Origin of the sequence: Arthrobacter globiformis, from assembly GCF_030817195.1 — a bacterium.
GTDB classification, from domain to species: Bacteria; Actinomycetota; Actinomycetes; order Actinomycetales; family Micrococcaceae; genus Arthrobacter; species Arthrobacter globiformis_D.
The window spans coordinates 3,550,154-3,780,839 of the sequence record NZ_JAUSYZ010000001.1; the positions used below are offsets into that span (position 1 = coordinate 3,550,154).

At 64.8% G+C, this 230,686-nt stretch carries 202 protein-coding genes, 4 tRNA genes, 7 pseudogenes and 1 riboswitch (1 of these 214 only partly in view); of the genes and pseudogenes, 61 read left to right on the plus strand and 152 right to left on the minus strand.

Going from position 1 to position 230,686, the window contains the following annotated elements:
* Positions 1-13: 13 nt before the first annotated feature.
* From QF036_RS16160 to QF036_RS16175, 4 genes are all read left to right on the plus strand, one after another.
* Positions 14-424: a hypothetical protein gene (locus QF036_RS16160; protein WP_307103468.1), complete on the plus strand. Its 411-nt coding sequence runs from the start codon at positions 14-16 to the stop codon at positions 422-424.
* A gap of 88 nt (positions 425-512) precedes the next feature.
* Positions 513-926, plus strand: coding sequence for a hypothetical protein (locus tag QF036_RS16165; protein ID WP_307103470.1), 414 nt, complete (start codon positions 513-515; stop codon positions 924-926).
* Between the two features lie 368 nt (positions 927-1,294).
* Positions 1,295-1,861 carry an HNH endonuclease gene (locus tag QF036_RS16170; protein WP_307103472.1) on the plus strand — a complete coding sequence of 189 codons (567 nt, stop codon included), beginning with the start codon at positions 1,295-1,297 and terminating at the stop codon, positions 1,859-1,861.
* A 19-nt stretch (positions 1,862-1,880) separates the two neighbouring features.
* The gene (locus QF036_RS16175) at positions 1,881-2,144 is read left to right on the plus strand and encodes a hypothetical protein (protein ID WP_307103474.1); all 264 of its coding nucleotides are present in this window, start codon (positions 1,881-1,883) and stop codon (positions 2,142-2,144) included.
* A 35-nt stretch (positions 2,145-2,179) separates the two neighbouring features.
* Here the strand turns inward: QF036_RS16175 and QF036_RS16180 are convergent, their stop codons facing one another.
* Both QF036_RS16180 and QF036_RS16185 read right to left on the minus strand, forming a co-directional pair.
* Complete coding sequence (locus QF036_RS16180) at positions 2,180-2,446, minus strand: helix-turn-helix domain-containing protein (RefSeq protein WP_307103476.1); 267 nt, start codon at positions 2,444-2,446, stop codon at positions 2,180-2,182.
* 464 nt (positions 2,447-2,910) lie between these two features.
* Complete coding sequence (locus QF036_RS16185; protein ID WP_307103478.1) at positions 2,911-3,315, minus strand: hypothetical protein; 405 nt, start codon at positions 3,313-3,315, stop codon at positions 2,911-2,913.
* A gap of 329 nt (positions 3,316-3,644) precedes the next feature.
* Between QF036_RS16185 and QF036_RS16190 the strand changes: the two genes are divergently transcribed.
* The 3 genes from QF036_RS16190 to QF036_RS16200 all read left to right on the plus strand — a co-directional run bounded on the left by QF036_RS16190 (position 3,645) and on the right by QF036_RS16200 (position 5,274).
* Positions 3,645-3,992 (plus strand): hypothetical protein, encoded by a 348-nt coding sequence (locus QF036_RS16190; protein ID WP_307103480.1) that lies wholly within the window; start codon positions 3,645-3,647, stop codon positions 3,990-3,992.
* 2 nt (positions 3,993-3,994) lie between these two features.
* A complete protein-coding gene (locus QF036_RS16195; protein ID WP_307105952.1) occupies positions 3,995-4,240 on the plus strand; it encodes a helix-turn-helix domain-containing protein in 246 nt (81 codons plus the stop codon).
* A 257-nt stretch (positions 4,241-4,497) separates the two neighbouring features.
* The gene (locus QF036_RS16200; protein WP_307103482.1) at positions 4,498-5,274 is read left to right on the plus strand and encodes a TM2 domain-containing protein; all 777 of its coding nucleotides are present in this window, start codon (positions 4,498-4,500) and stop codon (positions 5,272-5,274) included.
* Between the two features lie 76 nt (positions 5,275-5,350).
* Here the strand turns inward: QF036_RS16200 and QF036_RS16205 are convergent, their stop codons facing one another.
* Together QF036_RS16205 and QF036_RS16210 are read right to left on the minus strand one after the other, a co-directional pair.
* On the minus strand, positions 5,351-6,544 hold the full coding sequence (locus QF036_RS16205; RefSeq protein WP_307103484.1) for an NUDIX domain-containing protein: 1,194 nt from the start codon (positions 6,542-6,544) through the stop codon (positions 5,351-5,353).
* A 787-nt stretch (positions 6,545-7,331) separates the two neighbouring features.
* Positions 7,332-7,727, minus strand: coding sequence for a terminase (locus tag QF036_RS16210; protein WP_307103486.1), 396 nt, complete (start codon positions 7,725-7,727; stop codon positions 7,332-7,334).
* A gap of 366 nt (positions 7,728-8,093) precedes the next feature.
* On the opposite strand from QF036_RS16210, the gene QF036_RS16215 reads away from it, so the two are divergent.
* A complete protein-coding gene (locus QF036_RS16215) occupies positions 8,094-8,579 on the plus strand; it encodes a hypothetical protein (RefSeq protein WP_307103488.1) in 486 nt (161 codons plus the stop codon).
* A 336-nt stretch (positions 8,580-8,915) separates the two neighbouring features.
* Here QF036_RS16215 and QF036_RS16220 read toward each other — a convergent pair whose 3' ends face one another.
* Positions 8,916-10,475, minus strand: a complete 1,560-nt coding sequence (locus QF036_RS16220) for an SGNH/GDSL hydrolase family protein (protein WP_307103489.1) — start codon at positions 10,473-10,475, stop codon at positions 8,916-8,918.
* A gap of 157 nt (positions 10,476-10,632) precedes the next feature.
* Between QF036_RS16220 and QF036_RS16225 the strand changes: the two genes are divergently transcribed.
* Entirely contained in the window at positions 10,633-11,004 is a 372-nt protein-coding gene (locus QF036_RS16225) for a hypothetical protein (protein WP_307103491.1), read from the plus strand.
* 6 nt (positions 11,005-11,010) lie between these two features.
* Here the strand turns inward: QF036_RS16225 and QF036_RS16230 are convergent, their stop codons facing one another.
* From QF036_RS16230 to QF036_RS16350, 25 genes are all read right to left on the minus strand, one after another.
* On the minus strand, positions 11,011-11,610 hold the full coding sequence (locus QF036_RS16230; protein ID WP_307103492.1) for a hypothetical protein: 600 nt from the start codon (positions 11,608-11,610) through the stop codon (positions 11,011-11,013).
* A gap of 11 nt (positions 11,611-11,621) precedes the next feature.
* A complete protein-coding gene (locus QF036_RS16235; RefSeq protein WP_307103494.1) occupies positions 11,622-12,047 on the minus strand; it encodes a helix-turn-helix domain-containing protein in 426 nt (141 codons plus the stop codon).
* Positions 12,044-12,304: a hypothetical protein gene (locus QF036_RS16240; protein ID WP_307103495.1), complete on the minus strand. Its 261-nt coding sequence runs from the start codon at positions 12,302-12,304 to the stop codon at positions 12,044-12,046. Before QF036_RS16240 ends, QF036_RS16235 begins: the two co-directional genes overlap by 4 nt.
* Positions 12,301-12,540 (minus strand): hypothetical protein, encoded by a 240-nt coding sequence (locus tag QF036_RS16245; RefSeq protein WP_307103497.1) that lies wholly within the window; start codon positions 12,538-12,540, stop codon positions 12,301-12,303. Before QF036_RS16245 ends, QF036_RS16240 begins: the two co-directional genes overlap by 4 nt.
* Positions 12,537-12,710 (minus strand): hypothetical protein, encoded by a 174-nt coding sequence (locus QF036_RS16250; protein WP_307103499.1) that lies wholly within the window; start codon positions 12,708-12,710, stop codon positions 12,537-12,539. The genes QF036_RS16245 and QF036_RS16250 overlap by 4 nt, the downstream gene beginning before the upstream one ends.
* Complete coding sequence (locus QF036_RS16255; RefSeq protein ID WP_307103501.1) at positions 12,710-12,913, minus strand: hypothetical protein; 204 nt, start codon at positions 12,911-12,913, stop codon at positions 12,710-12,712. The genes QF036_RS16250 and QF036_RS16255 overlap by 1 nt, the downstream gene beginning before the upstream one ends.
* Positions 12,913-13,059, minus strand: a complete 147-nt coding sequence (locus QF036_RS16260) for a hypothetical protein (RefSeq protein WP_307103502.1) — start codon at positions 13,057-13,059, stop codon at positions 12,913-12,915. Before QF036_RS16260 ends, QF036_RS16255 begins: the two co-directional genes overlap by 1 nt.
* Positions 13,056-14,411, minus strand: a complete 1,356-nt coding sequence (locus QF036_RS16265; RefSeq protein WP_307103503.1) for an AAA family ATPase — start codon at positions 14,409-14,411, stop codon at positions 13,056-13,058. Before QF036_RS16265 ends, QF036_RS16260 begins: the two co-directional genes overlap by 4 nt.
* A complete protein-coding gene (locus QF036_RS16270; RefSeq protein WP_307103504.1) occupies positions 14,408-14,548 on the minus strand; it encodes a hypothetical protein in 141 nt (46 codons plus the stop codon). Before QF036_RS16270 ends, QF036_RS16265 begins: the two co-directional genes overlap by 4 nt.
* A gap of 109 nt (positions 14,549-14,657) precedes the next feature.
* Positions 14,658-14,885: a helix-turn-helix domain-containing protein gene (locus QF036_RS16275; protein ID WP_307103506.1), complete on the minus strand. Its 228-nt coding sequence runs from the start codon at positions 14,883-14,885 to the stop codon at positions 14,658-14,660.
* 516 nt (positions 14,886-15,401) lie between these two features.
* Positions 15,402-16,799, minus strand: a complete 1,398-nt coding sequence (locus tag QF036_RS16280) for a recombinase family protein (protein ID WP_307103508.1) — start codon at positions 16,797-16,799, stop codon at positions 15,402-15,404.
* 5 nt (positions 16,800-16,804) lie between these two features.
* The gene (locus QF036_RS16285; RefSeq protein ID WP_307103510.1) at positions 16,805-18,268 is read right to left on the minus strand and encodes a YifB family Mg chelatase-like AAA ATPase; all 1,464 of its coding nucleotides are present in this window, start codon (positions 18,266-18,268) and stop codon (positions 16,805-16,807) included.
* Entirely contained in the window at positions 18,268-18,624 is a 357-nt protein-coding gene (locus QF036_RS16290; RefSeq protein ID WP_307103512.1) for a YraN family protein, read from the minus strand. The genes QF036_RS16285 and QF036_RS16290 overlap by 1 nt, the downstream gene beginning before the upstream one ends.
* A gap of 167 nt (positions 18,625-18,791) precedes the next feature.
* On the minus strand, positions 18,792-19,118 hold the full coding sequence (locus tag QF036_RS16295) for a DUF2469 domain-containing protein (RefSeq protein WP_003806068.1): 327 nt from the start codon (positions 19,116-19,118) through the stop codon (positions 18,792-18,794).
* A gap of 54 nt (positions 19,119-19,172) precedes the next feature.
* Entirely contained in the window at positions 19,173-19,844 is a 672-nt protein-coding gene (locus QF036_RS16300; protein ID WP_307103513.1) for a ribonuclease HII, read from the minus strand.
* A 2-nt stretch (positions 19,845-19,846) separates the two neighbouring features.
* Positions 19,847-20,677: a signal peptidase I gene (gene lepB / locus QF036_RS16305; RefSeq protein WP_307103514.1), complete on the minus strand. Its 831-nt coding sequence runs from the start codon at positions 20,675-20,677 to the stop codon at positions 19,847-19,849.
* Complete coding sequence (lepB, locus tag QF036_RS16310; protein ID WP_307103515.1) at positions 20,678-21,358, minus strand: signal peptidase I; 681 nt, start codon at positions 21,356-21,358, stop codon at positions 20,678-20,680.
* An 84-nt stretch (positions 21,359-21,442) separates the two neighbouring features.
* Positions 21,443-21,802, minus strand: coding sequence for a 50S ribosomal protein L19 (gene rplS, locus QF036_RS16315; protein WP_056632605.1), 360 nt, complete (start codon positions 21,800-21,802; stop codon positions 21,443-21,445).
* A 231-nt stretch (positions 21,803-22,033) separates the two neighbouring features.
* Positions 22,034-22,828 (minus strand): tRNA (guanosine(37)-N1)-methyltransferase TrmD, encoded by a 795-nt coding sequence (gene trmD / locus QF036_RS16320; protein WP_307103517.1) that lies wholly within the window; start codon positions 22,826-22,828, stop codon positions 22,034-22,036.
* Entirely contained in the window at positions 22,829-23,410 is a 582-nt protein-coding gene (rimM, locus tag QF036_RS16325) for a ribosome maturation factor RimM (protein ID WP_307103519.1), read from the minus strand.
* A 129-nt stretch (positions 23,411-23,539) separates the two neighbouring features.
* Entirely contained in the window at positions 23,540-23,782 is a 243-nt protein-coding gene (locus QF036_RS16330; protein ID WP_076802241.1) for an RNA-binding protein, read from the minus strand.
* Position 23,783: 1 nt separating this feature from the next.
* Entirely contained in the window at positions 23,784-24,197 is a 414-nt protein-coding gene (rpsP, locus tag QF036_RS16335; protein ID WP_003806059.1) for a 30S ribosomal protein S16, read from the minus strand.
* 189 nt (positions 24,198-24,386) lie between these two features.
* Complete coding sequence (locus tag QF036_RS16340; protein WP_307103521.1) at positions 24,387-24,821, minus strand: hypothetical protein; 435 nt, start codon at positions 24,819-24,821, stop codon at positions 24,387-24,389.
* A 93-nt stretch (positions 24,822-24,914) separates the two neighbouring features.
* Positions 24,915-25,790: a VOC family protein gene (locus QF036_RS16345; RefSeq protein ID WP_307103524.1), complete on the minus strand. Its 876-nt coding sequence runs from the start codon at positions 25,788-25,790 to the stop codon at positions 24,915-24,917.
* 79 nt (positions 25,791-25,869) lie between these two features.
* Positions 25,870-26,952: an amidohydrolase family protein gene (locus QF036_RS16350; RefSeq protein ID WP_307103525.1), complete on the minus strand. Its 1,083-nt coding sequence runs from the start codon at positions 26,950-26,952 to the stop codon at positions 25,870-25,872.
* Positions 26,953-26,987: 35 nt separating this feature from the next.
* Positions 26,988-27,095: riboswitch (TPP riboswitch) on the plus strand.
* On the opposite strand from QF036_RS16350, the gene thiC reads away from it, so the two are divergent.
* Positions 27,091-28,920, plus strand: a complete 1,830-nt coding sequence (gene thiC / locus QF036_RS16355; protein WP_307103527.1) for a phosphomethylpyrimidine synthase ThiC — start codon at positions 27,091-27,093, stop codon at positions 28,918-28,920. Its footprint overlaps the riboswitch before it by 5 nt.
* A gap of 99 nt (positions 28,921-29,019) precedes the next feature.
* Here thiC and QF036_RS16360 read toward each other — a convergent pair whose 3' ends face one another.
* Together QF036_RS16360 and ffh are read right to left on the minus strand one after the other, a co-directional pair.
* Positions 29,020-29,754, minus strand: a complete 735-nt coding sequence (locus QF036_RS16360) for an alpha/beta hydrolase (RefSeq protein ID WP_307103529.1) — start codon at positions 29,752-29,754, stop codon at positions 29,020-29,022.
* Positions 29,755-29,810: 56 nt separating this feature from the next.
* Positions 29,811-31,391, minus strand: a complete 1,581-nt coding sequence (ffh, locus tag QF036_RS16365) for a signal recognition particle protein (RefSeq protein ID WP_307103531.1) — start codon at positions 31,389-31,391, stop codon at positions 29,811-29,813.
* 84 nt (positions 31,392-31,475) lie between these two features.
* Here ffh and QF036_RS16370 point away from each other — a divergent pair, with 84 nt between their 5' ends.
* Entirely contained in the window at positions 31,476-32,864 is a 1,389-nt protein-coding gene (locus tag QF036_RS16370) for a glucose-6-phosphate dehydrogenase (protein WP_307103533.1), read from the plus strand.
* A gap of 70 nt (positions 32,865-32,934) precedes the next feature.
* On the opposite strand, the gene QF036_RS16375 is transcribed toward QF036_RS16370, so the two are convergent.
* Both QF036_RS16375 and QF036_RS16380 read right to left on the minus strand, forming a co-directional pair.
* Positions 32,935-33,273: a P-II family nitrogen regulator gene (locus QF036_RS16375; RefSeq protein ID WP_003806050.1), complete on the minus strand. Its 339-nt coding sequence runs from the start codon at positions 33,271-33,273 to the stop codon at positions 32,935-32,937.
* Positions 33,270-34,628 carry an ammonium transporter gene (locus tag QF036_RS16380; RefSeq protein WP_307103535.1) on the minus strand — a complete coding sequence of 453 codons (1,359 nt, stop codon included), beginning with the start codon at positions 34,626-34,628 and terminating at the stop codon, positions 33,270-33,272. The genes QF036_RS16375 and QF036_RS16380 overlap by 4 nt, the downstream gene beginning before the upstream one ends.
* 320 nt (positions 34,629-34,948) lie before the next feature.
* Here QF036_RS16380 and QF036_RS16385 point away from each other — a divergent pair, with 320 nt between their 5' ends.
* The gene (locus QF036_RS16385; RefSeq protein WP_307103537.1) at positions 34,949-36,106 is read left to right on the plus strand and encodes an MFS transporter; all 1,158 of its coding nucleotides are present in this window, start codon (positions 34,949-34,951) and stop codon (positions 36,104-36,106) included.
* 60 nt (positions 36,107-36,166) lie between these two features.
* On the opposite strand, the gene ftsY is transcribed toward QF036_RS16385, so the two are convergent.
* The 7 genes from ftsY to coaD all read right to left on the minus strand — a co-directional run bounded on the left by ftsY (position 36,167) and on the right by coaD (position 44,389).
* Positions 36,167-37,384: a signal recognition particle-docking protein FtsY gene (gene ftsY / locus QF036_RS16390; protein WP_307103539.1), complete on the minus strand. Its 1,218-nt coding sequence runs from the start codon at positions 37,382-37,384 to the stop codon at positions 36,167-36,169.
* An 86-nt stretch (positions 37,385-37,470) separates the two neighbouring features.
* Positions 37,471-41,100: a chromosome segregation protein SMC gene (gene smc, locus QF036_RS16395; protein ID WP_307103541.1), complete on the minus strand. Its 3,630-nt coding sequence runs from the start codon at positions 41,098-41,100 to the stop codon at positions 37,471-37,473.
* A gap of 121 nt (positions 41,101-41,221) precedes the next feature.
* Positions 41,222-42,193 (minus strand): bifunctional DNA-formamidopyrimidine glycosylase/DNA-(apurinic or apyrimidinic site) lyase, encoded by a 972-nt coding sequence (gene mutM / locus QF036_RS16400; RefSeq protein ID WP_307103542.1) that lies wholly within the window; start codon positions 42,191-42,193, stop codon positions 41,222-41,224.
* Between the two features lie 6 nt (positions 42,194-42,199).
* On the minus strand, positions 42,200-42,955 hold the full coding sequence (rnc, locus tag QF036_RS16405) for a ribonuclease III (RefSeq protein WP_307103544.1): 756 nt from the start codon (positions 42,953-42,955) through the stop codon (positions 42,200-42,202).
* Positions 42,956-42,976: 21 nt separating this feature from the next.
* Positions 42,977-43,180, minus strand: a complete 204-nt coding sequence (gene rpmF, locus QF036_RS16410) for a 50S ribosomal protein L32 (protein WP_009356569.1) — start codon at positions 43,178-43,180, stop codon at positions 42,977-42,979.
* 36 nt (positions 43,181-43,216) lie between these two features.
* Positions 43,217-43,741: a YceD family protein gene (locus QF036_RS16415; RefSeq protein ID WP_307103545.1), complete on the minus strand. Its 525-nt coding sequence runs from the start codon at positions 43,739-43,741 to the stop codon at positions 43,217-43,219.
* Between the two features lie 168 nt (positions 43,742-43,909).
* Positions 43,910-44,389 carry a pantetheine-phosphate adenylyltransferase gene (gene coaD, locus QF036_RS16420; RefSeq protein ID WP_236803789.1) on the minus strand — a complete coding sequence of 160 codons (480 nt, stop codon included), beginning with the start codon at positions 44,387-44,389 and terminating at the stop codon, positions 43,910-43,912.
* Between the two features lie 91 nt (positions 44,390-44,480).
* Here coaD and QF036_RS16425 point away from each other — a divergent pair, with 91 nt between their 5' ends.
* A complete protein-coding gene (locus QF036_RS16425; RefSeq protein ID WP_307103549.1) occupies positions 44,481-45,689 on the plus strand; it encodes an aminotransferase class I/II-fold pyridoxal phosphate-dependent enzyme in 1,209 nt (402 codons plus the stop codon).
* Positions 45,690-45,691: 2 nt separating this feature from the next.
* Positions 45,692-46,477: a spermidine synthase gene (locus QF036_RS16430; RefSeq protein WP_307103551.1), complete on the plus strand. Its 786-nt coding sequence runs from the start codon at positions 45,692-45,694 to the stop codon at positions 46,475-46,477.
* 70 nt (positions 46,478-46,547) lie between these two features.
* Here QF036_RS16430 and rsmD read toward each other — a convergent pair whose 3' ends face one another.
* The 4 genes from rsmD to thiL are packed head-to-tail and all read right to left on the minus strand — an operon-like array spanning position 46,548 to position 51,494.
* The gene (rsmD, locus tag QF036_RS16435) at positions 46,548-47,153 is read right to left on the minus strand and encodes a 16S rRNA (guanine(966)-N(2))-methyltransferase RsmD (RefSeq protein ID WP_307103554.1); all 606 of its coding nucleotides are present in this window, start codon (positions 47,151-47,153) and stop codon (positions 46,548-46,550) included.
* A 36-nt stretch (positions 47,154-47,189) separates the two neighbouring features.
* Positions 47,190-49,409 (minus strand): ATP-dependent DNA helicase RecG, encoded by a 2,220-nt coding sequence (locus QF036_RS16440; RefSeq protein WP_307103556.1) that lies wholly within the window; start codon positions 49,407-49,409, stop codon positions 47,190-47,192.
* On the minus strand, positions 49,406-50,446 hold the full coding sequence (locus tag QF036_RS16445) for a DAK2 domain-containing protein (RefSeq protein ID WP_307103558.1): 1,041 nt from the start codon (positions 50,444-50,446) through the stop codon (positions 49,406-49,408). Before QF036_RS16445 ends, QF036_RS16440 begins: the two co-directional genes overlap by 4 nt.
* A gap of 22 nt (positions 50,447-50,468) precedes the next feature.
* Positions 50,469-51,494: a thiamine-phosphate kinase gene (gene thiL / locus QF036_RS16450; protein WP_307103560.1), complete on the minus strand. Its 1,026-nt coding sequence runs from the start codon at positions 51,492-51,494 to the stop codon at positions 50,469-50,471.
* A 57-nt stretch (positions 51,495-51,551) separates the two neighbouring features.
* On the opposite strand from thiL, the gene QF036_RS16455 reads away from it, so the two are divergent.
* The 4 genes and pseudogenes from QF036_RS16455 to QF036_RS16470 all read left to right on the plus strand — a co-directional run bounded on the left by QF036_RS16455 (position 51,552) and on the right by QF036_RS16470 (position 56,457).
* On the plus strand, positions 51,552-52,133 hold the full coding sequence (locus QF036_RS16455) for a YdcF family protein (RefSeq protein WP_307103562.1): 582 nt from the start codon (positions 51,552-51,554) through the stop codon (positions 52,131-52,133).
* 440 nt (positions 52,134-52,573) lie between these two features.
* Positions 52,574-53,704: a non-hydrolyzing UDP-N-acetylglucosamine 2-epimerase gene (gene wecB, locus QF036_RS16460; RefSeq protein ID WP_307103564.1), complete on the plus strand. Its 1,131-nt coding sequence runs from the start codon at positions 52,574-52,576 to the stop codon at positions 53,702-53,704.
* 100 nt (positions 53,705-53,804) lie between these two features.
* A pseudogene (locus QF036_RS16465) lies at positions 53,805-54,629 on the plus strand (heparinase II/III family protein); the annotation flags it as partial.
* A 232-nt stretch (positions 54,630-54,861) separates the two neighbouring features.
* Positions 54,862-56,457, plus strand: coding sequence for a heparinase II/III domain-containing protein (locus QF036_RS16470; RefSeq protein ID WP_307103566.1), 1,596 nt, complete (start codon positions 54,862-54,864; stop codon positions 56,455-56,457).
* Positions 56,458-56,513: 56 nt separating this feature from the next.
* Here QF036_RS16470 and QF036_RS16475 read toward each other — a convergent pair whose 3' ends face one another.
* Positions 56,514-58,889 (minus strand): heparinase II/III domain-containing protein, encoded by a 2,376-nt coding sequence (locus tag QF036_RS16475; protein WP_307103568.1) that lies wholly within the window; start codon positions 58,887-58,889, stop codon positions 56,514-56,516.
* A gap of 240 nt (positions 58,890-59,129) precedes the next feature.
* Between QF036_RS16475 and QF036_RS16480 the strand changes: the two genes are divergently transcribed.
* Entirely contained in the window at positions 59,130-60,113 is a 984-nt protein-coding gene (locus QF036_RS16480) for a serine O-acetyltransferase (RefSeq protein WP_307103569.1), read from the plus strand.
* Positions 60,114-60,157: 44 nt separating this feature from the next.
* On the opposite strand, the gene QF036_RS16485 is transcribed toward QF036_RS16480, so the two are convergent.
* Genes QF036_RS16485 through QF036_RS16515 form a run of 7 tightly spaced genes read right to left on the minus strand, consistent with a single transcriptional unit; the run spans position 60,158 to position 72,541 of the window.
* Positions 60,158-64,585, minus strand: coding sequence for a glycosyltransferase (locus tag QF036_RS16485; RefSeq protein ID WP_307103571.1), 4,428 nt, complete (start codon positions 64,583-64,585; stop codon positions 60,158-60,160).
* A 30-nt stretch (positions 64,586-64,615) separates the two neighbouring features.
* Positions 64,616-65,863, minus strand: a complete 1,248-nt coding sequence (gene wecC, locus QF036_RS16490; protein ID WP_307103573.1) for a UDP-N-acetyl-D-mannosamine dehydrogenase — start codon at positions 65,861-65,863, stop codon at positions 64,616-64,618.
* Positions 65,864-65,875: 12 nt separating this feature from the next.
* The gene (locus tag QF036_RS16495; RefSeq protein ID WP_307103575.1) at positions 65,876-67,792 is read right to left on the minus strand and encodes a glycosyltransferase; all 1,917 of its coding nucleotides are present in this window, start codon (positions 67,790-67,792) and stop codon (positions 65,876-65,878) included.
* On the minus strand, positions 67,789-68,679 hold the full coding sequence (locus QF036_RS16500; protein ID WP_307103578.1) for an ABC transporter ATP-binding protein: 891 nt from the start codon (positions 68,677-68,679) through the stop codon (positions 67,789-67,791). Before QF036_RS16500 ends, QF036_RS16495 begins: the two co-directional genes overlap by 4 nt.
* Positions 68,663-69,559, minus strand: a complete 897-nt coding sequence (locus QF036_RS16505) for an ABC transporter permease (RefSeq protein ID WP_307103580.1) — start codon at positions 69,557-69,559, stop codon at positions 68,663-68,665. Before QF036_RS16505 ends, QF036_RS16500 begins: the two co-directional genes overlap by 17 nt.
* Positions 69,556-71,295 carry a glycosyltransferase family 4 protein gene (locus QF036_RS16510; RefSeq protein WP_307103582.1) on the minus strand — a complete coding sequence of 580 codons (1,740 nt, stop codon included), beginning with the start codon at positions 71,293-71,295 and terminating at the stop codon, positions 69,556-69,558. The genes QF036_RS16505 and QF036_RS16510 overlap by 4 nt, the downstream gene beginning before the upstream one ends.
* A 4-nt stretch (positions 71,296-71,299) precedes the next feature.
* Positions 71,300-72,541: a glycosyltransferase family 4 protein gene (locus tag QF036_RS16515; RefSeq protein WP_307103584.1), complete on the minus strand. Its 1,242-nt coding sequence runs from the start codon at positions 72,539-72,541 to the stop codon at positions 71,300-71,302.
* Between the two features lie 123 nt (positions 72,542-72,664).
* Between QF036_RS16515 and QF036_RS16520 the strand changes: the two genes are divergently transcribed.
* Positions 72,665-72,841, plus strand: a complete 177-nt coding sequence (locus QF036_RS16520) for a hypothetical protein (protein ID WP_307103586.1) — start codon at positions 72,665-72,667, stop codon at positions 72,839-72,841.
* A gap of 716 nt (positions 72,842-73,557) precedes the next feature.
* Positions 73,558-74,046, plus strand: a complete 489-nt coding sequence (locus QF036_RS16525) for a DUF3515 domain-containing protein (protein WP_307103588.1) — start codon at positions 73,558-73,560, stop codon at positions 74,044-74,046.
* An 18-nt stretch (positions 74,047-74,064) separates the two neighbouring features.
* On the opposite strand, the gene QF036_RS16530 is transcribed toward QF036_RS16525, so the two are convergent.
* The 8 genes from QF036_RS16530 to leuC form a co-directional block, all read right to left on the minus strand.
* A complete protein-coding gene (locus tag QF036_RS16530; protein WP_307103590.1) occupies positions 74,065-75,180 on the minus strand; it encodes an LCP family protein in 1,116 nt (371 codons plus the stop codon).
* A gap of 51 nt (positions 75,181-75,231) precedes the next feature.
* The gene (locus QF036_RS16535) at positions 75,232-76,377 is read right to left on the minus strand and encodes a D-alanine--D-alanine ligase family protein (protein WP_307105953.1); all 1,146 of its coding nucleotides are present in this window, start codon (positions 76,375-76,377) and stop codon (positions 75,232-75,234) included.
* Positions 76,378-76,394: 17 nt separating this feature from the next.
* Positions 76,395-77,447 (minus strand): NAD(P)H-dependent glycerol-3-phosphate dehydrogenase, encoded by a 1,053-nt coding sequence (locus QF036_RS16540; RefSeq protein ID WP_307103592.1) that lies wholly within the window; start codon positions 77,445-77,447, stop codon positions 76,395-76,397.
* Positions 77,444-78,190, minus strand: coding sequence for a lysophospholipid acyltransferase family protein (locus QF036_RS16545; protein ID WP_307103594.1), 747 nt, complete (start codon positions 78,188-78,190; stop codon positions 77,444-77,446). Before QF036_RS16545 ends, QF036_RS16540 begins: the two co-directional genes overlap by 4 nt.
* Positions 78,191-78,200: 10 nt before the next feature.
* Positions 78,201-79,526 carry a UDP-N-acetylglucosamine 1-carboxyvinyltransferase gene (gene murA / locus QF036_RS16550; protein WP_307103597.1) on the minus strand — a complete coding sequence of 442 codons (1,326 nt, stop codon included), beginning with the start codon at positions 79,524-79,526 and terminating at the stop codon, positions 78,201-78,203.
* Positions 79,527-79,597: 71 nt separating this feature from the next.
* Positions 79,598-80,389, minus strand: a complete 792-nt coding sequence (locus tag QF036_RS16555; protein WP_307103598.1) for a DUF6270 domain-containing protein — start codon at positions 80,387-80,389, stop codon at positions 79,598-79,600.
* Positions 80,390-80,471: 82 nt separating this feature from the next.
* A complete protein-coding gene (gene leuD / locus QF036_RS16560; RefSeq protein ID WP_307103600.1) occupies positions 80,472-81,074 on the minus strand; it encodes a 3-isopropylmalate dehydratase small subunit in 603 nt (200 codons plus the stop codon).
* Positions 81,075-81,083: 9 nt separating this feature from the next.
* The gene (leuC, locus tag QF036_RS16565) at positions 81,084-82,538 is read right to left on the minus strand and encodes a 3-isopropylmalate dehydratase large subunit (RefSeq protein WP_307103603.1); all 1,455 of its coding nucleotides are present in this window, start codon (positions 82,536-82,538) and stop codon (positions 81,084-81,086) included.
* Between the two features lie 110 nt (positions 82,539-82,648).
* Here leuC and QF036_RS16570 point away from each other — a divergent pair, with 110 nt between their 5' ends.
* The 3 genes from QF036_RS16570 (at position 82,649) to QF036_RS16580 (ending at position 85,914) form a co-directional block, all read left to right on the plus strand.
* Entirely contained in the window at positions 82,649-83,368 is a 720-nt protein-coding gene (locus QF036_RS16570) for an IclR family transcriptional regulator (protein ID WP_043420062.1), read from the plus strand.
* A 182-nt stretch (positions 83,369-83,550) separates the two neighbouring features.
* The gene (locus tag QF036_RS16575) at positions 83,551-85,248 is read left to right on the plus strand and encodes an HNH endonuclease (RefSeq protein WP_307103605.1); all 1,698 of its coding nucleotides are present in this window, start codon (positions 83,551-83,553) and stop codon (positions 85,246-85,248) included.
* 114 nt (positions 85,249-85,362) lie between these two features.
* The gene (locus QF036_RS16580; RefSeq protein WP_307103607.1) at positions 85,363-85,914 is read left to right on the plus strand and encodes a DUF1697 domain-containing protein; all 552 of its coding nucleotides are present in this window, start codon (positions 85,363-85,365) and stop codon (positions 85,912-85,914) included.
* 53 nt (positions 85,915-85,967) lie between these two features.
* On the opposite strand, the gene QF036_RS16585 is transcribed toward QF036_RS16580, so the two are convergent.
* From QF036_RS16585 to QF036_RS16605, 5 genes are all read right to left on the minus strand, one after another.
* Positions 85,968-87,551, minus strand: a complete 1,584-nt coding sequence (locus QF036_RS16585) for a GTPase (protein WP_373460165.1) — start codon at positions 87,549-87,551, stop codon at positions 85,968-85,970.
* Positions 87,552-87,577: 26 nt separating this feature from the next.
* Positions 87,578-89,362: a dynamin family protein gene (locus tag QF036_RS16590; protein WP_307103611.1), complete on the minus strand. Its 1,785-nt coding sequence runs from the start codon at positions 89,360-89,362 to the stop codon at positions 87,578-87,580.
* 90 nt (positions 89,363-89,452) lie between these two features.
* A complete protein-coding gene (locus QF036_RS16595) occupies positions 89,453-90,895 on the minus strand; it encodes a hypothetical protein (RefSeq protein WP_307103613.1) in 1,443 nt (480 codons plus the stop codon).
* 419 nt (positions 90,896-91,314) lie between these two features.
* Positions 91,315-91,387: transfer RNA gene (locus QF036_RS16600), tRNA-Glu, on the minus strand.
* 129 nt (positions 91,388-91,516) lie between these two features.
* Positions 91,517-91,588 (minus strand) — tRNA-Gln (locus QF036_RS16605).
* A 915-nt stretch (positions 91,589-92,503) separates the two neighbouring features.
* Between QF036_RS16605 and QF036_RS16610 the strand changes: the two are divergent.
* Positions 92,504-93,237: pseudogene (locus QF036_RS16610) on the plus strand (IS30 family transposase); the annotation flags it as partial.
* 14 nt (positions 93,238-93,251) lie between these two features.
* On the opposite strand, the gene QF036_RS16615 reads toward QF036_RS16610, so the two are convergent.
* A complete protein-coding gene (locus QF036_RS16615; protein ID WP_307103616.1) occupies positions 93,252-94,454 on the minus strand; it encodes an IS110 family transposase in 1,203 nt (400 codons plus the stop codon).
* Positions 94,455-94,692: 238 nt separating this feature from the next.
* Between QF036_RS16615 and QF036_RS16620 the strand changes: the two are divergent.
* The 3 genes and pseudogenes from QF036_RS16620 to QF036_RS16630 all read left to right on the plus strand — a co-directional run.
* Positions 94,693-94,985: pseudogene (locus QF036_RS16620) on the plus strand (IS30 family transposase); the annotation flags it as partial.
* Between the two features lie 61 nt (positions 94,986-95,046).
* A complete protein-coding gene (locus QF036_RS25390) occupies positions 95,047-95,538 on the plus strand; it encodes a transposase (protein WP_373460166.1) in 492 nt (163 codons plus the stop codon).
* Positions 95,539-95,646: 108 nt separating this feature from the next.
* A pseudogene (locus tag QF036_RS16630) lies at positions 95,647-95,817 on the plus strand (IS30 family transposase); the annotation flags it as partial.
* A 386-nt stretch (positions 95,818-96,203) separates the two neighbouring features.
* Here the strand turns inward: QF036_RS16630 and QF036_RS16635 are convergent.
* The 3 genes and pseudogenes from QF036_RS16635 to QF036_RS16645 all read right to left on the minus strand — a co-directional run bounded on the left by QF036_RS16635 (position 96,204) and on the right by QF036_RS16645 (position 99,608).
* Positions 96,204-97,868 carry a hypothetical protein gene (locus QF036_RS16635; RefSeq protein WP_307103618.1) on the minus strand — a complete coding sequence of 555 codons (1,665 nt, stop codon included), beginning with the start codon at positions 97,866-97,868 and terminating at the stop codon, positions 96,204-96,206.
* Between the two features lie 611 nt (positions 97,869-98,479).
* Positions 98,480-99,302 (minus strand): annotated as a pseudogene (locus QF036_RS16640) (leucine zipper domain-containing protein); the annotation flags it as partial.
* An 84-nt stretch (positions 99,303-99,386) separates the two neighbouring features.
* Entirely contained in the window at positions 99,387-99,608 is a 222-nt protein-coding gene (locus tag QF036_RS16645; RefSeq protein ID WP_307103620.1) for a hypothetical protein, read from the minus strand.
* An 889-nt stretch (positions 99,609-100,497) separates the two neighbouring features.
* Between QF036_RS16645 and QF036_RS16650 the strand changes: the two genes are divergently transcribed.
* Positions 100,498-101,094 (plus strand): hypothetical protein, encoded by a 597-nt coding sequence (locus tag QF036_RS16650; RefSeq protein ID WP_307103622.1) that lies wholly within the window; start codon positions 100,498-100,500, stop codon positions 101,092-101,094.
* Between the two features lie 956 nt (positions 101,095-102,050).
* Positions 102,051-102,860, plus strand: coding sequence for a hypothetical protein (locus tag QF036_RS16655; RefSeq protein ID WP_307103623.1), 810 nt, complete (start codon positions 102,051-102,053; stop codon positions 102,858-102,860).
* 292 nt (positions 102,861-103,152) lie between these two features.
* On the opposite strand, the gene QF036_RS16660 is transcribed toward QF036_RS16655, so the two are convergent.
* The 19 genes from QF036_RS16660 to ilvD all read right to left on the minus strand — a co-directional run bounded on the left by QF036_RS16660 (position 103,153) and on the right by ilvD (position 130,532).
* Positions 103,153-104,412, minus strand: coding sequence for a nucleotide sugar dehydrogenase (locus tag QF036_RS16660; protein WP_307103625.1), 1,260 nt, complete (start codon positions 104,410-104,412; stop codon positions 103,153-103,155).
* 63 nt (positions 104,413-104,475) lie between these two features.
* Positions 104,476-105,126 carry a hypothetical protein gene (locus QF036_RS16665; RefSeq protein ID WP_307103627.1) on the minus strand — a complete coding sequence of 217 codons (651 nt, stop codon included), beginning with the start codon at positions 105,124-105,126 and terminating at the stop codon, positions 104,476-104,478.
* Positions 105,123-107,246, minus strand: a complete 2,124-nt coding sequence (locus QF036_RS16670; protein ID WP_307103629.1) for a glycosyltransferase family 2 protein — start codon at positions 107,244-107,246, stop codon at positions 105,123-105,125. Before QF036_RS16670 ends, QF036_RS16665 begins: the two co-directional genes overlap by 4 nt.
* Positions 107,243-107,668: a hypothetical protein gene (locus tag QF036_RS16675; protein WP_307103631.1), complete on the minus strand. Its 426-nt coding sequence runs from the start codon at positions 107,666-107,668 to the stop codon at positions 107,243-107,245. Before QF036_RS16675 ends, QF036_RS16670 begins: the two co-directional genes overlap by 4 nt.
* A gap of 348 nt (positions 107,669-108,016) precedes the next feature.
* Complete coding sequence (locus QF036_RS16680) at positions 108,017-108,781, minus strand: HAD family hydrolase (protein WP_307103633.1); 765 nt, start codon at positions 108,779-108,781, stop codon at positions 108,017-108,019.
* Positions 108,781-110,292 (minus strand): glutamate--tRNA ligase, encoded by a 1,512-nt coding sequence (gene gltX, locus QF036_RS16685; RefSeq protein ID WP_307103635.1) that lies wholly within the window; start codon positions 110,290-110,292, stop codon positions 108,781-108,783. The genes QF036_RS16680 and gltX overlap by 1 nt, the downstream gene beginning before the upstream one ends.
* A 621-nt stretch (positions 110,293-110,913) precedes the next feature.
* Complete coding sequence (locus tag QF036_RS16690) at positions 110,914-111,690, minus strand: fumarylacetoacetate hydrolase family protein (RefSeq protein WP_111905966.1); 777 nt, start codon at positions 111,688-111,690, stop codon at positions 110,914-110,916.
* 18 nt (positions 111,691-111,708) lie between these two features.
* Positions 111,709-112,506 carry an MBL fold metallo-hydrolase gene (locus QF036_RS16695; protein ID WP_307103638.1) on the minus strand — a complete coding sequence of 266 codons (798 nt, stop codon included), beginning with the start codon at positions 112,504-112,506 and terminating at the stop codon, positions 111,709-111,711.
* A 48-nt stretch (positions 112,507-112,554) separates the two neighbouring features.
* The gene (locus QF036_RS16700; RefSeq protein WP_307103639.1) at positions 112,555-114,915 is read right to left on the minus strand and encodes a heparinase II/III domain-containing protein; all 2,361 of its coding nucleotides are present in this window, start codon (positions 114,913-114,915) and stop codon (positions 112,555-112,557) included.
* Between the two features lie 405 nt (positions 114,916-115,320).
* Positions 115,321-116,433 (minus strand): branched-chain amino acid aminotransferase, encoded by a 1,113-nt coding sequence (locus tag QF036_RS16705; protein ID WP_307103641.1) that lies wholly within the window; start codon positions 116,431-116,433, stop codon positions 115,321-115,323.
* A 100-nt stretch (positions 116,434-116,533) separates the two neighbouring features.
* Positions 116,534-117,586, minus strand: coding sequence for a 3-isopropylmalate dehydrogenase (locus tag QF036_RS16710; protein ID WP_307103643.1), 1,053 nt, complete (start codon positions 117,584-117,586; stop codon positions 116,534-116,536).
* Between the two features lie 200 nt (positions 117,587-117,786).
* Complete coding sequence (metG, locus tag QF036_RS16715) at positions 117,787-119,346, minus strand: methionine--tRNA ligase (protein WP_307103645.1); 1,560 nt, start codon at positions 119,344-119,346, stop codon at positions 117,787-117,789.
* Between the two features lie 34 nt (positions 119,347-119,380).
* Positions 119,381-120,136 (minus strand): ABC transporter ATP-binding protein, encoded by a 756-nt coding sequence (locus QF036_RS16720; RefSeq protein ID WP_307103647.1) that lies wholly within the window; start codon positions 120,134-120,136, stop codon positions 119,381-119,383.
* The gene (locus tag QF036_RS16725; RefSeq protein ID WP_307103648.1) at positions 120,133-122,928 is read right to left on the minus strand and encodes an ABC transporter permease; all 2,796 of its coding nucleotides are present in this window, start codon (positions 122,926-122,928) and stop codon (positions 120,133-120,135) included. Before QF036_RS16725 ends, QF036_RS16720 begins: the two co-directional genes overlap by 4 nt.
* A gap of 230 nt (positions 122,929-123,158) precedes the next feature.
* Positions 123,159-124,748, minus strand: a complete 1,590-nt coding sequence (gene serA, locus QF036_RS16730; RefSeq protein ID WP_307103650.1) for a phosphoglycerate dehydrogenase — start codon at positions 124,746-124,748, stop codon at positions 123,159-123,161.
* A gap of 117 nt (positions 124,749-124,865) precedes the next feature.
* Positions 124,866-125,891: a ketol-acid reductoisomerase gene (ilvC, locus tag QF036_RS16735; RefSeq protein WP_307103652.1), complete on the minus strand. Its 1,026-nt coding sequence runs from the start codon at positions 125,889-125,891 to the stop codon at positions 124,866-124,868.
* An 86-nt stretch (positions 125,892-125,977) separates the two neighbouring features.
* Positions 125,978-126,490, minus strand: coding sequence for an acetolactate synthase small subunit (gene ilvN, locus QF036_RS16740; protein ID WP_003801493.1), 513 nt, complete (start codon positions 126,488-126,490; stop codon positions 125,978-125,980).
* A 2-nt stretch (positions 126,491-126,492) separates the two neighbouring features.
* A complete protein-coding gene (locus QF036_RS16745) occupies positions 126,493-128,394 on the minus strand; it encodes an acetolactate synthase large subunit (RefSeq protein WP_307103653.1) in 1,902 nt (633 codons plus the stop codon).
* Between the two features lie 416 nt (positions 128,395-128,810).
* Positions 128,811-130,532: a dihydroxy-acid dehydratase gene (gene ilvD / locus QF036_RS16750; RefSeq protein ID WP_307103656.1), complete on the minus strand. Its 1,722-nt coding sequence runs from the start codon at positions 130,530-130,532 to the stop codon at positions 128,811-128,813.
* Positions 130,533-130,757: 225 nt separating this feature from the next.
* Here ilvD and QF036_RS16755 point away from each other — a divergent pair, with 225 nt between their 5' ends.
* The 3 genes from QF036_RS16755 to QF036_RS16765 all read left to right on the plus strand — a co-directional run bounded on the left by QF036_RS16755 (position 130,758) and on the right by QF036_RS16765 (position 133,204).
* Positions 130,758-131,789: a sunset domain-containing protein gene (locus tag QF036_RS16755; protein ID WP_307103658.1), complete on the plus strand. Its 1,032-nt coding sequence runs from the start codon at positions 130,758-130,760 to the stop codon at positions 131,787-131,789.
* A gap of 40 nt (positions 131,790-131,829) precedes the next feature.
* Positions 131,830-133,011, plus strand: a complete 1,182-nt coding sequence (locus tag QF036_RS16760) for a PQQ-dependent sugar dehydrogenase (protein ID WP_307103660.1) — start codon at positions 131,830-131,832, stop codon at positions 133,009-133,011.
* A gap of 117 nt (positions 133,012-133,128) precedes the next feature.
* Positions 133,129-133,204, plus strand: a tRNA-Lys gene (locus QF036_RS16765).
* A gap of 832 nt (positions 133,205-134,036) precedes the next feature.
* On the opposite strand, the gene QF036_RS16770 is transcribed toward QF036_RS16765, so the two are convergent.
* Together QF036_RS16770 and QF036_RS16775 are read right to left on the minus strand one after the other, a co-directional pair.
* Positions 134,037-135,380: a polysaccharide deacetylase family protein gene (locus QF036_RS16770; RefSeq protein WP_307103662.1), complete on the minus strand. Its 1,344-nt coding sequence runs from the start codon at positions 135,378-135,380 to the stop codon at positions 134,037-134,039.
* Positions 135,381-135,575: 195 nt separating this feature from the next.
* On the minus strand, positions 135,576-135,788 hold the full coding sequence (locus QF036_RS16775; RefSeq protein ID WP_307103664.1) for a hypothetical protein: 213 nt from the start codon (positions 135,786-135,788) through the stop codon (positions 135,576-135,578).
* Between the two features lie 222 nt (positions 135,789-136,010).
* Here QF036_RS16775 and QF036_RS16780 point away from each other — a divergent pair, with 222 nt between their 5' ends.
* Entirely contained in the window at positions 136,011-136,316 is a 306-nt protein-coding gene (locus QF036_RS16780) for a hypothetical protein (RefSeq protein ID WP_307103666.1), read from the plus strand.
* Positions 136,317-136,884: 568 nt separating this feature from the next.
* On the opposite strand, the gene QF036_RS16785 is transcribed toward QF036_RS16780, so the two are convergent.
* The 6 genes from QF036_RS16785 to QF036_RS16810 all read right to left on the minus strand — a co-directional run bounded on the left by QF036_RS16785 (position 136,885) and on the right by QF036_RS16810 (position 143,069).
* Positions 136,885-137,919, minus strand: a complete 1,035-nt coding sequence (locus tag QF036_RS16785) for a Gfo/Idh/MocA family oxidoreductase (protein WP_307103668.1) — start codon at positions 137,917-137,919, stop codon at positions 136,885-136,887.
* Positions 137,920-137,941: 22 nt separating this feature from the next.
* Entirely contained in the window at positions 137,942-138,868 is a 927-nt protein-coding gene (locus QF036_RS16790) for an ATP-binding cassette domain-containing protein (RefSeq protein WP_306924264.1), read from the minus strand.
* Between the two features lie 16 nt (positions 138,869-138,884).
* Positions 138,885-139,934, minus strand: coding sequence for an ABC transporter permease (locus tag QF036_RS16795; RefSeq protein WP_306924266.1), 1,050 nt, complete (start codon positions 139,932-139,934; stop codon positions 138,885-138,887).
* A 54-nt stretch (positions 139,935-139,988) separates the two neighbouring features.
* Positions 139,989-140,984, minus strand: coding sequence for a substrate-binding domain-containing protein (locus QF036_RS16800; protein ID WP_307103669.1), 996 nt, complete (start codon positions 140,982-140,984; stop codon positions 139,989-139,991).
* A 142-nt stretch (positions 140,985-141,126) separates the two neighbouring features.
* Positions 141,127-141,921, minus strand: a complete 795-nt coding sequence (locus QF036_RS16805; protein ID WP_307103671.1) for a TIM barrel protein — start codon at positions 141,919-141,921, stop codon at positions 141,127-141,129.
* Positions 141,918-143,069 (minus strand): Gfo/Idh/MocA family oxidoreductase, encoded by a 1,152-nt coding sequence (locus QF036_RS16810; protein ID WP_307103673.1) that lies wholly within the window; start codon positions 143,067-143,069, stop codon positions 141,918-141,920. The genes QF036_RS16805 and QF036_RS16810 overlap by 4 nt, the downstream gene beginning before the upstream one ends.
* 109 nt (positions 143,070-143,178) lie before the next feature.
* Between QF036_RS16810 and QF036_RS16815 the strand changes: the two genes are divergently transcribed.
* Positions 143,179-144,177, plus strand: coding sequence for a LacI family DNA-binding transcriptional regulator (locus tag QF036_RS16815; protein ID WP_307103675.1), 999 nt, complete (start codon positions 143,179-143,181; stop codon positions 144,175-144,177).
* 27 nt (positions 144,178-144,204) lie between these two features.
* On the opposite strand, the gene QF036_RS16820 is transcribed toward QF036_RS16815, so the two are convergent.
* Complete coding sequence (locus tag QF036_RS16820) at positions 144,205-144,681, minus strand: MarR family winged helix-turn-helix transcriptional regulator (protein ID WP_307105956.1); 477 nt, start codon at positions 144,679-144,681, stop codon at positions 144,205-144,207.
* A gap of 95 nt (positions 144,682-144,776) precedes the next feature.
* On the opposite strand from QF036_RS16820, the gene bcp reads away from it, so the two are divergent.
* From bcp to QF036_RS16865, 9 genes are all read left to right on the plus strand, one after another.
* Positions 144,777-145,256: a thioredoxin-dependent thiol peroxidase gene (bcp, locus tag QF036_RS16825; protein ID WP_307103677.1), complete on the plus strand. Its 480-nt coding sequence runs from the start codon at positions 144,777-144,779 to the stop codon at positions 145,254-145,256.
* 127 nt (positions 145,257-145,383) lie between these two features.
* Positions 145,384-145,465 (plus strand) — tRNA-Leu (locus tag QF036_RS16830).
* A gap of 258 nt (positions 145,466-145,723) precedes the next feature.
* Positions 145,724-146,395 (plus strand): fasciclin domain-containing protein, encoded by a 672-nt coding sequence (locus QF036_RS16835; protein ID WP_307103679.1) that lies wholly within the window; start codon positions 145,724-145,726, stop codon positions 146,393-146,395.
* 236 nt (positions 146,396-146,631) lie between these two features.
* Positions 146,632-148,308, plus strand: coding sequence for an ABC transporter substrate-binding protein (locus QF036_RS16840; RefSeq protein ID WP_307103681.1), 1,677 nt, complete (start codon positions 146,632-146,634; stop codon positions 148,306-148,308).
* Between the two features lie 77 nt (positions 148,309-148,385).
* Positions 148,386-149,891 carry a malate:quinone oxidoreductase gene (locus tag QF036_RS16845; RefSeq protein ID WP_307105959.1) on the plus strand — a complete coding sequence of 502 codons (1,506 nt, stop codon included), beginning with the start codon at positions 148,386-148,388 and terminating at the stop codon, positions 149,889-149,891.
* A 78-nt stretch (positions 149,892-149,969) separates the two neighbouring features.
* Complete coding sequence (locus QF036_RS16850) at positions 149,970-153,188, plus strand: efflux RND transporter permease subunit (RefSeq protein WP_307103683.1); 3,219 nt, start codon at positions 149,970-149,972, stop codon at positions 153,186-153,188.
* 282 nt (positions 153,189-153,470) lie between these two features.
* A complete protein-coding gene (locus QF036_RS16855; protein WP_307103685.1) occupies positions 153,471-154,292 on the plus strand; it encodes an endonuclease domain-containing protein in 822 nt (273 codons plus the stop codon).
* 169 nt (positions 154,293-154,461) lie between these two features.
* On the plus strand, positions 154,462-155,622 hold the full coding sequence (locus QF036_RS16860) for an LLM class flavin-dependent oxidoreductase (RefSeq protein WP_307103688.1): 1,161 nt from the start codon (positions 154,462-154,464) through the stop codon (positions 155,620-155,622).
* A complete protein-coding gene (locus tag QF036_RS16865) occupies positions 155,622-156,083 on the plus strand; it encodes a MarR family winged helix-turn-helix transcriptional regulator (RefSeq protein WP_307103690.1) in 462 nt (153 codons plus the stop codon). The genes QF036_RS16860 and QF036_RS16865 overlap by 1 nt, the downstream gene beginning before the upstream one ends.
* 135 nt (positions 156,084-156,218) lie before the next feature.
* Here QF036_RS16865 and QF036_RS16870 read toward each other — a convergent pair whose 3' ends face one another.
* Both QF036_RS16870 and QF036_RS16875 read right to left on the minus strand, forming a co-directional pair.
* A complete protein-coding gene (locus QF036_RS16870; RefSeq protein WP_307103692.1) occupies positions 156,219-157,025 on the minus strand; it encodes a transglutaminase-like domain-containing protein in 807 nt (268 codons plus the stop codon).
* Between the two features lie 70 nt (positions 157,026-157,095).
* Positions 157,096-157,872, minus strand: a complete 777-nt coding sequence (locus QF036_RS16875) for a hypothetical protein (RefSeq protein ID WP_307103694.1) — start codon at positions 157,870-157,872, stop codon at positions 157,096-157,098.
* A gap of 110 nt (positions 157,873-157,982) precedes the next feature.
* Between QF036_RS16875 and QF036_RS16880 the strand changes: the two genes are divergently transcribed.
* Together QF036_RS16880 and QF036_RS16885 are read left to right on the plus strand one after the other, a co-directional pair.
* Positions 157,983-158,648 carry a DUF1684 domain-containing protein gene (locus QF036_RS16880; protein WP_307103696.1) on the plus strand — a complete coding sequence of 222 codons (666 nt, stop codon included), beginning with the start codon at positions 157,983-157,985 and terminating at the stop codon, positions 158,646-158,648.
* Positions 158,649-158,694: 46 nt separating this feature from the next.
* The gene (locus QF036_RS16885; protein ID WP_307103698.1) at positions 158,695-159,573 is read left to right on the plus strand and encodes a fumarylacetoacetate hydrolase family protein; all 879 of its coding nucleotides are present in this window, start codon (positions 158,695-158,697) and stop codon (positions 159,571-159,573) included.
* A gap of 8 nt (positions 159,574-159,581) precedes the next feature.
* On the opposite strand, the gene QF036_RS16890 is transcribed toward QF036_RS16885, so the two are convergent.
* Genes QF036_RS16890 through QF036_RS16910 form a run of 5 tightly spaced genes read right to left on the minus strand, consistent with a single transcriptional unit; the run spans position 159,582 to position 165,484 of the window.
* The gene (locus QF036_RS16890; RefSeq protein ID WP_307103700.1) at positions 159,582-160,745 is read right to left on the minus strand and encodes a cysteine desulfurase family protein; all 1,164 of its coding nucleotides are present in this window, start codon (positions 160,743-160,745) and stop codon (positions 159,582-159,584) included.
* Positions 160,746-160,752: 7 nt separating this feature from the next.
* The gene (gene nadC, locus QF036_RS16895; RefSeq protein ID WP_307103702.1) at positions 160,753-161,625 is read right to left on the minus strand and encodes a carboxylating nicotinate-nucleotide diphosphorylase; all 873 of its coding nucleotides are present in this window, start codon (positions 161,623-161,625) and stop codon (positions 160,753-160,755) included.
* Complete coding sequence (gene nadB / locus QF036_RS16900) at positions 161,618-163,456, minus strand: L-aspartate oxidase (protein WP_307103705.1); 1,839 nt, start codon at positions 163,454-163,456, stop codon at positions 161,618-161,620. Before nadB ends, nadC begins: the two co-directional genes overlap by 8 nt.
* Positions 163,457-163,466: 10 nt before the next feature.
* The gene (nadA, locus tag QF036_RS16905) at positions 163,467-164,777 is read right to left on the minus strand and encodes a quinolinate synthase NadA (protein ID WP_307103706.1); all 1,311 of its coding nucleotides are present in this window, start codon (positions 164,775-164,777) and stop codon (positions 163,467-163,469) included.
* Positions 164,774-165,484, minus strand: coding sequence for an NUDIX hydrolase (locus tag QF036_RS16910; protein WP_307103708.1), 711 nt, complete (start codon positions 165,482-165,484; stop codon positions 164,774-164,776). The genes nadA and QF036_RS16910 overlap by 4 nt, the downstream gene beginning before the upstream one ends.
* Before the next feature lie 189 nt (positions 165,485-165,673).
* On the opposite strand from QF036_RS16910, the gene QF036_RS16915 reads away from it, so the two are divergent.
* The 3 genes from QF036_RS16915 to QF036_RS16925 all read left to right on the plus strand — a co-directional run bounded on the left by QF036_RS16915 (position 165,674) and on the right by QF036_RS16925 (position 168,775).
* Positions 165,674-167,050: an amino acid permease gene (locus QF036_RS16915; RefSeq protein ID WP_307103710.1), complete on the plus strand. Its 1,377-nt coding sequence runs from the start codon at positions 165,674-165,676 to the stop codon at positions 167,048-167,050.
* A 177-nt stretch (positions 167,051-167,227) separates the two neighbouring features.
* Positions 167,228-168,055: an alpha/beta fold hydrolase gene (locus QF036_RS16920; RefSeq protein WP_307103711.1), complete on the plus strand. Its 828-nt coding sequence runs from the start codon at positions 167,228-167,230 to the stop codon at positions 168,053-168,055.
* A gap of 66 nt (positions 168,056-168,121) precedes the next feature.
* Entirely contained in the window at positions 168,122-168,775 is a 654-nt protein-coding gene (locus QF036_RS16925) for a phosphoribosyltransferase (protein ID WP_307103713.1), read from the plus strand.
* Here the strand turns inward: QF036_RS16925 and QF036_RS16930 are convergent.
* The 3 genes from QF036_RS16930 to QF036_RS16940 all read right to left on the minus strand — a co-directional run bounded on the left by QF036_RS16930 (position 168,772) and on the right by QF036_RS16940 (position 172,255).
* A complete protein-coding gene (locus tag QF036_RS16930) occupies positions 168,772-170,103 on the minus strand; it encodes an MFS transporter (protein ID WP_307103714.1) in 1,332 nt (443 codons plus the stop codon). The genes QF036_RS16925 and QF036_RS16930 overlap by 4 nt on opposite strands.
* A 119-nt stretch (positions 170,104-170,222) precedes the next feature.
* Positions 170,223-171,677 (minus strand): 4-hydroxyphenylacetate 3-monooxygenase, oxygenase component, encoded by a 1,455-nt coding sequence (hpaB, locus tag QF036_RS16935; protein ID WP_307103715.1) that lies wholly within the window; start codon positions 171,675-171,677, stop codon positions 170,223-170,225.
* Positions 171,678-171,727: 50 nt separating this feature from the next.
* Positions 171,728-172,255: a flavin reductase family protein gene (locus tag QF036_RS16940; protein WP_307103717.1), complete on the minus strand. Its 528-nt coding sequence runs from the start codon at positions 172,253-172,255 to the stop codon at positions 171,728-171,730.
* 188 nt (positions 172,256-172,443) lie between these two features.
* Here QF036_RS16940 and QF036_RS16945 point away from each other — a divergent pair, with 188 nt between their 5' ends.
* Positions 172,444-173,178: an IclR family transcriptional regulator gene (locus QF036_RS16945; protein WP_307103720.1), complete on the plus strand. Its 735-nt coding sequence runs from the start codon at positions 172,444-172,446 to the stop codon at positions 173,176-173,178.
* Here the strand turns inward: QF036_RS16945 and QF036_RS16950 are convergent.
* From QF036_RS16950 to QF036_RS16965, 4 genes are all read right to left on the minus strand, one after another.
* Positions 173,166-174,521, minus strand: a complete 1,356-nt coding sequence (locus QF036_RS16950) for an MFS transporter (RefSeq protein ID WP_307103722.1) — start codon at positions 174,519-174,521, stop codon at positions 173,166-173,168. The genes QF036_RS16945 and QF036_RS16950 overlap by 13 nt on opposite strands.
* Before the next feature lie 121 nt (positions 174,522-174,642).
* On the minus strand, positions 174,643-177,705 hold the full coding sequence (locus QF036_RS16955) for an AAA family ATPase (RefSeq protein ID WP_307103724.1): 3,063 nt from the start codon (positions 177,703-177,705) through the stop codon (positions 174,643-174,645).
* Positions 177,702-178,892: an exonuclease SbcCD subunit D gene (locus tag QF036_RS16960; protein ID WP_307103726.1), complete on the minus strand. Its 1,191-nt coding sequence runs from the start codon at positions 178,890-178,892 to the stop codon at positions 177,702-177,704. The genes QF036_RS16955 and QF036_RS16960 overlap by 4 nt, the downstream gene beginning before the upstream one ends.
* A gap of 55 nt (positions 178,893-178,947) precedes the next feature.
* Entirely contained in the window at positions 178,948-179,892 is a 945-nt protein-coding gene (locus tag QF036_RS16965) for an MIP/aquaporin family protein (protein WP_307103728.1), read from the minus strand.
* Between the two features lie 222 nt (positions 179,893-180,114).
* On the opposite strand from QF036_RS16965, the gene QF036_RS16970 reads away from it, so the two are divergent.
* Complete coding sequence (locus QF036_RS16970; RefSeq protein WP_307103730.1) at positions 180,115-181,209, plus strand: ADP-ribosylglycohydrolase family protein; 1,095 nt, start codon at positions 180,115-180,117, stop codon at positions 181,207-181,209.
* On the opposite strand, the gene QF036_RS16975 is transcribed toward QF036_RS16970, so the two are convergent.
* Complete coding sequence (locus QF036_RS16975) at positions 181,196-181,738, minus strand: DUF4395 domain-containing protein (RefSeq protein WP_307103732.1); 543 nt, start codon at positions 181,736-181,738, stop codon at positions 181,196-181,198. The genes QF036_RS16970 and QF036_RS16975 overlap by 14 nt on opposite strands.
* Before the next feature lie 368 nt (positions 181,739-182,106).
* Positions 182,107-183,111: an exonuclease domain-containing protein gene (locus tag QF036_RS16980; protein ID WP_307103734.1), complete on the minus strand. Its 1,005-nt coding sequence runs from the start codon at positions 183,109-183,111 to the stop codon at positions 182,107-182,109.
* Positions 183,112-183,179: 68 nt separating this feature from the next.
* Here QF036_RS16980 and QF036_RS16985 point away from each other — a divergent pair, with 68 nt between their 5' ends.
* Entirely contained in the window at positions 183,180-183,953 is a 774-nt protein-coding gene (locus QF036_RS16985) for a VTT domain-containing protein (RefSeq protein WP_307105962.1), read from the plus strand.
* Positions 183,954-184,058: 105 nt separating this feature from the next.
* Here QF036_RS16985 and rdgB read toward each other — a convergent pair whose 3' ends face one another.
* The 6 genes from rdgB to clpS form a co-directional block, all read right to left on the minus strand.
* Complete coding sequence (gene rdgB, locus QF036_RS16990) at positions 184,059-184,721, minus strand: RdgB/HAM1 family non-canonical purine NTP pyrophosphatase (RefSeq protein ID WP_307103735.1); 663 nt, start codon at positions 184,719-184,721, stop codon at positions 184,059-184,061.
* A gap of 14 nt (positions 184,722-184,735) precedes the next feature.
* Positions 184,736-185,494 (minus strand): ribonuclease PH, encoded by a 759-nt coding sequence (gene rph / locus QF036_RS16995; protein WP_003805875.1) that lies wholly within the window; start codon positions 185,492-185,494, stop codon positions 184,736-184,738.
* Between the two features lie 55 nt (positions 185,495-185,549).
* Positions 185,550-186,347 carry an MBL fold metallo-hydrolase gene (locus tag QF036_RS17000; protein ID WP_307103736.1) on the minus strand — a complete coding sequence of 266 codons (798 nt, stop codon included), beginning with the start codon at positions 186,345-186,347 and terminating at the stop codon, positions 185,550-185,552.
* Entirely contained in the window at positions 186,344-187,369 is a 1,026-nt protein-coding gene (gene murI, locus QF036_RS17005) for a glutamate racemase (RefSeq protein ID WP_373460171.1), read from the minus strand. The genes QF036_RS17000 and murI overlap by 4 nt, the downstream gene beginning before the upstream one ends.
* Before the next feature lie 138 nt (positions 187,370-187,507).
* Positions 187,508-188,074, minus strand: a complete 567-nt coding sequence (locus tag QF036_RS17010; protein WP_003805879.1) for a DUF2017 domain-containing protein — start codon at positions 188,072-188,074, stop codon at positions 187,508-187,510.
* Positions 188,067-188,447: an ATP-dependent Clp protease adapter ClpS gene (gene clpS, locus QF036_RS17015; RefSeq protein ID WP_307103739.1), complete on the minus strand. Its 381-nt coding sequence runs from the start codon at positions 188,445-188,447 to the stop codon at positions 188,067-188,069. Before clpS ends, QF036_RS17010 begins: the two co-directional genes overlap by 8 nt.
* Before the next feature lie 272 nt (positions 188,448-188,719).
* Here clpS and QF036_RS17020 point away from each other — a divergent pair, with 272 nt between their 5' ends.
* Positions 188,720-190,048: a nicotinate phosphoribosyltransferase gene (locus tag QF036_RS17020; RefSeq protein WP_307103741.1), complete on the plus strand. Its 1,329-nt coding sequence runs from the start codon at positions 188,720-188,722 to the stop codon at positions 190,046-190,048.
* Positions 190,049-190,057: 9 nt separating this feature from the next.
* Positions 190,058-190,693 carry an isochorismatase family protein gene (locus QF036_RS17025; RefSeq protein WP_307103743.1) on the plus strand — a complete coding sequence of 212 codons (636 nt, stop codon included), beginning with the start codon at positions 190,058-190,060 and terminating at the stop codon, positions 190,691-190,693.
* 12 nt (positions 190,694-190,705) lie between these two features.
* Here the strand turns inward: QF036_RS17025 and QF036_RS17030 are convergent.
* From QF036_RS17030 to QF036_RS17065, 8 genes and pseudogenes are all read right to left on the minus strand, one after another.
* A pseudogene (locus QF036_RS17030) lies at positions 190,706-192,485 on the minus strand (DEAD/DEAH box helicase).
* Entirely contained in the window at positions 192,485-192,826 is a 342-nt protein-coding gene (locus QF036_RS17035) for a DUF3039 domain-containing protein (protein ID WP_307103745.1), read from the minus strand. Before QF036_RS17035 ends, QF036_RS17030 begins: the two are co-directional and overlap by 1 nt.
* 51 nt (positions 192,827-192,877) lie before the next feature.
* Positions 192,878-193,660, minus strand: coding sequence for a glucosamine-6-phosphate deaminase (gene nagB, locus QF036_RS17040; RefSeq protein ID WP_307103748.1), 783 nt, complete (start codon positions 193,658-193,660; stop codon positions 192,878-192,880).
* Between the two features lie 81 nt (positions 193,661-193,741).
* The gene (locus QF036_RS17045) at positions 193,742-195,313 is read right to left on the minus strand and encodes a transporter (RefSeq protein WP_307103750.1); all 1,572 of its coding nucleotides are present in this window, start codon (positions 195,311-195,313) and stop codon (positions 193,742-193,744) included.
* Positions 195,295-196,059: an ABC transporter ATP-binding protein gene (locus tag QF036_RS17050; protein ID WP_307103752.1), complete on the minus strand. Its 765-nt coding sequence runs from the start codon at positions 196,057-196,059 to the stop codon at positions 195,295-195,297. Before QF036_RS17050 ends, QF036_RS17045 begins: the two co-directional genes overlap by 19 nt.
* Positions 196,060-196,132: 73 nt before the next feature.
* Positions 196,133-197,230 (minus strand): NADH:flavin oxidoreductase/NADH oxidase, encoded by a 1,098-nt coding sequence (locus QF036_RS17055; protein ID WP_307105965.1) that lies wholly within the window; start codon positions 197,228-197,230, stop codon positions 196,133-196,135.
* A 5-nt stretch (positions 197,231-197,235) separates the two neighbouring features.
* On the minus strand, positions 197,236-198,219 hold the full coding sequence (locus QF036_RS17060; protein ID WP_307103754.1) for a tetratricopeptide repeat protein: 984 nt from the start codon (positions 198,217-198,219) through the stop codon (positions 197,236-197,238).
* Positions 198,220-198,300: 81 nt separating this feature from the next.
* Complete coding sequence (locus tag QF036_RS17065) at positions 198,301-200,079, minus strand: hypothetical protein (protein ID WP_307103756.1); 1,779 nt, start codon at positions 200,077-200,079, stop codon at positions 198,301-198,303.
* 192 nt (positions 200,080-200,271) lie between these two features.
* Between QF036_RS17065 and QF036_RS17070 the strand changes: the two genes are divergently transcribed.
* Positions 200,272-201,630 carry an AI-2E family transporter gene (locus QF036_RS17070; protein WP_307103758.1) on the plus strand — a complete coding sequence of 453 codons (1,359 nt, stop codon included), beginning with the start codon at positions 200,272-200,274 and terminating at the stop codon, positions 201,628-201,630.
* Positions 201,631-201,666: 36 nt separating this feature from the next.
* On the opposite strand, the gene QF036_RS17075 is transcribed toward QF036_RS17070, so the two are convergent.
* Entirely contained in the window at positions 201,667-202,467 is an 801-nt protein-coding gene (locus QF036_RS17075) for an alpha/beta hydrolase (protein WP_043419569.1), read from the minus strand.
* 52 nt (positions 202,468-202,519) lie between these two features.
* Entirely contained in the window at positions 202,520-202,876 is a 357-nt protein-coding gene (locus QF036_RS17080) for an ATP/GTP-binding protein (RefSeq protein ID WP_307103761.1), read from the minus strand.
* A 96-nt stretch (positions 202,877-202,972) separates the two neighbouring features.
* Between QF036_RS17080 and nucS the strand changes: the two genes are divergently transcribed.
* Together nucS and QF036_RS17090 are read left to right on the plus strand one after the other, a co-directional pair.
* On the plus strand, positions 202,973-203,668 hold the full coding sequence (gene nucS / locus QF036_RS17085) for an endonuclease NucS (RefSeq protein ID WP_003804765.1): 696 nt from the start codon (positions 202,973-202,975) through the stop codon (positions 203,666-203,668).
* A 285-nt stretch (positions 203,669-203,953) separates the two neighbouring features.
* A complete protein-coding gene (locus QF036_RS17090) occupies positions 203,954-204,157 on the plus strand; it encodes a cold-shock protein (protein ID WP_003804766.1) in 204 nt (67 codons plus the stop codon).
* 178 nt (positions 204,158-204,335) lie between these two features.
* Here QF036_RS17090 and QF036_RS17095 read toward each other — a convergent pair whose 3' ends face one another.
* The 12 genes and pseudogenes from QF036_RS17095 to QF036_RS17150 form a co-directional block, all read right to left on the minus strand.
* Positions 204,336-204,767 (minus strand): DUF2550 domain-containing protein, encoded by a 432-nt coding sequence (locus QF036_RS17095; RefSeq protein WP_003804767.1) that lies wholly within the window; start codon positions 204,765-204,767, stop codon positions 204,336-204,338.
* A gap of 10 nt (positions 204,768-204,777) precedes the next feature.
* On the minus strand, positions 204,778-205,062 hold the full coding sequence (locus tag QF036_RS17100; protein ID WP_003804768.1) for a F0F1 ATP synthase subunit epsilon: 285 nt from the start codon (positions 205,060-205,062) through the stop codon (positions 204,778-204,780).
* 1 nt (position 205,063) lies between these two features.
* The gene (atpD, locus tag QF036_RS17105) at positions 205,064-206,518 is read right to left on the minus strand and encodes a F0F1 ATP synthase subunit beta (protein WP_307103764.1); all 1,455 of its coding nucleotides are present in this window, start codon (positions 206,516-206,518) and stop codon (positions 205,064-205,066) included.
* A gap of 72 nt (positions 206,519-206,590) precedes the next feature.
* Complete coding sequence (locus tag QF036_RS17110) at positions 206,591-207,481, minus strand: F0F1 ATP synthase subunit gamma (RefSeq protein WP_307103766.1); 891 nt, start codon at positions 207,479-207,481, stop codon at positions 206,591-206,593.
* Positions 207,482-207,557: 76 nt separating this feature from the next.
* A pseudogene (atpA, locus tag QF036_RS17115) lies at positions 207,558-209,196 on the minus strand (F0F1 ATP synthase subunit alpha).
* An 83-nt stretch (positions 209,197-209,279) separates the two neighbouring features.
* Positions 209,280-210,107, minus strand: coding sequence for a F0F1 ATP synthase subunit delta (locus QF036_RS17120; protein ID WP_307103768.1), 828 nt, complete (start codon positions 210,105-210,107; stop codon positions 209,280-209,282).
* Complete coding sequence (locus tag QF036_RS17125) at positions 210,107-210,664, minus strand: F0F1 ATP synthase subunit B (RefSeq protein ID WP_307103770.1); 558 nt, start codon at positions 210,662-210,664, stop codon at positions 210,107-210,109. The genes QF036_RS17120 and QF036_RS17125 overlap by 1 nt, the downstream gene beginning before the upstream one ends.
* Positions 210,665-210,717: 53 nt before the next feature.
* A complete protein-coding gene (gene atpE, locus QF036_RS17130) occupies positions 210,718-210,936 on the minus strand; it encodes an ATP synthase F0 subunit C (RefSeq protein ID WP_003804776.1) in 219 nt (72 codons plus the stop codon).
* 78 nt (positions 210,937-211,014) lie between these two features.
* Positions 211,015-211,815, minus strand: a complete 801-nt coding sequence (atpB, locus tag QF036_RS17135; RefSeq protein WP_003804778.1) for a F0F1 ATP synthase subunit A — start codon at positions 211,813-211,815, stop codon at positions 211,015-211,017.
* Between the two features lie 81 nt (positions 211,816-211,896).
* Positions 211,897-212,235 (minus strand): hypothetical protein, encoded by a 339-nt coding sequence (locus tag QF036_RS17140; protein WP_307103772.1) that lies wholly within the window; start codon positions 212,233-212,235, stop codon positions 211,897-211,899.
* Positions 212,235-212,732 carry a hypothetical protein gene (locus tag QF036_RS17145; protein ID WP_307103775.1) on the minus strand — a complete coding sequence of 166 codons (498 nt, stop codon included), beginning with the start codon at positions 212,730-212,732 and terminating at the stop codon, positions 212,235-212,237. Before QF036_RS17145 ends, QF036_RS17140 begins: the two co-directional genes overlap by 1 nt.
* A 91-nt stretch (positions 212,733-212,823) precedes the next feature.
* Positions 212,824-213,951, minus strand: a complete 1,128-nt coding sequence (locus QF036_RS17150; protein ID WP_307103776.1) for an MraY family glycosyltransferase — start codon at positions 213,949-213,951, stop codon at positions 212,824-212,826.
* Positions 213,952-214,297: 346 nt separating this feature from the next.
* Here QF036_RS17150 and QF036_RS17155 point away from each other — a divergent pair, with 346 nt between their 5' ends.
* Positions 214,298-215,194 (plus strand): glycosyltransferase, encoded by an 897-nt coding sequence (locus tag QF036_RS17155; RefSeq protein ID WP_307103778.1) that lies wholly within the window; start codon positions 214,298-214,300, stop codon positions 215,192-215,194.
* 77 nt (positions 215,195-215,271) lie between these two features.
* Here the strand turns inward: QF036_RS17155 and QF036_RS17160 are convergent, their stop codons facing one another.
* The 10 genes from QF036_RS17160 to argS all read right to left on the minus strand — a co-directional run bounded on the left by QF036_RS17160 (position 215,272) and on the right by argS (position 228,270).
* Entirely contained in the window at positions 215,272-216,057 is a 786-nt protein-coding gene (locus QF036_RS17160) for a WecB/TagA/CpsF family glycosyltransferase (RefSeq protein ID WP_307103780.1), read from the minus strand.
* On the minus strand, positions 216,054-216,839 hold the full coding sequence (locus tag QF036_RS17165) for an L-threonylcarbamoyladenylate synthase (RefSeq protein WP_307103782.1): 786 nt from the start codon (positions 216,837-216,839) through the stop codon (positions 216,054-216,056). Before QF036_RS17165 ends, QF036_RS17160 begins: the two co-directional genes overlap by 4 nt.
* 15 nt (positions 216,840-216,854) lie before the next feature.
* The gene (gene prmC, locus QF036_RS17170; RefSeq protein ID WP_307103784.1) at positions 216,855-217,754 is read right to left on the minus strand and encodes a peptide chain release factor N(5)-glutamine methyltransferase; all 900 of its coding nucleotides are present in this window, start codon (positions 217,752-217,754) and stop codon (positions 216,855-216,857) included.
* Between the two features lie 15 nt (positions 217,755-217,769).
* The gene (gene prfA, locus QF036_RS17175) at positions 217,770-218,843 is read right to left on the minus strand and encodes a peptide chain release factor 1 (protein ID WP_307103787.1); all 1,074 of its coding nucleotides are present in this window, start codon (positions 218,841-218,843) and stop codon (positions 217,770-217,772) included.
* A gap of 223 nt (positions 218,844-219,066) precedes the next feature.
* Positions 219,067-221,247 (minus strand): transcription termination factor Rho, encoded by a 2,181-nt coding sequence (gene rho, locus QF036_RS17180; RefSeq protein WP_307103789.1) that lies wholly within the window; start codon positions 221,245-221,247, stop codon positions 219,067-219,069.
* Between the two features lie 446 nt (positions 221,248-221,693).
* Positions 221,694-222,659 carry a homoserine kinase gene (gene thrB / locus QF036_RS17185; protein ID WP_307103791.1) on the minus strand — a complete coding sequence of 322 codons (966 nt, stop codon included), beginning with the start codon at positions 222,657-222,659 and terminating at the stop codon, positions 221,694-221,696.
* 11 nt (positions 222,660-222,670) lie between these two features.
* A complete protein-coding gene (thrC, locus tag QF036_RS17190) occupies positions 222,671-223,777 on the minus strand; it encodes a threonine synthase (protein WP_307103793.1) in 1,107 nt (368 codons plus the stop codon).
* Positions 223,778-225,094: a homoserine dehydrogenase gene (locus tag QF036_RS17195; protein ID WP_307103795.1), complete on the minus strand. Its 1,317-nt coding sequence runs from the start codon at positions 225,092-225,094 to the stop codon at positions 223,778-223,780.
* Entirely contained in the window at positions 225,095-226,537 is a 1,443-nt protein-coding gene (gene lysA / locus QF036_RS17200; protein WP_307105967.1) for a diaminopimelate decarboxylase, read from the minus strand.
* 83 nt (positions 226,538-226,620) lie between these two features.
* Entirely contained in the window at positions 226,621-228,270 is a 1,650-nt protein-coding gene (argS, locus tag QF036_RS17205) for an arginine--tRNA ligase (protein ID WP_307103797.1), read from the minus strand.
* 206 nt (positions 228,271-228,476) lie between these two features.
* Here argS and QF036_RS17210 point away from each other — a divergent pair, with 206 nt between their 5' ends.
* The 3 genes in view from QF036_RS17210 to QF036_RS17220 are tightly spaced (at most 9 nt apart) and all read left to right on the plus strand, a layout consistent with a single transcriptional unit that may run on beyond the window.
* Positions 228,477-228,956: an FMN-binding protein gene (locus tag QF036_RS17210; RefSeq protein ID WP_307103799.1), complete on the plus strand. Its 480-nt coding sequence runs from the start codon at positions 228,477-228,479 to the stop codon at positions 228,954-228,956.
* 9 nt (positions 228,957-228,965) lie between these two features.
* Positions 228,966-229,838: an FAD:protein FMN transferase gene (locus tag QF036_RS17215; RefSeq protein WP_307103801.1), complete on the plus strand. Its 873-nt coding sequence runs from the start codon at positions 228,966-228,968 to the stop codon at positions 229,836-229,838.
* On the plus strand, positions 229,835-230,686 hold the 5' portion of the coding sequence (locus QF036_RS17220) for a ferredoxin--NADP reductase (protein WP_307103803.1). Its footprint extends 705 nt past the window's final position; only the first 852 of its 1,557 coding nucleotides appear in the window; the start codon lies at positions 229,835-229,837; its stop codon lies beyond the right edge, outside the window. The genes QF036_RS17215 and QF036_RS17220 overlap by 4 nt, the downstream gene beginning before the upstream one ends.

The window sequence follows — 230,686 nt, forward strand, 5'->3', positions numbered from 1 at the left end:
CAAAGGTGCCGCCATGCGGCCTGCAATCTTCCGTGTCCGCATGAACGACGGTGTTGCCGCCAGGACAGACGGTAAAGACATCTGGATTGATGACAGGCTCAATGCAGTCCAGGAGAAGTGCGCTGTACTTCACGAAACAATCCACATTGAGCTAGGGCACTCCACTGTGCAGCCCGAAGCCGTTGAAATGATGGTGCGGTACGAAACCGCGAAACGGCTTCTGCCTGACCTGTCGGAGGGCTGCGGTGCGGGCAAGACGATAGCAGCGGTGGCGCGTGACCTCGAAGTGACGCGTCAGGTTCTTATGGATAGGGCGGCGACACTCACTGACGCCGAAGCCGTTAACGCTGGTTGCCTGTCCTGCCTCAAATGCCCTGCCATTGCAGCCAGGTTCGCCAGCCAGGCCTTCGCCACAGCCGCCTAAAGCACCAACAGGAGAATCCCCCGCTGGGCCTTGGTGGGGTTTTCTGCTTTTCCCTTGTCTTTAGCGAATTCATGACTACAGTTACACCATGAATAGCCAGGGGACACTCTTCAGAATTTCTGCGATTTCAAGCATTGCTGGCATCGCAATTCCAATAATCTTGCTTGCCGCCTTTGGTGGCGCGAAAGGGGCAGTAGGAAACGTGCTAACCGTCGTCGCTGTCGCCCTTCTGGTCCTAGCCGCGGTCGCCGTATGCGTTGCCCTGGGCACCTACAGGGAACAAGGCCGGAAGGCCGGCAGTACGCCTCTCATTTATGCAGTGGTTGCGTTCCCTCTTGGGATCCTGCTGATGTTTCCGTACTTTGGCATTCGCTTCCCCGGGGTAATGATGATTGCCTTGCTTGCGATCCTTACGAGCGTGCCGGCCCTTGTAATCGGCATAGTCAAGAAACTTTCCGTGAAAGCTGAGCCCGCGACAATCCCAGTACCGGAACTTTCCTGAAGCCCGGATTGCCCATCCATAGACAGCCGAGAGAACCACCGCCAGCTAATCATGCTGGCGGGGGTTTCTTGCTGTGGAAAACTTGCGGTTTCCTTGATCTGGGGTGCATATAGTCCTGTGAGCCGGCGCCGCACGACGCCTTCGGTGGTTCCGGCAGGTGGCCCCGCTCTGCCCCCAAAGGGCGGGCCACCGCATCTCCAGCCCTCCACCAGCCAGGCGCTCACGATGGCGGCTTAGCGCACTCAAGCGCTCGAGCCCTTTGTCATCCGACACCGCGATCCCAGCGGCTTAGGAATAGTAGAATCGATTGAAATTTCAGAACGACGGCGGCCTCGGTCCGCGTCGCGATATCAGGTAGGTATTTGGGGATGCTGCGCAAGGCCGATAACGTCAGCCTGGAACACCGCCGGGGCTTCTGGACCAGTAACGGTGACGTCATAATCACCGTTGGCAGGAAGCGTTACTCGATTGGTAAGTTCAAGGAACAGGTCTTCCTCGAGCGCCTTGCCGCGCAGATGGATTACCCCATGCTCATAACGCGCATCAACGGGCGGCGTTACTGGCAGTTTCAGAACAAGTTCTACTGGGAGTCCGAGGGCCTCAAGTCCAGCGAAGTTCACGCGCTCCTGGTTATGCAGGATCAGCGCAAGAGGCAGAAAATCGAAACGGCCACGAGAAACTTCGCTTTGGGCCCCGCTCCACGGATAGCTACAGGCCGCAGGCCCATTCCTGAGGACGTGAAGGTCTACGTCCTGAATCGTGACGCCGGCTCTTGCCGCGCCTGCGGTTCCACAGCGGAAATTCAGTATGACCACATCATCCCGCTGGCAATGGGCGGCAGTAACAACGCGGAAAACCTGCAAATACTGTGCGGTCCGTGCAACCGCTCCAAGTCGGCAGGGCTTACGGTTCGTCGTCTAAGGCGCCCCGGGTGAGCTGTGGCATGATGCTCGAATGACTACAGCACCTACACATGAACTTATCGCCGCCTCTGAGCGGTACGCCGAAACTCTCCGCGAGTGGGCAAAGGTCCACCTTGCCTGGTTCAACGGCGAAGTAGACATCACCAAGGATCGCGAGGCCTACGCAGCGCGTGAAGCTGCGTTCACCGAGTTCAAGCGTGTCGAAAGTGAACTGGAGCAGGAGTCGCGCATCGAGCGGGTGGTCGATCATGCGATCGGCGACTATGAGCCCCTGGCTGACGAGCCGAACGCCTAGCAAGGCATCCGGAAGCCCCCGCGAGTCATTTGCGACTAGCGGGGGCTTCCTTGCCCTGTTCTGCGCGCGCGGTTCGCCCGTGTTCCAACGGATGGGACCCGTCGGACGTTGTTGGTTACGGGGGCGGGGCGCCTCTGGGTCAGTTCCTTGATGGCTTCAATGTCCTCACGGGTGAAACGGATGTCGCTTCCAGTGGGATCGTGGTGAGGCCAGATCGGCAAACGGGCGTAGACAGCAGCCGGCGAAAGCTTGAGCAGGGCAGCGAGTTCCGGAACCGTGAGCCAAACGTCATCGTCGTTCATGCTGTCTAGCCTATTCGGGCAGGAAGCCAGGTAGCCGCTTGCCCCACTGGATGGACCTGAGTTCGGGCGGGCACTGGTGTTAGGCGATTATGTCCCCCTCTGACGCGGTGAGACGGCGCACGTTGTCCTTGGGGATCCAGGCGACGTGGGCGTGTTCCTCGTCGTCAAGCCACCGGACAATGATCTGCTCGTGCCCCAACGCATAGCCTCCCCGTACACGGCGACAGTCCCGCCGCCCTTGAGGGGAACCGTAGCCTCAACGCGCGGCCACTGCCCGTACTCCCAAGAATGAATCTCTTCGGGGTCACCCTCCAGCTTCGGAGCCAGATAGTCATATGCGACGCCGGCAAGGGTAAACGTGGGCATGGGCCTAATATATCCGCGTCGTCCTGCCAACAGCCTGACCACGGCGCCCACATCCATTTTCACCACGTCATGAATGTTAGACGCGAGTACCGACAACCCTACGAAGTCCCCTTACAAGTAGCAATGCCGTAGCCGCTTGCGATGTTCTCGCTAATGACCGTGCCATCCACCGTTATACGACACCTAACACTGCCGGAACTATCCCTGCCCTGCGCGCTGATATAGACAAACTCGCCGGTATTAAATGTCAAAAGGAGCCCTGGTGCTGAAGAACTTTTCCGCTTCATTGGGATATCCAGATCAGCTTGAGACGTTCCTGTAGGAGTCTCATAGGTCACAGATGCGGACTCTTGAGTCCCTTCGACTTCATACAGAACTTCACTCGTCAGATTGACCGACTTACTGTTGGAGCTGGAACGCTCCGCGCTGCTCCCTCCGCAGCCTGCCAGAACCAGCATTACTGCAGCAAGCAAGCTAACTGTAGCAATCTCTCCGTTTCTCATTTCCCCCCCCATAAACTTTGGAGCATTGTGCTCCTGAACGCATAGAATACCCCCGGATGCGGCACGTGATAACGTGCCAACATCTCAGCGACAGGACCAGGTTTGTCGCGCTCATATTTGGGGGACCATTGAAAAAGATAACTGCCCTGCTGCCGGTGACGGCCTTCATGCTCGCGGCCTGCAGTGCGCCTGCCAGTGCTCCTACACCCACAGTGACAGTTACAGTCACCCAGCCCGCTGTCACTGTCACGGCCACTCCTCCTGCAGCACCGAAGCCTGCGGGACCACTAGCGCTTGGGCAAACCGGCAAGTCCACCTCAGGCAGCACGATGACCGTCTTCGCTCACAAGAAAAACGTTGAGCCACAGGACCCTAACCAGGAAGCAATCGACATCAAGGTGTGTGTAGGCTCGAAGCCCGCAGACGCAGAAGCGGATCTGAAGCCGCTCATTGGTAATTCTCCTTGGGCCATTTTCGACGCCGAGGACCGCCGCTACGAAGCAGCACGAACAACATGGAGCCACGAGGGCGCGCAGCCGGGCTACCCCGTAGAACAGCCAGTCAACTGGGGCGACTGCATTCGTGGCTGGGTCATAATCCAGGGACAAGCGGCAACGAAGATGACCAAAGTCCGGTACACCAACAGCGACACAATCCTTGAGTGGAAGCTTCCCTAGGAATGGGTACGGAAGCCGGTAATCGCCCGCGTTTCCTCACTATCGAGCAGGTAGCTGAGGAATTGAACGTAGGTGTGCCCTCAATTCGGGCCCTGCTTAAGACGGGCGAACTGCGCGGAATCCAAATCGGCGGACGCGGCCTGTGGCGCATTAGTCGACAAGATGTCGACGACTACATCGGTGGCGCGTACAGCAAAACGGCAGAACGTATTGCCTCGGGTGAAATTGAGGACCACCTAGAGTCCTAAGCTAGGCCGAAATGGATCGAAAGTCACACGCCGGTCATTTCGTACACCGTCTTATTTTGGCGTGTAATATGCGGGTATGGGCCGGGCAAGCCCAGACGCTACGGGGGGAAGCGATCACGATGAGCAATTCCTGCGCATCAAAAACCGTCACTGCGAATCTGCGCACAAACGGGTTTCCTTCGCGGAGCAACTACCTCGCACCAAATGCACGCCCCTTATGGCGTGTCCCAAAAAAAGCGCCCTCGAAAGGACCCCCAATGAGCTACCCCAACCCGACCGGCAACCCCTCGCCGGCGCAAGCACCATACCCGCAGTACGCGGCTCCCGTGAGCGAAAAATCATTCCTCGTCACCTGGCTGCTCTCCCTCCTCCTCGGCGTGCTCGGTGCTGACCGCTTCTACCTTGGCAAAATCGGTACCGGCATCGTCAAGCTCCTCACCCTCGGTGGGTTTGGCATCTGGGCCCTCATTGACCTGATCCTGGTGCTGACGAACAAGCAGACGGACAAGCAGGGACGGCGCCTTGAAGGCTATGACAAGCACAAGAAAGTCGCGCTCATCGTCACAGCAGTCCTGATTGTTGCCAGTATCGCCAGCAGCGCTGCTCGTGGTGGCTCCGCCCCGGCAACCGGCACCACACCGGCTACCAACGAGACTTCCGCCGCCGCACCCGCCTCTGAGGCAGCGCCCGCGGCTGCTGCTCCTGCCCCCGCAGAAAAGTGGACCAAGGTTGTCACGCTCAACGGGTCCACGGACATGGCGAGCCAGTCGTTCGCGCTCTCGGGCGGCGAAACCCGCCTCGTGTACAAATTCACCGGCGCCAAGCAGCTCAACGGGCAGTCAATGGCCCTCGGTAGCATTTACTTCCAGGAAGAAGGTACGGATCTCGCCAAGGACGGCGGCATCCCCATCAAGATGCTCCAGAAGGACGAAGCCGGAGAAACTGCCATCCACAAGGGCTCGGGCAACTACTTCCTTGACGTGAAGGCGGCAAACTTCGACTCCTGGACCATTACGGTCGAAGAAAAGAAGTAAACCTCTTAAAAGCTTCAGCTTTGCTTGAGGAAGCCCCTGTCAGCGAACCGTGCTGACGGGGGCTTCCATTGTGTGCCTAAGCGGCGACGAGATGCGGGAGTGCTGCCTCAAACAACGGGTGGAGCGCCCCGCCGGCTGCGAGGTCCCTGATGTCATCCGCGGTAAGCCAAGCAGTGTCGGCAACTTCTCCGTTGGGCGTTACGTGTGGGCGCTTCGAGCACTCGGCAATGATCGTGTGGTAGATCCAGTCCTCAGACTGCAATGTGACAGCCCCGGTGACCCTGAGACCGCCGAAACTGCTGATTCCCATTTCCTCGGAAAGCTCGCGGGCCGCTGCTTCACCTGGTGTTTCGTGTTCATGCCGGGCGCCACCAGGAATAGACCACATACCGCCGTAAGTGACGATGGGAGACCGCTTTTGGAGCAGGTATCGCGGCGCCTTTGCCGAGGTCTTGAGTAGGACACCAGCGGCACCGTAGGAGCCCCATTCTCCGGAGCTGGTGAAGTGGGTTCCGCCGTCCCTGCCGGGCGCCTCTGACAGCCGCAGAGCGTGTTCCGTTGATATTTCGATACGGTTCACGTCGTACTCGCTGCCGCAGCGCTCCGCCTCGTGCGCTCCCGTCAGGTTTTCCAGCACGTGTGCCGCGAAACCCAACGCCTCGAACATGGCGGCGGTGTGGGCGTCTTCCTGCCCGAGCAGAACAATCGCCTCGAGAGACACGTGCTGCGTTCGAACGGTCCCCAGCGGGTCATTGAAGTGTTTGAACTCCACAGAACGAGTCGTGAGCCCCAGCCCTCGAACGGCGAAGATCGCAGCGGACTCCTGCATACGCTCCGTAAGGTTGGTGAAGCCGCCAGCCTCGTTCCGGTGCCGGTGAAGGTATCTGGCGATGTCCTTCACGTCGTGCACCAGGCGATAACCACACGTGCATTTCGGATGAGGGGCGGTGTGAGGCTCGAGGATGATGCTCTCGAGGAGCTTTGCACCATCGGGCGCTAGAACCCTTCCCAGGCCCCGGCATCGCGCCGGCGGCAACGAGTTGATGCCGGCGCCGAATGGCGACTCCCCACGCGGGGAGGGTCGGAACTCGCCCACACCCTCAATGCCTCTGTCGGAGTAGGCGAACGGCGCGATACGCCAACCCAGCAAGGGAGCGTCAGCGCGGAACAACTGCCCGTTCTTCACATCCCAAGCTGGACTGTTCACGTCTCGGCCTTTATCCCTGTCGATAGTGAACGGCTGACAGTTGCCGTCATGCATTTCAATCATGATTTTCCTCGAAAAAGATTGTGGTCTTACCATTCCCGGCTTGTTTTGAGCGGCGGTGGCGGCTCACCAGGCGGCTTGAAACGCTGCCCCTTGGACCCGTCGCCCTTGGAGGAATTACAGGCCCTGTGCATGCCCTGTAACCCGCCCACACCGGGCGCCATCTTTCCGCCGACGTTCACAGCCTCGATATGGTCCGCGGTGAAGCTCCTCGAGTCCTTCCAGAAGTCCGGAAACTGCTTTCGGTCCTCGAACTCCCACAAAAACGGGCCATTACAAGCCGCGCACGGCAGGCCCTGAGCCTGATACCTGCGCTTGAGTGTTTCCCTCTGGGAGACGTAGCGGCGGTCATTCCGGTACGTCTTCATTTGCGCCCCGACGCAGTCCGGTACGCCTCCACGGTCTCCATAAAGAACGCCAGGAAACCGATCTTCCCCGGAGCCCAATCATGCTGACGCGACCAAGCGAACCGCTGCCGACGCCACTCCAACGGATCCGGATAAACCCTGTCCAACCAAAGATGGCGGGGAATCGGCAGGCCCTCTTTGTCACTACGCTTCCGCCTAGGCATTACAGCTCCACCTCAGACCAAGGCTGATCAGGGGCTATGCCATCCCACGCCGGCAAATCCTCGTAACCGTTCGCCAGATTCACCTCAGCCCATGAGCAGCGGGCCTCAAACCAAGCCTCGTACCGCTGATACTCCGAACCGCCAGGCCAACGGGCAGGCACAAAACGCGCAACATCCTCCGGGAGCCCCGGAAACAGCGGGTCCTCCTTGCGTCGGCGCCTAACCACGCCGGCCCCCGCCGTAAACACCACGGACAGGCCGGGCCGCAGGCAAATCATCATCCAAGCCAGGAATCTGCAAGGTAGCCAGGAGTCGGGCCATCGCTAGCCGCTGCTGCCGTGCTTCACCAATGGCCGGGTGCACTCGTCTGCCCTGAGAGCTGCTGAGCATCACCCCGTCGTCCTTGACCGCGGCGTCAAGCTCCACAATCCTGTCCCGAACCCGGCACGCTTCCTCAAGCAAGGCCAACTCATGCTCCGCCCACTCAAATTCCGTTGTGGAAACCTCCCACAACTTTTTACCTGCTGCTTTTAGACCTCTCGGCGCAGCCATAAACACCACTTCTTTCTTGTTACGGATAATCCCCGTCGTTTCAGGGAAGGTAAAAACGATCAAATACAGGAGCCGCAGGTGCTCTTTTAAGGGCCCTTGTGGGTCCTGTTTAACCCGGATACGCCAGAGGCCCGTACCGCGCCATAACAGGGCAACACGGGCCTCTGAGGGCCATTCAAGGGCCCGTTGTTTGGGCCTTCGGGGAGATAAATGTGCCTATGCCGGAGGAGGCACGCAGACCCCACCCCCGGGGTCTCCCCCACCCCTGTTCGATGACCGGCACGTCGACCACGGTTTGGTAACTGTTGAGCGTTGCGTCGCAAGCTTGCATCGACTGCCTGCAACAGTTGCCTCATGATTCCTAGACGGCCCCGCGGCAATCACGTGAGTAAGGTGTCAGGCCGTTGGGCCAATCAGAACGCCAAGGACTTGTTCACTTACGAGATGCTGTTGCAGCGTGAGCTTGAGCAGGATGCGATGCTGTGGCAGACGCCGACGATTGCGTTGACTGCTCAGGCTTTCCTGTTGACCATTGCTTTGAACCCGACATCTCCTGCGTTCGCCACGTATCTTGCTGCTGGCCTCGGGCTTGTGGTTGCGTTGCTGTCCATGCAGCTGATGGCTAAGCACAGGTTCCTGAACCTGATGGACAGAGCCCACTTGCACGCTCTTGAGGCCCGGCTGGGAATACAGCATCTGAGCAACCGGCAGTACTTCTACAACAACGGGACCTATCGAGTGCCGGACTGGCTGGCGAACCATAAGTCCCCGCCAGCTGAGCATGGCCTGGCGAAGTTCCGAAGCTACCGGGTGTGGATTTTCGGCATGCTTGTATTCGCGGCGGTGAACCTCGCGGTCATCGCTGTGCAGATTTGGGCGCCTGGTCTTTTGGACGCTCCTGCTCCGACGCCGTAGCAACCCTTGTTGGTAATCACCCGGAAACCTGTCCTTGATCTCCGCTACGTAGAGTACGTGCATCGGTAGCTGCAACGAGGCCTTACTATCTGTGGTTCCGTAGGCGGCCCGCTCGTTTCTATGGGGGAATGAGCGGGCCACCGCTTCGTTCTTACGGTTAGCCGATGCCGGTGAACCCATTGCCTGCTTACGCCCGACTGCTTACCCTTTGTTTTGGGAGTGTCCATCAGCCCTTAGTCGGGGGGAAGGCTCAGATGGTCTTCGTCATGGGGGCGCTGCCGTTGAAGGGCTGGCTCCACGGTCTCTCCCGCGGCGGGTGGAGCCAGCTCCGGGCTGTTAGCCGTCCACATAGCCCTTGGCTTTCAGCCACGGTGCGATCAGGTTGTTAGCGACGACGGTTGCCGTTGCCTTCGAGATGTGGCCGATGTCGCCCACATCGAGCACTGATGGCGGCAGGGTGCCAGCGGCGATCTTGTCCAGGTCATCCTGAGTCGGCGTGATGCCGAGGTCAGTCATGGCCTGTTCGCGCAGGTACTTCTGGATTGACTTAAACTTCCCCGGGTAGAGCGCCTGAAGACGGCTGTTGATCTCCGTTGCCGTGGTGTGATTCGCGGATCCCGTGGTTTCGTTGGTCCTCGTGGTCACGCCGAGGATGAGGAACTGCTTCACCTGAGGGGTAAGCCACTCAATGAGCTTTTGCGTGCCGCCAACAACATGGTCAGCAACGGTCGCGTCAACACCCATGACGTTGCCCGTGATGTCGTTGATCCCGATCCAGATAATCGCAGTGTCAGCGTTATGCCCCGCCCAGGCTGAGGCAGGCGTAATAAGCGCAGTGCCCGCCGGAATGGGGTCCGTGCCGTAGTTGTAGAGCTGCCATGTCCCGTCTGTGTTCTTGGTCAGTCTGACTCCGGCGCCGCCGTTCAGGGTCGCGTCGATGGGCCGCGTGCCCGCCGGCATCCCATACGTTTGCAGGGGCGTCACGAACGCATTGGCGCCGCCGCCAGCGATCCCGCCCGAGGGCACCGTTACGCGCATTGGCATAGCCCCTACTCGCATCAGCATCTCGTCAACGGTCGCGCCCGAGTAGCCCAGGTTGGTTACCGTCGCGGTCGTGAGGGTGGTGTCGAGCTTGTAGGGCCAGGTGTCCGACTCGGGCCATAGCGTGCCGTTGGATCCGCCGTCCGTGAGCGAGTCACCAAAGGTGGTGATCGAAGTCCGCGAAGACGTTGAGACGGTCGGCGCCGACACGGTGGCTGCGGGCGGGACCTGCCCGGCGTAAAACTCCGTCGTTCCCCCGCTGGCCACAACCGCTTCGATCCATACATCCACAGGGATTGTCGTTTCCTTGGTGGGTGAACCCAGCGTTTTATTCAGGCATGATGTCGGGCTCGTGTTTGTCCAGGCGGTCCCGGTGCCGGCGTAGTTCTGTTGCGCCGGGCCGTTATACCCATAGCTGAGGTGATACCAGACGCCCTCGGTTAGCGGATACCAAGTCATCCATGGCGTAACGTGCTCCGAACCGTCCGCCGGGGTCGTGAACGCCCCCTCGATCGTTGTGGAGATGGTCTCTGTGATGCCTACAAAGATTGTGTCTCCGGTGGTCTGCGCCTGCCCGATGCCCACCGCCGTGAATGACAGCCCGCCCGTGTATGTGGTGCCCTTGACGGGGTGCCTGTTGCGGAAGTGGACACGGAAGCTGCTGATGTTGGAAGGTGCCTTGAAGGGCACGCGGACGCTAAGTGCAGTCCGGGAATCTGTCGTGTCTCCAGGCTGGGAAAGCTTCAGGTTGTTCCGGCTAATGTCTCCCAGTTTGAGCCTGATCCCGTCTCCGAAATCAACGTCAACGGTGCCCGTCTCGTAGGCCTGCTGCCATGTACTTATCCGGCTGATCATTATGTTTTCTGCCTATCTTGTCTGTTTTTGGGTACAAAAAAGCCCGCCATGAGCGGGCTGGGTATGTGCGGTTAATCGGGCTTGACTTGAAATATTCGGTGAAATGAGCGGGGTGCCATATTCTGGCGCTTTGTATTCGTTCTAATCAGGGGAAATCGTGAACTTTAAGCCATCAGCCGGGATCTTTGTTGCCGGCCTTGTCACGTCCTTTGGGGGCGGGTTGTTTTGGTCGATGGGCATGGGAATGGCTGCCACTTCTTCCGGCGGCGGACCCGCAGGGATGGCGTTCGTTGGCTTCGCCGCTTCGGTAGCTGGCCTGATTATGCTGTGTATCGGCGCGACCCGTGCTTTGCGGATTATTGATACGCTGCCTGCCGCGCTTTGGAACCTCACCGCAGGGCAGGGTCAGCCTCAACAGCCAATTCCTGCCCCGCAGCAAACGCATCAGCAGTTCCCGCAGAGCTACCAGGCGCAGCCCCAGAACCAGCATCCGCACCGGGAATACACCCAACTGCCTCCCGTCGAGTAGACGGCTTTACGCTTCGGCGGCGAGGTTATCGATCGTGAGGTCGCTGTGGCGGGCGATTTCCGCCGGGGCGCTGAGGGTGTAGCTCATGGCGTGGTTCATGACGCCTTCGATGCTGGTTTCCTGGTTGTGGAGGTTAGCGAGTTCCTGGAGCTTTGACCCGTAGTAGGGGTGCTTGGCGGTGTAGTTGTTGACGAGGTTGCCCCAGCCGGCCTCCGCTGCTCTGCCGACGATGGCCTTGGTGAGGATTTCGTCGTTTGAGAGGTCGGCGCGGTCCAACAGGTCGAGGGCCTGGGCTTCGTTTTCGATGCGGGCTACCCGGTCCTGTGCGTCACGGTAGCTGATGGTCGCGTTCGCGTCACTGCTGCTGAGTCCGAACAGGGAGCGACGCAGGGAGTCAGCTTTGCTGGCGCGTGATGCCTTATCGTCGGCTTCGAGGGCGGTGATCTGCCGCTTGTACTGAAGGTAGTTGGCGGCGATCTGCTTCCGCTGCCCCTCAGGGGTGAGGTTCTTGTTGCTGCGGATGTACTCGACGGTGCGGTTATGCTCGCCGATGAGTGCCATGGCCTTCTGGGCTTGCGGGGTGTTGGATCCGGTGAGGTTACCCATGATGTTGTCTCCTATGCTGCGGTGGCCGCGTTTTTGGCGGCGGTGAAGTGTTGTAGGTCTTCTTGGGTGATGCGCCATCTGCCGTTGATGTTGTTGGCGTGGAGGCGTTGTTCTTGGATGGCGAGGCGGACGGCTCGGTCTGTGATGCCCAGCTTGTCAGCGGCTTGCCCCGTACTCATCCACTGTTTTAAGTCTGGGTCCACTTCCGGTTTTGCCGCTACTGGGGTTCCGGTTGCGGTAGTCCGCCAGGTAAGGGCAGCCAACCGGACGGCCACGAGAACGGCGTCCACCTCAGGGTCCGAGCCCCGTTCCTGGATCCGCACCTCATTGAGTCGGGCGTACCGTTCCAGCCACGCGCAAACCCTTGCCGGAATGACAACCACTGGGCCGTTGAGCCCGTGGACGTAGGCGGATGGGGGCCGTTGAGGCGTAGTCATTGCTGCTCCTGGTCAAGGTGGTGCGGGTAGTCCGTGGCATGGTCCTTCCACTTGTCGCCGTGCACCTGTTTGAGGGCGCCGGCGGCGATGACTGCGAGGACGATGAGTACACGGTCTTGTATCCTCTGGCGCGTGATCCGTTTCAGCGTCGTGCTTGCCACTTTCCCGTCGTCATCCGCGATGGAAGTGATCAGGGCGCCAGCCAGGTCCACCGCCCGTCCGGCACTTGTTTTCCGCGGCGGCTGTTCCTCGGTCATGCAGCTTCCTGCTGTAGCGCGTCCAACACGTCGGCGAGCTGATCAGCAAGAGCCCACGCATGCTCCGCCGTGATAGCTGCGATGAGGAATGAGGGGCCGGTGAAGATCGCAACCCCGGGAGTTGTCCCGCCGGTGTCGGTCCCGATGGCTGCTGGCACGACACGGAGCGTTGCGCCCATCTCGTAGTTCTTCCGATAGAAGCGGGGTTGGGTCGTGAAGACCTTGCCGGCGCTCATGCTGCCTTCTCTCGTGCCTGGTACATCCGCAACTGCGCTTCGGCTGCGGTTGCGCGTCGCTTCCAGTGGGTCGCTTCCTGCTGGGCGTGTTCGAACTTGAGGCGGTAGGTTTCCGCCTGAGCGGGCCAGTCCCACTGCTGCAAGATTTTCGGGGAGTAGTCGTAGGGCATTAGCTTGCCTTCCTGTTCTTGCGTTCACGGTCTACGGCTGTGGCAGCGGCGTTCCCGGTTGGGTCTTTGTGGATGGTTGTCCGCCCAAAGTGGCGTTCAGGTTGGTTTTTTGTTGCAAGGAGTTGCTGGTGGTAGTTCATGGCTAAATTCCGCCAGTGGATGGTCTGGTGCTTCCAGTACTCGGCGAGTTCCGCGTCGGTCATTAGTTGTCCCCCGGTTCGTAGATGGCAAGGCGTTCCTCGGCCTCTAATGCCCTGGCCTGCCATTTGCGGAACAGCGCGTGTTCGTCCAGCGCCTTTTGCTTGTAGACCTCGCAGAGGGCGATAAGGTCATCCCGGTTCAGTTTCATGCGGCGCACTCTTGGTGGTGTCCGTGTTCGTTCTCGTCCAGCACGTCACCGCACGCCATGCAGAGTTCAGTGTTCCTAACGGGGCGGGTGTCTATGTAGGAAGTAAGAACTCTAGGAAGACTAGGAATACTCAGAGATCCGGGTTCAGAGTTCCTAGTGTTCTCAGTGTTCCTAGTCTCCTGAGATAGACCTTGCGAGTAGGAAGACTGATTGAGCGAGTAAATCCAAGGCTGCCCCGGCCCGGTTGGAGCGGATGTTCCGAGGGCTTTCATGGCCTTCTCCGCGGCTGTCTTCCCGTAGCCTTCACGCCGCAGGTGTTCCTTCACGTCCGCGGCTGGTGCCGTTCCGCCTGTGCCGTCCATGAACGCTTTGACAGATGCCTCGGCCTCTTCGGACTTTGACGGCTTGCGTTCCGCCTCCGCCTCATCCTGTTTCCATTGCGAGAGGAGTTGAGCGATTGGCATGAGCGCGGACGCCGGGGCAGCCAGCAGAGCAGTTGTGCCAGGATCATCGTCCGTCTGGTCCCTGACCTGTTCCACTCGGACCTGGAACTTCACCGCGTCCACAATCCCGGTCGTGTTGGCTTTGTCCGGTCCGACCCATAGGTACTGCCCGCTATCGTCCTGCAGCGGTGGCCGTGCGGCGAATAGCACCATGCGGGCCTTCTGCCGGAGGGCCGCGGTTCCGCCCATCAGGTCACGGGTGTTTGTCGTGTCCATCCGGTTGGTGTGCGTCACCAGCAGCACGGCTAGGTCGTGCCGGGTAGCCAGGTCTTTCCACGGGTGCAAGGCCGACCGCGCCTGCTGGGTGTCCCTGATGTTCAGGTTGCCGGCGACAGTGTCGAGCCAGGCGTCCACCACGAGGAATGCGGGCTTCTCTTCCATCTGTTCGAGCAGGCCGTCCAGTAGGAGCATGTCGCCGTTGTTCCCACCGGAGAAAACGGGAGTGCCCGTTCCGTCATCCTCAGTACAGAAGAAATGGATCCGGCTTATGTCTGCGCCTGCGGTTCGGAGCCTGGCTTCAACTTCACTTGCTGAATCCTCGGTCACAATCACAATTACGTCCGCGGGTTTACGTGCTGCCCAGTTGAACATTGGGAACGCTTTCCCTGTGGTCACTAGCATTGCCATGAGTACCCATAGAAGGCTTTTGCCAATTCCCTCGGCGCCTACCAGTACAGTAATTTCCCGGCGGGGCAACCAGCCCCGGCCTAACCATTTAGTGTGCGGTGGGAGTTTTAGTTCCGTTGCCCTGCGAAGTTTCAGGCCGCTTCTGGTGGTTGTCTGCTGGGATCCGACTGGTCCGCCGATATCGAACGTCTCGGCTTTAAAGTAGTCGGGGATGGCGTTCATTCTGCTGCCTCGTCTGCTGTGAAGTAGCCATAGAGGCCGGGGGTTTCTGTGCTCTCGATGTACCGCTTCATTTCGAGGCTGATGTAAAGCTCAGTGCTGATGAGCGGGCCGGTGTAATTCCCTGGCTTGCGTCTCATTTGTCACCTGCCGGCCTGAGCAAAATGCGGAGCTTGTCCTTTTGTTCCCGGCTCAATGGGGGCCAGTTAGCGGCTAGATCGCGGATGTGCTGGTCCGTGTCGGGCCGCTTCACTCGGCGGTCGCTTCCGCGAGCAGGCGTTCTACTTCTGCGAGCGGGATCCGGTAGTTTCTGGGCCCGAACCGGTAGCCTTTGATGCGCCCGGTTCGGATGTAGTCCCGGATCGTCTGTCCGGTGACGCCGCACCGTTTTGCCGCGGCTCCCGTTGAAAGGGAGTTTTCCAGCGAAACGCTGGGGGCGATTGCGGGCACGCCAATTAAACGTGTATTGTGGTCCATTAGTAGCGATTCCTTTGGCGAGGTGTCCTACGGTTAAGACCGCCTTGATCGTTATGACTTGCCTGGCAGGGCTAGTCGGTCACGGTGGTCTTTGTTATGTCTTCCTTGTTCTGATTTAAGTAAACACTAGTTCTTGCATTTCACCTAGAGTCCGCGCTAGGGTGCAAAAATCAAAAGACACAGGGTTATCCACAGGTTTTTGGACAGATAGTGTTACCGCGTTTCACCCACCTGACTTGCGCTTTCTTGCCCTGTTTTTGGGCAGCAAAAAGCCTCCCGTCAACACGATTCCGAACCGCTTCCCTTTAATCACGCGGAACATTTGAGGGGATAGGGGGATCCGAGCCCACATACCCCCGGCAAGTGCATAAGGGACCCGCTAGGGCAAGCCCGGTAGCACCAAATAACGCCGGCTACGCTGATTCCCGCGAATAATCCACAGGCAACCGTTATCTAAGCGTTATCGAACAGTGCCACTTGCCGGCGTTATTTTGTGCATTCACCCCTCGTCGAGGCTCACTTCTTCGGGGCGATTTCCACCGTTGCCGGGTTGAAGTTCCTGGTCCCACGGCCCGGAGGATGGATGACAACATCCATGAGCAAGTCGATTACGGCCCGCTTCTCAGGGACAGACTTGGCATCCCAGACCTGCTGGACATTCTCCGCGGCTACTAGATCCCCCAGCTTGTCTACGCGCCCCACGTCCGCCATGGAAGCTTCGACCTCGGCCAGCTTCTCCCGTAGTCGCTCCGTAGCGGTTCGGAGCTGTGAAGCCGTGAGGGCTCCGTCTGCAAAGTCCACCGCAAGACTATCCAGCCGTGCGCGTAGGCTCATTGCCTGCATGCTCATGGCCTCCGCGTCCGGCAAGGATCCGTCGGTGAGCAGGTCCGCAGCGTCCGGGCGTGACAGGATGGCGACTACAGCCTTGCCAACGTACTCGTCTACAGGTTCGGCCATGCGGGAGAAGTGCCCCATAGATCCGCTGCAACGATAGGCGACGATACCGGCCCGTGCCGCTCCCCCAGCGTGCACAGTGGAGCCGCACACGCCGCAGCGCGCCAGTCCGGACAGTAGGCGGCGGGCGGTACTTACTGTCCCGCTGCGCCGGTCGGGGTGCTTGAGGGTGGCGTCAGCGGCCCGCCATGTGCTCTCGGGGACTATCCCCGCCCATTCGGCCTTGCCCATGACTTCGCCCTTGTATGACCGCAGCCCAGCGTTTCTGGGGTTTAGTAGGACCATTCGGACGGAATACGCCTGCCAGGGTGAAGGCTGTCCTTCGTGCCCTTCCTTTCGACGTGTCTGTCCGGTGGTGAATCCGTCAGCGTTCCAGCGGCGTGCGATCTCTGCAAGGGGTACACCTGCAAGCGCCATTTCGTAGCCTGCCTTGATTGCCGCAGCCTCAGCGGGGCGCACGGTTACGCCGTCCGCGTCATAGCCAAAGGGGCGCCGGCCTCCAACCCGCTTGCCCGCGGCTGCGGCCTGCCGCGACGCGCGTATCTGGCGGTCTGACTTAAGTTCGATTTCCAGCCGGGCAACGCTGCCTAGTGAGTCGGCCACGAATCGACCTGCCGCTGATTGGAAGTCCAGCTCGGCACCGTTGATGAGCGCCAGCCGCATGTTGTGCTTCTGGCATAGCTCATAGAGTCGCACCTCGTCGCGCCTGCTGCGCTGTAGGCGGGTTAGATCCCACGCGATGATGACTTGGGCCTTCCCAGCCTCGATGGCCTTGAGCATGGCTTCAAAGCCCGGCCTGCGGCGTTTACCGGAAGCCGAGATGTCGTTGTCTGTCTCGATGCCGACAACCTCCCAGCCGCGCTCCTTCGCCCGCTTGAGGCAGTCGTCACGTTGCCTATCAACGCCGGCGCGTTCGCCTGTACGGTCCTGGGATATGCGGAGGTACACAAGTGCTTTCACATCTGCTAATCTAGCATCCACGCTAGGCGGAGGACGCGGTCATAGCCCCTGGCCGTGAGTACGCCCCGTTCCAGTGCATGGTCCAGGATCCGGGTGGTGGCGGCCGCCAGTTTCAGCTCGCTGCGCAGGATGCGCCCGGGCACCTGGGAATTCGTTTCCATGCCCCAGGGCTGCAGCCGCTGCAGCTGGCGGGCCCGGGCAGCCAGGACGCGGGCACCGACCGTTGCGCTGTCCTCCGCTCCCCCGGACTGGCCGAAGTCCGCCAGCGACACGCGGTCCACCTGCAGCTGGATGTCCACACGGTCCAGGAGCGGCCCGGACATGCGCGACATGTAGCGGCGCCGCATGAAGGGGGTGCAGGTGCATTCGATGCCCTTCCCCGAGGCCTTGCCGCACGGACACGGATTGGCTGCCAGCACCAACTGGAACCGCGCCGGGTATGCCGCTGCTCCGGCCGAGCGGTGGATGACCAGCTCGCCGCTCTCAAGGGGCTGCCTGAGTGCATCCAGGACCCTGCGTTCGTATTCGGGCGCCTCGTCAAGGAACAGGATTCCGCGGTGCGCCCGCGATGCGGCACCGGGACGCGGCAGCCCCGACCCGCCGCCGATGATCGCCGCGGCCGTGGCGGTGTGGTGGGGATTCTCGAAGGGCGGCCGCCGGACCAGCTGCACGCCGGATGCGGGGAGTTGGCACAGGGAGTGGATGGCTGTCACCTCCATTGCCTCCGTGTCGCGCAGATCGGGCAGAAGCCCGGGAAGCCGCTCGGCCAGCATGGTCTTGCCGGCGCCGGGCGGGCCGGTCAGCAGCAGGTGATGGGCACCGGCGGCGGCTACCTCCAGGGCGCGGCGTGCCTCTGCCTGGCCGGAGACGTCGCACATGTCCGGGACGGGCGCGTCCACGGAGACAGGCTCAGTTCCCGCGGGTTCGTCCTCCGGTGCGAAGTCAAGGACAAGTTCCTGCGGGTCAGCGCCAAAATCGAACACCAGCCGTGCCAGGGTCCGGTAGCCGCGGACCCTGGCACCGGGGACGAGTTCGGCCTCTGCTGCATTCGCCTGGGCCACCACGATGTCCTGGAACCCGGCCTGCACCGCGGACATCACGGCCGGGAGTATGCCGCGGACGGGCCGGAGGCGTCCGTCCAGTCCCAGCTCGGCGATGAAGACGGTGCGCCCGGTGGGCCTGATGTCCTCCGCGGCCCGCAGCACCGACATTGCGATGGCAAGGTCGAAGCCGGAACCGCGCTTGGGCAGGGACGCCGGAATGAGGTTGGCGGTGATCTTCCGCCTGCTCAGCGGAATACCGGAGTTCTGCGCCGCCGAGCGGATGCGGTCCCTGGCTTCATTGAGGGAGGCATCCGGGAGGCCGAGAAGCACAAAGGCGGGGAGCGTCTGGCCGATGTCGGCCTCGACCTCCACGATGTAGCCGTTGAGGCCGACGAGTGCCACCGAATAGGCTCTCCCCAGCGCCATCACAGCACCTCCTTGAGGTGCTCAACGGAGGGTTTGCCGACGCCGTCGTCCAGCACGGCGATGACGTCCACCCGGCGCAGCGGTAAGTGCAGTCCATGGTCCCGGCACCAGGCCGAACCCAGGCGGTGCAGCCGGGCGAGCTTGTCCGCGCCCACCGCCTCGAACGGGTGACCGTAGGCGAGCGAACGCCGGGTCTTCACTTCGGCAATGACGAGGGCATCGCCGTCCAGGGCGACGATATCGATTTCGCCGTCCGGGCAGCGCCAGTTGCGCTCCACGATGAGCATCCCCAGCGATTCCAGGTATTCCGCCGCGAGCTCTTCCCCGCGCCGGCCCAGCAGGTCCTTGGCTTTCATGTCCACCTCCGCAACAAGACTGCGGCGGCGGACTCACCCGGAACAGGGCACGGTCACGCTATGTGGGAAAGCCCGTGGGATACAGGGAAAACAGCCCGCAAACAGCGGCTGTGGAGGAACAGTGGCGCCCCGAGGAGGCGCAGGAGAAACGCAGAATAGCAAAAACCTCAGTTGCCGAGGTCGACGTCCTTGGGCAGCGCGAGCTCCTCGTTGCGGGGCAGTTCCTCGACGTTGACGTCCTTGAACGTGATGACCCGGACGCTCTTCACGAACCGCGCCGAACGGTAGACGTCCCAGACCCAGGCATCCTGGAGCGTGAGATCGAAGTAGACCTCCCCGTCGGCGCTGCGCGCCTGGAGGTCCACGTGGTTGGCGAGGTAGAAGCGCCGCTCGGTCTCGACCACGTAGCTGAACAGACCCACGACGTCGCGGTACTCCCGGTAGAGCTGGAGCTCCATATCGGTTTCATAGTTCTCAAGGTCTTCGGCACTCATGGTTCCATCTTGCACCATGCGGGCGGGAACCCGCGCACCGCACGACGCACCGCGCTATTCCGTCAGCAGGTTCCAGCTGACCCGGTGGTAGGGGCTCGGGCCGCGGGTGCGGATCGCTTCCCGGTGCGCCGCCGTGCCGTAGCCCTTGTTGACGTCCCAGCCGAAGTCCGGGTACTCAATGTGGAGCTGCTGCATGTGCTGGTCTCGCTCGACCTTGGCCAGGACACTCGCGGCGGCGACGCTGAGGCACTGCATGTCGGCCTTGACCAGGGTGTGGACGGGCGCGTCACAGCCCGGGTCGGTGATGACCTCGTCGAACAGTGAGGGCTGGACGGCGGGCGAGAGCCAGTTGTGGCTCCCGTCCAGCAGGACGACGTCGGGCGTGATGCCGGCACCGAGGATCTCAAACCAGGCCCTGTTTCCGGCGGCGCGGAGGGCACCCATGATGCCAAGATCGTCGATTTCCCGCGCACTGGCATGCCCCACGGCGGAGGCGACGCTCCAGGCCCGCACCAGCGGGTCAAGCCGTTCCCGCTCCGCTGCCTTGAGCAGCTTGCTGTCCCGGACATCTGCGAGCAGCTGCATGTTCTGCAGGTCCACGACGGCGATCCCCACGCTCACCGGCCCCGCGAGGGCGCCGCGGCCTACCTCGTCGACGCCGGCCAGGAACCGCGCCCCGCGGGGAAGGAAGCGCTTCTCGTAGTCAAGGGTGGGTGCAACGGACATGGTTAACCTGCCGAGGGCACATTCTTGAAGACACCGGGGTAATTGTCCAGGCCCGCCCAGCGGTTCATCGGCCAGGCGATGACCGCCGCCTTGCCCTCGATATCGGCGGTGTCCACGAAGCCTCCGTTGGTGTCCGTGTGGGCACGGGAGTCCGCCGAGTGGTTGCGGTTGTCACCCATCACCCAGACTTTGCCCTGCGGCACGACGACGTCGAAGGTTCGCACTGCCGGAACTTCGGCCGGATTGACGTATGTCTCGTCCAGCGCCGCACCGTTGACGGTGATCTTGCCGCCGGCGTCACAGCAGACGACGTGGTCCCCGGGGAGACCGATGACACGCTTGACCAGGTGCTGCTCGGAATTGTCCGGCAGCAGGCCCACGAAAGTCAGCCCGTCCTCCACAACGCTGAACGGCCCGTCGGCCTTTTGCGGTGTGGGCGGCAGCCAGCCCTTGGTGTCCCTGAAGACCACCACGTCGCCGCGCTCCAGGGCAAACGGCTCCGGCACGAGGAGGTTCACGAAGATGCGGTCGTTGATGTCCAGCGTGTTCACCATCGACTCGGACGGAATGTAGAAAGCCCGGAACAGGAAGGTTTTGATGAGGAAGGACAGCACGACGGCGATCACCACCACCGTGGCGATCTCCTTCAGCCACAGCAGGAAAGGATTGCGGGCACGGGCTTTTTCCTGGCGGCGTGGGCCGGCAGGAGCAGGTGACCCGGGTCCGGTTCCGCCGGAGGCGGACACCTCCGAAACGGGCTCCTGGGCGGCATGCCGTCCCGGCCTCGCAGCAGCCTGCCGCGGTTCGGAGCTCCCGGGATCGATTTCCGGCATCTATTGTCCGTCCTTTGTTGTTGAAGTGGCCGCCAACGGCGACCGCGCCACTGACGCAAATCTATCAAGCGGCCAGAGAATCTGTACCGGACTTCCGATCACCCTGTCCGCACGCACCATGCCGCCGCCCGGCGCCCCCAGCAGGCTGCGGGAGTCCGCCGAGACCGAGCGGTGGTCCCCGAGCAGCCACAGCCGGCCCTCGGGCACAGTCACGTCGAACTTCTGGGTGCTCGCAGCATCACCGTCATACAGGTAGGGTTCCACGAGCGGCTGACCGTTGACTGTGAGGCGTTGGCCGGCGTCGCAACAGACCACGTGGTCGCCGGGAAGCCCGATGACCCGCTTTACATATGTAGTATCACTGCCGGTCACCCCCAGCCAGTGGCCTGCCGCGGCCGCCGCTTCCTGCAGCGGACCTTCCCCGCTGTTCAACGGGGCGAACGAGCCCCGGCCGTCGAACACGACGACGTCGCCGCGACGGATCGGTTCGGACTGGAAGGCGGTGCGGGACACCAGGATCCTGTCACCCGCGCCGAACAGCGGCTCCATCGAGGCAGACGGAATGTAATACACGTCCAGCCACAGCGAGCGGATGAGCCCGCTGACCAGGACGGCAGCCAGTACTGCCAGCAATGCAAAACGCCAGCCCGGTTTCCCTGGCTGGCGTTTTGTCTGGTCCATGATCCGTATCCTGTGGCGCTGTTGCGGATGACTCCGGCGTTGCCGGACACGGGTTGGGGACCCGCCGTGAAAGTCGGTAAGGACTTACTTGGCGGTGCTGAAGTCGCGCTTTTCCTTGATCTTCGCAGCCTTACCGCGCAGTGCACGCATGTAGTAAAGCTTGGCGCGGCGCACGTCACCCTTGGTGACGAGCTCGATCTTGTCGATGATCGGGGAGTGCACCGGGAAGGTACGCTCAACGCCGACGCCGAAGGAAACCTTGCGGACGGTGAAGGTTTCGCGGATGCCGTCACCCTGGCGGCCCAGGACGAAGCCCTGGAATACCTGGACACGGGAGTTCTTGCCTTCGATGATGTTCACGTGAACCTTGAGGGTGTCACCCGCGCGGAACTCGGGAACATCGGTGCGCAGCGAGGCTGCATCTACGGAATCGAGGATATGCATTGATCCACTCCTGGTGAACGCCACAGGTCATCCACTTTGGGTCACGGCAGCCAAGCCCGGATATTTCACCGGGAAATCGCTGCCGAAGTGTTGAGGTCCGGTCCCGCCACCCTTTGGCGGTACCGGGGTGCCTTGCTGTTGGTTACGCTCCCCCTGTGGCAGGCGCGGACCCAGCAGACACAAGGACTAATTTTGCCACATAAGGCACGAATTGGTTAATTCTGGAACGGCTCAGGCTTCGGGCCGGGGCCTGAGGTGACCGTCGACGACGTCGTACCCCAGGTCCGCGAGGGCGGTGCGGTCCGCGCGGGGCAGCGTCCCGGCGTCGAACGCCTCGAGCAGGTCAGGGCGGCGTTCCGCCGTTCTGCGGTACTGTTCGTGCCGGCGCCACTGCGCGATCTTGCCGTGGTTGCCGCTAAGCAGGATGGCGGGGACTTCCCGGTCTCGCCAGACCGACGGTTTGGTGTAGACGGGGTACTCGAGCAGGCCGTCCGAATGTGACTCCTCCACGAGGGACTCGGGGTTGCCCACCACTCCGGGGAGCAGCCGGCCGATGGCTTCCACCATGGCGAGGACGGCCACTTCCCCGCCGTTGAGGACATAGTCGCCGAGGCTGACCGGGCGGACCGTGAAGTGTTCCTCGGCCCATTCGATGACGCGCTCGTCAATGCCCTCGTACCGCCCGCAGGCGAACACCAGTTGCTCCTCCCCGGCAAGCTCGTGGGCCAGCGCCTGGTTGAAGCGCTCCCCCGCCGGAGACGGGACGATCAGCACGGGCTTGGCCGCACCGGACGGCCGGGCAGCCGCCACGGACTCCAGTGCCTGGGCCCACGGCTCGGCCTTCATGACCATGCCGGCGCCGCCGCCGTAAGGGGTGTCGTCCACGGTGCGGTGGCGGTCGGTGGTGAAAGTGCGGAGGTCGTGCACGTTCAGGTTCAGCAGCCCGTCCTGGCGGGCCTTGCCGATGAGCGACAGCTCCAGCGGTGCCAAGTACTCGGGAAAAATACTGACGACGTCGATTCTCATCTAGGCTTTGGCCTCCGGCTCAGCCTCGTCCTCGGCGGAGTCAGAGCCCCTGGTCTCGGGGTCCTCCCCGCCCTCCTCGTTGATCTCGAACAGGCCCGCCGGCGGAGTGAGCAGGATGTAGCCCTCCTCGATGTTCACCTCGGGGACGATCTGTTCCACGAACGGGATGAGGATGTCCTTGCCGTCCGGCGTTTCGACGACCAGCAGGTCCTGCACGGGCATGGTGTTCAGGGCGGTGACCTTGCCTACGGCCTGGGAGCCGACGCGGGCCTCGAGGCCGACGAGCTCGTGTTCATACCAGCCTTCGTCGTCATCCTCGTCGAGTTCCTCGGTTTCGATGAACAGCTTGGCGCCGCGCAGGGTCTCGGCGCGGTTCCGGTCGGCCACCTCGTCAAAACCGAGCAGGAGGATGTCCTTGTTCCAGCGGGCACTGCGCACGGTAAGCGGCCCGGCGGAGGCGGGTTCCACCACGAACTCGGTGCCGGGAACGAACCGGTCCTCAGGCGCGTCGGTGAGCACCTGGACGGTCACCTCGCCGCGGATTCCGTGGGGTTTGCCGATACGGGCCACCTGAAGCTGCATGTGTTCCTCTGTTTGGACTGCGTGTATGCGTCGTTAAGACAATTGTGGGTGTCAGGGCCCAAAGCAGTCCGGCCCCTCCACCGTTAGCTGGTGGAGGGGCCGGACTTTAAGGCAAGTGTTGCAGGCGCGTTACCGGCGGCGGTCGGTGTCGACGACGTCGACCCTGACCTGCTCGCCATCTGCCAGCGCCGCCACGACCGTGCGCAGTGCACGCGCGGTGCGGCCCTGGCGTCCGATTACCCGTCCGAGGTCTTCCTGGTGAACGCGCACCTCGAGGGTATCCCCGCGGCGGTTGTTCTTGGCACTGACCTTGACGTCCTCAGGGGAGTCGACAATGCCGCGGACAAGGTGTTCGAGCGCTTCTGCCAGCAACTTACTCAGCCTCGGTGGTCTCTGCTTCAGCCTCGGCGGGGGCTTCCGATGCCTTGGCCTTCTTGGTGATGGCTTCCGGGATGATCACGGAACCCTTCTCCGGAGCAACGAATGCTTCCTTGTCGGCCTTGGTCTTCAGGGTGCCTTCCTGGCCCGGCAGACCCTTGAACTTCTGCCAGTCACCGGTGATCTTCAGGATCGCGGCGACCTGCTCCGACGGCTGCGCGCCGACGGACAGCCAGTACTGTGCACGCTCGGAGTCGACCTCGATGTATGAGGGCTCCTCGGTGGGGTGGTACTTGCCGATCTCTTCGATGGCACGGCCATCACGCTTGGTGCGCGAATCGGCGACAACGATGCGGTAGTACGGTGCGCGCATCTTACCGAAGCGCTTAAGGCGAATCTTTACGGCCACTTTTGTGGTCACTCCTGTTTCTGAAACGGGGTTGAACCCGCGTTCTGCACCCGTGGGGCGGGCCGTACTTGGGGGTTCGAAAAGGACAGGATCCAGACGCGGAGAGAGGGGCCACGCAGATCGAGTACCTGTCTATTGTGCCAGATCGTCCGCGTTATTTCGACTTGACATGCGGACGGAGGCTTATTGCTAGGACGACCAGACGTAGAGACCGGTCCTGCTGCCTTCGTCCACGGTGGCGGCGAGCTCTGCCAGCTGCTGGACGTAGCTCTTGGCTTCTCCGGCACCAAAGGGCATGTCATCCTCGGCGGCCCAGCGCTCGGCCACCTCATCCAGGACGTTGCCCTCACCCTCGGACTCGTAGGTGAGGAGCTCGGCCAGCGCCCGGACCATCGCCGCCGGCACGCCCAGAAGTGAATCGCTGGCCACGTCCACCATGGCCAGTTCATAGTCCGCGCCCGCGGCGTGCACCGCTGCACCGGCGAGGTCGCCGAGCTGTTCGATCTCAAAATCACTGATGCCGGCGATCCGGATGCCGTCTCCGGCAGCGGCGCCGCCTTCCAGCGCCTCTGCCCGCTTGAGGGCGTCATTGTGGGTGGCAACAAACACTTCGGTGAAACCCATGGATACGTCCTCATTCCGTCGGCGGTGGATGCCCGGCAGCGGCAGTGCCGGGGCCCTTCGAATGTCAGCCTAACCCAACCGGGTCCGCCGGGCTTAGCGCACGGCCACGCGGAGGCGGTTGCGCCACGGGTCCTCGAACCGGAGCTCGGAGCCGGTGTGGTGCGATTCGACTCCGGCGACTTTGAGGCGGTCGGCAAGGGCGCCGACGTCGTCCCCCGAGGGGACCTCGATGAGGACCTCGCCAAGGCCCAGGGTGTCCCGGCGCGGGCCTGCCCCGCGGCTGTTCCAGACGTTCATGGCCATGTGGTGATGGTAGCCGCCGGCGGACACGAAGAGGGCCTGGCCGTGCCAGCCAGCTGTCTTTTCGAATCCCAGCGTGCCGACGTAAAAGTCATGGGCGGACTGGACGTCGCCCACCTGCAGGTGGACGTGTCCCACCCCCGCGTCGGTGCCGCGCTGGCCCTCCACGGACTCCTGCGTGAGGTGGTCCTGGAGGTACTTCTGCGGCGGCAGCGCCAGGCTGTCCATGACCACGTTCTTGCCGTCCCAGGACCAGGCCTCACGCGGGCGGTCCCAGTAGAGTTCGATCCCGTTGCCTTCCGGATCGGTGAAATAAAACGCCTCGCTCACCAGGTGGTCGGCGCTGCCCACGAAGGACTGCGGCTCATACTGGGCGGCGCTGGCAATGGTGGCGGCCAGCGAGGACTGGTCTTCGAACAGGAGCGCCGTGTGGAAGAGGCCGGCCTCGCCGCGGCCGGGAATGTTCAGGCCCGGAGCGGGAGCAAGGTGCACCAGCGGCGTCGTCAGGCGGCCGAGATAGAGGCCGCCATCCTGCTCGGCGACGACGTTGAGGCCGAGGGCGCGCTGGTAGTAATCGGTCATGAGCTTCATGTCGCCCACCTTGAGCATGACGGTGCCCATGGTGAGGTCGGCAGGAAGCAAGTCCTGGCTGCTGTCTGCTGCTGTCATTGAATACTCCCGAAGTGTCCGGACCCCCGGATTTCGGCGGCCTCTACATCTCTAAATTACTTGAAGCTTCAATTTATTCCTAATGCACAATCTTTCCCCTGAGCACCACATTCGTGAGGCTGCGGATGGTCTCCGGCACGGCCCGGGGGTCCTCCCGGCAGACCACCACGTCCGCGGCCGCCCCTTCCGCCAGCCCCTCGGCCCCGAGCCAGCGGCGCGCACGCCAGCAGGCTGCGTCAAGCGCCGCCGGCGCCGGAAGCCCGGCGGCGTGAAGTTCAAGGATCTCGTCCGCGATGCGGCCGTGGCGGATCACACTGCCGGCATCTGTTCCCGCATAAATTTCGACGCCGGCCTCGTAGGCCTCCAGGACACGCTCGCGGCGGCGGGCCCACAGTGCGCGCATGTGCTGCGCATACCGCGGAAACTTCGGCTCGGCCTGGGCGGCGATGTCCGGGAAGGTAGCGATGTTGATGAGTGTCGGCACGATCGGCACCTGCTGCTCGACGAACCGCGGAATGTGCCGGGGCAGCAGGCCCGTGGCGTGCTCGATGCAATCGATGCCGGCGTCCAGCATGTCATCCAGGGTGTCCTCGCCGAAGCAGTGCGCCGTGACCCTGGCCCCCTCGTCGTGGGCGGCGCGGACGGCGTCCCGCACGGCCCCGGCAGGGAATGACGGCGCGAGGTCGCCGGCGGTCCGGTCGATCCAGTCCCCCACCAGCTTGACCCAGCCGTCCCCTTCCCGCGCCTGCTTGCGCACCGCCTCCACGAGGCCCCACGGCTCGACTTCCACCGCGAAGTTCCTCAGGTACCGGCGGGACCGGGCCACATGCCGGCCCGCCCTGATGATCCGCGGCGTGTCGGCCCGCTGCTGCAGCCATCGGGTGTCGCTGGCGGCGCCGGCGTCCCGGACAAGGAGCGTGCCGGCGTTGCGGTCCGTCATGGCCTGGCGGTACGCCACATCATCGTCCACAGGACCGTCCGGGCCCAGCCCGATGTGGCAGTGGGCATCCGCAAAACCGGGCAGGACCCAGCCGTCCAGGACCGCGTCCGGCCGTTGGCCCGGAGGATTGAACGTCAGCTTCCCGTCCACGGCCCAGAGCCCGCGGCGTTCCTCATCCGCAGCAGTGAGCACGGGTCCGCTGAATTCGATGATGTGAGCCATGACTCCAGCCTAAGCCGAAGCTGTGGTAGCTTCGTCTACGACCACACGGGTGCCCCTGCAGGGGCTGAGATCAGGCTGGTGCAGCCTGCGACCGTTGAACCTGTCCGGGTAATGCCGGCGAAGGAAGTGAGCAGTAAATTGAGCACCCAGAAATCACAGCTGAGCCCTGCCCAAAGTGATGCAGCCCAAAGTGAAGCCGCCGGTAATGCTGCCGGCAATGTCACGCAGTCGCTGAAATCCCATTCACTGGCATATCTGGAGGGGGACGGCCTGCGGGTTCCGGTAACGGAAATCGCCCTGGAGCCATCACCGAACGGCGAGCAGAACGCCCCGCTGCGGGTTTACCGCACGGCGGGTCCGGGCAGCGACCCGGTGGTGGGCCTCGCGCCGTTCCGTGCGGAATGGATTGCGGCCCGGGCAGACACGGAGACGTACCACGGACGTGAACGGAACCTGCTCGACGACGGCAAATCAGCCGTGCGCCGCGGCGCGGCTTCCGCCGAGTGGAAAGGCGCCAGGCCGGTGCCCCGCCGTGCGGCGGAAGGCAAGACCGTGACGCAGATGCATTATGCGCGGCAGGGCATCATCACCCCCGAAATGCGCTTCGTGGCCCTCCGCGAAAACTGCGATGTGGAACTGGTCCGCAGCGAACTCGCCGCCGGACGGGCCATCATCCCCACCAACATCAACCACCCGGAATCCGAGCCGATGATCATTGGTAAGGCGTTCCTGGTGAAGATCAACGCCAACATCGGCAACTCGGCCGTCACCAGCTCCATCGCGGAGGAGGTGGACAAGCTGCAGTGGGCCACCCAGTGGGGCGCGGACACGGTGATGGACCTGTCCACGGGCGACGACATCCACACCACGCGCGAGTGGCTCATCCGCAACTCCCCCGTGCCGATCGGCACGGTGCCGATCTACCAGGCCCTGGAAAAGGTCAATGGCGAAGCGAACGCCCTCACCTGGGAAATCTTCCGCGACACCGTCATCGAACAGTGCGAGCAGGGCGTGGACTACATGACCATCCACGCCGGCGTGCTGCTGCGGTACGTGCCGCTCACGGCGAACCGCGTGACCGGCATCGTTTCCCGCGGTGGCTCGATCATGGCCGGCTGGTGCCTGGCCCACCACCAGGAAAACTTCCTGTACACCCACTTTGATGAGCTGTGCGAGATCTTCGCCAAGTACGACGTCGCGTTCTCACTGGGCGACGGCCTTCGGCCGGGTGCGACGGCGGACGCCAACGACGCCGCGCAGTTCGCCGAACTGGACACCCTGGCTGAGCTGACCCAGCGGGCCTGGGAGTACGACGTGCAGGTCATGGTGGAAGGTCCGGGGCACATCCCGTTCCACCTGGTGCGTGAGAACGTTGAGCGCCAGCAGGAGCTGTGCAAGGGTGCGCCCTTCTACACGCTGGGCCCGCTGGTCACGGACGTGGCCCCAGGCTACGACCACATCACCTCTGCGATCGGCGCCACCGAAATCGCCCGGTACGGCACGGCGATGCTGTGCTACGTCACGCCCAAGGAACACCTGGGCCTGCCGAACAAGGACGATGTGAAGACCGGCGTCATCACCTACAAGATCGCCGCCCACGCGGCCGACCTGGCGAAGGGACACCCCGGCGCGAACGAGCGGGACGATGCACTGTCCAAGGCCAGGTTCGAGTTCCGGTGGCGCGACCAGTTCGCGCTGTCGCTGGACCCCGTGACGGCCGAGTCCTTCCACGATGAGACGCTGCCGGCGGAACCCGCCAAGACGGCGCATTTCTGTTCGATGTGCGGGCCGAAGTTCTGCTCCATGAGGATCAGCCAGGACATCCGGAACGAGTACGGCTCCGCCGAGGCGCAGGCGGCCCTCGCCGAGATGGCGGAGGGCATGCGCGAGAAGAGCCAGGAATTCCTTGCCGCCGGCGGAAAGGTGTACCTGCCCGAGCTGCGGCTTCCGGAGTCAGCCCGCAACTGACGGCTCCTGACATCCCCGTCCGGCTGGCATTGGGGGCCGGCCGGGCGGGGCCCTGGCACGTCCGTCAGGACGCCGGTGCCCGTCAGGATGCCGGGTCCGTCAGGACGCTTGGGGATGCTGGCGCCGGCTGACCTCGGCGATGAACGACCTGATGTAACGGTCGCCTTCCGGTGAATCGTTGGGCCGGTGCCCGCCCGCAGCGATGCGGTGCAGGGCGCCCGTCTCCTGCAGGTAGCCAGCGATTTCCTCGTACAGCGGCTCCCAGCCGCCGGTGAGTACCAGAGTGGGAACACCAGGCACGATCTGCAGCGGCGCCTGCCACGGGGGCGCCTGCAGCCGCAGCCGGCGCGCAGCCCGCTTCGCCTCCGGGGTACTGGGCTCTGGTGTGTCCGCGGGGAAGGCCCGGCGCAAAAACTCACGTTCGTAGTCGTCGTCGCCGAGCTGGTGCCTGACCTCGAACAGCGGCTCCATCAGGGCGCGGTGCGCTGCGGTGGCAGGCAAGTCGGCGGTGAGCGACAAGCAGGCCGGTTCCACGAGCGTCAATGAGAAGACCAGGTCCGGGCGTTCGACGGCGGCCATCATCGCCGCGATGGCGCCCTGCGAGTGCGCCACTACGTGGCCCCCGGCAGCCCCGCGCCCGTCGTCGGCCAGGGACCGCAGCACAATGCGGGCGTCCTCGGCGAAGTCGGTCTCCAGCGGTTCGGCCTCTGTGTCAAAGCCGTGGCGCCGCAGAAACAGGGCGTCGTACTGCAGGGCCATGCCGTGCTGGCGCGGCCACGCCGCGGAGCCGAAATTCCCGGCACCGTGGACGAACACTACCCGCTGCTTATACATGACCCAACCTTATGGCAGCGGTCTGACATCGGCGCCGGCCGACATGACCGTGCGCGCTATTTGCCGCCCATGAACTTGTCGAAGCCCTTCGGCAGGTTCAGCTGGGACGGATCGAAGTCGCCCGACTGCTGGCCGAAGGCTGCTCCGGTGGGCACCGCCTTGGAAGCCCCGGCCCGCCTGGCCTCCGCTTCGCGAAGCTCCTGCGCAGCCTTGGCAGGGTTGCCGGAACGGGCCTTCTTCTTGGGCGCGTTCTTGCCGCCCTTGCGGGCACCGCCGGCCCCCGTGCCGGGCATCCCGGGCATCCCGGGCATCCCGCCGCCCTGGGCCATCTTCTTCATCATCTTCTGGGCCTGGGCGAAGCGTTCCAGCAGCCCGTTGACCTCGGACACGTGCACGCCCGACCCGCGGGCGATGCGGGCCCGGCGGGAGCCGTTGATGATCTTGGGTGCCACACGCTCGTGCGGCGTCATCGAGCGGACAATGGCCTCCACCCGGTCGATCTCGCGCTCGTCGAACTGCTCCAGCTGTTGCCGGATGTTCTGCGCACCGGGCATCATCATGAGCATCTTCTTCATGGAGCCCATTTTGCGGATCTGCTGCATTTGCGCGAGGAAGTCATCAAGCGTGAAGTCCTCCTGGTCGGCGAATTTCTTCGCCATCCGGGCGGCTTCGTCCTTGTCCCAGGACTTTTCAGCCTGCTCAATGAGGGACAGGACGTCACCCATGTCCAGGATGCGCGAGGCCATCCGGTCCGGGTGGAAAAGTTCGAAGTCGTCCAGGCTTTCACCGGTCGAGGCGAACATCACCGGTTTGCCGGTGACCGACGAAACCGACAGCGCGGCGCCGCCGCGCGCGTCGCCGTCGAGCTTTGACAGCACGATGCCGGTGAAGTTCACGCCTTCGTCAAAAGCGGTCGCCGTGTTGACGGCGTCCTGGCCGATCATCGAGTCGATCACGAAGAGGACTTCGTTGGGGACAATGGCCCGGCGGATCTGGCGCGCCTGCTCCATCATGTCGGCGTCGACGCCGAGGCGGCCGGCGGTGTCCACGATGACGACGTCGTGCAGCTTCTGGCGCGCTTCCTCAACGCCGGAGCGGGCGACGGCGACGGGGTCGCCGGCCGGGTGGGCCAGTTCGGAGGTGGCGCCCGGGTGCGGCGCGAAGACGGGAACGCCCGCCCGCTGGCCCACAACCTGCAGCTGCGTCACGGCGTTGGGGCGCTGGAGGTCACAGGCCACAAGGATGGGGCTGTGGCCCTGCGCCTTCATCCACTTGGCGAGCTTTCCGGCCAGGGTGGTCTTGCCGGCGCCCTGGAGGCCGGCGAGCATGATGATGGTGGGGCCGGTCTTGGCCATCCGGATGCGCCGCGTCTCGCCGCCGAGGATCTCAACAAGCTCCTCGTTGACGATCTTCACGATCTGCTGGCTGGGGTTCAGGGCCCCGGAGACCTCGGCGCCAAGCGCGCGCTCACGGACCTGCCCGGTGAATTCCCGGACCACGGGCACGGCAACATCCGCATCCAGCAGGGCGCGCCGGATTTCGCGGACTGTGGCGTCGACATCTGCCTCGGTGAGGCGGCCCTTGCCGCGAAGGTTCTTGAAGGTTGCTGTCAACCGGTCAGAGAGTGAATTGAACACGCGCCGTGCACTTCTTTCAGTGGATGAACGGGACTCGACTATCTAGGGTATCAAGACACGCCTGCAAGGTGGCATGCTGGCAGGGTGACGAGCCAAACGACTGTAAAAACCCTGCTCATCCTCGGCGCCTCCGGCGATCTGACCGGCCGGCTCCTCCTGCCCGGCCTGGCCAGGCTGGTGGCCACCGGCCGCGCTGCCGGCTTGAAGCTTGTGGGGGCCGGTTCGGATCCGTGGTCACGGGACCAGTGGCAGGAACGCGTGCACACCGCCTTCGATGCGGCCGCCGAAACAGCCAGCAGCGCCGGCAATGACGCGCTGGCGGCCATGGAGCAGTCCACGGAATACTATCAGGCCGACGTCACCGCGGACGGTCCGCTCGCGCAGCTCCTGGCCGACCTCGACGGCCCGGTTGCTGTCTACTTCGCCCTGCCGCCGCAGGTCAGCCAGAAAGCCTGCGAAATCCTGCGGCCGGAGCAGGTCCCCGCCGGTACCCGCCTAGTGATGGAAAAGCCCTTCGGCTCCGGCGAGGAGTCCGCCCGTGAACTCAACAAGACCCTCCTGACCCTGGTCCCGGAGGACCACATCCACCGCGTGGACCATTTCCTGGGCAAGGCCACCGTCCTGAACATTCTGGGGCTCCGGTTCGCCAACAATTTCCTGGAGCCGGTCTGGAGCCGCGACCACATCGCCAAAGTGGAAATCATCTTCGAGGAGGACCTGGCGCTGGAGGGCCGGGCGCGCTACTACGACGGCGCGGGCGCACTGCGCGACATGATCCAGAGCCACCTGCTGCAGATCATGGCGCTGCTGGCCATTGAGCCGCCGGCCACCATCGGCGAGCGCGACCTCCGCGACGCCATAGCCACCGTGCTGCGGGCCAGCAGCATCAAGCCGCCCTACACGGACAGCACCCGGCGTGCGCGCTACCTGGCGGGAAGCCTCAACGGCAGGGATGTCCCCGATTACACCGCGGAGGAGGGCGTTGATCCGGACCGGAACACCGAGACCCTCGCCGAAGTGCACGTGGACATCGACAACTGGCGCTGGAAGGACGTGCCGTTCATCCTGCGCTCCGGCAAGGCCCTCGGGGCCAAGCGCAAGGAGGCTGTGGTCACCTTCCGGCCGGTTCCGCACCTGCCCGCAGGCTTCACCGGCAGGGACACGCCCAACACGCTCCGGATCGGTTTCGGCCCCGACACATTGGAACTCGACGTGGACGTCAACGGTCCCGGGGATATCTTCAGCCTGGACCGCGCCGCGCTAGTGGCCGAACTCAACGCCTCCGAGCTGCTGCCCTATGGCGAAGTCCTGGAGGGCGTCCTGACCGGAGACCCGCTGCTCTCAGTGAGGGGCGACACCGCGGAGGAATGCTGGCGGATCGTGGAGCCGGTACTGACTGCCTGGGCAGCAGGCAAAGTTCCGCTGGAGGAATACCGGGCAGGTTCCGGCGGGGCCGGCCCCAAAGAGGCTTAACACGCAGTGAGAGGGCCGGTCACCGTTTTCGGCGACCGGCCCTCTCGCTGCGTTGGGCTGGTGGTGCTGGCTAGATGGCGGCTACGCCGCGTTCACCCGTCCGCACCCGCACTGCTTCGAATACATCGACAGTCCAGACCTTGCCGTCGCCGGCGCGGCCCGTGTTGGAGCTGGCGATGATGACATCCAGGATGTCGTCAGCCTGTTCGTCCGTGGCCAGCACCTCAACGCGGATCTTGGGCAGCAGGTCCACGTTGTATTCGGCGCCGCGGTAAACCTCGGTGTAACCGCGCTGCCGGCCGTAGCCGCTGGCCGCGCTGACCGTCAGGCCCTGGACCCCGTAGGCCTCCAGGCCTTCGCGGATCGATTCGAGCTTCTCCGGACGAACGATTGCTGTAATCAGTTTCATGCCCCCACGCTTTCCTTACCTGTTGCTGCTTCTGTCTTCTTGTCGTCGCTGCCTGCGGGCACCGTGTCAGTGCCGCTGGTCTGGCCGCCGGTGATCAGCTCATGCAGGGGCTGGAAGCTGCCTCCGTGGCCGCCGACGCCGAACTCGTAGGCGGTTTCGGCGTGCAGGCTGAGGTCCACGCCCACGGCTTCCTGCTCCTGGGAGACCCGGAAGCCCATGGTCTTGTGGATGGCCACTGCGATGATCGCGGTCAGGATGGCCGAGTAAGCGATGGAAATTCCCGCTGCCGCCAGCTGGGCCCAGAGCTGGGTGAAGCCGCCGCCGTAGAAGAGGCCGCCGCCGACGCCGTCCGTGGGGAGGGCGATGAAGCCGAGGGCCACGGTGCCGATGATGCCGGAGACGAGGTGCACGCCGACGACATCCAGCGAGTCATCGAAGCCCCAGCGGAACTTGAGCCCGACGGCCAGGGCGGAGGCCACACCGGCGACGACACCGAGTCCAAGGGCGCCGACCGGGCTGACGTTTGCACAGGCCGGGGTGATGGCGACGAGGCCGGCGACCACACCGGAGGCAGCACCCAGCGAGGTGGGGTGCCCGTCACGGATGCGTTCGGTGACCAGCCAGCCGAGCATGGCAGCAGCCGGAGCGGCCAGGGTGTTGATCCAGATCAGGCCGCCCTGTTCCGCGGTGGTGGCGGCGCCGCCGTTGAAGCCGAACCAGCCGAACCAGAGGATGGCTGCGCCGAGCATGACGAACGGGATGTTGTGCGGGCGGTGGTTCGGGTCCTTGCCGAAGCCCTTGCGGTTGCCGATGATGAGGACCAGGATCAGCGCGGCCACACCGGCGTTGATGTGGACCACGGTGCCGCCGGCGAAGTCGATCGCAGGGCCGAGGGCCTTGCCGATGGCGCCCTCGGGGCCAAAGAGCCCGCCGCCCCAGACCATGTAGGCGAGGGGGCAGTACACCAGGGTGACCCAGACGGGCACGAAGACGCTCCAGGCGCCGAACTTGGCGCGGTCCGCGATGGCGCCGCTGATGAGGGCGACGGTGATGATCGCGAAGGTGGCCGCGTAGCCGACCTTGATGAGGCCGTCAGGGGTGGTGATGCCCTCGAGGCCGAAGGTTGCGAACGGGTTCCCGACAATCTGCAGGAATCCCTCGCCGGAGCTCATCGACGCGCCCCAAAGTACCCACACCACACCGACCATGCCGATGGAGATGAAGCTCATCATCATCATGTTCAGTGCTGCCTTGGCGCGTGTCATGCCGCCGTAGAAAAATGCCAGACCTGGTGTCATGAACAGCACGAGTGCCGCCGCCACCATGAGCCATACGTGACCTGCGGTAAGTTCCATGGTGCACGTCCTCTCTGATCGAATGCTGCGGAGTGATCCGCCTGCCCAACGCCTTTTGCGTCCTGAATCAAGTTTTGCCGCGGTGTGTTTCGCTGGCGGAGGATTTAGATTGCGGGCCTGTTACAACAACCTCCCTGACGTAAATGGTGCATATCCTGCTTGTTACGGCTATGTTTCATCCGCCCCAAACGCCCGTTCCGACCGTTTCCCAAGGATTCCCAGCTTCATGACGCCACTCCCCCGTAACGCCGCGGGGCAAACCCCGGTTCAGTGCGGTTCGCCGCGCCGATGGTGCTCCGCTGCCCCGTGACATTAAGGTGATGCTCGTCGCAGCCTTCCTGATCGCGCTGGGCTTCGGCCTCGTGGCACCGGTGCTGCCACAATTCGCCACCACGTTCGACGTCGGGGCGACGGCCGCCGCCGTCATCGTCAGTATCTTTGCGCTCATGCGGCTGTTGTTCGCTCCCGCCGGCGGGGCGCTCATCGGCAGGCTGGGCGAACGGCCGGTCTACGTCACCGGCCTGCTCATCGTGGCGGCGTCCACCGCGGCGTGCGCTTTCGCGCAGAACTACTGGCAGTTGCTGGCGTTCCGCGGGCTGGGCGGCGCCGGATCGGTCATGTTTACAGTGGCATCAATGGCGCTGGTCATCAGGCTGGCGCCTCCGGAGAGCCGCGGCCGGGTGTCCGGCGCCTACGCGTCGGCGTTCCTGATTGGCAATGTCTGCGGGCCCATCGTCGGCGGCCTGCTGGCCGGCTTCGGCCTGCGCATCCCGTTCCTCGCCTACGCCGGCGCTCTCGTCCTCGCAGCCCTGGTGGTGCAGACGCAGCTCAGCCATGTTCCCGGCTCAGCCCGCGGCGGGGCAGGGGGCGCACCGGCCATGAAGCTCGGCGAAGCCTTCCGCGACAGCGCGTACCGTGCAGCCATGCTGTCCAGCTTCGCCAACGGCTGGGCAACGTTCGGCGTTCGCATGGCCACGGTGCCGCTGTTTGCCGTCACGGCCCTGGGCTCCGGGCCCGGGGCGGCGGGTTGGGCGCTGGCAGTTTTCGCTGCCGGGAATGCCCTCGCCCTGACCGTGTCGGGCCGGCTGGCGGACAGCCTGGGCAGGAAGCCGATGATGGTGGCCGGGCTCGTGGTCACGGGTGCGGCGACGGCCGGGATCGGCCTGACGCAGGGGCTGGGGTGGTTCCTCGCCGCCTCGATGCTGGCGGGAGTCGGCGCGGGAATGCTCAACCCGGCACAGCAGGCGGCGGTCGCCGATGTGATCGGCCGCGACCGGTCGGGCGGACCCGTGCTGGCGGCCTACCAGATGACGTCGGACATCGGTGCCATCCTCGGTCCGGTGCTCGTCGGTTTGCTGGCCGACCGGCTGGGTTACAGCTGGGCCTTCACAGCGACAGGCGCCGTGCTGCTCGTCGCCGCCCTGGGCTGGCTCGCCGCGCGGGAGACGGTACAGCGCCAGCCTGACCCAACTGAGTAGCAGCAGGGGGCGTTCCCAAGGCTGGGAACGCCCCCTGCTGCTACCTACTTGGGATGCGGGCTAGTTCAGGAGGGCGTCGACGAAAGCCTCGGTCTCGAATGGTGCGAGGTCGTCCGCGCCCTCGCCGAGGCCGATGAGCTTCACGGGTACTCCGAGGCTCTTCTGGATGGCGACGACGATGCCGCCCTTCGCGGTTCCGTCCAGCTTGGTCAGCACGATGCCGGTGATGTTGACAACCTCGGAGAAGACCCGCGCCTGGTTCAGACCGTTCTGGCCGGTGGTGGCGTCCAGGACCAGGAGGACCTCGTCCACCTCTGCCAGCTTTTCCACGACTCGCTTGACCTTGCGGAGCTCGTCCATGAGGCCGACTTTGTTCTGCAGGCGGCCGGCAGTGTCGATCATGACGACGTCGACTTCCTGGTCAATGCCGGCCTTCACGGCCTCGTATGCGACAGACGCCGGGTCCGCGCCGTCGATGTCGGACTTCACGGTGGGGACCCCCACGCGCTGTCCCCAGGTGGCCAGCTGCTCGGCGGCGGCTGCGCGGAAGGTGTCGGCAGCGCCGAGCAGGACGTCCTTGTCCTCCGCAACGAGGACGCGGGCCAGCTTTCCCACGGTAGTGGTCTTGCCCACGCCGTTGACGCCGACCACCATCATGACGGCGGGCCTGTCCGCGTGCCGTTCGATCCGCAGGCTCCGGTCCATGGACGGGTCCACGATCTTGATGAGCTCTTCCCGGAGCAGTGCTTTGACGTGCTCAGGGTCGCGGGTGCCCAGGACCTTCACGCGTTCGCGGAGCGCGTCCACCAGCTGCATGGTGGGTTCAGTGCCAAGGTCGGCCAGGAGCAGGGTCTCCTCCACCTCATCCCAGACGTTCTCATCGATCTTGTCGCTGGAGAGCAGTGCCAGCAGGCCCTTGCCCAGCACGTTGTTGGACTTGACCAGGCGCTCCCGGAGGCGGGTGAGCCGCCCGGCCACGGGCAGCGGCGTCTCCACCGCGATGGTCTCCAGGCCGGCCGCGTCATCCGGGACCTCGGCTTCCAGCGCTTCAAGGTCGACGGCGTCCGGAGCCCGGCGATCTGCAGGCGCGGCAGGCGCAGACGGGCGGTCCTCGAGGAGTGTCCCTCCGCCGCCAAGCGGCGCAACGGGGTCGTTGGCGTCCCGGGTGCCGGGATACTGCTTGCCGGATTTCCGGGCCTTCATCAGCACCGGGACCAGCCCGCCGATAACTACCAGGGCAGCAAGAATGGGCAGAAGAATGGGGATGATGTCATTCACACCCCTAGCTTCTCACAAGCGACAAGCGCTTCTCACAAGCGGCAGGCGGCACGGGCAGCCAACGCCGCCGTCGTCCGGGGCGTCTCCTAGACGTCCGCTCCCAGCCGCTGGCTGATGACGGTGGACACGCCGTCGCCCCGCATGGTCACGCCGTAGAGTGCGTCGGCCACCTCCATGGTCCGCTTCTGGTGGGTGATCACGATCAGCTGGCTGGATTCCCGAAGCTCTTCAAAGATCGTAATGAGCCGGCCCAGGTTGGTGTCATCGAGGGCGGCTTCCACCTCATCCATGACGTAGAACGGGGAGGGCCGCGCCTTGAAGATGGCCACGAGCAGGGCCACCGCCGTGAGTGACCGCTCACCGCCGGACAGCAGGGACAGCCGCTTGATCTTCTTGCCCGCGGGCCGGGCCTCCACCTCAATGCCGGTGGTGAGCATGTCCGTGGGGTCGGTCAGGACCAGCCTGCCCTCGCCGCCGGGGAAAAGCCGGCCGAAGACCCGCACGAACTGGGCCGACGTGTCCGCAAAGGCCTCCGAAAAGACCTTCTGCACACGGTCATCCACTTCCTTGATGATGTCCAGCAGGTCCTTGCGGCTGGCCTTGAGGTCCTCCAGCTGGGTGCTGAGGAACTGGTGGCGTTCCTCCAGCGCGGCGAACTCCTCCAGCGCCAGGGGGTTGACCTTGCCCAGCGATGACAGGTCGCGTTCCGCCTTGCGGAGCCGCTTTTCCTGCTCCGCCCTGACGAACGGCACGCCCTCCACCACCGGCTGGCCCGCGGCATCGACCGGCGCCCGCAGCGCGGCCCACTTGTCCTTGGAAGCGGCAGCGGCCACGGGCACCGGCCGGTCCGGCCCGTAGTCTGCCACGAGCTGGTCTGCGGTCAGTCCCAGCTCCTCCACGGACTTCGTTTCCAGCGCCTCGATCCGGAGCCGCTGCTGGGCACGGGCCAGCTCGTCGCGGTGCACCGAGTCGGTCAGTTCCGCCAGTTCGCGGGCCAGCGCGTCGTTGGCAGTGCGGATATCGGCCAGTTCCCGGTCCCGCTGCTCCCGGACCTGCTCGGCGTGGTCCCGCTCCCCGCTGGCCAGCTCAACGGAAACGTCGCTGAAACGGATCAGCTGCTCCGCGGCGGCCGAGACAGCTGCCGCCCGCTTGGCCTGGATCCTTCGACGGCGCGCCCGTTCGGCTGCCTGCTCCCGCGCCCGGCGTTCCGAGGCTGCCGCCCGTTCCAGCGAAGTGGCCCTGTTGCGGATGGCCGTGAGCTGTTCTTCCCGGCCGCGCAGGGACAGGCGGGCTTCCATTTCGGCGGACCGTGCCTTCGATGCGGCCAGGGCCAGCGCGTCCCGCTGCTCCGTGGACGGTTCCTCCTCGGCGGGGGCGTCCTGGGCCGCCGCCAGCCGGGCGGTCACCGCCGTCAGCGCCTCCTGCTCGGTCACGATGTTTGCCTCGGCGCGGGCCAGTGACGCGGCCAGCCGGTCGCTTTCGCCGACGGCGCTGCGCAGGACCGAGTTGAGGTGGCCCAGCCGTTCGGCCACCGCTGCCAGCCGGGCATCCGATTCGTGCAGGCGCTCCAGGGCGGCGTCCGCCCGTTCCTGCGCCGCGGCGCGGCGGCCCTCGGCGCCAGCGAGGGCAAAACGGCACTGTTCCAGCCCGGCGGTGACGGCCGCCAGGCGGGATGCGGCGTCGTCGACGGCGGCCTGCACCTCAAGCAGGGAAGGCGCCTTCGCGGAACCGCCGGTAACGGTCCAGGCGGTGAACACATCGCCAGCGAGCGTCACGGCGGTAAGGTCGGGACGCTCGGCGACGAGGACCGCCGCCGTGTCATGGTCCTCGACGACGGCGGTGGCAGCGAGCAGCGTTCGCACGGCCGCCGACGTAGTTCCGGAGGCGGTCACCAGGTCCACCGCCGGGCGGGCCCCGGCGGGCAGAGTACCTCTGGCGGCATCGCCAGCGGCCGCGGCCGCGGCAGTTGCCGTTTCGGCGGCGGCGGCCGTTCCTGCAGGTGCCGCCGCTTCGAGCAGCAGCGTGGCCCGGCCGGCGTCGTCCTCCCTGAGGAGGCGCACCAATTCTGCCGCCGTTCCTGCATCCCGGACCACGATGGCGTCCGAAGCGCTACCCAGGGCTGCCGCAACGGCTGCCTCATAGCCCGGCTCAACGGTCAGGGCCGCCGCCAACGGACCGACAGTGCCGGCCACTCCGGCACCGAGGACATGTTCGGAGCCGTCCTTGCGGTTGAGGCCCAGCTGCAGCGCCTCGTGCCGCGCCTTCAGCGCGTCCCGTTCGCGGACGGCGTCGCGTTCAGTGCTTTTCAGCGAATCGATCTCAGCGAGGATGCCGTCGAGGGCGGCGCGGGCGTCCTCGTATTCGGCATCCAGGGTTTCCTCGCCGTCCTCGACCCCTGCCACCTGCGATTCGAGCGCGGCGAACTCGGACTGGGCATGCCGGCGCCGCTCATCGCCGGCGGCCAGGGATTCGCGCAGCCTCCCGACTTCGGCCTGGGCCGATTCCACCTTTGACCGCGCCGCCCCCACCTGGCCGGCCAGGCGTGCCAGGCCCTCACGCCGGTCGGCGGCGGCCCGCAGCGCGGCGGTGAGCCGCTTCTCTTCGGCCGCGGCGGCATCCTCGGCCGCTGACTTGGCGGCGGCGGCAGCCGTCAGGGCGGCGCGCCCTTCGAGGATGTCCTTTTCCAGGTCCGCCTGCTCGCCTCTGACCCGTGCGGCTTGCCGCTCCAGCTGTTCCGGGTCCCGGCCCGGCTCCGGCACCGGGTCTGCGGAGCCGAGCAGGCGGCAGCGTTCCTGGGCCAGGGAGGCAAGCGAACGCAGCCGCTCCCGTCCGGCGGACAGCTGGTACCACGTGTCCCTGGCGGCGTTCAGCCGGGGGGTCGCCTCCGCAGCGAGCTGCTCCAGTGACGCCTGCCGCCGGCGGCCCTCCTCAAGCTGGGTTTCGACGGCGGCGCGCCGCGCCTTGAGCGCGGACTCGTCGGCGATGTCCTGTGCAAGGGTGTTCTGGAGCCGGACCAAATCATCGGCCAGCAGCCTGGCCCGGGCATCACGGACCTCGAACTGCACAGTTTGCGCGCGCCGTGCCACCTCTGCCTGCTTGCCCAACGGTGTGAGCTGCCGGCGGATCTCCCCGGTCAGGTCGCTGAGCCGCTGGAGGTTGGCCTGCATCGCCTCCAGCTTGCGGACGGTCTTTTCCTTGCGCCGCCGGTGTTTGAGGATGCCGGCGGCTTCTTCGATAAAGCCCCTGCGGTCCTCGGGAGTGGCGTGCAGGACCCGGTCCAGTTGCCCCTGTCCCACGATGACGTGCATTTCGCGGCCGAGTCCGGAGTCGGACAGGAGTTCCTGGATGTCCAGGAGTCGGCAGGCTGAGCCGTTGATGGCGTACTCGGAACCGCCGGTGCGGAACAGCGTGCGGGAGATGGTGACTTCGCTGTACTCGATCGGCAGTGCGCCGTCGGTGTTGTCGATGGTGAGCGAGACGTGCGCGCGGCCCAGCGGCGGGCGGCCCGAGGTGCCGGCAAAAATGACGTCCTCCATCTTGCCGCCGCGGAGGGTTTTGGCGCCCTGCTCCCCCATGACCCAGGCGAGGGCGTCCACCACGTTGGACTTGCCCGAGCCGTTGGGCCCGACGACTGCCGTGACGCCGGGCTCAAAGTCGAACGTCGTTGCCGACGCAAACGACTTGAAGCCCCGGACGGTCAGACTTTTGAGGTGCAAGGTTTTTCAGATCTCCATAAGTGGCGGCAGCGGCTGCTTGTCCTCCACCAAATCTAGTGGCAAGCGGGCCGGGATCCCCGGATTTACGGCCCTCCGGCCCCTCCGAACAGGGTGGCAATTGTCACCAGCGGCCGTTGCGCGGCCGCGGCTGGCACACGGGGCAAGTGTAGGAGGAACGGTTCATGAACTGTTCGCGCTTCAGAATGCTGCGGATCCCCGCGGCAGCGCAGCGCCGGCATTCCTCCCCCTCCCTGCCGTAGGCGTTGAGGGACCGCTCAAAGTAACCGGACGCCCCGTTGACGTTGACGTACAGGGAATCGAAGCTGGTGCCGCCGGCGGCCAGGGCATCGCTCATCACGTCGCGGGCAGCGGCGAGGACGCGCTCGGCGTCGGCCCGCCGGAGGGTGTCGGTGGGCCGGGCATAGTGCAGCTTGGCCCGCCATAGGGCTTCGTCGGCGTAGATGTTGCCGATCCCGGAGACGAGCCCCTGGTCCAGCAGCGCGCGTTTCAGCCCGGTTTTTCGCTTCCGGAGACGGCGGTAGAAGGTGTCAAAGGAAAAATGCGGGTCCAGGGGGTCGCGCGCGATGTGCGCGGCTTCCTCGGCGATGACCGGCACCGGGTCCTCCGCGGTCCCGCCGGGCCCGCCGTCGTCCGTGGGAACGAGCGTGGTGACGAAGAGGCCGCCGAAGATCCGCTGGTCCACGAACCGCAGCTGCTCCGGCATGGTTCCCGCCGGGCTCAGGCGCAGGCGGATTTTCAGGTGTTTCTCGTCCGGAACAGAGCTGTCCTGCATCAGGAGCTGCCCGCTCATGCCGAGGTGGGCCATGAGCGCGATGCCCGGCAGCCCTGAACCGCCGGGATCTGTAGCAGTGCGCGGCGCGCCGTCCTCCTGCAGTGGCATCCAGAGGAACTTGCCGCGGCGGACGACGTCGAGGACTGTGGCCCCCTCAAGGTTCCCGGCGAAATCCTCCGGTCCCAGGGCGTGCCGGCGAACGGACCTCGGGTCAACCACGTCGACGCCGGTGATGGTCCGGCCGCGGACCCAGTTGACCAGGCCGCGGCGGACCACCTCGACTTCGGGAAGTTCAGGCACGGGGGCTTAGCTGCCCGCGGCGGGTTCCGACGGGGCCGCCGTTGCGTTCTCCGCTGCAGACTCCGCGCCGGACACTTTGACTTCGGCACCCGAGAGCTTCCGCCAGGCATCCGCCGCAGCTTCCTGCTCGGCTTCCTTCTTGGAGTGGCCGGAGCCCTTTCCGTAGGCGGTTCCACCGATCTGGAGGACGGCGACGAAAGTGCGCGCGTGGTCCGGGCCGGAGCCCTCGACGGCGTAGTAGATGCTGCCCAGCTGCCGTCCCGCGGCCAGTTCCTGGATGCTGGTTTTCCAGTCCGTGCCGGCGCCCAGGGCGGCGGCGTCCTTCAGGAGCGGCCCGATGAGGCGCATCACCAGCTGGCGGGCGGTCTCGATGTCGTTGGACACGTAGGTGGCGCCAATGAGGGCCTCCATGGTGTCGGCCAGAATCGAGGCCTTGTTCTTGCCTTCGGTGAGCTTCTCCCCCTGGCCGAGGTAAATGTAGTCCCCGATGCCCAGGCTGCGGCCGATACCGGCGAGGGCGCGGGTACTCACCACGGCCGACCGGCGCTTGGCCAGGTCGCCCTCGGGGAGCGTCGGGTTGTCGCGGTACAGCGCATCGGTAACGGAGAACCCCAGGATGGAATCACCCAGGAACTCAAGGCGCTCGTTGGTGGGTATGCCGCCGTTTTCGTAGGCGTACGAACGGTGTGTCAGAGCAAGACGAAGCGTCCCGGCGTCAATGAAGACACCGAGACGCTTCAGAAGCTCTTCAGTTGAAGACATCCTGATCAGCTTTGAGGCCGATTAGACGTCCGCGACCTTGCGGCCCTTGTACTCAAGGAACAGCGCAGTGCCAGCCGAGTCGGTAACGACCTTTGCCTGGTGCGGCAGGCTGTAGGTGACCTGGCCGTTCTCGACGGTCTTCACCAGGTGGGGGGCAGTTGCCTTCCACTGGGAGCGGCGGGCGCGGGTATTCGAGCGAGACATTTTCCGCTTGGGAACAGCCACGGCTAACTCATTTCTCTCTAGAAAAACACTTACAAATCAATTTTGCCGGTCAGGCTTAGCCAGATCAGCTAGGGCAGCCCAGCGAGGATCTACGACCTCGTGGTGGTGCCCCGGCTCGTCTTCCAGGCGCGCTCCGCATTCGGAACACAGGCCCTGGCAGTCTTCCCGGCACACCGGCTGGAACGGCAGCATGGTAACAACCGCGTCCCGCAACACCGGCTCAAGATCGATCAGATCGTGCTCGACTCGACGTTGCTCTTCATCGTCTTCCCCGTCGGAAAGCAGTACGCCTTCGTAGAGGAAAAGTTCTTGCACATTGACCTCAAGGTCATACGCAAGGGGATCCAGGCATCGGCCGCACTCACCTTTTACTTCGGTGAAGGCAGTACCTGATACCAGAATTCCTTCGTGTACGGCCTCAAGCTTCAGGTCGAGCTCGATATCCGAGCCTTCCTGGACGCCAATGAGCGCCACGCCGAGATCCCCCGGCGCGGGTACATGTTCCGTCAGTGTACGCATGCTCCCCGGACTGCGTCCGAGGTCCTTGACATCTAGCATCAAGGGCGAACTTGCATCTCGCTTAATGAGAACTCCTGTTGAACATATGACCGACGTACCATCTTAGCCTGAACTCCCTGACGGACTCAAACCGGATGCCACGCCGGGGCACGCGGCCGGCGTGCACCGGAAACGTACCGCATAAGCCTACCCCCTGGAGGGCTGGCCGGCCTAAGGCGCGCCGCCCGCAAGAAGGCGTTTCAACACGGACCTGGGAACGTACTCGGACACGCTCCCGCCCAGGGAGGCCACTTCCTTGATGAGGGTGGACGACAGGTGAAGGTAGTGCGCCTCCGCGGGAAGGAACACCGTCTCCACTCCGCTTAGCTGGCGGTTCATCGTCGCCATGGGAAGCTCGTAGTCAAAGTCCGACGACGACCGCAGCCCCTTCACGATGGCGGACACGCCGCGCTGCCGGCAGTACTCCGCCAGCAGGCCCTCCCCGACGGGTTCCACGACGATGCCCCGGAGGGAGGCCAGCGTCTCCCGTGCCATCTCGATCCGTTCCTCCAAAGGAAAGCGGTACTTCTTGGCATAGTTGGTGGACACGGCGACGATCACTTCATCAAAGAGGCTCGCGGCTCTGGCGATGACCTCGAGGTGTCCATTGTGGATGGGGTCGAAGGAGCCAGGGCATACGGCGCGTCTCATGCTCCGAACCTACCGTATCGGCGGGCCGGGATACCATGACTTGGGCACCGGCCGCCTCGGGGCCGGGGCTGAACAGACAGGCAGGAAACCAATGACACAAACACTTCCGGCGCCCTGGCAGCGTGCGGCCACCGGGGCAAACCTGCTGGCAAGTGACGGCGCTTTGGGCGTGACGATCTTCGAGGAGATGACCACGCTGGCCATGCAGACCGGCGCCATCAATCTGGGGCAGGGTTTCCCCGACGAGGACGGCCCCGCGGAGATCAAGGCGGCCGCCCAGGCCGCGATCGCGGCTGGCTCCAACCAGTACGCACCCGGCAAGGGGATCCCCCAGCTGCGGGAGGCCGTGTCCGCACACCAGAGCCGGTTCTATGGACTGGAGCAGGACCCGGACACTGAAATCATCGTCACCACCGGCGCCACCGAGGGGATCGCCGCGTCCCTGCTGGCGTTCGTCGGCCCCGGCGATGAGGTCCTGACCTTCGAACCGTTCTACGACTCCTACGGCGCGATCATCGGGCTCTCCGGCGCCACGCATGTCACTGCCCCTCTGCTGGCCCCCGATTTCCTCCCTGATTCCGCAGCCCTCGAAGCGGCGTTCACCGACCGCACCAAAGTCGTGCTGCTGAACAACCCGCACAACCCCACCGGCGCGGTCTTCCCGCGCGAGGTGCTTCAGCGCGTCGTCGACCTCGCCCGGAAGCATGACGCGATCATCATCACCGACGAGGTGTACGAGCACCTCACGTTCGGCGTCCGCCACATACCGGTGGCCACGCTGCCGGGGGCCGCCGACAGGACGGTCACCATCTCCTCGGCGGGCAAGACGTTCTCCTTCACCGGATGGAAGGTCGGCTGGCTGAGCGGCCCGGAGCACCTGGTAGCGGCGATCCGGACGGTGAAGCAGTTCCTCACGTACAGTTCCGGCACCCCGTTCCAGAGTGCCATCGCCACGGCCCTGGCCCTGCCGGACGAGTTTTACGAGGGCGTCTCCGCCACACTGCGGAAAAAGCGCGACATCCTCAGCGAGGGGCTGCGCGCAGCCGGCCTGGACGTGTTCACTCCCGATGGCACCTACTTCGTTAACGTGGACACGTTGCCGCTGGGCATCAGGGACTCAGTGGACCTGGCCCGGCGGCTGCCAGGGCTGGTGGGCGTGGCAGCGATCCCGGTGCCCGTGTTCTGCCACCCCGAGGGCGCGGAACGGACGCGCAGCCTGCTGCGGTTCGCGTTCTGCAAGCGCAACGAAGTCCTCGAGGAGGCCGCCGCACGGCTGGCGACCCTCCGGGAGAGGCTCTGACCATGGCCGACGGCGCGTCCCGGGCATCGCGCTTCCTGCGCGCCACCGGCCAGCACGCCGTCATCGAACCGGATACCTATACAGACGGCGGGTTCGTGCTCAGCATCGGCGGGGCCGAGCAGTCCCACGTGGACCTGGCCGACCCCGAGGACATCTTCTACGAATACCTGCGCCGCATCGGGCACATCGTGGACCTCGCCGCTCCGTGGGGTGAACCCATCCGTGCGCTTCACCTGGGTGCCGGTGCCCTGACCCTGGCGCGGTACATCCAGGCGACCCGTCCCGGCTCCGTGCAGTACGCCGTGGAGCTGGAGCGGGAGCTGCTCGATTTCGTGCTGGATCGCCTGCCGCTGCCAGACGGTACCGACCTCCATACCGTTATCGGCGACGCGCGCGCCGCCTTGGCGGAACTGCCCGCGGATCTGCGTTTCGACGTCGTCATCCTGGACATCTTCTCCGGCCCGGAGGCGCCCGCGCACATCGCCTGCACCGGGTTCTACGAGGAAGCCGCTGCACTCCTCACGGAACGGGGCGTGCTGATCGTGAATGTCGGCGACGAACCGGGCCTGACTCTGGTCCGGAGCCAGGTGGCCGGGCTGCGGAGGGCCATGACGGACGTCGCCGCCTGCGCCGAGGCGGGCATGTTCACGGGAAAGTATCCGGGGAACATCATCCTTGCCGGCACCAGGAAGCCGTGGCCGCCGGAATGGACCTCCGCCCTCACGGCACGCGGACCCCATCCGGCCAGGGTCCTGGCCGGCGTGGAACTGGACCGGTTGTCGGACTAGCCGGGCTGTCCGACTAGCCGGGCTGCCGCACTAGCCCGGTTGTTGGCCTCGGCGGCCCGGACCAAGTGGCTCAGTCCTCGGCCTCCAGCGCGAGGTCCACATCCTGGCCGCTGGACGGTTCGGCATACCACAGCCGGGTCTCGCCGTACTTCTTCTCGGCAAACCGCTCCAGGCCTTCGGGCCACGCGGGTTCGGTGGCGCGGGATGACCGTTCGACCACCACCACTGCTCCGTCGTTGAGGTGCGGCGCCAGCTTTTCCAGGACAGACGCCAGCGCGGGCTCATCGAGAGGGTATGGCGGGTCCAGGAAGGCAACGTCCCATTTGGCGTCCCCGGCCGCGCGGTCGAGGAAGGACTCCACCTTGGAGCGGTGCACCGTGACGGACTTGCGGCCCAGGACGCCGTTGATGAGGTCGGCGTTCCGCTGGCACACGGCGCTGGCCTTGGCGTCGAACTCCACCAGATCGACTGATTCTGCCCCCCTGCTGGCGCTCTCGACCCCCAGCGCCCCGGAACCGGCGTACAGGTCCAGGACCCGGGCGCCGCCGAGCACGTTGAACGCGTCCAGCCGGGAAAACAGCGCCTCCTTGACCCGGTCCGTGGTGGGCCGCGTCAGGGACCCCGAAACGTTGGCCAGCGGGGTTCCGCCCGCGGCACCGGCGACGATCCTGCTCATGCCCAGTCCCCCGGCTTGGCTGGGAGTGGGTTCGTGCTAGCCGCGTTCAAGGAACGCCTCCTTCTCGGGATTCAGGTACTCGTCGATGGCCTCGGCAAGTGCCGCGTAGCCGGTCAGCGCGGGGTCTGCGGCAACGATCTTCTGGGCGTCCAGCCGGGCCCGGGCAATGATGTCCTCGTGCTCCAGTACCCGCAGCAGCTTCAGCGTGGACCTGCCACCGGACTGCGAGGCGCCGAGGATGTCGCCCTCGCGGCGCAGCTTCAAGTCCTCCTGGGACAGCTCGAATCCGTCAGTGGTGGCCGCCACGGCATCCAGCCGGCGCCGGCTGGGATGGCCCGGTTCGAGAGTGGTCACGAGCAGGCACGTGCCGGGCAGCCCACCCCGGCCCACGCGCCCGCGGAGCTGGTGAAGCTGGGAGATGCCGAAGCGGTCCGCGTCCAGGATGACCATCAGGGTGGCGTTGTGCACGTCCACGCCCACCTCGATCACGGTGGTGGATACGAGAAGCTTTGTCTGGTTGGCGGTGAAGGAAGCCATGGTTTCCGACTTCAGTACCGGGTCCTGGCGTCCGTGGAGCGGTGCCAGCGCGACTCCCGCCAGTGCGGGCTCCTCTTTGAGATGCTCGACGACGGCGGTCACCGAGGCCAGTTCGCGCGCCGCTCCGTCCCCCTCCAGTTCCCCGGGCTCGGGTTCCGCTTCACCGGGAGTGAAGTCGCCGTCGTCGTCCGCCCCGATCTTGGGGCACACGACGTACACCTGGTGTCCGGCCTCGATCTCCTCACGGGAACGGGACCAGATGCGGGCCGCCCAGGCGGGATTCTCCGCTAGGCCCACCACGTGCGTGGTGATGGGTGCACGGCCGGCCGGCAGTTCGTCAAGCACGGATGTTTCAAGGTCACCGAAGACCGTCATGGCCACGGTCCTGGGAATCGGCGTGGCGGTCATGACCAGCAGGTGCGGCGGCTTGCTGGCCTTGGCACGCAGGGCATCGCGCTGTTCCACGCCGAAGCGGTGCTGCTCATCCACCACGATGAGGCCCAGATCGAAGAAGGTGACGTTGTCGCTCAACAGCGCGTGCGTGCCGACGACAATCCCGGCCGTACCGGAGGCGGCATCGAGCAGCGACTGCTTGCGCGCGGCGGTCGGCATGGAGCCGGTGAGCAGACTGACCTGCACCGTATGCTCACCGAGTCCACCCAGGAGCCCGTCGCGGGCCAGCGGTCCGAGCGTGCGCCGGATGGAATCGAAGTGCTGGGCCGCCAACACTTCCGTAGGCGCCAGCAGCGCAGCCTGTCCCCCAGCGTCGACCACCTGGAGCATGGCCCGCAGCGCCACAATGGTTTTGCCGGAGCCGACCTCGCCCTGCAGCAGCCGGTTCATGGGCCCGTCCTGCGACAGCTCCGCCGCGAGGGTCTTGCCGACGGCGGACTGGCCCGCGGTCAGCGTGAACGGCAGCTGGCGGTCGAAGGCAGCGAGCAGTCCCTCCGGCACGGGACGCCGGGCGGTGGCCTCCTCGGAAGCAAGCTGGGCACGGCGCCGGGCAAGGGCTGACTGGAGGACCAGCGCCTCCTGATAGCGGAACCGGTCCCTGGCCTTCCGCCAGTCCGCCGCGGTCTCCGGGGCGTGGATGAGCCGGTAGGCCTGCGGCAGCGGCAGGAATTTCTCGCGGGCCGAAATGGCCGCCGGCAGCGGATCCCGCAGGGCGTCCAGGTCTGCGGTCTCCAGCAGGGCGGTCATGACTTTCTGGATGGACCAGCTGGTGAGGTGTGCGGTGGCGGGGTAAATCGGGATGGGCATGGCCGCGAGCTTCTCCGGGTCCATGCCGGGGACATCGGGGTCCTCGTCCAGCAGCTGGTAGTCCGGGTTGGTGAGTCCCAACGAACCGGCGTAGCGGGTCACCTTTCCGGAGAACATGGCACGCCGGCCGGGCTGCAGCTCATTCTTGGCGCGGTGGCCGTTGAAGAAACTGATTTTCAGCGTGCCCGTTCCAGCGTCGTCGGTAATGACGACGTCGATGATGAAGCCCTTCCGGGCGCGCATCTGCCGCTTGCTGTTGGAGACGACGCGGGCGATGAGCGTGACGTCCTCATCGAACGGAAGTTCACTGATCGGCGTCAGTTCACCGCGGTTGAGGTAGCGGCGAGGATAGTAGTTGAGCAGGCCGCCCACCGTGGTGATGCCCAGGTGTTTCTCGACCACGGCCGCGGAGCGCTTGCCGATCCGGCGCTCCAGGCCGAGTTCCAGTTCGACGTTCATCTTCCTTCTGCGCTCACTTCTCCTGACGGATCCCGGGGCAGGGCGAGCTCACTGACGGACACTTCCGCCGGATCGCCCAGCGACCTGATCACCCCAAGGGCGGGAGCCGGATCCGGGACGTGCACGTGGACCCGCCACCGGTACCGGCCCTCGGCGTCAGCGGAAGGGCCAACCTGGCTCATGATCACGGAGTCCCCGAGTTCATCCAGGCGCTGCCGAAGCGTGGCGGCGTCCAGCGGGGACAGGCTGATGGTGCACATGACCTCCACGCCGTCGTCGTCAGGCATGTCGGTGTGGATGTGGGGGTCCTGGAGATCGTACCCGTGCAGGCCGTCCAGCAGTTCGCTGCGGAGCTCCTCGCCGAGCACGGCCGAACGGAGGCAATCCAGGATCAGCAGCATTCCCACGCCGCCAGCGTCCACCACGTGCGCTGCCTGCAGGACATTCAGCTGCCCCTCCGTGCGGACCACGGCCTCGAGGGCGGCCCCGACGGCCGCATCCAGGACCAGGCCCAGTGCATGGTTGCTGTCATTGCCGTTCTGGCCGGCGTCGACGGCGGCCGCGGCCCGGCCCGCCGCCTCCATGACGGACAGCATGGTGCCCGGAACGGGGTCGCTCAGCGCGGACCAGGCCCTGATCTGGGCCCGGTTGAGGGCGGCGGCGAGGAGCGATGAGGTGAGCCTGGCATGCCCGGCCAGCGGTTCGGCCGCGGCGCAGAGGAATACCGAGAAGAGCGTGCCGGAGTTCCCCTTGGCCTTTTCCATGGCTGCCTGGCCGGCGCGCGCCAGGACGGCGCCCACGTCATTGAGCTGCGCCTGCTGCCCAGCCGGTTCCGAACGCGCTTCCGGACGGACCTCCGCCGGAAGCTGGCCGGCGCCGGCGGGGGCGGCATCCTGCAGCGCCCGGTGGGCGGCACGGACCGTGAGGTAGAGGTTGGTTCCGGTGTCGCCGTCGGCTACCGGGAAGATATTGATGGCATTGAGGCGGTCGCTGTGGTTGCCCAGTGCGGTTTCGGCCTTGCCCAACCACCGCTTCATCGCTTGCGCGTTCGCGGCAACCTTAGTCTGCAAAGTGATCCCATCCCACGGAGTCAGCGGGCCGTCCCGCGATCGTCACGCCGGGCGCCTTGTCTGCGCCGCAGGCCTGTACTGAGCCTATCCCAGTAAACCCGGGCGGCACCTGCGTGCCCGCCGGGAAAGTGGCCAGAAGCCCGTGGTCTTCCCCGCCGCCGAGCACCCAGGCGCGCGCGTCGGCGCCCAGAAGGGTGGCCGCGGGGCGGAGGGGCTCGGCGAGCCGGCCAAGTTGCCCGGGATCCAGGTCCAGCACAGCGTTGCTGGCCACGGCCAGCCTGGTTCCGTCCCGCACCAGGCCGTCGGAAATGTCCATCATGGCTGTGGCGCCGGACATGCGCGCCAGCGGCCCGGCCTCAAGGGGCGGCTCCGGCCGGCACTGAAGCTCAAGCAGTGACAGCAGCTCCGGCGGAAGCGAACTTACGTGATGGGCGGACTCCAGCAGTGCCAGCCCGGCAGCGGCCCAGCCTGCCCGCCCGGCGATCGCCACCGTGTCGCCGTCCTGGGCGCCGGACCGGAGGACCGGCTGGCCGCCGTCGAGCGTGCCGAGGACTGCAACGGTGACGGACAGCTCGCGGCCGCGGCCAAGGTCGCCACCCGCGACAGAGCACGCGCCCGCCCCCAGCTTGCTGATGGCGGCGGTGAGGCCGTCCGCCAGGTCCTCCACCCATCCGACCGGAGTGTCCGGGGGCATGGTCAGGCTGACCACCATTGAGGTTGCCGACGCGCCCATGGCGTTGATGTCGCTAAGGTTCTGCGCTGCGGCCTTCCACCCGACGTCGTAGCCGGTGGTCCGGTAGCCGTTGTTCCACTCCAGCCGGAAATCCTGGTCCTGGACCTGGGTGTCGATGCTGATGACCGTCCTGCCGTCCGGAACCGCAACGATGGCGGCGTCATCGCCCGGTCCGAGGACCACGGCGGCACTGTGCAGGGCACTGAGTTCCAGGCGCGGGAAAATCCGGGCCAGCAGCTCCGCTTCGGACAGTTGGGCGACAGTCAATGGTGTTTGGTGCACGCCACTACGCTACCGCCACGGACGGACATTCAAGCGGGCCATGACAGACTAGGCGATGTGCCACTGTCAGCCCCGAAGACGCTTTCGATTCTGCGCCGGTCCGCCGCTGCAGCCACCGCCGTCTTCGTGCTGTGGTTAGTCATTGCATACCAACTATTCGTCAACGTGGACCCGTTGGTGCTCCATCGGACGGACGCCGTGATCATGCTGGGCGGGGCAGGAGCAGAGAGACTCCCCTTAGCGCGCCAGACGCAACAGGACCTCGGTATCCCCGTACTTGTGCTGTCCCATACGGACACGCCGGGCAACGCAGCGGCCGACGATGTGTGCAATTCCACAACTTTTCCCAGCCGGTCCCTCATTTGCTTCCACCCGGACGGCTATGACACCAGGGGTGAGGCTCAGAAGATAGCCGACCTAGTCACTCAAAATGGCTGGACATCGATCACGGTGGTTACGTCCAGCTACCACGTCGCCCGCGCGGAGCGGCTCCTTGAGCAGTGCACGACGGCGGAAGTCCAGATGGTTGCCTCCCATCCGGGCTTCTTACCGAGTGAGTGGCTTCAGCGATTCGTACTGGAATCCGTAGGGCTGGTGGACGTTTCCCTCCGGCCGGAATGCCGACAGGATGCACCCTGATGCAAGAATTGATATCTTGAGCCCGGCCGTCGGGTCCAGCTGGCACGCATCATTCCAGGGAGGAGAGACAGTGGCTGACACGCCTGAACCACTGATTCCAGCCCCGCGGCATCTCCGCAAACGGCGCTTTCGCTCCGAGATACCGGACACACATTTCCTCAGTCGGCAAAAGGCTGCGGATTTCGCCCGGAGGCAGAACAACAGAGCGCAGGAGCAGGACATTGTTCCAGACCGCAAGGAGCGGTCCCGGCGCCGAAAGCGCGCAGTGGCTCTTGCCCTATTCGTGTTTGCCCTCCTCAGCATCGTCGCCATCGTGCTCGCCCTCATCTTTGTGAGCTAGCACTCATTGCATTTTCCCGGATGCAATGATTGCTCTGCACATCAATTACGATTGTGGGAAATCTTTCACAATCTCTCGGGGGAATACTGTGTCCAGCATCATGCCGATTTTCGGGACGCGTCCGGAAGCCATCAAAATGGCGCCCATCGTTGCCGCACTGCAGCAGTCTGAACAGTTCGAGTGCGTCGTGACCGTCACCGGGCAGCACAGGGAAATGCTGGACCAGGTCAACGAGCTCTTCGGCATCGTTCCTGACCACGATCTCAACATCCTGCAGCAGCGCCAGTCCCTCTCCGCCATCATGACGCGCACCATCGATGGACTGGACTCCCTCTTCGCGGAAAAGAAGCCCGACGCAGTCATTGTCCAGGGAGACACCACGACCTCGACGGCCGGCGCCATCGCAGCTTTCTACCACGGCATCCCGGTTGTACATGTGGAGGCGGGACTCCGCAGCGGCAACCTCCTCTCGCCGTTCCCCGAGGAAGCAAACCGGAAAATCACCAGCCAGATTGCCAGCCTGCATCTGGCTCCCACCAGCACCAGCAAGGCAAACCTGCTTGCTGAAGGCATCAGCCCCGAAGACATCGTCATCACCGGCAACAGCGTCATCGACGCACTCCTAACCACCGTGGACAAGAAGATTCCCTTCACGGACCCTCAGCTTGAAGAGATCGCGTCCAGCGGCCGCAAGGTACTGCTAGTCACCACGCATCGGCGGGAGAATCAGGGGAACGCCATGCGCGGCGTGGGCCGCGCACTGGCACGTATCGCGGACGCCGAACCCGACCTTGTGATTGTTCTGCCGGCCCACAAGAACCCTGTTGTCCGCGAAGCCGTCCTCCCGGCTTTGGAGGGTAAGCCCAACGTCGTTGTCACCGAGCCGCTGGCTTATGGGGAATTCACCCGCATGCTCGCCCTGGCCCACGTCGTGCTGACGGACTCCGGTGGGGTTCAGGAAGAAGCACCCAGCCTCGGCAAGCCTGTGCTGGTGATGCGCGACAACACTGAGCGTCCGGAAGCTGTGCACGCCGGCACCGTCACACTCATCGGCACCGACGAAGAACGGATCGTGAAGGAAGTCGACCGACTCCTGCATGACCAGGACCACTTTGACTCCATGGCCAACGCCATCAACCCCTATGGGGACGGAAAGGCCGCCGCCCGCACGGTCGCAGCCATAGCGCACATGCTCGGGCTCGGCCCCACAGTTGAGGAATTTCAGCAGTGAACAAGCCGAGGAATTCCGGGTCTTCATCGCCTCTTACCCAGTCCGCCAAGCACCACTAGCCCTGGATAGCAGTTTGAACCACCCTGACTTCTTTGAGTCGATGAAAGACGCGGTAGCCCGGCAGTTGCCACGTTCGGCTAGCGACGCGTCTCGGTCGCGCGCGGAGCGCTTTCAGCGCGACGGCTCTATTGAGAGTCCTCGGTTCGGTGCCATTGCGTATAACGACGGCGACGCTTGGGGGGATTCGACGGAGCGTGCACGTTCCCGATTTCTTCATGGCTTTCTTTTCTTTACTGACTGGCACGCAACTGTTCTGGCCGATCCAGCTGTCCGGGAAGGCTATGCAAAAACCGCTGTCAGCATCTTCCGTCGGTGGGCGGCCCTCTACGGGGATGGAACACGTCTCCCAGAGGTGTCCCACCATGACGAAACCACGGCACAGCGGCTCATTCAGCTGACTACGTTCCTTCTGGAACTAAAGAGCCTCGTCCCGGAGGACGACTATGATTGGCTCTTCGAACTCGCCAGGGGAACGGCCGCACTACTCGCCACGAAGGACTTCCACTCCACCGGAAACAATCACGGGATGTTTCAGGATCTCGCCCTCCTGTATTTCAGTGTCACGGGGGACGGGTTACCTCAAGCGGAGCGCCTGGGGTATTTCGAGATCTCGACGCGTCGATTGCACGCGTATTTCTCTTCGGCTTTCACGGCTGAGGGTGTGCATATCGAGAACACGCCGACGTACCACCTCATGGTTTCCAAACACGTGCACGGCGTTCTGCAGATTCTGTCGGAAACCGGGCACGCCCACGTCGAGTACTACCGCTCACTGCTGCAACATGCGGCTGAGTACGCAACCCATGCGCTAATGCCTAATGGCATGTATCCGCCGATCAGCGACACCACCCAGCAGGAGGAGACCGTCGCGGCGAGACAGAATATCTTTGAAAGCCAGGAGTTCGTTTACGCAGCATCGGCAGGCAAACGCGGCACGCCACCCAGCTCCAAAACGTTGGTATTGCCGGACAGCGGGTATGCCATTTACCGAAGCTCGTGGGGTGATCCCGATGCCACGTTCGCATTCTTCTCGGCGGCCTACAACGCTAATTATCACAAGCACTCGGACGACCTGAGTTTTTTCCTGCGTAGCGCCGGTGTCGACCTGCTGTGCGAGCGCCGGGCCCTATGGATACGATTACAAGAACCCCTACACCAAGTTCGCATATTCATCGTACGCGCACAATGGCCTCATTGTGGATGGAGTATCGCTTCCCCGGACCGACAAGCTGGCCCACCTGACCACTATGGAGTCTCACACGGTTCGTGAAGACGGCTACTCGGTGACCGGACGGACGGAACGCCTCAGGGACACAACTCACAGCAGGACCGTCAATATCCGCGAGGCTTCCGGTATCCCTGAAATAGACATAGAGGACACAGTTCTCAGCCAGGACCAGCACAATTACGAGTTGCTGTGGAATATTGGTCCCGATGTCGAACCCGTGGTGCACGGGCAAGGGTTCGAACTGTTTCACGGCGGCCGCAAAATCATGGACCTTCAGTTCGATGCTGACGTCGCAACCACTACGTCACTCCATGTTGGCGAGAAAAGCCCGAAGTACCTTGGTTGGCGCTTTCCAGCTTTCGGCAAAGCCGTGCCGGCCCCGGTTATCCGGATCCAGTTCACCGGACGCAACGCAAGGATCCGCACACGCATTCGTCTAGGGAAGTTCAATTACCTGGACCGGGGACTTCACGACAAAACGCTGGGATGGCGCAGGACGAACGGTGACGTAGGTCTAAACTACCTTTCCGTGCCTGCCCGGACGACGTCCGGGGCCACTAAGCTAGCGGTGGTCTTCTCGGCGATCCACCAGCCCGGCGACTTCACATACAACTACAAGAAATCGGTTGATGAGTCTGGCGTGCACGCGCTGTACATCCTCGACGACTTTGGGGATCAGGGATCATATTATCTGGGAGACCACGGTGACCGCGCGATCTTCGAATCCGTACAGCAGCTAATAAGCGGGGAACTCAACCGACTCGGACTCAGCGTCCGGGACCTCATCACCGTTGGTTCCTCCAAGGGAGCCAGCGCTGCAATTATCCATGGCATCGCCGCCCGTGCCGGGCGGATCCTTGCAGGGGCTCCCCAGGTAAATATCGGGTCCTTTCTCCGGAATCCGCATCCAAACATTCTTAGTTTCATCATGGGTGACACGTCGGAGTCCTCGATCTCACGGCTCGACCGCGTCATGTTTGAGGCCGTCGACAGCCTGTCCGAGGAGACGCGTCTTTCCATAATCGTGGGGGAAGGTGACCACCACTACAGGAACCATGTGTTGCCCCTCATGGAATACGCCGCTGCGCAGTCAAAGCAAATACGGCTAACCGTCCTCCCGGGATTACCCCACGCCGAGATCGGCAGCGTCTTTCGAAGCTTCGTCAGCGCCAATATTCATCAGGAAATCTTGGGATCCGGCGATGAAGCCATGCCTTACTCTCTGTTGTCATCGCAATCCCAGCCCGGAAAGCTTTCGTTGCGCATCCACATGCCACCCGGCCGGGAGGTGGCCTGCCGCCTGTACCGTGACTCGAACCTGGTGGACCGGACGCAGTACTCACCTGTGGACACTGTTGCATGGGACGGACTGGCCGCCGGACGGTACAGAATGCGGCTCTTTATACGGAACACCGCGGAGGACACTGCAAGTCCGTTCACCACAAGATGGTTTTCGGTCCCGTAGCCGTCCGCTCCGCTGGAAGGAACGAAACGGACGGCCACTAGGAACACCGCGTTGCCTCAGTAGGCGGTGGTGGTGAGGCTCAGGCTCTTAGTCTGCGGCATCGAGAGCTTGACCAGAGTCAGCGCCGATCCGCCCGGGCCAGTTTCCGGTGCGGCTACAGCTGTGAGTGCCGAGCCTGCGGGCATCCCGGTGAAACGGAGCGTCAAGGCTTGGCCGCTTCGCCGCAAAATGACGCGGTCGGATCCTACGCTTACCGTCGCATCAGTGACCCACTGCCACACCAGATCCGTGGCCGCGTCTGACTGGAAAACATCCTTGATCAGCAGGCTGCCGGACCCATGGGAAATCGAACGGCTGGCGGCGGTGGCTCCCGGAAATGCCTGCCGCAGATCGACGGCCGCAGCTGACGCCGAGGCCGAAGTTACGGCTGCAACCGCGGTTGTCGGCTGGTTCGTGTCCTTGACCATGAGGGTGGAATGCGCGGACGTGCCTGGCTTCCAATAGGTCCAGCGGGTGGCATCGGAATAGTAGCCGGGGGCGCTACCGGTCTGGCCCCCCGGGTCCACGGACCACTGCACGCCGCGGCGGAAGAAAGATACCGAGCCCAGATCGAGATGGGCATGGTTTGCCGCGTTGTTCCCTCCCTTGAGCGTTGCCGTGCTGCCGGGAAGATGCAGGGCGGCGAAGCCAGTCTGTGGGAACAATGCAGATTTCTTGGCAGGGACAGTGCCTGCGTTGGTCATCCACCACATGAGGTATGCGTCGGGTTTTTGTGTAAACCGAGCTTTAACCCAAGCCATCACCCCTGAATCACCCCGCACATGTGCATCCCAAGCAGGCATGAGAGGGCTCAGCTCTTCAGGTTGGGCGTCCGCAAAAGGTGTCGGACGGGCGTCCGGGCCCGTGCTGTTCAGGGCGTAATACGACACCTTGGACAGGGACGGCATGGAAACCGGAGCGGTGGCATAGACGTTTGGCAGCGTGGAGTAGAGCATGGAGACCGCACGGCTCTGGTAGGTCCAGTAGCCGGGTCCTTCCTGAGTGCCCCCATCCGTGGTAATTGCCCGGAGCGCGGGCTGTATGGATTCCAAGGACTCTTTGGCAAGAGCCGCCGCCTGAGCCGGCCACTTCTTGAGGAATACGGCGGCAGCGACAACGTTGGCAGAATTATGAATGACTGCAATGTTCGTGCCCGCATCCACGAAGTTCTCTTTGTCAGCCTGAAGGCAGGTCTGTGGCCCCAGCCACCGAACGAGGACCGTTTCCTCCATGCCGACGGCCTTGGTCCAGTCCGTCGCGGTCGCAGCCGCAAGCAGCAAGTGAGACGAATCCAAGGTGTCCATGCCCTCCGGCCCGGCAGAAAGGATCTGCCGGGCCTCTGATGCCAACACATCTCGCGCTTTCACGTCCGATCCTGATAGCCAGCCATACCCTAATCGGGCAACACGTGGAGCATAGGCCGTTCGTAGCTGCGTCAAGGTCAGGGTCGTGGCCGCTTCGGCAGCTGCCGACCGCAGCATTTGTGCGTGCACGCTGCCGAGTGCCGGATCAGCGCTCACTCGCAGCTTAGCGTCCGCAACCAGCTTGCTGCTTGTAGCAACTCCCGGCCCCGTTAGAGGAAGCTTGGGCTGGTAGGCCGAGATGGCTAGTGGCAATGCGCACCCTCCTGCAAAACCCACCCACCCCGACACGCTCGGTATAGTACCGGCATCATTTTGCAAGGCTCCCAACCAGCCGGGCGAGCTCATCGAAACGGCTGGCACTGCCTTTCCAATTACTCCTAGCTGCTTGTTCGTGTCCACCGCCAAATGAGTGGAAAATGCGCTGGCGCGTGCTTGGGTGGCCGCATATGCGGATGCAGTGACGCTACCGGCATTCAGTCCGCTGAGGGCGCCCGTGGCGACGTTCTGCTGAATGGCCCGGAGATCCTCCAGCAGGGACAAATTCGCAGCGGTCTTCCGAACCGTCGCGGCTTTTAGCGCCTCCGACTCCATTCTTACCGCCGCAGCGTCCATGGCTGTTTGCGTGGTGGCGAGGGTAAGTTGGTTGCCGGCCTCTTTCAGGGTCAAAGTACCGGCAGCGATTGCATCCTTCACGACCAGGGCTTTCGAACGCGCGAGCTCGGTGATATACGGCCGGGCATTCACGTAGTCCTGTGCAGCTGCATAAGACACCTGACGCAGCGCCGCCCGCTGCTCACTCAGGGTAGCGGCTGCAGCGGGGACCGCAAACAGACCACAGGTAGTGACGGCCAAGACGACCGTTGCCGCTGCGTGCCCAATACGTGTGCGAGACCTTTGCCATCGTGTTTTCTGCCCACGGCGATATAAGGGCAGCCCGATCGACTGTTTCATCAGATCAACTCCAGTTCGGCGAGTATTTGCATCGACCCGGGAGATGAACTTCCCGCCCGGACCGTTCTCATGTTTCAACTACGCAGAGAACTGTCAGCATGCCGCTCACTGGTTCCCCCCATTACTCAATATTACCGAGGATGTCAAATTCGCATAGTGAAAGACCCATCTTGTCGTAACTATGACGGCGGTGATATCCGGCCGGCCGCCCCTATCTACGGGGGAAGTAAAATTGAGTGGCAGAACCATCGGAATGTAGGGCCGGACTGGGATAACACGATCAGGCCGGCGGAAATGAGACACATGCAAAGCGTGGAATTGACGCTCGAAAACCTATTCCAGTTGAAGGTGACGGTCGAGGTGCGGGCCCGGTTCTACGCGTTCTACCTCTACTACGGCGATGATGTCCTGCGCCGCACACCCTACTCGAACGACAGCTCATACAAGTTTCCCTTGGACAAACCCGGAACATACCGTGTGAAGTGGTACGCCAAGTCGGCCTCTGGCGAGACGACTTCCGGGTTGTCGGAGCGGATTCGTTTTGACGGGTTCAGGGACACACCCTCCAGCGCTAAACAGACCGATTATGCAATAGCCGGCGTGTCAAGGACCAGCGGATTCGTGGCGCACGTCTTTGCTGTCCGGAACACTGTTCAGTGTTTTGCGGACCCGACAGGCGAGCATGTTGGCTCAAGCTTCTTCGATCTGCCCGTTGTGGCTGTCCAGGATATTCCTGCCGATGTAACCCTTATCGGCCATGAAACGTATGAAGCCGACTTCTCCGGCCTGCATCCTTTGACCCTGGCCAACGGTGCGGTGGACATCCTCTCCAAGGAACTCCACCGCTTCGGCGTGATGGACCTATACCGTATTTCACGGTCGGCCTATCTCGAAGGTTTCACGGACGGCGCCTACTACATCCAGACTTTCATCTTCAATAAGTACAATTGCCGAGTTCCCTTCCTCGCCCGAATCGGAGAAGGCACCCGGCTGGGTATCGGTGGTATTGGGACCGTCATCCACCCCGACTCCATCATTGGCCGGGACTGCGTCATAGCCCAGAATGTCACACTCGGCGGGAGGGTGAGGGGCAACGGGACCCCCGTTATTGGGGACAATGTCTTCATTGCGCCTGGAGCAAAGTGCTTTGGCGGAAAAATCGGCAGCAATGTTGTTGTCGGCGCCAACTCCGTAGTCTTGGATGAGATCCCGGACAATTGCGTGGTGGCCGGCGTCCCGGCTCGTATCATCAGCCGTGACATCGAGCGCTACAGCGACTACACCGCGAGGCCTAAGCGTTGATTGCGATCAACGCTAAGGCCTCGCGGTTACACAGCCGCTCAGTCCTAGCTCGGGCTCCCGCCGACAACCAAGGCTGCCAGCTGAGGGAGCACGAGTCTGGCGTCCAGATTTGCGGCCACGAAATCTTGGGCGTCAGCGCCTGATTGCCGCCAGCGCTCCTCATCAGCCAGGCCGATCAGGTGTTCAGCCATCTGTTCAGTATCAGAGTGCAACCAAGTTGTCGGGTAAATCTGATCCGCCCCGGGCCATGCAAGGCTGGCGGGAACGGCCCCGGATGCGGCTCCATCCGGCAGCGTCAGGTGGAACGATTCGAAGTCGCTGACGGACAACACGATTCCGATCTTGCGATACCACTCGGCCATGTCGTCCCCTTGGGGATCAAACGTTACGGCACCGGCGAGCAGCGGATCAGCCTCGAGCCGAGCGTACTGCTCCTCGTAGAAGGCATTTTCCTCGGGACGGTTGGCCATCCAGGGGAAGTCTTCCGGGCGCTTTCCCTTGATGAAAAGGTGGTAACGACTGTCACGGGCCCGCAGAGCCTTCAGCACGTCCAACGCCTTGTCGAGGCGCTTTCTTGCCGGGACTATGCCGACGAAGCCAATGTTGAACCGGGCATCTGGGCTCTTCGGCTGACGGAGGGCATCCAGGTCTATGGCATTCGGACTCACAGTGCTGATGTCCCGCGGGACTCCGTGGTCCCTGACGGCTATGTCGAGGATGTGTTGCCCAACAAACACCACGTCGTTGACCCGTTCGTAGTCGACATTGCGTAGGTAAGGGCGGAAGATCTCTTGGAGGTGCACGCGTGTGACCATACGTTGGTGTGGTTGTTTGTTCTTGGCATACCAGACCGCGTTACCAAGCGTCCACTCGCAGAAGATCACATCGGCCCGCCGGATGAGGCTGAGGCTTTGTTCCTCATCATGTTTGGTGTGATCGTGCCACTGGTCGATCAATACCCGGTGTCCTTGGGACCGCAGTTCCGCCAACAGGCCTGTGGCGAACTTCAGATCGTGACCGGCCACGAGAACGGTTTTCGGCCTAACCGTGCCCTCCGAAACGCTAGTTTGCGAAGCCTGTATTCTCAGTTCCCGTCGCAGTGTGAGATCCACATCCGGTCCGTCGGAGTCCAGCATCCATATCGTTGGGCACCCAGGCTCGGCAGAACCGTAGGCTGCGAGTCCAACACCGGGGGTGTTCAGGCCCGCATCGCTAATCGAAATCGAGTTCCACTGTCCGAATGAATTGGCCGTCAGCAGGTCCTCGAAAACGGTACGGTCAGCATGGCCAGTTCCAGAGGATCCCAAATATGTCAGTCCCTCAGCCCGGGCGATCTCCTGTGCCTCCTCGCAATCCGTAACAAGTCGAACGGGAAGCTCGCACTCTTCGGTGGAAGAACGGCAGTAGATCGCAGCGGGCCACACCGTCTGGGAAAGGAGCAGGGAAGCCGTTTCCGCATCAAGGGCATCTACATAGACTCCATAGCGCGGGGGCGTCGGAGCGATGACTTGCAGTCCTGCCGTACGAAGGATGTAGGCGAGCCGGTGCGCCGCGGTGTGGGCGCGGTGCACATGACGGTAGGCCAACCAGGCGTCTGCGAGGCGTGCCCGCTCATTTGACATCCACTCCTCGATCAGAAGTTCCGCTGCCTCGGCATCCTTCACTACAGGTACCAGTCCGTTGAGGACGTGCTCAACCCCGAGTCCCTTGCCGCTGATGACGGCGGCACCCGAGCCTGCAATCTCCATCACCCGCCGCGAAAACATCGTGGGTGAGCCATCCACCGAATTCACGTTGACGTGGACTGGATGGGCTTTGTAGGCCTCCACCATGTCGGCATATTCAAGCCCTCCCTGCACGAAGGGGGCGAGGTCATCGGGGAAACGGTACGGGCTCTCCGGATTCAGGTGCTGGCGATCGTAGATTGTCAGTCCGTGGGCTTTCGCCAGGTTCAGCAGCTTGGCCAGCTCCTCAGACCGGGCCTTGAATCTGTCGCCGTAGTACGAGCCGGCGTACGCAAGTGTGTGTAGATAACCGCGGGTTGACGGAACAATGTTATGGAGCCTCGGCTGGGCGTAGAAAGGCAGCGAAGCAACCGTCAGTTGCCTTGGGCCACGATTCGCCTTGTAGCGTCGCAGGCAGCTAGCGTCCGTGGTGAACACATGATCGAAGCGCTCGGCAGTCCTGCTGAACCTGTTGTAGTGGACAGGGTCTTCCTTGTTCCAGAAAATCGTGGGAACGCCGGCCGCATTGCACCAACGGAGAATGGATTCCAGGGTGGAGAATCGTTCCTCATCGTAGAACCCAACCTTTTGCTTCCAAAGACCGTCTATCCCCTCCCACGCGGACTCAACAAAGAGCGCGTCCACTCTCTGCGTCTCCAGTTGATCCCACCATGTGTCCGGGTGGAGTACCAGCAGGTTGGCTTCACCCTTCAGACCCTCCAACGTGAACTGGTCCGAAATGATGCCGATGGTTATGTTCTTGAGTTCGCGCGCCGGCACTCGTGCGGCAGCTTGGGCCCCACGGTGCACGGCGCCGATTCTATGCCCGGCAGCTTTCCAGGTGCGCTCGCTCACCGCCCACAGGCGAGCCCTCATTCCCAGGGAAGTTCTCAAGTCCTCATCTCGGGCCAAGGACAAAATGGCTTCTGCCAGTGAATCAGGGTTTCCCGGTTCGCAGATGATCGCTCGCGCCTGGCCTTGACCGGCCAGGTCACGCAAAGGTGCCAGGTCGCTAAGCACCACCGCCTTGGCACTCGCCATGGCTTCCAGCGGCTTAAGTGGCGATACCATCTCGGTGACGGGCAGCCGGCGCCGTGGGCACGGCATGATGTCGAAGAGGCTGACGTAGTCCGGGACATCGCCCGCGGGCACCCTTCCCGTGAACGTGATGAGGTCGAGTACGCCCAGTTCGGATGCTTGTCGCTTTAGTTCGGGTAGCTGAACGCCGTCGCCAACGATCACGACCCGGACGTTGGCATCCTGATCTCGGAGGATTCGGGTGGCAGAAACCAGGTCCTCAAGGCCCTCATAGGGAACGAGCGACCCGGCGTAACCAACTACGACCGCGTCGTCAGGAATATTGAGCTTCCTGCGCAACGGCGCAAGAGCCGGCATGGGCGCAAATTCATCCGTATCCACGGAGTTCGGCATCAGCGAGATCGAGTCCGGGCTCACGCCCCGTGCCACCAGCTCATCGCGCACCTGGGGCGTAATCGCCAACACGGCATCGGCTTCCCGGGCAACAAATGTCTCGAGCCGCACCGCTAGCTTGTAGCGGTCGCTCTCATTCCAGGTCGGATTCGTCGAAAGCTGCGTTATCTCCCAGAGGCCACGGACCTCATATACGAACGGTATTCCCAGTCTGCGGGCCGCCACCAAAGCAGGTAACGCCGTCACATAGTTCGACGCCGAGTGCACCAATGACACCCGGTTCCGTTGCGCTTCACGAACGTAAACGTCTGCGGATTCCGTCAGGTAGAAGTCCAAGCGATCAGCAGTCCAGGTGGGTCCTGGATTGTAGATGTGCGTAACACCGCTGACATCCAGTTCGAAGCGTGCAGTGGCACCTGGTTCTACATCAACCTTGGAATCCCACGGGTACCCGGGGCGCGCGACCACCAGCACGTCCTCATCATTTGCCTTGAGGCCGGCAACGATCCCCGCCGTCCGGGTGGAGTAGCCGTTGCTGTTGAAATGCCCCGTGCTGTGGGCGCAGTACATGATGCGGTTGCGCTCGGCCAGGTAACCGGCGTTCGGCTGCCGCGGCGATAGGAACGGCTCGCCGGTCAGTAGCTCATTTTGACCGAGAATGTTTTGCACCAAGGCGGCTTCGGACCCGGAAGCGCCACGCAGCAGCGCCTCATTGCGACAGATGAATTCGGCGGGCTCAACTAGTGCCCCGCGGACAAAGTAGTCGTGCGACAGCAGGCGAATTGCGGCTCCCCTGGAAGGAGCTGCCTCAAACTCTGCCAGAAGCTGTTCCCTTGTTGCCGGGGCGGGTTTCTGAGGCTTGGCCGAAGAAGTGGGTTTGCTCGGGGTGGGCGCGATTGCAGTCCCGTTGCCGGGAGAAACATCCTTCGACAAACTAGGCGGGACTGCGGTCCGGCTCCTTTTCAAAGTGGCCCGCAACCGGCGCCAGGGGGTTATGATACTTCCCATGATTAGTCGGGCAGGCTTCGCCACAGCTCGAGCAACCCTGACGCTCCTGGACGCACGCAGCGACTTCAAAGACGCCTTCAGTTCATTGCTCTTCTGATGGGCAGCGGTCAGCTCACCCTTTGCATTATCTCGCGCCCGCCGCATGGCGCGGAGGTCCTTCTCCAGGGCTCGAACGCGGGCTAGATTACTGTCCTCCCGTTTCCGCAGACCTTCGTAGTCCTCGATGAACGAGTCGACGTCCTGCAAATAACGCTTGCGCTTCGCAAGACGGACCGTTGAATGTACAGAAACTTCGTCCGCGTACTTCATATGAAGGCGCCTGCCTGCCCGTCTATCTACTTACTGCCAGAGTCCCCGAGTGTCGACGACGCTCTTGCCGTCCAAAACACCTGGATCGATTTCCTTGAACTGATCGTGATCCACCAGGAGAAGAACGACGTCGGCCGCTTCAAGTGAGGCGTCCAGTTCGCCCAAACGAATGTTGGTGGCGCCGGCAAGCTGCCGGGGAAGGCTTTCAACGTGCGGTTCCACCACCAGGATCTCGGCGCTGCCATGCTTCCGTCCGAGCATCTCCGTAATGGCCACCGCCGGGGACTCCCGGAGGTCGTCGATGTTGGCTTTGAAGGCGAGCCCCAAGACGGCGACAGTGGCGTCATCTTTTCCGGCGATCCGTTCCGTGACCTTCTCTATGACCCATTCCGGCTTCGCGTCATTAGTATCTCGGGCCTGACGGATCAGCTTCGCCTCGTCCGGTGCTGCGGCGACTATAAACCAGGGATCAACAGCAATGCAGTGGCCGCCCACACCGGGTCCTGGCTGCAGGATATTGACGCGCGGGTGGTGGTTGGCCAGCTTGATGAGCTCCCACACATTGATTCCGAGCTTATCGCTGATCACAGACAGTTCGTTGGCGAAAGCGATGTTTACGTCCCGGTAGGAATTCTCCACAAGCTTTGCCATTTCGGCTGTTGCCGCATCGGTCACCAGGATCTCGCCTTGGCAGAAGACGGCATAAAGGGCCTTTGCAAGCTCTGCCGCCTCGGGAGTCAGCCCTCCCACAATGCGGTCGTTGGTGACGAGTTCGATCATGATACGACCGGGAAGAACACGCTCGGGGCAGTGGGCGACGTGAATGGACTGCTTGCCGTTGGCGCCGTCGAGGCTAAGATCCGGCCGCAATCCGATGATGTACTCGCCCAAGTGCTGAGTTGTCCCTGGCGGCGAGGTGGACTCCAGAATGATGAGCTCACCTCCTCGGAGCTGAGGCGCAATCCCACGGGCGGCGGCTTCGATGTAGCTTACGTCTGCGGTTCGGTCCGGGTTGAACGGCGTGGGGACGGCGACGATGTAGGCCTCCGTCCTGGGTGTTTCCGTTGCGGCTTTCAACTTTTGCTGGCTGACGGCGCCGGCAACGTATGAAGCCAGGTCTGGTTCAACGAACGGAACCTCCCCTCGGTTGACGGATTCGACAGTCTTCGAATTGACGTCGACGCCCACGACGGAAACACCGTTGCCAGCGAGAATGGCCGCTGTCGGCAACCCGATGTAGCCAAGGCCGATAACAGCTACACGTTCGATGGTATTCAAGTGAACCCCCAGTCAGACAGAGACTTCATCTCTGTAGTTTCCAAAAAACTTCAATTCTCCGGTGGCGAGCAACGCTCCCTCATCAACTTGCCATGTGTGGCCGGTGGCCGCCCGCTGCTGGCAGAAGTTGAATCTGTCAGCGGCGTATATCGTTCCACCGGCACGCACTACGTCGCGGAGGAAGCCCGTGTCCTCGCCACTCGTCAAGTCAGCGAAGGGATGACTCCGGAACACCTCTGCCGCCGCCATGATTGTCGGCCCCATGATTGCCCTCGTATAACGGTGTTCCCACTCAGCAAAGCGGAGAATAGTTGCGTTCCGCTCCGCCAAATGCACATAGTGGGCCTGTTTGCCAACCACGCTTGCGCGTGAGTAGTCAAGGGCGTAAAGCTGATCGCTCAAGTAGTTGGAGGCGTAAAAATCATCGTCATCCATCTTGGTCAGAACTTCCCCGGAAGCGGAAGTTACACACAAATTCAGACAGTCCCCGAGCGCTTTGGTCCGATCCGCGTGCAGCAAGGTCAGGTGTTCGACGCCGTGCTCTGCCTGCAATCGTCTCAGATGGTCGGACTCCGGCTCAAATCCGTGACAAAGGAGCACGAGCTCGAGCTCCACGTCAGCCTGGCTGCCTATGGTCTGAAAGACATGGTCTAACTGCCAGGGCCGGATGGTGGATACCAAGGCCGACACTGTCGGGCGCGCCCTCCCGTTCATGAGTTGGGGTGCAACGGCGGCCAGGACTTGGTTGCTTCGAATTTCATAGGTGTGCTCGCGCCAGATCCGCCGCTGGCCCCGGTGACGTTGACGGTCGCCCAACTCGGGGTTCCGGTGGAGGGCACGCAGCAGGCTCTCCGCCTCCGGTCGGTCAACCACCGTAAATACTTCGTCGCTGCTGAAATGTGTATTGATCGCTGCGCTAGGAGTCGTCACCACATTCGATCCTGAGGCGATGATCTCAAAGACCCGGCGCGAACACATGCTGGGTGAATCGACAACGGAGTTGACGTTGAGAAATGTCTTATAGGCCTTGTAGGCAGTAACCATCTCAGGATAATCCAGCGAGCCCACCACCCGGTCGGCAAACGGTTTCGGAAACTGGTACTTGGGGTCTCCTCCCATCTGGCGGGAGAATATCTCAAGGCCTGTTTCCATCGATGCCGAGGCCGCTTCCGCCGCTCCTAGGAGTAGGTTGAGCTGATCGCGGCGCTCCGGGTATTTCTCGGTGAAGTACATCCCTCCGAACGCGATGTCGCGCTCGTGCCAGCCGTGCTTGGGCCGAACAGGATTGTGCAATGCAGGCTGGGCTGCAAACGGGAGGACGTCCACGCGGTCATGGCCGAGGTCCCGCTGATAAGCATTCAGCATGTTGGCATCGCTGGTAAAGACATATTCGAAGAGCTTTGCAGCGTTCAGGAAGTCATCGTAATGGGGCGGGTCCTCCTTGTTCCAGAACACCGTGGGGACGCCCGAGTCCCGGCACCAGGCCGCAAGCTCTGCCAAGGCCGAATCACTGTGGTCCTGGCCTGCGATCTTGCCGGCCCACAGCTTCTTGTGTCCCTGCCATGCAGATTCAGCAAAGACGAAATCCACCGATTGCTCTGTCAGTTCATCCTGCCATGTGTGCGGGGAAAGGTGCACGCAGTCCCACTCGAATCCGAGCGCCAGTGCTGAAAAATCATCAAGAATCACGCCAACCCGGGGCCGTTGCGAACTCAGTTCAGCTAGCTCGGAAACCAGCGCGGGGCGAAACTTCAGTCTCCGCTTGCTGCCCCGCCCCGTCCAAGCGCCCTCGGCCCCCCTAACCGTTTCCAGTTTGCGGTGTCCGGCTTCCTGTGCTTCCCTTTCGAGCCACATCCGCACTTGGCGAGGGCCGCCGGTCCGCAGATGCCATAGGAACTTTCGCAGCTTGTGATGATCAGACCAGATCATGCTCTGGACCGCCGAAGGGAATTACGGTCGCTGACGTCCGCAACTTCCAAATCGTGGAGCATGCGACGCCTAAGTTTGAGGGCCCCGACGCGGTCGCCGGCCGCAAGTTTTTGCGTGAACATGCGGTACCACTTGACGACGTCCGCGGGCTCGCCGTCTGCGATCAGCTCACCTTGGTCAATCCAGATTGCCCGGTTGCAGAGGTCCGTGACTGTATCCATGCTGTGGCTTACGAGGAACACGGTACCCGCCTGATCCAAGAGTTCGATCATGCGCTTGCGGGTTCTGTCCTTGAACTGGGCATCACCCGTGTTCAGCGCCTCATCGATAATGAGGATCTCAGGATCTATACTCGCTGCAATGGCAAAACGAAGCCTCGAGCTCATACCAGCAGAGTAGGACTTCATCGGCATGCGGATCGCGTCCTCCAGGCCGGAAAGCTCAACAATCGCATCATACTTCGCATCGATCTGCTGGTGCGTCATACCCATGGCCAGGCAACCCAGAACGATGTTTTGGTCACCAGAAAGCCCCGGCAACAGGGCCGCATTGACGCCGAGCATGACCGGTGTGGAGGTCGCGTATACAGCGCCTGACGTCGGTGGAATCTGTCCGCCCACGAGTTTAAGCAGCGTGCTCTTTCCCGAGCCGTTGCGGCCGATGATGCCCACCGACTCACCGTGTTCCACTACCAGCGATAGCTCTTTGAGCGCTTCAACCTTCACGGCTTTTGTGCGGCTGGCAGCTTTTCTAATCCCTGCCCATCCGCGTCCCTGATCCGACGTACCGCTGCGCGTCCGTGAAGTTGTGCGGTAGGTCATGCTGACCTTGTCAATAACCACCGAAGGCGTACCAGGGATGAAATTCAACTCAGAGCTCTCGGCCATAGGTTTCCTCCCCCCTCCAAAAGAAGATCATTCCGACGACGAGGGCGGAAGCGGACCACAGCGCGAGTATCGCCCAGGCCCGCCAGGATCCGACCTGCCCGTACAACAGGCACTCACGTGCGAGGTGAAGAACGTTGTACAAGGGGTTGTACTCCATGATGCCCCTGACCAAGGGCATGTCATTGAAGCGTTCAATAGAGAAGAACATGCACGATCCGTACATCCAAAGGCGCATTGCATAGGAAATCAACTGGCTGGCGTCGTTGAATACGGACACAACCCTCGCTAGGACGAGCCCGATTCCCAGGTTGAAGATGAACTGAAGCGCAACAATGGGAAGCAGCATGAACCATCGCCAGGATATTTCTTCGGCTGGCGGCAGCACGATGACGAGGATCAGCATAGTGATAAGAACCGGCACGTTGGAGAGCAATTCCCGAAGATTTGCTGCCAGAACCAGGCTGGCCCTCGGGAAGGTGAAGGCATGGATGACGTTCTTGCTTGACGCAATGACGCGCGACGAGGATGTGATCGCCCTGACCGACATCTGGAACAGAAACACACCAATGATAAGGAAGGCAACAAAGTTCTCAATGCCCGCGCCTGACTGGAGCAGGAGGCCCATGATCAGGTAGAACATCAATCCGTTCAACAGCGGACCCAATACGAGCCACACACGGCCAAGTCGATCCTGTTCATTACCCGTTTGCACGCGAGACCGCGCGTCGTAAAGAACGAAGTGTCTGTAATCCCAAAGAGACACGAGGTAGTCCAAAAACGCCGGCCGGGCCCCGACTCGGTCGAGGTCCCGGAGGCTTACGGACGTGGCTACGAGCGTGGGTTGCGGCTGCTGGGCCTTACCCTGTGTCTTGGCGCTCATACGCGTTCCTCCGTCAGTTGATCGTAAGCCGAGGCCAATGAGTGCGCATTGGCCTTCCAGGTGCGGTTTCGTAGGGCTTCCCGCCGTCCTGCCTTGCCCATCTGCATTCTCAGTTCGCTGGACAAAAGCAACCTATCTAGTTTAGCCGCCAAATCCGCCGCGTTTTCCGGTTCCGCCAGGAGTCCCGTCCGGCCGTCCTTGACGATTTCAGCTAAGGCGGGGAGGCGGCTCGCCACCACCGGTCGACTGGAAGCCATGGCTTCCACCGGCTTCAGCGGCGTAACGTGACGCGTGACCTGCTGGTCTTTTCGCGGCACCACAAAGACATCCAAGGCTTGGTGATACAAGTGAGCCTGTGCACGGGAAACACGCCCCGTAAACATAGCCCTCTCCCCGAGCCCCAGATCCATGGCGCGCTGCCGCAGGCTGGCTCCGGCCACGCCGTCCCCTACGATCAACACGCGGAGTTCCGGGTGCTGTGGTGACAGGAGCGCCGCGGATTCCAGCAGCGTGCCGAGACCTTCATAGTCAACCAGGCTGCTGACAGTTCCAATCCATTGTCCCTCTGCCGGAAGGCCGAGTTGGGCTCGGGCTGATGCTGGGCTGCCGGGTTCCTCAAGGAAAACGCCGCCCACGCCGTTGGGACAGAGTATGAGTTTCCTGGGGTCTGTCCCCTGCTGCACTATGCTTTGCCGCATCTGTTCACCAAGCGTCACAACCAGATCCGCACGGTCCATCGCCTCCGCTTCCCGTTCGCGGAAGAGCCTGTAGCGCTCACTGTCCACTGCCTCATCACCGCGCGTCGCGGCCCACGTGTCGGCCAGTTGTCCCCGCACTTCGTACACCCATGGCACTCCAATGGCCTCCGCGACGGCCGCTGTGACTAGGGCATTTGAAAAAGGTGTTGTGGTGTGAAGCACCGACGGACGGACTTTCAGGGCAAGCCTCAGGGTGAGTTCGGCTTGCTGTTGGAGCCTGTTCTTCATGCCGCCGCGTAACACGCCAGGAACCAAGCGGTGGTACGGGATGCCATCAACTAAGTCACGATCGGAGGCCAGAATTTTACCCACCTGGACCGGATACCCCAGCCGGGTGACAGCCTCTACGCTCCAGCCCGCGGCAGCATGGGACAGCAGCATGGAGTGGGTTCGCTGCGCGTAGCCGCTCCCGGTGTGAGGCAGGGAGTTGGTGAGGACGTGAAGCACCGTGTTTGAGCGTGGCACGAAAGGGTGCCTGGCAAGCGCCGGGCAGTAACCCTGAAAGACCTCAAGTTCGGACTTCAGACGTTGCAGTTGTCCGGTTGGGACCGGTGCAAACTTCAGTACATCGACGGCTCCGGTCATGTCACCGTCGAACCACTTGCGCCTTGCGGCTAACGCTGCAAACCGGGAAGCGCCTGCCGCCAGCGGTGCGAGGAGATCCACAAGGTCCGTCCGGCCGGCCACCAGAGCAATGTCAGCCAAAAGTCGGCTTCTGTTGGCGCCCACACCGATCCAGCTGGCTAAGCGGATTCGGCGCTCCACATCTCCAATGTCACCGCGCACCAGGCTCCCCATGGCCGGGACAGGGGATGTTGACGTCGAGGGGAAGAAATTCACTGCAAGCGAGCCCAATTCGTGCCTAAACGCATTCGGCAGCCGCTGGGCGATCTGGAGGGCAAGGAGCGCGGGGTCGTCGCTCAGATGCTCTGCAACGGTAGCCGCAGCTAACCGCAGGTTTTTCAATTGCTGAAACATCTGGCTACCGGAGCGCCGTTCTGTTCACGACGTCATGAACGAGCTCCATGTAGTGCCTGGCAGATGTCAACAATTCCGCATTCTGTTGCACCCAATCGCGGCCGCTCCGTCCAACGTCCAGCCTGCTTCTGTCGCGCACGAGATCATGCCACAGGGCGGCGACTGCCTCGGGACTGCAGGCTACCAGGTCGCCGGCTCCGGAATCTTCGATGATGTGGGCCGCTTCTCCTTTTACTACGGCCGTCACATGCCTCCCCACAGCCAGAACCTCATAGGTCTTTGACGGAATTGTTGTGTCGAACGACTTCCAATCGTCGCGCAACGCCACGATGCAGGAGTCCGCGCGCTGGTACTGCTCCACGACGTCTGCCCTCTTTACGGGGGGGTAGAAAGTTACCGGAGCCTGGAGCCGTGCGGCAAGCTGCTGCAGCTGCGACCGAACCACGCCATAGCCCACCATGTGCAAATGCATCGCGTCACCGACTAGGGCTGCAGCCTGCACCATGACATCCAGCCTTTGACTCTCACCATGATTGCCTAGATACAGAACGTCCAAACGCGCTTTCTTGGCTGGCGGAGGATCCAAATGCGGGATGGTCGAAAGATCCAGGGCGTTAGGAACAGTTGCAACGTGCTGAATTCCACGCCGCAGCAATGTCTTCGCAAACCCGTGCGTGACGGTAATCACCAGGTCAGCTTTGCGCTGCACGAACTCCACCGCGCGTTCGGCCGTGCTCTTGACGGGGCCCTGAACAAGACGAGCGTCGCGGGCCAGGTCCGGCCATGCGTCCCTCATCTCCACGATGAGGGGCACCCTGCGGAGCCTGGATACCACGTAACCCGCTGCAAGTATGGGCAGGCTCGGTGCGGTTACGATGACTACCTCGGGGCGCGGTTCCATCATGGCGGCAGGAACGGTCATTACTGCCGTGTAGAGATGATCGATGAACCGTCCCAGCCGCGTTTCGGCGTGGCGCAAGTACGGCACGCGCCTGATGCGCTCGCCGTGTTGTCCCTTCTGAACAGCGAAAGGGTAGCCAGCTTCGGCACGTTTCTCCTTGCGGCGCCCGTGCGGGAAGTGCGAAATGGGGGTTACGACGCCCACTTCCCAACCGGCGGACTGAAATTCTCTAACCAGTCCGCTCCATCGGCGCTGTGGGGGGCTCTGGTCCGGCCAGTAGCTGTGGACAAGTAGTGAAATGCGGTGCGCAACGGCCGGCCGTTCGCCGAGGGTGGAGCCTTTCATCCGCCTTACTTACGCGACCGGCTGGGCGTCCTGAGACTCCTCGCCCCCATGAAGCGGAAGTAGGCCACACCTGCCGCGACCAATGCAAGCACGGTCATCAACTGAACAATAAAAGGGCTGCCTGTGGCTACCGCGACGGCTGCCTGGATCTGGGTTTCCGCTATACCAGGAAGTCCCTTCGAGGCCAGCGGCGGAGAGGTAGCCACGGCCGAAGGGGACACTGCCCCGGAGGTGGGCCGTGCCGTCATCGGGCTGGCGGCGGCACCTCTGGAGTTTTCCAACGGGGAGGCGCCCGGCTGATCCGAAAGCGCTTCAATTGCGTCAATAGCTTGCGCCAGCGCCGTAGGTTCCTGAATCGGAGCAGGAGTCGATACGGCACCGGGAGCGGACGGCCGGAGGGGGATTGAAATCACCGGCGCGGGCGCTACGCGAACGGGCGCCGGGGCAGGAACGGGTACGGCCGGTACTGGCGCAGGCACAACGGGCACAGGGACCACCGGAGCGGGCACTGCCGGAACCGGGACAGGTTGAACAGGAACAGGCGCTGGGTAAACGGGAGCAGGCACCTGCTCAACGGGAACAGGAGGAGGCTCAACCGGCAAAGGAATCGGCTCAGGTGGAACAGGAACGGGATCCGCAGGAGCAGGATCCACCGGCGCGGGCTCAGGCTGCGGTTCTTGCGGACCGGGCTCCGTGACAACTACGCCGGGATCGGTTGCTTCGTCGCCAAGAGCTGCGCCGCCCGTTACCAGAAGGCAGGAAGCAACCAGTAAGCCGCCCATGACTGTTTGACTTGCTTTGATCAAGCCGCTCTTGATCGCTCTCAAGTGTGCCCCCCAATGCTGCGAGTTCGCGTTGCCCTATGCCCAGACTGACCCGGCTGCGGGAACACGTCCTTAACAGTATAACGAAGTTCAGCAACGGCAACGTGCGAGGCGAAAAGGAGGCCAACCACAGTCGCTCTGAATGTCCGCAGCAGAACGTCCCTGCCATGCGCACCGAGATAGGCTGGGAAGATGCATGGACTTCGGACGCCTTCGCACCTTCTTTGGTTGTCGGCGTCAGCCACCCTGATATTAACGGCCTGCGCGCCGACCGTCGACGTGACGCCCGCATCCGATGCAGCCAACCCTGCTTGCGCCCCGATGATGGTGGCGCTGCCCGATGCCCTGGGGGACGCGCATCTCCGCAAGACAAACAGCCAGGCGACAGCGGCGTGGGGCGATCCGTCATTGGTCATTCTGCGATGCGGGGTGAACGTCCCGGGACCCACCACCGACAGATGCGTCAGTGTTAACGACGTGGACTGGGTAATCAAGGAGGGCGATCCTGTCTGGACCCTAACTACTTTCGGTAGGAACCCGGCCACCGAGCTTCTGCTGGATCCGGACAAGATCAGCTCCGCCACCGTCCTGGCAGATTTGTCAGGAGCCGCAGCGAAAGTCAAGGCGGACCGCAAGTGCGTCGGCCAAGAGGATCTTCAGGGACTGCCCACCAGCAAGTAGGGGGACTCGAACAAAATGCTACGAAGTTCCGGCAAACCCGGCACCCTGCAGATACGTTCCGAGAGTGTCCTTCCTCAAAGCCTCACCAATACTGGAAATTGCACTGTCATCACGGACGACGATGGACTGGCCGTCGGACGAAGTCCCAGTGCCCAGCGTTGGCAGCGTGAAACTCACCACGTTGTTGGCCCGAACGCTCCGCAGTTCCACGCCGAGCCCTGCAGCCGTGGCGCCATCAAGGGACTCGTCCACGCTGATGTACGGCGAAACCTTGTCCACGAGGTTGTTAATCGTGACAGGATTAGTCAGCGTCCCGGTGGTCAGGAACCGCGACATCAGGCCTTTGAGGAACACCTGTTGGTTCTTGACGCGTTGGTAGTCCCCGTCGCTGAAGGCCTTGCGTTCACGGACAAAAGCGAGGGCCTGCTCACCCGAAAGCTCCTGCTTACCGGCAGGAAATGAGAATTGCTTGGTATTGAAGGCGACTGGGACATTCACCTGGACGCCGCCCAAGGCATCCGTCATCGCCTTGAAACCTTCAAAGTCAACGACAGCCACGTGGTCGAGCCGGGTATCGAACATCCCCTCGAGCGTCTGAACCACCAGTGGAATGCCACCCAAAGCCATGGCTGCGTTCATCTTCGCCTGCCCGTGCCCCGGAATGTCCACCCACGTGTCACGCATGATGGACATCATGTAGATGTTCTTCCGGTCACTCGGAATGTGCAGCCACATCATCGTGTCCGAACGTTGGTCGCTGGCCGCGCCCGCCCCGGCAGTGTCAACCGATGCCGCGCGGCTGTCGCTTCCGAGCAGCAGGATGTTCGTGGCGGCAGGACCGCTGGCCTGGGCCTTTTCCGGCCGGGCAGAGTCGTCTGGAAAGACTTGCTCGATCTTCTGCGACTTGGAGTTGAAGCTGTTTGCAAGATTGAAAACAAATGCGCCCGCTCCCACTGCCACCGCAAGGAAAAGCGCCAAGGCCCCCAGCAGAACGTTACGGGCCACACGCCTCTGTTTCGCCTTCGGCGGTTGCTGGGGCTCTTCGCCTGCAAGCTCTTCGGTTTCATAAAGCATGTCTGTGTCCCAACGATAAAGCAGCTGACAATACGGCCGTGGTCCAGTATGGCACGGCAAAATGCTCCCCTTGCGGCCGACGGCGCCAACCGCAGGAGCGGGTGCCGGAACCTAGCGCAGGCCGGTCTTGCGGGTCAGCGCCAGGTGGATCAGCTCGTCAATCAGTTCCGGATAGCTCAGTCCGGTGGCCGCCCACATCTGCGGGTACATGCTCTTCGGCGTGAACCCGGGCATGGTGTTGATCTCGTTGATGATGAGGTCCCCGTCCGGCGTATAGAAGAAGTCGACGCGGCTCAGGCCCTCCGCCCCCACAGAATCGAACGCCGCGGCAGCAAGCTCGCGGACGCGCGCAATCGCTTCCTCGGGCATGTCGGCGGGGCAGCTCAGGGCTGCCGCGTCATCGACGTACTTGGCCTGGAAGTCATAGAACTCGTGCTCGCCGGCGGCCACGGAGATCTCGCCGGGCAGGGACGTGCGGGGGGCGTTGCCGCCGCGGCCCTCGAGCACGGCACATTCGATTTCCCGGCCCACGATGCCGGCCTCGATCACCAGCTTCGGATCATGTTCACGGGCCGCCTCGATGGCGGCGTCCAGGCCGTCAAGCGAGTCCACCTTGGAGATGCCCATCGAGGATCCGGCCCGGGCGGGCTTGACGAACACCGGGAAGCCCAGCACGTCGACCTGTTTGCGGACAGATTCGGGGTCGTTGCGCCACTGCCGGTCGGTCACCGCGATGTATGGGCCCACCTTCAGTCCGGCGGCCTCGAAGACCACCTTCATGAAGTGCTTGTCCAGGCCTACCGCCGAGGCCAGGACGCCGGCGCCGACGTAACGGGTGTCGGAGAGTTCCAGGAGCCCCTGGATGGTGCCGTCCTCGCCGAAGGGCCCGTGCAGCAGGGGGAACACCACGTCCACGGTGCCAAGTTCCTGCGGCACCTCGTTGGGGGCCGTGACGATGAGCTGGTGCTCCCCGCCGATCTCCGTGAGGCTTACAGTCTGGGCCGACGGCGGAACCTCGGGAAGCGAGGTGGCGGAGAGTGACCACTGGGTCGTGTCCCCGGACGCGAGCACCCACTGGCCGGACTTGGCAATGCCGATGGGAACGACGTCGTACTTGTTCCGGTCGATGGCCCCCAGCACCCCGGCGGCGGTCACGCAACTGACGGCGTGCTCGCTGGAGCGGCCGCCAAAGAGGACGGCCACCCGCGGCTTGTGAGGGGTTGTCTGGCTCTCGTTGGTCTTGTCCGCTGCGGTCAAGTTTTCTTCCGACACTGTCAGTAATCGCCTTCGGCTTTAAGTTCCCGGGACAGCAGCAGCGGCCCGAGTTGGTCAACGGACAATTTTCCGGCGAGGACCGCGACGACGGCCGCCGTGATGGGCATTTCGACGCCGAGCTTGCCGGCCAGTTCGTGGACTGCCTGGCCGGACTTGATGCCCTCGGCCGTCTGGGTCATTTTCTGGGTGACCTCGTCCAGCGTGAGCCCCTGTCCCAGCAGGCGGCCGGCGGTGTGGTTCCGGGACAGCGGTGACGAGCACGTAGCCACCAGGTCCCCGAGGCCGGCCAGGCCGGCCATGGTGTGGGCTTTGCCGCCGAGTGCCAGGGCCAGCCGGGAGGTTTCAGCCAGGCCGCGGGTAATCACGGAAGCCTTGGTGTTGTCCCCCATCTGCTTTCCCTCGCAGATGCCCACGGCCAGCGCGATGACGTTCTTGACGATGCCGCCGATCTCGACGCCGACGATGTCAGAGGTGGTGTAGGGACGGAAGTACGGGGCGGTGCAGCTTCTGGCGATCCAGCCGGCGGCGGCGGAATCGGCACAGGCAACCACCGAGGCCGTGGGCTCCTCCCGGGCGATCTCCATGGCCAGGTTGGGGCCGGATACTACGGCGATGCGGTCGGCTGGGATGTCCAGTTCCTCGGCGATGACCTCGCTCATCCGTGCGTCCGAGCCCAGTTCGAGGCCCTTCATCAGGGACACCACGAGCGCGTCGGGCCCGATCAGGGGCTTCCACTTGCGCAGCTGCAGGCGCAGCGACTGTGCGGGCACCGCAAGGACCACCAGATCAGCTCCGGACAGCACGTCCGCCACGTCGGTGGACGCGGTGATGCTCGGCGGAAGGTCGATGTCGGCGAGGTACTGGGGGTTGCGGTGGTTGCCGTTGATCTCGGCCACGACTTCTTCCCGGCGTCCCCAGACCCGGATGCTGCGGTCAACGCCTGAGGCGGTGGCGGCGTCGGCGAGGGTTTTCGCGAACGTGGTCCCCCACGAACCGGCACCCAAAACTGCCACGGACACGGCAGAGCCGGGCCGGGCAGACACAGGGGTCATTTCCCGCCCCGCTCAACATCGCGGCCGTGCTTCGTCTGGTTGTGGGCGGTCGGGTCCCAGCGCCGGGCCGGCGGCTGCTCCCCGCGGAGTTCGGCCAGGAGTCCGGTCACGGCATCCATGATGACCTCCGTGGCTTCCGCCAAGGTGGCCCTGTCCCGGGACCGGCCCGCGAAGCGCGAGAGGTCAACGGGGTCGCCGACCAGGATCCTGGACGTCTTGCGCGGGAACAGGTGGAACCGCTTGGCGTAGCGGGGAAAGAGCTCGTGCGCTCCCCAGTGTGCCACCGGAACCACCGGGATGCCGGCCTCGAGGGCCAGGCGGGCGGCGCCGGTGTGGCCCTTCATCGGCCACAGGTGGGGGTCGCGGGTCAGCGTGCCCTCCGGGTAGATGATGATCGCTCCGCCCTCAGCCACAACCTCCTGGGCGAGCTGCAGCGAGCGGTTAGCCCCCGCCGTCGAGCGTTCCACCGGAATCTGCTTGGTGGCACGCAGCACGGCACCCACGACCGGGACCTTGAAGAGGCCCGACTTCGCCAGGAAGTGCGGGGCGCGCTTGTTGCTGTACAGCATGTGCCCGATCACGAGGGGGTCGATCTCGGTGCAGTGGTTGGGCACGGCGATGAAGCCGCCCGCGGGAAGCTTGTCCGTGCCCTCCCATTTTTTGTTCATGATCAGGTTCAGGACCGGCCGGACAATGCCGGCGATTATCACGAACGTTGTGTGGCTTTTGGCCGATTCTTTCACCGGGCCCCCGCTACTTCGCCGACGAGATGTCGAAGTCGGCGCCGAGCCCGGCCAGCTTTTCGGTAAACCGCTCGTAGCCGCGGTTGATGATGTCGATTCCAGTCACCCGCGAGGTGCCCGTGGCGGCCAATGCGGCGATCAGGTGGCTGAAGCCGCCGCGGAGGTCCGGCACGTCGATGTCGGTTCCCTTGAGCTGCGTGGGGCCCGAGATGACGGCGGAATGCAGGAAGTTCCGCTGCCCGAAGCGGCACGGCACGCTGCCCAGGCATTCCCGGTGCACCTGGATGCTGGCACCCATGCGGATGAGGGCGTCGGTGAAGCCGAAGCGGTTCTCGTAGACGGTCTCGTGCACGATGGACACGCCTTCGGCCTGGGTCAGGGCCACCACGAGGGGCTGCTGCCAGTCGGTCATGAAGCCCGGGTGGACGTCGGTTTCGAGGACGAGGGGGCTGAGCTTGCCGCCGCGGTGGTAGAAGCGGATGCCGTCCTCGCCGATGTCCATGCCGCCGCCCACCTTGCGGAAGGTGTTCAGGAAGGTCATCATGTCCCGCTGCGAGGCGCCCTCAACGAAGATGTCGCCGCGCGTCACCAGTGCCGCGGAAGCCCACGAGGCCGACTCGTTGCGGTCCGACAGGGCCCGGTGGTTGTAGCCGCCCAGGTCGCGGACGCCCTCGATGCGGATGGTGCGGTCCGTCTGGACGCTGATGATGGCGCCCATCTTCTGCAGCACGGCGATGAGGTCGACGATTTCGGGTTCGGTGGCGGCACCGGAGAGTTCGGTGATGCCTTCGGCGCGGGTTGCGCTCAGGAGGACCTGTTCCGTAGCTCCGACGGAGGGGTACGGCAGGGAGATCTTGGCCCCGTGCAGCCCCTTGGGCGCGGAAATGTGGATGCCGCCCGGGCGCTTCTCGACGACGGCACCGAACTGCCGCAGCACGTTCAGGTGGTAGTCGATGGGCCGGTCACCGATCTTGCAGCCGCCCAGGTCCGGGATGAAGGCCTCGCCGATCGCGTGGATCAGGGGACCACAGAGCAGAATGGGAATCCGGGAGTCACCGGCGTGTGCGTCGATGGCCGTGCTCGGCGCTGTCTTGGCCGCCTTGGGATCCAGGGTCAGGTCTCCGGTGACGGGGTCCTTCTCGACGGTCACGCCGTGCAGCTGGAGCAGGCTGGTGACCACCTCGACGTCCTTGATTTCCGGAACGTTGCGCAGCACAGAGGGCTCGTTGCCCAGCAGGGCGGCCACCATGGCCTTGGGCACAAGGTTCTTGGCACCGCGGACGCTGACACGGCCAGTTAGCGGGACGCCTCCGCGAATTGTCAGAACACTACTCATTTACCGGTTTCCTCACGACTACTCGCCCCCCAAATCCTTACAAAGGCACCAGCTAAGCATAGGAGTTTGCGTTACCGAACCGAAATACGTGCCTCACGCACTGACTGGGCGATGTGGCAAGAAAGCCCTCCTGGGGGCTCGGCTGCTGCATTCACCGCGCTCCGGATCTGCGCCGCGATCCAGGTGATTTCCTCGTGCGGCAAGCGATCCGGAGCGTTGAGACAGGACCCTGCGTAGCCGAGCCCCTCGGGCAGGGCCAGGACCCTGAAGCCAAGACTTCGGATATGGGCGCTGCACTCTCCTAGGTAGGCGTCCAACTCCCGGGTGTTTGCGAGGCGGAGCTCCTCTGCGGGATGCCCAGCCTGTATCTTGCCGGCGCGTGGTGCGTTGATGACGACAGTCTTCTCCATCAGCCCCAACGCCGTAAGGGCCTTGAACAAGCGGTTTGCCGAGGACTCCCAAAGGGTCCAATGGCGCTCGGTTGCCGCGTTGATGACCCGCCTTCGGCCCTGCACCAAGGCCAGCAGCCCTGAGCTAATGAGCTCAGAGGAATAGGTCACGTAACTTCCGTCTGGGAGCGCAACCACACCCATCGATTCGTCGTTCAGGTCCAGGACGAGGACATCCAGGTCTGCCGCATGCCGCCGCACGTGCGGCAGGAGGCTGGACTTGATATCGCCGGCCAACGACCGAGCCGTCAAGGCCGAAGTGGGCGGCTCACCTTGCAGCAGCTGGGTCGGCTTAGACAGGGCGCTGATCATCGACTGACCTGTGACGCAACCAATCACATGGTGTTCATCGCCGATCTCTTGGCACGCATCCCGCACCACGGAGCTGCCATAGACCATAACGTTTTTCCGCACCAGAGAACCTTAACAGAATCCGTCTTCAGCAGGCCTTACGGATCCGGCCAGGACGTTCAGACTCTGCCGTGACCAAGCCCGCCTAGGAGGTCCTGGCCGGCAGCGTAAGCGGTTTGAAGGACGGCCGCGTGGCTTCGTACGCCGTGATGTCCTCTTCGTGCTGCAGGGTCAGCCCGATGTCATCGAGGCCCTCGAGCAGGCGCCAGCGTGTGTAGTCGTCGATCTCGAACGGTGCAACCACGTTGCCGCAGATCACAGTCTTGGAGGCGAGGTCAACGGTCACCTCGGTCCCGGGCGCGTTCTCGAGCGCCTTCCAAATGAGCTCGATGTCATCCTGGGCAACCTGGGCGGCAAGGAGTCCCTGCTTGCCCGAGTTGCCACGGAAGATGTCGGCGAACCGGGAGGAGAGCACGGCGCGGAAGCCGTAGTCCTTGAGCGCCCAGACGGCGTGCTCGCGGGACGAACCGGTGCCGAAGTCCGGGCCGGCCACCAGCACGGATCCGGCGTTGAACGGCTCCTGGTTCAGGATGAAGGAAGGGTCCTTGCGCCACGCTGAGAACAGCGCGTCTTCAAAGCCGGTGCGGGTGATGCGCTTGAGGTACACGGCCGGGATGATCTGGTCCGTATCAACGTTGCTCTGGCGCAGCGGAACGCCAATGCCGGTGTGGGTGGTGAACTTTTCCATGGCGTCTTCCTAGGCGGCGTCGGTGGTGAGGGCTGCGGATTCCGGTGCCGGGTCAAGGTCCGACGGCGAACTCAGCGTTCCGCGGACGGCCGTGGCGGCTGCAACTACCGGTGAAACGAGGTGCGTGCGGCCGCCCTTGCCCTGCCGGCCTTCGAAGTTGCGGTTGGACGTGGACGCGCACCGCTCCCCCGGCTCCAGCTGGTCCGGGTTCATGCCCAGACACATGGAGCAGCCGGCGAAGCGCCATTCAGCACCAAAGTCCTTGAAGACCCTGTCCAGGCCCTCAGCCTCGGCCTCGAGGCGCACCCGGGCCGAGCCGGGGACCACCAGCATCCGGACCTTCGGGTCCTTCTCGCGGCCGCGGATGATGTCCGCCGCCGCCCGCAGGTCCTCGATCCGAGAGTTGGTGCAGGAGCCCAGGAAGACGGTGTCCACCCGGATGTCCTTCATGGGCGTTCCGGCTTCCAGACCCATGTACTGCAGGGCGCGTTCCGCCGCGGCCTTGGCGTTCTCGTCGCCGAAGTCTTCCGGGGACGGCACCTTGGCCGACAGTGAGACCCCCTGGCCCGGGTTGGTGCCCCACGTGACGAACGGCTCCAGGGTGTTGGCGTCCAGGTCGACCTGGGCGTCAAAAACGGCGTCGTCATCGGTGCGCAGCGTGTTCCAGTATTCGACGGCGGCGTCCCACTCGGCGCCCTGCGGCGCGTGCGGGCGGCCGTTCATGTAGGCGTAAGTGGTCTCGTCCGGAGCCACCATGCCGGCGCGGGCGCCTGCTTCGATGGACATGTTGCAGATGGTCATCCGGGCGTCCATGGACAGCGCGCGGATGGCCGAGCCACGGTACTCCAGGACGTAACCCTGGCCGCCGCCGGTGCCGATCTTGGCGATGACGGCAAGGATAATGTCCTTGGCGGTCACGCCGGGGCGCAGGGTGCCCTCGACGTTGATGGCCATGGTCTTGAAGGGCTTGAGGGACAGCGTTTGGGTGGCCATGACGTGCTCCACCTCGGACGTGCCGATGCCCATGGCCAGCGCACCGAACGCGCCGTGGGTGGAGGTGTGCGAGTCGCCGCAGACCACGGTCATGCCGGGCTGGGTCAGCCCCAGCTGCGGACCCACGACGTGCACGATGCCCTGCTCGGCGTCACCGAGCGGGTGCAGGCGGACGCCGAACTCCTCGCAGTTGTTGCGCAGGGTCTGGATCTGGGTCCGGCTGGTAAGGTCGGCGATCGGCTTGTCGATGTCCAGCGTCGGGGTGTTGTGGTCCTCGGTGGCGATGGTGAGGTCCGGGCGGCGCAGCTTGCGGCCGGCCAGGCGGAGACCCTCGAATGCCTGCGGGGAGGTCACCTCATGGACGAGGTGCAGGTCGATGTACAGAAGGTCAGGCTGGGCGTTGGCGCCTTCGCCGTCGCCTTTGCGCACCACGTGCGCATCCCAGACTTTCTCGGCCAATGTTTTGGCCATGGCCATCTCCCTTCGAAGCTGTTTGTTGTTGGTTCCACTGAAACAGCAGACCCTGTAATAAGCCAGTCAAAAGATTTGCATCTCAGATAATGAGACGGCAATATCAGTACATGGACAATTCTAGTGGAGTCGGTGTCATTGATAAAGCAGCACAGGTGCTCGACGCTCTTGAAGCCGGACCCACGACTCTGGCGCAGCTAGTCGCTGCCACGGGACTGGCGCGGCCAACGGTGCACAGGCTGGCGCTGGCGCTGGTCCACCACCGCCTGGTGAGCCGCGATATCCAGGGCCGCTTTGTCCTCGGCAGCCGCCTCGTGGAGCTGGCGTCCGCCGCCGGTGAGGACAGGCTGATCGCCTCCGCCGGGCCGGTCCTCATGCAGCTCCGCGATGCCACCGGCGAAAGCGCCCAGATCTTCCGCCGCCAGGGCGACTGGCGGGTGTGCGTTGCCTCCGCCGAACGGCCGATTGGCCTCCGCGACACCATTCCCGTGGGAACCCAGCTGTCCATGAAGGCCGGCTCTGCCGCCCAGGTGCTGCTCGCCTGGGAGGACCACGACCGCCTGCTGGAGGGCTTGCAGTCGGCGCGCTTCACGCCCACCGTTCTGGCGGGAGTACGACGGCGGGGCTGGGGCCAGAGCCTCGGCGAACGGGAACCTGGGGTCGCCTCAGTCTCGGCACCCGTGCGGGGCCCCTCAGGCCGCGTCATCGCCGCGGTCTCCATCTCCGGCCCGATCGAGCGGCTCACCCGCCAGCCCGGCCGGCTGCACGCGGAGGTTGTGTGCAACGCGGCCCGCGTGCTGACCGAAGCCCTCCGCAAGAATAACGACTAGCATCGCGTCGCCGGGCCCCGGCGCCCAAGTGGGTACCAGATCAGGGCGTTCCCAGCGCTGGGAACGCCCCCTGCTGCTACCCAGTTTTCGTTCTGAGATGGATCTAAAAAACTTTCAGACCTCGCCCACATCTGGTGCCCGACCTATCCTTTAATGTCAGTGGGCATTGGCAGACTGTGTTCATGGAAGGCAGCCGGATTTCAGCACTGACAGGAGCGGCGCCGCGCGGCCGCGTTGTGCGGTCTGCTGCGGTTCCGGAGTTGGCGGTCCACGGGTTGGCCTACGACGATGACCCCAACTTCGTGCACGCCGACGACGTTTCTCCTGAGGATCCTTTCGCCGACGCCCTGATTGCTGACGATGACTTCCCGAAGGACCCGTTTCCCGAGGCACTGTTTGCTGATGTCCTGTTCAACGGCGGCCGTGCCTCCGGCGGTGGTACACCTTGGCTGAGTATTAGAGACCGGAGCGCGGCAGCAGCTGTCCTTTTGCGGGCCGACCTCACCGCCGACAGTGCCGGGCTGATCGACCAGGTACGCGGCTACGAGGACTTCAAGTGCTGGGCTGCCGGGCAACAGGCGCGGCTTGCGGTTGCCTTCGAGATCCGGCACCGCGAGGAACACGTCGATGATGCGGCGCAGGACGGCCCTGGGCAGGCCAGTCCTAACCCCCTAGCTGCGGAGGATCTGGGCAAGAAACGCCCCAAGGAACACAGCATGGGCGCCGCTGAGCAGATCGCGCTGGCCCGGGGCGAGTCCCCGCACCGCGGCGGCCGGCTGCTCGGCATGTCCAAGGCCCTGGTCAAGGAGATGCCCCACAGCCTGGCCGCCCTGGACACCGGCCAGCTCAATGAAGAGCGCGCCATGTACGTCGTGAAAGAAACAGCGTGCCTGACCGTAGCCGACAGGACCGCCGTCGACGAGGAACTCGCCGCCGACACAGGAACCTTCAACGGCGCCGGAACCCGGACAGTCATTTCCGCAACCCGGGCCGCCGCCACCCGCAGGGACCCCCGTTCCATCGTCCAGCGCGCCAGCCACGCCGCGTCGGAGCGGTCGGTGAGCCTGCGCCCCGCCCCGGACTGCATGACCTACCTGACCGCACTGCTGCCCGCCGACCAGGGCGTCGCCGTGTACGCTGCGCTGACCCGGCACGCCGAGACCCTTAAGTGCGACGGAGATCCGCGTTCCCGGGACCAGATCAAGGCCGACACCCTCGTCGAACGCACCACCGGCACCCCCGGCGGCATCACCGGCATCGAGATCAACCTCGTCATGACCGACCACACCCTCCTCCAAGGCGACAGCGAACCCGCACGCCTCACCGGCTACGGCATCGTCCCCGCCGCCTGGGCACGCAACCTCCTCAGCCAGGAAGAGGCCCAGGGACAAGGAGAGCATGGGCGCCTCCAGCCAGCCCATTCCGGCTCAGGCGCATCCAGCTCAAGCCCTTGCGGGTCAACCACCGGCCAGAAGGATCCGCTGAAGGAACTGAAGATCTGGCTCCGGCGACTGTACGCAGTCCCGGACACGGGTGACCTGGTCGCCATGGACTCGCGACGGCGGCTTTTCCCGGCACCGTTGCGCCGCTTCATCCAGATCCGGGACGAGACCTGCCGCACCCCCTACTGTGACGCCCCGATCCGCCACCACGACCACATCATCCCCTGGCACGACGGCGGTCCAACCAGCGTGGCCAACGGTGCGGGACTGTGCGAGGCCTGCAACCACACCAAAGAACTCCCCGGCTGGAAAGCCCAACCCAGACCAGGCCCAAGGCACACCATAGAACTCACTACACCCACCGGCCACACCTACCGATCCACCGCGCCGCCACTGCCCGGATCCGGGTTGCGTGAAATACGCCATTCCGAACAGTGAGGTGCGGGGCCGTAAAGCGGCTAGGGCGGGCACACCGCTGTCTGCGACTTCTTCGGTTCGCCTGGATCGTTAAGCCAGCGGCAGCGACCGATGAGGCCTTTGTAGTCTGGGCGCATGACCAGCTACGCAGTGTTCCTCCGCGGCATCAATGTGGGCGGCATCAACATCAAGATGGCGGACCTTAAGGAAGCCCTGAAGGCGGGACCGTTCGCCGGAGTGAAGACGCTGCTGGCCAGCGGCAACGTGGTGCTGGCCAGCGATCTCGGCCCTGCCGCCGTCAAGAAGGAATTCGAGGCAACCCTGCGGAAGTCGTTCGGCTACGACGCCTGGGTGGTGGTGCTGACAGCGGACCGCGTAGCCGAGCTCGTGGCCGCGTGCCGCTATCCCGCCGACGACAAGAGCACGCACACATATCTCACCCTGGCCTCGGACACGGCTGCGCTGGATGAGCTGTTCACCACGGGCAAAGCGCTGGACGGCGCGGAGCAGGAGCGGCTGGGTCCTGAGGCCATGGCCTGGCTGGCGCCCGCCGGCGGTACTCTCGAAAGCCCGTTCAGCAAACTGTCCGCCAAGCCGAAGTACAAGGCCTCCACCACCACACGAAACCTCCGCACCATGATCAAGGTCCGGGACGCCGCCGCAGCCCTGGAGGCTGCAGCCGGCTGACGGGCCGGAGGACCACCCTGTGACGAGGACCGGCAGCTGCGGTGCACCAAGAACTATCCTGCGGCGGCCCGCAGCGCCGCGTTGAACGACTCCAGGCGACGGACCTCCGCCTCCACCGGTTCCACCACAAGCCGGCCCGCCACCTCTGCCACGGCAGCGTTGAGCCGTTTCCTGGCCCTCGCACCGCGGCGGCGCGCCACGCCGGCAGAGATGAATTTGGCCGTCACGGCGAGCAGGATCCCAAGCGCAGCTCCGCCGGCAATCAGCAGGGTGGGCACCGGCCAGCCTTCCACCCGGGGCACCTCCGGAACGGGCAGCTGCAGGTAACCGAGCCCGGCCAGCACACCAAGCCACCCCAGCCCTGCCACGGCGGCGAGCAGCGCCAGCCATTGCACAACGTTGAACGCACCCCACCACCAGGACTTCCGGCCCGCAGCGAGGTCCGTCCTGGCAATGGTCTGGTCAAGGGCATCAGGCAGCCGGTCCCTCCCCGTCCGGGCCGCGGCGCGGATTGATGCCTGCCAGGGCCCGGGGGCACCGTCACTGGCGGCGTCTGCAAACTGGCGGACCGCAGCATCGCTCCGCGCACGCTCCGGGGCTCCCGCCGGCGGCAGCGACGTCCGGTTCACCTCGGCGCTGGCATTGCGTCGCAGGTTGAGCCGGCGGAGCGGATCTGGCCTGAAGCGGACCAGCCACCGCGTCACCGGCCAGCCGGTGCGCCGGGTGGACTCGATCCGGTAGGACGCGGACACCGCATCGGCCACCAGGGGCACGTTGGCCGCCGTCGCCAGTTCATTGGCAAGCCGCCCTATGGTCCCGCCCTTCACGCCGGCGGCTTCCCCGCGGCCCGACACTTCCTCCAGCTGCGCCGCCGCCTTGGTCACGTCCGCGGACAGCCGCAGCGACTGCGCCTCCCGCTGCGAAACCACGCGGCGGATGGCAGCCCGGACACCGTCCACTCCCGCTCCCGTCAGCGCGGACGCCGCCAGAAGCTGCACCTTGCCCAGTCCGTCGCGGGCCAGGATCCCCCGTAGCGACTCCAGCACGGGCTCCACATCCCCTGCCGGCAGCCTGTCCACCTGGTTGAGCACCACCAGCGTGACGGCCCCGTGTAACGCCAGCGGAGCCAGGAAGCCGTTATGGACGGCGTCGTCGGCATACTTTTGAGGGTCCAGTACCCAGACCAGGACGTCCACCATCCCCACCAGCCGCTGCACGATCTCCCGGTTCGCGGTGCGGGTTGAATCGAAGTCGGGCAGATCCAGCAGGATCAGCCCGGTATCCTCGTCGGCAAACCCGTCCACGGGATCTGCGAGGTGGCGGGCGCGGACATCCAGCCAGTCCAACAGCGGCTCGCTGCCGTCGGCTCCCCACACACTCGCCAAAGGTTCGGATGTCGTGGGCCGGCGTGCCGCCGCCGTCGCGATTTCGGCGCCGTTCACGGCATTGAACAGGGTGGATTTTCCGCTTCCGGTCGCCCCGAAGAAGCCCACCACCGTGTGGTCGGCCGAGAGCGCCCGCCGCGACCGGGCACGTTCCAGGACCCCGAGCACGTCCTCGAGGGCGGCGTCGGGAAGCACCCCCTCGGCCAGCTCCCGGGCCCTGCCCAAAGCTTCGAGGCGGCCTTGCAGCCGCATCTCTTCCTTCGCCCTGCCCCGGCGGTTCACGTGGCGTCCGCCAGCCGCGCGAGTGCCTGCGCATGTTTGGCGAGCCCGGCCGCGGCCTGCCCGGCTTCCGGTTCCAGCCGGTCCAGGAAGCGCTCCTGCTCGGCCGCCAGCAGGCTTCGGCACCTGCCGGCCAAATCGTCATGGGCGGTACGGGCGAGCCGGCGTACGGCGTCCTCGCCAAAGACTGCTTCGAGCAGTTTCTGGCCCACGACGGCGGTCCCTCCGGCCACGCCGATCTCAAGGCCGGTCAACCCCGCAGTCATGGAGAAAACCACAATCATCAGTGCGGCGCCGAGGCCGTTGATGCCGAAGGAGAGCCACCGTGCCTGGGTTCGCTTGTCCTGCCCTTCGGTCCTGATCAGTTCCATGAGGCCAGCCTGCCAGTCGCGTATCTCCGCCGCCACGCGGTCCCCAAAGCCGGGGCTCGCTCCCGAGAGGTCGTCCGTGCCCAGGAGCTGCCGGCCTGCCGGATCCGAGCGCCAGCGCTGGTCTGCGTCCTCTGCCGCCTTGGCAGCCTCATCCAGGATGACGGCCTGGAGCCCGGTTTCAATGGCGGTTTCCACTTTCACTGCGGGCGCAGGCTCGCCCCGGAAGAATGCCCCCAGCCGGTCGCGGAACCGCCCCACGTTCTGCTCCAGGCTCCGGAAGAACTCACCCGTTCCCACAAAGTCCTGCCAGCGGGCCAGGACCTCGCCACGCAGGAGGGCACCGTCCTTGGTGGCATCGATTATCCGGGTACCCGCGTCCTGGTAGGCGGCCCGTACGTCATCGCCCAACAGGGTGGCCGCGCGGCCCTGCTCCTTGGCAGCGTCGACTATGCGTCCCATGCGTTGGCCAAGTTCCCGCACGGCGCCGTGCAGTGTCCGCCTTACGATGTCGGCGCGGGCGGCAGCGTCGTCGGCAAGGCCGCGGAGCCAGGCTTTTAGGGGTTCCACGGTTTCCGCAGGCAGCATCCCGGAGCTGCCCAGGGCAACTTCCGGGATGACGAACAGGTGGGCGGCACCGAGGCCTTCCCTTGCCAGCATGCTGCGCAGATCCTCGCTCACTTCGGCTTCCGCCGCCGGGGGCACGCGGTCGAGGACCACCGCCACCATGATGTCCCTCGACGCCGCGTTCAGCAGAAGCTTCCAGGGAACGGCGTCAGCGTAGCGGTTGGCGGTTGTCACAAAGATCCAAAGGTCCGCTGCCGCCAGCAGCTGCCCGGCGAGCCTGCGGTTCTCGTCGGAGATGGAGTCCACGTCCGGAGCGTCAAGCAGTGCGATGCCCTCGGGCACGGCCGGATCGCCCACGAGGACCAGTGACGAGACGGGCGCGGTGTCCGTTGACGTTCCGGGTGGACCGCCGGGCGCAGGCGTGACCCCGGCCGGGACGACGGTTCCGCGGATCCGGCTCAGGCCGGGCAGAACCCGCTGGTCATCGAACCAGTCAGCTTCCGAGGGGTGGTGCAGGAGGATGGGCTGGCGCGTGGTGGGCCGGATGGCTCCGGCGCGTGTAACTGCATGGCCGACGAGCGCATTGACGAGCGTCGATTTGCCAGCACCCGTCGAGCCGCCGACGACGGCCAGCAGCGGAGCGTCAAGGCTGCGGTAACGGGGCAGGATGTAGTCATCGAGCTGGGCCACGGAGTTCCGGATCTCCAGCCGCGCCTGGTCAGCCGTCGGCAGGGCCAGTGGCAACGAGACGGTTGCCAAATCGCGGCGGACCTCCTCCAGGAGCCGCACGCCGGCAGACGGCGGTTCGACTTCCTGGCCACTGTATGGCGGGGTCCGGTTGGAGGTCACAGCTTCATCATGCCAGTTCTGGCCCGCGGAGGTGCCGCAACTGCGGTGCCGCTCAGGCTCAGCACTCTGAACGAGCAGAGCCCGCCCAACCTACCCCTGCTTCGAATAAGGAGCGTCATTTTTCGCGCCCAGTGCGTTCGTAACGCCTACGGTGTAGTGGCTCCCCGGCATCAGCGTCGTCCTCCCTGCGTTTGCCGTGACCGACTGCAGGAGCGGGTTCATGCCCTTCTTTTTGCCAGAACCTGGGTCATATCCGGTGGCGGCTACAACCTTGGACTGAACCTTCCCTGCGCCGTTCGTCCACCTCAGCTGAATCTTCGCTCCTCTAAGGTTGAAGCCGGTAACCCTGACCGCACCGGTCTTAGCGTCAAAGAACGTGTCTGTCATCACCGGGGTGTATTCGCCGGCAGCCAGCTGCTGTTCCAAAGGGCGTCCAGTCCCAGCGCACGTGTAGTAGGAATCCCACATGAAGGAGATGACCTTCTGTGGCGGGTTACCGATCTGCTGCAGTTGGCGGTCGATGCGCGTCCGGGTCGTCTGTCCCCTGACGTTGGCGTCACATTTGTTCTTGCCTGTTGCGGGCGCCATTCCTTCCAGGTTGGCCCACAGGACCGCGCCGGTGCCGGCCACCCCTCGGGCCGCGGCAGCAAAGTAATCCCGGTTCGGTGCCAGGTACTTGCTCCCCCAGGTTCCCGCCCCTACCGCTGCCGCTGCGTAGGAATCAACAGGAGCCCGCGACTCGTTGCCGAAGTAGGCTCCCCCTTTCCCCGTGCCCATTCCGTCTTGAACTGCGATAGACAGGGCGACCCCACTGGCGGTCAGTGCAATAGCTCGCATTGCCGCCCGAGCTTCCGCGGGCGTTGTGTGGCCGGCGGCCGCCGTTCTGGCGTCCAGGTAGGGACTGACGACGGCGGCGCGGCCGGGCATGGCTTTCCGGATCGCCTGATTTTGGATCCGGTACAAGGTCAGCACGTCGTTGAAGGTCGGGCTGGTGCTGAGCGGCATCTCCGTCGAGAGGTAAAAACCGGCCAGTGCCGAGACATTGTTGGTCTTCGACTGGTGCTGCAGAAATCTATCCGTGAACTGGCTGAAGGTGACCCGGTAGGAAAGGTCCGGGAGGTAGGACGCGTCCTTGCGGTTGGCCGGGCTGGGCATGCCGGCGTAGAACTTCATCCCGCGCGCCGTTGCCTCGCGGGCCAAGGAACCCGAGGCACTCGCCGAGCCTTTGCTGCCGCCGCTGACAACAACCACGTCGTAGCGGCCGGTAAGCGAGGTGCATCCGGTACCCTCGACCGGCAGAACCAAAACCGTAAAGTACTTCCTGTTGCTGGTGATGACCCGGTCCCGGGGGCACTTCTTGGCATCGATGCCCCAATGGCTGGAGTCCGAGTACGCAAAGACCCGGTTCAGCCGAACACCGGCGGTGGCGGCCTGCACGCAATTGACCGAGCCTATTTTGCAGTCCGCCGGAACGCCCTTCAACGGCACAGGCACCAGCCGGGAGCCGAAGGTGATGACGGTGTCGCCGCCCACCGCATGAATAGCCGACAGCTTTCGCGAGTTTTCGTCATCCTCAACGCTGGCGCGAACGAAGAATCCACTTACGGGAAAGACAGGCGGCTCTTGGGGAGGAGCTGTAGCGGATGGAGTCGGATTGGGCTCCGCGATGTGGCTGGAGGGACCCGGTGAAGACTCTGTCGGACTCGGACTCGGACCATCTAAGCCAGGCACGCATGCGGACACCACAACAGCCATGGTCGCTGCCAGCGCCGCAAGCAGCCCGCGGACCCTGCCTTTTGTGGAACCCGGATGATTCCCTGCTGCTTGGAGCATGCACATCCTCGGCTCCCGTTACTGGCATGATTGAGACAGAGTGGTCCCTCGTTGGCATGGACGCAAGGCCAGCATTAAAAAGAACCGGCCCCGGACTGATGCCCGGAGCCGGTTACTCGTGACCCCAGCGGGATTCGAACCCGCGTTACCGCCGTGAGAGGGCGGCGTACTAGGCCGCTATACGATGGGGCCATGTACTTTCCGATCAGCATTCCTGCCGATCAAGCCAAGATAGTGTTTCACAAACTTGGCGTTGTTCCAAATCGATGAATTTCGATTCGCAACACCTGAAACTCCACGGGAACCCGCGGAAATCAAGCGCTGGGATACCAGGACTCGAACCTAGAATGACGGTACCAGAAACCGTAGTGTTGCCAATTACACCATATCCCATTGACACTTTCGGGCCGGTCGAAAAGGCCTTAACCTTTCCTCCGTGCCCCTCAGCACGAGTAATTACTCTACCCGAGAGTTTTCGTTGGCACAAATCGAGCCAGCAGCACTAGCGACAGAGCCCAGCTGGCACGCCACAGCGGCCCAACACGCGAGAGGTCACTTCTTGGGCTAGCCTCCGACGAGCGGCAACTAATCATTCCATCCGGCGCCCGGAACCCCACCGCCCCTGCACCGTCCTCGCTCCGGATTGCAGGAGATCCTAGGCCAAGTTGGCCCTCCACCCACAGAAGCGATTTTCACCTCGGGCGAACCGAGCGGCGGTGGCCAACCGCCCACTCCTGCGACCCGCACACCGTCACTCGGCTCAAGCAGCAGCGAGTGCCAGGAACCGCCCACGCGTCGTCTCAAGGATCCTCGAATGTCCCGCGCGGAAGACCGGGTACCCGGCACACGGCCAGCGAGGCATGGCGGAATGTCCGTACGACGGTCACGGAAGCGGGGGCCCTGGTGGCATGAGCTTTGCCACTACCACGCCTCAAGCTCATCGCCCGGGGCATGTCACCGTTGGCCGTGGCGCAGCGCTTGGGGCACAAGGATGCCACCGCAACCCTTTGAAGGCGCGCATATTGGCCGGACAACGACGCCCGGGAAGCCGCCATCACGAATGGTTTGGTGCGGTTCGATGCCCTTGATTTGCCCCGTCACCTAGCGTGAAAGCGATGCTGGTGAAGCATATTGCAAAACCCGGCGTATCGGTCAACCCATCCACTCATTATGGCCGTTCGCCCCGTAATTCCCGGCCAGAACGGCGTATTCGCGGGGTTTTCGGCGGTCCCGTTCAGGCCTATTTGATCACACTTAATCGTCTTATGGTGGAGGCAGGTTCAAGGGGTCGTTGCAACACCTGAGTGTTTGGTGGGTGTTGTGGGACGTTTTGGTCGGCCTGAGGTGTTGCGTGAGGTTGGGCGGGTGTTCTGGGAGGCGAGGTCTTCGGGGTTGTCCGATGAGATGGCCGCGGAGGTTGCCGGACTTTCCGTTACGGCGGCACGCGGGATCGTCCGTCAGCATGGTGGGGTGGATCCTTCGATTACGCCCCCGTGCGGGCGGTACCTGTCCTTGATGAGCATGAGCTGATCGCGGTGTGGCGGGCGGAAGGGTGCAGCGTGCGGGAGATCGGCCGTCGTCTGGGCCGGAGCGCGTCCACGATTAGCCGGGAGCTGGGCCGGAACGTCCGCAACGGGGGCCAACGCCCCTATCTTGCGTCCGCGGCCCAGAACCGGGCCCAGAAGCTGGCACGGCGGCCCAAGGCCCGGAAACTGGCATCCAACGAGGCCCTGGCGCTCTACGTTGCCGGGATGCTGACGGCCCGTGAGCGGCTGTCCCCGGAACAGATCAGTGTCCGGCTGCGGATCGATTTCCCCGATGATGAGAGCATGCGCATCAGCCCGGAGACGATCTATCAGTGCATTTACATTCAAGGGCGCGGAGGGCTGAGAGCCGAGCTCTCTGCGGCCCTGCGGACTGGCCGTGCGGTGCGCCAACCAAACCGGCGGGCCGGGATGCGGAACGCCCTGGTCCCAAAGGAGCTGATGATCAGTGAACGCCCGGCGGAGGCCGATGACCGGGCCGTTCCAGGACATTGGGAATCTCAATGTTTCTGTCAAGCAGCTTGAGTGCTGATTCTTGGCATTGGTTCCTGGTAGGCGGTGTAGTCGCGGAGCATCGCCCAGAGGACGTTGATGCGGCGCCGGGCCAGGGCGATGAGAGCCTGCTTGTGGGACTTTCCCTTGCTGCGTTTGCGGTCGTAGTAGGTTCTGGAAGCGGGACTGTTTTTCAGGCTGGAGAGCGCGGCGAGGTAACAGGTCCTGAGAAGTCTGCGGTTGAAGCGGCGTGGCCGGTGCAGATTTCCGCTTATTCGTCCGGAATCGCGCGGGACGGGAGCAAGCCCCGCGACACTGGCAAGCCGGTCGACGGAGTCGAACCCGTCCAGGTTGCCGCCGATGTTAGCGAGGAAAGTGGCTGCGAGAACAGGTCCGAACCCGGGCATGCTCAGCAGAACGTCGGCGCTGTCGTGCTGCCGGAACAGGTCCGTGATCTGGGCATCGACGTCGGCGATCTCTGCGTCGATTGCGCTGATCTGCTCGGCCAGCCGGACGACCAGGGCTGAGCCCGTGGATTGTGTTGGCAGGACGGTGTGCTGGGCGTTCGCGGCCTTGAGGGCTTTCTCTGCCATGGCGGTGCTGTTCCGGCAGCCGCGCTTTCTGAGCCATCCTGCGAGCCTGGTCAGTCCCGTCCGCCGGATGGCCTCGGCGGTCTGGTAGCCGCCCAGAAGGATCAGGGGCGCCTTCTTCGAGTAGTCGAACGCCCGCTCGAGGACCGGGAAGTACTCCAGCAGAGTGGCCCGGAGCCTATTGATTGCCCGGACCCGGTCACAGACTAAGTCCGTCCGCCGGGCGGTGAGGAGCCGCAGGTCCACGCTGATCTGGTCCGCACCGCGGACGGGCTGCAGATCGGTGCGCATGCGGGCCTGGTCGGCGATTATCCTGGCGTCTTTCGCATCGGTCTTGCCGTCGCCGCGGTATGTTGCTGCGGCGTGGTGCACGATCCGTCCGGGGATATAGAGCAGCTGCTGCGCGTGCGCGGCCAACAGCTCGATCAGCAGAGCGGCGCCGCCGGCGTTCAGATCCGTTGCCCAGCAGACCTCACGTCCGGCCGCGATCTCCGCGACCTTAGCTATGAGCTCGAGGAGCACGCTCTCGTCGTTTTCAACCCGTTTCGAGAGCAGCACCGTCCCGGATTGATCGATCACTACACAATGATGAGCCCTCTTGCCCGAGTCGATTCCCGCCCACACCGCCGGCATTCCTTGTCCCCCTTCTATCAGCTCCAATTCTTCGTGGCCCTGTCGATAACTACGCCGGCACGTCCTTACCCAACGATCAATGTCGTAAGTCTCAATCAGCGGTCGAGTCATCGGCGGGCAGCGGGCGGCCATTCCCAATGAGCCGTCCAAGCGGCAGGGAGACCTGTGCCATACCCGCCACCCGAGGGTGATCGAAACACTACGACAGCTCCGAAATCACCCACAACAACAACGTAAGGAGGGCGACCTGGTCATTGGCACCCCCGGCACCGGGGCGATCGGAACGCTCGTGGAACGCACCAGCCGCTTCGTGATGCTCCTGCACCTGCCCAACGGACACACCGGCGAGCAGGTACTGGCCGCCATCCAGGAAACCCTGCCCACGCTGCCCGCCCACTTGCGCCGGTCCCTGACCTGGGACCAGGGCGCGGAGATGGTCGGCATCCACGACCAGGTCAAATCGCCACCGGGGCAGCGGTCTACTTCTGCGACCCTCACTCACCCTGGCAGCGCGGCACGAACGAGAACACTGTGAGTATGAGAGGTGGCCCCGGAAGGGCTGATCCGGAAGGGTTAGGGCCGGCAGCAAGAGGTGACTCCCGAGAATACTGGCCACAACCACGCGTGCCTTCCGTTGGACCCGTGCACAGTCACCGCCGCGGCCGCCACGGTCGAACACCGGATCACGGTGCTGACATTGCAGTCGATCACCGCGCGCATACGGTTCCTGGGCAGCCAGCTCGCGGACATCGATCCCGAGCTGGCCCGCCTGATCCAGGAACACCCAGCCGGGCCGGCGCTACTCGCCGAACCAGGCGTCGGACCGGTCGTCGCGGCCCAGCTGTTGATCAGCTGGTCCCACCCCGGACGGGTCAGAAGCGAAGCGGCATTCGCCTCGCTGGCCGGAGTCGCACCCTGGAAGCCAGCAGCGGCCAACGCACCCGGCATCGCCTCAACCGCGGCGGCGACCGGACCGGACACTCAACCGAGCCCTGCACACGATCGCGATCACGCGCATCAGATGCCACGCAGAAACCCGGGCCTACGAAGCCCGGCGAACCCCTCAAGGCAAGACCCATCGTGACATCCGCCGGTGCCTCAAACGCACGCTTGACCGGCACCTTTACCGTGTTATGGAAGCCGCGGCAGCCTCTCGTTCGGTTCCCTCAGCGAGTTGACAAACATAGGAGCGTCCAACGGACTCCTCCACCAGTACTTCCCCAAAGGGATGGACTTCACCACCGTCACCCGCGAAGACCTCGATTACGCCGCCGCCGGACTCAACGGTCGCCTCCGCAAAACACTCGGCTGGAAAACCCCCGCGCAAGCACTCCAGCAAATACTGGAAGAATCAGCAGCATAGGACGTGTTGCAACGACCGCTGAAATCCGCCGGACCTTTTTGCCCATAAACTGCCCATGGCTTTTGCCCCTACTCGGGCAGCCTCTTGCACCATCGGATCGGCCGCAGCTCCTCCGGGCACTGGGTACTCGATGATGTCCCACTCCGACGCCGTCAGGCACCGGACGTTGGCCGTCGGCAGCCATGCCTGGTGGAACTGGCCCTCATCATCCGCCCACCGCACGTGGCCCTGCTCGGCTGACCAGCGGGACGCCTCGCCGAAGACGGTCACGGTCCGCCACCCTCGAGCGGCACCTCGGCCTCCACCCGCGGATCAAATGGAGTGTCTGGGGTCCCGGCCGAGTCAGGTACTCGTACTTCACGCCGTCTTGAGTAACACTGGCATCATCATTTGACGCCGGCCAGCGCTCCGATACTCAACGACCCTTGGTCAATGGTGAGGGTAAATCGATCCCGGCCGGTGTACACGCGGCCTTCCCGCACGAATGAAACGAAGCAGTCGTAATCCCCATCCGCGACGACGCGCAGGTTGATCCCTGCATGCCCTGGTGTGGAGAAGCTGGACCAGGCATAGGATTCAGGATCGAACGGTGCCGGGAGGGAGTCCGCCCGGCGAGGCCGGCTGGATCCCAACTGGAAGCTGACGTCCTCAGAATCATTCGTCAGAGTCAGTGCGAATACGCCATCGTTCCATGAACGCATCTCTTCACGCGGAACCGCGAAGACTCCGCGCACAAAGAGCACCGTCCCATCGGTGCTGAGGTCGGTGAGGCTGAACAGCGCGTCATCCGGCGCGGTGCCGTCCAGAGATAGCTTCGTGATTTGGGTCCGGGTTCGTGAAGCATCTAAATGGTAGGCATGCCCGCGGAATATGCCGGTGGCCTTCTGAGCGTCTCTCGCGGGCAGCGGGGCGGTGTGACGACCTGACGCGCTGACGAAAGATGCGGCGAGCTCGTATCGGCCGACGGGGAGCGTTCGCAGGTTCAGCTGCCGGTCGGAGGCATTCTTCAGCCCTGCCCACAGGTAGTCGCAGAAGAATCTTCCGTACAGCTTAGAGTTTAGAGTTCTGTCAGCCATAGCGTCGACTTCGAACTCTTGGCTTCCAGTTCGGCTCTTGAAGATTAGCCGTGGACGTTCTGCTGGTTCTTCTGCGAAGGGTTCGCCAAGTGCGGCGGCATAGGCACGGAACGACATGGTGTCGCCTTTGATTTGGATCCAATGGAAGCCGGCGACCGGCTCAGGCTTGTCCCGTTTCCGGGCGAAGTAACTCGCGGCGGTCGCACGGTCGCGCTCCCCGTTGCCATTTCGAACCATGCCGAAGCGGGGCGCGAGTCCTTCACAGAGCGCATAGAGCGTGCTGAGGATGAATGGGACGTTGTAAGGCGTAACCTCAGGGTGCGCCCTGACCAGCGTCGAGTCGGTGAGCAGGAGGTTGAAATTCTCATACCGAGAGAAACTGTCCAGGAGCGGCTCGATATGGACTTTGTATTCCGGATCAGCCTCTGAGCTGACGATGTAGATGTTTTTGTCCAGAGACTTGGGTACGGCCGCGAGCCGTGGGATGTACTCGTTGAGGGCCGATTCTGATGCTTCGGGGTCGTCGTCCGCCATGTAGGCGAAGGTGTCTTTGAGCTTCTGCCGGGTATAGGTCCCGACTCGGCTCTGGGGGACTGATGCCACGATATTCCGGTAGTCGTGGCTCAAGCCGAGATGCAACGCTGCCGAGCCGCCCTTGGATCCGCCGAGCAGGGTACAATCCGCGGCGGACAACCCTAGACGGTCCAGGGTAGAGTCTATGAGTGCGCTCACCGCGCCCTCGATCTTGAAGTCCATGGCGGCACACAGGTAGTACGAGTTCTGGCCGTCAAAAGAGTCCTTGATCCAAAGGACAGCGCCTTTGACATTGTCTAGGGCGTTCCCGTCGAAGCCGTAAAAGTCATGCTCGCCCTGCTGAACTCCGGCGAAGACCACAATCAGATGCTGCCGATCCTGCTTCGCCTGGCGCAGCTTATACCGGACGGTCACTCCGCGGTGTTGGTAAATCTCATCCATAAGCGGCTGCCCGCTCCTCTCGTGCACGCGGCTTACCGCAGCAAGAAGCCTAACGCAAGAAAAGCCCCGCATCACCGTGAGGTGGTGCGGGGCATGCGAGTCGAGTTCACCTGACTAGCACATGGGGCTATAGGGTGTTTCCGTGAGACGAACTACTGAGGACAGAACGATGACCATTAAGGGTGCCCTAGCTGCGGGCGCAGTATTGCTAACGATGTCCGGATGTTCATCAGGTCCAGCATCATCAGAACCAGCACCGTCCGCGTCCGAAAGCTCAGCGACCGCGCTACGCTTCGCGCCCGTTCTAAACGACACTCAGCAAAAATCTCTCGTATCCGAGGTCCGGCCCCTGGCTCCCCAGCTGGCCGAGGACAAGCTCATCTACAACTCCAGGTACGTTTGCACCCAAGCCCTCCGAGGCTCCAGACAGAAGAGCCTCGTCGCCACCGCTGACAGGCTGTTCACCACCGCCTCGGATCCAATTACCCCCGACGAAGCCGTGAAACTCGTTGCCGCAGTTCAGAAGAACGGCTTCTGCAAATAGCGTCCGACGAGGGTAGCGGCTCAGGTGCTGCTGCTCGTTCCGTGTTGCTGGCAATCGGCTTGGCCTAGGCCCATTCTGTGGCCAGGGGTCCGGTTGAAACGGTCGATCTTGCGGTTGGTCCACGGGCAGTGAGGTGCAATGAACCGCTGTTCCGCGGCGATCTGTGCTGCGGCGGCCTTGAAGGCGGCAGAGCGCCGGTAGGCGAATGCGTTGTCGGTGATGACGCGCTGGATTTTCCGGATGCCCTGCGCCTGGAAGAACGCGGCGCCTCTGAGGAGGAAGGCGGCAGCAGCCGCGCCTTTTTCGTTCGGGTGGATCTCGGCGTGGCCCAGCCGAGCGTGGTCATCGATGGGTGCATGGATGTAGTCGAATCCGATGCCGCGTCCGCGGACCTTCTCCCTTGGGCGCCAGCCCCCCGCCGTCAGGGATCCGTCCGAGTTTCTTGACTTCGACGTGAATCAGCTCGCCCGGGCTCTGGCGTTCGTAACGGATCGCCATTGACCGTGTGGCCCGGATGACCACCCCCGTCACAGGATCGCAGGCGGCCAGAGGCGGGAGCCCGCGTCGGGCGACGGTCCGCGAGATGGTTCATTCGGGGACGCCGGTGGCACGATTCAACCGCGCCGGCCCGCACCTGAACTCCGTCCCGGCCGCGATGACGGCGTCCTCTCGCTCCGTGCTGGTCCTCGACTGGACCCGGTGAGGACGACCGGATCTGTCGAAAAGACCGGACTCAGCCTCCGCACGGAACCGCTTAACCCAGCGGTGGGCGCACTGCCGGGAGACGCCCAGTTCCTTGGTGCCGTGGTCAACGGTCGATGATCACCGATCACGCTTTCAACGAGAAGAAATCTCCCATGAATGGTCAGACGGGCATTAGCGTGGGACATGAGGACCGCCGTGGGCCGTGAAGATGTCAGATACCTCCACTAAGCCCCGGGGCCCTCCTCACTTCAAGGCTTATGTCACCAACGTCATGTGCGCAGGACGTGCACGGCCGCGTAGATCCAGTCGATGAGGACGTTGCGCTCCGTGATCAGGGACTCGACCTTGCTGGCCACCTCGGTGAGGCGACTCTCGAGGTCTTCGATCTTCTCGTCGCGAGATTCCAACAGCTTCTCGAACCGGGCTATGAGGCGCTCGTCTGCCTCAATGCCGATCTTGCCGTCTTCACTGTCATCGGTGGGGTGCGCCACTTCATTCTGAAGGCGGTGATGAGGGCCGCGACCACAGCGCTAACCAGCCCTATCAGTGGCAGCAGCGGCAGGGGCATTCAACAGTAGGTCGGTTCGGGGTCCGCGTTGACGCCGCGGAGAGCGAGGTACAAGTCAGTCATCGGCCCTTCTCTCGTCAGGGCTACGCCCGGCGTATTCTCCGCGGGGTTTCGTGTATCGGTATATCACCGTTCGGGACTTGGCCGCGGTCATGATCATGATCATTCGCGGCACGATGGCGCTGCAGATGATGTAGGCGAATACGATGGCAATCCAGCGGTCGTGCCCGGACGTGACCAACAGCCCGATTTGTATCAGGCCGTACGTGGCGGGGCGGCCATCATCAGCCAGAGCCCGGTCATCTCCATGCGGAAGCCCCGGCGGCGGTTTCGTACCGTTGGGCAGACATCACCGGTCCCGTCGCAGGGACTAGAAACCCGGTGGTCGTGACCAGGCCCCAAGCCAGGATGAATCATGGTGCAGTGCTGGACTTAAGGTAAGCGACTTGGTGAGGGATGATCCACAGAAGCCCGAGCGCAGCGCTGAATGGACCCAGGCCCAATCAGTGCGGGCCAGACCGCTCAGCTCGGACCTGACGCGATCAATCATGGGTCCTCCTTGTGGACGCGACGCATGGTCTGGCCTTCCTTTTCGGGCTTTGTTGTTATGAGGCCCTCGGGGCGAGCAAGGACTTGGTGCAGAAACGGCCGGGATAGAATTACGGACATGACCCTCCCGAACGTTCTTGCAATCGGCCAGCTGCCGTATTCACAGGCCTCTGCGGCACCTGCACGATCAAGGCCTTATCAAGCTCGTCAACCGCGACCATCACCAGTGGTTCACCCACACAGCGGCGGCCGCCCGACAGTTCGTGGAAGTCACACAGGGCCGTAAGGAAGTTCCTGAGGCGCTTCGCGAAGCCGCCTTCGAGACAACCATCGGGTACGAAGCAGAGATGCAGGGCATAGTCACCGCCTACAACCTCTCAGTCGTGGAAGTGAGCACCCTGAAAGAGCACCGGGCCGATGGGATTGAGCTGAACGCGCACAAGGTCTACCACGCAGCACTAGATGCTGGCATCGAGTACCGACCTTTTGTGAACGGGGATGTATCAGCGCTGCCGGAGGGGCATCCGCTTGCAGCCCTGAAAGTTTCTCGTGCATCTGAAGAGTCGGTCGTCGAGGACGTCCTGGCTATCCAATCAGCACTAGGAGTACCTGTGTTGACCGTCGATCACCTGTACTACGAACTGGACGGCGCTCCGCTCGCAGAACGCGAGTCCCTCACGAACGTATTGAGGCGCGTGTCGGAGCACGAGGAAATCGGATTTCACTCGACGAAAGAGCTGATCCTGGAACACGGCCTCGAAGTTGCTTTGGAGGACAGCAACCACTACCGCAGTGCGTTCGAGCGCCTTGTTGCCGAGCGGATGCACGATAGCATCCGGTCCATGTACGCGCTTATGTAGCTGGTAGTATCGGCCAATGAACGAAAACCCGTGAGGCCTCCTAAGCGACGTCAAATGCGCGTGCGGATGAGCGTTCACGATGCTGGAAATGTCCGGCGATTGGGCTGACCACCAATGCGCGGCCAGCCCAACCCACAACGACTGGCTAGCGGGGTGCTCGTGCCGATGTTGGCGCTGAGCCTGTAAGTCGTCGCCGATTCGATGCGGATCTTCGCGCCGATTGAACCGGTTGACCCTTCGGCGCTCACGCCAGAGACAATCACGCGGTCACATCCCCCGCTGTAAACCCCGTAGCGGGAACCGGTAGCAATACCGCCAAGGATCGATACGTTGGCCGTCACCGCAACGATGGCATCCGCAGACGCTCCCAACATGCTCGGCCCGGCCGGAACGGGCAAAGCACACCTCGCCACCGGAGTGAGCCCGTGCAGTGTTCTTCGGAGGGGCGCCCCGGGACGTTCTCCCTTTTTTCATCTCTCCCAATTGCAACCCCTAATCGCTCAGGTGTTGCAACGACCGCTGGACACCAAGTCCAGGAAATGGCTCACTTTCCCAGCGCTGACGGTACTGCGGCAACCAGCCTACGTGCCTCCGTCAAGGCGTGCCATCATAAACGACACGCTGAGTGCTCAAGCCGAGACACCACTCCGGCCAAGCGCAAATTACCGGTGCCAAGCAACGCCGCCGCGGACGGCTGCACCACAATCTTGCAAGGGTTGACCACCTTTTGCTTCAGTGCAGTCTCGTGCCGACGTTCCTGCTTTCGCCGCTACGGTGTGATAAGTGACTATTTACGTTGGATAGTCAATGATTGTGGATGGAATAGTCTCTATCAGGTGCGACCCCGAAGCGAGCGTTGCCAACTTGCATTTACAGTGACATATGCTGGCCCCGCGTAGGCTCGAAGCAGAGCACATGTCGCTGCTAACGCGCTGCTCCGGTTAGGATTTCTATACATGAAAAATCTGCGAAGCTCCAACGAGTTCAAGCTGTTGGCACAGACAATAGCGGACGTCAATCAGTACAGGACCGTCTACTTCATACCTTCGCCAGGCAACTGGGGCGACGCCTTGATAAACACCGGCACCGTCCAGTTTCTGGATTCCATCGGCTGCAACTATGAAACACGTAGCCGTGCTGAGTTGCTTTACGAGATTTCTCAAGTTGGCGACGATAGCATTCTTGAATTGCTAGTCATAGTGGGCGGCGGCGGAGGTTGGTGTGAGACGTGGTTCTCCACGCGCGACTTTGTCAGTTCGATAGCCCCGGGGGTTTCGAGGGTTTTAGTTTTGCCAACGACCTATGCTTTGAAAAAAAATCCGGGTCCGGACGCCAATGTTATCTATTTTTCCAGGGACTCGAAGCTAGCCTCTAAGCACCTGCCCGAAGCGCTATTTTGCCACGACATGGCATTCTTCCTAGCGGCCGACGTCGAGCAGGAGCCCCACACACTTCCGCGTCTGGTTGCGCTACGAGCCGACCGAGAGCAATCGCCATCGGCGAAGAAATTCGAGTTTTCAGTGGACGTCAGCCTGTTGGGTGACGCTTTTAGTCCCGTCGCCCCACTACTTCAGATCGTCAGTCGCTTCGAGCACGTCGTTTCTGACAGACTGCATGTTGCCATCGCTGGCTGCCTTCTGAATAAGAGTGTAACGCTACTACCTGGCAACTATGAGAAGTCACGAGAAGTATTTGCGGCCTCCATTTCCCCGCACTTTCCACTCGCCCAGTTCCGGGAATGGAAGGACTTCGACTTCTGGCCCTAAAACGGGCAACGTCGTCCAGTTCCCCAGTGGGTTCCTCCAGACGGACGCCCGACGGGCGGGTCTTGAAGCAGCCGATGCAGTTCAAGCCCGCCCGTCTGAGAGAAAATAAGAGCCGCCATTCAGTCAGTCTCTCTGGGTCCGCTGTCTGGCAGGGGCACACCTTGCCCGGTCCGGTCGCCGACCGCGCCGAGCCATTGACCCTTGCTTTCTCTGCCCGGCATCGAAAAATACAGGGGCCTGCGCGCTATTCAGAGAAGCAGGGTGTGTAATTTCTCGCCAGACGAACCGAAGACTACAGTCGGTGAGCCCCGGCCCCCCGTGCGCCACCGCGCGTGTCAAAGAAACGGATGCTTGTCGCAGCAAGGGCATCTACGTCATATTCAGTGTGCGCCTGCAGGAGAATTACGACGTCGGCCTTCTTGACAGCTTGGTCGTAATCTGTTTCGGAAATAAGGCTGGTATTGGCGTACTCCCACTTAGAAACAAACGGATCGTGATAGCGGACCTCCGCTCCCCCACGCTCCAATATTTCTGCGATTTCAGTAGCTGGAGACTCCCTCTGATCAGCAACATTGGCTTTATACGTCACTCCCAAGAGGAGAATAGAGGAACCACGCAAGCTTCTCGAATCAACGTTTAAAAGCTCTTGAACGCGCCGAACAATGTAGCCAGGCATGGAGTTGTTAATTTCTTCGGCTAGCTCAACGAATCGGAATGGGTACTTTAGCTGCTTACGAACCTGGTAGCTAAGATAGTTCGGGTCGATAGGTATGCAGTGTCCCCCAACCCCGGGACCAGGATAGAACGCTTGAAAGCCGAACGGCTTAGTTTTGGCGGCATCAATCACGTCCCACAGGTCTATGTCTAGCTCGTGGCAGAACTTTGCCATTTCATTAACCAAGGCAATGTTAATGTGCCGGTAGGTGTTTTCTAAAAGCTTCGCCGTTTCCGCTTCACGCGCGCCCTTAACCGGAACAACAGTATCAACGAACCTTGAGTAGAAATCCACCGCCCTGCGGGTGGACTCTGCCGAGACACCCCCCACTACCTTAGGAGTATTCTTGAGCCCGTATTTTTCATTACCGGGATCAATACGTTCCGGCGAAAAGGCAAGGAAAAAGTCAGAGTCCAACGACTTGCCGGCGGCTTCGATAATCGGCAAAACTATGTCATCAGTTGTCCCAGGGTACGTTGTGGACTCGAGAACGACCAGCGCGCCGGGCGACAACCGTGGGGCAAGCGAACGAACGGCTGATTCCACTGCGGACAGATCTGGTGAGCCAGCATCCCCTAGAGGCGTTGGAACGCAGATAACAATGGTCCGGGCAGCAGACAGGACTTCAGCGTCAGAGGAAGCTCGATACCCAGCCGCGAGCATTTCTGACAACTCCGAGTCGGAAATATCACCAATGTGGGAAATGCCCTTGTTGAGGTTCTCGACTGTTTCTCTATTCAGTTCTAAGCCCACAACCGATAGGCCCGACATGGCGGCATACTGCGAGACGGGTAGGCCGACGTACCCCTGGCCAATGACAACTAAGTCGTAAGACATGCTTTCCTTCACTTTTACCTCTACTCAATGACCGAATCGAAGGAACAGAGCCGCGGGATACTCTCAACCCTCAAACTGCAACACGAGGCCTGCCGAACGAAGCAGTGCAGAAGCTCCGGTCAGAGGCTTCTGCGTTGGCTTCGACACGGGGAGCCTGATAATGCCTATGTCAAAGTCCTCGCTGAGAAGGACTGCGCTTGCGAGATACGGTAAGAGGCGTAGCTCTGGATCCGGTTCCCCAGACACAATGGAGGCAGCGTTCGTGGGAACGATCAATAAATCGTCACTAAAGTAGTGCGAAAAACTCGCATTCATGTGTTCGAGCCGCAACTCAGTGATCCGCAGATTCTCGAAGCCACTCCAAGTCCGGTCCACGGCGTAGTCACCCTCGGGATTTACGACAAATGCTCCGGAGCCGTGCGGAATACTTTCCGGTTCGAAGTTGATTTCTGAAAAGAAAACCGCCGTCGGAGCTAGATAATCCCGAATGGCTTCTGCAGTTTCGGGATGCACACTATAGGGGAAACGAACTGCTCCACTGATATAGGGCCGGAAGGCCAGGATGAAAGCGACAGCCAGTCTGTCCGGAGAGACAGATCGCGGAACCATGTCCGTAACGAAAGTCGCGTATTTGGGATATCCATCATAGTCCTCGGGAGCGGCTGCTAAAGCGCATGCTCCAGTTGCTGATTCCCTCTCCCAAGTAAAAATCACTTTGTCAGTCCTTCCAGAAGGGCTAAGTGTCCGGTTGAACCAGGAAGCACACCAGCTTGGTGGATTTCAATTTCCAAGGATTCGTCCGCCTGCCATGCCCCGAACAGCCTCTGCCACTCAAAGTCACCAGAAACGGTGTGAATCCTAACCGATGTTTTCTTTTCACGGTCGATCACGGTTTTGTCCGCTACGATGGGTGCGTCAAGCAGCGGCACAACCCCTCCGTCCGATTTCACCACTACATAGTTCTGTGAATCGAGGTCGGGAAGGCTTGCGACGAGCTCGGCGATAGGGTCTCCCAGATCGATGGGCGCTCCCGCCTCTTCGTCTCGATATCGACTCGACGCCAACTCAAAGTCGATGCCCGCCGACCTCAAGGCCGCAAGTTCGGCCCAGGAGGCGGCGTAAAGGACGGCCTTGACAGACGACTCCCCGCCCGCCATATGGTCTCTCACGTCGATAAACTCGAGTCGGTGAGACCCCGCTAGGACCGGCGGCACGTTCTCAACTTGAGATAGGGTCATTGAGATGTCGCGCTGGACGAGGTGGTCCGGAAGATATGGCTTTACCCACTCGGCAGGATCCTTGTGGCCGCTTACTAGGTGAAGAGGATGCTCCCTAAACTCTTTGCGCAGTGCATTCTGACGTCCAGCCGGTATCGCCGACAGCGCCACCGACAGCGTCCTCCGTGCTGCTGACTTCTGATGCCCGCTATCCGTAGTGGTCACTTGTTGGCTGTGAATCCGGCGGATCAGGTGGAAGTGCCCTGTGTGCTTTAACGACACGCCGCAGCGTCCGAGACGGATGGCAAGATTGAAGTCAGAACCACTCCGTAGCTTCTCATCATATGACATCAACCTGATGAGGCTTGTCTCTATCATCAACGTGGCGTGGGCATAGATTCGACCGCTGAATAAGATGGCCTCGTACGAGAATGACTTTCCAGGGTTCGCCGAGACTACGTTGCCGGTCTCGTTATCGAAATCGATCCATCCACCGTAGGTTCCCGATATACCCCCGTGGAGCGCGTTGAAATGGTTTTCAATACGATCGGGAAACATTAGGTCATCGTCGTCGTGTACAACGGTGAATCGCGCACGACTCACGGATGCAGCAAAATTTCGAGATGCCGCAATGCCACTGGCTTCACGCTTAAAGTATCGAATCCTTGGGTCCTCAAAGGAGGCAATCACTTCGGCAGTATTGTCAGTAGAGCCATCATCGACTATGACGACCTCGATGTCGCTGACAGTCTGCGCGAGCACGGAGTTGACGCTTTCCGCGATAAATTCTGCCCGATTTTTTGTCGAGATTACAACTGACGCGAGCGGCAACGCATCGCTTGGGCGATGTGCCCAACTTACAACATTTCTAATATAGGATTTATCGTTGAGAACAATATCCCTATTCAGGGCAATCGCGGCCCTTCCTTCAGGGCTCTTGTCTGTTTCGGTCCGCGTCGAGGGATGCCACATGTGGTACATCCTTACGTCAGGGTGTTCCAGCCAACTCAGTCGTTGACCAGCCCATCGCAAACGCTGAGCGAAATCCATGTCTTCGCCGCCGTAAATCTCCATGCGCTCGTCGAAGCCTCGGATGGTCAGGAAACCGTGGCGGCTCACAGCCATCATCCCGCCCATACCCCATCGGGGTCTGAATGTAGAGGAGGCTTCGAAGGCGGCCCAATCCAGGCCTCGAGAGACTACACCTTCACTGTCGAATTCGCTAGGAAGATCCCGGCACTGAAGTACCAAGGCCTCAGACGGATCGGACAGTATCCTGCGTCCGATTATTTCCATAGACCGAGGACTAAATAGCATATCGGCATCCGTAGAAACGAGGACACGTCCCCTGGAAATCGCGAAACCGGCGTTGAGGGCCCTCGACCGCGACCAAACTCCGTTGGTCTCGGTATAGACGTAACGCGCACCAAGAGCCTCTATCTGTTCCTTAAGGTCGGGGCATTCACGTGAACCATAATCTGAAACGATTACTTCGCCGACTAAGTCACCAAATGAATGAACCAATGAGGAGACGGCCAAGAAAAGCCGCTCGACACCCCAGTCTTTAAACCCGATGACGACTGATACGTCTACAGCTTCGGCTGCGAACTTGCTCATGCTCGGCTGTCCTTTTCGTCGCTATAGGCTCTGACTAACCTAGTCACCGTGCGGTTCACCCGTCCTTTTTGTTCTGCAACGAGGGCAGAGAAAAAAATGGGCCCAAGCTGAGAAGCCGTCAGGGGCTGATCCGTGAATAGACCCTCGTACCGGATTTCAGCTCCTTGGAAGGGTTTTGTCGCCGAGATAATTCCCATAGAGATCAGACTTCCTGCGGGGGTCTCAGGCACATACACGAAGTTTTCGTCCAAATGCTTTGACACGGGAAGTTTACATTCGTCCTGACTCAGCGGGGTGAGGTGCTCGTCCAGAAGACGAATGGCGAAAACGCCATCCTTCTCGCGAATCGCATGCCCTAGGTTTTGAATCGCGGCATGAATAGACAGCGTGGGAGCATCGAGCCAAATCTTGTATTCAGGCATTTCCCTTTTTCCCTTAGTGCACGTATCCGAACGTGTCCTGTTTCACCGGGGATGATTGTGGCTGCGCCTGTGTTGCATCCCCCTATGCGGCCGTCAGTGGCTCCGGGGAAATGCTACCAGATTCGGATGTTGCCCCTTCCCCTCGTGTATGCCAAGTGGCTTTAATCACCCACACCGGCGGCGCACCCGCCGAAGACCTGACGGCGCACTACTGATGCCTCAAGAAGCTGTGCAACAGTCGTCTAGTCATTCTGTGCGTCCAAAGCCGCCGTCAGCGCTAAGGAGATTCAATCAGACGCAGGGCGCATTTCGTGCATCCGATTTCGCATGCCTCCTTACCGCCGCAACCTACTGTGTTGAAGACCCTTCATCCCATGGCAGCGCCAGCAGTTCCAGCAGGGAGGCGATCTCCTGCCCCTGGAAATCCGGAGCCTGCTCCCCGGTGCGGTTCAGCCAGATGCCCAGCAGTCCTGCCGCCGTCGAGCCCTCAGCGTCCAGGAGCCGGTTGTCCCCGATGTAGAGCGTGGAGGCAGGCGTGCTGCCGATGAGTCGGACTCCTTCGAGGTAAATTGCGGGGTCCGGCTTGGGGACACCGACAGTATCGGTGCCCACGAGGAACCGGATGCGTTCCAGGCCGGCGCTGTCCAGCTTCACCCGCTGGTAGTCGTGCACGTTGTTGCTCACGGCCCCGTAGGGGATGCCGGCCTGGTCCAGGGCGTCAAGGAACGGCGGGACGTCCTCAAAGGCGGTGACGTAGCTGGGCTGCAGCCGCGAGTACGTGCTGAGCCAGTTGTGCGACTCCTCCCCCTCGCCCATTTCGACGCCGAAGTGGCCCAGTGCTGCTCGGCCCCGGAGCAGTCGCTGCTCGTTGAAGGTCAGCTCGCCGGCGAGATAGCGGTCGTAGTAGTGGGTTGTCTCGTGCGTGAAGATCCGCCCCACCTTCTCCCACCCGGCCTGGTCCAGGCCGGGCAGGAGGTGTTCGCTGGCGTCCCGCAGCGCCGTGGTCATGGCGTAGGCAAGGTCCACGAGGGTGTCGTCAATGTCGAATAGGACACCGCTGACCGCCCCGAGGCCACGGGACAGGACGGCGGTTTCCACTGCGGGGTGTGACATCAGCCGCGGAAAGCGCGGAGGCGCGCCAGGGACGATTCCTTGCCCAGGATGACCATGGACTCGAACAGCGGCGGGGAGATCCGGCGACCGGAGATCGCGGTGCGCACGGGGCCGAACGCGAGCCGGGGCTTGATCCCCAGGTCCTCCACAAGCGCCTGCTTCAGCGCGGACTGGATGTTTTCGGCGTTCCAGTCGTCGATGGGCTCGAGCGCGGCCAGCGCCGCGTCAAGGACCTCGGTGACATTCTCCGGCAGGCCCTTCCGGGCGTCGGCGGCGACGTCGATCGCGTCGTCGGACTTGAACAGGAACGCCAGCATCTCCGGGGCTTCGCCAAGGAGGGTGATCCGCTCCTGGACCAGCGGAGCGGACTCCGTCAGGATTTCCTCCTCGCGGTCGGTGAGGATCTCCCCCACCAAGCCCTCGTGCCGGAGGTACGGGACCAGCCGCTCGCGGAAGACGGCAGGGTCCAGCAGCCGGACGTGTGTTCCGTTGATCGCTTCGGCCTTCTTGAGGTCGAAGCGGGCCGGGTTGGCCAGGACATCGTGGATGTCAAAGTTCTTCACCAGCTGCTCCACCGTGAAGATGTCCTCGTCGGCGCTCAGGGACCAGCCGAGCAAGGAAAGGTAGTTGAGCAGCCCTTCGGGGATGAAGCCGCGCTCCCGGTGCAGGAACAGGCTCGATTCCGGGTCGCGCTTGGAAAGCTTCTTGTTGCCCTGGCCCATGACGTAGGGCAGGTGCCCGAACTCCGGCATGTATTCCGCCACGCCCACCGCGTAGAGCGCGCGGTAGAGGGCGATCTGCCGCGGTGTGGAGCTGAGCAGGTCCTCACCGCGGAGAACGTGGGTGATGCCCATGAGGGCGTCGTCCACCGGGTTGACCAGGGTGTAGAGAGGAGCCCCGTTGGCCCGCACCACGGCGAAGTCCGGGACGGAACCGGCCTTGAACGTGATCTCGCCACGGACGAGGTCGGTGAAGGTGATGTCCTCGTCCGGCATCCGCAGCCGCAGGACGGCCTCCCGGCCCTCGGCCTTGAACGCAGCGACCTGTTCGTCGCTGAGGTCGCGGTCAAAGCCGTCGTAGCCCAGCTTCGGGTCCCGTCCGGCGGCGCGGTGGCGCGCTTCGATCTCGTCCGGAGTCGAGTAGGACTCGTAGATGTGCCCGCCCGCCCTGAGCTTGGCGATGACGTCCTGGTACAGCTCGCTCCGCTGCGACTGGCGGTAAGGCGCGTGAGGGCCGCCCACCTCCACGCCCTCGTCCCAGTCAATGCCGAGCCACTTCAGGGCATCCAGCAGCTGGTGGTAGCTTTCCTCGCTGTCGCGTGCCGAGTCCGTGTCCTCGATGCGGAAGATCATCTTGCCGCCGGTGTGGCGGGCGTAGGCCCAGTTGAACAGCGCCGTGCGGATCAGCCCGACGTGCGGGGTGCCCGTTGGTGACGGGCAGAAGCGGACGCGGACGGGCGTTTCGGCGGTGACGGCAGGAATGGCGGCAGGCGCGGCGGAGGGGGTAGTCATAGTGGTACCAACTTTACCAACCGGGCAACGCTGCGCCGGCCGGGCCTGCGCCCATAAAGACCGCGAACACCGTCGAAGGGCGATGCGACCTCTTCAAACAAGCCCAATAGGGCAAACATGGGTAATTTGGAGAAGTAAGCAAGCTGAGGATACTTTGGTGCGAGTGCCTCCGCGTTCCCCCAGACGCGGGGAGGCACCGACCATAGAAGAACCCCGCATCGGCTCACTGTATGCGGGGTTCTTCGCCGTCTTGGCGCAGAGCCTCCGGCCCGACTACTATTCAGCCTTCGGGAGGTCTTCAGCGGCTTGCGCATCATGGGCCACAGAGGGTTTGGTCTCACTCATGTGAGCCTCGCACTCATCGCAAAATACGCCTTCTGCGATCACGCCGCAGCACTGGCAACGGTGCTCCAAGGCACCTGACCCAACAACATGCCTAATCATGATTTAACGGTAGAACCGCAACCTGGGAATTGACCCGGGTTCATCCGAGAGGAAGCGGCAACTACGGTGCGGGCCGCTCACTCAACCGCGCTGCCTGCTCGCGCGAGACCCAACTCTGCCGATGTGCCGACTCAATCCGCACGGGAAGCATGACGGAATGTTCAACTGTGGTGCGCGCTAGCGGCGGACTACGGGGTTCGACAGGCGGCCGATGCCCTCGATCTCCACTTCGTACCGGTCGCCGGCCTGGACGAGGCCGACGCCGGCCGGCGTGCCGGTCATGATGACGTCGCCGGGCAGCAGCGTGAAAGCGCTGGAGACGATGGACACCAACTCGCGGACGCCGCGGATCATCTGGGTGGTGCTGCCGTCCTGGCGGAGTTCGCCATTGAGCCGGCCCTTGATGGACAGGTCCTCGGGGTCGAGTTCGGTTTCGATCCACGGGCCAAGCGGCGCGGACGTATCGAAGCCCTTGGCGCGCGCCCACTGGAGGTCTGTCTTTTGGACGTCCCGGGCGGTGAGGTCGTTGCCGCAGGTGTATCCGAAGATCACGTCGTCGGCACGCTCCTCCGGCACGTCCTTGCAGATGCGGCCGATGACGACGCACAGCTCCGCCTCGAACGAGACCTCCTCGGAGAACTCCGGCAGGACGACGGGATCGTTTGGACCCACTACGGAGGTGTTCGGCTTCAGGAACAGCAGCGGCTGCTGGGGAACCTCATTGCCGAGTTCGTGGGCGTGCTCCACAAAGTTGCGCCCGACGCCGATCACCTTGCTGCGCGGAATGATGGGCGCCAGCAGGCGGACATCCTCCAGCTTGTGCCGCACGGAGGTGCGTTCCACACCATTGAAGAATGGATCGCCGTTGATGACAGTGATTTCCTCACTGCCGGGCTGGCCTTCAACAACGCCGTAAAGGGGATCAGAATCAACTACAAACCGGGCAATACGCATGGTCCCAAGCCTACAGTCTCAGTCCCTCTCCCTCAGGAGGCGCAGGTATTCCAGCTGCGCCGCCACGGAATTCTCGGCGGCGCGCCGGACGGAAGGGTCGACGTCGGCATAAACAACGCTGGTGACCTCGCCTACGGCGGCGTCCGGGCCGAGGCTGGCGAGGGCCGTCCGGATCTGGGCGAGCCGGTCTAGCCGGTGGTCCCGGTAGGCGCGGACCACCGCGTCGAGCGCCGGCAGGACGGGTCCGTGGGCCGGCAGGACGGTGGCAGGCCCCAGCCGCTCCAGCCGGTCGAGGGAGGAGAGGTAGTCGGCCAGCGTGCCGTCCGGGTGGTCAAGCACGGTTGTTCCCCGGCCCAGGATGGTGTCTCCGGTCAGCACCGAGCCGGCGGGTCCGTCAAGGGGCAGATGGAAGCAGACCGAGTCGGAGGTGTGCCCGGGGGTGGAAACCACGCGGATCTCCGTGCCGCCGGCGGCCATGGTCTCCCCCGGCTGCAGCACGGCTCCCCCGTGGCAATGCTCGGGAGCGGCGGCCCGGACGTGGGCACCCGTGATGTCAGCGAGGCGGACCGAACCGGCGGTGTGGTCCGCGTGCCTGTGCGTGACCAGGATCAGCTCCACGGGCCCGGCAGCCGCCAGCGCCTGAAGGTGCTCCTCGTCTAACGGACCCGGATCCACCAGCACCACGGCCCCGTGGCCAGGCTCCCCGACGATGTAGGAGTTGGTCCCCTCCAGGCTCATCGGCCCGGGGTTGGGCGCGAGGCGGAAACGCGTCAGCGGGCTGCTTCCGGTCAATGCAGTGGGGCTGTCCTGATTCACAGACTCATTCTTGCACTGCTGCCAATGCGGATTGTTAGTGCGATGGCATCAGAACACCCTCGCGGTGAGGTCCAGACTGTCAACCCTTGGCATGGCAAGCTTCAGGATGGTCAGGACCTTGCCGTCCGGGCCGACGTCCGGGGCCCGGACCGCGGACAGTGTTGAGCCCGCGGGGACACCAGACAGGGCGATGGTTATGGCCCTGCCGTCCCGGCGGAGCACCGCCCGGTTATGCCCCAGGCTGACTGATGCGTCGGTGACCCATTGCCAAGTCATATCCTTAGCCGAGTTCGCCCGAATCACGTCCTTGATGACCATGCTCGTGGTGCCGTGGGTGATGGTTCGGGTGGCTGTGGACGTACCGGGCAGGGCCTGCCGCAGATCCACCGAGGCAGCCGAGGTGGCCACACGCTTGACTGTGGCAAGTGCTCCGGCAGGCTGGTTCTCGCCGGTGAACGAAATTGTGGAGTGCGCGGAGGTCCCCGGCTTCCAGTAAGTTAGGCGCTGATCTGCAGAGTAGTAGCCGGGGGTGGTGTTCGGCATGGTGCCCGGATCCACCGCCCACTGTATGCCGCGGCGGAAGAACGAGACAGTCCCCAGATCCCGGTGCGAATGGGGCAGTACGTTGGCGCCTCCTTTGAGAGTGGCTGTGCTGCCCGGCAGTTGCAGGACAGCAAGTCCGGTGTGCGGATAAATAGCCGAGCTCTTCGCAGGCAGGGTGCCCTGCGGTGTCCACCACCACATCAGGTACGCGTCCGGCTTTTGCGCGAAACGTCCCGCCACCCACGCCGCGACGGTCGGGTCCTTACGCCTGTAAGCGTCCCAAGCCGGCATCAGAGCACTCAGCTCGTTGGGCAGGGCATCCGCGAATGGGGTTGGCCGCCCGTCGGGGCCTGTGCTGTTCATTGCATACGCAGACACCTTCGACAGCGATGGCATGGCTATCGGTTGGGTCGTATACGCGTTCCGCATGGTCGCGTACAAGACCGCGATCGCCCGGCTCTGGTACGTCCAGTACCCCGGGCCCTCCTGCGTCCCGCCGTCGGTGGTGATCATCCGCAGCGCCGGCTGGACTGATACCAGTGACTCCTTGGCCAGAGCTGCCGCCTGTGCTGGCGAATTCTTCAGGAACACTGCCGCGGCAACGAAGTTAGCCGCGTTGTGGATTGCCGCCAGGTTGGTCGGTGACTTTATGAATGTATCCCGGTCAGCCAACAAGCATGTCTGGGGTCCGAGCCACCGCACTAGCACAACCTCATCGAGCCCCGTCAGCTTCACCCAGTCCGCCGCTGTTGAGGCCGCCATCAATAAATGCGAGGAAGCCAGCGTGGTCATATTTTCCGGGCCTGCTTCAAGAATCTTTTTCGCATCCGCTGCCAGCACGTTCCGCGCCGTCGTGTCGTCCCCCGAGAGCCAGCCGTAACCCAGCCGCGGCACGCGCACGACATACGCCGCACGCAATTGGCCCAGCGTTAGCACCAGTTTTGATTCGTTCGCTGCGGACCGGAGGAGCTGCCCATGAACTGCCTTCGTGGCAGGATCATTGGCGGCGCGGACCGCAGGCTTCGATGCCAGTTGCCGCGTCGTCGCAACACCTGGACCGTTGGCTGGCAACACAGGCTTGAACGTCGAGGCCGCGGACGGCAGCGCACACCCGCCCGGGAACCCGACCCAGCCCGATACCGAGGGAATAACCCCGCTGTTGGTCTCCAGCTCCTTTACATACGAAAGTGACCGCAAGTCTGGTGACGCCACCGACCTCCCAAGAGCGCCCAACTGGCTGGCAACATCGGCTGACCATTGAGTACTGAAAGCACGAGCCCGGGCACTTGTCCCCCGGTACTCGGTGCCTGAGATCAGGCCTGCCCTATACCTCGCCAAAGCTTTGGTGACAATAGTCTGGTGCTGCACGCGCAGATCCCTCAACACAACGAGTTGCCGCCCACTGCGCTTCACTGTGGCTGCACGGAGGGCCTCGGCGTTCATCTTCGCTGAAACCGAATCAAAGGCCAGTTGGGTGGCCGCAGCCGTCAGTTCGTCGCCCACGACCTCCAGGGAGGCCAAGCCAGAGGCGATCGCACTCTTTACTGCGAGTCCATTGGCTCGCGGCAACTGCGATATGTATTCGCGGGAGGCCTTGTAGTCGTTCGCCGCGGCGTACTGTTCCTGGCGCAAGGTTTCGCGTTGTGCGCTCAATGTGGCGGCGGAAGCATGCGGCGCAATGAGCCCAGACGCGGTCAATGCGAATACTATGACCAAGACCAGACGGACGCCCAGGCTGTTGCTGCCGACACGGCGGAATGGGCCGCTCCAACCGGAGATGGCCCGTCGACCTCCATGTCGGCTGCTCTGTGAGCTGCCTGCCTGACTATGCATCGATATCCCCTCGCGTCCGCTGGTCGGGCTCAACCGAATAACCAGCCCCAAACTGGGCAGGCAGGGTGCTACAAAGGACGACACATCGACGGGATCACGATAAGAGGCACTGCTACATTCCCGGACACGGGTGATCGCCCAATGAACTGGACCCGTAGCGTATGAGACCACTACGCACCTGCATTTAGTTATGTCCTAGGAATTTCAAGGCTATGCAGGGAAAAGGGATTTCACCCGAGTGCCGACTACTCGAATTTCTGAACGCGAAGCGGGAGACTACGCAAGTAGTACCTGAAAAGATGTGAGGCCTCGTTGCACGACTACTCGTTTTCTGCGTAAGGCCAATCCGGCGCAGTGCCGATTAACCCCCGACGGCGGCCCCCACGCAATGTGGGGAGCCGCCGTCGTTCGCTTTTTTAGTTATATGCCCGAAGCGGCTCAGGCGAGCCGGGTCAGCCAGCCGTGCTTGTCCTCCACGGTGCCGGTCTGGATCCCGAGCAGCTGCGCGCGGATGGCCATGGTGGTCTCGCCGGCCTTCGCATCCTCCGAGCCAATGAATTCCGTAGCGTCCTTCAGGACACCGATGGGAGTAATAACGGCGGCGGTACCGCAGGCAAACACCTCGGCGATGTCACCGGAGGCAACGCCGTCGCGCCATTCGTCCAGGGTGATCTTCCGTTCGGTGACCTCACGGCCCATGTCCTTGGCCACCTGGATGATCGATGAGCGGGTCACGCCCTCAAGGATGGTGCCGCTTAGCGCAGGCGTGACCAGGGAGCCGTCCTTCATGACGAAGAAGACGTTCATTCCGCCCAGTTCCTCAACGGCGTTGTCGTTGAACTGGTCCAGGAACAGCACCTGCTTGCAGCCGTTGGCCTCGGCCTCCTGCTGCGCGATAAGTGAAGCTGCGTAGTTGCCGCCGCACTTCGCAGCCCCGGTGCCGCCTCGGCCTGCCCGGGCATACTCGCGGGAAATCCAGATCGAAATCGGCTTGAGCTCCCCGCCGAAGTAGTTTCCGGCCGGCGAGGCAATGACGCGGAACGAGACCTCACGGGCTGCCCGCACGCCCAGGAACGCCTCGGTGGCGATCATGAACGGGCGCAGGTACAGGGCCTCGCCGTCGCCGGCGGGAACCCATTCCTTGTCCGCCGCCACGAGTTCGCGGATTGCGCCGAGGAAGTATTCGGCCGGAATCTCCGGAAGCGCGAGACGGCGGGCGGACTTGTTCATCCGGGCGGCGTTGGCCTCCGGCCGGAAGCTCCAGATGGAACCGTCAGCGTGACGGTATGCCTTCAGTCCCTCGAAGATTTCCTGCCCGTAGTGCAGCACAGCGGCGGACGGGTCCAGCATGATGGGTCCGTAGGCCTCGATCCGCGCATCATGCCATCCGCCCTGGCCGCTGGCGTCGACCGTGTAGTCAACAATCGCAGTGTGGTCGGTGAAGTGGTCGCCAAAGCCTGGGTTCGCCAGGATGGCTGCACGCTCTTCAGCAGACTTCGGGGTGGCCGAGGGCTGCTGGGTGAATTCGACGCCATGGGCAGTCTGAGTCATGGTTCCTCCACGGTCGGCTGCCTGGTATCTGAACGTGGTTCAGCGTCGGACCACGGCAGCGATTGGTAATTCAGGTCAAGCTTACGCCTGCTGGCGGAGGCTAAACGGCCGCCGCAATGGCGTCGCCAATGGCGCTTGTGCTGCGGACTTCGCCGTTGCGGCTTTCGACGTCGGCCACCACGACGGACTCGATCCGCCGGGCCGCGGCGGAGTAGCCCAGGTGGTCCAGCAGGAGGGCTGCGGACAGGATGGCAGCGGTGGGGTCCGCCTTCTGCTGGCCTGCGATGTCGGGGGCGGAACCGTGAACAGGTTCAAACATGGACGGCGCAGTGCGGTCCATGTTGATGTTGCCCGACGCCGCGAGACCGATTCCGCCGGTAACGGCGGCAGCAAGGTCGGTGATGATGTCGCCGAAGAGGTTGTCGGTGACGATGACGTCGAAGCGGGCGGGATCGGTGACCATGAAGATGGTCGCGGCATCGATGTGCAGGTAGTCGTGAGTGACCTCGGGGAATTCCTTGGCCACGGCCTCGACAGTGCGCTTCCACAGGTGGCCGGCAAAGACCAGCACGTTGTGCTTGTGGACCAGGGTCAGCTTTTTGCGCGGGCGCTCGTTGGCCCGACGGAACGCATCCCGGACAACGCGCTCCACGCCGTGTGCCGTGTTCAGGGAAACCTCGGTGGCCACCTCGTGCGGCGTGCCGCCGCGCAGGGTGCCGCCGTTGCCCACGTAGGGACCCTCGGTGCCTTCACGGACGACGATGAAATCGATGTTGCCCGGTTCAGCCAGCGGGCTGCCCACCGTGCCATACAGCCGGGAGGGGCGCAGATTGACGTAGTGGTCAAGGCTGAAGCGCAGCTTGAGGAGCAGTTCGCGTTCGATCAGCCCGGACGGGATGCGGGTGTCCCCCGGCGCTGCACCGATGGCGCCGAAGAGGATAGCGTCGCGCGTCTTCAGGTCCTCGAGGACAGCATCCGGAAGGGTCTCGCCGGTCTCAAGCCAGTGCTGGGCACCGAGCTCGTAGTGGGTCTGGTCCAGGGTGACGCCCTCGGCGGCCACGACCTTTTCGAGAACCTTCAGTGCTTCGGCGATGACCTCCGGGCCAATGCCGTCGCCCGGAATGACAGCAAGATTGATGGTAGATGCGCTCATATTTTCAGGGTAGCCAAGGCATCCACATTCTGGTCAAGCCGTCTCATTATTCGGTCACCGGATCCAACGCTCCCTCAGCTCTCGCCGCCCAAACGCAAGCGCTTCCTCACTTTCCTAAAGAAAGTGAGGAAGCGTTTGGGGAAACCCTGAAGAAGGTGAGGAAGCGTTTGGGGAAAACCGGCAGGACGTGAGGAAGCGTCCTAGGCGTCCGCGGGCTCCTCGTACTTGGGGAACACCGGTGCGGGGGCAGGCAGTTCGGTGCCCGCGGCGATCGGCGTGGCGATGGCCGAGAACTCCCGCGCCGCACCTTCCGGCTGGCCGAGGTACCCGAGCAGGGCGGCGGTGGCCGTGGGCATGACCGGCTGGGCGAGGATCGACACGATGCGCAGCACTTCGAGGGTCACGTACAGCACCGTCTGCATGCGTTCGACATCGGTCTTCCGCAGCACCCAGGGCGCCTGGTCGGCGAAGTATGCGTTGGTATCCCCCAGAACCGTCCAGATCGCCTCCAGGGCGCGGCTGAACTCCTGCTTTTCGAAGGCCGCACGTGCCTGCTCCAGGAGCGCATTGGCCTGGCCCAGGATGGCAGTGTCCGCGTCCGTGAACGCGCCCGGCACAGGTACCTTGCCCTCGCAGTTCTTGGCCACCATGGACAGTGAGCGCTGGGCGAGGTTCCCGAAGTTGTTCGCCAGGTCGGAGTTCATCCGGCCCACGATGGCCTCGTGGTTGTAGCTGCCGTCGGCGCCGAACGGAACCTCGCGCAGGAAGAAGAAGCGGACCTGGTCCAGGCCGTACTGGGCCACGAAGTCCGACGGGGCAACGACGTTGCCAAGGGACTTGGACATCTTGACGCCGTTGTTGTGCAGGAACCCGTGGATCATGACCCGCTTCGGCAGGTCAAGGCCCGCGCTCATGAGGAAGGCCGGCCAGTAGATGGCGTGGAAGCGGGAGATGTCCTTGCCGATGATGTGGACATCGGCGGGCCAGTACCTCTTGAACGACTCCGATTCGACGTCCGGGTAGCCCGCACCCGTGAGGTAGTTGGTCAGTGCGTCGACCCACACGTACATGACGTGCTTTTCGTCGCCGGGGACGGGTACGCCCCAGTCGAAGGTGGTGCGGCTGATGGACAGGTCCTCAAGGCCGCGCTTGACGAAGCTGATGACCTCGTTGAAGCGGGACTGCGGCGCGCCGAATTCCGGCTGTGCCTCGTACAGGGCAAGCAGCTTCTCCTGGTAGGCGGACAGCCGGAAGAAGTAGCTTTCCTCGGCGGTCCAGGTCACCGGGGTGTCGGTCTCCTTGGTGTACCGGGCGCCGTCCTCCTTGACCACGGTGTCATCTTCACCGTAGTAGGCCTCGTCCCGCACGGAGTACCAGCCCTCGTACTTGGAGAGGTAGATGTCCCCGTTGGCTTCCATCTTCTTCCAGATGGCCTGCGAGGCGGTGTAGTGGTCCGCGTCCGTGGTGCGGATGAACCGGTCGTAGCTGATGCCGAGGGCGGCGTGCGCGGCCTTGTAGATTTCCGCGTTCCGGTCCACCAGTTCCTTGGGCGAGACGCCTTCCTTCTCCGCGGTCTGCGCAATCTTCAGCCCGTGCTCGTCGGTGCCGGTCAGGAACTTCACGTCGTAGCCGTCGAGCCGCTTGAACCGGGCCATCGCATCCGTGGCGATGTACTCGTAGGCGTGGCCGATGTGCGGCACGCCGTTCGGGTAGGTGATGGCCGTAGTGATGTAGAAGGGGCTCTTGTCTGAGGAAGTCACGGGCGGAACGTTACCTTTATGCGGAGGGATGGATCTAGATCAGTTCGGTCAGCGTATCGCTCAGCCGGACCAGTTCGTGGTCGTGTGACGCCACGAGGACTGCAATGCCGTCGGACGTTGTGTCCTTGAGGATGCTGATGATGCGGTTGGCGGAGGCCCGGTCCAGGCTCGCCGTGGGCTCGTCCACCACCAGGACACGGGTGCCCAGGATCAGGGCGCGGGCGATGGCGACACGCTGGCGCTCACCGCCGGAAAGCTGCTCGGGACGGTGCCGCATGCGGCGTCCGAGGCCCACGAGGTCCAGCAGGTCCTTGGCCATTTCGCGCCGCTGCTCCACTTCGCCGTCCGGTACCGCGGGGAGGAGGACATTCTCGAGCGCGCTCATGCCGTCGATCAGGGCGCCGCCCTGGTCAACGTAACCGATCAGGGCACGGCGGCGGTCGGCGATCTCGTCGTCGCTCATGGTTTCAAGGGAATCACCCTCCCACAGCACCCGGCCCGACGTCGGCAGGGTCAGGCCCGCTCCGACGGTCAGGATGCTGGTCTTGCCCGAGCCGCTTCGGCCGGCCACACAGTGCATCTCGCCGGCATTCAGGGTGAGGTCAAAGCCTTCCACGACGCTGACGGCATCGGACCCGTTCTTGCCTCCGCCGTAGCGGATGGTGATGTTGCTCAGCTCCAGCGGAGTGGCGTGATCGGCTTCCTTGACAAGGGTGTTGGCCCTGGTCTGGACCGGGGCTTCAGCCTCGTTGTTCCCGCGCACGCGGCGAAGGTTCAGGTCGTTACTCATTTGACCACTTTCGTTGCAATCGGAATCCAGCAGAGAACAGCCACGAGCCCGGCCACTGCGGCCCACAGCGCGGCGTAGGGGGCAAGAACAAGGCCGATGCCCAAGGCACCGAGGATGCCCAGCGGCACGGCAACCGCACCCACCAGGGCGTTTTCGAAGAAGCGGACCTGCCCCAGCATGTCGGGATTCCAGCCCATGGCCTGGAGCGTGCCGAGGTACCGGCGCTTGGCCTTGAGCTCAAAGCGCCCGGTCACCAGGGTGAGCAGGAGCCCCACAGCCACGCCGGACAGGCCAAGGACGATGCTCGGCAGGGCCACGCTGGCGGCAGCCAGGCCACTGAGGGCGCTGGCGCCGGCGGCACGCGGAATGTCGATCAGCAGTGCGATCAGGCCGCCGACTGCCGAGCCGAACACACCAACCGCAACGGCCAGCGAGATGGCGTTGAAGCGGTGCGTGCTCAGCTGCCGGTTCGCGAAGGTCAGCGGCGAGTCGACGGCGATGAGCTTTTCGTCGTGCTGCGGCTCCTGGTCGACCACCTCGCGGTGCCGCAGCTGCTGGGCGGCGAAGAAGGCCGCGCCCAGGTACAGGGCCAGCACGGACGCCGAGACGATGGCGGTGGCGATGTTCCAGCTCAGGAGGCTGAGCACAATACCGGCCACGGCCAGCAGCCCGGCGCCGACGGCGAACTCCTCCAGCACCCAGGAGCGGATGCGGCGCTGGGTCCAGCCCATGGCGCGCAGTGTGCCGGCTTCGCTGCGGCGCAGCCGCACGTAGCTGACAGTCGAGGCGCCGGTCAGCAGGGCGGCACCGCAGAGCGTGAGGAACAGCAGCGTCAGGTTCGTCGCCGTCAGCGAGCCGGCCACCGCGTCGGCGGCGTTCTGCCTGACCCACGACTGCTGGACGGTTCCCAGCGCGGATTCCTTGCCGGCGTCGTCCTTGGAGTAGCCGGGAACGAAGATGTTGGCGTCCTCGCGGGCAGAACCGGCCACAACGGTGGCTTCGAGCCCCATGTCCCGGATCTCGGCGGCGAGCTTGTCCACCTCAGGCTGGACCTGCTTCCAGCTGCCGGCGGCGCTGGCGCGGACGCGCACGGCGTCGATGACGGAGGCGTTCTTCTCGTAGCCGCGGGCAGCAGCCAGGCCGTAGTAGTCGGTGATGGCGCCGGCCGACTGGCTGACGAGTCCGGTGGCGCTCAGGGAGGGCTTGAGTGTGGTGTCGGCAATGTCCTTGCCCTGCGCGTCTTTGGTCAGCGTCATGGGCGTGGGATCGTAGCCGCCGAGCGGAAGCCGGTTGACGTCACCGGCCGCTTCCTGGACGGCGGCGGGATCGAAGGTGCCGTAGACCATGGCGAGCGGGGTGGCCAGCTTCTTGCCCGTTTCGAGGTTCTCGCGGTAGGAGCGCTCGTCCACGGGGTTGCGCTGGGTCTGGTCCACGGCCTCGCCGTTGGCGCTCTTCTCCGGCAGTCGGTTCACGGTGACCCATTCGCCGGGGGTGGCGGTCTTGTCCTCGGCACCGTTGCCCGCAGTGGAGCCGTCCGAGTACTGGGGGGCGGAGGCGAAGTTGGTGCTCCAGGTTGCGGGGCTGTACAGGCCGCGGCTGAAGTTCGCCGAGTTGCCGAGCAGCTTGGAGTAGTCCGTGGACCCGGGCCATGACAGCGCAAAGGGCGACTTGGAGACGAAGGGCAGGTAGTCCTTGTCCAGGGAGCGCTCAGCGGTGCCGACTTCCTTGACCACGTTGCCGGAGTCGTCGATCTCCTCGATTTTCACGGAGTACTTCAGGTCAACCGAAGTGCCGGAGCGGACGATCAGCGGGATGGCCTGGGAGTCCTCGGTGAGCTGGCCGTTGCGCTTGGCCTGCTGGTACTGGGTCATGATGGGCGCCCAGTACTTGAGCTTGACGCCGAGGAAGTCGGGGCCCTCCTCGAGTTCCTGCAAGCCGATGCCGGTGGTGAAGAGGCTCTCCAGGTGCTGGCCGACTGCCTCGGCGCTGCGGGCGTCGGCCGGCGGTGCCTTTTCCAGGGGCGCCAGGAAGTCACCGGAGGTGCCCAGCAGGGCGCGCTCGGAAACGGGGTCGACGGCGACCACGGACTCCGTGACCTCCGGAGCCATGGGCAGGGCAACAGTGAGGTTGAACAGGTTGTGCTCTGACCCTCCGGCCGGGGCCGGGAACTTGATCCCGGTTTCGCCTTCGGGACCGGCGATCTGGATGCTGTTGCCTCCCTCGACCTGCTGCTCCACGAGCTTGCCCTTGCCGAGAGTGCCCTCGGCAGTGGACTTAAAGAGGGTGTGCTGCGCGGACCCGTCGGAGCTTGTGGCGCTGGCCGTCATCCGGTACTTCTTGGGGGTGTCGCTGAGTACGGACTGCGCTTCCGGCCATTTGCTGGGGTCGGTGCCGCCGGGCTGCCCGGCGGTGGCGGTGCCGACCAGTCCGGCGTTGAAGCCCAGGTAGTCCATGGCTTCCAGGCGCGGGGTCTCGAGGTTCTGCGTCACGCGCGAGACCAGGCTGATGGGCGCGGCAACAGAGGTGCCGGACAGATCCCGGATCTTCTGCAGCTGGTCGAAGCTGATGCCTCCCTGCCCGGTGGCAATCTCGGGCTGCATGAGCGAACCGTCCGAGCCCGCCTTGGCCTGGACCAGGATGTCGTAGAGCCCGCGCGAGTTCTGGTCCACGGTCCGGTTCAGCGCTGCCTGCGACTGGGTCTGGACGAGGACGGACAGGCACATGGCGAAGATCAGAATTGCAGCGGTCAGCAGCAGCACTTTGCTTCTGATGAACCTCTGGACGGCGTTCATTGGGCTCCCTGAAACCTGGATTGCGTGCGCACGCCACGATGACCGCAGAATGTGGAGGTGTCCCTTGCGGGCGTGCAAAAAGTATTGGCCGGCCTGCCGGCTGGATCCGTAAATTCGAACCTAGCTATTGTACGCAGACCGGCCAATCATACTTGGCCGGGGTGAACTCCAGGGGACAAGGAGTTCACCCCGCGTTGGGACCTGGCCGTTGCCGGCCGGGGTTCGTCGGACTAGTCCTCGAGGTCCACTTCGCGCACCATCTCGGCACCGATGCCGGCCTTGATGGCGTCCAGCACCTGCTGCGGAACGGAGCTGTCGATGGTGAGCAGCGCCAGGACCTGGCCGCCCTCCGAGCTCCGCGCCACCTGCATGCCGCCGATGTTGATGTTGTTCATGCCCAGGATGTGGCCGATGGTGCCGATGACGCCGGGACGGTCAGCGTAGGCCACCACGACGAGGTGCTCGCTGATGGGAATCTCGACGTCGTAGCCGTTCACGCCGACGAGCTTCTGCACCTGCTTGGGACCGGTCAGGGTGCCGGCCACGGAGATCTGTGAACCGTCGCTCAGGGCGCCGCGCAGCGTCAGCACGTTGCGGTAGTCCTCGGCCTCAGGAGTGGTGATGAGGCGGACGTTGATGCCGCGCTGCTCGGCGATCACGGGGGCGTTGACGTAGGACACCTGCTCGGTGACGACGTCGGCGAAGATCCCCTTGAGGGCGGCGAGCTCCAGGACCTTGACGTCAAGCGCGGCAATTTCGCCGGCAACCTCAACGTCGATCTGGGTTAAGGAGGCGTGGGTCAGCGCCGTAAAGATGCGGCCCAGCTTCTCGATCAGCGGGATGCCCGGGCGGACGTCGGGGGCAATCACGCCGCCGGCGACGTTCACGGCGTCCGGCACCAGTTCCCCGGCAAGGGCGAGGCGGACGGACTTCGCGACGGACACGCCGGCCTTTTCCTGTGCCTCGTCGGTTGACGCGCCCAGGTGCGGGGTCACCACAACATTGTCCAGCTTGAAGAACGGCAGGTCGGTGCTGGGCTCCTGGACGAAGACGTCCACGGCGGCACCGGCGATCTGGCGGTCCTGCAGTGCGGTGTAGAGGGCTTCCTCGTCCACGAGGCCGCCACGGGCCACGTTGATCACGTAGGCCGTGCTCTTCATCTTCCTGAAGGCGTCGGCGCCGAGCATGCCGACCGTCTCCGGCGTCTTGGGCATGTGGATGGTGATGAAGTCGGACTGCGCGAGCAGTTCGTCGAGGGTGACCAGCTTCACGCCGAGCTGGGCGGCACGGGCGGACGTGATGTAGGGGTCGAAGGCGAGGATCTCGGTGTCGAAGCCCTGCAGGCGGGCGGCCACCAGGGCGCCGATGCGGCCCAGGCCGATGATGCCGATCTTCTTCTCGAAGAGCTCAATGCCGGTGTACTTGGAGCGCTTCCACTCGCCGTCCTTCAGGGCGGCGCTGGCCTGCGGGATGTGGCGGGCCAGGCTCAGGATGTGGCCCACGGTCAGTTCCGCGGCGGAAACGATGTTCGACGTCGGGGCGTTGACCACCATGACACCGGCCTGCGTGGCGGCCTTGATGTCGACGTTGTCCAGGCCGACGCCGGCACGCGCGATGACCTTCAGGTTCTTCGCAGCGGCAATGGCCTCGGCGTCCACCTTGGTGGCGGAGCGGACCAGGATGGCGTCAACGTCCTCGATGGCAGAGAGCAGCTGGGAACGATCGGCGCCGTCGGTCTGGCGGATTTCAAAGTCCGGGCCAAGGGCCTCGATGGTGGCGGGCGAAAGTTCTTCGGCAAGCAATACTACGGGTTTTGACACAGCTGATCCTCTGCGTTGAAGTCCTGGGGGTAAATAAAGTCTAGGCGTACGGAAAGGCCGGGCTCACATTGTTAAGTGTGAACCCGGCCTCACTGTCGCGTTATGAAGGGCGCAGCCTTAGCGGGCTGCGGAGCCTTCTACGTAGTCCTGGTCCTGCTGCTGCCAGGAGAACAGGGAGCGCAGTTCGCGGCCAACGCCCTCGATCGGGTGGGACTCTGCCTTGGCGCGCAGCTCCTTGAACTCGACGCCGCCGTTGTCCTGGTCTTCGATGAAGCGCTTGGCGAAGGCACCGGACTGGACGTCCGCGAGGACGGCCTTCATGTTTTCCTTCACCTCGGGGGTGATGACGCGCGGGCCGGAGACGTAGTCGCCGTACTCGGCGGTGTCAGAAACGCTCCAACGCTGCTTGGCGATGCCGCCTTCCCACATGAGGTCGACGATGAGCTTGAGCTCGTGCAGCACCTCGAAGTAGGCGATCTGCGGCTGGTAGCCGGCTTCGGTCAGGGTCTCGAAGCCGTACTGGATCAGCTGGGACACGCCGCCGCACAGGACAGCCTGCTCGCCGAAGAGGTCGGTTTCGGTCTCTTCGGTGAAGGTGGTCTTGATGACACCGGCGCGGGTGCCGCCGATGGCCTTGGCGTAGGACTTGGCCAGTTCCCATGCGGAACCGGAAGCGTCCTGCTCCACGGCGATGATGTCCGGGATGCCGCGGCCGGCTTCGAACTCGCGGCGAACCGTGTGGCCGGGGGCCTTCGGGGCGACCAGGATGACGTCAACGCCCTCCGGTGCCTCGATGTAGCCGAAGCGGATGTTGAAGCCGTGCGCGAAGGCGAGTGCCTTGCCCGGGGTCAGCTTGTCCTTGATGGAGTCGTTGAAGATCGAGCGCTGGTGCTGGTCCGGTGCCAGGATCATGATGACGTCGGCCCATTCGGCGGCGTCGGCAACGTTCTTGACCTGGAAGCCAGCGTCCTCAGCCTTGGCGGTGGACCTGGAGCCTTCCTTGAGGGCAATGACAACCTCGACGCCGGAATCGCGCAGGTTCAGCGCGTGGGCGTGGCCCTGGGAGCCATAGCCGACAATGGCAACCTTGCGACCCTGGATGATCGACAGGTCTGCGTCGTCGTCGTAAAACATTTCAGTCACTTGCGTAACTCCTCTTGAGTGGATTTCTTGTAGATGTGTGTCTGTCGGTGCTGCGTTTGCAGGCGTTGCGCCGCCTGGATTGTGCCTTAGGCGGAGCGCAGCGCCCGATCACTCATGGAGCGGGATCCCCGTCCAACGGCCAAGGTGCCGGACTGCACAATTTCGCGGATACCGAAGGGCTCCAGCACTGAAAGCAGTGCCGTGAGCTTTTCGGGATGGCCAGTTGCTTCAATGACCACCGAGTCTGTGGAGACGTCGACCACTGAAGCACGGAACAGGTCTGCAGCCTGGGTCACCTGCAGACGAGTTGCGGCATCCGCACGTACCTTGACCAGGATGTGGTCGCGCTGTACGGAAGATTCGGAGGTCAGTTCAACAATCTTGATCACGTTGACCAGCTTGTTCAACTGCTTGGTGACCTGTTCGATCAGGTCGCCGTCGGCGTCGACGACGACGGTCATCCGGGAGATGCCCGGAACTTCCGTCGGGCCGACGGCCAGGGAATTGATGTTGAAGGCGCGGCGGGCGAAAAGGCTGGCCACGCGGGTCAGCACACCGGGCTTGTCTTCGACCAGAACGGACAGTGTGTGGCGGCTCATGATCAGTCCTCCTCTTCCCATTCCGGGGTCATGTTGCGGGCAACCTGGATCTGGTCGTTGCTGACCCCGGCGGGCACCATTGGCCACACCATGGAGTCGGGGCTGACCACGAAGTCGATGACCACGGGGCGGTCATTGATTTCCAGCGCCTTCTGGATTGTTGCGTCGATGTCCTCGTCCCGCTCGCACCGGAAGGATGCGCAGCCGTAGGCCTCACCGAGTTTGACGAAGTCCGGGATCCGGATGGTCTCGTGGCCGGTGTTCAGGTCGGTGTTGGAGTAGCGGCCCTCGTAGAAGAGGGTCTGCCACTGGCGCACCATGCCCAGCGAGGAGTTGTTGATCACAGCAACCTTGATGGGGATGTTGTTGATGGCGCAGGTGGCCAGCTCCTGGTTGGTCATCTGGAAGCAGCCGTCGCCGTCGATGGCCCAGACCACACGGTCCGGCTCCCCCACCTTGGCGCCCATGGCCGCCGGAACGGCGTAGCCCATGGTGCCGGCACCGCCGGAGTTCAGCCAGGCATGCGGACGCTCGTACTTGATGAACTGCGCAGCCCACATCTGGTGCTGGCCCACACCGGCAACGTAGATGCCCTCGGGACCGGTCAGGGCACCGATGCGCTCGATGACGCGCTGCGGGGCACTCAGGCCGTCCTCGGGTTCGGTCCAGCCCAGCGGGTAGGTTTCCTTCAGGTTGTTCAGGAAGGCCCACCAGTTGGCCAGGTCCGGGGTGCCGGAGGTGCCGAACTGGGTCCGGACGGCTTCAGTCAGTTCCGGGATGATCTCCTTCACGGAGCCCACGATGGGAACATCGGCGGTGCGGTTCTTGGAGATTTCCGCGGGGTCGATGTCCGCGTGGATGACCTTGGCGTTGGGCGCGAAGGTCTTCAGGACGCCCGTGACGCGGTCGTCAAAGCGCGCGCCCAGGGTCACCAGCAGGTCCGACTGCTGCAGCGCCGTCACGGCCGAGACGGTGCCGTGCATGCCGGGCATGCCCACGTGCTGCGGGTGCGAGTCCGGGAAGACGCCGCGGGCCATGAGGGTGGTCACCACGGGGGCGCCCGTCAGCTCGGCCAGTTCACGCAGTTCAGCGGAAGCGTGGGCCTTGACCACACCGCCGCCGACATAGAGCACCGGCTTGCTGGCTGCCGCAATCAGCTTCGCGGCTTCGCGCACCTGCTTGTTGTGGCCGCGGACCACGGGCCGGTAGCCGGGCAGGTCAATCTTCGGCGGCCACGAAAAGGTCATCTGGCCCTGCTGGGCGTCCTTCGCCACGTCAACAAGGACCGGGCCCGGACGTCCGGTGGAGGCCAGGTGGAAGGCCTCGGCCATGACGTGGGGAATGTCGTTGGGGTCCGTCACCAGGAACGAGTGCTTGGTGATGGGCATGGTGATGCCCACGATGTCGGCTTCCTGAAAGGCATCGGTGCCGATCACTCCGCTGGATACCTGGCCGGTGATGGCCACGAGCGGAACGGAATCCATGTGCGCATCCATGATGGCGGTGACGAGGTTGGTGGCACCCGGGCCCGAGGTGGCGATGCAGACGCCCACCCGCCCGGTGACCATGGCGTAGCCTTGCGCGGCGTGGCCGGCTCCCTGTTCGTGACGGACCAGAACGTGGTTCATTTTGGAGGCCATCAAGGGGTCGTAGGTGGGCAGGATCGCACCACCGGGCAAACCGAAAATGTCGTCGACGCCGAGTTCTTCGAGCGAACGGACAATTGCTTCTGAGCCGGTCATCACCGTCGGGGGTACGACGTTGTTCGGCCCAAGGACAGGAGAGGCGGCTGCAGCAGTGTCGACCCCGGCCTCGGCCGGCTTGTCGACGCGTTCCGGAGCCTTGGCGGCTCCAGCGGACTTTGAAGCCATCAGCGAGGGGCTGATGGGCGATCCTTTGCTCATCGAACTCTTCCTTAGTGGATCTTGAATTGGTGTGGTGCTAGGGAAAACTGAACGTTCCGTCCCGCCGGGAAAATAAAAAAACCCCTCAGCCTGATGGCTTTTCGAGGGGTTGCGCGTGACAGTTCGTTACCAGTCGGGCTATGGAGCCACGCGCTTGGTAAGTACGACGACGGTGCCGACGGTAACGAATGCGATCATGCGTTCAGTTTTCCCTCTAAGTGAGATACGTGTCAACGAGCACGGCCCGCGTCTCACATTGTGGACTCCATCGTCCACTAGCCGAACAGGTTGCCGGCCGGTTACTCCCAACGATATCCCTCCGGAACGAACCCCGCACAAGGCGGCAGCGCTTAATAAGGGTGATGCCGACGGGCCCCTTGCGGCCGGCGCTCAGCGCCGCCCGCAAGGGGAAGGTATCACCCGCAGTATGCGCCGGTGGAGGCGCTGTGCACCAGCTTGGCGTACTTGGCCAGGACGCCCTTGGTGAACTTGGCCGGCAGCGGTGCCCAGCCTTCCTTGCGGGCTTCGAGTTCTGCGTCGTCAACGAGCAGGTCGAAGGTGCGTGCGGCGATGTCGACGCGGATCCGGTCGCCGTCCTTCACGAAGGCGATGGGGCCGCCGTCGACCGCTTCGGGGGCAACGTGGCCGATGCACAGGCCGGTGGTGCCGCCTGAGAAGCGGCCATCGGTGAGCAGCAGGACATCCTTGCCCAGGCCCGCACCCTTGATGGCCCCCGTGATGGCCAGCATCTCGCGCATTCCCGGACCGCCCTTGGGGCCTTCGTAGCGGATCACCACGACGTCGCCCTTCTGGATCTCGCCGTTGTCCAGCGCGTCCAGGGCGCCCTGTTCACGCTCGAACACCCGGGCGCTGCCTTCGAAGACGTCGGCGTCGAAGCCGGCGCTCTTCACCACGGCACCCTCGGGGGCGAGCGAGCCGTGCAGGATGGTGATGCCGCCGGTCTTGTGGATCGGGTTGTCCAGCGCGCGGAGGATCTTGCCGTCCAGGTCCGGCGGGTTGATCGAAGCCAGGTTCTCGGCGACAGTCTTGCCGGTGACGGTGAGGCAGTCGCCATGCAGCAGGCCGGCGTCGAGCAGGGCCTTCATGATCACGGGGACGCCGCCGATCTTGTCGACGTCCGTCATGACATAACGGCCGAACGGCTTCAGGTCGCCCAGGTGCGGGATCTTGTCGCCGATGCGGTTGAAGTCGTCCAGGGTCAGTTCGACCTCTGCCTCGCGGGCGATCGCCAGCAGGTGCAGGACGGCGTTGGTGGATCCGCCGAAGGCCATGGTGACGGCGATGGCGTTTTCGAACGCCTTCTTGGTCATGATGTCCCGGGCGGTGATGCCCTTGCGGAGCAGGTTCACCACTGCCTCGCCGGACTTGCGGGCGAATTCATCACGACGGCGGTCTGCCGAGGGCGGGGCGGCGGAGCCGGGGAGAGACATGCCCAGGGCCTCACCGATGCAGGCCATGGTGTTGGCGGTGTACATGCCGCCGCAGGCGCCTTCGCCGGGACAGATGGCCTTCTCAATGCGGGTGAGGTCTTCCATGCTCATCTTGCCGGCAGCGCACGCGCCAACGGCTTCGAAGGCGTCGATCAGCGTGACTTCCTTTTCGGAGCCGTCCTCAAGCTTGACCCAGCCCGGCATGATCGAGCCGGCGTACAGGAACACGCTGGCGAGGTCCAGGCGCGCGGCTGCCATGAGCATGCCCGGGAGGGACTTGTCGCAGCCGGCCAGCAGCACGGAGCCGTCGATGCGCTCCGCCTGCATGACCGTTTCCACGGAGTCGGCGATGACTTCGCGGGAGACCAGGGAGAAGTGCATGCCCTCGTGGCCCATGGAGATGCCGTCGGAAACGGAGATGGTGCCGAACTGCATCGGGAATCCGCCGCCGGCGTGGACGCCTTCCTTGGCTCCCTGGGCCAGCCGGTTCAGGGACAGGTTGCAGGGAGTGATTTCGTTCCAGGAGCTCGCGACGCCGATCTGGGGCTTGGCGAAGTCGTCGTCGCCCATGCCCACGGCCCGGAACATTCCACGTGCCGGAGCTGCGTGAATGCCGTCGGTGACAATCCGGCTCCGGGGCTTGATGTCAGGCTTGTTTTCGGTTGCGATCTGGGTGTCCTCACTCATGGGTCAAAGTCTATGACTCCTCAAAGGCCGCCAACGACCGGAAGTGGCCGGTTTGGCCCAATTTCCAGAAAAATTCGATCAAATAGTGGACTTACGTCTCACATCCTGGGATGGAGGCCCTGCCAGCCCTCGGCCCTGCTGGCGTTGACAAGCCTAGACAGCCCTATTGACAGCGACGTACCGTCAAGCAACGGCAACCTCGCGTGACGGATGAAAGGTTTTGCTATGGAGTGGATTATCTGGGTCATTGTCATTGTTTTGATCATCGCTATCGTCTGGTGGCTGCTGAACCGGAACTCACGGGGAACGGCAGCCGACGCGGCCAGGACCGAACAGGTGACGTCCCCGGCCGGAACCGCTTCCGCATCATCAGCCGTAAGGGCAGAGACGCCGTCGGCGGCTTCTGCCACCGCAGCGGCGGTGGGGCCTCCGTCAGACACCACCCGGACGGTACCGGAAACAGGCCGCTTGGCTGAACCGGCCGCCGAACCGGCCGCCAAACCGGACTTAGGCCCAGGACCGGCAGCCGCGGAAGCCGCGCCGCTGACGGGCCGGCCCGCCCCCGCAGCCGCGCGCCCGGAGCCCGAGGACGTGGAACCCGACATCGAATCCTGGCAGGCCGCCACCGCCCGGCCCTCCTCGGCGCGGCCCGCCGGAGGAGATGTTGACGACTGGGACGACGACGGGGACAAGGCCGAATGGGATGCCCAGTGGTCGGATGCGGGCAGTGCCGAGGCAGGCAGTTCGACCCCGCGGGCTGCGGCGCAGCCTGCCACCCCGACGCACCACGCCGAGTACACGGCCCCGCACTCCCCCACCCTGCCGGGCGCGGAATCGGCCGCGGCCGAAGCCCTGGACGCTGAGGCTGAGACCCAGCAGCGGATCCAGTCCTCCGCTGCGACGGAAGCCGGAGCCAGCCACGACGCCCCGCCCCACCACCGCGAACCCCAGCCTCACCACCTGGAACAGGGCTTCGGCGCGGAACGGGGTTTCGGCGAACAGCCCATCCCCCACAAGCAGGCGTCCGGTGAAGGCTCGGAAACCGCGGCGGACCACCCCTACGGCGAGGGTTCGGCCTCGCCGTACGCAGACGGCAGCGCCCCGGACGGATACGCCGTCAAGGGCGACGTCAGCGCGATGACCTATTACGACGAAGACAGCGCCGGCTACCAGGAAGCCAGGGCGGAAGTCTGGTTCCTTTCCCCGGCGCACGCCGAGGCTGCCGGGTTCCGGGCGCCCCGCCGGTCCCGGCGTTAACGCCCACGCGGCGGCGACAGACTGCGGCCGGAGGAAGCGAATGACACGCAGCCACCCCGGAAAGCCCGCAACGGCGGCCGCCGGCATGCCCCTGGCAGTGACCGCCCTGGCATTGTCCGCCCTCACGATGTCGCTGTCCGGGTGCACGGGCGACGGCGGTCAGCCCGTCCCGGGCAGCGGCACGCCGGGGACAAGCACCTCGGGCACCGGCACTTCAGAAACAAGTGCGCCCGCTGCTTCCGGTACGGCCGCACCATCGGCGCCACGGGCGCCGGAAGTGCGGAGCAGGATCGAGGGACTGCAGATTCCCTGGTCGACGGTGTTCCTGCCGGACGGCGCAGCAGTTATTTCCGAACGCGATTCCGCCCTGCTCAAGTCTGTGACGGACGGCAAGGTCAGCACCATCGGGGCCGTTCCCGGAGTCGTTCCCGGCGGTGAGGGCGGGCTGCTGGGCCTGGCTTTGTCGCCCGGCTTTGCCTCGGACCGCTATCTCTACGCCTACTTCACTTCGGCCGACGACAACCGGATTGCCCGCATGCGTTTGGAGGGCGCCGACGGGACTCTTCGGCTGGGCGAGCCGGAGGTGATCTTCTCCGGCATGTCCAAGGCCTCCACCCACAACGGCGGCAGGATCCGTTTCGGCCCGGACGGGTTCCTCTACGTCGGCACCGGCGACTCGCAGCGCCGGGAGCAGCCGCAGGACCGGAACGCCCTGGGCGGCAAGATCCTGCGGCTCACCAAGGACGGCGCCCCCGCGCCCGGCAATCCTTTCCCGAACAACCCCGTCTACAGCCTCGGACACCGGAACGTGCAGGGCCTGGCGTGGGACGGCCAGGGCAGGCTCTGGGCCAGCGAATTCGGACCCGACGTCAATGACGAACTCAACCTGATCCAGCCCGGCGGAAATTACGGGTGGCCCGAAGTCACCGGGGCACCCCACCGGGACGGCTTCATCGACGCCAAGGTTGTCTGGCCGTCAACGGCGGACTCCTCCCCCAGCGGACTCGAAATTGTTGGCAGCACGGCCTACCTCGGTGCCTTGAGGGGCCAGCGCATCTGGGCAGTCCCGCTCAACGGCGAAAATGCCGGCACTCCTGTGGGCTACTTCACACAGGAGTTCGGGCGAATTAGGAACGTTTCGCTGGCCCCGAACGGGGATTTGTGGGCCCTCAGCAACAACCAAAACCCTGATTTCGCGCTGATTTTGAGGGTTCCACGCTAGCGGAGGGACCTTCCACGCCCCTCGATTTCACACTGGCCAAAACTTCGTGTAGAGTTTCATGTCGTTGCGGAGGTCAACGAGGGAAACAAAAGCCCACGGATGAACGAAACAGCAGATGCACCTCTAGCTCAATTGGCAGAGCAATTGACTCTTAATCAATGGGTTCCGGGTTCAAGTCCCGGGGGGTGCACCACCGAAAAGGCCCCGACCAGCGGAAACGCGTGGTCGGGGCCTTCTTCTTTGCTGACCCAAGAGCTTTCTGGCAGGTCACAGGCGCTGTCGGTCTCATCGCCGTCTTCGCCCACGGCGGACTTGTCGTTCCGTGGGCGAAGACGGCGATAGAGCCCTGTGGAAGCCAAGACAGTCAGCCCGTAATCCAATGAGTGGCTCCCCATTTCTGAGGACGAGCCCGCACAGGCCGCCTGCTACTCTTACCAAGGCGCCAGGCATCCCCCAACCGTCGTGGCGCCTGCTTGGAGGAAGCCCCTGCATCAACCCCAAAAGGATGCGGGGGCTTTCTGCCACTGCGGAAGCTCTTCGGAACCTACTGTTGGAGCGGCAGGTAACTGCGGACCAATTGCGTGGGCCGTGCGCTACCTGTCAATTTCGCAAGCGGTTCCCAGCGTCACACGCTCTTGCCACCAGGACGGCTGGGGCGAGTAAAGAGTTGCTTAGCGGCCATCCGCTGTAAGTTTGGTAGCTTCGGGAGAGAACAATTACGCTCTACACTGCGTTCGCTCTGGCGTCGGCCGCGCCACTTGGAAATGGTCGTTGCACTCTTCGCAGAAGACATCGTCTGCATGCTTGCCGCAGCACTGGCAACGGTGTTCCAACGCTTGGGAATCTGTGATGTAAGAAGCCATACGCAATACTGCTCCTGCCCGTCGGGAGTCACAAAGCGTAGTCATTACCTGTCTTTTCGTGTCTGGACTACTTGCTTTTGCGGCTCCCGCCACTGGTAGCGTCATGAGCCCTCGGCCATCAGCCACGGGAACTTGGCGTCGTCCTGGGCAAGGAGCAACAGCCTAAGCGGCGAGGAGTTGCGGCTCCTGCACATGCAGTTCTCCCCCGCTAAGGGGCGTGATCTGGACCCGGACGATACTGGTTCCGGTGAGAGGCAGCGCAAGATACTGGTGCACCAGCCGAAAATCGGCTGACGCTGGCAATGAAATTTCCCTGGTCACACGGAGATGTCCAGGGAAATGAACATCGAATACTTCTATTCTGACTCGGGTGCCTTGTGGAGACCGGAAGGGTATACGAAGCTGCCGTACAGAACCGGCGTGGTCTCCGATAAGCACGTCCTTGAATAACGCAGCCGATTGGGCCCCGCGCCGGGCGTACCACGCAGCTGGTTCTTTTTGGAGGATCCAGCGGGCTGCCGAGCCGTTCCACCCGTTCCAGCCGCTCTTGAAGCTTGACGTGCCAGATAAGAGGTTATGTCGAATCGAACCCGAGAAGCTGGACATCATGAGCCCAGTCACAGTAAGAATCTCCAAGCGGCCCGCATCCCGCTCTGCTGCACACCAAGCCATGAACTGCTCAATGGCTTGGAGGCCCGCCGTGTCGAGCGAACTGGGGTGATACATGAAGCTGACACCACGGCCTAGCTGTCCGGCAGCCTGAACAAATAAAGGACCACGCCGCGCGAAGACCGCCGCATCCAACCCGACGTGAACGTTTCCCATGCTGTCAAGCGGATCGCCGGACATCGACCAGTATCCTGGCGTATAACCCGTCGACAGCGCGTGTTCCTGCAAGATCAGTCTGCCTGCTAAATACCGCTGAAACGACGAGGGCGCCAGGCCGCCATTGAAGCCTTGGTAGCCAGTGCCGCCAACGCCGGGCGGGACGAACAGCTCGATCGGCAGTTTTGGCAAGGACATGCTGAGCTTGGCCTTGGAGTGAACAATCTCGTTCCGCAGATCCTGGCTCGTGGGTGCGTCGCGATGCGTGGCTCCATGATTGGCAACTTCAAAACCGTTTTCTAGCGCCATCCGCTGAAGGGCCGGAAAAGACATGCTGGTGCTTCCGTTCACACCTGCTTCGATGCTGAACATTTGCGACATTGCGGCGACGGTGACGGGGATTTGGTACTTCCGATGAAACGGCAGGAGGTTCTGGATGAACTTGTTTAGATGATGGTCACATCTGAAGGCGACAGCTACCTTCCCGGACGTTCCAATCGGACCACCCCTCCGCCGTACGAATGCATCCACTAGCGGCTGGTTGACGGTGAACTGCCGCGCGCCAGGGACAACCAGGGCTGCTGCATCGGAGCGCGAACCTGAGAAGGTGGCACCCAGCCCGGCGATTGCCCCTGCCGAAAGTAAGTGACGGCGGCTGATGAGCCGAGGGTCCGGACTCACTGCAGGGCTCCATGCGCTAAAGGGCCATTGGCGCGCTTTGACGTATCAACCATACGCCGATGCTAATGCCCGGCAAGTCGGGGGAGAAGTCTGAGCGATATCCCGTTGCCCTGCCGTGCAACCGCCGGGCAGTTTCCTGCAGGCGAACGGTATCCCGCCGGGTCAAACGGCAGCCCTGGCCTTCAGTCCCCGGCTTCAGGCTCCCCCGGCATCCGGCGCACTGCCGGAAGAACCCCTGCCCTGCAGCTCGCTGCTGACCAAATGCTTCCGGCCAGGCAAGTCAGTATTGCCCAGCCGCTCCAGGATGTACTTGCCGGCCTGGACCCCCACCGCAAGATTGCCGTTGTCCACAGAGCTCAGGGACAGGTGGCGAATGCGGGCCAGATACGTGTTGTCGTAGCCAACCACGGGAGACTGCTGCCTTTGCCGCCAAGCAGGCGGTGCCTGTCATGGTGGACTTCAACCGCCGCTTTGACCGCGACTATGCCGAGCTCAAACGGATAGTCGATGCCGGGGAAATCGGTGCTGTGGAGCTGATCCAGCTCACCAGCCCCGGCCCGGCCATGGTGCCGCTCGCCTACATCGCCACGTCAGGCGGCCAGAGGCGCGACCCGACGGTTCACTTCTTCGATGTCCCTCCGGCTTCCCGGCGGCGCGCTGGTCCAAATCGATTGCGCGCGCCGCACCGGGTACAGCTACGACGAGCGGATTGAAATCATGGGATCAGAGGACATGGCCGAGGCCGGCCGCCACCGTTTGGGCGCGGTGTCCCGCTACTACTCAGGGAAGGTGGTGGACGACGGCATGCATCCCGGCTGGTTCGAACGGGTCCAGCCGACCTACGGGGCCGCCCTGAGCCACTTCGTGGCCGCATTGGAGAACGGAACTGCAGCCACGGCGGCCCGGCCTTCGCGCCGTCACTCCAGGATGGCCTGAAGGCCCAGGCCATTGCCGAAGCGGCAACCCTGTCCCTGCGCTCGGGAAAACCGGGACGATCCAGTACTGATTCCATGCCGGTGCCGGGCGCTGGGCCGCGCGGCAGGGCACCGTCACCTGGGGGCCTGCATTATTTCTGAACGGCCGCCCCGGCAGGTGTTGCCCGCGGCCATGCCTCGCCGCGGTTCCGTGACTTGGCGGGAGCATGGGCGATCAAGGCCAGCCTCGCGCCGATGAGGACGAGGTCCTTCATATCGGCAACCGGCGATAGGCCTGCCACTTTCAGTGCACCGAACCACATGAACAGGACTCCAAGCAGAATACGCAGCGAGGGCAACGCCGCCGGGCGCAGCACCTGGACGAGGCGGGCATCGGCAGCACCCCAAGGCGCACCAGCAGCCCACCCCCCCGCGCAGCAAAGTTTTCATCGTGCTCCCTCCCTGACCTTGGGGACAGCCGCCTCCCCGCTTATTGGATGCAGGGAGGCTACGGGAAGGCCCTTGTGTTTTTCTTTGGCACGCAGCCGCGGGGCGGGTCCCCGCAGATGCCACGCCAGGCTCTTCCCGCGTCAGCCCGCCTCCTGGAGCGCGACCCGCACGGGCTCCCCGGACTGCAGTGACGCCTGGGCCGCGTCCGCCACCATGGACGCTGCGACGGCGTCCTCCGGCGTACACGGGTTCTGCCGCTTCCCCAGCACCAGTTCCACGAAGGCCGCCATCTCCGCACGGTACGCCGTGTGGAACCGCTCGGCGAACGTCCTGTGCGGCGGCCCCGCCGGGAAACCCACCCCGGGTTCGGCGGAGGTCATCGCCATTTGCTCATCCATCCCCACCATGACGGAGCCGGCGGACCCCTGGAGTTCCAGCCGGACGTCGTGTCCTGCCCCGTTGTAGCGGGTGGCCGAGACGGTGCCTACGCTGCCGTCGTCGAACGTCACCACGGCCAGCGCCGTATCCACGTCGCCGACGGCGCCGATTGCCGGGTCACCGTTGTTGGAACCCTTGGCGAAGACCTCCACGATTTCCTTGCCGGTGAGCCAGCGGAGAATGTCGAAGTCGTGGACGGAGCAGTCGCGGAAGAGCCCGCCGGACGTCGCGAGGAACTCCACCGGCGGCGGCGTCATGTCGCACGTCACCGCCCTGACCGTGTGAAGCCATCCCAGCTCCCCGGCGTCGAAGGCGCGCTTGGCCTCCAGGTAACCCGGGTCGAACCGGCGCTGGTGTCCGATCTGCACAGTGCCGCCCGTGGCGCGGATATGGTCGAGGACAGGCAGTGATTCCTCGACGTTCACGGCCACAGGCTTTTCGCAGAACACCGGGATCCCGGCGTCCACACCGGCCCTGATCAGGGCCGGATGCGTGGCCGTTCCGGTAGCGATGACCAGCCCGTCGATGCCGGAGTCAAGCAGGGCTTCAACGGAGGGAAGGAACCCGGCGCCGATTCCGCCGGCCAGCGAGCGGGCGTGTTCTGCGGCAACGTCGGTCAGCTTGAGGTGCACCGGGGCGCCCTGCGGCCCCATCAGCTCATTGAGGCCGGTGATGTTCCGGGCGTGCATGGCGCCGATTCGGCCCACTCCCACGAGTCCGAGAGTTACTTCTGTCATGCTGGTCCTTGTCACGGCTCCCCTACTTCGACGCCCGGCGGGCGTCGGCCGTGGAGTCAGCCACGTCGGCGACTTCGGCCTGCACTTCCTTGACCACGTCGCCGTGCCCGCCGAGCTGTTCGAGTTCGTGGGCGAGTTCCGCGAGTTCGGCGCCGCCGGCCATTTGGGCGGTGAGTTCGTCGAGGGTGATGTCCTTCTTGTCGTAATAGCCGATCGATCTGCCGCGTTTGAGCAGCAGGAAGCGGTCCCCGACCGGGAAGGCATGGTGGGGGTTGTGGGTGATGAAGATGACGCCCAGTCCCCGATCGCGAGCCTGCAGGATGTAGCGCAACACGACGCCCGACTGCTTGACGCCGAGCGCTGCCGTTGGCTCGTCCAGGATCAGGACCTTCGCCCCGAAGTAGACGGCGCGGGCGATCGCGACGCACTGGCGTTCACCGCCGGAGAGCTGCCCGATGGGCTGTTCGACGTCGCGCAGGTCGATGCCCATATCGGCAAGTTCTTTTTTGGTGATGTCCTTCATGGCCTGGACGTCCATGCGCTTGAACAGGCCGAAGCCGGTGGTCAGCTCGGAGCCGAGGAAGAAGTTGCGCCAGATGGGCATCAGGGGGACGACGGCGAGGTCCTGGTAGACGGTGGCGATGCCGGCGTCCAGTGCATCGCGGGGCGAATCGAATTTCCGTTCTTCGCCCATGATGTGGAGCACGCCTTCGTCGTGCTGGTGCAGGCCGGCGATGATTTTGATCAGAGTGGATTTGCCGGCGCCGTTGTCGCCAAGGACGCAAGTGACCCGGCCGTTGTCCACGGCCATGGTGACGTCCGTGAGGGCGACGATGTTCCCGTAATGCTTTCCCACATTCTCAAGCGAAAGCAGGTGCACGGGGGTGTGGGTCAGCGGGTCTTTTTCTTCTTTCAGCAGTGTCTGCTGATCGATCCGGTGTGCATTCATTGGTGTTCGGCCCCTTCTACTTCAGTTCGGCGCGGCGCTTGACGATCAGGTTCACGATGGTGGCCAGGAGCAGCATCAGGCCCAGGAAGAACTTGAACCAGTCCGGGTTCCACTGCGCGTACACGATGCCCTTGTTGGCCATGCCGAAGATGAATGCGCCGATGGCACCGCCAACGGCAGATCCGTATCCGCCGGTGAGCAGGCAGCCACCGATGACGGCAGCGATGATATAGAGGAATTCGTTGCCCACACCCTCGCCGGACTGGACGGCGTCGAACGCGAACAGGTTGTGCATGCCTAGGATCCAGCCGCAGAAACCGACCGCCATGAACAGGCCGATCTTTGTCGCTTTGACAGGGACGCCCACGGCGCGGGCGGCGTTGGCGTCACCGCCGACCGCGAAGATCCAGTTGCCCACCTTGGTGCGCAGCAGCACCCAGGATGCCACGGCAACCAAGGCGATCCAGATGAAGACGGTGTTTTTGACATCCACCCCGGCGATGTTTACCGAGGAGGCAAAGATGGCACGAGCCGCCTGGTAGCCGTCCATGGTGGAGATGGACGGGGAGGACACGCCGCCACCGATCATGCGGGTCAGGCCAAGATTAAGGCCGGTCAGCATCAGGAACGTCGCGAGCGTGACGATGAAGCTGGGCAACTTGGTCTTCATCAGGATCCAGCCGTTGATGTACCCGATGCCGAGCGAGACCACGAGGGCCAGGATCACCCCGACCCAGACGTTCATACTGAAGTACCAGCTGAACATCGACGCTGTGAGGGCGGAACTGATGACTGCAACGCCTGTGGAAAGGTCGAACTCGCCGCCAATCATCAGCAGGGACACACCCACGGCCATGATGCCGATGGTGGAACTGCCGTAAAGCACTGTGGCGAAGGCATTCGGCTGGATGAACGTCTGCGATACCGAGGCGAAGAAGACGAAGAGGACGATCGCGCCGACGAGGGCGCCAACTTCCGGGCGTCCGAGCAGCTTCTGCAGGGGGTTACGTTTTGCAACGCGCTCATCTGCCACAGCTGGTTTTGTCATTGTTGGGGTCATGGTCATGATGGTTCTCCTTGCTTCCGGGCCCGGCGTTGGCCGGGCCCGGCTGGCGGGCTGTTAGCGGATGCCGTCCTTGGCGAACTTGAGGACGTCATTGGCTGCTGCCTTGTCGACGATGGACGGGCCGGTCAGCACGGGCTGCCCGCCGCCGATCTTGAATCCACCGCGCTTGGCCTGCCACAGTGCATCAATTGAGCCGTAGCCCTGCAGCCACGGCTGCTGGTCAACTGTAAAAATGACATCTCCGTCGGCAATTTTCTGGGCGAGCTCAGGGTTCATGTCGAACGAGGCCACCTTGGCCTTGCTGCCGGCGCCGGTCACGGCCTTCAGGATGGTCAATGTGTAGGGCGCACCCAAGCCAACGATGGCATCGGCATCAGCAGTAGCCTGCAGTTTGGCGGTAACCGTGGAGGAAACCTGGGCCATGTCAGTACCGGGAACGTACAGGATCTCCGTTCCCGCCACCTTTTCCTTGACCCCTGCGCAGCGGGCCTCCAGACCCACATGCCCCTGCTCTTGGATGACACAGATGGGGTGTTTGAGGCCCAGTTCGCTGAGCTTCGTTCCGACGGCGACGCCAGCGAGCTTTTCGTTTGACCCGAAGTGGGTGAAGGCGCCCAATTGTGCAGAGACCGATTCGCCGGCATTAAGGCTGACTACAGGAATACCCGCGTCCGTGGCCTTCTTGAGGGAGTCCTTCAACGCGTCCGGCTTAGCCAGTGTCACGGCAATGCCGTCCACCTTCTGATCAATCGCCTGCTGGACAAGCTGTGCCTGGCGTCCGCCTTCGGGGTCCGAGGTGTAGAGCAGCTCCACATTGTCCTTGGCTGCGGCTTCCTCAGCGCCCTTGCGGACAATGTCCCAGAAGGTGTCCCCGGGAGCGGCATGCGTGATGAGGGCGACCTTGATGCGCGGCGTCGACGCGGCCTGGCCGCCGGCCGCGGCATTTCCGTTTTCCGCCGGCCTTCCGCCGGTGGATGAGCAGGCGCTGAGGGCCATCATCGGCACGACCGCGGCAACCAGCGCCGCCTTCCGCCATGAAAATTTCTTCACCGAAAATCTCCTTTGATCCGGGCTTCGGCCGTGCCAGGTCGCAGCAGCAGCCGAAATGTTGATATCTCCGATCATCGTGACTCGGATCACCATTGTCAACGTTTGTCCTAACATTAGGACGATAATAGTTTTGGCCGTGTGACTAACCCGCCACGAAAGCGTGCCGGAAGGCGGAGAGGGCCTGGTCCCCCGATGCCAGCCCGGGCCCACCCGAGGCACCCGCTTCCAGCCCGATGACGCCCGCGTAGCCTGCCTCGGCGAGCGCCCCGGCAATGGCGCCGTAGTTGATCTCCCCCGTTCCGGGCTCGAACCGGCCCGGAACGTCGGCCACCTGGATTTCCCCGATCCAAGGCAGAGCTCCGCGGACAAGTTCAATCAGGTTTCCCTCGCCGATCTGGGCATGGTAAAGATCCAGCATCATCCTCACGTGCGGGTGGTCAGCTGCGGACACCAGCGCCAGGGTGTCCTTGGCCCGGGCCAGCGGTATGCCCGGGTGGTCCAGGACCGTGTTGAGATTTTCAAGCGCAAAGACCACTCCATGCCGTTCACCGAGCCGGCCCAGCCGCTCCAGGGTGCGCAGCCCGGTCAGCCACATCTGTCCGGTGGAGCGGTGGAGCGGCCGCACGGCGACCCCGCCGTCGCCAAGTTCCGCCGGATGAACAACCATCCGCTCGACACCCAGCTCAAGCGCGGTCGGAATGAGTTTCTCCGCCGATTCAACAACCCGGTCCGCACTGTCCGGGTCGATGAGGCTGCCGCCGAAGTATCCGCTCATGGAAGAAAATCGGGCACCCGTTGCGGCCAGTGCTGGAATGTCCCGGTTCCGCGTGTCCCAAAGTTCCACCTCGAACCCCTGCTCATGAATGCGCTGCACCCGCTCGATGAGGGACAACTCGCCGTAGATCATCTCGGCGCACGCTGCCAGCCGGAAGCTCATGCGCCCGGCCCCGCAGGCTGGGCTCCCGTGAGCTGCCGCCCCGCCAGCCGCAGCCCCGGCTCCGCCGCTTGCAGATGTGCCACAGCCGAAACGTCCACCGGGAGGCCAGATTCGTGCGACCGGATCGCCGCCAGCGCCACCGCCAGCGCGTTGCGGGCATCAATGCCGCCCGGAACCGCCATTCCGCCCGGCGCGCGTCCGGCCCGGCGGGCCGCAACGCCGTCGACGAACCGGGCGAGTTCCGCGGTATACGCGTCATGGAAGAGATCAATGTTCAGCCGCACGGTGTCTGAGGCAATGCCTGCGGCCGTGTAGCTCACGGCGCTTGATGCCTGCGGCCCGCCCGCAGAGACCATTCCGGCCGACCCGAAGACTTCACCCCGCACGTCGTAGCCATACAGAGCATTGAAGTTGGCTTCGGCCACCGCGATGGCGCCATTGCTGTACGTTACCGTGACCACCGCAGTATCCAGCAGGCCCCCGGCTTTCGCTTCGGGGGCGACCAGCGCGTCAGCCACCGCATGCACCTTCACCGGAACCGCGCCCGGGTTCAGCCAGTTCAGGGTGTCGAAATCATGGATCAGCGTTTCCAGAAAGATCGTTCCGGGCGCGATCCGCTCCGGGGAGGCGATTCCAGCCGCAGTACCAGGGTCCCGGGTGAGGGACCGGAGGAGCTGTGGGGTGCCTACTGCGCCCTCGTCGATAAGTTTCCTTGCGGCGGCGAAGTCCGCAGCGAAGCGCCGGTTGAAGCCAAACTGGACATTGACCCCGGCGTCGTCTACAGCGGCCAGGGCCTCGTCCAGTTCTACGACAGTGCGGCCGCCCGGCTTTTCGCAGAACACGTCCTTCCCTGCCCGGGCCGCAGCCGCGATAAGGCCTGAATGGAACCTTGCAGGCGATGCCACGAGGACCCCATCAATGTCGGGGTCATTAATCACGTCCGCCGGATCTGCCGTGATTCTGGCAACGCCGAGCTTGCCCGCCAAGGCCCCGGCGGCGGGAAGCGCGGGGTCAGCGATGGCATCCAGCCGCGCATGGGGAATCCGGCGGGCCACGGACTCGGCATGGAAGGCGCCGATCCAGCCGGCTCCAATCAGGCCGAGACGAACGGGGTGGTTGTCACTGGCCGGTTGCTGGACGTAAGTCATGATTCAGTCCTCTTCTCAGAATTCTAGATCGTTCTAGTGGACTGATGGTGGCACAACTTTTGGTTTTATGTCTAGATCGTTCTATAGACTTCTGGCAGCAAGGAGGCACATGACTGAACAGCAACGGCGCCCCACCCTGATGGACGTAGCCGACGCGGCCGGCGTATCACGGGCCCTGGTTTCCATCGTGATGCGCGGCGCGCCCGGCGCGGCAGAAGCCACGAGGCAGAAAGTGCTCGACGCCGCGCGCGAGCTCGGCTACCGGCCGGACAGCCGCGCGCGGCTGCTGCGCAGTACCCGGACCAAACTCCTGGGCCTCAGTTTCTCCACAGCCCACGCGTTCCACGCCGAAATTGTGGACGCCGCGTACGCCGAGGCCGGAGCCAAAGGCTACGAACTCGCACTGGGCGGCGTCACCAGTGGCAGGCCCGAGGCCCGGACGATCGAGGCTCTCCTGGATTTCGGCTCCGAGGCGCTGATCCTGATCTCGCCCACGCTCAGCAGCGATGAATTGGCGCGGTATGCCGGCCAGGTGCCGGTGGTGAGCCTCCTCCGGAACGACGTCGGCGACGCCACCGACTCCGTGAGTAGTGATGATTACGAGGGCATCCGGTTGGCGGTGGAGCACCTTGTGTCCCTGGGGCACCGGAGGATCGTCCATATCGACGGCGGTTCCGCGGTCTCTGCCGAACCGCGCCGGGCTGCCTTCCGGGCGGAGATGGAACGCCGCGGCCTGGAGCCGGCCATCATTGCCGGCGGCGCGATGGAGGAAGACGGGATGACCGCCGGCAATTCCCTCGGCCCGGTCATGCCGACAGCCGTCATCGCCTTCAACGACCGCTCAGCCCTCGGGGTCATCGAGAGCCTCCGGTCACAGGGGCAACGGGTCCCGGCGGATGTGTCAGTGCTGGGCTACGACGACAGCCAGTTCGCACGGCTCAGCTATGTCCAGCTGTCCTCGATCAGCCAGGACGCGCCACAGCTTGCCGCCGCGGCCGTGGACCGCGCCGTGGCGCGGATTGAAGGAACCCAGCCGGCCGGGCATGTTGTGCGGACCCCGCACCTGGTGGCGCGCAGGACCACTGCCACTCCCCCTGCCGGCGGGTAGCCGCCGATGCCGGGAATGAGCCTCGAGCTAGGAATTGGCTTCGACAGTCAGCCCGGAGTCGGCGCTGGCAACGATGGCGTTGGTCTCCGGCGATGCGAAGCGCTTAGCCAGCTCCCGGACCACAGCCTGAAGTTCCTGGCGGAGCAGATCCGGGTCAATGGACGCTGCGGCGAGGACCGACCGTTCCATGTCTGCTGCAGCCATGACGGCTTCGGTGCCCCGCTCCGTGAGCGATACGACGTGGCTGCGCCGGTCCGAAGTGCTGCGCTGGCGCACAATATGCCCGTGCGACTCGAGGCGGCTCAGCGTTTTGCCCATGGTCTGGGCCTGCACTCGGACAAGCTGGGCCAGCTGCGCCTGGGTCATGGGGCCACTGTTGTAGAGCACCTCGATGGCGATAACGCCGGCATGGGTCAGGCCAATGGCGCCCAGCTTCTCGTTCCATGAGTGCTCAACGAGGCGGGCCGCCGTGGACAAGAGACGCCCTGTGGGCCAGCGATCCATATCAGGCATACCACTAAGTATAACTAAGCCTGATTAGTACCCGACACGAAGCCTTACTAAGCTGGCATGTCCTGCACCAAAACAAGGAGACAACGTTGGCTGAAAAACTTACGCCGGGTGACACCGCCCCCGGCTTCACACTGAAGGACGCAACGGGAGCGGAGGTCAGCCTCAGCGATTACCGCGGGCGGAACACCATAGTTTATTTCTACCCGGCCGCCGCCACGCCCGGATGCACCAAGCAGGCCTGCGACTTCCGGGACAGCCTGGCATCCCTCCAGGCCGCCGGCTACGAAGTGCTGGGGATTTCGCCTGACCCGGCGGGCAAGCTGGCCAGTTTCGCCGACGCCCAGGGCCTCACCTTCCCGCTCCTGTCGGACGAGGACCATGCGGTTGCCGAGGCATACGCCGCGTGGGGCGAGAAGAAGAACTATGGCCGGACCTACGAGGGCCTCATCCGTTCCACCGTGGTGGTGGACCCGGACGGCAAAGTTGCCGTGGCCCAGTACAACGTCCGGGCCACCGGGCATGTCGCCAAGCTGCGCAAGGACCTCAAGCTCGAAGAGGTTGGATAACCCTCGCCTGACAGACGGGCCGCACCTGCCGCAAGGACCGCACAGGTGACGGTACAATTGAGGCTGGCATCCGCCGTCGTACGTTTTCTGCTGCTGACAGCTCGCAGGGCGCACCAGGCGGAGCCGGGCGCGAGTGGTGAAATTGGCAGACACGCAGGATTTAGGTTCCTGTGCCTTCGGGCGTGGGGGTTCAAGTCCCCCCTTGCGCACAACAGCAATAAGCTGGGAAATCCCGGGCTACGGCCCGGGATTTCCCCGTTTAACCGGCCACTGCCAACGGGCGGCCACCAGGCTGCCGGAAAATCTTTCCCGGTTCACCCATCCGCTGCCGCCGACCAGGCGAATACCCAGTGAGACACCGCCCACTGTCCCACAACCCGGGCCGGTGTCCCACAGTCGGAAAGGATCGCCGGAGGACGCCATACTCCCTCCGGTCCCGTTCGTTGGCACAACTAAGGAGAATCGAAATGCAGTCTTCCAAGCGCTCAACCTTCACCGTCGCAGGCATTGCAGCCGCCGCTCTGCTGAGCCTCACCGCTTGCGGCGGCGCCGCCGGCACGTCCAGCAGTTCGCCGGCCGCCGCCGAGCCGTCTGCCTCCAGCATGGCGCCATCGCCGTCTGAGACGTCGGCGGCGGCCATGGATCCGGCCGCAGACCTTGCCGGGCCCGGCTGTGCCGACTACGCCAAACAGGTTCCCAGCGGCAAGGGTTCCGTCGCCGGCATGGCCCTGGATCCCGTGGCTGTCGCCGCCTCGAACAACCCATTGCTGAAGACGCTGACAGCCGCGGTCTCCGGCAAGCTGAACCCGAAGGTCGATCTCGTTGACACGCTGAACGGCAGCGAGTTCACGGTGTTCGCGCCGGTTGACGATGCCTTCGCCAAGGTCGATGCGGCAACGATCGAGACCCTCAAGAAGGACGACGCCCTGTTGAGCAAGATCCTCACCTACCACGTGGTTCCGGGCCAGATCACCCCGGACAAGATCGTGGGCACGCACAAGACCGTGCAGGGCGGACCGGTAACCGTCACCGGGACCAAGGATGCCCTTAAAGTGGACGGCGCCAACGTGATCTGCGGCGGCGTCCAGACGGCGAACGCCACCGTTTACCTCGTGGATTCGGTGCTGATGCCCAAGTAATTGCTGAGTCCGGCCCGGGACCCGTCCCGGGCCAGGACCGCGGTCCGCACCCGAGAGTGCGGACCGCGGTCTTTTGCTGTGCCGGCCCGTGCGCCGCCAGGCGCTCCGTCCGGCCGCCATCCGCCTCGGCGTGTCCTGGCTCACGCGTAAGCCATGGGTCCGCAATCCGTCAATTAGACTGGGTGGCGGGCAGCAGCCGCCCACGCGCACCCCAGCAGTCCAGAGGTGGTAATCGAGTGCCCAGCAGCAGTATCCCGCGCCGTACAGCCCTCAAGACCGGCGCCGTCCTTCTGGGCCTGTCCCTAACTTCCTGCACGAGCGAGGCTGAGCCCACGCCGTCGTCCGCCGCGGCAAGCACCACAACAGCCGCCGCTGCCCCTTCTGAGACCTTCACATTCGGCACAGCCTCGCAGCCTCTGGGCCTGGACCCCGCCCTGGCCAACGACGTCGAATCGCAGCGGGTCACGCGGCAGGTCCTGGAAGGACTTGTAGGCGTCGACCAGACAACGGGCGAGCCCACGCCGCTGTTGGCAACGGAGTGGACGCAATCAGCCGACGGCATGTCCTACACCTTCACCCTTCGCCCTGGCATCAGGTTTCACGATGGTTCCCCTTTCAACGCCGACGCCGTCTGCACCAATTTCGACCGCTGGTTCAACTTTTCCGAGGCACTCCGGAAGCAGGCTCCGGGTACTTCGTTCAAGGGAGTCTTCAAGGAACACGCCGACCATGCGGAGCTTTCCGTCTTCAAATCCTGCACCGCCCTGTCGGCACTGCGGGTGCGGATAAGCCTCACGGAGCGCTTCACCGGATTCCTCCAGGCCCTGACCCTTCCCGCGTTTGCCATGTCCTCCCCCAAGGCACTCGCCGCCGGAAAGGCCGACCATCTCAGCCTGCGGCGCGGCGGCCAGGCACTGTCCGCCTACGCCACCCATCCCGTGGGCACCGGCCCCTTCCGCTTCTCCGCGTGGGACAGCGCGGGCGTCACTCTCGCGGACAACAAGGAGTACTGGGGCACCCGGGGACAGATTGCCACCCTCAGGTTCGTCACCTACGACCACCCGCAGACGCGGCTGCAGGCCCTGCTGGACGGCAGGATCGACGGCTATGACGCCGTGACGGTGGGGAACTTCGACCAGCTGGTCAAACGCGGCATGCAGATCATCCAGCGGGACCCGTTCTCCGTGATGTATCTGGGCATGAACCAGGAAATTCCCGTGCTGAAGGACCTCAAGGTCCGCCAGGCCATCGAGCTGGCCATCGACAAAGACACGCTCATCAGGCGCTTCTTCATCGACAACACGTCCCAGGCTTCACAGTTCGTTCCGCCCAAGCTGAGCGGGTTCAACAACAATGCACCCGCGCTCGGCCATGATCCCCGCAAGGCCAAGGAGCTCCTGGCAGAGGCCGGCTACAAGGGCCAGGCCCTGAAGTTCTACTACCCCATGAACGTCACGCGCCCCTACCTGCCCACGCCGGAGAAGGTCTATGCGGAGCTCAGCCGCCAGCTCACGGCAGTCGGGCTGAACATCCAGCCCGTCCCCGTGGACTGGACGGACGGCTACCTGCAGAAGGTAAAGAACCCCGGCGACCATGCCCTGCACCTGCTCGGCTGGAACGGCTCCTATTCCGACGCGGACAACTTCCTCGCGCCGCTCTTCGGCGAGAAGAACGGCGAGTTCGGCTACCAGGACCCGCAGGTGTTCTCCAAGATCGACCGCGCCCGCGGGCTCCCGGACGGCCAGGAGCGCACGCAGCAGTACCAGACAATCAACGCCCAGATCGCGGAGTCGTTGCCTGCCGTCCCCATTGCTTTCCCGATCTCCGCCCTGGCCCTGTCCGACCGGGTGGTCAGCTATCCGGCCTCGCCGGTATTAAATGAAGTTTTCACCAAGGTCCAGCTGAGGCCTTGACGCCGGGGCGCAATTTCAGTTAGTGGGCGGTGCAGGGATATTCTGTGACAGCCAGAGCCGCCTATCGGAGACTGATTGTGACCTTCATTTCCAAGACCCAACATGCCGACGTCGTCCTTATTGGCGGCGGCATCATGAGCGCCACGCTGGGTGCGTTCATCAAGCAGCTCGAACCCAACTGGACCATTTCCCTGTTCGAGCGGCTTGACGAGGCCGGCCTGGAGAGCTCGGCACCGTGGAACAACGCCGGCACCGGACACGCCGCGCTGTGTGAGCTTAATTACTCCCCCGCAGCCAAAGACGGCTCGGTCAATCCTGCCAAGGCACTGCACATCAACGAGCAGTACCAGCTGTCCCGCCAGTTCTGGTCCCACCTGGTGGACAACTCCCTGATCGGCTCCCCCAAGGGTTTCATCAACACCGTTCCGCACATGAGCTTCGTCATCGGCGACGACAACTCGAACTTCCTCAAGACCCGGTACAACGCGCTCAAGGAGCACACCCTGTTCCGGAGCATGGAGTACTCCGAGGACTTCGCGCAGATCGCCAAGTGGGCGCCGCTGATCGTCAAGGGCCGCGACACGAAGCAGCGCGTCGCCGCCACCCGCGCTGCCGAAGGTACCGACGTCGACTTCGGTGCCCTGACCCGTGAGCTCACCGGCTACCTGGCCAACAACGGCGTCGAAATCAACTACGGCCACAACGTCACCGATGTCCGCAGGGCGTCCGACGGCGGCTGGGACCTTTCGCTCAAGCACCCCGCTTCCGGTGAGCGCGGCAGCATTAGGGCCAAGTTCGTCTTCGTCGGCGCGGGCGGCGGAGCGCTGCACCTGCTGCAGGCTTCCGGCATCCCGGAAAGCAAGGGCTTCGGCGGGTTCCCGGTCTCCGGCCAGTTCTTCCGCTGCACGGACCCGTCCCTCGCATCCCAGCACAACGCCAAGGTCTACGGCCAGGCTTCCGTCGGCGCGCCGCCCATGTCGGTGCCGCACCTGGACACCCGCTACGTCAACGGCAAGCGCTCCCTGCTGTTCGGCCCGTACGCCGGCTTCTCCACGAACTTCCTGAAGAACGGCAGCTACCTGGATCTCCCGCTGTCCATCCGCCCGAGCAACATCATCCCGATGCTCGCCGTGGCCAAGGACAACATGGACCTCACCGCCTACCTGGTTAAAGAGGTGGCCAAGCGCCACGGTGACAAGGTGGAGGCGCTGCGCGAGTACTACCCCGAGGCCAAGGACGGCGACTGGGAACTCATCACCGCCGGCCAGCGCGTGCAGATCATCAAGAAGGATCCGAAGAAGGGCGGTGTGCTGCAGTTCGGAACCGAGGTGATTGCCGCCCGCGACGGTTCCATCGGCGCCCTCCTCGGCGCTTCACCGGGAGCCTCCACGGCCGTGCCCATCATGATCGAGCTCCTGCAGAAGTCCTTCCCCAAGAACTTTAAGGGCTGGCAGTCCAAGCTCAAGGAAATGATGCCGGGCTACGGCGTCAAGCTCAACGAAAACCCGGAGCTGGCGGCGGAACTCGAGAAGGCCACCGCCAAGAGCCTCCAGCTGGAAGCATCGCCCGCAGTCCAGCGATGACCGTCCAGCGCTGACCCGGCGCGGGTTGCGGCAGGCACCACCGAAGGCAAACAGTCCGTCGACCCAGGAGATCATGCGATGTTCCGGCTGGCCCACCTATCCCTCGGGAACCGCGCACTCATCGCCCTGATCACCATCTTCGCCTCGGTGTTCGGCGTGATCACCATGTCCTCGCTGAAGCAGGAACTCATTCCCTCGATTGAGTTCCCGCGGATCACGGTGATCACGTCGATGCCCGGGGCGTCGCCCGAGGTGGTGGACAAGCAGGTGAGCCGGCCGCTGGAGACGGCGCTGAACGGCGTCGAAGGGTTGGAGTCGACGTCGTCCACTTCCCGCAACGGCGTCTCGCAGATCAGCCTGGTGTTCACCTACGGTTCCAATCTGGACCGGGCCCGGAACCAGATCGACCGGGCCATTTCCAACGCGAAGCGCACGCTGCCGGACGACGTCCAGCCCCAGGCCATCGCCGGCAGCATCAGCGACTTCCCGATCGTCTTCCTCGCCGTCTCCTCCGACAAGCCGCTCAGTGAGCTGAACACGGACCTGCAGCGCCTGTCGGTACCGAGGCTGCAAAAGCTCGACGGCGTCCGCGGCGCCGACGTGACGGGCGGCGCCAGCCGGCACATCCTCATCCAGCCAAACGCGGCCAGGATGGCCGCCGGCGGCGCCAGCGTCCAGTCGCTGCGGAACGCCCTGACCAACAACGGCGACCTTGTCCCGGCGGGCACCATCGAGGAAAAGGGCCAGAGCCTCTCCCTGCAGATCGGCAGCCCGGTCGATTCTGTAGCCGCAGTTAAGGCGCTGCCGCTCAGCGGGACCGACGCCGGCACCACCATCGGCTCCGTGGCCGACGTCAGCATCAAGGACGACGCGCGGACATCCATCACCCGGACAAACGGCCGCGAAACACTGGCCATTTCCGTGACGAAGAAGCCCGAGGGCGACACCGTCGCGATCTCGCACGCGGTGAAGGAATTGCTGCCGCAGCTCGAGGCGGAGCTCGGCTCGGACGCCAAGTTCACCCCCGTCTTCGACCAGGCACCCTTCATCGAGAAGTCCATCAAGGACCTCACCACGGAAGGCCTCCTGGGACTCGGTTTCGCGGTGGCCGTCATTCTCCTCTTCCTCATGTCCGTCCGCTCCACCCTGGTCACCGCCGTCTCCATTCCGCTGTCGCTGCTCATCACCTTCATCGGCCTCTCCGGCACGGGATATTCGCTGAACATCCTCACGCTCGGGGCGCTGACCATCGCCATCGGCCGGGTGGTCGATGACTCGATCGTGGTGATCGAGAACATCAAGCGGCATCTGAGCTACGGCGAAGCCAAGCTCACCGCAATCCTCACCTCCATCCGTGAAGTTGCCGGCGCCATCACGGCCTCGACACTGACCACCGTGGCCGTCTTCCTTCCGATCGCCTTTGTGGGCGAGCTCGCAGGCGAACTGTTCCGTCCGTTCGCCCTGACGGTCACCATTGCGCTGCTCTCCTCGCTCCTGGTGTCCCTGACCATCGTTCCCGTGCTCGCGTACTGGTTCCTGAAGAGCCCCGCAACCGGAGGCGGCGCCGAGGCCCCGCTGTCCGCCGTGGAAGTCCAGGCGCAGGCGCACGAGGCCGAGCAGCGCAGCATCCTCCAGCGCGGCTACCTGCCCGTCCTGAACAAGACCCAGAAGCACCCGGTGCTCACCCTGATCGCCGCGGTCCTGGTCCTCGGCGGGACCGCCGCCATGACGCCGCTGCTCGCCACCGACCTGTTGGGACGCTCAGGCGAGAACAGCATGACGGTCAAGCAGGAACTTCCGGCCGGCACGAGCCTGGAAGATACCAGCGCCGCGGCCCGGAAGGTCGAGGACGTGCTCCTTGGCATCGACGGAATCAGGGACGTCCAGGTAACCTCCGGCAATGCGCAGGCGGGCTTCACCGCGCTGACGTCCTCCGGCGCCTCCAATTCCTCATTCACGGTTGTCACCGACGAAAAAGCGAACCAGGGCAAGCTGCAGGACACCGTCCGCAGCGAACTGGCGGCGGCAGGTGCCGCCGGCAAAATCTCCGTCGGCTCCCAGCAGGGCGGATTCGGGACGTCCTCCACGGTGGACATCACCCTGAAGGCGGCCACCTCCGAAGAGCTGAGGAAGGCCAGCGACGCCATGGTGAAGGCCATGACGGGAGTTCCCGGAAGCAGCGAGGTGACCACAAACCTCGCCGCCAGCCAGCCCGTGGTTCAGGTCAGGGTTGACCGGGCCAAGGCCGTTGCCGCGGGCCTGACTGAAGAGCAGGTGGCCGGTGTCCTGGCTTCAACCATCAGCCCCGTCCCCGCGGGCACGGTGCGCATCGACACGGACGATTTCCCGGTCCAGATCGGGGAAGGGAAACGCTTTACCAGCATCGCCGCCGTCCGCGATATCCCGCTCCCCTCCGCCTCCGGGCCGGTCCCGCTGGGCCGGATTGCCGCCGTCGAACAGGTCGATGTCCCCCTTTCCATCACCTCCAGCAACGGCCAGCGGACCGCGCAGGTGTCCGTCACGCCGTCGGGATCCAACCTGGGCGCCGTCAGCGCCGAGGTGCAGCAGCGCCTCAAAGCCGTGGACCTGCCCGCCGGGGTGACCGCGGAGATCGGCGGCGCCACCACCCAGCAGGCAGAATCCTTCCGGCAGCTCGGCCTCGCGCTGCTGGCCGCCATCGCCATCGTCTATGTGATCATGGTGGCGACGTTCAAGTCCCTGGTGCAGCCGCTGATCCTCCTCGTTTCGGTGCCGTTTGCCGCCACCGGAGCGGTTGCCCTGCTTCTGGTCACGCGGGTGCCACTGGGGCTGCCGTCGCTGATCGGCATGCTGATGCTCGTGGGCATTGTGGTGACCAACGCGATCGTGCTGATCGACCTGATCAACCAGTACCGGCAGCCGCACGGCGGCAAGCCGGGGATGCGCGTGGCCGACGCCATCACGCACGGTGCCCGGCAGCGTCTCCGCCCCATCCTGATGACCGCGCTGGCCACGGTCTTCGCGCTGACCCCCATGGCCCTTGGCATGACGGGCGGCGGCGGGTTCATTTCGCAGCCGCTGGCCATCGTGGTGATCGGCGGGCTGGTCTCATCCACGGCCCTCACGCTGGTGCTCGTCCCGGTGCTGTACCGGCTGGTGGAGGGGCGGAAGGAGAAAAAGGAGCTCATGCGCCAGCTCAAGCAGCGGCCCGACTTCTCCGTTGCGGAAGACGACGTCGATGCCGAGTTCGCCGACTGGACCACGGGCATGGTGCCCAAGCTCAGCGGCCGCCGCGCCGCCCCCGGCTCCCCTGACTGACCTGCCTCTTCCTCTCCCCCCACCCAACTAAGTCGCAGTTCAGGGCGTTCCCAGCGCTGGGAACGCCCTCTGCTGCTACCTACATGGGGTGACTGCCGGGTTGCCTGTGGATAACTCAATTCCAGGCTCCGGTTTTTGGAACGATAGTGCCATGAAATATCCGAGCCCGTTGCCGGACCATTTATCAGCCGTTCCCTTCACCGTGACCGAAGCACTCGACGCCGGGGTTGGCCGGGACCGGCTGAAGATCGGCGGCCTCGTGACCCCAGCCGGGGCATCCGGATGCCTTCCCGCGCCGGCACCCATCTACCGTCGACACAGCAGCTTGCGCAGCTGGCCCGGCCCCACACGCTGGTCACCGGCCTTTCGGCGGCGTCGCACGCAACCGCCTTCCTGCTGTGGGAGTTTCCCGGTTTCCTCCCCGGCGCTGATCGCCCTGGCATCCACATATCCCGTCCGGACGCGGTTGCCATTGCCCGGCGACGGGGTGTGGTGGGCCATCGCGGACAGTTCTTTCCGGACGAGATCGTGGAACTCGGAGGGGTGTTCGTGACCAGCAGGACCCGGACGTGGCTGGACATCGCGCGGCGGATGAGTGTCGATGAACTGACGGTGGTGGCGGACCACCTCCTGCGCCATCCCCGTCCTGAGTTCGAGGGGAGGTCCGCAGCCCATGCCACCCGGGACGAACTCGCCGACATGCTGGACAGACACAAGGGGACGCCCGGGATCAGGAAAGCGCGACTGGCGCTGGACCAGGCGCGTGTCGGCGCAGACTCTGCGCCCGAAACACGGCTCCGGCTTGCGCTGGCCCGCCGAGGCTTTCCCGATGCCGATGTTAACGTGCCGGTGTCGCTGGGCGGCGGCGTCGTGCGCCAGCCCGACCTCTCCTACCCGGAGTTCCGTGTGGCGGCGGAGTACGACGGAGAGGGCCATTCGGATCCGGCGCAGGTGCTAAAGGACATCAGCCGCGACGAGGACTTCGCCGCCGCGGACTGGATCCTGGTGCGGATCGGCAAGACCCACATGGAGCACGACGCGCGGGCGGCCGTCCGCAAGGTCCGCTTGGCGCTGGTGGCGCGCGGCTGGTCCCCGTCTGGGTAGCAGCTCAGGGCGTTCCCAGCCGTGGGAACGCCCTGAACTCTACCTAGTTGGGAGGGGCGGGAATATCCTGGCGCCGGGGACGTTGAGGGCAGTACATGCAAATGCATGTAAATCGGGTACACTGTTAGTACAGGTCCGAACGACAACTTCTGCGAACGGAAGGTTCATCATGCAGATCGGCGTATTCAGCGTCAGCGACATCACCCAGGACCCCACCACGGGCCGGACCCCCACCGAGCACGAGCGCATCAAGGCCTCCGTGGCGATCGCCAAGAAGGTCGAAGAAATCGGCATGGACGTCTACGCCCTCGGTGAGCACCACAACCGGCCGTTCTTCTCCTCCTCCCCCACCACGACGCTCGCGTACATCGCCGCCCAGACCGAGCGCATCACACTGTCCACCGCCACCACGCTGATCACCACGAACGATCCGGTCAAGATCGCCGAGGACTTCGCCATGCTGCAGCACCTGTCTGACGGCCGCGTGGACCTGGTGCTGGGCCGCGGCAACACGGCCCCGGTCTACCCCTGGTTCGGCAAGAACATCCAGGACGGGATCGAGCTCGCCATCGAGAACTACAGCCTGCTGCGCAAGCTGTGGGATGAGGACACCGTCAACTGGTCCGGAAAGTTCCGCACGCCGCTGCAGAACTTCACCTCCACCCCGCGCCCGCTCGACGGTGTGTCCCCCTTTGTGTGGCACGGCTCCATCCGCAGCCCGCAGATCGCCGAGGTGGCGGCCTACTACGGCGACGGGTTCTTCGCGAACAACATCTTCTGGCCCAAGGAGCACTACCAGCAGCTGATCAGCCTGTACCGCGAGCGCTACGAGCACTACGGCCACGGCAAGGCGGACCAGGCCATCGTGGGGCTGGGCGGACAGTTCTTCATGCGGAAGAACTCCCAGGACGCCGTCAGGGAATTCCGGCCGTACTTCGACAACGCCCCCGTCTACGGCCACGGCCCGTCATTGGAGGACTTCACCTCCCAGACCCCGCTGACCGTCGGCAGCCCGCAGGAGGTCATCGAGAAGACCCTCACGTTCCGCGAGTTCTTCGGCGACTACCAGCGCCAGCTGTTCCTGATCGACCACGCCGGCCTGCCGCTGAAGACCGTCCTGGAGCAGCTGGACCTGTTCGGCGAGGAGGTCCTGCCCGTCCTGCGCAAGGAGTACGCCGAGCGCACGCCCGCCCACATCCCGGCTCCGCCCACGCACGCCGGACGCGTCGCCGCACGGATCGCCGCCGACGGCGCTGCAGGTGAGGGCGTTGCCCCAGGTGCCGGGATCGGCCAGGACACGGCTGCCGTTTCCTCCCCGACGGAGGCGTGATGTCACCCCGGAAGGCGACGTCCGACGTCCGGTTGGCCGCCGAAACCTGGGAGTCGCTGTTCCGCGCGCAGGTGGCCGTGATGCGCAGGCTGCAGTCCGGCCCCGCCTTCCGGAACCTGGCGGTGAACGAGTACGACGTGCTGTTCACGCTGTCACGGTGCCCGTCCGGCTGGCTGCGGCTGAATGAACTGAACGACAACGTGCTCCTGAGCCAGTCCAGCCTGAGCAGGCTGGTGGACCGGCTGGAGAAACGCGGCCTGGTGGCGCGCATGCCGGCCCCGGACGACGGCCGGGGCGTGTTGCTCAAACTCACGGAGGAGGGCGCCGCGCTGCAGAAGGAAATCGGCCGGGAGCACGTGCGGGACATCGCCGAGCTCGTTGCCCCGGCGCTGACGGCGGCGGAGCAGCGGGAACTGCTGCGCCTCACGGAGAAGCTGCGCGCGTCCCTGCCGTCCCGTTAGCGGGACGGGCTTTGGTTCCGTTACCGGAACGGCCTCTGGAATCGCCGCGGTCGGACGGCAGCGGAGGGGCACCGCCGTCGGACGGCCGACGGCGGGACACCGGACCCGTCGTCGCTCACCTCTCCCGCCCTGCAGTCAGCGGATGACGGCCAGTTTGTCCGGATCCTCCGCCGGCAGCTCCCCGTTCACCGTCGCGAAGACTCTGATCTCCCGGAGGGAGAGGCTTCCGCCCACGGTGGACAGGAAGGCCGTGTCCGAGGAGTCGCGACCGGCGGTGATGCGCAGCATGGCATCCCTGGGCGCCAGGCCGGTGGGGTCGATCACGTGCCAGGCCCCGTTGATATGGGCCTCGGCCACAGCATGGAAATCCATCGGGGAAAGACCCGGCGCATAAACAGCCGCCAGCCGCGCAGGCACGTTCTTGGCACGCAGCAGCGAGATCGCCAAGTGTGCATAGTCGCGGCAGACGCCCCGCCGGTTCAGGAGGGTCTCCACGGCGCCGTCCGTCCCCCGGGAGGAGCCGCTGACATAGCGCAGTTCGTTAAACACCCAGTTGCGTACGGCGTGCAGGAGTTCCTCACCCTGGAGTGCGCCGAACTCCGCATAGGACGTGGGAAGCAGCCGGTCTGACTCGGCATATCGGCTGGGCCGGACATAGCGGATCAGCTCCATCAGGGAGGGCTTCTCAGGTTCCGCGAGGCCCCCAACACTGGCCGAGTAATCCACGGTGACCTCAGTGGGGTCAGCAAACTCCATGTAATGGAATCTGCCCCCGTGGTGGTCCGAAAGCTCCGTCAGAGGAACCTGTTCCCCACCGGCCGTCACGCTGAGGTTCTCGTCAAACGACGTGTAGCCGGCATTCCTCGCCACGGAGATGGCCATCGCCACCTTTGTGTCGGCCACGGTCTTAAATACCAGGCGGGCAGCAACAGTTCGTTCCATTGGTCTCCGGGGTGTGAGGTGGCGTCGGTCAGTCGCGGCTGCGGGCTGGGTTGTGCCGGAGGCAGCGGGACTAGCTCTTGATCTCCAGAGACATTAGCATCCGCTGAACGTTGGCGAATTCGGAGCCCTTGTTGACGTAGCCGGCTGCCTGGTCAAGGGTGTCGAAAGCCTTGGCCGGTGCCACTTTTTCATCCGTCGCGAACGCCTTCAGCGAGCGCACATCGCTGAACGAGTAGTTCCCCTTGCCCGCCAGGCCCTGCACCACGTTCTGCAGTTGGCATGCCTTGGAGTCGGTGCCGCCCACCAGGTTGGTGATGCCGTAGGAGCCGAAGTAGCGGTAGCCCTGGATCACCCTGAACACCACGTGCGGGTCGATGGTCCCCTGCCCGCCGCTGTGCGGCAGCTCCACCGGAACACTGCTGACGACGACGTAGGGCTTGCGGGCGGAAGCGGCGCAGCTCGCCGCGCTGGTCTCGGGCAGGCCTGTTTGCAGGGTGGCCAGGTAGGCGCCTTCGGCATCCTTGACCTCGATCTTCACAGCGCCGGGAAGGGTTCCCTTGTCGGGGTCAACGGACTGGGCAATCCAATCCTGCGGCAGCTCGAAACTCACGGTCTTGGCGGGGTCCGTGAAGACCTTCCAGGCAGCCGCCGTGGCCCCTGCTGTCGCGCTGGCACTGGCCGATGCGGTTGCGGAAGGGGCCGCGGAACCCGATGCCGGACCGGTGGCCGGCTCGGCGGTCCAGGCGGGAGCACCCTTGCCGTCGCTGCTGCAGCCGGCCATCAGTCCCGCCGTCAACAGTACGACGGCGGCGATCCCCTTACGTCCAGAAGCCGTGATCCCTGTCATGGCTCCAGCCTAACCGGGACGCCGGTCCCATCCGGGGGCTGCCGTGCAGCGTTTCGCGGTCTCCCAGCGGCCTGGGCGGACGGGCATCACAAAGGGTTTAGGCTGAGGTCATGGCCGAACATGAGCTGGACGCAGCGGAGCAGACCTTGGCGAACATGTCCGCGCTCGACATTGCAGACTGGCGGCTGCGGACCTTCGCCCTCTACGACACTGTGCGCAAGATCGCCGCCGACAGCCCGGAAGAGGCCCACGCCTACTGGCGCCAGGAGCGCGACCGCATGTTCGGCACCCATCCGGCGTCGGCCCTGACAGATGAGGCCAAGGCGTCCTTCTACGGCCTCAAGACGGCCGACTATGATCCCATCTACCGCTTCTACGTCCCCCTGACCAAGCAGGGTGCGGGGCGGGAAATGAACGTCGAAACAGGGACAGACGGTGTGGTCCGGTTTGTCCGGCTGGGAACCTTCGACCTGCCGGAACTGGGACAACTGGCCGTCTGGAAGCTGATGGGCTACGGGGGCGGGATCTTCGTCCCGTTCCGGGACGCCACTGCAGGCCAGCCCGGCGGAAGCTACGGCGCGGGCCGCTACCTCCTGGACACCATTAAGGGCGCATTCCACGGCGTCGTCCGCGGCCCGGGTCCGGAAGTCCAGTATGTGCTGGACTTCAACTTTGCCTACAACCCGTCGTGCGCCTACAACGAGGCCTGGGCCTGCCCGCTCGCCGGCCCGGCCAACCGGCTGGCTGTGGAGATCCCGGTCGGCGAGCTGTACTGACGTCACGCAGTTCCGGACGGCCCCACCGGACCCCTACGATGGCTGAATGACCCCAGCTCTCCCGAGGCGGATCGCCCGCGTCCGCCCCCTCGCCCCTTCCCCGGCGTTTGTCTCGTCCCCAGCCGCGTCCCCGGATTCAGCCACAGCACGGCTTCCTGAACAGTTCTTTGTGGCCAACGACGCCGCGGACTTCGCGAGCACCGCGGGGCGGACATGGACGGTGGTGGAGTCCCCGTTCCCCGGTTCGCGCGCCAATTCCGGCAGCGGCCACCGTGATGGCTGGGAAGCCGGCGCTGAGGTCTCCGAGGACAGCTTCGCGTTCCTGGCGCCGAGTGTGCCGGCCAATGTCCTGGGGATGGCCCACAACACCGGGCAGGCTGGCCGGGACCTTCCGGCACAGGCCTTCCACAAGGCAGCCACCAGCGTGATCGGCCCGGGCGAGGCGATTGAACTGCCGGCCGGAATCGGGCTGGTGGAGCCGGAGGCGGAGCTGGCCGTCGTCGTCGGGCGGACCGCGAAAAACCTGACCCTCGACAATGCGCGGACCGCGGTTCTGGGCTACACCATTGGCAACGACGTCACCGCGCGCAGGCTGCAAAAGTCCGATGAGCTCTGGCTGAGCGCCAAAAGCCAGGACACCTTCACGCCGGCCGGCCCCTGGATCGTCACCGGGCTGGACCATGCGGACCAGACCATCGGCGTCGTCCACAACGGCGCCGAACTGCCCACGGCAAGTACCGCCAACCTGGGCTGGAAGGTGGACGAGATCCTCGTCTACCTGACCTCGTTCATGACCCTGCACCCCGGCGACCTGGTGCTCACCGGTTTCCCGGCGGCAAGCACCGGCATCCAGCCGGGCGACACCGTCACGTGCCGGGTGGGCGGCATCGGAGAGCTCTCCAATCCCGTCACAGCCGCTAGCTGACCGATACCCTAACCCGGGATCAGGCCCAGGTTCCGGACGCTTCCGACGGCGGCCGTCACCGCCGCGGCGGCAGCCTCCAGGTCGGCGGCGGTCACCGACGAATCAAAGCTGAACCTCACGGCCGTCTGTGCCACCTCCGCTTCGATGCCGAGTGCCACCAGCACCGGTGACGGAGCGTCCGATCCGGCCGCGCACGCCGAGCCGCTGGAGCACACCACGCCCTGGCGCTCGAGTTCCAGGAGCACGGATTCGCCGCTGGTGCCCGGGAAGCAGAAGGACGCCACCGAGGGCAGCCGTTCGGACGGATGGCCGGTCAGCAGCGCTCCCGGAACGCTGCCCAGCACGGCAGCAATGAAACGGTCACGCAGGCCGGTGACGCGCGCCGCGAGCGCGGGCCGGTCCGCGTGCGCCAGGGTGAGTGCGGTGGCCAGTGCCACGGTGCCTGCGACGTTTTCGGTGCCGGAGCGCCTGCCGCGTTCCTGGCCGCCGCCATGCAGCAGCGGCTCGGTGCGGGTCCGGCCCCGGACGAACAGGGCCCCATTGCCCTTGGGCGCCCCGAGCTTGTGCCCGGAGATGCTCAGCGCGTCCACTCCGAGCGCCTTCACATCCAGCGGCAGCCAGCCGGCGGCCTGCACGGCGTCGGTGTGGAAGGGGATCCCCCGCCCTCTCGCCAGGGCCGCCAGTTCGGCCACCGGCTGGACGGTGCCCACCTCGTTGTTGGCGTACATGATGCTGACCAGCGCGGTTTCGTCCCGCAAGACCGCAGCGAGCGCCTCCGGAGTCACCGTCCCGTTCCCGTCGACAGGCACCACGTCCACGGCGAAGCCGTGGAAGCGTTCGAGGTACCGCGCCGACTCCTCCACGGCGGGATGCTCGACGGCGCTGATCGCCACCCGGTTCAGCGCCGGGTCCGCGGCCTGCCGCGCCAGGGCAATGCCCTTGACCGCGAGGTTGTCCGCCTCCGTGCCGCCCGACGTGAAGGTGATCTCTCCCGGCCTGCAGCCCAGCACAGCGGCCACGGTCTTGCGGGCATCCGTGAGGGCCCGCGCGGCGGAGTCACCGAGAGAATGGTGGCTTGACGGGTTGCCAAAGTCGCCGGTGAGGTAGGGCCACATCGCCTCCAGCACCTCGCGGCGGACGGGTGATGTGGCTGCTGCGTCCAGGAAGATCATGGTGTGTTCACCCCACTGTCAGTTCGACGTCCAGGCCAAGGTCCAGAGCGGTGACGCTGTGCGTCAGGGCACCGACCGAGATGACGTCCACGCCCGCGCCGGCGATGTCCGCCACGGTGCGGAGGTTGACGTTGCCGCTGGCCTCGACGACGGCCCGCCCGGCGACCTGCCGCACACCGGCGCGGAGTTCCTCAAGGCTGAAGTTGTCCAGCATGATGGTGTCCACCCCGGCGGCCAGGACGGGTTCGATCTGGTCGGCGCTGTCCACCTCCACCTCGAAGTGCGTTGTGTGTCCCAGCTGGGCCTTCGCGTCGGCCAGCAGCGCGGTCAGCCGTGCCGGGTCTCCCCCGGTCATGACGGCCAGGTGGTTGTCCTTGGCCAGTACGGCGTCGGAAAGGCTGTAGCGGTGGTTGGCGCCGCCGCCGCAACGGACGGCGTACCGTTCCAGGACGCGCAGTCCGGGGGTGGTCTTGCGGGTGTCTGTGATGCGTGCCTTGGTGCCGGCGGCCAGGGCCACGAATTCCGCCGTCTTGGTGGCGATGGCGCTCATGCGCTGTGCCAGGTTCAGGCCGACCCGCTCGGCCAACAGCACGCTGCGCGCCCGGCCGGTGACCCGCGCAAGTTTTGTTCCAGCCGCGAACGCCTCGCCGTCGGCCACGAGCAGCTCCACCTGCGTATCCGGGTCCACCATCAGCATGGCGTCACGGAACACGCTGCCGCCGCTGAAGACCCCCGGGACGCGGGCGTTGAGCACAGCGGTGGCGCGGGCTTCGGCCGGGATCAGCAGCTGCGAGGTGATGTCACCGCTGGGCGCATCCTCCGCGAAGGCCCGCTCCAGGATCTCGCGGACGGGTGCTGCGGGGAGGGTCAGGCTAGTCATGGACAAGGCTCGCTTTCGGGCTCATTCTGAATTCTTCGTCTAGGTCGCGCGCCATAAAGGCTTCCGGCCGGCTGTCATCCCGGTAGTGGGCCCCCAGGGAATCGGTTCGTTCGCGGGCGGCACGGACCAGCAGCTGCGCGGCGAGCAGCAGGTTGGCGTCCTCATGGGCGCGGGGATCGCCCGCTCCCGGCACGCGGTCAGGTCGTACGACGGCGGACCACCCGGCAAGCACGGCACCCGCCTCCCGCAGCAGCCCGCCGGTACGGAGCACCCCGGCTTTGGCAGTCATCAGCCGCCGCAGGGCACCACGTGAGAACTCAGCGGAGTCCGCATCTCCCAATATCTCCCCGGGGTATGGCTCAGCGCTTCGGTGATGAGCCTCGAAGTAGCGGAACAGTGGCGCGGAAGCGTCGGCAGACGGTGCCCCGGAAGCGTGCGTCAAAGGGAGGCCGCCAGCGGCCGTGGGCCCACGCGATCCGGGTTCCCTGGCCGAGCTTGCGAGGTTAGGGAGATCGTGGGGACGCGGAGGGGTGCCGTTGGGAGACGGAACCGACGGCTCACCAAGAAACGTCTCAACCGCCCGCCGCCCGAAAACCAGCCCTTCGAGGAGCGAGTTGCTGGCCAGGCGGTTGGCGCCCTGGACTCCGGTGCAGGCGACCTCGCCGGCTGCGAAGAGCCCGGGGACCGTGGTGCGGCCATGCAGGTCGGTGGAAACGCCGCCCATCCAGTAGTGCGCGGCCGGTGCGACGGGGACGGGTTCCCGGGTCCAGTCGATGCCGGCCTCGCGGGTGCGCCGCGTGATGGTGGGGAAGCGGCGCTCCAGGAATCCTGCTCCCCTGGCGTCCTCGATGACCCGGGCGTCGAGGTAGACGTGGCCGTTGGGGTCGCCGAGCGCGGCCAGGTGCAAAGCGATGCTGCGGGACACGACATCGCGCGGGGCGAGTTCGGCGTCGGGGTGGTAACCGTGCAGGAAGCGGCGGCCGTGCGCGTCAACGAGGATGGCACCCTCGCCGCGCACTGCCTCGGAGATCAGCAGCGGATCCTGGCCGTCGTCGGTGCCTGGCGACCCGGCTGCCCCTCCCCCGTCGGGGCGCACCAGGCAGGTGGGGTGGAACTGGAAGAATTCCAGGTCCGCGACCGCCGCACCGGCGCGCCAAGCGAGGGCCAAGCCGTCCGCGGTGGCAACGGAAGGGTTGGTGGTCTGCGCAAACAGCTGCCCCGCCCCGCCGGTGGCCAGCAGCACGGCGTCGGCCTGGATCCTGCCGGGCCGGCCTGCCTGCAGGAACTCAACGCCCGTGACCCGCCGGCCCTGCTGCAGAAGGGCCGTGACGCTGGCGTGGCCCAGCAGCCGGATCCTGCCCGAGGCCTGCGCGGCCAGCACGGCGCAGATCAGGGCGTTGGCGATGCCGGCCCCGGTGGCGTCGCCGCCGGCGTGCAGGATCCGCGGCGCGGAGTGGGCGGCCTCGAGCCCCAAGGCGGGGTCGCCGTCGTCGTCCAGGTCGAAGCGGACGCCGAAGCGTCCGAGACCGGCGATGTCCCGGCGCGCCTCGGTGCAGAGCACCCGGACAGCCGCCGGGTTGCAGTGCCCGGCGCCGGCCTTCAGGGTGTCGGCGATATGGGCGGCCACGGTGTCGCCGGGCGACGGCTCATCGAGGACGGCGGAAATGCCGCCCTGGGCGAAGTACGTGTTGCTGTCCGCGAGCGCGCCCTTGGTCAGCAGCACCACGTCGGCGCCTGCCTCCGCCGCGAGCAGCGCGGCATAGAGGCCGGCGATGCCGCTGCCGACGACGGCGAGCCGCCGGCGGCCGGCCGTTCCGTTTTCGCTGGTCATTGTGGGCTCCCTATTGGGGCTTGGCGGCGAGCATGCGCTCGAGTGCTGTCCTGGCGTCCTGCTGCACGTCATCGTCCACGGTGATGCGGTTCACCACGCGGCCGGCGACGAGCTCTTCGAGGACCCAGGCCAGATAGCCGGGGTGGATCCGGTACATGGTGCTGCAGGGGCAGATGACCGGATCCAGGCAGAAGATGGTGTGCTGCGGGTACTGGGCGGCGAGCCGGTTCACCATGTTGATCTCGGTGCCGATGGCGAACACCGTGGGCTCGGTGGCTGCCGCGATGGCCTTCTGAATGAAGTCCGTGGACCCTGCGGAGTCGGCTGCGTCCACCACTTCCATGGGGCATTCGGGGTGCACAATGACGTTGACGCCCGGGAAGTCGGTGCGGGCCTTTTCGATCTGGGCCACGCTGAAGCGCTTGTGGACCGAGCAGAATCCGTGCCAGAGGATGACGCGGGAGTCCAGCAGGGCCTGTTCGTCGTTGCCGCCAAGTTCCTTGCGCGGGTTCCACATCGGCATCTGCTCGAGCGGAACACCCAGCGCCTTGGCCGTGTTCCGGCCGAGGTGCTGGTCCGGGAAGAACAGGACGCGCTGGCCGCGCTCGAAGGCCCACTCAAGGACCGTCCTGGCGTTGGAGGACGTGCAGACGATGCCGCCGTTCCGGCCGCAGAACGCCTTCAGCGCCGCGGAGGAATTCATGTAGGTGACCGGGATGACCGGAACCCGGCCGTCGGCGTCGGGCTCGGTGCCGAAAATCTCCTCGAGCTGCTCCCAGCAGTCCTCCACGGAATCGGCGTCGGCCATGTCCGCCATCGAGCAGCCGGCGGCGAGGTTGGGCAGGATGACCGCCTGTTCCGGCCGGGAGAGGGTGTCAGCGGTTTCGGCCATGAAGTGTACGCCGCAGAACACGATCGCTTCGGCGTCCGGCCGGGTCAGGGCGGCGTTGGCCAGCTGGAAGGAGTCGCCGACGAAGTCTGCGTACTGGACCACCTCGTCGCGCTGGTAGAAGTGGCCCAGGATGACGGCCCGGTCACCCAGCGCCGCCTTGGCAGCCCGGATCCGGGCATCGAGCTCAGCTTCGCCGGCCAGCTTGTACTCCTCGGGAAGCTGGCCCTGCCGCGGGGTGGAGGCAGGTGCGACGTCCGCGCTGGAGGCCCCGGGACCGTAGGCCGGAACACCGGCGAGCGTTTCCGCGAGGTCATACTCCCAGGGCCCCTTGGCAAGCGCCGGGCTGCAGGTGCCGCCGGTGCCGGCTGCCGTGGCCTTTTCGGCCTGTTCACGCGTGATCAGCTGGATGGCAGTGTTGACGCTGCTCATGGGGTGCTCCTGTTATCTGGGTCGAGGCCGGGGCGGCCGGTAAATCGGTAAAGACGAGGCGGGCGGTGCTTGCCGCCCTGGAGGTATTCACCGGTTTCTTCGATTTCCGGCGTCGACTTGATCTGCCGGCGGAAGTTGGCGGGATCCAGCTGCGTGTCCAGCACGGCTTCGTAGACCTCGCGGACCTGGGCGAGGGTGAAGTACTCCCCCAGGAAGTGGTAGGCGATGGAGCCGTAGGCCAGCTTGTTCCGCAGGCGCCAGAGGGCGTAGTCCACAATCGCGTTGTGGTCGAAGGCCAGGCTTCCGAGCTTGTCGGCGCGGAACCACCTGACGTTCTCGGATTCGTCCGCGAGTGCGGCTTCGGTGGGCTGGACCAGTGCCCAGTAGACGATGGACACCACGCGCTGCGTGGGTGAGCGGTGCACCCCGCCGAAGGCGTAGAGCTGTTCGAGGTAGCTGGGTGCCAGCCCCGTGGTTTCCCGCAAGTTCCGTGAAGCGGCGTCCTGCAGAGATTCAGCGTGGGTCAGCGGACCGCCCGGCAGGGCCCACAGGCCTTTGAACGGTTCCCGGATCCGGCGGACCAGCGGGAGCCACAGCGTGGGGCGGCCGGAAGACTCGCTGGGGCGGAGCGCGAAAATCACCGTGGAAATGGCAAGTGAAGGCGGCGCGGACTGCCGCTCGGCCACGTTGGCTGAGGTGGTGTACACGGTAATCACCCGCTTCGCTGCGATCGGCCAGCCCGTCCGGACTGGCCCCTGGATTAGTTATGGTCAAGTTGACTCAAACTGATTCTACGGCTGGCGGCCCGGGATGCAAAATGTTTCGCCCGAGGTTCGGTGTAAATTCGAGAGGTCCCAAAAGGACCAGTTCCCCCCAACCCCAAGAAGGTGCGCAGCATGACGATGAAGTCCACAGCCGAGCGACCCGCAGTTCAGCTCCGCCACAGCATGAAGCCCCGCCAGCTCACCATGATGGGCCTGGGCAGCGCCATAGGAGCCGGGCTCTTCCTGGGTTCCGGCGCCGGCGTGCAGGCGGCAGGTCCCGCCGTCCTGGTTTCCTACCTTGTGGCCGGCACGCTCATCATTCTGGTCATGTGGGCGCTCGGCGAGATGGCAGCAGCCAACCCCAACAGCGGCGCCTTCTCCGTGTACGCCGAACGCGCCATGGGCAAGACCGCCGGGGCAACCGTGGGCTGGCTCTGGTGGCTGCAGCTGGTGGTGGTCATCGCCGCCGAAGCGCTCGGTGCCGCGGGGCTGCTGTTTTCGGTCTGGCCGGTGGTTCCGGTGTGGGCACTCTCTCTGGTGTTCATGGTGGTGTTCACGGGCATCAACCTCGCCGGCGTGAAGAACTTCGGCGAGTTCGAGTTCTGGTTTGCCATCCTCAAGGTGGCGGCCATCGTCCTGTTCCTCGGCATCGGCGCCGCGCTGCTCCTGGGGCTCCTGCCGGACGTGGCATCGCCGGGCCTGGCCAACATCACCACAGACTTCGCGCCCTCGGGCCTGGCCGGCATTGCCACGGCACTGTTCGTGGTGATCTTCGCGTTTGGCGGCACGGAGATCGTGAGCGTCGCAGCCGCTGAGACCGAAGACCCCGAGCATAGCGTCACCAAGGCCATCCGCACGGTGGTGTGGCGGATCCTCGTCTTCTACATCGGCTCCGTCTTCGTGATCGCGGCCGTCCTTCCGGCCACCTCGGAGGCCCTGTCCTCGCCGTTCGCAGGCGTCCTGGGCGCCGCCCGCATCCCGGGTGCCGCCACCGCCATCACCCTGGTGGCCGTCGTCGCCCTGCTGTCCGCCCTCAACGCCAACCTTTACGGGGCGTCCCGCATGGTGTTTTCGCTCGCAGAGCGCGGCGAGGCTCCCGGCTTCCTGTCCAGGCTCAGCCGCGCAGGCGTGCCGATGGTCGCCGTCGGCGTTTCCGTAGCCTTCGGCTTTATCGCCACGGTCCTGGAACTGCTCTTCCCCGAGCGCATCCTGCCCGCCCTGTTCCAGCTGGTGGGGTCCACCTGCCTCGTGGTCTGGGGTTCGGCGCTGGTGTCCCAGCTCATCCTGCGCCGGCGGGCGGACCGCAACGGCACCCCTCTGCCGCTGCGGATGACGGGCTTCCCCGGACTCACCGTGTTCGGCCTCGTGCTGCTTGGGCTGGTGTTTGCCGTGGGCTTCAGCGCAGAGAGCAGCCGCATCCAGTTGATCAGCACGCTGCTGCTCATTGCCGGCATCGCCGCCGCCTGCTGGGCAGGTGCCCGGTTCGCGGCTTCGCGCCCAACCAAGTAGCAGCACAGGGGGTTCTCACGGCTGGGAACCCCCTGTGCTGCCACCCAGTTGGGAAGCCGTGAATTTCCCCGGTCCGCAGGCAGGTAGAGTGGTGCCCATCCACGGCGGACCGGCGACGGAGCAGTCCCGGCGAGCCCTGTACCTGACAAGGACTGAGACTTGACGAGGACTGAGGCGATGAGCGGCAGACACACGGGCGAACAGCACTCCCACACGGTCGAGGGCACCGACCCGCAGCTATACGTCGAGGTGCACGACCCCGCGAACGACGCCGGCCTCCGCCCCATCCTCCTCATCCACGGCTTCTCTGCGTCCAGCAAGCTGAACTGGGAGGACACCGGCTGGATCCCGGCGCTCCTGGAGGCAGGCCGCCGCGTCATCGCCGTCGATCTGCCCGGCCACGGCCGGAGCGGCGCGCCCGAGGACATGGACTCCTACTCCCCCAGCCGGATCAGGGCGGACCTCCTGCAGATCGCGTTCGACGCCGGCGCCCGGCCCCTGCGCGACGGTGACCCCGCCAGCGGGCTGGACGTGATCGGCTATTCCCTCGGTTCCCGGCTCGCCTGGGAGTTTGGCGCCACCCAGGCAGAGCTGGTGCACCGGCTGGTCCTGGGCGGCCCGAACATGGCCGACCCGCTGGCGGACTTCGACCTCGTGGCCGCCCAGCGGTATCTGGCCGACGGCTCGCCCATTGCTGACGCGTCCACGGCCGGACTCCTCAGCATGGCCCAGGCGCTGCCGAGCAACAACATCTTCGCGCTGCTGTCCCTGGTTGAGGCGATCAAGGGTGAACCGTACGACCCGGCCGAGGCCGTGCCGCACATGCCCGTGCTGCTGGTGGCCGGTGAGAACGATGAGCGTGCCGCGTCCATGCCGCAGCTTGCCGAGCTGGCCCTGAAGGCCGGCTCCATGGCCGAGCAGCTCATCCTGCCGGGGCGCACGCACACCAACGCCATCACCAGCCGGGCCTTCAAGCAGGCGGCCATCGCGTTCCTCAGCAGCTAGGGGCTCCCGCCGGGGCCCACGGGCGTAGGCTGGACTTTGGGGGCGGAGACTCCGGAAGAGGAACCCATGGCCATGGTTTTTGAGGACCGGGAAGACGCAGGACGGCAGCTTGCAGCCGCCCTTCCGCAATTCCGCGAGCGCCCGGACACCCTGGTGCTGGGCTTGGCCCGCGGCGGTATCCCGGTGGCCGCCGCCGCGGCCGAGGTCCTCCACCTTCCCTTCGGGGCCGTGCTGGTCCGCAAGCTTGGCATCCCGGGCCACGACGAGACCGCATTCGGTGCGCTCGCCTACTCAGGCGGAAGGATCGTCCGCCTTCTCAACAGGCCGCTCGTGGAGCGACTTCTTGACGACGGCGTACGGCAGGAGTGGCTCGACCAGGTGGAGCACCGGGAGCGGACCGAACTGATGCGCCGCGCCGACAGCTATCCGGCCGTGGACCCCGATGTGCATGGCAAGACGGCCCTGCTGGTGGACGACGGCCTGGCGACGGGGGCCACCATGCGGGCAGCGGTCGAGGCGGTACGGATGGCCGGCGCTGCAGCCGTAGTGGCCGCAGCGCCGGTCGGCTCGCTCGAGGCAGAGAAATCACTGTCCCGGGTCTGCAACGTCCTGTGCCTCCACCTGCCAGGAAGATTCCGGGCCGTGGGAGCCTTTTACCGGCACTTCGATCAGCTGAGCGACGAGGACGCCATTGCCCTGCTGCACGGCGCCCGCATCTAGTGCCGGCTGACGCCGAGCGGCCGGCCCCTCGTCTCCTTGGCCAGGATCACACCGATGCCCGAGATGACGCACAGAATCATGATGTAGATGCCGATAGAGCCCGTCCATTTGGTGCTCTGCAGGAGTGACTCGGCGATGGTGGCGGCGAACGCACCGCCCAGGATGGCGCCGAAGGCGTAGCCGATCGAGATGCCCGAGTACCGCACGTTGGCCGGGAACATCTCCGCATACATGGCCGACATGGGGCCGTAGGACAGGCCCAGGCCCACCGTGAGAACGAACAGCGCCACGCCGTAGAGCCAGATGTTCTTTGTGTCGATGAGGGCGAACATCGGGATCATCCAGACGAACACGATGGCGTAGCCGGTCAGGAAGGTCTTGACCCGGCCGATCCGGTCGGAGAGCCAGCCGCCGGCGAGTGTGAAGATCAGCCAGCCGAAGGAGGCCAGCGTGGTGGCGAGCAGAATCTGCGGTGTGGGCATCTTCAGCGACCTGGTGGCGTAGGAGATGAAGAAGGCAATCAGGAGGTAGCCGGCGGCATTGTTGCCGATGAAGATCATGGTCGAGTAGAGGACCGCCTTCTTGTGGCCTCGGATGAGCTCACCGAGGGGCGCCTTGCTCTCTTCCCGGCGGGCCGTCATTTCCTTGAAGACAGGACTCTCGCCGACTGCCCGCCGGATCACGTAGCCCACGACGATCAGCACTATGGAGAGCAGGAAGGGAACCCTCCAGCCCCAGGAGGCGAAGTCTTCCTTCGGCATCCCGGAGGTGAGGAAGAATAGCAGCCCGGTGGCCAGGATCATGCCCACCGGAACGCCGATCTGCGGGTACGCACCGAACAGGCCGCGCTTGCTCTTCGGGGCGTGTTCCACTGCCATCAGGGCCGCGCCGCCCCATTCGCCGCCGGCGGAGAAGCCCTGCAGGACGCGGAGGAGGATGAGCAGGATCGGAGCCCAGGCGCCGATCTGGCCGTAAGTGGGGAGCATGCCGATCAGCGCCGTTGCGGCACCCATCATGATGAGGGTGAACACCAGCATGGCCTTGCGGCCAAGGCGGTCACCCAGGTGTCCGGCAACGATGGCGCCGAGCGGGCGGAACAGGAAGCTGATGCCGATCAGGGCGAAGGAGAGGATCTGCGCCAGGCCCGGGTTGGATTCGTTCAGCGGGGCCAAAAACAGTGGGGACAGCAGCGTTGCCGTCAGCTGGGCAAAGATGAAGAAGTCGTACCACTCGATGGTGGTGCCCACCAGCGTGCCGGCGAGGACTTTGCGTTCCTCGCGCTTGCTGCTCGGTCCTGCCTCTGAATCTACGGGTGAAGTTGCGGTCATTGAAACTCCGTGGCTGGGGGCAGTGCTACTGCCGGAGGTGGTGAAGGACTGTCCGATTTACTGATCGAACGGTCAGTTAGTGTGAAGGATACTACGAAAATGTGATTTGGCGCACCCTCTCAGTCGGTCCGGTGCAGGAATTCGCGCAGCCGCGCCCTGGCCGGTTCGCGGTCGTAGGTGTTGACGAGTGCCCCGGCCATCCGGACCGGATCCCCGAAGAAGAAGTACTCGTAGAGGGACTGCCGGCCGGAGAAACCCGAGATCGAGGCGTCGAACGCAAGCTTGAACAGCCGGACCCGCTCGGGCCCGGTCAGCGTCTTCCCCTGCAGGTACAGGTCGATGTCCGCCCTGGCATCACTGTTGACGTCCGCTTCGCCGGGCAGGGCCATCAGCCCCGACGCGGAGAACTTCCGGATAATCTGCGGGAAGCGCTGTGCCACCTTCGGATACCAGTTGCGGGCGGCGTTGAGGGTGGTCCACTTGGGCAGCATCATGCCGGCCTCGTTGAGTTCGGCGTCGGCCTCCGATGCGCGGACCAGCGCCTTGCCGATTTCGACGTCAATGATCAGCTCGGCGATGTCCTCCTGGATGTGCTGGAATCCGTCGATGCCGATCGAATCGGCGAGTTCGGAGGCCAGGCCGAGGAAGAACTCGCTCTTGGCGATGGTCCGGGTGACCACCTGGTGGGTCATGAGGGCACCGGCACCGGTCTCGGCGTAGAACGAGTTGCAGAGCTGCGGATTGCCGAGCATGAAGATGCGGTCGCTGGGAACAAAGACGTCGTCAAAGACGGCCACCCCGTCCATTTCCTCATAGCGGGACGCCAGCGGTTCATCGTGGATGCTGCCGCCGTTGTACAGCGAGGTCCTGCAAAGGTACCGGAGCCCCGGCGTGTCATTGGGGATGGCGAAGGCAAAGGAATAAGGTGCGTCCTCGGCCGTGCCGCGCAGCACCGTGGACGGGAAGACCAGCAGTTCGTCCGCGATGGGGGCGATCGTGGCGAGCATGCGCGCACCGCGGACTACGATGCCATCGTCGCGCTCCTCCACGATGTGGGCCGTGAGCTGTCCGCCCAGCTGTTCCGAGCCGGATACCGACCGGTTCACCTGCGGCGGGATCAGCGTATGGGTTGCCAGCATGTCGTTTTCGCGGGCCCACTCGTAGTAGTTGCCGATGTTCTCGGCAAACTTGGGATCCGCCTGGGCGAACCACTTCCCGGCCGTGCCCAGGGCGGTGAGTGCGGAGTTCATGTAGTCACCCGTGCGGCCGAGGAATCCGTTGGTCGCCTCAGCCCACGTGGAGGTCGCCCGGCGCCGGTGCTGCAGGTCCTCGATGGTCCGGGGCACCAGGAAGGACGCGTTGACGAGGTCCCCCGTGGTCGGCGAGGCATAGGTCAGCGCCCCCTGGTACCGCGGGTCGTGCTGCATGTCGAACAGCTTCGCGTACTGCCGGGCAACGCCGCGGAAGGACGGGTGTTCGGCAACTTTTTCGCTGACCACTTCACCGTCGATCACGATGTGCGGGGTCATCGCGTTGAGTTTGTCCAGGTACTGCTGACCGGTTCTGATGCCCATGGCTGCCTCCATTCGTCGTTGAACTGTCCATTGGTGGTGAAAAGTGCCGCCTACAGCAGGTCCTCTATCCCCAGCTGGCTCTCCGGGATGGTGGTGAAGGCGCTGTTGGCGAACGCCAGGGCATCGCCGCTGCGGTGGTCGAAGTCCACCACCTCACCGAGATAAAGGGTGTGGTCGCCGCCGTCGTAGGCCGCCCAGGGCCGGCACTCGAAATAGGCGAGCACGCCGGAGAGCCGGGGCGCCGTAGCCCCCTCCACCCACCTGGGCTCCGGGCCCGGACGCCCTGCAAAGTGCACGGCCAGCTGCCGCTGCTCCGCCCCCAGGATGTTGACGGTGAAGGGTCGGCCGGCCAGCTCGTCGTGGGCCTTGGCGGTGCGGGCGATGCTGGCCAGGACCAGGGGCGGGTCCATGGAGACCGACGTGAAGGAATTGACAGTAATGCCGTGCCGCTTGGTGGCGCCGTCGAACGTGACGATGGCGACACCGGTGGCGAACCGGCCCAGGCTGCCGCGGAAGCGGTGGGCGCGGGGCACCGAGGTCCTGCCCGGAATACCGGGGCCCGCTGCTGGATTGGCCATCTTCATTGATCCTCTGGGTGCGCGATTCCTGTCTCTGGCGCACCGTGCCGCAGTCGCTCTAAACTGTTCCGTAGATGCACTGTTCTATAGTTGAACAGGCAATTCCTATATGGAACGGTAGCCCAACGTGACGGGCCACACAAGCCCTTGCCGCTACCCGCCCCGCTTATCTGCCTAGGATGGACAGCATGACTCCCAACGCCGGTGCCGCAGCGCAGGTTGCGCCCGCCCAGGCCTCCCCGTCGCAGACCCTCTCCCGGGGCATCCGCGCATTGGAAATCCTCGCCGAAGCCGACCGCCCGCTGACCATCGCCGAGCTTTCGGAGGCCATGGGCGTCCACCGCTCCGTCGCCTACCGGATTCTGCGGACCCTTGAGGACCATTCCCTGCTGGTACGCGACGACGCCGGCCGGGTCCAGCCCGGGCCCGGCCTCGCGGTGCTGGCGCGCGGCGTTTCGCGGAACCTGCAGACCGCTGCCCTTCCGGAACTGACCCAGCTGGCCAACACACTGAACATGACGGCCTTCGTGGCCGTGTGGGACCACCAGGACTGCGTGACGCTCGTGACGGTTGAACCCCGGCATTCGGCCGCCACAGTGGTCCAGCATCCGGGGTCCCGCCATCCGATCAGCTCCGGTGCACCCGGCATCGCCATCCAGTCCGCCCTGACGGAGCATGAGTGGAGCCAGCTGGCCCCCGCGGTGCCCTACCGCCCCGAAGCTGGCGAGGCGCGCAAGCGCGGTTACGCGGCAAGCCACGACGAGGTTATCGCCGGCGTTTCCTCGCTTGCCGCACCGGTCCGGGTGCCCGGCGGACGCCCCGCGGCGGTCGCCGTCGTCTACATCCGCTCATCGCAGGATCCGTCCGAGGTGGCCGCTGCCCTGACCGCCAGCGCGGCCCGGATCGAAGGTCAGCTCGCCTGAGCAGACCGCTTCCGGGAACGGACGACGACGGCGGCCGCCGCCCCGAGAGCGGACAGCGCCGCCGCGGCGGCTGCCGAGACGAGGAAGGCGGCTTGGTGGCCCCCTTCCTGTGCCAGCTGGCCGCCGATGGACGAACCAAGGGCGGTGCCCGCGACGATGCCGCTGGCGAGCGCCGTCATCACGGTGGCCAGCCGGCCCGCCGGTGCCACGAGCCCGCCGATGGCAAAGACCGTGACCATGACCGGGCCCACCGGCAGGCCCAGTGCGAGCAGTACCAGCACCATGCCCCAGCCGTCGGTTGGAAGGAACAGCAGGGCCGACAACCCGGCCATGGCCGCCGCCCCGGTCACCCAGCGCGCGGTCACCGGGAAGCCGGCCGGCCAGTAGGCCACCGAGATCGCGGCCGCGGCCGAGCTGATGCCCATGACGGCGTACAGCACTCCGGCCGCCTCTGATGTTGCGAAGCCGGCGGCAAACGCACTCAAAGCTGCCTGTGTGGAGCCGAAAAATGTGCCCATGCATACCATGGCCAGGACCGGAAGTGCCACGGGGCCCAAGCCGGCAAGCCGGCTGCCGGCCCGGGTTTCAGCACTCCCACTGCCCGTACTGCGGGTGCCGGCGGCAGCCCGCCGCGGAACAGACGTGTGGGTACGGTGGACGGCGAAGGCCGGAACGAACGTGAGCGTGAGCGCGGCGGCCAGGGCAAGCGGCAGCCAAGGTGCAACCAGGCTGGCCAGGACGCCCACGAGGGCCGGACCGAGCACAAAGGTCAGTTCGTCGGCCGTGCTCTCATAGGACAGCGCAACGTCCAGATCGGTGCTGCCCCCGGTCCGCCGGCCTTCGGCTGTGAGGGCCATCCACCGGACGCGGGCCAGCGGTCCGACCTGGGGGCAGCTGAGGCCCGCCGCCAAGGCGGCTGCGATGACGCCCCAGGCGGCGCCGACGTCGTGCACCCCGGGAATCAAATATGCGGTGGCGATGACGGCCAGCACGGCCACAACATTCAGGACCGCCGAGATCAGCAGCACCGGGCGCTGGCCGAGCCGGTCGGCCAGCCACCCGAGGATCGGCGCCCCGACGGCCGAGCCGATACCGACGGCGCCGGCAGCGGCTCCGCCGACGGCATACGAGCCGGTGACCGATGTGGCAAGGGTGAGGGTTCCCAGCGTCAGCATCGCGAGGGACAGGCGGGCAAACAGACCTACGGGCAGGAATCCCCTGCCGGCCAGCGCCGGCAGGCGCGCGAAACGGCCGCCGAACTGCGGGGTGCGCGCCTTCGTGCTGGCGGCCGGGGCGATGGGACGGGGGTCGGCGGGTGGTTGGGGCGCCGTTGAAGTGCTCATGTATGCGGGCTCGTTCAGTCGTGCGCATCGTCCCTCCTCCCGATGCGCCGAACCCGGTAACAGTCCCATGATAGTGGACACGTGAGGCCGGGCCCCGGAAGTCCTGACGGCGTGCCCGGGTTCAGACCGTTACGAGTGCATCCACGATATGAACCGTGGAGCCGTTGCGCTGCTTCACCACCTGGAGCTGGCTACCGATGCGCTGCTTCATCTCCCCCACGTGGCTCACCAGGCCGACCACGCGGCCGCCGTCGCGGAGGCCCTCCAGTGCATCCATGACCTGCTCCAGTGCCTGCTCGTCGAGGCTGCCGAAGCCCTCGTCGACGAACAGCGTTTCAATGTCAACACCGCCGGCCTCCTGCTGCACCACGTCCGCGAGGCCCAGGGCAAGCGACAGCGAGGCCATGAAGGATTCCCCGCCGGAGAGCGTCGAGGTGTCGCGGCGGCGGCCGGTCCACTCGTCCACGACTTCCAGGCCCAGCCCGGATTTGGCGTTCCGGGCTGCCCTCGCGTCCGAGTGCTGCAGTGTGTAGCGGCCGTCGCTCATGGCGACGAGCCTTTCCGATGCGGCAATGGCAACCTGCTCGAGCCGTGCCGCGAGGACGTACGCGTTCAGGCTCATGCGGTAGCTGTTGTCACCGGAGCCGCGGGCTGCTTCGGCGAGGCCTTTCAGGACGTCAGCGCGTTCCCGGGGCTCCCGGCCGGATTCAGCGAGTTCCTGATACTCCGCGCGGAGGCGTCCCAGAGTCGTGACGGACTGGCGCGCCATGCCCGCCGCCAATTCGACGTCCTTTGCGGCCCGGGCAGCCTGTTCGGCTTCGGTGCGCAGCAGGTCCAGGTCTGCTGCGGTAACGGCGGAGCCGCTGTCGTGCTCCATGGCTGCCTGTTCCTTTGCTGCAACAACGAGCTCTTCGCTGGCGAACAGTTCCTCCAGCCGTATTTCCTCGTCCCGCCCGGCCTTGACAGCCGACTCCAGCCTCGCCGCCTCCGCGCCCGGCAGCAGGGCCTGGCGGGCCTCGGCGGCCGATGCAAATCCGGCCTCGGGAAGGGCGCGGTCCAGCTCGCTCCGTGCGTCAGCCAGGCGCTCCGCAGCCTGGTCCAGCTGCGACCGGGCAGCGTCAGCCTGTTCGAGAATGCTGACAACCTGGCCGACGGCATCGCTGCGGAGACCAAGGCTGGCGTGGCCGGCACGAAGCGCTTCGAGCGACGATTCCAGGGCGGCGGACTGCCCTTCGATTTCGGTCAGGGCGGATTCCGTCTGCGCCAACTGTGACAGCATGTCCACGCGCACCTGCTCCGTGGCGTCGATGCGTTCGGCCAGTTCCTCCTGCCGGCTCCTGCTGGCCGCCAGGTCGGCTACGGCCGCGGCCGCCTCGGCAGCTGCTTCCCGCGCAGCCCGGGCGGCTTCCTCCGCTTCGGCGGGATCGGTGTCGCCGCCTTGGCTGGCGAGAACCGCTACCAGCTGCCTGGCCTCGGAGAGCTCGGTTTCCAGCGCAGACAGCGCCCTCTCGGCCGCCTCGCTACGCTCCTTGGCTCGTTCCTCTTTCTCGGCGAGCCCCAGGACGGTGTCCCCGGCGGGAACCGGCTCGGGGTGCTCCGGACTGCCGCAGACGGGACAGGGCGCCCCGTCTTCCAAGCGGGACGCCAATTCGGCCGCCGCATTGGACAGCCGTTCCTCGCGGACGTCCAGCCATTGCCGGCGCAGTTCCTGGTGGTGTTCCCTGCCTTTGAGGTGCCGGTCGGTGACGGCGGCGCACCCGGCCGCAGCGATTCCGTAACGCCGAACAACGTCCACCAGCTCGTCGGCGGCTGCCGCCTCCTTGGTGCGCAGCACGGATTCCCCTGCCAGCTGCTCCAGCGGCTGCAGGGCAGCACGCAGCGCCTCCAAATCGGTGCGGAGGGAAAGCAGCCGGTCGGCGTGGTCATCGCCGGCACGGATGAGTTCCTGCCGCCGCAGCGCTAGCCCGGCGGCCCGTGCCTGCAGGCCACCCAGCCTGTCCTCGTCCGCAAGCCGTTCGCCGATCACAGCGGCCAACGCCCGCAGACGCGAAAGCTCCGCGGCCACGTCGACGGAGCCGTGTTCCACGACAGCGCCGCGTTCCATGCCGGCCAGCTCGGAACTGCAGCTCGCTGCCTCCCGCACGCCCGCAGAGGCGAGGTCCATGGCCCCCTCCGCCCGGGCAAACAAGGCCTCGGCGGCAGTCACGGCCTTCAGCTGGCCGCCGAGGAGCTCGGCCCTCCGGTGCAGGTCAAGCGCTGCCCCCGCGCTGGTCAGTCCTGGGGCGGCGGCTTCTGCGTCTGCCCGCCGGCGCAGGGCGGCAGCAAGCTTCACGCGCCTCCCTTCCCTGGCCAGCTCCGCCTCGAGCCGCTCCGTGCATCCGCGGCGCTGCGCCTCGCAGGCTTCTGCGTCCCCGGCCAGTGCCGCGGCGCGCTCCAAGGCTGCAGCCTCCAGCCACGACAGGAGGCCGGGACCGCCGGCAGATTCCGGTGCCGCGTCGGGATCGACTTCGAGCGCCGTGGCCTCCGCCCTGGCCCTCTCCACCAGCAGGTCGAGCCTGCCCTCAAGATCGGCTACTTCCCGCGTGGCCCCGGCGGCCTGCACCGCAAGTTCCCGCTCCACTGCCTCGAAACGTTCGGTTCCGAAGAGCTTCTGCAGCAGTTCGAGGCGGTCAGAAGCCTTGGAGCGGAGGAACGCGGCGAAGTCCCCTTGGGGAAGCAGCACCACGCGGGTGAACTGCTCCCGGTCCATGCCAAGGAGCGCGGTGATTTCCGCCCCGGCTTCGTCGTTCCGGCCGGACTTTTCCACCCATGCGCCTGCCACACGTTCGCGCAGGAGGGTCTTGGCCTGCTGCGTGGTGAACCCGTTCCGCCCGCGGGCGCTGGGCTTGTCCCAGGCCGGCGTCCGGGAAACCTCAAAACGCCTGCCCCGGGCCGTAAATTCGCAGGTCACGCGGGGTTCGGCAGCCGGGTCCGCGTGGTCGCTGCGCAGCCGCTTGCCATCCTGCCGCGCGCCGGGAACGGACCCGTAGAGGGCATAGCAGATGGCGTCCAGCACGCTGGTCTTGCCGGCGCCGGTGGGGCCATTGAGCAGGAACAGCCCATGGGCGCTCAGCCTGTCAAAATCGATTTCCTCGGTTCCGGCAAACGGCCCGAACGCGGAGATTTCCAGACGGTGGATCCTCACAGTGATGCCTCCTGCAGACGCACGTTCTCCAAAGCTTCGGCGAGGGCGGCCTGTTCCGCGGTGTCCGGTTCCCGGCCGCGGACGTGTTCCAGGAATCCGCAGCACACGGCAAGGTCATCCTCTGCCTTCGCCAGCCGGCTGCTGTAGCTCGCGCCGGAGGCAGCGGGCGCCCCCTCCGGCTCGAAACCGAGGACGAGCGTGTCCGGGAACCTGGCACGGAGCCGGTCCATGGCCTGGGCCGGCCGCTGGGCGTCCGTCAGGGTCACCTGGCAGTACGCTTGCTCAGCCCAGGCATGCTCCTGTGACTCCAGCAGCCCGTCGAGCGTTCCCCGAAGGACGGCAAGTTTCCGCGGGGCGTCCCAGAGGACCTCCTCGACGGCGGTGACCCCGGACTCGTCAACGTCTACGAGCCAGCCGCCCTTCTGGTGCTTCGCTTCCGAGAAGGAGTAGGCCAGCGGCGAGCCCGAGTACCGCACCCGCGTGGACAGGGACTGCCGGCCGTGCAGATGGCCGAGAGCCGTGTAGCTGAAGCCGTCGAACAGGTCCAGCGGCACGGCCCCCACTCCCCCGATGCTCAGGTCGCGTTCGCTGTCCGAGCTGATGCCCCCGCTGGCGAAGGTGTGTGCCAGCACTACCGAATGGACAGTCCTGGCTTCGGCCTGCGCGGCGACGTCGGCCCTGATGCGTTCCGTGGCGGCGCGCGTGACTTCGAAGTGGCTGGCGGTGTCCACCCTAAGCTGCTCGGCCACGAGCCGGGGTTCGAGCCAGGGGATGCCGTAGATCGCCAGTACCGGGCCATCATCGCCGTGCTGGTCAGTCCTTGCCCCGCCGAGCGGCAGGATCACGGGGACGTCCAGCTCCTGGAGGCGGGTGCGGAGATGAACGCCGCCCTTCTCCAGAAGCCGGGAGGCGAAGCCGAGCCGGATGGCGGAGTCGTGGTTTCCGCTGGTGAGCACCACCTGGGCGCCTGCCCCGGTCAGCCGGACCAGGGCGTCGTCCAGGAGGTTGACGACATCGACGCCGGGCAGGGCCCTGTCGTAAACGTCACCGGCGATCAGCACGACGTCGACGGAGAGTTCCCTGACCCGGGCAACCAGCTGGTCGACAAAGGCGCGCTGGGCGTCCAGCATGCCGACGCCGTGGAAAGACCGGCCCAGATGCCAGTCGGAAGTGTGCAATAACCGCATATTCATAAGCTAGACGCGGGCACTGACAAAATAGCCGACCCCGCGCTTCGGCGCGTCAGGACTCCTTGCTGCGCTGCCCGTCGAAGAAGTCGCGCGCCTCGTCGCTGCCTGCATCAGCCGGTGCGGCCGCGGGTTGCTCGTCCGGGGCGTCGTCGAAGTCGTCCGTGAGGTCAGACCCGGGTTCCGCCTCGACGTCGGCGTGGTCCGCGTCCGCGGTGGCGGTGGCGGCCCTGGGGTCCCGGGCGTCGGCGAAACCGCGGAAAACAAGGCCGGCAATGCCGGCACCGACGATCGGGGCCACCCAGAACAGCCACAGCTGCCCCAGCGCCCAGCTGCTGCTGAAGAGCGCGGAGGCGGTGGCGCGGGCCGGGTTGAAGGGCGCGTTGCCCATGGCCTGGCCCAGCTGCAGCAGTACGGCAAATGCAAGCCCGACGGCGAAGGGGGCGGCAGCCGCGTTGTTGTTGCGGCGGGCCGTCATGCCAAGGAATACGGCGACCAGGATGGCTGATCCCAGCACTTCGGCGAGCAGCACGCCGGCCATCGACGTCTGGATCACGGAGTGCTCGCCGAATCCGGCGGTGACGGTGTCAAACGCCGTGCGGGCGTCGGGGATGTTGGGCACCGTGCGGAGGATGCCAAACAGCGCGAGCGCGCCCGCCGCTGCGCCGACCATCTGCGCGCCGATGTAGGCCGCTGCGGCAGCGATGCCGATCCGGCCCGCCACCAGGTTGCCCAGCGTGATCGCCGGGTTGAAGTGCCCGCCCGAGATGTACGCAAAGGCCAGCATCGCCGCTGTCACGGCGAGGCCACCGGCGAGGGCACCGGGCAGCGGGTTGGACTGCGGGAGGGTGAAGAGCGGAACGCCCAGCCCGGCGACCACCAGAAAGAGCGTCCCGAACGCCTCCGCTCCGAGCCTGGACAGGAGTCCGGGCCGGAATCCGTCGTCACCGGCAGAAGGCCTCCGGTTTTCGGTCGGGGGGACGGACACAGGGGTGCTCATGGCAGGGGATTCCTTTGTTTCGGTCAGCGGGGAATGCCGCTCGCTTCGGGAGCCGGCCCCAGCAGTCTGGCAGCAAAGTCTGGACGGTTGCTGAATCCGAGCTTATCGTCCGGTGGCCGGACACCCGGCACACAGAGTGGAATGTCACAGCAAGGGTACCGGTTTACAGCAACCGAAATCACAGAGTCGGGGCAAAGCCGGCGGGCAGGTAAATTTGCCTGCATGAGCAATGATCCCGGCCCCACTCCGACCCCCGAGTCCCGCATCCATGGCTGTCTGCTCGGCGGTGCCTTGGGAGACTCGCTCGGCTACGCCGTCGAGTTCGATCCGATAGAGGAGATCCGGCGCCGTTTCGGCGCGGCCGGACTCCGGGATTTTTCCGCGCTCGACGGCGGGAGCCACTTCTCGGACGACACGCAGATGACGCTGTACACGGTCGACGGGATCGTCGAGGCCCTGGAATGGGCCAACTCGGGTGTCGGTGCCGACGCCAACGCCTGCGTGTGGCTTGCGTACCTGCGCTGGCTCGACACACAGGGCGTTCCGGTCCCCGAATCGGCGCCGCGGCCCCAGCCCCGCTGGATTGACGCACAGGAAGTCCTGCGGCACCGGCGGGCTCCCGGCAATGCGTGCCTGAGCGGGCTGGCCACCGGCGAAATGGGAACAGTCTTCCGCCCGGTCAACGCTGATTCAAAGGGCTGCGGAACCGTGATGCGCTCGGCGCCTTTCGGACTGCTTCCGCACATCCCGGCGGAGTCCGTATACAAGTTGAGCGCCGACGCGGCCTCGCTCACCCACGGACATCCCTCCGCCCGGCAGAGTGCGGGCGTTTTCAGCCTGCTCATCCATTCGTTGGTGCAGGGCAGCGGCCTCGCCGAAGCAGCGCAGGCTGCGCTCGCCCGTGTGCTGGCCGATGACGAGGCGGCGCCCGAACTCCGCGAGCGGCTGGAGGCCGCAATCCGGCTCGCAGGCCAAGCCGGACCCGGCACGGTGCTCAGCCCTGAGGACCTGGTCCGTGAACTCGGTGAGGGCTGGGTGGCTGAGGAGGCTCTCGCCGTCGGGCTCTATGCGGTGCTGGCCACTGCCGTCCCGTCAGAGGGAGATGGCGCGCCTGATCCGGTGGCCCATTTCAAGGCCGCCATCGCCGTGGCCATCAACCACAGCGGCGACAGCGATTCCACGGGGTCCATCGCGGGCAACATCTTGGGCTCTTACTACGGGACGGCGTGCCTGCCCGCGGACTGGCTGGAGGCACTCGAAGCCCCCGACGTAATCCGTGGCATGGCCGGGCAGCTGGTTGCCGTCACATCTGCCTGAGCGGAATGTTGTTGCAGGCCTCGCAAATATCCTCGGGGATGAGGCCGCGGCGCTGCAGCAGGCCGAAGATGGCACAGCCGAGGCAGAACCCGGCGAATGCCTCCAGCGAGGCGGCAACGATCAGCACGGCCAGCAAAAGCCACGCGGCCGGTGCCAAGCCGGCGGCCAGCAGGATGGCGGCCGCCGTGGACATTGCGGCGCCGATGCCCTGGGCGAAACGCTTGGGCGGCCCGGGCACCAGCTTGACCCGTCCCAGCCGCGGGGCGAGGACCCGGACCGAAAGCAGGGCCAGTGGGGAAATCCTCGGTCCGAACAGCACCCGGAGCCAGAACCCCAATGCAATGGCCGCGAGTCCCCACCCGAATCCGGTGAGCAGTGTCGTGACCGCCAGCAGGACCACCAACCCGGCGGTGATGCGGGCTGCGTATTCGTTGACCGGATTGGGAAAGGCGAACGCAGCACCCAGTCCGCCTGGTCTGCGCGGTTTCTCAGGAACGCTCAGTTTGCCCAGTTTGCTTGGTTTGGCCATGCGGCAAGGCTAGGAGAGGGACGGCGGCGGGGGAAGCTTTATTGCGCCATATGTACCGGCACGCCGCTGACCCTCCGATGCGTTCAAAAACGCGTCCTCACATCCCGTCGCGTTTACCGCGACCCTTCCTCAGATCCCGTCGCGTTTACCGCGACCCTTCCTCACATCCAGTCGCGTTTACCGCGCGCGACCCTTCCTCAGGACCGGTCGGTGGCCTTATGTGCGCCAGCGACGTGAGGAAGCGTTTGAGGAAACCCTGCAGGACGTGAGGAAGCGTTTGAGGAAACCCTGCAGGACGTGAGGAAGCGTTTGAGGAAACCCTGCAGGACGTGAGGGAACAGGCTGCAGAGCCGGCGGCGGGGTAAGCCTTATTGCGCCATGTGCACCGGCGCGCCGCCCACCATCTGCAGGAACTCCCCCTCGGAAATCACCTCGATGGCCTGGCCGCGGTCGTGCAACTCCAGGACGCGTTTTGCCTTGCCGGTGAGCCGGCCGGAACGCAGGTCGCCGGCCACGAAGCCGTCCCCGACCACCAGGACGCTGGTCCGCGCCGTGACCCGGCTTTCGGGGCGCGCCCCCAGTTCCGCGGACCGCATCTTCGCTTCGGGCCGCGGCATCGTGAGTGAGCCGGTGAACACGACGGTCTGGCCGAAGAGCGGATTCCCGGGTTCGGCGTCGGGATTGGGCTCAGGGTTGGGCCCTTCCTCGGGCCACCCGCTGCGGAACGGCCGGGCTGCACTGCCGCCGGACACGGCGGCGAGTGCTGCGGCGGTCGCCTTGGACAGCTCACCGCTGGAGGGGTCGAACGCCGGCTGCTGCGGTATGGACAGCCCCAGGGAAAGGTAGAGTTCGGCGATGCTGTTGGCCCGGTTGCGCCCCGCGATGTCGATGAGGATGCCAGCGCATGCCCGGGCGTCCTCGGCCGCGTCGTGGTGGTTCACAAGGGGCACGCCCGCTTCCTCTGCGGCAAAGGGCAGGGAATTGGAAACCAGGGAGTAGCAGCGCCGGGACAGCATCACCGTACACACGTAGTCGTATGCGGGGCCGGGAAGCCCCGAGACCTCAAGCCCGGAGCGGATCACCCCGAGGTCGAAGGCAGCGTTGTGGGCCGCAAGGATGTCGCCGCCGATGAACGCGCCGATCTCCGGGAAGAGCTCCCCGAAACGGGGCCGGCCTGCCACCTGCTCGGGCCTGATGCCATGGACGCGGACGTTGTGGTAGTCAAAGGTGTCGTGGTTTTCCGGCGGCCGCATCAGCCACGAGGCCTCCTCGACGATGACGCCGCCACGGACCTTGGTGAGGCCAACGGCGCACGGCGAACCGCGGAAGCCGTTGGCAGTCTCGAAGTCGATCGCCGTAAAGTCCAAACCCACGGGGACAACTGTAGCCCGGCGGGGGCGCGGAACCCGTCAAGTACCCTTGAAACGTGAACTTTAATGCATTGAGCGACTTTGCCGTGCCCGCGCTGGGTGGCGCCGGCCCCGTCCAGCCGCATCTGGCATCATTCCTGCCCGATTGGCTCAACCCCCAGGTCTTCCTCGCCGACCCGGCCCTTGCCCCATGGGTTGTCCTGCTGGTCTGCGGGATCATCTTCGCCGAAACCGGGCTGCTGATCGGATTCTTCCTGCCCGGTGATTCCATGCTGTTTACGGCGGGCCTGCTGGTGGCCACGGACACGATCAAATTCAACATCTGGCTCTTCGCCGCGCTGATCATCGTGTCCGCCATTATCGGCAACCAGACGGGCTATCTCATCGGGTCCAAGGCCGGCCCTGCCATCTTCAACAAGCCGGATTCAAGGCTCTTCAAGCATGAGAACGTCGACAGTGCCCACAAGTTCTTCGAAAAGCACGGCGGCAAGGCCCTGATCCTTGCACGCTTTGTGCCCATCATCCGCACCTTCGTTCCCGTCATCGTGGGCGTCGCCGCGATGGACAAGCGGAAGTTCTTCCTGTTCAACGTCATCGGTGCTGTCCTGTGGGGCGGCGGTGTGACGCTTCTCGGCTATCTGCTGGGCGACAAGGTCCCGTGGGTGCGGGACAACCTCGACATCATCTTCATCGTCATAGTCCTGCTCTCGGTGATCCCGGTGGCCATTGAAGTTCTCCGCGGCATGGCCGCCAAGCGCGAGGCCGTGGCCTTCGGGACAGATCCAGTGGAGGAGTTCATCGAGGAGCACGAGCCCGAGGCCGAGCGCAAAACGAACCTCGACTGACCGGCCGGGCTTCGCCAAAGAGGCGGACACCCCCATTCCAGAAAGGCACCTCAGAACTGAGGTGCCTTTCTGTGTGTGTGTGTGGCTATCGGCTGTCTGCGGAAATTACCGCAGGGCCTCAACAATCGAGGGAAGCAGCGCACGGAACGCCAGTCCGCGGTGGCTGATGGCGTTTTTCTCCTCGGGGCTGAGCTCAGCACAGCTGCGGTCCAGGCCTAGGGGCTCCAGGACGGGGTCGTAGCCGAACCCGCCTTCGCCCCGCGGTTCACGCAGCAGCGTGCCGGCAAGTTGCCCGTACTCCACCACTTCGCGGGCCCCGTCCCCGGATGCCGACGCCGGCACGGCAAGGGCCGCCGCGCACACGAAGGCGGCGCCGCGGTGGCCATCCGGCACGTCCGCCAGCTGGGCCAGCAGCAAACGCAGGTTGGCGTCGTCGTCACCGTGGCGTCCGGCCCAGCGCGCGGAGAATATCCCCGGGGCGCCGCCGAGGACGTCCACGGACAGCCCGGAGTCGTCGGCGATGGCCACCAGCCCGGTGGCCTCGGCCACCGCCCGTGCCTTCAGCAGCGAGTTTTCCGCAAAGGTCACCCCGGTTTCCGCGACGTCGGGGGCTCCGACGGCGGCCGCGTCCACTACCTGCGTGTCGACGTCGAGCCCCGGGACCTGCCCGCGCAGCAGCTCACGCAGCTCCCGCAATTTGCCGGCGTTGCGTGTGGCCAGCACCAGCCGGGGTGCAGGTCCGCCGCCCACAGCGTTGTCCCCGGTCACAGCGTTGTCCCCGCTCACGGCGCTTCGGCGAGGGTCTCACGCTGGATTGCCGCCAGCTGTTCCGTGCCCAGCAGGGCCAGGTCAAGCAGCTTGTTGAGTTCGTCCCGGTCAAAGGGTGCGCCTTCGGCCGTGCCCTGGACCTCCACGAACTTGCCGGAGCCGGTCACCACGACGTTCATGTCGGTTTCGGCCCGCACGTCCTCGATGTATGGCAGGTCCAGCATGGGGATACCGTCGATGATCCCCACGGACACAGCGGCGATAGTGTCGATCAGGGGCTGGGCGTTGCGTGCGATCATCTTGTTCTCACGGGCAAAACGGATGGCCTCGGCGAGCGCAACGTAGGCCCCGGTGATGGCGGCCGTCCGGGTGCCGCCGTCGGCCTGCAGCACATCGCAGTCCAGCACGATGGTGTTCTCGCCCAGGGCCTTGGTGTCGATGATCGAACGCAGCGAGCGGCCGATCAGGCGGGAGATTTCGTGCGTGCGGCCGCCGATCTTGCCCTTGACGGACTCGCGGTCGGACCGGGTGTTCGTGGCACGCGGGAGCATGGCGTATTCGGCGGTCACCCAGCCGCGGCCTTCCCCCTTGAGCCAGCGCGGAACGCCTTCGGTGAGGGAAGCGGTGCACAGGACCCGGGTGTTGCCGAACTCGATGAGGGCCGATCCCTCGGCCTGCTTGGACCAGCCGCGGGTGATGCTGATGGGCCGGAGCTGGTCCGGGGTGCGGCCGTCGGCACGGATGACGGGGGCAGTGGTTGCTTCGGAAGTCATGCCTTTAGCTTATCGATGACGCAGGCGGGACAGTGCCACATCAGACACTGCCAGGTCAGACGGTGTAGTGCACGCCCGCCACGGCCACGGCCACGTCACCGGCAAAGGCGGGACGCGCCTCGGCCATGACCTTGGTCTGTGACGTCCACACCGGAATGTGGGTGAGGAGGAGGCGGCGGGCGCCGGCGGCGGTGGCTGCCTCCCCGGCCCGTTTGCCGGTCAGGTGGACGTCCTTGATGCCGTCGTCGCGGCCTTCCTCGAAGGCCGCCTCGCAGAGGAAGAGGTCGGCGTCCTTGGCCGCCTCTTCCAGCCCCCGGCAGGAATCGGTGTCGCCCGAATAGGTCAGCACACGGGTCACGGCATTCCCAGCGGCGTCCGGCTCAGTCACCTCCACGCGCAGCGCGTAGGCCTCCTCGACGGGGTGGTTCACGGCGAACGGCGTCACCGTGAAAGGGCCGACTGTGACGGACTGGCGCTCGGTCCAGTTGGTGAAGTCGAACTCCTCGTGCATCCCCGGATCAAGGTCCAGCCCGTAGGCAGTTGCCATCCTGTCGGCGGTGGCGGCGGGGCCCCAGACGGGGATCCTTCCCCGGTCCCAACCGCCCGGCTTCCAGCGCACCGCCACGTGCAGGCCGCATAGGTCCATGCAGTGGTCGGGGTGCAAATGTGTGAGGAAAATCGCGTCGATGTCCTCGAGGTCGGTGTACCGCTGGATGGCGCCCAGGGCACCGCTGCCGAGGTCCATGACCACCTTCCAGACCCGTTCGCCGTCGTTGGCGGTCAGCAGATAGCAGGAGGCGGGTGATCCGGGGCCGGGAAATGAGCCGGTGCAGCCGACAATGGTGAGCTTCACAGGAAGGACCCCCCGGGGGCTGCTCCGTTGCCGGCGGCCTGCCCGACGAAGTTGGAGATGCGCGGGCGTGCTGCCGCCTTCCGTGCGGCGGCGATCATTTCGGGGGTGATCCGCGCCAGGCTGCCCGTGGGGTACTGCGCCGCAACGTGGTCCACGTGCTTGACGCTGAGCACCTCGGGCCCGAGGAACCTGCGGGCCAGGGCTTCGAACTGGCCCGGGTCCCCGGTGGCGATGAAGCTGTGCTCCGGCGGGGTTGGGTCCGTCCGTTCGAGGCCGTTGCTGGCCAGCGCCCGGTACACGTCCTTGGCGGTTTCCTCGGCACTGGAGACCAGGGTGACGTCCTCGCCCATGACGTAGGAGATCACGCCGGTCAGGAGCGGATAGTGCGTGCAGCCCAGCACCACGGTGTCCACTCCCGCTGATTTCAGCGGCTCCAGGTACTCGCGGGCGATGTCAAGCAGTTCCGGCCCCGTGGTGATGCCGGCCTCCACATACGGCACGAACGCCGGGCAGGCCACGGACGTGATCTCCAGGTCAGGCGCTGCGGCGAAAGTGTCCTCGTAGGCCCGGGACCCGACGGTGGCGGAGGTGCCGATCACGCCTACCCGGCCGGTGCGGGTCGCCGCAACGGCGCGGCGCACGGCCGGCTGGATCACCTCGATGACCGGAATTCCGTAACGCGCCGTGTAGCGTTCGCGGGCGTCCCGGAGCACCGCGGCCGACGCCGAGTTGCAGGCGATGGTGAGCAGCTTGACGCCGGAGTCCACGAGTTCGTCCATGACACCGAGGGCGTTGGCGCGCACCTCCGCGATGGGCAGCGGCCCGTACGGGCCGTGGGCGGTGTCGCCGACGTAGAGGATGGATTCGTTCGGCAGCTGGTCGATGATCGACCGCGCCACCGTGAGGCCGCCGACCCCGGAGTCGAAGACGCCGATCGGCAGCGATCCCACATTAACGCCGTCGGCCGGTGCGGACTCCGCTGCAGCTCCTGCTGCCGGATCCATGCTCGATGCTGAAGTCATGATTATTTGAGGATAGGTCTTCCCGTGAGGTGCGGCCATCACTTGTGGCGAGCGACTCATGTCGAATTTGTCACATCCGGCGGCCGAAAACCCCGCCGCCGGAAGCCCATGCAGCCGGAGCGCGGCGGGGGGAACCGCTTAGGGCCGCGCGTCCAGTGATTGCAGCATCGCCTGCACAAGCGACTCTTGCAGCCACGTGGTGAAGTTGTAGACGAGGGCGAGGTAGCTTTCCACGTCCTCGGCCTGGGACCAGTCCTGCATCTGGTGGACGTGGTCGGCATCCGCCTCGTCCCGGATGTCGAGCCGCTCGGCGAGCACCAGCCGCACGTCGTTGAGCGCGGTGGACCAGTGCCGCGCATCCGACGGGGTCAGGAGGAGCTCGTCCTTGTCCAGGCCCAGCGCGGCGGCGCGCAGCGCGCCGATCTTGCTCTCCCGCAGCGAGCGTTCGGTGAGCTGGCGGAACTCAAGCGCAGCCGCGGCGTCGTCCTTCACTGCGTTGGGCAGCAGCCGGCGAAGGGCCCGGTCCGACGGTTCCCGGACTTCCATGTCCAGTCCGATCATCGCGGCGAGCGGATCCTCGGAGCCGCGGTCGGCCGGCTCCAGCATGGAAATGACGTCGGCGAACAGGCTGCGCAGCAGCTCCCTTTCGGCCGGTTCCAGGAAACCGGTGATGCCCTTGAGTCCGTATTTGAAAGCCTTAGCCACGTTTTCCCTTGCCCTTGCCCGGGCCGCCGCTTTTGCCGCCCCCGCTGTCTCCGCCGGTGGCCTTCTCCACGGTGGCCCACAGGCCAAACCCGTGCATCGCGACCGCGTGCTGCTCCACCTGTTCCTTGCTGCCGTGGGCAACGATGGACCGGCCCTTCCTGTGCACCTCGAGCATCAGCTTGTTGGCCTTGGTCTCCGAGTAGCCGAAGTAGCTCTGGAAGACGTAGCTGACGTAGCTCATGAGATTGACGGGGTCATTCCAGATGACAAGGTTCCAAGGGACGTCCGGGGCGGTCAGGGCGTCGGTGGACACCGCCGTTCCGGTCTGGATGCTCTCCTGGGTGTCAGGGCCGAGCGCAACGCTTAAGGTCATCTGTCCATTCTATGGCGATGCTGGGCCCACGCCGGCGAGGGCCCCGCGGCGAAGCGAAGCGAGACGTGGGAGCCGGTGGGGAGGGCCCCGCGGCGAAGCGAAGCGAGACGTGGGAGCCGGTGGGGAGGGCCCCGCGGCGAAGCGAAGCGAGACGTGGGAGCCGGTGGGGAGGGCCCCGCGGCGAAGCGAAGCGAGACGTGGGAGCCGGTGGGGAGGGCCCCGCGGCGAAGCGAAGCGAGACGTGGGAGCCGGTGGGGACTAGAGTGATTTTTGTGAGTAACTCCGCCAGCTGGGAGCAGCCCCGCACGTCCCTGTTTACCGACCATTACGAGCTGACCATGCTGCAGGGGGCCCTCCATTCCGGCGCCGCGCACCGCAAGGCCGTGTTCGAGGCTTTCGCGCGCAGGCTCCCGGACGGGCGCCGCTACGGGATTGTGGGCGGTACGGGCAGGCTGCTGGAAGGCATCATGGCGTTCCGGTTCGGCGAGGCGGAGCTCGAATTCCTGGCGCGCACCGGCGTGGTTAACAAGGAGACTCTCGACTACCTGGCCGACTTCCGCTTCACCGGCGACATCTGGGGTTATGCCGAGGGCGAGGCGTACTTCCCCAACTCCCCCATCCTGATCGTCGAATCAACGTTCGCCGAGGCGTGCATCCTGGAGACGTACGTCCTGTCCGTCCTCAACCACGACAGCGCCATCGCATCGGCGGCCTCACGCATGGTGATGGCCGCCGGCCAGCGGCCCTGCATCGAGATGGGGTCCCGGCGGACGCAGGAGGAATCAGCCACTGCTGCCGCCCGTGCCGCCGTCATCGCCGGGTTCGACAGCACCTCAAACCTTGAGGCCGGGCTGCGGTACGGACTCAAGACCGTGGGTACCGCCGCCCACTCCTTCACGCTCCTCCATGACACCGAGCGGGACGCCTTTGAGGCGCAGGTCGCCTCCCTGGGGGCCGGCACCTCGCTGTTGGTGGACACGTACGACGTCGAGGCCGCCGTCCGTACGGCCGTTGACATCGCCGGGGACAAGCTGGGCGCTGTGCGGCTGGACTCCGGCGACCTGGTGGAGCAGGCGCAGTGGGTCCGGCAACTCCTCGATGATCTGGGCAACGAGCACACCCGCATCACGGTGACCTCGGACCTGGACGAATACGCGATTGCGGCACTGCAGTCCGCCCCCGTTGACTCGTACGGGGTGGGCACTTCCCTCGTGACCGGCTCCGGGGCACCCACCGCGAGCATGGTCTACAAGCTGGTCAGCCGGACCAACGACGCCGGGGAGTTCGTCTCCGTGGCCAAGGCCGCAAAGAACAAGACGAGCAAGGGCGGGCGCAAGTACGCCCTCCGCCGGCTCAACGACAACGGCACGGCCACCCAGGAGCTCATTGGCGTAGGCCACCGGCCGGCGGACGACGGCAATGACCGGACGCTACTGCAGCAGTTCATCAAGAACGGCGAACTCCTGCCGGGCTGGACCGGCCACGAAGGCGTCCTGCGGGCGCGGCAGCGCCACGCCGATTCGCTGGCCGAGCTGCCGACGGTGGTCCACCGCCTGCACCGCGGCGAACCGGCGATCCCCACAATCTACGAAGAGAACTGAGGACAACTGATGGCAAGGGCACTCATCATCGTTGACGTCCAGAACGATTTCTGCGAGGGCGGCGCGCTGCCGGTGGAGGGCGGGGCCGCCGTGGCCGGGGCCATCAGCGAGTACGTCGAGAACCACCACGGCCAGTTCGACCACATCGTGGCCACGCAGGACTGGCACATCGAACCGGGCGCCCATTTCTCGGAAGCCCCGGACTTCAAGGACACCTGGCCGCCGCACTGCGTTGCCGGGACCCAGGGCGCCGAGCTTCATCCGGAGCTCGACACCGAACACATCCAGGCGTACTTCCACAAGGGGCTGTACACCGCGGCCTACTCCGGGTTCGAGGCCCTGCTGGCGCCGGAGGACGCCGTCCCCACCGGCGAACGGCAGCCCGGTTCGCTGCCCGCAGCGGCGGACCCCGGGTACGCGCCGGAGGAAGACGCGATCGGCCTCGACGACTGGCTCCAGAGCCACGATGTGGAGGACGTCGTGGTGGTGGGCCTCGCCACCGACCACTGCGTCATGGCCACGTCGCTGGATGCGGTCCAGGCCGGCTACTCCGTCACCGTGATCAAGCGGCTGACGGCGGGCATTGCCGACGACCTCGACGACACCTACGCCGAAATGGAGCTGGGCGGCGTGGACCTCGAGTAGGTTCCGGCCGGGCTACTTCCTGCCGATGAACCAGTCCTGGAGCTTCTTCAGCCTGGACTGAAGCTGCTCCTCGTTCGCCTGTGCCACGGGGGGCCCGCCGCAGACGGTCCGGAGCTTCGTGTGCACCACGCCGTGCGGGGTGCCCGTCCGCGCAGACCAGGCCGCCACGTTCTTGGCAAGCTCGTTCCGCAGGTCCATCAGCATCCGGTGGTCCGGTACTGCGGGGGCGGCGGGCTCAGCTGCGGGGCCCTGGCGCTTCTTCCGGCCCTGCTGCTCGTGCTGCCGCTGGCGCAGCAGCATGCCCACCTGCTCGGCGTCCAGCAGGCCCGGGATGCCGAGGAAGTCGAGTTCGTCCTCGGAGCCGATGTCGCCTCCGGTGCCGAACTCGCCGCCGTCGAACAGCACGCGGTCGAAGGACGCCTGCGAATCCAGTGCCTCGAACTTGCCCTTGGTCAGGCTGTCCGAGGCCTTCTCCTCGCGGTTCGCCTCGTCCATCAGCGACTCTTCGAGGTCCATCAGGCCGTCACCGTCATCGTTCTGCGGCCGGTCCAGGGCATGGTCACGTTCGGCTTCCATGCTGTTGGCCAGCGCCATCAGCTGGGGAACGGACGGGAGGAAGACAGAGGCCGTCTCGCCCCGTTTCCGGGAACGCACAAAGCGCCCCACTGCCTGGGCGAAGAACAAAGGAGGTGGATGTGGAGGTGGCGTAGACGCCCACCGAAAGGCGCGGCACGTCCACGCCTTCGGACACCATGCGCACGGCCACCATCCAGCGCTTGTCGCCCGCGCTGAACTCCTCGATCTTGTTGGAGGCCTTGGCATCATCGGACAGGATCACCGTCGGTGACTCGCCCGTGATCTTCTTGAGCTGGCCGGCGTACGCCCGGGCGTCCTCGTGGTCGGTGGCGATCACCAGGCCGCCGGCGTCGGGAACGGACCGCCGGACCTCGCTGAGCCGTTTGTCCGCTCCTGCCAGGACGGCGGGAATCCATTCCCCGGCCGGGTTCAGGGCGGTCCGCCAGGCCTGTGACGTGATGTCCTTGGTGACCGCCGCCTCGCCAAGGGAGGCGGCCATCTCGTCGCCTGCGCTGGTGCGCCATCGCATTTGCCCCGAATACGCCATGAAGATGACCGGACGCACCACGTGGTCACGCAGCGCGTTGCCGTAACCGTAGGTATAGTCCGACTTCGAGCGGCGGATGCCCTCGCGGTCCTCGGTGTACTCCACAAACGGAATGGGCGAGGTGTCCGACCGGAACGGCGTACCGGTCAGGGACAGCCGCCGGGCCGCGGGGTCGAAGGCCTCGCGGAGACCGTCGCCCCAGGACAGCGCCTCGCCGCCGTGGTGGATTTCGTCGAGAATCACCAGAGTGCGGGCGGCCTCGGTCTTGGCACGGTGCAGCATGGGCTTGCTGGCCACCTGCGCGTAGGTCACGGCCACGCCGATGAACCCGCGGCCGTGCTGGCCGTCCGAATTCTTGAAGTTCGGGTCAATGGCGATGCCGACCCGCGCGGCAGCGTCAGCCCACTGCCGCTTCAGGTGGTCGGTGGGCGCGACGATGGTGACGCGGTTCACCGTGCCGGCCTCGATCAGCATGGAGGCCACCCTGAGCGCAAAGGTGGTCTTGCCGGCGCCGGGAGTGGCCACGGCCATGAAATCGCGCGGAGCCTTGCTGAAGTACAGGTCCAGGGCTTCCTGCTGCCAGGCACGGAGCTTCGGGGCGGTTCCCCAGGCTGCACGTTCCGGATAAGCCGGGGGCAGGGTGGGTCCGCCGAAGAGTGTCTCCGTCACTATTTGTTGTTGCCTGAGTCTCCGCCGGACCCGCTGCCGCCGTCGTTGCCCGGGCGGAGGCCGTCATAGACCTCTTTGCACATGGGGCAGACCGGGAACTTCTGCGGATCCCGTCCGGGCGTCCAGACCTTGCCGCACAGCGCGATGACCGGTTCGCCGGTCATGGCAGACTCCATGATCTTTTCCTTGCGCACATAGTGTGCAAAGCGCTCACGGTCGCCGGGCTCCACTTCCTGGCGCAGTTCCTCGCGCTCAATCGTTGCGGTGGACGATCCGGCGCCGGAAAGCTCACGCATGGGGTCGTTGTCGAGAGGATCCGTCATGCTACTCATGGCATCCATCTTAGCCGTTCCGCAGCTGCGGCCGCGGGAGGACCCGGGCGCAGGTTCCGGTCACAGGCCCTGCCACGCCGGTTTGTGCTCGTAGGTGTGCCGGTAGTAGTCGGCGAGCTTCAGTGACGACGCCGCGGCCTCGTCCAACACGATGGAAGCGTGCGGGTGCAGCTGCAGCACCGAGGCTGGGCAGATCGCGGCGAGGGGTCCCTCCACCAGGTCGTGGACGGCCTGCGCCTTTTGGGCTCCCGTGGCCAGCAGGATGGCGTGCCGCGACTCGAGGATGGTGCCCAGCCCCTGGGTCACCACGTGGTGTGGAACCTCGTCCAGGCTGCGGAAGAAGCGGGCGTTGTCGCGCCGTGTCTGCTCGATGAGCGACTTGATCCGGGTGCGGGATGCCAGGGACGACCCCGGCTCGTTGAAGCCGATGTGTCCGTCGGTGCCAAGGCCCAAAAGCTGCAGATCGATGCCGCCGCGCTCCCTGATCCGGTCCTCGTACGCACGGCAGGCCGCCGGGATGTCCTGGGCGCTTCCGTCCGGCCCGAGGATGTTGTCCGGGTCGATGTTGACCCTGTTCGCGAAGTCGCGGCGGATCACCTCCCGGTAGGACTCGGGGTGTCCGGGTTCCAGCCCGACGTACTCATCCAGGGTGAATCCGCAGGCACGGCTGAAGTCCAGGCCGGCCTGCTCGTGGCGCCGCGCGAGTTCGTCGTACACCGGCAGCGGCGATGATCCCGTGGCAAGTCCCAGCACGGCGTCGGGCTTGTTCCGCAGCAGGCTCTCCACTGCGTCTGCGACGAGGGAGGCAATCTGCCTGCCGCCCGGAAGTATGACGACCTCCATTTTCGGCCTTTCTCTCAGCTGTCCTGCCAGTCAACCACGGCGGGCCGCCGCCCGGCAGATGAATTCAGCGGTTGGCTGTTCTCAGCGGTTGACAGTGACCTGGGCCAGCAGCTCCGGGCCGCGGGCATCGAACCAACGCCCACCCACCCGGACCCCCACAATGAACAGTGCAGTGCCAAGGACGGGCCCCAGTGCCAGGTTGATCCAGCCAAACAGCGGATCTCCGGTGAGCACCTGCGCGAGGACCAGGCCGGCCTCCGGGAGGACCAGCACCAGAAGGACACCCATTCCGCCGAACTGGACGGCGAGTGTCTGCCCCACATTGCCCGGGGGCTTCTTGAACGGGCTGTCGCCGGGAAGCGGCACGGCGATGGTGTAACGGGCGGACACCACGGACGACAGGCCCAGCCCGGTCAGCAGCACTCCCACGGACATCCCGAGGATGGAAGGCCACCACGCCCAGTCGGCCGTGATGAAGAACGGCACGACGGCGAGGATCAGCACCGTGGGCAGCGCGAACGCCAGGCAGGCCAGCGCGCGCCCCAGCCGGTCATGGACTCCCCGCACCCCGGCCGCGACGTGTAGGGCAAAAGCGGTGTTGTCGTAGGACACATCCCCCGAAATGGACCACGCCAGGAGGAACGCCGTGAGCGGCCCGGTGATCATCAGAACGCCGTAGTCGTTGGTCTGGCTGCCTTGGAAAGCCAGCACGACCGGCAGCAGCGGAATGACCACCAGCGAACCTGAATACCGGGGATCACGGAACCAGTAGGTCAGGGCCCGCGCCGTGACGGCACCGGCCGGCGTCGCGGGCAGAAGGGAGAACAGCCCCAGCCGCCCGCCCTTCCGGCGGCTGCTTCCGCTGTAGGGCGGCGTGACCAGGGCACGTTCCAGCAGCAGCTTCCAGCACCAGGAAAACCCTGCCAGCGTGGCCGCGGCAATGAGCAGTTTGAGTCCCGCGTGGCCCGGCTGTCCGGCTTCGAGATCGCCGCCCAGCGACCACGCAGCCCCCAGCGGCGTCCAGGAAACCCTGCCGGCCAGTTCGGACAGGAAGGCCCCGGAACCGGCCATGCCCTGGAAGATGCCGGCGGTGATCGGACCCAGGAGAACCAGTGGCACCATGAAGGCTATGCCGCTGACGTCCTTGAACCGCCGTGAGGCCGCCAGGCTCGACGTAGCCGTAGTGACGACCCGGCAGAACACGACGCAGGTCAGCACGCCAAGGACGGCGCCGACCAGCGCGCCCGCAGCTGGCAGCACACCGCGGGACCAGGTGACCACGGTGGCCAGGGCGACGATCGAGGTGGCCAGCCCCGGAAGCCCGATGAGGCCGCCGAGCGCGAGGCCGGCCAGAAGCTGCGGCATGGGCACGGCCGACGTCGTGAACCGGGCAGGGTCCAGCGTCATGTCCACGGCCGAGGCAATGACCGGCACAATTCCCCAGCCCAGCAGGGCCGCCGAGCCGCCAAGCACCACAACGGTCTGGGCCAGGCCCGGGTCCTCCTGCCGGAGCAGGACCAGCAGCACCACGCACATGCCGACGATGAAGAACGCATACAGTCCGCCGAACGCCAGCCCCACCAGCTGCCAGGGGCTCCGCCGCAGTCCGTTCCGGAGCAGCGTGAGCTTCAGCCTCAGGAGGTGCGCAACCATTCGAGCCCCTCAGTCTGGCTCCTGCCGCCCACGAGCTGCACGAAGCGTTCTTCCAGGGTGGCGCCGGCACGCACCTGGTCGACCGTTCCGGCGGTCAGGATCCGGCCGCCGGCAATAACGGCCACGTGGTCGCACATCCGCTGCACGAGGTCCATCACGTGGCTGGACACGATCACGGTGCCGCCCGTGGCCACATACCTGTCCAGGATGTCCCTGATGTTGGCGGCGGAGACTGGATCCACGGATTCGAAGGGCTCATCCAGCACGAGGACCTTCGGAGCGTGGATCAGTGCGGAGGCCAGCGCGATCTTCTTGGTCATGCCGGCGGAGTAATCCACAACCAGGGTGCCCGCGTCCTGGCTGAGGTCCAAAACTGCGAGCAGCTCCCCCACCCGGGCGGCCACGACGTCCCGGTCCATGCCCCGGAGCAGGCCGGCGTAGGTGACCAGCTGCTCACCGCTGAGCCGGTCAAAGAGCCGCACCCCGTCGGGCAGGATGCCCATCAGCTTCTTGGCTTGCAGCGGCTGCGCCCAGACATCCACGCCATGGACCACCGCCGTTCCGAAGTCCGGGCGGAGAAGACCCGTGGCCATGGAGAGCGTGGTAGTCTTGCCGGCGCCGTTGGGCCCGACGATGCCGAAGAACGAACCGGCGGGAACGTCGAGGCTGATGCCGTCCACCGCAATCTTGGTGCCGAAGCGCTTGGCAAGCCCCCTGATCGAGAGGGCTATTAAGGGAGTGCTCATGCACTTACCCTAGCCGCGGCCTGTCACCGGGGGGATCCTCCGGAAGGAGTAGAAAACCCAGTAGGGCCGGCCGTCAGAAAGAACGGCGCGGCACGGCCCGTTCATACTGCGGCACCCAGCGCAGGTTGTGGCCGAGTTCAAACGCGGCCCGGAGCCACCAGTGCGGATCCCGCAGTGCCGCCCGGGCGATAAACACGCCGTCGGCCTGTCCGGTAGCCACCACATGCTCCGCCTGGTCCGGGGACGTCAGCAGCCCCACGGTGCCGGTGGCGACTCCTGTTTCGCGGCGGATCCGGGCTGCGAATTCCGTCTGGTAGCCCGGTCCCGGCTGGATCTGTTGGTGTGCCACGGCCCCGCCGCTGGACACGTCGACGAGGTCCACGCCCCGCTCGGCGGCCTGCGCGGCCAGGCTGACCGAGTCCTCGACGCTGATTCCGCCCTCTGCCCAGTCGGTTGCCGAAATGCGAAGCAGCAGCGGCATGGACTCCGGGATGACGCGGCGGACAGCGTCGATGACGGCCAGGGTCAACCGGTTCCGCCCCTCCGCATTGCCGCCCCAGGAGTCAGTGCGGTCGTTGATCAGGGGGCTTTGAAACTGGTGAAGGAGATATCCGTGGGCACCGTGCAGTTCGATGGTGTCGAAGCCGATGTCCACGGCACGGGACGCTGCGGCGGCAAAGTCGGCGATGACGCCCTGGATGTCATCCTCCGTCATGGCGGCGGGCGGCGCGTAGCCGTCGAAGGCCTGGGCGCCCGGACCCACAGTCTCCCAGCCGCCGTCGGACGCCGGAACCGATCCGCTCCGGCCGGAGAACGGCCAGTACGTGGATGCTTTGCGTCCTGCATGGGCGAGCTGCGCACCGATCTTGGTGTCGGCGACACCGTGGCGGTGCACGAAGCGGACGATCCGCTCCCAGCCCAGCGCCTGCTCGTCGTTGTACAGCCCCGCGTCCCGCGGACTGATGCGCCCCTCGGCATTCACTGCCGCAGCCTCGGTCAGGATGAGGGCTGCTCCCCCGGCGGCGAACGACCCCAGGTGCATGAGGTGCCAGTCGTTGGGCACCCCGGGGGCTCCGTCTGGTTCACAGCTGTACTGGCACATCGGCGAAACCCAGCCGCGGTGCTGCAGTTCCAGGGACCGCAGCTTCAGGGGCTGGAACAGCGCGGGCACCGCCACTAAAACAGCACCCGTGCCAGGGCCTGGCGGGCCTTGCCCACGCGTTCGTCCGTGGTCCCGACAACTTCGAACAGCTCGAGCAGGCGCACGCGGGCGGTCTCGCGTTCCGGCCCGAAGTTCCTGCCAATGAACGCGACCACACGGTTCAGGGCATCCTCCACGTGGCCGCCGGCGAGATCCAGGTCGGCCACGCCCAGCTGGGCCGTGAGGTTGTCGGGTTCATCCGCGGCGAGCTGGCGCAGGGCCTCGCCCTCGGGTCCGGAAAGGCTCTGCAGGCGTTCCATGAGCTCCACCTGCGCCAGGCCCGCCTTGGCCTCGGCGTCCGCCGGCATCTCGGCAAGCGCCTGCCGGTAGGCAGCGGCCGCAGCGGCGTAGTCGCCCTCTTCAATGGCGTCGAAGGCCTTCTGGTGAAGCGGTGGCAGAGGAGCCGGGGCGGGTTCTTCAGTTGAACCTGCGCCGCCTCCGACGTTGCCGGTCACCCCGTTGGCGGCGGCAACCGTCAGCAGTTCGTCCAGCAGGGGGCGGATCTGCTGCTCGTCCGCGCCACCCTGGAAGAGCGGAACCGGCTGGCCTTTGAGCACGGCGACGGCGGTGGGGACGGCCTGCACCTGGAAGGCCTGAGCCAGTTGCGGGAACGCTTCGACGTCCGCAGCGGCGAGGACCAGCCGGCCGCCGTAGCTCTGGATGTTCCGGTCAAGCGCATCCAGCACGCCGGCTGATTCTGGCGAATAGGCGGCCCAGAGGGCAAACACCACAGGCACCTGGGCGGACAGTTCGATAAGGCTCTGGAAGTTTGCCTCGGTGACCTCCACCCGGAGGGCGGGTCCGCCGTCGGCCGCCTGGGCCTGTGGGTCGCCGGCCGCGGGGGCATTGTTCGGCGCCGGCGGTGCCGGCCGCTGCTTGAGGGAGGAGAGGTCGACGGCGCCGCGAAGGTTAAGCTGGCTCGCGGCCGAAGGGACAGGGCGGGAAGCTGGCGAACTCATAGCTCCCACTCTAGCCACAAGAGCGGCCGCGGTAAGCACCGCGGCCGCTCCAGTGACGGCAGGTTTACGGAAAGCCGTTCCCTACTTGAAGCTGGCGCCAACCAGTCCGCGCGTGGCAGCCACGAGCTTCATCGGATCCTTCGAGTCGGCCGGCGGCACGTACACGGCCACGGACTCGGCGAACTTCAGCACCATGCCGGTGGTGGTTTCCTTGCCGCCGGCGAGGACGGCCGCATCGTTGCCGATGGACAGCTTGTCGCCTTCCGCCTTGGGGGTGCCATCGAAGTTGAAGGTCAGGCGGCCGAGGACCAGGGCCCCGCCGTCCTCCGTGCGGAACACGACAGTGTTCTCCGGCACGACCTTGTGCGTGAACGCGAACTTGCCGTCCACGCCGTCCTTCACAATGTCAGCCTGGTAGGAGAGCGTGTCCGCGATGTACGGGGAGGACTCCCCTTCCACCAGCTTGCTCTTGAAGGTGGAGTTGGACTTGGTCAGCCGGTCCGCCAGGCCGGCGAGCGCTTCCTGCCCGCTGTAGAGCAGGCCGGACTTGTCGCCCGCGGCAAGCGACTCGGTGCCGCCGCGTACGATCGCCGGGAATGTGGTGCCGGGCTGCAGCGGCGACGTGCCGACGAGCTTGTAGTTCTCGCGCGGGGACTTCTGCACGAGCGTGAGCAGCTGCGGCACAACGTTGCCTTCACCCTGCGTGACGGCCAGGACGGAGCGCGGCCATTCGCGCTTGTCCGTGACCACCGTGGTCAGCAGCTTGGTGGAACGTACGGGCATGCGTGCGTCGTAGGAGGCCACACGCGACCTGATCTTGTAGTTCTGGGTGCGGACCTCAAGTTCCGTCCCGGAAACGCGGGCGGCGAGCTTCTTGGCGTCCTTCGCGGCGTCGCCGGCGTCGGTGGCACTGGCCACCTGTTCCAGGATGCGGCGGAACTGGGCGTCCAGAACCACGGGCGTGCCGCCGGCCTCGGGGGCCGCGGACGCGCTCGTGGTGGGTGCCCCGGACGTAGAAGCCGGGGCAGACGACGTGCTGGCCTGCGCGGCAGCTGCGCCGCCGGCAAGGACAGCGGCCGTGGTGGCCGCAACCACCACGCTGAGCCGGGCAGAGGAGGACCGTTCGCCGGCCTTGGCTGCCGCCTTGGCGCGGGCGCGCCGGGCGAAAGGGCTGCCCAGCTTGTCGCTGGCCTTGCCAGCGGACCCGTTGCTTGAGGACCCGCCCTCGGAGGATCCGCCGTCGCGAGACGCCCCGCCCTTGGGCTTGAGGACCAGCAGTGCCCCGCCGGCAAGGACCAGGAGCCCGCCGAGGACCATGAGCGGCACGGCCCACGGCATGGAGGTGTCATTGGGGAACGTCATGGAAATGGACGACGGCGCGGGCTTCTTTCCATCTGCTGCGAGCAGCAGGGACCAGTCGCCGTCGGCCGGGGCGGACCAGGTGTAGTCAAGCTCGCCGCTGGCGTTCTCGGAGCTGACCCAAAGGTCAGAGCCGGCCGGCGACGGCGCGCTGGCTTCGCCGTCGGTGTGCTTTACCTGCAGCGACTTCCTGTCGTCGGAGATTCCGGTGACCGTGTTGTGGGCGGTCTTGCCCACCCAGGCGTCGACGTCATCCGGGCGTCCTGCCGCGAGCAGGAAGCTGCCCTCGCCCTTGACCTTGATGCTGACCGTTCCACCTTCGAGGGTGCGCAGCTTCTGGTCGATAACGGTCAGGGGCGCGGCTTCGCCGGCGGAAGCCGTTGCCGTCACTGTGTCGGCGGGGGCCCAGAAGGTCTTCTGCCCGATGCCGGCCAGCAGTGTCAGGAGGCCGAGCAGCACAAGTGCAACTGCAGTCTTGAAACGCAAAGGAATACCTATCATCAGCGGGGGTTTACCTCCAATAGTAACCGTTTTGTTACCAATAGGCCGGATCGGGGGGTTCAGGAGCCTGGCCGGCACCCCGGGGAAACGCCGCCCGCCCGGCTATTCACAAGGCTGCTGATAGTGTTTGCGATGATCATCACACCAGGCCCGCAGCCGCGGCGCCACGGACGGTAAAGGCATCAAAAAGCAGTGACTGAACACACGGATCCGTCCATGCGCGGCCCCGAAGATCTGCCCGACGCCGACTCCCCCCAGAGCCCGCCGGCATCACAGGCCACTGCTGCACACAAGGCGGCAGCAGCCGGCACCGCGCCGCAGCCCACACCGCCGCAGAAGCCCGCAAAGACAAAGGGCCGGCCAGCTGCCCTGGGCGCGGTCTTGCGGCGCCTTCGCCAGCCAATCCCCGGCGCCCAGCCCAGGCTCCGGTTTGAGTTCCCGCCGGAGCATCCCGACAACGTCGGGGCAGAGCAACCCGAGGACACCGCACGTTTCGGTTCCCCCGGACCCCGCATCTCGGCCCAGCACCCTCTGTACCTGGGGTTCATGGGCACCGTGGGCGTGGGCCTGGCCCTCTTGGTCTACTGGATCGGTTCCCACACCACCCAGCTCCTGCTGTGGATCGTGGCCGCCCTGTTCATCGCCCTCGGCCTGGACCCGGTGGTGCGCTGGCTGGAGGACCGGAAGATTCCCCGGCCCGCCGGCATCCTCGTGTCGGTGTCCGTGCTGATGATCGCCGTGGTCGGCTTCTTTGCCACCCTCATCCCCACGATTGTGGAGCAGGTGACCGAGCTGGTGAAGCAGGCCCCGGTGTGGGTGAGGGACTTCATCAACTCCGATTTCTTCCGGACCCTGGACAACCAGTTCGGCGTCCGCGACCGCATCAGCGAGGAACTGGACAAGTTCGTCAAGAACCCCGAGGCCATGAGCGGCATCTTCGGCGGCGTCCTCGGCTTCGGATCAACGGTGGCCAACGGCCTCTTCGGCACATTGATCGTGCTGGTGCTCAGCCTGTATTTCCTCGCCGCCCTGCCGGCGATGAAGAAGTGGGGCTACCGGCTGGCGCCGCGGTCCCGGCGGGCACGCGTCGAGGCGCTGTCCGAGGAGATCACCCGCTCTGTGGGCAACTACGTCATCGGCCAGGCTGTGGTCGCCCTCCTGAATGCCACCTTCGCCTTCATCGTGATGTCGATCATCGGCGTGCCGTTCGCCGTGCTGCTGACCTTCGTCGTGGCATTGCTGGCCTTCATTCCGCTGGTGGGCGGACTGATCGCCGGGGTGGTGGTCATCCTGATCACCCTGACGCTGGGCTGGCAGTCCGCCCTGGCCTACGCCATCTGCTACTTCGCCTACCTGCAGTTCGAGGCGTACTTCATCTCGCCGCGCATCATGCAGAAGGCCGTGGCAGTGCCTGGCGCCGTCGCCGTCATCTCGGTGATTGCCGGCGGCAGCCTGCTCGGCGTCCTCGGGGCACTCATTGCCATCCCGACGGCGGCTGCCACCCTGCTGCTCATCAAGGAGATCTACATCGTCCGCCAGGACAAGCACTAGGTACAGACAAGCACCAGGCACAGGCAGGTACTAGCCTTAGACGGCGGCGGTCGCCACCGGGCCTTCCCACTCCTGCGGGAGGCCTGCGGCTCCTGAGCCGTCGGGCGTCACGTCGTCAACGATCTCATTCAGCACCCGGGCGGCCTGCTTCTCCCCCACCCAGAGGTGCTTGGCGCCGTCGACCCCCACCACCCTGGCCTGCGGCACAAGGCCGAACCGCGCCTCGGCGGCGGCGGGCCGGAGGTAGTCATCGTGCTCGGGCACCAGGACCGTCAGCGGCTTGCCGGCGTCCGCCCACTGCCGCAGGTGCTCGTCGGTGGCACGGTGCAGCGGCGGGGACAGCAGCACGGCGCCCTCCACCTGGGAGGCCACCGGTTCCACGGCGCCGTACATGAGCGCGAGTTCGGTGCCGAAGGACCAGCCCACGAGCCAGCGGTTGGGCAGCCCCCGTTCGACGGCGAATCGCACCGCCGCCTCCACGTCGTACCGCTCGCCGATGCCTTCTTCAAACGCTCCGTCACTGGTTCCGCGCGGCGAGGACGTGCCCCGGGTGTTGAAGCGCAGTACGGCCACGCCTGCCAGCGCCGGCAGCCGGTAGGACGCCTTGCGGTACACGTGGGAATCCATGAAGCCGCCGTGCGTGGGCAGCGGGTGGAGGGTGATCAGCGTGGCAGTGACCGGACCCGATTCCGGCAGCGCCAGTTCGCCCACCAGCGTGTGGCCGTCCTCCGTACGGATTTCGATGTTCTCGCGCCGGGCGGGCAGCACCGTGGAGGCGCGGATCGCGGTGGCTGCTGATGGCTGGCTGAAAACGTACGACGCCGGGTCAAAAGTCATGCGCACCAGCTTAGCTTCCGGCCGGGTTGCCCCCGGCACGGGTCACCTAACGTTACCGGTACCGGAAGTTGCGGGACGTCCAGCAGTTGGTGTGCCAGTGGCGCCGCTCGGCCAGCCCCGCGGCAGCTCCGAACAGGTGATCGTCCGCCCAGACCACAAGGTGGGCGATCCCGGGCAGCACAGCGGTGGAGCAGCCCGGGCAGATGTATTTCTTTTCGGCGTTGCGGGCCGTCATGGTCCGCACCATCCAGTCGCCGTCCGGCGCAGTTTCCCGGCGGGCGAATCCCGCGCGGGCCCGCTCCAGGTCAAGTTCCGGCGCGGGACCTGCGCCGTGCTTTCCTCCGCCCTGGGCATTGCCGGCCGCACCGCGCCCGGATTTGGCGCGGCGGGGACGGTTGGAGCGGGGCATGCCTCCATTTCTGCCTTAGCCGGTGGCCCTGCCCTGCCCTGCATGACACCGGGCTACTGCACGTTGGGGTTCTGCGGAGAAGGTATGGTGTAGGGCGTGCGTCTCGTCATAGCCCGTTGCTCCGTTGATTATGTTGGCCGGCTCAAAGCCCATCTCCCCCTCGCCACCCGGCTCCTGCTGGTGAAGGCCGACGGTTCCGTGCTGGTGCACTCCGACGGCGGCTCCTACAAGCCCCTGAACTGGATGAGCCCGCCCGCCGTTCTGCGCGTCACCTCCCCGGAGGACGCCGACGTCGAAGTTGGCGTCGTCGAGCAGTGGACCGTGCAGTCGGCCAAGACGGACGACAGGCTCATCATCAACATCCATGAGCAGATCCACGACAGCTCCCATGAACTGGGACACGACCCCGGCCTGATCAAGGACGGCGTCGAGGCCGACCTGCAGCGGCTCCTCGCCGACCAGATCGAAACCCTCGGCGAGGGGTTCTCACTGATCCGGCGGGAGTACTTCACCGCCATCGGGCCCGTGGACATCCTTGCCCGGGATGCCGGCGGCGCCACGGTGGCCATTGAACTGAAGCGCCGCGGCGACATCGACGGCGTGGAGCAGCTGACGCGGTATCTTGAACTGCTGAACCGGGATCCGCTGCTGGCGCCGGTGCGAGGCATATTCGCCGCCCAGCAAATCAAGCCGCAGGCCAGAGTGCTCGCGACGGACCGCGGCATTGACTGCGTGACCCTGGATTACGACGCGATGCGGGGCGTTGACGACATCGAATCCCGGCTTTTCTGACTGGACGGGTCCGTAGCCATGGGGTGATCAGGCGTTTACTCCGGATTTGCCCAAAATTTGCCGGAATTCGCGTTTTGCCCGTTGACCAGACGGTTTGCCCATGAAATTCTTGTATCAGTCTTTGTGTAGGTGTTTTTCATGCTCGCAAGACATGTTGCGAGCGCGAAGCTCCTGCAACGCAATTCCGGTTATATCGGGGGTGCAGGCCAGGATTCTTCTCGCGGAGTAACCAAGACCAGTACGAGGTGTGCTGGCCTTAAAAAGTTCCATACTGAGGAGAAATAAATGGCACAGGGAACCGTCAAGTGGTTCAACGCTGAAAAGGGCTTCGGCTTCATCACCCCGGACGACTCCGATGGCGATGTCTTCGTTCACTACTCCGAGATCCAGACCGGCGGGTTCAAGACCCTCGACGAGAACCAGCGCGTTCAGTTCGAAATCGGCCAGGGCGCCAAGGGCCCCCAGGCTACGGGCGTAACCGTCGTCTAATTAGTTCCAAAACAAATGATCCTCGGCATTCGTGCCGGGGATCATTTTTGTGTCACTAATATTTTCAGATCCTGAAACATTCACGGCGGCCTATTGGCTTAGGGCCGTACTGGCGCCGCGGCCTATTGGCTTAGGGCCGTATTGGCCCCATGTTGGCCCGGGCCGGTGGCGGGAGCCCTCAGCGCCAGGTCCCCACTCCGATGACCGGCCCGGCTTCCAGCCACGAGGACAAGCCTGTGTAGGCGTCGAACTTCATGGCCAGGAAGACGTCCTGGCCCTCGTAGCGGAGCTCCACGATCACGACGTCGGGCTGCACCTTGACCAGCTCCGCCTCCGTGGGCTGGCGCCGGCCCAGCAGCTCAAGCGAGCTCCGTTTGAAGCGGTGGCGGGGCCGGACGCTCAGCGACAGGAGTTTGAACCACTCAAGTTCATTGTCCTGATAACGACAAACCCCCATCCGCCAGCTTTTTCCAGCCGTACGAATGGAGGCGTCCACCGTGCCCAGGGCGCGCCGCAGGTTGAAGCGGCGCACCCCAAACAGGCACAGCGTAAAAATCAGCACCGCAAACACGGTTGCTATGGCGATGAACGGAAAGGAAGAAACGTCCATCAGGGTTGTGCTATCGGATCCCCGCAGTGGCCGCGTCACCCAGCTGGGCGTTGTCAGCAACAATGACCACCCGGTTGTTGTCGACGGAGAAGAACCCGCCGTCGACATCTACGGCAATGCGGTCGCCGGTAACCGGCTCGATTGCCAGCTGTCCCTCGGCCAAAATCGCCAGCACGGGCGAGTGGCCGGGCAGGATTCCGATCTCACCATCACTGGTGCGGGCCTTGACCATCTTGGCCGCCCCGGACCACACGAAGTGGTCCGCTGCGACAATCTCAACCTCAAGCTCAGCCATATTACTTGGTCTGTTCCTGAATCTTGGCCCACTGGCGCTCAACGTCATCCAGGCCACCGACGTTGAAGAACGCCTGCTCTGCAATGTGGTCGAGCTCGCCGTCGCAGATCGCCGCGAAGCCTTCCACGGTGTCCTTGATGGAAACGGTGGAGCCCTCAACGCCGGTGAACTGCTTGGCGGTGTAGGTGTTCTGGGACAGGAACTGCTGGATACGGCGCGCACGCGACACGACGATCTTGTCCTCTTCGGACAGTTCGTCGACACCGAGGATGGCGATGATGTCCTGGAGTTCCTTGTTCTTCTGCAGGATCTGCTTTACACGGACAGCCGTGTTGTAGTGGTCCCTGCCGATGTACTGCGGGTCCAGGATTCGGGACGTCGACGTCAGCGGATCCACAGCTGGGTACAGACCACGGGAGGCGATTTCACGGGAAAGTTCCGTGGTGGCGTCCAAGTGTGCGAACGTCGTGGCCGGTGCCGGGTCGGTGTAGTCATCTGCGGGGACGTAGATGGCCTGCATCGAGGTGATGGAGTGGCCCTTGGTGGACGTGATGCGCTCCTGGAGGAGGCCCATCTCGTCGGCAAGGTTCGGCTGGTAACCCACAGCGGAGGGCATGCGGCCCAGCAGAGTGGAAACCTCGGAACCTGCCTGCGTGAAGCGGAAGATGTTGTCGATGAAGAGCAGCACGTCCTGGTTCTGGACATCGCGGAAGTACTCCGCCATGGTCAGGGCGGACAGTGCCACGCGCAGACGCGTTCCCGGCGGCTCGTCCATCTGGCCGAACACAAGGGCGGTGTCCTTGAGGACGCCTGCCTCTTCCATTTCAACCCAGAGGTCGTTACCTTCACGGGTACGCTCGCCGACACCGGCGAACACGGAAGTACCACCGAAGTTGCGGGCAACACGGGTGATCATTTCCTGGATCAGAACGGTCTTGCCCACGCCGGCGCCGCCGAACAGGCCGATCTTTCCACCCTTGATGTACGGGGTGAGGAGGTCGATGACCTTGATGCCCGTTTCGAGCATTTCGGTGGAACCCTCGAGGGACGCGAAGGACGGGGCCTTGCGGTGGATCGGCCAGTGGTCCGAAGCCTGGATCTCGGACTCGTCGACGTCCAGCGGCTTGCCGAGGACGTTGAAGATGTGGCCCTTGACGCCGTCGCCAACAGGCACGGTGATCGGGGAACCGGTGTCCACCACGGACGTGCCGCGGACCAGGCCGTCGGTGGCCTGCAGGGAGATAGCGCGGACGAGGTTGTCACCCAGGTGCTGGGAGGTCTCGAACGTGATGGTCTTGGTCTCACCGTTGAGAGTGATCTCGGTGGTGAGTGCGTGGTAAATCGAGGGGATTGCGTCAGCCGGGAATTCGACGTCGACAACCGGGCCAATAACACGTGCGATACGGCCGGTGGCACCGGCCGTTGCTGCTACGTGTTCGGTAGCGGTGGCAGTCATCTCTCTCACTTCACTCGTAGATGGCGTGGGGTTAAGTTTATCTTTTGTTGCAGGGGTCCGGGACCGGTCCGGCTACGACGCGAGTGCGTCGGCGCCGGCCACGATTTCGGAAAGCTCCTGCGTAATCTCTGCCTGGCGGGCGGTGTTGCGCAGACGCGTGTACTTCTTGATGAGGTCCGTGGCGTTGTCGCCGGCGGATTTCATCGCCCGCTGGCGGGCAGCAAGCTCGGAAGCCGCTGCCTGCAGCATGGCCGCGAAGATACGGGATTCGATGTAGCGCGGCAGCAGCGCGTTGAGCACCTGTTCCGGCTCCGGTTCGAATTCGTAAAGCGGCAGCAGTTCCGATTCGGACGTCGCCTGCTCTTCCACGACTTCGAGGGGAAGAAGTCGGATGACGGTCGGCTCCTGGGTCACCATGGACTTGAAGCGGGTGTACACAACGTGGATCTCGTCCACGCCGCCCTCTTCGAAATCGATGGCGAAGTCCTCAAGCAGTGCCGCGCCGATTTCCCGTGCCGTGGCGAACTCAGGGGCATCGGTGTTGCCGGTCCAGACGCGCCCGTAAGGGCGGCTCCGGAAATCGAAGTAAGCCTGCGCCTTGCGGCCCACCAGATACGTCTTGACTTCCTTGCCTTCGGCACGGAGCAGTTCGTTCAGGCCTTCGGCCTGCTTGAGCACGCTGGCGGAGTACGAGCCTGCGAGGCCGCGGTCCGAGGTAATTACCAGGACGGCGGCCCGGCGGATGTTCTCCGGCTCGGTGGTCAAGGGGTGGTCGATTTCGCTCTGGCTTGCAACGGCGGAAACAGCGCGCGTGATCGCGTTCGCGTAAGGCAGTGAAGCTGCTACCCTGGCGCGGGCCTTGCCGATGCGCGAGGTAGCGATCAGTTCCATCGCCTTGAAGATCTTGCGCATCGACGTCGTCGAGCTGATCTTCTGACGGTAGACCCGGATCTGGGCTCCCATACTTATCCTTTCCTAAGATCCCGATGGCCGGGACTGCCGGATCCCAGAAGGGTTCCGGCAGTCCCTGCCAGCGAAACTAGCGCTTCTGCCTGACGATTTTTTCCTGGTCGACCTGACCCTCCGAGATAGCTTCATGCTCCTCGTGGCCTGCGCCTACCAGCTTGTCGTCGCCCTCGCCGAAGAAGCCCTTCTTGAAGTCCACGATGGCGGTCTTCAGTGCTGCCACGGTGTCATCGTCCAGGACGTTGGTCTGCGCCAGCGTCGTGAGGATCGAGGACTTGTGCTTGAGGTGCTCCAGGAACTCGGACTCGAAGCGGCTGATGTCCTCAACCGGAACGTCGTCCAGGTAGCCCTGGGTACCGGCCCAGATGGACACAACCTGGTTCTCGACCGGGAACGGCGAGTACTGGCCCTGCTTGAGCAGTTCCATCAGGCGCGCACCGCGGGTCAGCTGCTGGCGGGATGCGGCATCGAGGTCCGATGCGAACATCGCGAACGCCTGCATGTCGCGGTACTGGGCGAGGTCCAGCTTCAAGGTACCGGAGACCTTCTTCATGGACTTGACCTGGGCGGCACCGCCAACGCGGGACACCGAGACACCAACGTCAACAGCGGGACGCTGGTTGGCGTTGAAGAGGTCCGACTGCAGGAAGATCTGGCCATCGGTAATGGAGATCACGTTGGTCGGGATGTAGGCCGAAACGTCGTTTGCCTTGGTTTCGATGAGCGGAAGGCCGGTCATCGAACCCGCCCCGAGCTCGTCGGAGAGCTTGGCACAACGCTCCAGGAGGCGGGAGTGCAGGTAGAAGACGTCGCCCGGGTAGGCTTCGCGTCCCGGCGGGCGGCGGAGCAGCAGCGACACGGCGCGGTAGGCTTCGGCCTGCTTGGACAGGTCATCGAACACGATGAGGACATGCTTGCCGCCGTACATCCAGTGCTGGCCGATGGCCGAACCGGCGTAGGGGGCAAGGTACTTGAAGCCGGCCGGGTCGGAAGCCGGGGAGGCGACGATCGTGGTGTACTCGAGCGCTCCGTTGTCCTCAAGGGTCTGGCGGATTGCTGCAATCGTCGAAGCCTTCTGACCGATCGCAACGTAAACGCAGCGGACCTGCTTGGTTACGTCACCGGAAGCCCAGTTGTCCTTCTGGTTGATGATCGTGTCGATGGCAATGGCAGACTTGCCCGTCTGGCGGTCACCAATGATCAGCTGGCGCTGGCCGCGGCCGATCGGGATCATGGCGTCGATTGCCTTCAGGCCGGTCTGCATCGGCTCGTGCACAGACTTGCGCTGGGTAACGCCCGGTGCCTGGAGTTCCAGGGCACGGGTGGTCTCGGCCTTGATCTCGCCGAGGTCGTCGATGGGCACACCCAGGGGGTCCACTACGCGGCCGAGGAAGGCGTCGCCCGACCGGCACGGACAGAACCTGTCCGGTGCGGTGGACTTCCTGGCCCTCTTCGATGCCAGTGAAGTCACCGAGGACGATGACACCGATCTCGCGCACGTCGAGGTTCTGGGCGAGGCCCAGGGTGCCGTCTTCGAAGCGAAGCAGCTCGTTCGCCATGACCGAGGGAAGACCCTCAACACGGGCGATGCCGTCGCTTGCGGCGGTCACACGGCCGACCTCTACGCGCTCTGCGTTTCCGGGTTCGTAGGACGCCGCGAATTCGTTCAACGCATTACGGACGTCGTCGGCGTTGATGGTCAATTCGGCCATCTGCAGTCCCTGCTCTCCTGTATTCGTGATCATCGTTGCTCACGATGACCGGGGTTTCTATCAGTTGTGTTGTGCTTGTCCGGCTAGCCGGCCAGCTGGCGCTGAAGGTCGTTCAGGCGGGCGAGGACCGAAGCGTCTACCACTTCATCCCCCACCTGGACACGGATGCCGCCGATCAGCGTGGGATCAACGTTGATGTTGACCTTCAGCTCGCGCCCGTAGAGGGAGTTCAGTCCCTGCTGCAGGCGGCTTGCCTGCGTCTCCGTGAGGGGACGCGTGACGCTGACCGTCGCAATCCAGCGCTGCTGGCGCTTGGCGGCGAGCTCGGCGAAACGGCTTACGAGCCTCGTCGCCTTGATGCCACGGGGTTGCGTCACCGCCTGTCCAATGAGGACCTTGGCTTCCTCACTTGCGGAAGGAACCAGCCTTTCGGCCAGTGTGATCTTTGCTGCGGCGCTGGCCTGCGGTTCAGACAGGGCACGCTGCACCTCGTGGCTGGAAGCCACGGCCTGGTTGAAGGAGAAAAGATCGTTCTCCAGTTCTTCCAGACCGGTAATACCGGAGGCAGAAACGGCCGACTTGTTTTCGGCAACGGCGATAACCACCGTTGCGGCAAGCGTCTCGAGTGCATCGCCGATGTCCCGCGCCGATGCCCAGCGTGAGCTGGCCAGACCGGCGGCGATGTCCACGGCTTCGGCGGAAGCTTTTCCGCCAAAGAGCTGCTTGATCAACCCGGACTTTTCCTCACCGCTGCGGGAGGGGTCAGTCAGGGCGCGGCGCAAGCCAGCCGAGCTGTCTACCGCTGCCAGGATCCCGAAAAGTTCCTTTGCCAACTGCAGCGATGCAAACGGAAGCTTTGGCTCCAGCTCGGTCAGCGCCTTGGTCAGAGATTCGCTCGATACACCTGCCATTACTTAGCTACACCTGCGTTCTGGGACTCCAGATCGGCCAGGAAGCGGTCAACAACGCGTGCTGCGCGTGCGTCGTCCTCGAGGGTCTCCCCAACGATGCGGCCCGCAAGCGTGGTGGCAAGAGTGCCAACCTCTGAACGCAGCGACACAACTGCCGCCTGGCGCTCGGATTCGATCTGCACGTGTGCCTGGGCGGTGATCCGCGCAGACTCGGCTGCAGCCTTCTCCTTCAGTTCCGCCAGGATCTGAGCGCCTTCGGCACGTGCTTCCTCGCGGATGCGGTTGGCCTCGGCACGGGCATCAGTGAGCTGCTGCTTGTACTCTTCGAGTGCGGCAGAAGCCTCAGCCTGTGCCTTCTCAGCCTTGGCGATGCCGCCCTCGATGGCCTCGGCACGCTCTGCGAACGTCTTCTCGAACATCGGGACAACGAACTTGACCACGATGAAAAAGAGGACAGCAAAGCCGGCGAGGACGACGCCCATTTCCCAAACATTGGGAACGAGCGGGTTAGCCGCCTCGGCGCCTTCAGTGGCGGCTGAGATGATCAGCTGATTCATGTTTCACCCGTCCTTATCTACTCGGTTCTGAATGTTCGCTTAGTTCTGAAGGTTTACTTGAGAACGAAAGCGAAGACCAGGCCCAGGATGGCGAGGGCTTCAGTCAGCGCAAGGCCGAGGAATGCGATCGGCTGCAGGACGCGCTGAGCTTCCGGCTGACGTGCCACACCGTTGATGTAGGCGGCGAACACGAGACCCACACCGATACCACCGCCGATGGCCGAGAGACCGTAGCCGATGAGGTTGAGGGAGCCGTTGATGGAGCCTTCCATTTTTCTTCCTTTCAAGATGCCATGTATATGGCAGGTTGTTTGGGTTGCTTCATCCCCGCGAGGGGAAGTTTGAGGTGCCTAGTGGCTGTCGGCGTGGAGTGCGCCTTCGATGTAGATCGCGGTCAGCAGGGTGAACACGTACGCCTGCAGGGCCATGATCAGCGCTTCCAGCATGTACATGGCAATCGCACCGGCGAGAACCAGGACCGAGGTGCCCTTGAGGAGGACGTTCTCCTGCATGACGAGGTATTCGATGCCGGAACCGGCGATCATGACGATCAGGTGGCCGGCCAGCATCGTGGCGAACAGACGGAGGCTGTGCGTGACCGGGCGGACCAGGAAGTTGGAGATGATCTCGATCGGAATGACGATCGGCAGGATGTAGACCGGGACACCGGAGGGAACGGTGGCGAGCTTGAAGTAGCGCAGGCCGTTCTTCTTGATGCCGATGCCGATCCAGGTGACATACACGATGGCTGCCAGCACGTAGGCGCCGCCGACGTGCGAGAAGCTCGGGAGCTGGATCAGCGGGATTGCGCCGTAGATGTTGTTCACCAGGATGAAGAAGAACAGGCTGAACAGCAGCGGGACGTACTTGATGAAGTCCCTGCCGCCGATGATGTCCTTGGCGATGCTGTTGCGGACGAAGCCGTAGGCGGCTTCACCTGCGAACTGCAGCTTGCCGGGAACGAGCTGCTGCTTCCGCGCAGCGAGCACAAAGAATGTGGCGATAATGACGACGGACAGGATAACCAGCAGCATCTGCTTGGAGAATCCGTCTGCCGCACCCCACGGCAGGATTGCCGGCAGGTGCATTTCTTCAATTCCGGGAGGTGTGAACTCTCCTGAATTTTGGGCCGGGAGCGCAAGCGCGATCAACGCGTTTCCTCTCTGCAGTGTCCATCGTTGGGCGTTGGTCGGGTTCCGGCGCGCGTCATGCTTGCCCTCCCCCTCGTGAAATTATTTGGCATTACTGTTCCCGTCCTCGGACGGGCCGCTGGCTGCACTGTTCCCACCAGCTGGTTTCCTTGAACTGGTGAGGCCGTGCATATGGGACAGATAGAACCCTCCCGCTGCTCCAAGCAGAGCGCCTGCGAGCACAATCCAGCGGGTTCCCCACAGATAATCCAGTCCCCAGCCTATCAAACTCCAGACGATGATTCCGCCAATTATGTAGCTAAAGACGGCCATTCCAGCGTTGTAACCGCCGTCGGAATTTTCGCCGGGTACAGCCGCAGGACCGGGCGTCGGTTCGGGTGCTCCGGGCTCGTTTTTCCCGGGGTGTTTGTCCTTGGACATCAGCGCTTCCCCCCGTTCCCGTTGGCGTCGCCGTCCGGTTCGGGGTCGTTGAAGATCTGCAGCCGGGCTTTGCTGAAACCGTAGATCTCAGCCGCCTGCCATGTGACCACGGCCACGACGGCGCCGATAACGAACCAGCGGCCGTGCAGCCAGCCGGGAGCACCGACAGCGAACAGCACCACGGCGAAACCGATGACCTTGACGAAGTAAGTCGCCACGAACAGGCCAACGGCACCCGAGGGGTTGTTGCGCCCCACGAAGTGTCCGATCAACAGGCTGATCGCGAAGAATACGACCACCAGCAGGCCGCCGAGGCTGCTGGACACAACGCCGGTCCAGCCGTTCAGCAAGGCAGCCACCACGCCGGTCAGGACCAGGGCGCCGCCGGCGACTGCAGAACTCAGTCCAAGCAGACCGAGCCAGAGCGACCGCGTGGGCCCGGAGACGCCAACGGGTCCTTTGCCGGACACAGGTCCGGGCTCGGCGTTGGAGGTCATGCGAACCCAATCTTCGGGGCAGGGTGGAGTGGTGCAGGAAAAGCCTGCACCTGAATTCTACACGAGATAGAAATTTTCCAAAAAGCGTGTATTACTCCGGCGCCTGTCCCATTCTGGTGTTCTCGCCGCGGCGGCTCAGGTACGGCCAGGCCGTGACCAGGCCCATGATCAGCGTGGCGGCGACCATTACTGCCAGCACGACCTGCCAGGGGTAGACGGCAAAGGCCAGGCCGCCGAAGGACAGCACTGCCGCCCACAAATACAGGAGCATGACCGCGGTGCGGTGGGAGTAACCGATGTCCATGAGTTTGTGGTGCAGATGCCCGCGGTCGGCGGACCATGGTGAACGGCCGACGGCGGTGCGCCGCACCACCGCGAGGCACAGGTCCAGGAGCGGCAGGAACAGCACGGCAAACGGCAGCAGGATGGGGATGATCGTGGGAATACCGTTGACGCGGTCATAAAGCCCAGATGTGATCTGACCGGTGGAGACCACACCGGCCGACGCCATCAGCAGGCCTATCAGCATGGCGCCGGAATCGCCCATGAAGATCTTTGAGGGAAACCAGTTGTGTGGCAGAAAGCCCAGGCAACTGCCCACGAGGACTGCAGTCAGCAGCGTGGCGAGGTCAGAACGGTCCAGGATCGGCGCGTTGCGGTGGACCCAGTAAGCGGTGAGGAAGAAGGCAGACCCGCCGATGATGGCTACCCCCGCTGCCAGCCCGTCCAGCCCGTCTATGAAGTTGAACGCGTTCATCGTGACGACGATGAGGCCTGTGGTGAGGACGATGTTGATCGGGTCCGAGTCGAAGCGGATCGGCTCCGGAATGAACGGGATGATGGTCATGCGCACACCCCAGACGGCCACCACGAGCGCGGCGAAAGCCTGCCCGATCAGCTTGACCCACCAGCGAAGGTCCAGGAGGTCGTCCGCCACTCCCACCAGCACGATGACGGCAGCACCCGCCAGCACACCCCACGGAGCGCCGTTGTTCCGGAAGATGTCCTTGACGAAGAAGGACTGGCTTGCCACGGCCAGCGCCACCAGCACGCCGGCGAAAATCCCCAGCCCGCCGAGCCGCGAGACCGGGCTGGAATGCATGTCCCGGCTGCGGATCGGGGCGAACAGCTCAAGCCGGTTGCCGACCAGCCGCGCACCCCAGGTTGCCCCGTAGGAGACGATCGCCGCTGTCAGCATCATGGACAGGTACATGATCATGGCGCGGCCACCGTTCCTGTGGCACTGTGCCAGCTGGTGCAGTGCTTGCTGCTGACGCAGCGCACGACGCTGCCGCGGTGCAAGCTGGAATGCTGCGGGCTATACGGATGCGGATTCGGGGTCAGGCCGGGCGGACCATGCGGGCTCGTTGGGTGTGGATCTGACGTGCAATAAATGAAACTTCTCCGTCGCCATGCGCACAGACAGGCAGTGCATAGTGCCTGACGGGGCTGTATTACAGTGGACTCTAGTCAAGATACTAACGCCAACGGGTACATCGCTTCGCGTCACACGGCCTTACGCCGGCGGGAAACTTGCCGACGGCTGTGCTGAAAGGATCCCCGCAATGCCAGTGTCGGTCGCAGTTGCCGCCGTGACGTTTGACCGTCCCCATGAGCTCGCCGTCCTGCTGAAAGCCATCAATGGGCAGACGGCTCCCGTGTCCACAATCTGCCTCGTTGACAGCGGCACGGCGCCGGCAAAGGACGTCGCCGACCAGCATGCAAATGTGGACTACATCCGTTCGGAAGCCAACCTCGGTGGTGCCGGCGGCTTCTCCCTTGCGGCGCTCAAGGCCGTGGCCAGCGGCGCCGACTGGGTCTGGATGATGGACGACGACGCCGAACCGGCGGATGCCGAGTGCCTGGCCACGCTGATCCGGGAAGCGGAGGCACGGGACCTGGAGGCTGTTGTCCCCCTGGTGGTGGCTCCGGGGCATCCCGACCAGCTTTCCTTCTTCTTCAGGCTGGACGGCAAGGTCTCCCACGACCGGGCCGCGCTGGAAAAGGTCGGGTTCCTACCGAACGACGGCCACTTCTTCAACGGTGCGCTCATCCGCTCCGATGTCTTCTTCAAGGTGGGCCTGCCGGACATGCGCCTCTTCATCCGCGGCGACGAGGTGGACTTCACCATCCGGCTGCGCAAGGCAGGCATCCGTTTCGGGACCGTCACCACGGCGGCGATCATGCACCCGCACGCGTTTTCCGAAACGAAGCACGTATTCGGGGCCCGCTGGCACGTCATCGTCCCGGAGGGCGCCTTCAAGCGCTACTACTACTACCGCAACCGCGGCTACCTGATTCGCCGCCATTTCCGCGTGAAGTCCCTGGTGGCCGATGTGGGCGGCTACCTCGGCTATTTCCTCCGCCGGGGCGATCTCCGCGGGCTCGCGGACTGGTTCCGGGCCTTCTCCACGGGGCTCCGCGGCAAGGGCTTTGGCCCGCTGAAGGACCAGAAGTTCTAACGCAGGGGGCCGGGCGGCCTGTTTTGCCCGGCCTGTTTTGCCCGGCCTGTCAGCCGTGTTCTGTCAGCCCTGGTCTGTCAGCCTTGGCCGCGCAGCCGGCGCCGCAGCAGCAGTCCCAGCAGGACCCACGGCTCGCCAAACACCCGGTACGCGACGCGGCGCGGGTGCAGCAGCAGCCGCCAGGCCCACTCCAGGCCGAGCCGGCCAAGCCAACGGGGCGCCAGCTTCTGGATGCCGGCGATCTGCTCGATGGCTCCCCCGACGGCGCAATACACCGCGGGCGGGAGCGACGGCAGGCGGCGCCACAGCACCTCTTCCTGCAACGGCATGCCAAGGCCGATCAGCACCAGCTGCGGCTGGACTTCCGCAAGCCACGCCGCGGCCTTCTCTTCCAAATCCGAATCCCAGCCCTCCCCCGGCATTCCGGAGACAGCAGCGCCCGGCACGATGCCCTGCAGCTTCTCCACGGCCTTGGCGTTGGCCGTCGCCCCGGCCCCAAGGACGGCGATGCGGTGGAGGCCGTCCAACCGGCCCAGCGCGGGAATCCAGTCCGTCGAACCAAGACGGTAGTCCATGACGGGCCGCGTGTCCCGGCCCGTCTTTGCCTGACCCGTCTTTGCCCGGCCCCTCCCCCACAGCCAGAGGACAGGCGCACCGTCGAGAAGGACAACGTCACTGTTCTCGTAGAACTTCCTGAACTCGGGTTCGGAGTGGAAAAGCGTCACGCTGTGGAGATTGTGTCCGACGACGGTCCTGGTGGTGCCGTCAGCCACGAATCTGTCGAGGACTGCGGTGAGTCCGTCGACGTCCAGGGGCGTGGCATCCACTCCGAGGACCGGTATCGGTTGCCTCTGCAGCGTCATTCGGCGCTTGCGGGCTTTTCGCCGGCGTCGGGCTGCACCCGAGCATCCGCAGCGGCGGGCTCGGCGTCGTCTTGGGATACCTCGGCGTCGTCCTGGGAAACCTCAGGCTCATCCGCCGCGTTGCCGTTGATGTCGAGAACTCCGGGAACCACCCCGCGCAGCCGCTCAATGCTGATGGCCCCATCACGGACCACGCGCAGCGGCAACGAGGTGGCATCAACGATGGTGGACGGCCGGGCGTCGGTTCCCTCGACGGGCCGGAAGCCGCCTTCAAGGTAGACCTCCACGGACTCCGCGAGCTGGGACCGTGCTTCGAAGGCTGTCTGCGCCGGAGCCTGGCCCGTCCTGTTTGCCGAGGACACGGCGAGGGGGCCGGTAACCGTCAGCAGGTCGATTGCCACCTCATCGTCCGGAATGCGAAGGGCGACGGTGCCCTTGGTCTCGCCCAGGTCCCAGTCGAGGGACGGCTGGGCGTGGAAGATGAGGGTCAGGCCGCCGGGCCAGAAGGCCTCGGCAAGGTCGCGGGCATCCGGATAGACATCGGTGGCCAGCCCGTCGAGCGCGTTGAGGCGCGGAATCAGGACGGGCGGCGGCATGTTCCGGCCGCGGCCCTTGGAGACCAGCAGCATGGTGACGGCCTGCGGGGAAAAAGCATCGGCAGCGATTCCGTAGACGGTGTCCGTGGGAAGGACAACGCACTTCTTCTCGAGGATCGCCCGCCGCGCGTGGGCGATTCCGGCGGTCCGCTCGTCGTCGGCCGTGCAGTTGTACGTAGTGGTCACTGCCTCATTCTTTCATTACTCCGCGGGCGGGAAAGCAAGAACGGCGCTGGTGGCGCGTTCCTTGCCGTTAAGGTCAAAATGCGTGGTGACGTCAGTCCAGAGCCCCGTTCGCTTCAGCATCGCCGATATCCAGCCGGCCTGGACTTCGGCGTGTTCCATCACGAAGTAGCCGCCGGGAACCAGGAGCCGTGCCGCCGAGGCGGCGGCCGCCGTCGGCAGTTCCATGCCGTCCGCTCCGCCGCCGTAGAGCGCTTCCGGAGGGTCGTGGAGCGCCACTTCCGGTTCATTGGGGATGGCTTCGGCGGGGATGTACGGCGGGTTGGACACCACGACGTCGAACGTTCCGTTCTGTTCCGGCATCGCGTTCCGCAGGTCCCCCAGCAGCAGAGTGACCCCCAGCGGCCGGAGATTCTTCGCCGCCCAGGCGTGCGCGAATTCACTGAACTCCACCGCGTAAACCTCGGCCTCGGGCACCTCGTGCGCGATTGATCCGGCGATGGCACCGGAGCCGGTGCCAAGATCCACCACTTTGGGGCGGACCACGCCGGCACGTTCCAGTGCCTGCAGCCGGTCGATGACCAGCTGCACCACGGACTCGGTCTCCGGGCGGGGAATGAAGACGCCGGGGCCAACCGCGAGCTGGAGGTAGCGGAAGTGCGCCACGCCGGTGATGTGCTGGAGCGGAATCCGCGTGGCGCGCTCGGCAACGAGTTCGGCGTAGCCCGCCGGAGCCGGCGCATCACCGAGCATCATGGCCCGGAGCCGGCCCAGGCCGACGCCCAGCAAATGGTCGGCCAGCAACTCGGCATCCACCCGGGGGCTGGGCACGCCAGCCTCGGTCAGGCGTTCCGTCGCCTCGCGGACCGCAGCAGCCAGGGACTGGGCAGGCTGCTCCGAAGTGTGCTCGGACGTCATGTGATCCCGGGGCTCCTAGTCGCCGATGGCGTCCAAGCGCGCCTGCTCGTCCATCTCGATGGCGGACTGGATGACCGGCTCGAGGTCACCGTTCATGACCTGGTCAAGGTTGTAGGCCTTGTAGCCGGTACGGTGGTCGGCGATCCGGTTTTCCGGGTAGTTGTACGTGCGGATCCGCTCCGACCGGTCCATGGTACGGATCTGCGACTTGCGCTGGGCCGAATTCTCGGCGTCGATCTGCTCCTGCTGGTGCGCGAGGATCCGGGCGCGCAGCACGCGCATGCCGGCTTCGCGGTTCTGCAGCTGCGACTTCTCGTTCTGCATGGCCACCACAATCCCAGTGGGAAGGTGGGTGATGCGGACCGCGGAGTCAGTGGTATTGACGGACTGGCCGCCAGGACCTGAGGACCGGTAGACGTCGATCTTGAGGTCGTTCTGGTTGATTTCAAGCTCTTCGGGCTCATCCACCTCGGGCAGGACCAGGACACCCGCGGCCGACGTGTGGATGCGGCCCTGGGACTCCGTCACGGGCACACGCTGCACACGGTGCACACCGCCCTCGAACTTCAGCCGTGCGTAGACCCCTTCGGCGGGATCGTTCGAGCTGCCCTTGACGGCCATCTGGACGTCCTTGTAGCCGCCGAGATCCGATTCCGTGGCCGAGATAAGTTCGGTCTTCCACCCACGGGATTCCGCGTAGCGGGTGTACATCCGCAGGAGATCACCGGCGAACAGCGCAGCCTCATCGCCGCCTTCGCCGCCCTTGACCTCAAGGATCACGTTGCGTGCATCGTCCGGGTCCCGCGGAATGAGCAGCCGGCGCAGCCGCGCCGCCGCGGTCTCCAGGGCTTCCTCCAGTTCAGGCACCTCGGCAGCAAAGTCAGGGTCCTCGTCAGCCATCTCCTTGGCAGCCGCGAGGTCATCCCGAAGAGCCTCCCATTTGTGGTAGGCGTCCACAATGCCATTCAACTGAGCAGACCGCCGCCCCAGCTTCCGCGCCAGCTTCTGGTCAGCATAAACAGCCGGATCCCCCAGCTGCGCCTGGATAGCATCATGCTCATCCAACAGGCCCTGTACGGACTCAAACATTTTCAAAACCTCTTTCGACTTGTAACCAAGTCTAGTGATGGACCGCAGGTGGGGAGTTAACGACGAAGCCGCACGGATTTTTCCGCCCCGGGAGTGGCATCGGGCCTGCCGGAGCTGGGAGGCTCGCGATCGAAGATCGCAAGCCTCCCAGCGTAGGGGCGGGGGCGGAAAATCCGTGCGGCGCCAGCGCGCGGAACCGCCAGAAACCAGCGGTTACGCGACGCTATTTGTCGTTATCCGACTTCGCACCAAGCGTCGTCTTCTGAACCTGCATGAGGAACTCGACGTTGCTCTGGGTCTCGCGGATCTTGTTGGTCAGGAGTTCCAGGCTCTGCTGGGTCTCAAGGCCAGAGAGGACGCGGCGCAGCTTCCACATGATCTTGACCTCTTCGGCCGAGAGCAGGTTTTCTTCGCGGCGCGTGCCGGAGGCGTTGACGTCCACGGCGGGGAAGATGCGCTTGTCCGCCAGCTGGCGGGACAGGCGGAGCTCCATGTTGCCGGTGCCCTTGAACTCTTCGAAGATGACCTCGTCCATCTTGGATCCGGTCTCCACGAGGGCCGTCGCCAGGATGGTCAGCGAGCCGCCGTTTTCGATGTTGCGGGCAGCACCGAAGAACCGCTTGGGCGGGTACAGTGCAGCGGAGTCCACACCACCGGACAGGATGCGGCCGGAGGCCGGCGCTGCCAGGTTGTAGGCGCGGCCCAGACGGGTCATGGAGTCCAGCAGCACCACGACGTCCATGCCCATTTCCACGAGGCGCTTGGCGCGTTCGATGGAGAGTTCGGCCACGGTGGTGTGGTCGTCGGCGGGACGGTCGAAGGTGGAGGCAATGACCTCGCCCTTGACGGTGCGCTGCATGTCCGTGACTTCTTCGGGCCGTTCGTCCACCAGCACCATCATGAGGTGGACCTCAGGGTTGTTGGTGGTGATCGCGTTGGCGATGGACTGCAGGATGAGCGTCTTGCCGGCCTTGGGCGGGGAGACGATCAGGCCACGCTGGCCCTTGCCGATCGGGGCAACCAGGTCGATGACGCGGGGGCCGATCTTCTTGGGATCGGTCTCGAGGCGCAGGCGTTCGGACGGGTACAACGGAACCAGCTTGGCGAACTCCACGCGGTCCTTGAGGTCCTCGCCGGTCTTGCCGTTCACGGAGGTGACGCGGACCAGCGCGTTGAACTTCTGGCGGGCGGACTGCTGGCCGCGGTCTTCGCCGTCGCGCGGTGCGCGGATGGCGCCAACGACGGCGTCGCCCTTGCGCAGGTTGTACTTCTTGACCTGGGCCAGGGAAACGTACACGTCGTTCGGGCCCGGGAGGTAACCGGAGGTGCGGATGAACGCGTAGTTTTCGAGGACATCCAGGATGCCGGCCACCGGCAGCAGCACGTCGTCGTCAGTGACCTCGACGTCGTCGACGTCCGGTCCCTGGGCGCGTCCCCGACGGCGGTCGTTGCGGTCGCGGAAGCGGTCGTTGCGCGAGTTGTCGCGGCTGTCAGAACGCTCGTTGCGGTCGTTCCGGTCGCGGCGGTTCCGCCGGTTGCGGCGGCTGCCGCCGTCGTCGTCGGCGTCGCGGGTGTCGTCGCGGCGGTTATCGTCACGCCGGCTGTCGTCACGGCGGTTGTCGCGTCCGCCAGCTTCGCCGGCGTCACGGCCACCGCGGCCGCGGGCGTCCCGGCGTTCGCGCTGCCCGGCTTCGCCTTCGGGTGCCTGCTCGCGAGCCTCGGCACCGCGTGCTTCAGTGCCGCGGGTTTCAGCACCGCGGGTTTCAGCACCGCGGGCCTCGGGGGCAGCTTCGGCCGGAGCAGCGGGTGCCTCGGCGGGAGCCGCTGCGGCTGCTTCGCCACGGCGGCGGTTGCGGGTGCGCGGCTGGCGGCGTTCTGCGCCTTCTGCCTCGGTGGAAGCTGCGCCCTCGGCGGCCGGAGCGGCGGCGGGTGCCTCGGCAGCGGCCGGTGCTTCAGCGGCCGGCGCAACTGCCGGAGCCTCTGCGGCGGCCGTTTCCGCCGCGGGTGCTGCAATAATGCCGTCGCTTACTGCCCGGCGGCTGCGGCCGCGGCCACGTGTACGTGTTTCCTGCGCCGGAGCCTCGGCTGCTTCTGCAGCCGGGGCTGCTGCGGCGGTTTCGGCGGCGGGAGCGGCAGGGCTGGTTCCGGCAGCCTTGGCGGCCGTCCGTGCCGGTGCCTTGGTGACGGTGGCGGACGTGCCTGCACGGTGCGCGGAAATGGCCGTCACCAGGTCACCCTTACGCATGCGGGATCCGCCGGAGATACCCAGCTGGCTGGCGAGAGCCTGCAGCTGGGCGAGCTTCAGGCCGGCAAGGCCGCTGCTCTTGGCGGGCGCTTCCGTCAACGATCCGGAAGTAGAAGATGGTGTGTCCACAGCTGGCGACAGCTCAGTGGTTTCGGTCACGAAGGATCCTTCCCCCTCGACGGCGTCCAGACTGTGAGCTGGACGCGATGATTGGATCTGGGCTGCAGTTCAGATCTGCAGCCGGGATGTCGGCCTTGCCGGTTGGAGTTCGGCCAGCAGGGCCGGATACTGATCACCTTCAAACGCTCCGCATAACTGGCGGGGCGGCGGACTGGCGGTTCAGGGAACAGCTACGCATCTGTAGGTTCCTGGCCAGGCCAAGCAGGCGGCACCGGAAAATATTGCGCAATAAGAGATCGAAGCAGCAGCAGCAGATCGAAGCAGATTCTGACCCGGTGGCCGTTTAAGGCCATTCTCGGAGTCGTTGGCTGCACGGTCTCTTGGCTGCAGGGCCCTCTCGACTGCAGAGTCGCCGTCGGGCTGCATCAATGAATGATGTGGCGATTCAGTGAATGCGGTGATGACTGCGGAGACTGCATGCGGTGTTACCGCCGGTGCACTCCCACTTTAGCACCTTCGACGTCGACTGCCAGCTTCATCACACGCCAGTTGATGTCCGGCGTGTTTGCCTCCGAAAACGCGGCAATGAATTCCAGAACGGTGGCGGCCTCTGCCTCGCCGTTGGCCAGGACCAGAACCGTGGGTCCTGCTCCGGAGACAACGGCAGCGTGGCCGGCTCCGCGGAGGGCCTTGATCAGGCCGGCGCTGGGCCGCATGGCCTCCGCGCGGTAGCTCTGGTGCAGGAAGTCCTCAGTGCCGGCGAGCAGGAATTCAGGCTTCTGCGTGAGCGCATGGATCAGAAGCGCTGCCCGGCCGGAGTTCATCGCGGCCGCGTGGTGGCCGATGGACGCGGGGAGCAGGGCGCGCGCGGCCTCGGTGGAGAGCTCGTAGTCCGGAACTGCCACGATGGGGATGACGGCAGCGTCGACTGTGGCGCAGGTGCTGCTGTACTGGTCACTGTCCTGCCACGACAGCGCCAGTCCGCCATAGATCGCGGGGGCGACGTTGTCCGGGTGGCCTTCCAGCTCGCTGGTCAGCTGCAGGATCCAGTTCCGGTCCTGCTGCTCCCCCGCGGGCAGCAGCGCATTGGCCGCGGTCACGGCTGCCACGACTGCCGAGGCCGATGAGCCCAGGCCACGGCCGTGCGGATTAACGTTTTCGGCGGTGATCTTCAGGCCGGTGTGACGATAGCCCACCCGTCCGAAGGCGGCATTCATCGCCCGGACCACCAGGTGGCTGGCGTCCCGCGGAAGGGAATCCGCACCCTCGCCGCTGAGTTCGAAGACCAGCTCGTCGCTGTCCAAACTCTCCACGGTGAGGGTGTCGTGCAGCGTGAGTGCCAGCCCGAGGCTGTCATAGCCGGGGCCAAGATTGGCGCTGGTGGCCGGAACCCTGACCGTCACCTGCTGCCCGGCCTGGATGGCGGGCAGCTGGGCGGTCTGCGGCAGCATGGTTTCCACTGTTATTTGTCTTCCAGTCCCAGTTCTGCAGCAACGGTCACGACGTCGTTCGGCACCTTGACGGGCTGGACATCGCTGCCATCCTGGGTCCTGAGGGCCCACTGCGGGTCCTTGAGGCCGTGGCCGGTGACGGTGATGGCGATGGTCTTGCCGGACGGCACCTCACCTGCGGCGTGCTTCTTGAGCAGGCCTGCGACGCCGGCGGCCGAGCCGGGCTCCACGAAGACGCCTTCGCGGGAGGACAGCCAGCGGTGGGCGTCCAGGATTTCCTCGTCAGTGACGGAATCGATGAATCCGCCGGACTCGTCACGGGCGGCGATGGCGCCGTCCCAGGAGGCGGGGTTGCCGATCCGGATGGCGGTGGCGATGGTGTCCGGTTCCGTGATGGGGTGGCCGGCCACGAACGGCGCGGCTCCAGCGGCCTGGAAGCCCCACATGGCGGGGGTCTTGGTGGCGACGGGCGCAAGCGTGCCGGCGGTCTCGGACTCGAATGGGGCGGAGTACTCCTTGTAGCCCTTCCAGTAGGCTGTGATGTTTCCGGCGTTGCCGACCGGGAGCACGTGGATGTCCGGGGCGTCGCCCAGGGCGTCGACGATCTCGAAGGCACCGGTCTTCTGGCCCTGGATGCGGGCCGGGTTCACGGAGTTGACCAGGAAGACCGGGTAGGACTCCCCCAGCTTGCGGGCGATGTCCAGGCAGTTGTCGAAGTTGCCGTCGACCTGCAGGAGCGTGGCGCCGTGCGCGATGGCCTGGCTCAGCTTGCCCATGGAGATCTTGCCCTCGGGCACCAGCACGGCACAGGTCAGGCCGGCGGCGGTGGCGTACGCGGCAGCCGAAGCTGACGTGTTTCCGGTGGAGGCGCACACAACGGCCTTGGCCCCGGCCTCCACGGCCGCGGTCATGGCCATGGTCATGCCGCGGTCCTTGAAGGAGCCGGTCGGGTTCATGCCCTCGACCTTGAGGTAGACGTCCGAGCCGGTCAGCTCGGACAGCTTCTGGGCGTAGACCAGCGGCGTGCCGCCCTCGCCGAGGGTGATGACCCTGGTGGCTGCCGTTACGGGCAGACGGTCAGCGTATTCGCGGATGACACCGCGCCATTGGTGAGCCACTTAAGCTCCTTCTACCCGAAGTACGGATGTAACGGAATTGATCACGTCAAGGCCCTTCACGGCTTCGACGGTCGCTGCCAGTGCAGCTTCGCTTGCGCGGTGGGTGACGATCCGCAGCTCGGCCGATTCCACGTTGGAGTCGGCATCGCGGTGGATGGTCTGGCGCATGATTTCGATGGAGACGCCGTGCTCGGCGAAGAGCTGGGCAATCTTGGCCAGCACGCCGGGCTGGTCCGCAACGTCCAGGCCGATGTAGTAGCTGGTGGTCGCGGCATCGATGGGCAGCGCCGGGACGTGGCCGGTGGTGGACTCGATGCGTCCGGGACCGCCCAGGACGATGCGGCGGGCGGCCGAGACGAGGTCGCCCAGCACGGCAGACGCCGTCGGGGTTCCGCCGGCACCCTGGCCGTAGAACATCAGCTCACCGGCGTTCTCCGCCTCGATGAAGACAGCGTTGAAGGCACCGCGGACGGCTGCCAGCGGGTGTTCGCGCGGCAGGAGCGTCGGGTGGACGCGCACGGAAACGCCCTCGCTGCCGTCGCCGTTGCCGATCTTCTCGGCGATGGCCAGCAGCTTGATGACAAAGCCCGCTTCCTTCGCGGCGGCGATGTCGGCGGCGCTGACGCGGGTGATTCCCTCGCAGTAGACGTGCTCCAGGTCGAAGCGGGTGTGGAAGGACAGGGATGCCAGGATCGCGGCCTTGGCGGCAGCATCGTGGCCCTCGACGTCGGCCGTCGGGTCAGCTTCGGCGTAGCCGAGCCGCTGGGCCTCGGCCAGTGCGTCCGCGAACTGCGCGCCGGTGGAGTCCATCTGGTCCAGGATGAAGTTGGTGGTGCCGTTGACAATGCCCAGCACGCGGGTGATGCGGTCACCGGACAGGCTGTCGCGGATGGGACGCAGGATGGGGATGGCGCCTGCCACGGCGGCTTCGTAGGACAGCTCGACGCCGGCCTTGTCCGCTTCTTCGTAGAGTGCCGGACCGTCGGCGGCAAGCAGGGCCTTATTGCCCGTGACCACGCTGGCGCCGTTCCGGATGGCGGCGAGGATCAGGGTGCGGGCAGGTTCGATGCCGCCCATCAGCTCGATGACCAGGTCGGCGTCCTTGACCAGAGTTTCGGCATCGGTCGTGAACAGCTCGCGCGGGAGCTCCACGTCACGTTTGGTGTCCAGGTTGCGCACGGCGATGCCGGTGAGCTGCAGGTGGGCGCCGGTCCGGGGCGCCAGGTTCTCAGCGTCGTCAATGAGAATCCGCGCGACCTGGGCCCCAACGTTGCCACAGCCCAGCAGGGCTACTTTCAGGGTTCGCAATTCAGTCATTCAGACTCCCATGTCGCGGTTCAGCAGATCTTCTTCGGTTTCCCCGCGGACAATCAGCCGGACGGATCCATCGCGCACAGCGACAACGCCCGGCCGGGCCAGATAGTTGTAGTTGCTTGACAGGGCCCAGCAGTAGGCGCCGGTACCCGGTACAGCGAGCAGATCACCGGCTGCCACGTCCTCGGGCAGATATACATCTCTAACAACTATGTCGCCGCTCTCGCAATGTTTGCCCACTACGCGGGACAGCTGCGGGGCCGCGGCGGAGGTCCGCGACGCGAGAATGGCCGAATAATCCGCGTCGTACAGCACCGGACGGGCGTTGTCACTCATGCCGCCGTCCACTGACACATAGCGGCGCGGGTGCGTAACGTTTTTATCGGCTGTTTCGCCGTCGCCGTCTGCCGGGGCGTCCACGCGGACGGTTTTCAGCGTGCCCACCTCGTACAGCGTGAAGGTGCTGCTGCCCACGATGGCGCGGCCCGGCTCGATGGAAATCCGGGGGGCTGCAATCCCCAGTTCGGAGCACTTGGAACGCACGACGGCGGCCATCGCCTGCGCGATGTCGGCTGCCGGGCGGGGCGTATCCACGGGCGTGTAGGCGATGCCGTAGCCGCCGCCGAGGTCAAGCTCGGGAAGGGTGATGGAATATTTGGCCTGCACGGCGGCCAGGAAGGTCAGGAGCTTCTGCGCGGCCAGCGCAAAGCCGTCCGGCTCGAAGATCTGCGAACCGATGTGGCAGTGCAGGCCCAGCAGCTCCACGCTGGCGTAGGACGTTGCCGCGGCGACGGCTTCCTCAGCGGCAGACAGGCCTGCTTCGTCGGTCGTATCCTCCGCCATGGAGAGGCCAAATTTCTGGTCCTCGTGGGCGGTGGCGATGAACTCGTGGGTGTGGGCGTGCACGCCGGGCGTCAGCCGCAGCATGACCTTGGCGGTGTCCCCGCGGCCGGAGGCGATTTTTGCCACGCGCTCCAGCTCGTCCAGGCTGTCCACCACGATGCGGCCGAGGTTCATGTCCAGCGCCCGGTTGATCTCGGCGTCGGACTTGTTGTTGCCGTGCAGCGACAGGTTGGCACCGTCGATGCCGGCACGGGCTGCGACCGCAAGTTCGCCGCCCGAACACGTATCCAGCCGCAGCCCCTCATCGGCCACCCAGGTAGCGACGGCGGTGCACAGGAAGGACTTGCCGGCGTAGTAGACGTCCACTCCCCCGCAGATGTCGGCGAAGGCGTCGTCGAACGCATCCTTGAACGCCCTGGCGCGGGCGCGGAAATCCGATTCGCTCATCACGAAAAGGGGCGTGCCGAACTGTTCCTTGAGGCTGCTGACCGGGATGCCGTCAATGGCAAGTTCGCCGCCGGCGTTCCGCTCCACTCCGCCGGCCCACACCGGGGTGTGCAGGGCATTGAGGTCCGCGGGGAGGGAGAGCCAATCCGGAGCCAGCGGCGAGGCTGGGCTGTTGGACCCGGTGCTGTTGGGCTCTGGGCTGTTCGATTCGGTGCTGTTGGTGGTTTCCTGCAAGCCGATCACATCCGTTCCGGCGCCGAAACGCCCAGCAGTTCGAGCCCGTTGGCGAGCACCTGGCTGGTGGCGTCATTGAGCCACAGCCTGGTGCGGTTGGTGTCCGTGACGGGTTCGTCGCCCATGGGCGCCACCCGGCAGGCGTCATACCAGCGGTGGTAGGCGCCGGCGATGACCTCGAGGTGCCGTGCCACGCGGTGCGGCTCGCGGAGTTCCGCCGCCTTGGCCACGATGGAGGGGTAACTGCCCAGGTAGGACAGCAGTTCGTTCTCCGTGGCGTGGTCCAGCAGGGACGCGTCGAAGGCGCTCCGGTCCACTCCGGCAGCCACGGCGTTGCGGGCGGTGCCGCACGAGCGGGCGTGTGCGTACTGCACGTAGAACACGGGGTTTTCGTTGGAGTGCTTCTTGAGCAGCTCGGGGTCCAGCGTGAGCGGGGAGTCGGCCGGGAAACGTGCCAGCGAATAGCGGACCGCGTCCGTTCCCAGCCAGGAGATCAGGTCCTTGAGCTCAATGATGTTGCCGGCGCGCTTGGAGAGCTTGGCGCCGTTGACGGACACCAGCTGGCCGATGAGGACCTCTATGTTGACCTCGGGGTCGTCCCCGGCCGCGGCGGCGATGGCCTTGAGCCGGTTGATGTAGCCGTGGTGGTCGGCTCCCAGGAGGTAGATCTTTTCCGTGTAGCCGCGGTCCTTCTTGGACAGGTAGTACGCGGCGTCGGCGGCGAAGTAGGTCGGTTCGCCGTTCGCGCGGATCATGACGCGGTCCTTGTCATCACCGAAGTCGGTGGTGCGCAGCCAGACGGCACCGCCGTCGTCGAAAACGTGGCCCTGCTCGCGAAGGCGGGCAACGGCATTTTCGATGGCGCCGGCGTCGTGAAGCTCCTGCTCGGAGAAGAACACGTCGAAGGAGACCCCGAAGTCCGCCAGGGTGTCCTTGATGTCCTTGAGCTGCGCCTCGTAGGCCGCGGCCCGGATCACGGGCAGCGCTGCAGCATCCGTCAGTTCGCGGATGTCCGGGTGCCGGGTCAGGACCTCATGGCCGAGATCGCGGATGTATTCGCCCGGGTAGCCGCCCTCAGGCACGTCCCGGCCGTGCAGGCGAGACAACACCGAGTTGGCAAACACGTTCATCTGGGAGCCGGCGTCGTTGATGTAGTACTCGGCGGTGACGTCGGCACCGGAGGCGCGAAGCACCCTGGCGATCGAGTCGCCCAGGGCTGCCCAGCGTGTGTGGCCGATGTGCAGCGGCCCGGTGGGGTTGGCGGAAACAAACTCCATGTTCACGGTGTGGCCGGCGAGCGCGGCGTTGGTGCCGTATTCCCTGCCTGCTTCGACGATGACCTTCGCCAGCGCTCCGGCGACGGCGGCGTCAACTGTGATGTTCAGGAAGCCGGGACCGGCAATTTCCACACCGTCCACGCCGTTGATGTCCTTGAGCCGGGCGCTGAGCAGCGTGGCGAATTCGCGCGGGTTCGTTCCGGCCTTCTTGGCCAGCTGCAGGGCGATGTTGGTGGCCCAGTCGCCGTGCTCCCGGTTCTTCGGACGCTCCACCAGGACGGAGTCCGGTATAGCCGCCTCGGCAAGGGCAATGTCGCCGGCGGCAACGGCGTCTTTCAGGCAGGCGGATATTGCGAGGGAGAGTTCTTCGGGAGTCACACTCCTAGCCTACCGGGGAGCCCGTCGCCGCGCGGAATCCGATGGGCCTGGCACACTCCCCCGGCGTCACAGCAAATAGTAGGGAAATTCACAGGAAATGCCCTTAGCCTTTAGTCACCAACGAAATTGTTGAAACATCAACGCCGAAAAATGAACACTGAACTCAACGCTGTCCCTGGCGTGCCCGCACCACGAAAAGAGACCCCGTGAAGACTTCAATCCGCAAAACTGTTTTCGCCGGAATGGCCGGCCTGTCCCTCGCCGGAACGGTGGCCGGCTGCGCGCCTTCCACCCAGCAGCCTGCCGCGCAGGAGACCGAGCCCTCGGCGGCGGCATCCGCTTCGGCGTCGGGAACAGCGTCGGGTTCCGCTGCCGCGCCGGGTTCCGCCGCCGGCTACAAGGACGGGACCTACAGCGCGGACGGCAACTACAAGTCCCCCAATGGCACCGAGACCGTGGGCGTCCAGCTGACGCTGGCCAACGGCACGGTGTCCGCGGTGGAGATCACCGAGCACCCGTCCAACCCCAACACCCGGAAATTCCAGGGCCAGTTCGCCGGCGGCATTGCTGACCAGGTGGTGGGCAAGAGCCTGGATGAGATCAAGGTCTCCAAAGTAGCGGGCTCCTCCCTGACCAGCGGCGGCTTCAACCAGGCGGTCGAAGCGATCAAGGCGCAGGCCCTGTAGGCGGCCGCCATGCCGCATGCGGGCTGGCAGGACTTCCGGTTTGACGGCATCGGAACCAGCTGGGAAATCTCCACCCCTGTCCCGTTGTCCCCGGGGCAGCGCAGCTCAGTTCTGGCTGAAGTGGAGCGCTACGACTCCACGTGGTCCAGGTTCCGCGAAGACTCCCTGGTGACCCGGATCTCCGTGACGCCCGGGCAGTATGAACTGCCGCCCGAAGCCACCGGCCTGGCCGCCCTCTACCGGCAGCTCTACATGCTCAGCGGCGGAGCCATGACGCCCCTCATCGGTGAAAGCCTTGAGCGGCTGGGCTACGATCCGCACTATTCACTACAGCCGCGCGGAGAAGCTGCACCACCCCCGGTCTGGGACACCGTCCTGGAATGGCGCGGAACCTCACTGCGCACCGCTGCCCCCGTGGTGCTGGACATTGGCGCGGCCGGCAAGGGGCAACTCGCGGACCTCGTGGCCGAACAGCTCAGGGGCCATGGGGTGACGGACTTCTTCATTGACGCCAGCGGCGACCTGCTGAACGGCGGGCAGGAGCCGGTGCAGGTGGCCCTGGAGCATCCATATGACCCCAGCAAGGCGATAGCAACCGTGGCGCTGGGATCCGGCGCCCTCTGTGCTTCGGCGTCGAACCGGCGGGCCTGGGGAGACGGCCTCCATCATGTCCTGGACGGCACCACCGGGGCGCCGGTCAGGACGGTCGTTGCCACCTGGGCCCGGGCGGGCACAGCCATGGAGGCGGACGCCCTCGCCACCGCCCTGTTCCTGGTTCCGGCCGAGGACCTGGAACGCCACTTCCGTTTTTCCTGGCTCAAGGTTTTTTCCAACGGCAGCGCGGAGTACTCCGCGGAATTCGAAGGAGCCCTGTTCACATGAGTTCAACCACCTCCCGGCAGCAGGCCTCACTCGGCAGCGCCCTGGACGCGTACCTGGGCCGCTTCACGAGGTACAGGCTGGTGCTGCTGGTGCTTGCCGTGCTGGCGGCCTACAGCCTCCTCCTCGACGCCCTCGGCTGGATGACGTTCGGCATCCCGAACCTGCTCGCCCATCTGGCCCTCTGCCTGGGGCTGACATACATTTCCAACCGCGGCCTGGCCGCGCTGTTCCGCGTTCAGCCGCATTCGGAATCCTCGCTGATTACGGGCCTGCTGCTCTACTTCCTGTTCTGGCCCACGCAGCTCGGACCGGCGTTTGCGCCAATGGACCTGGCCGGAGTGGCCCTGGCCTGCGTCCTGGCGTCAGCCTCCAAGTACGCACTCGCCTGGCGCGGCCGCCACGTTTTCAACCCCGCGGCCGCCGGGGCCTTCATCACCGGGCTGACCGGCCTCAACATCGCCACGTGGTGGGCCGGCACACCTGCCATGCTGTGGCTCCTGGTCCCGGGAGTCGTGCTGGTGCTCTACCGCACCCGGAAAACGCCCATGGCCGCAGTCTTCATCCTGGTGGCCACCGCCGTCCTGGCCGCGGTGCAGGTACCCTCCGGCGTCGACCTCGGAAGTGCAGTGTGGCAGACCCTGGCGCAGGGCCCCGTGCTGTTTTTTGCCGGATTCATGCTCACTGAGCCGCTCACCCTGCCGCCCAGGCGCCGGCAGCAGCTGGCGATGGCCGCCGTCGTCGGGGTTCTGCTGGCCACGCCCTTCAACTTCGGCTTCATGGCGAACTCCCCCGAACTGGCACTGCTCGTCGGCAACCTGCTCGCGTTCCTGGCAGGCCAGCGTGGAAGT

Bases quoted from the DNA above. Each gene is read 5' to 3' on its own strand.
- QF036_RS16160 (WP_307103468.1), top strand. From the start codon at position 14: ATGCGGCCTGCAATCTTCCGTGTCCGCATGAACGACGGTGTTGCCGCC.
- QF036_RS16165 (WP_307103470.1), top strand. From the start codon at position 513: ATGAATAGCCAGGGGACACTCTTCAGAATTTCTGCGATTTCAAGCATT.
- QF036_RS16170 (WP_307103472.1), top strand. From the start codon at position 1,295: ATGCTGCGCAAGGCCGATAACGTCAGCCTGGAACACCGCCGGGGCTTC.
- QF036_RS16175 (WP_307103474.1), top strand. From the start codon at position 1,881: ATGACTACAGCACCTACACATGAACTTATCGCCGCCTCTGAGCGGTAC.
- QF036_RS16180 (WP_307103476.1), bottom strand. From the start codon at position 2,446: ATGAACGACGATGACGTTTGGCTCACGGTTCCGGAACTCGCTGCCCTG.
- QF036_RS16185 (WP_307103478.1), bottom strand. From the start codon at position 3,315: ATGAGAAACGGAGAGATTGCTACAGTTAGCTTGCTTGCTGCAGTAATG.
- QF036_RS16190 (WP_307103480.1), top strand. From the start codon at position 3,645: ATGACCGTCTTCGCTCACAAGAAAAACGTTGAGCCACAGGACCCTAAC.
- QF036_RS16195 (WP_307105952.1), top strand. From the start codon at position 3,995: ATGGGTACGGAAGCCGGTAATCGCCCGCGTTTCCTCACTATCGAGCAG.
- QF036_RS16200 (WP_307103482.1), top strand. From the start codon at position 4,498: ATGAGCTACCCCAACCCGACCGGCAACCCCTCGCCGGCGCAAGCACCA.
- QF036_RS16205 (WP_307103484.1), bottom strand. From the start codon at position 6,544: ATGATTGAAATGCATGACGGCAACTGTCAGCCGTTCACTATCGACAGG.
- QF036_RS16220 (WP_307103489.1), bottom strand. From the start codon at position 10,475: ATGATCAGCCGGATAAGTACATGGCAGCAGGCCTACGAGACGGGCACC.
- QF036_RS16230 (WP_307103492.1), bottom strand. From the start codon at position 11,610: ATGGGTAACCTCACCGGATCCAACACCCCGCAAGCCCAGAAGGCCATG.
- QF036_RS16235 (WP_307103494.1), bottom strand. From the start codon at position 12,047: ATGACTACGCCTCAACGGCCCCCATCCGCCTACGTCCACGGGCTCAAC.
- QF036_RS16240 (WP_307103495.1), bottom strand. From the start codon at position 12,304: ATGACCGAGGAACAGCCGCCGCGGAAAACAAGTGCCGGACGGGCGGTG.
- QF036_RS16245 (WP_307103497.1), bottom strand. From the start codon at position 12,540: ATGAGCGCCGGCAAGGTCTTCACGACCCAACCCCGCTTCTATCGGAAG.
- QF036_RS16250 (WP_307103499.1), bottom strand. From the start codon at position 12,710: ATGCCCTACGACTACTCCCCGAAAATCTTGCAGCAGTGGGACTGGCCC.
- QF036_RS16255 (WP_307103501.1), bottom strand. From the start codon at position 12,913: ATGACCGACGCGGAACTCGCCGAGTACTGGAAGCACCAGACCATCCAC.
- QF036_RS16260 (WP_307103502.1), bottom strand. From the start codon at position 13,059: ATGAAACTGAACCGGGATGACCTTATCGCCCTCTGCGAGGTCTACAAG.
- QF036_RS16265 (WP_307103503.1), bottom strand. From the start codon at position 14,411: ATGAACGCCATCCCCGACTACTTTAAAGCCGAGACGTTCGATATCGGC.
- QF036_RS16270 (WP_307103504.1), bottom strand. From the start codon at position 14,548: ATGAGACGCAAGCCAGGGAATTACACCGGCCCGCTCATCAGCACTGAG.
- QF036_RS16275 (WP_307103506.1), bottom strand. From the start codon at position 14,885: ATGGACCACAATACACGTTTAATTGGCGTGCCCGCAATCGCCCCCAGC.
- QF036_RS16285 (WP_307103510.1), bottom strand. From the start codon at position 18,268: ATGGCGCTGGGGAGAGCCTATTCGGTGGCACTCGTCGGCCTCAACGGC.
- QF036_RS16290 (WP_307103512.1), bottom strand. From the start codon at position 18,624: ATGAAAGCCAAGGACCTGCTGGGCCGGCGCGGGGAAGAGCTCGCGGCG.
- QF036_RS16295 (WP_003806068.1), bottom strand. From the start codon at position 19,118: ATGAGTGCCGAAGACCTTGAGAACTATGAAACCGATATGGAGCTCCAG.
- QF036_RS16300 (WP_307103513.1), bottom strand. From the start codon at position 19,844: ATGTCCGTTGCACCCACCCTTGACTACGAGAAGCGCTTCCTTCCCCGC.
- lepB (WP_307103514.1), bottom strand. From the start codon at position 20,677: ATGCCGGAAATCGATCCCGGGAGCTCCGAACCGCGGCAGGCTGCTGCG.
- lepB (WP_307103515.1), bottom strand. From the start codon at position 21,358: ATGGACCAGACAAAACGCCAGCCAGGGAAACCGGGCTGGCGTTTTGCA.
- rplS (WP_056632605.1), bottom strand. From the start codon at position 21,802: ATGCATATCCTCGATTCCGTAGATGCAGCCTCGCTGCGCACCGATGTT.
- trmD (WP_307103517.1), bottom strand. From the start codon at position 22,828: ATGAGAATCGACGTCGTCAGTATTTTTCCCGAGTACTTGGCACCGCTG.
- rimM (WP_307103519.1), bottom strand. From the start codon at position 23,410: ATGCAGCTTCAGGTGGCCCGTATCGGCAAACCCCACGGAATCCGCGGC.
- QF036_RS16340 (WP_307103521.1), bottom strand. From the start codon at position 24,821: ATGGGTTTCACCGAAGTGTTTGTTGCCACCCACAATGACGCCCTCAAG.
- QF036_RS16345 (WP_307103524.1), bottom strand. From the start codon at position 25,790: ATGACAGCAGCAGACAGCAGCCAGGACTTGCTTCCTGCCGACCTCACC.
- QF036_RS16350 (WP_307103525.1), bottom strand. From the start codon at position 26,952: ATGGCTCACATCATCGAATTCAGCGGACCCGTGCTCACTGCTGCGGAT.
- QF036_RS16360 (WP_307103529.1), bottom strand. From the start codon at position 29,754: ATGTATAAGCAGCGGGTAGTGTTCGTCCACGGTGCCGGGAATTTCGGC.
- QF036_RS16375 (WP_003806050.1), bottom strand. From the start codon at position 33,273: ATGAAACTGATTACAGCAATCGTTCGTCCGGAGAAGCTCGAATCGATC.
- QF036_RS16380 (WP_307103535.1), bottom strand. From the start codon at position 34,628: ATGGAACTTACCGCAGGTCACGTATGGCTCATGGTGGCGGCGGCACTC.
- QF036_RS16385 (WP_307103537.1), top strand. From the start codon at position 34,949: ATGCTCGTCGCAGCCTTCCTGATCGCGCTGGGCTTCGGCCTCGTGGCA.
- rnc (WP_307103544.1), bottom strand. From the start codon at position 42,955: ATGTCTTCAACTGAAGAGCTTCTGAAGCGTCTCGGTGTCTTCATTGAC.
- coaD (WP_236803789.1), bottom strand. From the start codon at position 44,389: ATGAGACGCGCCGTATGCCCTGGCTCCTTCGACCCCATCCACAATGGA.
- QF036_RS16425 (WP_307103549.1), top strand. From the start codon at position 44,481: ATGACACAAACACTTCCGGCGCCCTGGCAGCGTGCGGCCACCGGGGCA.
- QF036_RS16430 (WP_307103551.1), top strand. From the start codon at position 45,692: ATGGCCGACGGCGCGTCCCGGGCATCGCGCTTCCTGCGCGCCACCGGC.
- rsmD (WP_307103554.1), bottom strand. From the start codon at position 47,153: ATGAGCAGGATCGTCGCCGGTGCCGCGGGCGGAACCCCGCTGGCCAAC.
- QF036_RS16440 (WP_307103556.1), bottom strand. From the start codon at position 49,409: ATGAACGTCGAACTGGAACTCGGCCTGGAGCGCCGGATCGGCAAGCGC.
- QF036_RS16445 (WP_307103558.1), bottom strand. From the start codon at position 50,446: ATGAAGCGGTGGTTGGGCAAGGCCGAAACCGCACTGGGCAACCACAGC.
- wecB (WP_307103564.1), top strand. From the start codon at position 52,574: ATGCCGATTTTCGGGACGCGTCCGGAAGCCATCAAAATGGCGCCCATC.
- QF036_RS16485 (WP_307103571.1), bottom strand. From the start codon at position 64,585: ATGAAGTACGCGGACGAAGTTTCTGTACATTCAACGGTCCGTCTTGCG.
- QF036_RS16495 (WP_307103575.1), bottom strand. From the start codon at position 67,792: ATGATCTGGTCTGATCATCACAAGCTGCGAAAGTTCCTATGGCATCTG.
- QF036_RS16500 (WP_307103578.1), bottom strand. From the start codon at position 68,679: ATGGCCGAGAGCTCTGAGTTGAATTTCATCCCTGGTACGCCTTCGGTG.
- QF036_RS16505 (WP_307103580.1), bottom strand. From the start codon at position 69,559: ATGAGCGCCAAGACACAGGGTAAGGCCCAGCAGCCGCAACCCACGCTC.
- QF036_RS16510 (WP_307103582.1), bottom strand. From the start codon at position 71,295: ATGTTTCAGCAATTGAAAAACCTGCGGTTAGCTGCGGCTACCGTTGCA.
- QF036_RS16515 (WP_307103584.1), bottom strand. From the start codon at position 72,541: ATGAAAGGCTCCACCCTCGGCGAACGGCCGGCCGTTGCGCACCGCATT.
- QF036_RS16525 (WP_307103588.1), top strand. From the start codon at position 73,558: ATGCATGGACTTCGGACGCCTTCGCACCTTCTTTGGTTGTCGGCGTCA.
- QF036_RS16540 (WP_307103592.1), bottom strand. From the start codon at position 77,447: ATGACCCCTGTGTCTGCCCGGCCCGGCTCTGCCGTGTCCGTGGCAGTT.
- murA (WP_307103597.1), bottom strand. From the start codon at position 79,526: ATGAGTAGTGTTCTGACAATTCGCGGAGGCGTCCCGCTAACTGGCCGT.
- leuD (WP_307103600.1), bottom strand. From the start codon at position 81,074: ATGGAAAAGTTCACCACCCACACCGGCATTGGCGTTCCGCTGCGCCAG.
- leuC (WP_307103603.1), bottom strand. From the start codon at position 82,538: ATGGCCAAAACATTGGCCGAGAAAGTCTGGGATGCGCACGTGGTGCGC.
- QF036_RS16570 (WP_043420062.1), top strand. From the start codon at position 82,649: ATGGACAATTCTAGTGGAGTCGGTGTCATTGATAAAGCAGCACAGGTG.
- QF036_RS16575 (WP_307103605.1), top strand. From the start codon at position 83,551: ATGGAAGGCAGCCGGATTTCAGCACTGACAGGAGCGGCGCCGCGCGGC.
- QF036_RS16580 (WP_307103607.1), top strand. From the start codon at position 85,363: ATGACCAGCTACGCAGTGTTCCTCCGCGGCATCAATGTGGGCGGCATC.
- QF036_RS16585 (WP_373460165.1), bottom strand. From the start codon at position 87,551: ATGCGGCTGCAAGGCCGCCTCGAAGCTTTGGGCAGGGCCCGGGAGCTG.
- QF036_RS16615 (WP_307103616.1), bottom strand. From the start codon at position 94,454: ATGCCGGCGGTGTGGGCGGGAATCGACTCGGGCAAGAGGGCTCATCAT.
- QF036_RS16635 (WP_307103618.1), bottom strand. From the start codon at position 97,868: ATGGATGAGATTTACCAACACCGCGGAGTGACCGTCCGGTATAAGCTG.
- QF036_RS16655 (WP_307103623.1), top strand. From the start codon at position 102,051: ATGAAAAATCTGCGAAGCTCCAACGAGTTCAAGCTGTTGGCACAGACA.
- QF036_RS16660 (WP_307103625.1), bottom strand. From the start codon at position 104,412: ATGTCTTACGACTTAGTTGTCATTGGCCAGGGGTACGTCGGCCTACCC.
- QF036_RS16670 (WP_307103629.1), bottom strand. From the start codon at position 107,246: ATGAGCAAGTTCGCAGCCGAAGCTGTAGACGTATCAGTCGTCATCGGG.
- QF036_RS16675 (WP_307103631.1), bottom strand. From the start codon at position 107,668: ATGCCTGAATACAAGATTTGGCTCGATGCTCCCACGCTGTCTATTCAT.
- QF036_RS16680 (WP_307103633.1), bottom strand. From the start codon at position 108,781: ATGTCACACCCCGCAGTGGAAACCGCCGTCCTGTCCCGTGGCCTCGGG.
- gltX (WP_307103635.1), bottom strand. From the start codon at position 110,292: ATGACTACCCCCTCCGCCGCGCCTGCCGCCATTCCTGCCGTCACCGCC.
- QF036_RS16690 (WP_111905966.1), bottom strand. From the start codon at position 111,690: ATGCGTATTGCCCGGTTTGTAGTTGATTCTGATCCCCTTTACGGCGTT.
- QF036_RS16705 (WP_307103641.1), bottom strand. From the start codon at position 116,433: ATGACTCAGACTGCCCATGGCGTCGAATTCACCCAGCAGCCCTCGGCC.
- QF036_RS16710 (WP_307103643.1), bottom strand. From the start codon at position 117,586: ATGAGCGCATCTACCATCAATCTTGCTGTCATTCCGGGCGACGGCATT.
- QF036_RS16720 (WP_307103647.1), bottom strand. From the start codon at position 120,136: ATGAGTAACGACCTGAACCTTCGCCGCGTGCGCGGGAACAACGAGGCT.
- QF036_RS16725 (WP_307103648.1), bottom strand. From the start codon at position 122,928: ATGAACGCCGTCCAGAGGTTCATCAGAAGCAAAGTGCTGCTGCTGACC.
- ilvN (WP_003801493.1), bottom strand. From the start codon at position 126,490: ATGAGCCGCCACACACTGTCCGTTCTGGTCGAAGACAAGCCCGGTGTG.
- QF036_RS16745 (WP_307103653.1), bottom strand. From the start codon at position 128,394: ATGAGCAAAGGATCGCCCATCAGCCCCTCGCTGATGGCTTCAAAGTCC.
- ilvD (WP_307103656.1), bottom strand. From the start codon at position 130,532: ATGAGTGAGGACACCCAGATCGCAACCGAAAACAAGCCTGACATCAAG.
- QF036_RS16755 (WP_307103658.1), top strand. From the start codon at position 130,758: ATGGAGTGGATTATCTGGGTCATTGTCATTGTTTTGATCATCGCTATC.
- QF036_RS16760 (WP_307103660.1), top strand. From the start codon at position 131,830: ATGACACGCAGCCACCCCGGAAAGCCCGCAACGGCGGCCGCCGGCATG.
- QF036_RS16780 (WP_307103666.1), top strand. From the start codon at position 136,011: ATGTCCCTCCGGCTTCCCGGCGGCGCGCTGGTCCAAATCGATTGCGCG.
- QF036_RS16785 (WP_307103668.1), bottom strand. From the start codon at position 137,919: ATGACAGAAGTAACTCTCGGACTCGTGGGAGTGGGCCGAATCGGCGCC.
- QF036_RS16790 (WP_306924264.1), bottom strand. From the start codon at position 138,868: ATGAATGCACACCGGATCGATCAGCAGACACTGCTGAAAGAAGAAAAA.
- QF036_RS16795 (WP_306924266.1), bottom strand. From the start codon at position 139,934: ATGACCATGACCCCAACAATGACAAAACCAGCTGTGGCAGATGAGCGC.
- QF036_RS16805 (WP_307103671.1), bottom strand. From the start codon at position 141,921: ATGAGCTTCCGGCTGGCAGCGTGCGCCGAGATGATCTACGGCGAGTTG.
- QF036_RS16810 (WP_307103673.1), bottom strand. From the start codon at position 143,069: ATGACTTACGTCCAGCAACCGGCCAGTGACAACCACCCCGTTCGTCTC.
- QF036_RS16815 (WP_307103675.1), top strand. From the start codon at position 143,179: ATGACTGAACAGCAACGGCGCCCCACCCTGATGGACGTAGCCGACGCG.
- QF036_RS16820 (WP_307105956.1), bottom strand. From the start codon at position 144,681: ATGGATCGCTGGCCCACAGGGCGTCTCTTGTCCACGGCGGCCCGCCTC.
- QF036_RS16835 (WP_307103679.1), top strand. From the start codon at position 145,724: ATGCAGTCTTCCAAGCGCTCAACCTTCACCGTCGCAGGCATTGCAGCC.
- QF036_RS16850 (WP_307103683.1), top strand. From the start codon at position 149,970: ATGTTCCGGCTGGCCCACCTATCCCTCGGGAACCGCGCACTCATCGCC.
- QF036_RS16855 (WP_307103685.1), top strand. From the start codon at position 153,471: ATGCCTTCCCGCGCCGGCACCCATCTACCGTCGACACAGCAGCTTGCG.
- QF036_RS16860 (WP_307103688.1), top strand. From the start codon at position 154,462: ATGCAGATCGGCGTATTCAGCGTCAGCGACATCACCCAGGACCCCACC.
- QF036_RS16865 (WP_307103690.1), top strand. From the start codon at position 155,622: ATGTCACCCCGGAAGGCGACGTCCGACGTCCGGTTGGCCGCCGAAACC.
- QF036_RS16870 (WP_307103692.1), bottom strand. From the start codon at position 157,025: ATGGAACGAACTGTTGCTGCCCGCCTGGTATTTAAGACCGTGGCCGAC.
- QF036_RS16875 (WP_307103694.1), bottom strand. From the start codon at position 157,872: ATGACAGGGATCACGGCTTCTGGACGTAAGGGGATCGCCGCCGTCGTA.
- QF036_RS16880 (WP_307103696.1), top strand. From the start codon at position 157,983: ATGGCCGAACATGAGCTGGACGCAGCGGAGCAGACCTTGGCGAACATG.
- QF036_RS16885 (WP_307103698.1), top strand. From the start codon at position 158,695: ATGACCCCAGCTCTCCCGAGGCGGATCGCCCGCGTCCGCCCCCTCGCC.
- QF036_RS16890 (WP_307103700.1), bottom strand. From the start codon at position 160,745: ATGATCTTCCTGGACGCAGCAGCCACATCACCCGTCCGCCGCGAGGTG.
- nadC (WP_307103702.1), bottom strand. From the start codon at position 161,625: ATGACTAGCCTGACCCTCCCCGCAGCACCCGTCCGCGAGATCCTGGAG.
- nadB (WP_307103705.1), bottom strand. From the start codon at position 163,456: ATGACCAGCGAAAACGGAACGGCCGGCCGCCGGCGGCTCGCCGTCGTC.
- nadA (WP_307103706.1), bottom strand. From the start codon at position 164,777: ATGAGCAGCGTCAACACTGCCATCCAGCTGATCACGCGTGAACAGGCC.
- QF036_RS16915 (WP_307103710.1), top strand. From the start codon at position 165,674: ATGACGATGAAGTCCACAGCCGAGCGACCCGCAGTTCAGCTCCGCCAC.
- QF036_RS16920 (WP_307103711.1), top strand. From the start codon at position 167,228: ATGAGCGGCAGACACACGGGCGAACAGCACTCCCACACGGTCGAGGGC.
- QF036_RS16925 (WP_307103713.1), top strand. From the start codon at position 168,122: ATGGCCATGGTTTTTGAGGACCGGGAAGACGCAGGACGGCAGCTTGCA.
- QF036_RS16930 (WP_307103714.1), bottom strand. From the start codon at position 170,103: ATGACCGCAACTTCACCCGTAGATTCAGAGGCAGGACCGAGCAGCAAG.
- hpaB (WP_307103715.1), bottom strand. From the start codon at position 171,677: ATGGGCATCAGAACCGGTCAGCAGTACCTGGACAAACTCAACGCGATG.
- QF036_RS16940 (WP_307103717.1), bottom strand. From the start codon at position 172,255: ATGGCCAATCCAGCAGCGGGCCCCGGTATTCCGGGCAGGACCTCGGTG.
- QF036_RS16945 (WP_307103720.1), top strand. From the start codon at position 172,444: ATGACTCCCAACGCCGGTGCCGCAGCGCAGGTTGCGCCCGCCCAGGCC.
- QF036_RS16950 (WP_307103722.1), bottom strand. From the start codon at position 174,521: ATGAGCACTTCAACGGCGCCCCAACCACCCGCCGACCCCCGTCCCATC.
- QF036_RS16960 (WP_307103726.1), bottom strand. From the start codon at position 178,892: ATGCGGTTATTGCACACTTCCGACTGGCATCTGGGCCGGTCTTTCCAC.
- QF036_RS16965 (WP_307103728.1), bottom strand. From the start codon at position 179,892: ATGAGCACCCCTGTGTCCGTCCCCCCGACCGAAAACCGGAGGCCTTCT.
- QF036_RS16970 (WP_307103730.1), top strand. From the start codon at position 180,115: ATGAGCAATGATCCCGGCCCCACTCCGACCCCCGAGTCCCGCATCCAT.
- QF036_RS16975 (WP_307103732.1), bottom strand. From the start codon at position 181,738: ATGGCCAAACCAAGCAAACTGGGCAAACTGAGCGTTCCTGAGAAACCG.
- rph (WP_003805875.1), bottom strand. From the start codon at position 185,494: ATGACTTCCGAAGCAACCACTGCCCCCGTCATCCGTGCCGACGGCCGC.
- murI (WP_373460171.1), bottom strand. From the start codon at position 187,369: ATGACTTCAGCATCGAGCATGGATCCGGCAGCAGGAGCTGCAGCGGAG.
- clpS (WP_307103739.1), bottom strand. From the start codon at position 188,447: ATGACCTTAAGCGTTGCGCTCGGCCCTGACACCCAGGAGAGCATCCAG.
- QF036_RS17025 (WP_307103743.1), top strand. From the start codon at position 190,058: ATGGCAAGGGCACTCATCATCGTTGACGTCCAGAACGATTTCTGCGAG.
- QF036_RS17035 (WP_307103745.1), bottom strand. From the start codon at position 192,826: ATGGATGCCATGAGTAGCATGACGGATCCTCTCGACAACGACCCCATG.
- nagB (WP_307103748.1), bottom strand. From the start codon at position 193,660: ATGGAGGTCGTCATACTTCCGGGCGGCAGGCAGATTGCCTCCCTCGTC.
- QF036_RS17045 (WP_307103750.1), bottom strand. From the start codon at position 195,313: ATGGTTGCGCACCTCCTGAGGCTGAAGCTCACGCTGCTCCGGAACGGA.
- QF036_RS17050 (WP_307103752.1), bottom strand. From the start codon at position 196,059: ATGAGCACTCCCTTAATAGCCCTCTCGATCAGGGGGCTTGCCAAGCGC.
- QF036_RS17060 (WP_307103754.1), bottom strand. From the start codon at position 198,219: ATGAGTTCGCCAGCTTCCCGCCCTGTCCCTTCGGCCGCGAGCCAGCTT.
- QF036_RS17065 (WP_307103756.1), bottom strand. From the start codon at position 200,079: ATGATAGGTATTCCTTTGCGTTTCAAGACTGCAGTTGCACTTGTGCTG.
- QF036_RS17075 (WP_043419569.1), bottom strand. From the start codon at position 202,467: ATGACTTTTGACCCGGCGTCGTACGTTTTCAGCCAGCCATCAGCAGCC.
- QF036_RS17080 (WP_307103761.1), bottom strand. From the start codon at position 202,876: ATGCCCCGCTCCAACCGTCCCCGCCGCGCCAAATCCGGGCGCGGTGCG.
- QF036_RS17090 (WP_003804766.1), top strand. From the start codon at position 203,954: ATGGCACAGGGAACCGTCAAGTGGTTCAACGCTGAAAAGGGCTTCGGC.
- QF036_RS17095 (WP_003804767.1), bottom strand. From the start codon at position 204,767: ATGGACGTTTCTTCCTTTCCGTTCATCGCCATAGCAACCGTGTTTGCG.
- QF036_RS17100 (WP_003804768.1), bottom strand. From the start codon at position 205,062: ATGGCTGAGCTTGAGGTTGAGATTGTCGCAGCGGACCACTTCGTGTGG.
- atpD (WP_307103764.1), bottom strand. From the start codon at position 206,518: ATGACTGCCACCGCTACCGAACACGTAGCAGCAACGGCCGGTGCCACC.
- QF036_RS17110 (WP_307103766.1), bottom strand. From the start codon at position 207,481: ATGGGAGCCCAGATCCGGGTCTACCGTCAGAAGATCAGCTCGACGACG.
- QF036_RS17120 (WP_307103768.1), bottom strand. From the start codon at position 210,107: ATGGCAGGTGTATCGAGCGAATCTCTGACCAAGGCGCTGACCGAGCTG.
- QF036_RS17125 (WP_307103770.1), bottom strand. From the start codon at position 210,664: ATGAATCAGCTGATCATCTCAGCCGCCACTGAAGGCGCCGAGGCGGCT.
- atpE (WP_003804776.1), bottom strand. From the start codon at position 210,936: ATGGAAGGCTCCATCAACGGCTCCCTCAACCTCATCGGCTACGGTCTC.
- QF036_RS17140 (WP_307103772.1), bottom strand. From the start codon at position 212,235: ATGTCCAAGGACAAACACCCCGGGAAAAACGAGCCCGGAGCACCCGAA.
- QF036_RS17145 (WP_307103775.1), bottom strand. From the start codon at position 212,732: ATGACCTCCAACGCCGAGCCCGGACCTGTGTCCGGCAAAGGACCCGTT.
- QF036_RS17150 (WP_307103776.1), bottom strand. From the start codon at position 213,951: ATGATCATGTACCTGTCCATGATGCTGACAGCGGCGATCGTCTCCTAC.
- QF036_RS17155 (WP_307103778.1), top strand. From the start codon at position 214,298: ATGCCAGTGTCGGTCGCAGTTGCCGCCGTGACGTTTGACCGTCCCCAT.
- QF036_RS17160 (WP_307103780.1), bottom strand. From the start codon at position 216,057: ATGACGCTGCAGAGGCAACCGATACCGGTCCTCGGAGTGGATGCCACG.
- prmC (WP_307103784.1), bottom strand. From the start codon at position 217,754: ATGACGTCCGAGCACACTTCGGAGCAGCCTGCCCAGTCCCTGGCTGCT.
- prfA (WP_307103787.1), bottom strand. From the start codon at position 218,843: ATGTTTGAGTCCGTACAGGGCCTGTTGGATGAGCATGATGCTATCCAG.
- thrB (WP_307103791.1), bottom strand. From the start codon at position 222,659: ATGCTGCCGCAGACCGCCCAGCTGCCCGCCATCCAGGCCGGGCAGCAG.
- QF036_RS17195 (WP_307103795.1), bottom strand. From the start codon at position 225,094: ATGACTGAATTGCGAACCCTGAAAGTAGCCCTGCTGGGCTGTGGCAAC.
- QF036_RS17215 (WP_307103801.1), top strand. From the start codon at position 228,966: ATGCCGCATGCGGGCTGGCAGGACTTCCGGTTTGACGGCATCGGAACC.